The sequence below is a fragment of the Chitinophaga horti genome (assembly GCF_022867795.2).
In the GTDB taxonomy this organism is placed as follows: Bacteria; Bacteroidota; Bacteroidia; order Chitinophagales; family Chitinophagaceae; genus Chitinophaga; species Chitinophaga horti.
In genome coordinates, this window is the sequence record NZ_CP107006.1 from 4382231 (window position 1) to 4612916 (window position 230686).

General features: G+C 50.1%; 186 protein-coding genes (2 of these 186 cut by a window edge). 71 read left to right on the forward strand and 115 right to left on the reverse strand.

From position 1 onward, the window contains the following. The 5 genes in view from MKQ68_RS17600 to MKQ68_RS17620 are tightly spaced (at most 27 nt apart) and all read right to left on the reverse strand, a layout consistent with a single transcriptional unit that may run on beyond the window. Window positions 1-1123: the 5' portion of a n-acyl-d-glucosamine 2-epimerase gene (locus tag MKQ68_RS17600; RefSeq protein ID WP_264280258.1), read on the reverse strand. 62 nt of this gene lie to the left of the window's left edge; 1123 of the gene's 1185 nt are visible here — the first part of the coding sequence; it begins with the start codon at window positions 1121-1123; its stop codon lies off the left edge, out of view. After that, the gene (locus MKQ68_RS17605) at window positions 1120-2052 is read right to left on the reverse strand and encodes a DUF4434 domain-containing protein (protein ID WP_264280259.1); all 933 of its coding nucleotides are present in this window, start codon (window positions 2050-2052) and stop codon (window positions 1120-1122) included. Before MKQ68_RS17605 ends, MKQ68_RS17600 begins: the two co-directional genes overlap by 4 nt. Continuing rightward, on the reverse strand, window positions 2049-2723 hold the full coding sequence (locus MKQ68_RS17610) for a GDSL-type esterase/lipase family protein (protein ID WP_244843068.1): 675 nt from the start codon (window positions 2721-2723) through the stop codon (window positions 2049-2051). Before MKQ68_RS17610 ends, MKQ68_RS17605 begins: the two co-directional genes overlap by 4 nt. An 11-nt stretch (window positions 2724-2734) precedes the next feature. Next, window positions 2735-4606 carry a sodium:solute symporter family protein gene (locus MKQ68_RS17615; RefSeq protein ID WP_264280260.1) on the reverse strand — a complete coding sequence of 624 codons (1872 nt, stop codon included), beginning with the start codon at window positions 4604-4606 and terminating at the stop codon, window positions 2735-2737. 27 nt (window positions 4607-4633) lie between these two features. Further along, window positions 4634-6463 carry an FAD-dependent oxidoreductase gene (locus MKQ68_RS17620; protein ID WP_264280261.1) on the reverse strand — a complete coding sequence of 610 codons (1830 nt, stop codon included), beginning with the start codon at window positions 6461-6463 and terminating at the stop codon, window positions 4634-4636. Window positions 6464-6778: 315 nt separating this feature from the next. On the opposite strand from MKQ68_RS17620, the gene MKQ68_RS17625 reads away from it, so the two are divergent. After that, a complete protein-coding gene (locus MKQ68_RS17625) occupies window positions 6779-8008 on the forward strand; it encodes an ROK family transcriptional regulator (protein ID WP_264280262.1) in 1230 nt (409 codons plus the stop codon). A 166-nt stretch (window positions 8009-8174) separates the two neighbouring features. Here MKQ68_RS17625 and MKQ68_RS17630 read toward each other — a convergent pair whose 3' ends face one another. From MKQ68_RS17630 to MKQ68_RS17780, 31 genes are all read right to left on the reverse strand, one after another. Next, window positions 8175-9923 carry a BamA/TamA family outer membrane protein gene (locus tag MKQ68_RS17630; protein WP_264280263.1) on the reverse strand — a complete coding sequence of 583 codons (1749 nt, stop codon included), beginning with the start codon at window positions 9921-9923 and terminating at the stop codon, window positions 8175-8177. Window positions 9924-10164: 241 nt separating this feature from the next. Further along, a complete protein-coding gene (locus MKQ68_RS17635; protein WP_264280264.1) occupies window positions 10165-11316 on the reverse strand; it encodes a DUF5009 domain-containing protein in 1152 nt (383 codons plus the stop codon). A gap of 91 nt (window positions 11317-11407) precedes the next feature. Next, entirely contained in the window at window positions 11408-12247 is an 840-nt protein-coding gene (locus MKQ68_RS17640) for an energy transducer TonB (protein ID WP_264280265.1), read from the reverse strand. Window positions 12248-12418: 171 nt separating this feature from the next. Then, window positions 12419-13432: an IS110 family transposase gene (locus MKQ68_RS17645; protein WP_264280063.1), complete on the reverse strand. Its 1014-nt coding sequence runs from the start codon at window positions 13430-13432 to the stop codon at window positions 12419-12421. Window positions 13433-13804: 372 nt separating this feature from the next. Beyond that, window positions 13805-14530, reverse strand: a complete 726-nt coding sequence (gene pgl, locus MKQ68_RS17650) for a 6-phosphogluconolactonase (RefSeq protein ID WP_264280266.1) — start codon at window positions 14528-14530, stop codon at window positions 13805-13807. A gap of 61 nt (window positions 14531-14591) precedes the next feature. Continuing rightward, window positions 14592-16100, reverse strand: coding sequence for a glucose-6-phosphate dehydrogenase (gene zwf / locus MKQ68_RS17655; RefSeq protein ID WP_264280267.1), 1509 nt, complete (start codon window positions 16098-16100; stop codon window positions 14592-14594). 21 nt (window positions 16101-16121) lie between these two features. Next, a complete protein-coding gene (gene gnd / locus MKQ68_RS17660) occupies window positions 16122-17534 on the reverse strand; it encodes an NADP-dependent phosphogluconate dehydrogenase (RefSeq protein WP_264280268.1) in 1413 nt (470 codons plus the stop codon). A 149-nt stretch (window positions 17535-17683) separates the two neighbouring features. Continuing rightward, the gene (locus MKQ68_RS17665; RefSeq protein ID WP_264280269.1) at window positions 17684-18835 is read right to left on the reverse strand and encodes a methionine aminotransferase; all 1152 of its coding nucleotides are present in this window, start codon (window positions 18833-18835) and stop codon (window positions 17684-17686) included. Between the two features lie 62 nt (window positions 18836-18897). After that, window positions 18898-19731 (reverse strand): CvfB family protein, encoded by an 834-nt coding sequence (locus MKQ68_RS17670; protein ID WP_264283656.1) that lies wholly within the window; start codon window positions 19729-19731, stop codon window positions 18898-18900. A gap of 28 nt (window positions 19732-19759) precedes the next feature. Continuing rightward, on the reverse strand, window positions 19760-20668 hold the full coding sequence (locus MKQ68_RS17675) for an SAM hydrolase/SAM-dependent halogenase family protein (protein ID WP_264280270.1): 909 nt from the start codon (window positions 20666-20668) through the stop codon (window positions 19760-19762). Between the two features lie 3 nt (window positions 20669-20671). Then, window positions 20672-21952, reverse strand: a complete 1281-nt coding sequence (locus MKQ68_RS17680) for an MFS transporter (protein ID WP_264280271.1) — start codon at window positions 21950-21952, stop codon at window positions 20672-20674. A gap of 34 nt (window positions 21953-21986) precedes the next feature. Further along, window positions 21987-22883, reverse strand: a complete 897-nt coding sequence (locus MKQ68_RS17685) for an aldo/keto reductase (RefSeq protein ID WP_244843067.1) — start codon at window positions 22881-22883, stop codon at window positions 21987-21989. A 476-nt stretch (window positions 22884-23359) separates the two neighbouring features. Next, the gene (locus tag MKQ68_RS17690) at window positions 23360-24166 is read right to left on the reverse strand and encodes an endonuclease/exonuclease/phosphatase family protein (protein ID WP_264280272.1); all 807 of its coding nucleotides are present in this window, start codon (window positions 24164-24166) and stop codon (window positions 23360-23362) included. A 14-nt stretch (window positions 24167-24180) separates the two neighbouring features. Next, a complete protein-coding gene (locus tag MKQ68_RS17695) occupies window positions 24181-25779 on the reverse strand; it encodes a hypothetical protein (RefSeq protein ID WP_264280273.1) in 1599 nt (532 codons plus the stop codon). 11 nt (window positions 25780-25790) lie between these two features. Next, window positions 25791-26666: an endonuclease/exonuclease/phosphatase family protein gene (locus MKQ68_RS17700; protein ID WP_264280274.1), complete on the reverse strand. Its 876-nt coding sequence runs from the start codon at window positions 26664-26666 to the stop codon at window positions 25791-25793. Beyond that, the gene (locus tag MKQ68_RS17705; protein ID WP_264280275.1) at window positions 26663-28426 is read right to left on the reverse strand and encodes a RagB/SusD family nutrient uptake outer membrane protein; all 1764 of its coding nucleotides are present in this window, start codon (window positions 28424-28426) and stop codon (window positions 26663-26665) included. Before MKQ68_RS17705 ends, MKQ68_RS17700 begins: the two co-directional genes overlap by 4 nt. Before the next feature lie 11 nt (window positions 28427-28437). Further along, window positions 28438-31734 (reverse strand): SusC/RagA family TonB-linked outer membrane protein, encoded by a 3297-nt coding sequence (locus MKQ68_RS17710; protein WP_264280276.1) that lies wholly within the window; start codon window positions 31732-31734, stop codon window positions 28438-28440. Between the two features lie 77 nt (window positions 31735-31811). Further along, window positions 31812-32810: a FecR family protein gene (locus MKQ68_RS17715; RefSeq protein WP_264280277.1), complete on the reverse strand. Its 999-nt coding sequence runs from the start codon at window positions 32808-32810 to the stop codon at window positions 31812-31814. Between the two features lie 32 nt (window positions 32811-32842). Continuing rightward, a complete protein-coding gene (locus MKQ68_RS17720) occupies window positions 32843-33394 on the reverse strand; it encodes a sigma-70 family RNA polymerase sigma factor (RefSeq protein WP_264280278.1) in 552 nt (183 codons plus the stop codon). A 252-nt stretch (window positions 33395-33646) separates the two neighbouring features. Further along, window positions 33647-35152, reverse strand: coding sequence for a RagB/SusD family nutrient uptake outer membrane protein (locus MKQ68_RS17725; protein ID WP_264280279.1), 1506 nt, complete (start codon window positions 35150-35152; stop codon window positions 33647-33649). A gap of 18 nt (window positions 35153-35170) precedes the next feature. Further along, window positions 35171-38395: a SusC/RagA family TonB-linked outer membrane protein gene (locus tag MKQ68_RS17730; protein ID WP_264280280.1), complete on the reverse strand. Its 3225-nt coding sequence runs from the start codon at window positions 38393-38395 to the stop codon at window positions 35171-35173. Between the two features lie 121 nt (window positions 38396-38516). Beyond that, window positions 38517-39650: a TlpA disulfide reductase family protein gene (locus MKQ68_RS17735; RefSeq protein WP_264280281.1), complete on the reverse strand. Its 1134-nt coding sequence runs from the start codon at window positions 39648-39650 to the stop codon at window positions 38517-38519. A 342-nt stretch (window positions 39651-39992) separates the two neighbouring features. Then, window positions 39993-40799 carry a tyrosine-protein phosphatase gene (locus MKQ68_RS17740; RefSeq protein WP_244842028.1) on the reverse strand — a complete coding sequence of 269 codons (807 nt, stop codon included), beginning with the start codon at window positions 40797-40799 and terminating at the stop codon, window positions 39993-39995. A 32-nt stretch (window positions 40800-40831) separates the two neighbouring features. Continuing rightward, entirely contained in the window at window positions 40832-43699 is a 2868-nt protein-coding gene (locus MKQ68_RS17745) for a TonB-dependent receptor (RefSeq protein ID WP_264280282.1), read from the reverse strand. A gap of 150 nt (window positions 43700-43849) precedes the next feature. Then, window positions 43850-45049, reverse strand: coding sequence for a helix-turn-helix domain-containing protein (locus tag MKQ68_RS17750; RefSeq protein ID WP_264280283.1), 1200 nt, complete (start codon window positions 45047-45049; stop codon window positions 43850-43852). 218 nt (window positions 45050-45267) lie between these two features. Beyond that, window positions 45268-46071 (reverse strand): discoidin domain-containing protein, encoded by an 804-nt coding sequence (locus tag MKQ68_RS17755; protein ID WP_264280284.1) that lies wholly within the window; start codon window positions 46069-46071, stop codon window positions 45268-45270. Window positions 46072-46073: 2 nt separating this feature from the next. Beyond that, a complete protein-coding gene (locus MKQ68_RS17760; RefSeq protein ID WP_264280285.1) occupies window positions 46074-47654 on the reverse strand; it encodes a glycoside hydrolase family 127 protein in 1581 nt (526 codons plus the stop codon). Between the two features lie 161 nt (window positions 47655-47815). Continuing rightward, window positions 47816-49699: a gliding motility-associated C-terminal domain-containing protein gene (locus MKQ68_RS17765; protein ID WP_264280286.1), complete on the reverse strand. Its 1884-nt coding sequence runs from the start codon at window positions 49697-49699 to the stop codon at window positions 47816-47818. 217 nt (window positions 49700-49916) lie between these two features. Continuing rightward, entirely contained in the window at window positions 49917-51494 is a 1578-nt protein-coding gene (locus tag MKQ68_RS17770) for a T9SS type A sorting domain-containing protein (RefSeq protein ID WP_244842045.1), read from the reverse strand. A gap of 19 nt (window positions 51495-51513) precedes the next feature. Next, window positions 51514-53616: a phage tail-like protein gene (locus MKQ68_RS17775; protein ID WP_264280287.1), complete on the reverse strand. Its 2103-nt coding sequence runs from the start codon at window positions 53614-53616 to the stop codon at window positions 51514-51516. A 102-nt stretch (window positions 53617-53718) separates the two neighbouring features. Next, a complete protein-coding gene (locus MKQ68_RS17780; RefSeq protein WP_264280288.1) occupies window positions 53719-55608 on the reverse strand; it encodes an autotransporter outer membrane beta-barrel domain-containing protein in 1890 nt (629 codons plus the stop codon). 600 nt (window positions 55609-56208) lie between these two features. Between MKQ68_RS17780 and MKQ68_RS17785 the strand changes: the two genes are divergently transcribed. Further along, window positions 56209-58224 (forward strand): S8 family peptidase, encoded by a 2016-nt coding sequence (locus MKQ68_RS17785; RefSeq protein ID WP_264280289.1) that lies wholly within the window; start codon window positions 56209-56211, stop codon window positions 58222-58224. Between the two features lie 61 nt (window positions 58225-58285). Here the strand turns inward: MKQ68_RS17785 and MKQ68_RS17790 are convergent, their stop codons facing one another. Continuing rightward, the gene (locus tag MKQ68_RS17790) at window positions 58286-58600 is read right to left on the reverse strand and encodes a hypothetical protein (protein WP_244842052.1); all 315 of its coding nucleotides are present in this window, start codon (window positions 58598-58600) and stop codon (window positions 58286-58288) included. Between the two features lie 300 nt (window positions 58601-58900). On the opposite strand from MKQ68_RS17790, the gene MKQ68_RS17795 reads away from it, so the two are divergent. The 9 genes from MKQ68_RS17795 to MKQ68_RS17835 all read left to right on the forward strand — a co-directional run bounded on the left by MKQ68_RS17795 (window position 58901) and on the right by MKQ68_RS17835 (window position 65200). Next, on the forward strand, window positions 58901-59344 hold the full coding sequence (locus MKQ68_RS17795; protein WP_264280290.1) for a VOC family protein: 444 nt from the start codon (window positions 58901-58903) through the stop codon (window positions 59342-59344). Window positions 59345-59463: 119 nt separating this feature from the next. Continuing rightward, window positions 59464-59766: an urease subunit gamma gene (gene ureA / locus MKQ68_RS17800; protein WP_244842056.1), complete on the forward strand. Its 303-nt coding sequence runs from the start codon at window positions 59464-59466 to the stop codon at window positions 59764-59766. 16 nt (window positions 59767-59782) lie between these two features. Beyond that, on the forward strand, window positions 59783-60157 hold the full coding sequence (gene ureB / locus MKQ68_RS17805) for an urease subunit beta (RefSeq protein ID WP_264280291.1): 375 nt from the start codon (window positions 59783-59785) through the stop codon (window positions 60155-60157). Beyond that, window positions 60154-61875: an urease subunit alpha gene (gene ureC / locus MKQ68_RS17810; RefSeq protein WP_264280292.1), complete on the forward strand. Its 1722-nt coding sequence runs from the start codon at window positions 60154-60156 to the stop codon at window positions 61873-61875. The genes ureB and ureC overlap by 4 nt, the downstream gene beginning before the upstream one ends. Window positions 61876-61884: 9 nt before the next feature. Then, window positions 61885-62388 (forward strand): urease accessory protein UreE, encoded by a 504-nt coding sequence (gene ureE / locus MKQ68_RS17815; RefSeq protein ID WP_264280293.1) that lies wholly within the window; start codon window positions 61885-61887, stop codon window positions 62386-62388. Then, window positions 62385-63062, forward strand: a complete 678-nt coding sequence (locus MKQ68_RS17820; protein ID WP_264280294.1) for an urease accessory protein UreF — start codon at window positions 62385-62387, stop codon at window positions 63060-63062. Before ureE ends, MKQ68_RS17820 begins: the two co-directional genes overlap by 4 nt. A 17-nt stretch (window positions 63063-63079) precedes the next feature. After that, the gene (ureG, locus tag MKQ68_RS17825; RefSeq protein WP_264280295.1) at window positions 63080-63700 is read left to right on the forward strand and encodes an urease accessory protein UreG; all 621 of its coding nucleotides are present in this window, start codon (window positions 63080-63082) and stop codon (window positions 63698-63700) included. Continuing rightward, window positions 63697-64506, forward strand: a complete 810-nt coding sequence (locus MKQ68_RS17830; RefSeq protein ID WP_264280296.1) for an urease accessory protein UreD — start codon at window positions 63697-63699, stop codon at window positions 64504-64506. The genes ureG and MKQ68_RS17830 overlap by 4 nt, the downstream gene beginning before the upstream one ends. After that, complete coding sequence (locus MKQ68_RS17835; RefSeq protein ID WP_264280297.1) at window positions 64496-65200, forward strand: urease accessory protein UreH domain-containing protein; 705 nt, start codon at window positions 64496-64498, stop codon at window positions 65198-65200. The genes MKQ68_RS17830 and MKQ68_RS17835 overlap by 11 nt, the downstream gene beginning before the upstream one ends. A gap of 2 nt (window positions 65201-65202) precedes the next feature. Here the strand turns inward: MKQ68_RS17835 and MKQ68_RS17840 are convergent, their stop codons facing one another. After that, on the reverse strand, window positions 65203-66735 hold the full coding sequence (locus MKQ68_RS17840; protein WP_264280298.1) for a right-handed parallel beta-helix repeat-containing protein: 1533 nt from the start codon (window positions 66733-66735) through the stop codon (window positions 65203-65205). Window positions 66736-66810: 75 nt separating this feature from the next. Between MKQ68_RS17840 and MKQ68_RS17845 the strand changes: the two genes are divergently transcribed. After that, entirely contained in the window at window positions 66811-67332 is a 522-nt protein-coding gene (locus tag MKQ68_RS17845) for a YdeI/OmpD-associated family protein (RefSeq protein WP_264280299.1), read from the forward strand. 218 nt (window positions 67333-67550) lie between these two features. Next, entirely contained in the window at window positions 67551-68645 is a 1095-nt protein-coding gene (locus MKQ68_RS17850) for a hypothetical protein (RefSeq protein WP_264280300.1), read from the forward strand. A gap of 135 nt (window positions 68646-68780) precedes the next feature. Here the strand turns inward: MKQ68_RS17850 and MKQ68_RS17855 are convergent, their stop codons facing one another. The 8 genes from MKQ68_RS17855 to MKQ68_RS17890 form a co-directional block, all read right to left on the reverse strand. Beyond that, the gene (locus tag MKQ68_RS17855; protein WP_264280301.1) at window positions 68781-70460 is read right to left on the reverse strand and encodes a family 78 glycoside hydrolase catalytic domain; all 1680 of its coding nucleotides are present in this window, start codon (window positions 70458-70460) and stop codon (window positions 68781-68783) included. 41 nt (window positions 70461-70501) lie between these two features. Beyond that, entirely contained in the window at window positions 70502-71428 is a 927-nt protein-coding gene (locus tag MKQ68_RS17860; RefSeq protein WP_264280302.1) for an alpha-L-rhamnosidase N-terminal domain-containing protein, read from the reverse strand. Window positions 71429-71623: 195 nt separating this feature from the next. Next, window positions 71624-72565, reverse strand: a complete 942-nt coding sequence (locus tag MKQ68_RS17865) for a hypothetical protein (RefSeq protein WP_264280303.1) — start codon at window positions 72563-72565, stop codon at window positions 71624-71626. Window positions 72566-72596: 31 nt separating this feature from the next. Continuing rightward, window positions 72597-74396: a RagB/SusD family nutrient uptake outer membrane protein gene (locus MKQ68_RS17870; protein WP_264280304.1), complete on the reverse strand. Its 1800-nt coding sequence runs from the start codon at window positions 74394-74396 to the stop codon at window positions 72597-72599. A gap of 63 nt (window positions 74397-74459) precedes the next feature. Beyond that, window positions 74460-77537 (reverse strand): SusC/RagA family TonB-linked outer membrane protein, encoded by a 3078-nt coding sequence (locus tag MKQ68_RS17875; protein WP_264280305.1) that lies wholly within the window; start codon window positions 77535-77537, stop codon window positions 74460-74462. 101 nt (window positions 77538-77638) lie between these two features. After that, the gene (locus MKQ68_RS17880) at window positions 77639-78205 is read right to left on the reverse strand and encodes a discoidin domain-containing protein (protein WP_264280306.1); all 567 of its coding nucleotides are present in this window, start codon (window positions 78203-78205) and stop codon (window positions 77639-77641) included. Window positions 78206-78873: 668 nt separating this feature from the next. After that, a complete protein-coding gene (locus tag MKQ68_RS17885) occupies window positions 78874-80400 on the reverse strand; it encodes a RagB/SusD family nutrient uptake outer membrane protein (RefSeq protein WP_264280307.1) in 1527 nt (508 codons plus the stop codon). 18 nt (window positions 80401-80418) lie between these two features. Next, window positions 80419-83658 (reverse strand): SusC/RagA family TonB-linked outer membrane protein, encoded by a 3240-nt coding sequence (locus MKQ68_RS17890; protein WP_264280308.1) that lies wholly within the window; start codon window positions 83656-83658, stop codon window positions 80419-80421. Between the two features lie 641 nt (window positions 83659-84299). On the opposite strand from MKQ68_RS17890, the gene mnmE reads away from it, so the two are divergent. Beyond that, window positions 84300-85682, forward strand: a complete 1383-nt coding sequence (gene mnmE, locus MKQ68_RS17895) for a tRNA uridine-5-carboxymethylaminomethyl(34) synthesis GTPase MnmE (RefSeq protein ID WP_264280309.1) — start codon at window positions 84300-84302, stop codon at window positions 85680-85682. Window positions 85683-85873: 191 nt separating this feature from the next. Further along, window positions 85874-86296, forward strand: a complete 423-nt coding sequence (gene arr / locus MKQ68_RS17900) for an NAD(+)--rifampin ADP-ribosyltransferase (RefSeq protein ID WP_264280310.1) — start codon at window positions 85874-85876, stop codon at window positions 86294-86296. A gap of 141 nt (window positions 86297-86437) precedes the next feature. Here arr and MKQ68_RS17905 read toward each other — a convergent pair whose 3' ends face one another. From MKQ68_RS17905 to MKQ68_RS17930, 6 genes are all read right to left on the reverse strand, one after another. Further along, entirely contained in the window at window positions 86438-86935 is a 498-nt protein-coding gene (locus MKQ68_RS17905) for a metallophosphoesterase (protein ID WP_264280311.1), read from the reverse strand. Between the two features lie 160 nt (window positions 86936-87095). After that, window positions 87096-87536, reverse strand: a complete 441-nt coding sequence (locus MKQ68_RS17910; RefSeq protein ID WP_264280312.1) for a GNAT family N-acetyltransferase — start codon at window positions 87534-87536, stop codon at window positions 87096-87098. A gap of 91 nt (window positions 87537-87627) precedes the next feature. After that, window positions 87628-88128: an SRPBCC family protein gene (locus tag MKQ68_RS17915; RefSeq protein WP_244842096.1), complete on the reverse strand. Its 501-nt coding sequence runs from the start codon at window positions 88126-88128 to the stop codon at window positions 87628-87630. Beyond that, the gene (locus tag MKQ68_RS17920; protein ID WP_264280313.1) at window positions 88112-88528 is read right to left on the reverse strand and encodes a hypothetical protein; all 417 of its coding nucleotides are present in this window, start codon (window positions 88526-88528) and stop codon (window positions 88112-88114) included. The genes MKQ68_RS17915 and MKQ68_RS17920 overlap by 17 nt, the downstream gene beginning before the upstream one ends. 17 nt (window positions 88529-88545) lie before the next feature. Next, entirely contained in the window at window positions 88546-89040 is a 495-nt protein-coding gene (locus tag MKQ68_RS17925; RefSeq protein ID WP_264280314.1) for a transposase, read from the reverse strand. A gap of 153 nt (window positions 89041-89193) precedes the next feature. Beyond that, window positions 89194-89667, reverse strand: a complete 474-nt coding sequence (locus tag MKQ68_RS17930; protein ID WP_264280315.1) for a hypothetical protein — start codon at window positions 89665-89667, stop codon at window positions 89194-89196. A 227-nt stretch (window positions 89668-89894) separates the two neighbouring features. Between MKQ68_RS17930 and MKQ68_RS17935 the strand changes: the two genes are divergently transcribed. The 6 genes from MKQ68_RS17935 (at window position 89895) to MKQ68_RS17960 (ending at window position 95335) form a co-directional block, all read left to right on the forward strand. Continuing rightward, the gene (locus tag MKQ68_RS17935; RefSeq protein ID WP_264283657.1) at window positions 89895-90521 is read left to right on the forward strand and encodes a CGNR zinc finger domain-containing protein; all 627 of its coding nucleotides are present in this window, start codon (window positions 89895-89897) and stop codon (window positions 90519-90521) included. A 99-nt stretch (window positions 90522-90620) separates the two neighbouring features. After that, the gene (locus MKQ68_RS17940) at window positions 90621-92036 is read left to right on the forward strand and encodes a ThuA domain-containing protein (protein ID WP_264280316.1); all 1416 of its coding nucleotides are present in this window, start codon (window positions 90621-90623) and stop codon (window positions 92034-92036) included. 107 nt (window positions 92037-92143) lie between these two features. After that, window positions 92144-92512, forward strand: coding sequence for a hypothetical protein (locus tag MKQ68_RS17945; protein ID WP_264280317.1), 369 nt, complete (start codon window positions 92144-92146; stop codon window positions 92510-92512). A gap of 12 nt (window positions 92513-92524) precedes the next feature. Continuing rightward, window positions 92525-93571 carry a sensor histidine kinase gene (locus MKQ68_RS17950; RefSeq protein WP_244842103.1) on the forward strand — a complete coding sequence of 349 codons (1047 nt, stop codon included), beginning with the start codon at window positions 92525-92527 and terminating at the stop codon, window positions 93569-93571. Beyond that, the gene (locus MKQ68_RS17955) at window positions 93568-94311 is read left to right on the forward strand and encodes a LytR/AlgR family response regulator transcription factor (protein WP_244842105.1); all 744 of its coding nucleotides are present in this window, start codon (window positions 93568-93570) and stop codon (window positions 94309-94311) included. Before MKQ68_RS17950 ends, MKQ68_RS17955 begins: the two co-directional genes overlap by 4 nt. Before the next feature lie 94 nt (window positions 94312-94405). Next, a complete protein-coding gene (locus MKQ68_RS17960) occupies window positions 94406-95335 on the forward strand; it encodes a CE1 family esterase (RefSeq protein ID WP_264280318.1) in 930 nt (309 codons plus the stop codon). Between the two features lie 240 nt (window positions 95336-95575). On the opposite strand, the gene MKQ68_RS17965 is transcribed toward MKQ68_RS17960, so the two are convergent. Then, window positions 95576-96535 (reverse strand): tryptophan 2,3-dioxygenase family protein, encoded by a 960-nt coding sequence (locus tag MKQ68_RS17965; protein WP_244842110.1) that lies wholly within the window; start codon window positions 96533-96535, stop codon window positions 95576-95578. 421 nt (window positions 96536-96956) lie between these two features. Between MKQ68_RS17965 and MKQ68_RS17970 the strand changes: the two genes are divergently transcribed. The 6 genes from MKQ68_RS17970 (at window position 96957) to MKQ68_RS17995 (ending at window position 103741) form a co-directional block, all read left to right on the forward strand. After that, window positions 96957-97259: a hypothetical protein gene (locus MKQ68_RS17970; protein ID WP_244842111.1), complete on the forward strand. Its 303-nt coding sequence runs from the start codon at window positions 96957-96959 to the stop codon at window positions 97257-97259. Window positions 97260-97361: 102 nt separating this feature from the next. Further along, entirely contained in the window at window positions 97362-98339 is a 978-nt protein-coding gene (locus MKQ68_RS17975; RefSeq protein ID WP_264280319.1) for an ABC transporter transmembrane domain-containing protein, read from the forward strand. Beyond that, entirely contained in the window at window positions 98332-99693 is a 1362-nt protein-coding gene (locus tag MKQ68_RS17980; protein WP_264280320.1) for an HlyD family secretion protein, read from the forward strand. The genes MKQ68_RS17975 and MKQ68_RS17980 overlap by 8 nt, the downstream gene beginning before the upstream one ends. 9 nt (window positions 99694-99702) lie before the next feature. Further along, window positions 99703-101124, forward strand: a complete 1422-nt coding sequence (locus MKQ68_RS17985) for a TolC family protein (RefSeq protein ID WP_264280321.1) — start codon at window positions 99703-99705, stop codon at window positions 101122-101124. 69 nt (window positions 101125-101193) lie between these two features. Continuing rightward, window positions 101194-102729: a TlpA family protein disulfide reductase gene (locus tag MKQ68_RS17990; protein WP_264280322.1), complete on the forward strand. Its 1536-nt coding sequence runs from the start codon at window positions 101194-101196 to the stop codon at window positions 102727-102729. 292 nt (window positions 102730-103021) lie between these two features. Next, window positions 103022-103741 carry a head GIN domain-containing protein gene (locus tag MKQ68_RS17995; RefSeq protein ID WP_264280323.1) on the forward strand — a complete coding sequence of 240 codons (720 nt, stop codon included), beginning with the start codon at window positions 103022-103024 and terminating at the stop codon, window positions 103739-103741. A gap of 70 nt (window positions 103742-103811) precedes the next feature. Here the strand turns inward: MKQ68_RS17995 and MKQ68_RS18000 are convergent, their stop codons facing one another. Next, the gene (locus MKQ68_RS18000) at window positions 103812-105512 is read right to left on the reverse strand and encodes a hypothetical protein (RefSeq protein WP_264280324.1); all 1701 of its coding nucleotides are present in this window, start codon (window positions 105510-105512) and stop codon (window positions 103812-103814) included. Window positions 105513-105645: 133 nt separating this feature from the next. On the opposite strand from MKQ68_RS18000, the gene MKQ68_RS18005 reads away from it, so the two are divergent. Genes MKQ68_RS18005 through MKQ68_RS18020 form a run of 4 tightly spaced genes read left to right on the forward strand, consistent with a single transcriptional unit; the run spans window position 105646 to window position 108316 of the window. Next, complete coding sequence (locus MKQ68_RS18005; protein ID WP_264280325.1) at window positions 105646-106482, forward strand: alpha/beta fold hydrolase; 837 nt, start codon at window positions 105646-105648, stop codon at window positions 106480-106482. A gap of 17 nt (window positions 106483-106499) precedes the next feature. After that, on the forward strand, window positions 106500-107273 hold the full coding sequence (locus MKQ68_RS18010) for a hypothetical protein (protein WP_264280326.1): 774 nt from the start codon (window positions 106500-106502) through the stop codon (window positions 107271-107273). Window positions 107274-107333: 60 nt separating this feature from the next. Beyond that, window positions 107334-107597 (forward strand): DUF2024 family protein, encoded by a 264-nt coding sequence (locus tag MKQ68_RS18015; protein WP_264280327.1) that lies wholly within the window; start codon window positions 107334-107336, stop codon window positions 107595-107597. Further along, window positions 107588-108316 carry a YggS family pyridoxal phosphate-dependent enzyme gene (locus MKQ68_RS18020; protein ID WP_264280328.1) on the forward strand — a complete coding sequence of 243 codons (729 nt, stop codon included), beginning with the start codon at window positions 107588-107590 and terminating at the stop codon, window positions 108314-108316. The genes MKQ68_RS18015 and MKQ68_RS18020 overlap by 10 nt, the downstream gene beginning before the upstream one ends. 4 nt (window positions 108317-108320) lie before the next feature. On the opposite strand, the gene MKQ68_RS18025 is transcribed toward MKQ68_RS18020, so the two are convergent. Then, window positions 108321-108557 carry a hypothetical protein gene (locus tag MKQ68_RS18025; RefSeq protein ID WP_244842129.1) on the reverse strand — a complete coding sequence of 79 codons (237 nt, stop codon included), beginning with the start codon at window positions 108555-108557 and terminating at the stop codon, window positions 108321-108323. Between the two features lie 40 nt (window positions 108558-108597). Then, the gene (locus tag MKQ68_RS18030; RefSeq protein ID WP_244842131.1) at window positions 108598-109128 is read right to left on the reverse strand and encodes a DUF4142 domain-containing protein; all 531 of its coding nucleotides are present in this window, start codon (window positions 109126-109128) and stop codon (window positions 108598-108600) included. 319 nt (window positions 109129-109447) lie between these two features. Between MKQ68_RS18030 and MKQ68_RS18035 the strand changes: the two genes are divergently transcribed. After that, complete coding sequence (locus MKQ68_RS18035) at window positions 109448-110440, forward strand: glycoside hydrolase family 43 protein (protein ID WP_264280329.1); 993 nt, start codon at window positions 109448-109450, stop codon at window positions 110438-110440. A gap of 70 nt (window positions 110441-110510) precedes the next feature. Continuing rightward, window positions 110511-113669, forward strand: coding sequence for a TonB-dependent receptor (locus MKQ68_RS18040; protein ID WP_264280330.1), 3159 nt, complete (start codon window positions 110511-110513; stop codon window positions 113667-113669). Window positions 113670-113871: 202 nt separating this feature from the next. Here MKQ68_RS18040 and MKQ68_RS18045 read toward each other — a convergent pair whose 3' ends face one another. From MKQ68_RS18045 to MKQ68_RS18070, 6 genes are all read right to left on the reverse strand, one after another. Further along, window positions 113872-116232, reverse strand: coding sequence for an outer membrane beta-barrel protein (locus tag MKQ68_RS18045; RefSeq protein WP_264280331.1), 2361 nt, complete (start codon window positions 116230-116232; stop codon window positions 113872-113874). A 111-nt stretch (window positions 116233-116343) separates the two neighbouring features. After that, window positions 116344-117387: a helix-turn-helix domain-containing protein gene (locus tag MKQ68_RS18050; protein WP_264280332.1), complete on the reverse strand. Its 1044-nt coding sequence runs from the start codon at window positions 117385-117387 to the stop codon at window positions 116344-116346. A gap of 88 nt (window positions 117388-117475) precedes the next feature. Continuing rightward, window positions 117476-118315 carry an energy transducer TonB gene (locus tag MKQ68_RS18055; protein ID WP_244842144.1) on the reverse strand — a complete coding sequence of 280 codons (840 nt, stop codon included), beginning with the start codon at window positions 118313-118315 and terminating at the stop codon, window positions 117476-117478. A gap of 36 nt (window positions 118316-118351) precedes the next feature. After that, the gene (locus tag MKQ68_RS18060; protein ID WP_244842145.1) at window positions 118352-118942 is read right to left on the reverse strand and encodes an ExbD/TolR family protein; all 591 of its coding nucleotides are present in this window, start codon (window positions 118940-118942) and stop codon (window positions 118352-118354) included. A 58-nt stretch (window positions 118943-119000) separates the two neighbouring features. Beyond that, entirely contained in the window at window positions 119001-119657 is a 657-nt protein-coding gene (locus MKQ68_RS18065; protein ID WP_244842146.1) for an ExbD/TolR family protein, read from the reverse strand. Window positions 119658-119730: 73 nt separating this feature from the next. Next, entirely contained in the window at window positions 119731-120585 is an 855-nt protein-coding gene (locus tag MKQ68_RS18070) for a MotA/TolQ/ExbB proton channel family protein (protein WP_264280333.1), read from the reverse strand. Between the two features lie 696 nt (window positions 120586-121281). Between MKQ68_RS18070 and MKQ68_RS18075 the strand changes: the two genes are divergently transcribed. Continuing rightward, on the forward strand, window positions 121282-123876 hold the full coding sequence (locus tag MKQ68_RS18075; RefSeq protein WP_264280334.1) for a zinc-dependent metalloprotease: 2595 nt from the start codon (window positions 121282-121284) through the stop codon (window positions 123874-123876). Window positions 123877-123998: 122 nt separating this feature from the next. Here MKQ68_RS18075 and MKQ68_RS18080 read toward each other — a convergent pair whose 3' ends face one another. Continuing rightward, window positions 123999-124865, reverse strand: a complete 867-nt coding sequence (locus MKQ68_RS18080; RefSeq protein WP_264280335.1) for a diacylglycerol/lipid kinase family protein — start codon at window positions 124863-124865, stop codon at window positions 123999-124001. 69 nt (window positions 124866-124934) lie between these two features. Between MKQ68_RS18080 and MKQ68_RS18085 the strand changes: the two genes are divergently transcribed. From MKQ68_RS18085 to MKQ68_RS18095, 3 genes are all read left to right on the forward strand, one after another. Continuing rightward, a complete protein-coding gene (locus MKQ68_RS18085) occupies window positions 124935-125966 on the forward strand; it encodes a LacI family DNA-binding transcriptional regulator (RefSeq protein WP_264280336.1) in 1032 nt (343 codons plus the stop codon). A 68-nt stretch (window positions 125967-126034) separates the two neighbouring features. Continuing rightward, the gene (locus tag MKQ68_RS18090; RefSeq protein ID WP_264280337.1) at window positions 126035-126868 is read left to right on the forward strand and encodes a hypothetical protein; all 834 of its coding nucleotides are present in this window, start codon (window positions 126035-126037) and stop codon (window positions 126866-126868) included. A 10-nt stretch (window positions 126869-126878) separates the two neighbouring features. Next, window positions 126879-127718, forward strand: a complete 840-nt coding sequence (locus MKQ68_RS18095) for a hypothetical protein (RefSeq protein ID WP_264280338.1) — start codon at window positions 126879-126881, stop codon at window positions 127716-127718. Between the two features lie 106 nt (window positions 127719-127824). Here MKQ68_RS18095 and MKQ68_RS18100 read toward each other — a convergent pair whose 3' ends face one another. Further along, on the reverse strand, window positions 127825-129249 hold the full coding sequence (locus tag MKQ68_RS18100; RefSeq protein WP_264280339.1) for an alpha-L-fucosidase: 1425 nt from the start codon (window positions 129247-129249) through the stop codon (window positions 127825-127827). Window positions 129250-129266: 17 nt separating this feature from the next. Next, window positions 129267-131780: a beta-mannosidase gene (locus MKQ68_RS18105; protein WP_264280340.1), complete on the reverse strand. Its 2514-nt coding sequence runs from the start codon at window positions 131778-131780 to the stop codon at window positions 129267-129269. A 138-nt stretch (window positions 131781-131918) separates the two neighbouring features. Here MKQ68_RS18105 and MKQ68_RS18110 point away from each other — a divergent pair, with 138 nt between their 5' ends. Further along, the gene (locus tag MKQ68_RS18110; RefSeq protein ID WP_264280341.1) at window positions 131919-132086 is read left to right on the forward strand and encodes a DUF6728 family protein; all 168 of its coding nucleotides are present in this window, start codon (window positions 131919-131921) and stop codon (window positions 132084-132086) included. A 178-nt stretch (window positions 132087-132264) separates the two neighbouring features. On the opposite strand, the gene lpxB is transcribed toward MKQ68_RS18110, so the two are convergent. The 7 genes from lpxB to metG form a co-directional block, all read right to left on the reverse strand. Then, the gene (lpxB, locus tag MKQ68_RS18115; RefSeq protein WP_264280342.1) at window positions 132265-133365 is read right to left on the reverse strand and encodes a lipid-A-disaccharide synthase; all 1101 of its coding nucleotides are present in this window, start codon (window positions 133363-133365) and stop codon (window positions 132265-132267) included. A 17-nt stretch (window positions 133366-133382) separates the two neighbouring features. Then, window positions 133383-133715: a hypothetical protein gene (locus MKQ68_RS18120; RefSeq protein ID WP_244842165.1), complete on the reverse strand. Its 333-nt coding sequence runs from the start codon at window positions 133713-133715 to the stop codon at window positions 133383-133385. Beyond that, window positions 133703-134476, reverse strand: coding sequence for a 5'/3'-nucleotidase SurE (gene surE / locus MKQ68_RS18125; RefSeq protein ID WP_264280343.1), 774 nt, complete (start codon window positions 134474-134476; stop codon window positions 133703-133705). Before surE ends, MKQ68_RS18120 begins: the two co-directional genes overlap by 13 nt. Before the next feature lie 222 nt (window positions 134477-134698). Next, entirely contained in the window at window positions 134699-135478 is a 780-nt protein-coding gene (locus MKQ68_RS18130; RefSeq protein ID WP_264280344.1) for an ABC transporter permease, read from the reverse strand. A gap of 5 nt (window positions 135479-135483) precedes the next feature. Continuing rightward, window positions 135484-136374, reverse strand: coding sequence for an ABC transporter ATP-binding protein (locus MKQ68_RS18135; protein WP_264280345.1), 891 nt, complete (start codon window positions 136372-136374; stop codon window positions 135484-135486). Between the two features lie 94 nt (window positions 136375-136468). Further along, window positions 136469-138868 (reverse strand): 3-hydroxyacyl-CoA dehydrogenase/enoyl-CoA hydratase family protein, encoded by a 2400-nt coding sequence (locus MKQ68_RS18140; protein ID WP_264280346.1) that lies wholly within the window; start codon window positions 138866-138868, stop codon window positions 136469-136471. Window positions 138869-139039: 171 nt separating this feature from the next. Then, a complete protein-coding gene (gene metG / locus MKQ68_RS18145; RefSeq protein WP_264280347.1) occupies window positions 139040-141121 on the reverse strand; it encodes a methionine--tRNA ligase in 2082 nt (693 codons plus the stop codon). A 153-nt stretch (window positions 141122-141274) separates the two neighbouring features. Between metG and MKQ68_RS18150 the strand changes: the two genes are divergently transcribed. Then, the gene (locus tag MKQ68_RS18150; RefSeq protein WP_264280348.1) at window positions 141275-142186 is read left to right on the forward strand and encodes a S66 peptidase family protein; all 912 of its coding nucleotides are present in this window, start codon (window positions 141275-141277) and stop codon (window positions 142184-142186) included. A gap of 259 nt (window positions 142187-142445) precedes the next feature. Here the strand turns inward: MKQ68_RS18150 and MKQ68_RS18155 are convergent, their stop codons facing one another. From MKQ68_RS18155 to MKQ68_RS18170, 4 genes are read right to left on the reverse strand one after another with little or no spacing between them, the layout of a single operon-like run. Beyond that, entirely contained in the window at window positions 142446-143210 is a 765-nt protein-coding gene (locus MKQ68_RS18155; RefSeq protein WP_264280349.1) for an alpha/beta hydrolase, read from the reverse strand. Continuing rightward, entirely contained in the window at window positions 143207-143995 is a 789-nt protein-coding gene (locus MKQ68_RS18160; RefSeq protein ID WP_264280350.1) for an alpha/beta hydrolase, read from the reverse strand. The genes MKQ68_RS18155 and MKQ68_RS18160 overlap by 4 nt, the downstream gene beginning before the upstream one ends. A 21-nt stretch (window positions 143996-144016) precedes the next feature. Further along, window positions 144017-144823, reverse strand: a complete 807-nt coding sequence (locus MKQ68_RS18165; protein ID WP_264280351.1) for a HesA/MoeB/ThiF family protein — start codon at window positions 144821-144823, stop codon at window positions 144017-144019. 17 nt (window positions 144824-144840) lie between these two features. After that, window positions 144841-146172 carry a sensor histidine kinase gene (locus MKQ68_RS18170; RefSeq protein ID WP_264280352.1) on the reverse strand — a complete coding sequence of 444 codons (1332 nt, stop codon included), beginning with the start codon at window positions 146170-146172 and terminating at the stop codon, window positions 144841-144843. 485 nt (window positions 146173-146657) lie between these two features. On the opposite strand from MKQ68_RS18170, the gene MKQ68_RS18175 reads away from it, so the two are divergent. Then, entirely contained in the window at window positions 146658-147209 is a 552-nt protein-coding gene (locus MKQ68_RS18175; RefSeq protein WP_264280353.1) for a YqgE/AlgH family protein, read from the forward strand. A gap of 408 nt (window positions 147210-147617) precedes the next feature. On the opposite strand, the gene atpC is transcribed toward MKQ68_RS18175, so the two are convergent. Further along, window positions 147618-147875, reverse strand: a complete 258-nt coding sequence (gene atpC / locus MKQ68_RS18180; protein WP_264280354.1) for an ATP synthase F1 subunit epsilon — start codon at window positions 147873-147875, stop codon at window positions 147618-147620. A 46-nt stretch (window positions 147876-147921) separates the two neighbouring features. Beyond that, complete coding sequence (gene atpD / locus MKQ68_RS18185; protein ID WP_264280355.1) at window positions 147922-149421, reverse strand: F0F1 ATP synthase subunit beta; 1500 nt, start codon at window positions 149419-149421, stop codon at window positions 147922-147924. 262 nt (window positions 149422-149683) lie between these two features. Here atpD and MKQ68_RS18190 point away from each other — a divergent pair, with 262 nt between their 5' ends. Beyond that, window positions 149684-150919, forward strand: a complete 1236-nt coding sequence (locus MKQ68_RS18190; protein ID WP_264280356.1) for a purple acid phosphatase family protein — start codon at window positions 149684-149686, stop codon at window positions 150917-150919. Between the two features lie 178 nt (window positions 150920-151097). On the opposite strand, the gene MKQ68_RS18195 is transcribed toward MKQ68_RS18190, so the two are convergent. Next, the gene (locus tag MKQ68_RS18195; protein ID WP_264280357.1) at window positions 151098-151625 is read right to left on the reverse strand and encodes a GNAT family N-acetyltransferase; all 528 of its coding nucleotides are present in this window, start codon (window positions 151623-151625) and stop codon (window positions 151098-151100) included. Between the two features lie 70 nt (window positions 151626-151695). Here MKQ68_RS18195 and MKQ68_RS18200 point away from each other — a divergent pair, with 70 nt between their 5' ends. Continuing rightward, complete coding sequence (locus MKQ68_RS18200; protein ID WP_264280358.1) at window positions 151696-152172, forward strand: DUF4920 domain-containing protein; 477 nt, start codon at window positions 151696-151698, stop codon at window positions 152170-152172. A gap of 47 nt (window positions 152173-152219) precedes the next feature. On the opposite strand, the gene MKQ68_RS18205 is transcribed toward MKQ68_RS18200, so the two are convergent. From MKQ68_RS18205 to MKQ68_RS18220, 4 genes are read right to left on the reverse strand one after another with little or no spacing between them, the layout of a single operon-like run. Then, window positions 152220-152828 (reverse strand): hypothetical protein, encoded by a 609-nt coding sequence (locus MKQ68_RS18205; protein ID WP_264280359.1) that lies wholly within the window; start codon window positions 152826-152828, stop codon window positions 152220-152222. Window positions 152829-152879: 51 nt separating this feature from the next. Next, the gene (locus MKQ68_RS18210) at window positions 152880-154340 is read right to left on the reverse strand and encodes a TolC family protein (protein WP_264280360.1); all 1461 of its coding nucleotides are present in this window, start codon (window positions 154338-154340) and stop codon (window positions 152880-152882) included. Window positions 154341-154342: 2 nt separating this feature from the next. Next, complete coding sequence (locus MKQ68_RS18215; protein WP_264280361.1) at window positions 154343-155731, reverse strand: ABC transporter permease; 1389 nt, start codon at window positions 155729-155731, stop codon at window positions 154343-154345. A gap of 25 nt (window positions 155732-155756) precedes the next feature. Continuing rightward, complete coding sequence (locus MKQ68_RS18220) at window positions 155757-156947, reverse strand: efflux RND transporter periplasmic adaptor subunit (protein WP_264280362.1); 1191 nt, start codon at window positions 156945-156947, stop codon at window positions 155757-155759. A 358-nt stretch (window positions 156948-157305) separates the two neighbouring features. Between MKQ68_RS18220 and MKQ68_RS18225 the strand changes: the two genes are divergently transcribed. The 10 genes from MKQ68_RS18225 (at window position 157306) to MKQ68_RS18270 (ending at window position 166294) form a co-directional block, all read left to right on the forward strand. Next, on the forward strand, window positions 157306-158451 hold the full coding sequence (locus tag MKQ68_RS18225) for a DNA polymerase III subunit gamma/tau (RefSeq protein ID WP_264280363.1): 1146 nt from the start codon (window positions 157306-157308) through the stop codon (window positions 158449-158451). 44 nt (window positions 158452-158495) lie between these two features. Then, window positions 158496-159191: a hypothetical protein gene (locus tag MKQ68_RS18230; RefSeq protein ID WP_264280364.1), complete on the forward strand. Its 696-nt coding sequence runs from the start codon at window positions 158496-158498 to the stop codon at window positions 159189-159191. A gap of 83 nt (window positions 159192-159274) precedes the next feature. Further along, window positions 159275-160939, forward strand: coding sequence for a pyruvate dehydrogenase complex dihydrolipoamide acetyltransferase (locus tag MKQ68_RS18235; protein WP_264280365.1), 1665 nt, complete (start codon window positions 159275-159277; stop codon window positions 160937-160939). A gap of 82 nt (window positions 160940-161021) precedes the next feature. Then, window positions 161022-161612, forward strand: coding sequence for a hypothetical protein (locus tag MKQ68_RS18240; protein ID WP_244842212.1), 591 nt, complete (start codon window positions 161022-161024; stop codon window positions 161610-161612). 37 nt (window positions 161613-161649) lie between these two features. Continuing rightward, window positions 161650-163170 (forward strand): flotillin family protein, encoded by a 1521-nt coding sequence (locus MKQ68_RS18245; protein ID WP_264280366.1) that lies wholly within the window; start codon window positions 161650-161652, stop codon window positions 163168-163170. Between the two features lie 116 nt (window positions 163171-163286). Continuing rightward, the gene (locus MKQ68_RS18250; RefSeq protein WP_264280367.1) at window positions 163287-163673 is read left to right on the forward strand and encodes a VOC family protein; all 387 of its coding nucleotides are present in this window, start codon (window positions 163287-163289) and stop codon (window positions 163671-163673) included. An 82-nt stretch (window positions 163674-163755) separates the two neighbouring features. Beyond that, a complete protein-coding gene (locus MKQ68_RS18255) occupies window positions 163756-164262 on the forward strand; it encodes a GbsR/MarR family transcriptional regulator (RefSeq protein ID WP_264280368.1) in 507 nt (168 codons plus the stop codon). Window positions 164263-164317: 55 nt separating this feature from the next. After that, complete coding sequence (locus MKQ68_RS18260) at window positions 164318-165262, forward strand: TIGR01777 family oxidoreductase (protein WP_264280369.1); 945 nt, start codon at window positions 164318-164320, stop codon at window positions 165260-165262. Between the two features lie 9 nt (window positions 165263-165271). Continuing rightward, window positions 165272-165640, forward strand: a complete 369-nt coding sequence (locus tag MKQ68_RS18265) for a CoA-binding protein (RefSeq protein WP_264280370.1) — start codon at window positions 165272-165274, stop codon at window positions 165638-165640. Window positions 165641-165823: 183 nt separating this feature from the next. After that, window positions 165824-166294: a ribonuclease H-like YkuK family protein gene (locus MKQ68_RS18270; RefSeq protein WP_264280371.1), complete on the forward strand. Its 471-nt coding sequence runs from the start codon at window positions 165824-165826 to the stop codon at window positions 166292-166294. Between the two features lie 63 nt (window positions 166295-166357). Here the strand turns inward: MKQ68_RS18270 and yihA are convergent, their stop codons facing one another. Continuing rightward, the gene (yihA, locus tag MKQ68_RS18275; protein ID WP_264280372.1) at window positions 166358-166972 is read right to left on the reverse strand and encodes a ribosome biogenesis GTP-binding protein YihA/YsxC; all 615 of its coding nucleotides are present in this window, start codon (window positions 166970-166972) and stop codon (window positions 166358-166360) included. Window positions 166973-167059: 87 nt separating this feature from the next. Between yihA and ubiE the strand changes: the two genes are divergently transcribed. The 6 genes from ubiE (at window position 167060) to MKQ68_RS18305 (ending at window position 173006) form a co-directional block, all read left to right on the forward strand. Beyond that, window positions 167060-167806 carry a bifunctional demethylmenaquinone methyltransferase/2-methoxy-6-polyprenyl-1,4-benzoquinol methylase UbiE gene (gene ubiE / locus MKQ68_RS18280; RefSeq protein WP_264280373.1) on the forward strand — a complete coding sequence of 249 codons (747 nt, stop codon included), beginning with the start codon at window positions 167060-167062 and terminating at the stop codon, window positions 167804-167806. Next, complete coding sequence (gene porT / locus MKQ68_RS18285; protein ID WP_264280374.1) at window positions 167779-168474, forward strand: type IX secretion/gliding motility protein PorT/SprT; 696 nt, start codon at window positions 167779-167781, stop codon at window positions 168472-168474. Before ubiE ends, porT begins: the two co-directional genes overlap by 28 nt. A gap of 53 nt (window positions 168475-168527) precedes the next feature. After that, window positions 168528-169871, forward strand: a complete 1344-nt coding sequence (locus MKQ68_RS18290; protein WP_264280375.1) for a dihydroorotase — start codon at window positions 168528-168530, stop codon at window positions 169869-169871. Between the two features lie 138 nt (window positions 169872-170009). Next, a complete protein-coding gene (locus MKQ68_RS18295) occupies window positions 170010-170147 on the forward strand; it encodes a hypothetical protein (RefSeq protein WP_264280376.1) in 138 nt (45 codons plus the stop codon). Between the two features lie 32 nt (window positions 170148-170179). Continuing rightward, on the forward strand, window positions 170180-171343 hold the full coding sequence (locus MKQ68_RS18300; protein ID WP_264280377.1) for a MutS-related protein: 1164 nt from the start codon (window positions 170180-170182) through the stop codon (window positions 171341-171343). Window positions 171344-171461: 118 nt separating this feature from the next. After that, complete coding sequence (locus MKQ68_RS18305; RefSeq protein WP_264280378.1) at window positions 171462-173006, forward strand: YifB family Mg chelatase-like AAA ATPase; 1545 nt, start codon at window positions 171462-171464, stop codon at window positions 173004-173006. Between the two features lie 904 nt (window positions 173007-173910). Here the strand turns inward: MKQ68_RS18305 and fusA2 are convergent. Beyond that, window positions 173911-176043, reverse strand: a complete 2133-nt coding sequence (fusA2, locus tag MKQ68_RS18310; RefSeq protein WP_264280379.1) for an elongation factor G2 — start codon at window positions 176041-176043, stop codon at window positions 173911-173913. 216 nt (window positions 176044-176259) lie between these two features. On the opposite strand from fusA2, the gene MKQ68_RS18315 reads away from it, so the two are divergent. Both MKQ68_RS18315 and MKQ68_RS18320 read left to right on the forward strand, forming a co-directional pair. After that, a complete protein-coding gene (locus MKQ68_RS18315; protein ID WP_264280380.1) occupies window positions 176260-178071 on the forward strand; it encodes an ABC transporter ATP-binding protein in 1812 nt (603 codons plus the stop codon). A 68-nt stretch (window positions 178072-178139) separates the two neighbouring features. Further along, a complete protein-coding gene (locus tag MKQ68_RS18320; RefSeq protein WP_264280381.1) occupies window positions 178140-178556 on the forward strand; it encodes a DUF983 domain-containing protein in 417 nt (138 codons plus the stop codon). Window positions 178557-178842: 286 nt separating this feature from the next. Here the strand turns inward: MKQ68_RS18320 and MKQ68_RS18325 are convergent, their stop codons facing one another. From MKQ68_RS18325 to MKQ68_RS18365, 9 genes are all read right to left on the reverse strand, one after another. Beyond that, on the reverse strand, window positions 178843-181290 hold the full coding sequence (locus tag MKQ68_RS18325; RefSeq protein WP_264280382.1) for a TonB-dependent receptor: 2448 nt from the start codon (window positions 181288-181290) through the stop codon (window positions 178843-178845). A 60-nt stretch (window positions 181291-181350) separates the two neighbouring features. Further along, entirely contained in the window at window positions 181351-181683 is a 333-nt protein-coding gene (locus MKQ68_RS18330) for a hypothetical protein (RefSeq protein ID WP_244842245.1), read from the reverse strand. A gap of 176 nt (window positions 181684-181859) precedes the next feature. Beyond that, the gene (locus tag MKQ68_RS18335; protein WP_264280383.1) at window positions 181860-183443 is read right to left on the reverse strand and encodes a DUF1501 domain-containing protein; all 1584 of its coding nucleotides are present in this window, start codon (window positions 183441-183443) and stop codon (window positions 181860-181862) included. A 22-nt stretch (window positions 183444-183465) separates the two neighbouring features. Then, window positions 183466-185121, reverse strand: coding sequence for a DUF1800 domain-containing protein (locus tag MKQ68_RS18340; protein ID WP_264280384.1), 1656 nt, complete (start codon window positions 185119-185121; stop codon window positions 183466-183468). A gap of 354 nt (window positions 185122-185475) precedes the next feature. Continuing rightward, window positions 185476-186651 carry a thiolase family protein gene (locus MKQ68_RS18345; protein ID WP_244842255.1) on the reverse strand — a complete coding sequence of 392 codons (1176 nt, stop codon included), beginning with the start codon at window positions 186649-186651 and terminating at the stop codon, window positions 185476-185478. A 63-nt stretch (window positions 186652-186714) separates the two neighbouring features. Further along, window positions 186715-187569, reverse strand: a complete 855-nt coding sequence (locus MKQ68_RS18350) for a DUF4249 domain-containing protein (RefSeq protein WP_244842257.1) — start codon at window positions 187567-187569, stop codon at window positions 186715-186717. 6 nt (window positions 187570-187575) lie between these two features. Further along, a complete protein-coding gene (locus tag MKQ68_RS18355) occupies window positions 187576-190182 on the reverse strand; it encodes a TonB-dependent receptor (protein ID WP_264280385.1) in 2607 nt (868 codons plus the stop codon). Between the two features lie 61 nt (window positions 190183-190243). Beyond that, window positions 190244-191215: a FecR family protein gene (locus MKQ68_RS18360; RefSeq protein ID WP_264280386.1), complete on the reverse strand. Its 972-nt coding sequence runs from the start codon at window positions 191213-191215 to the stop codon at window positions 190244-190246. Between the two features lie 47 nt (window positions 191216-191262). Continuing rightward, window positions 191263-191802 (reverse strand): RNA polymerase sigma-70 factor, encoded by a 540-nt coding sequence (locus MKQ68_RS18365; RefSeq protein ID WP_264280387.1) that lies wholly within the window; start codon window positions 191800-191802, stop codon window positions 191263-191265. A 128-nt stretch (window positions 191803-191930) separates the two neighbouring features. Here MKQ68_RS18365 and MKQ68_RS18370 point away from each other — a divergent pair, with 128 nt between their 5' ends. The 4 genes from MKQ68_RS18370 (at window position 191931) to scpB (ending at window position 196639) form a co-directional block, all read left to right on the forward strand. After that, on the forward strand, window positions 191931-192956 hold the full coding sequence (locus MKQ68_RS18370) for a quinone-dependent dihydroorotate dehydrogenase (RefSeq protein ID WP_264280388.1): 1026 nt from the start codon (window positions 191931-191933) through the stop codon (window positions 192954-192956). 17 nt (window positions 192957-192973) lie between these two features. Then, window positions 192974-193744 (forward strand): TerC family protein, encoded by a 771-nt coding sequence (locus tag MKQ68_RS18375; protein WP_244842269.1) that lies wholly within the window; start codon window positions 192974-192976, stop codon window positions 193742-193744. A 627-nt stretch (window positions 193745-194371) separates the two neighbouring features. Further along, window positions 194372-195256: an ATP synthase F1 subunit gamma gene (atpG, locus tag MKQ68_RS18380; RefSeq protein ID WP_264280389.1), complete on the forward strand. Its 885-nt coding sequence runs from the start codon at window positions 194372-194374 to the stop codon at window positions 195254-195256. A gap of 135 nt (window positions 195257-195391) precedes the next feature. Continuing rightward, window positions 195392-196639, forward strand: coding sequence for an SMC-Scp complex subunit ScpB (scpB, locus tag MKQ68_RS18385; protein ID WP_264280390.1), 1248 nt, complete (start codon window positions 195392-195394; stop codon window positions 196637-196639). A 107-nt stretch (window positions 196640-196746) separates the two neighbouring features. Here scpB and MKQ68_RS18390 read toward each other — a convergent pair whose 3' ends face one another. After that, a complete protein-coding gene (locus tag MKQ68_RS18390) occupies window positions 196747-197589 on the reverse strand; it encodes an endonuclease/exonuclease/phosphatase family protein (protein ID WP_264280391.1) in 843 nt (280 codons plus the stop codon). A 257-nt stretch (window positions 197590-197846) separates the two neighbouring features. On the opposite strand from MKQ68_RS18390, the gene MKQ68_RS18395 reads away from it, so the two are divergent. Further along, window positions 197847-198944, forward strand: coding sequence for a 1-acyl-sn-glycerol-3-phosphate acyltransferase (locus tag MKQ68_RS18395; RefSeq protein ID WP_264280392.1), 1098 nt, complete (start codon window positions 197847-197849; stop codon window positions 198942-198944). A 72-nt stretch (window positions 198945-199016) separates the two neighbouring features. Here MKQ68_RS18395 and MKQ68_RS18400 read toward each other — a convergent pair whose 3' ends face one another. From MKQ68_RS18400 to pheT, 7 genes are all read right to left on the reverse strand, one after another. Continuing rightward, the gene (locus tag MKQ68_RS18400) at window positions 199017-200090 is read right to left on the reverse strand and encodes a VOC family protein (RefSeq protein WP_264280393.1); all 1074 of its coding nucleotides are present in this window, start codon (window positions 200088-200090) and stop codon (window positions 199017-199019) included. A 27-nt stretch (window positions 200091-200117) separates the two neighbouring features. Further along, the gene (locus MKQ68_RS18405) at window positions 200118-200915 is read right to left on the reverse strand and encodes an SDR family oxidoreductase (protein WP_244842277.1); all 798 of its coding nucleotides are present in this window, start codon (window positions 200913-200915) and stop codon (window positions 200118-200120) included. Between the two features lie 78 nt (window positions 200916-200993). Continuing rightward, window positions 200994-201596, reverse strand: a complete 603-nt coding sequence (locus tag MKQ68_RS18410) for a 3-keto-disaccharide hydrolase (protein ID WP_264280394.1) — start codon at window positions 201594-201596, stop codon at window positions 200994-200996. 331 nt (window positions 201597-201927) lie between these two features. Continuing rightward, window positions 201928-203490 carry a ribonuclease Y gene (gene rny / locus MKQ68_RS18415; RefSeq protein ID WP_264280395.1) on the reverse strand — a complete coding sequence of 521 codons (1563 nt, stop codon included), beginning with the start codon at window positions 203488-203490 and terminating at the stop codon, window positions 201928-201930. A 142-nt stretch (window positions 203491-203632) separates the two neighbouring features. Beyond that, entirely contained in the window at window positions 203633-203926 is a 294-nt protein-coding gene (locus tag MKQ68_RS18420) for a cell division protein ZapA (RefSeq protein ID WP_244842281.1), read from the reverse strand. An 84-nt stretch (window positions 203927-204010) separates the two neighbouring features. Beyond that, entirely contained in the window at window positions 204011-204313 is a 303-nt protein-coding gene (locus MKQ68_RS18425) for a hypothetical protein (protein WP_264280396.1), read from the reverse strand. 2 nt (window positions 204314-204315) lie between these two features. Beyond that, a complete protein-coding gene (gene pheT / locus MKQ68_RS18430; RefSeq protein WP_264280397.1) occupies window positions 204316-206805 on the reverse strand; it encodes a phenylalanine--tRNA ligase subunit beta in 2490 nt (829 codons plus the stop codon). A 482-nt stretch (window positions 206806-207287) separates the two neighbouring features. Between pheT and dnaB the strand changes: the two genes are divergently transcribed. The 3 genes from dnaB to MKQ68_RS18445 all read left to right on the forward strand — a co-directional run bounded on the left by dnaB (window position 207288) and on the right by MKQ68_RS18445 (window position 211006). Then, a complete protein-coding gene (gene dnaB / locus MKQ68_RS18435) occupies window positions 207288-208862 on the forward strand; it encodes a replicative DNA helicase (RefSeq protein WP_264280398.1) in 1575 nt (524 codons plus the stop codon). A gap of 79 nt (window positions 208863-208941) precedes the next feature. Beyond that, window positions 208942-210441, forward strand: coding sequence for an MATE family efflux transporter (locus tag MKQ68_RS18440; RefSeq protein ID WP_264280399.1), 1500 nt, complete (start codon window positions 208942-208944; stop codon window positions 210439-210441). Then, on the forward strand, window positions 210353-211006 hold the full coding sequence (locus MKQ68_RS18445; protein ID WP_264280400.1) for an RsmE family RNA methyltransferase: 654 nt from the start codon (window positions 210353-210355) through the stop codon (window positions 211004-211006). Before MKQ68_RS18440 ends, MKQ68_RS18445 begins: the two co-directional genes overlap by 89 nt. 183 nt (window positions 211007-211189) lie before the next feature. Here the strand turns inward: MKQ68_RS18445 and MKQ68_RS18450 are convergent, their stop codons facing one another. From MKQ68_RS18450 to MKQ68_RS18485, 8 genes are all read right to left on the reverse strand, one after another. After that, window positions 211190-211729 carry an RNA polymerase sigma factor gene (locus MKQ68_RS18450; protein WP_264280401.1) on the reverse strand — a complete coding sequence of 180 codons (540 nt, stop codon included), beginning with the start codon at window positions 211727-211729 and terminating at the stop codon, window positions 211190-211192. Window positions 211730-211942: 213 nt separating this feature from the next. Then, window positions 211943-212194 carry a hypothetical protein gene (locus MKQ68_RS18455; protein ID WP_264280402.1) on the reverse strand — a complete coding sequence of 84 codons (252 nt, stop codon included), beginning with the start codon at window positions 212192-212194 and terminating at the stop codon, window positions 211943-211945. Window positions 212195-212341: 147 nt separating this feature from the next. Further along, window positions 212342-213013, reverse strand: a complete 672-nt coding sequence (locus tag MKQ68_RS18460; protein WP_264280403.1) for a hypothetical protein — start codon at window positions 213011-213013, stop codon at window positions 212342-212344. A 146-nt stretch (window positions 213014-213159) separates the two neighbouring features. Continuing rightward, window positions 213160-215541 (reverse strand): ABC transporter permease, encoded by a 2382-nt coding sequence (locus MKQ68_RS18465; protein ID WP_264280404.1) that lies wholly within the window; start codon window positions 215539-215541, stop codon window positions 213160-213162. A 183-nt stretch (window positions 215542-215724) separates the two neighbouring features. Beyond that, window positions 215725-217080 carry a 3-keto-disaccharide hydrolase gene (locus MKQ68_RS18470; RefSeq protein WP_264280405.1) on the reverse strand — a complete coding sequence of 452 codons (1356 nt, stop codon included), beginning with the start codon at window positions 217078-217080 and terminating at the stop codon, window positions 215725-215727. A 350-nt stretch (window positions 217081-217430) separates the two neighbouring features. Continuing rightward, a complete protein-coding gene (locus MKQ68_RS18475; protein ID WP_264280406.1) occupies window positions 217431-218801 on the reverse strand; it encodes an alkaline phosphatase family protein in 1371 nt (456 codons plus the stop codon). 24 nt (window positions 218802-218825) lie between these two features. Continuing rightward, window positions 218826-220034, reverse strand: coding sequence for a metabolite traffic protein EboE (gene eboE, locus MKQ68_RS18480; protein WP_244842300.1), 1209 nt, complete (start codon window positions 220032-220034; stop codon window positions 218826-218828). A 98-nt stretch (window positions 220035-220132) separates the two neighbouring features. Next, window positions 220133-221284, reverse strand: a complete 1152-nt coding sequence (locus MKQ68_RS18485) for a 3-dehydroquinate synthase (RefSeq protein ID WP_264280407.1) — start codon at window positions 221282-221284, stop codon at window positions 220133-220135. A gap of 686 nt (window positions 221285-221970) precedes the next feature. Here MKQ68_RS18485 and MKQ68_RS18490 point away from each other — a divergent pair. Next, window positions 221971-223935 (forward strand): tetratricopeptide repeat-containing sensor histidine kinase, encoded by a 1965-nt coding sequence (locus tag MKQ68_RS18490; RefSeq protein WP_264280408.1) that lies wholly within the window; start codon window positions 221971-221973, stop codon window positions 223933-223935. A gap of 30 nt (window positions 223936-223965) precedes the next feature. Further along, on the forward strand, window positions 223966-224604 hold the full coding sequence (locus tag MKQ68_RS18495; protein WP_264280409.1) for a response regulator: 639 nt from the start codon (window positions 223966-223968) through the stop codon (window positions 224602-224604). A 150-nt stretch (window positions 224605-224754) separates the two neighbouring features. Here MKQ68_RS18495 and eboC read toward each other — a convergent pair whose 3' ends face one another. From eboC to MKQ68_RS18510, 3 genes are read right to left on the reverse strand one after another with little or no spacing between them, the layout of a single operon-like run. Then, window positions 224755-225663: a UbiA-like protein EboC gene (gene eboC / locus MKQ68_RS18500; RefSeq protein WP_264280410.1), complete on the reverse strand. Its 909-nt coding sequence runs from the start codon at window positions 225661-225663 to the stop codon at window positions 224755-224757. 39 nt (window positions 225664-225702) lie between these two features. Then, on the reverse strand, window positions 225703-226689 hold the full coding sequence (locus MKQ68_RS18505) for a TatD family hydrolase (RefSeq protein WP_264280411.1): 987 nt from the start codon (window positions 226687-226689) through the stop codon (window positions 225703-225705). Window positions 226690-226728: 39 nt separating this feature from the next. After that, window positions 226729-227616, reverse strand: a complete 888-nt coding sequence (locus MKQ68_RS18510; RefSeq protein ID WP_264280412.1) for an EboA domain-containing protein — start codon at window positions 227614-227616, stop codon at window positions 226729-226731. A gap of 685 nt (window positions 227617-228301) precedes the next feature. Between MKQ68_RS18510 and MKQ68_RS18515 the strand changes: the two genes are divergently transcribed. Then, window positions 228302-228685, forward strand: coding sequence for a transmembrane 220 family protein (locus MKQ68_RS18515; RefSeq protein WP_244842316.1), 384 nt, complete (start codon window positions 228302-228304; stop codon window positions 228683-228685). A gap of 56 nt (window positions 228686-228741) precedes the next feature. Here the strand turns inward: MKQ68_RS18515 and MKQ68_RS18520 are convergent, their stop codons facing one another. Together MKQ68_RS18520 and MKQ68_RS18525 are read right to left on the reverse strand one after the other, a co-directional pair. Next, window positions 228742-229977 (reverse strand): glycoside hydrolase family 88 protein, encoded by a 1236-nt coding sequence (locus MKQ68_RS18520; protein ID WP_244842317.1) that lies wholly within the window; start codon window positions 229975-229977, stop codon window positions 228742-228744. Between the two features lie 5 nt (window positions 229978-229982). Continuing rightward, window positions 229983-230686 carry the 3' portion of a DUF5017 domain-containing protein gene (locus MKQ68_RS18525; protein ID WP_244842318.1) on the reverse strand. The gene runs 208 nt beyond the window's last position, so 704 of the gene's 912 nt are visible here — the last part of the coding sequence; its start codon lies beyond the right edge, outside the window; the stop codon is at window positions 229983-229985.

Sequence of the window (230686 nt, forward strand, 5' to 3'; positions counted from 1 at the left end):
ACAGCGCACGCGGTACGTGGAAACAGCCTTTCCACTTGCCACCTTTCAGGGGCAGCAACACGTCGCCGCGGCGATCGAGGTAGCCGAACCATTCCATATATTCAGGATCGCGGAAGTGCGACCAGGTATATTCATGTACTTTTTCGAACCAGGTTTTACAGGCTTCGTTGCCAGTGATCTGGTAGCCTTTCGCCAGGCAGACAAGGGTTTCGAGGTGCACCCACCAGAGCTTTTGGTCCCACTCGAGTTGCTGCACCGGCCGGCCTTTAATATCCATAAAATAGAAGATACCGCCGTATTGCTTATCCCACCCATGTTCCAGCGTACGAAGCGCAATCTCCGTGGCGCGTTCCGCCAACTTTTTATCGCCGAGGCGCACGGCCAGGTCCATAATGAACCACATGGCTTCAATTGCATGACCAGGGTTGAGTAACCGGCCTTCGAAGGTGTCGGAAAAACTGCCGTCCAGTTCAACGTTTTCGAGGATAAGGCCTTCTCCTTTATGATAAAACACATCCATTACTTCGTGCAATACTTCAGGAATAAACTTGTCCACCGTTTCGCTGCCGAGAATATGTTCCAGCTCCAACGAAAGATTACAGAGGATCATGGGCAGCGCGAAATTCTTCAGGTTGCGCGTACCGGGATAAGCCTTGCTGTACTTGCCCTTCGGGTTGTCGCGGCGGCGCACGATATTCTCGAACGTGTATTTGGCGAGGTCGTGGTAACGCATATCCGGCATGGCTTTGTACAATGCGCCGAAGCCCATGGCTGCAAAGCAGTCGGAGAATATATTGTAAGGCTGCACTAAAGGCTGGCCCTGGCGATTAAGGGAGAAATAAAAATTACCTTCCGCGTCGCTGCCATACTTTTCCAGGAAGCGGGCACCATGCAGCGCCATATCCAGCCACTCGGGACGTTTATCCACTTCGTTGTACAACATGGAAAACAACCACACTTCGCGGCCCTGGAGCCAGATGAATTTATCGGTATCGAACACGTTGCCAAACCGGTCGAGGCAGGTTAAAAAGCCGCCCTGCTCCTCGTCCTTGGAGTGCTTCAGCCAAAAGGGTATCACATTGGTCAGCAGTTCATTTTTGTACTGCCCGGCGTATTGTTTCATAAAGACTGTATGTATTCTTTGTAACGGTTATATAGATGTCCTGCCTGCAGGTAAGCGCTCTGCGGGCTCATAAAATGGGAAAACTCAAAAGTGATGGCCTTGTCGTAACCGGCCCTGCGCGCAGCTTCCAGCTTCAGCCGCAGCTTCTCGAACTTGATCGGGAAAAACTTAATGGGCATGTCGCGGTCGAACGATTCGGCGTTGGTCCAGCATTGTAAACCGAAACGGTCCGCCATCTGTTTATTCACGGCAAAAAACTCTTCCAGCTGGTGATAATCGATGTGCCCATCCTGGAACGCCACTGCATCTACCGCACCATGTATCCCTTCGAATATCTCACTCCACTCCTTTTCATGCTCCTGCAGGGAAACGGCGTCGTCTTTCGTAAGTTGCCCGGAGGCTGCCATCACGGCCTTTTTACCATCTATCCAGGGAGATATGAAGGTGGGCAGACCATTACTCACCTGTTTACATTGCAGTCCCAGCGTGCGGAAGGCATCGGTCGCGCCTTTTGTACGACGACTGATTTCCATACTCAGGTACCAGCCCTTGAAGCTTTTGTAGTGGCCGTATTGCTGCCATACCTCGTCGATTACGTAACGGTTGGCGTCTATCTCGCCCTGCATATCGCCGCTGTCCCAATAGTGGCCGCTGTCGTACAGGCCGAAGTAAAAGTTCATGCCATGTTTATCGGCCAGTTCGAGGTACATTTTTACCAGGTCGACAGGCGGCTCGTAGCAACCATACGTTTTTTGCAGGTACACGGACGGGTACGTAATAAACCGGCGATACCCGCTGCGGATGAGGATCACCGTATCGATACCCACCGCCTTCATATGGGCAAAGTCGCGGTCCCACTCCTCGCGGCCCCAGTTCTGGTGCGGAATATCGTGGCTGATCTCGTCCAGGAAAGTGCCTGTTATTTTCATCTTAAATACTTTTGTTGTTTCAGAAAGCCGACCCATTTGATGTAGGCGGCCGCCTGTAAATGAAGGCCGTCCGTACTCAGTTCTTTATCCAGTTGCCCGGCAGCGTCGGCAAATACCGGGTGCAGATCGATATAGGTAAGGCCGTATTGCGTGGCCAGTGATTGTATCTGCCTGTTTAATAATTTTATCTTTTCGTTCGTTACCGCTTTGTAAGTGGACTGCAGCATGCGTTCATGCACCGGCAATACACTTTGCAGGTATAATTTTGTTTTGGGAGATGCGGTTACGATGGCCTTTACCAGCTGCCCGTAACTGGCCGCGATCGCGCTCACATCGTGCCCGCGCTTCATATCATTCACACCGATCAGCAGGAACAGCTTCGATGGTTTGGAAGATAAGACCTCATCCAGCCGGGCTTTTATGCCATAAGTCACATCGCCGCTGATGCCACGGTTGATCACGTTTTTGCCCGGTATCAACTCCTGCCACTCGCCTGCTTCGGTGATGCTGTTGCCGAGAAAAACGATTTCGTGTTTCCGGTCGGGCATCTGTTTAAAGTAGGCCAGGCGCTGCCGGTAGTGACTGTTATCGTAACTGGTATCCGGCTGCTGCGCGCGTGCTGCGAATGGTACCAGCAGGCACACGACTATTATCACAAGCCGGTATCGCATCAACCACCCTATCATAGCGTTTCGACTGTTGTGGCAGGTCGCTCCGACTTTGCCGGCACCGTCACATCTGCCTCTGATAACTTATTCCACCAGCACTTCTTCAACAGGTATGTGGTGAGCAGGAAGACACCTGCCCAGGCCAGCGCCTTGTAATTCTCACGGATCATAAAATAGATCGGGATCACCACCTGCGCCATCTGCCAAACGATACCAGTCACGATGTTGAACATATCTCTGCCAAAATCTTTATTCGGCACAAAGCCCGCATCTTCCGCCATTACTTCCCGTTTGATAGGCCCCCAGAAACCCCAAGGGCGCGTTTGGCGGTAGAACGCTTTCACGGCCTCGCGGTTCTCCAGCGGGGTAATGAAAGTGCCGATAATACAGCCAATGAAGGATACGAGCAGGATGAGCGGGAACACATAGATATCAACGATATCGGGAAAGTAAAACAGTTTGATCGTGGAGCCCAGGAGTCCGAACAGCATGCCGTAGAAGTAACCCATACCCGTAAACCGCCACCAGATCCACTTTAGCACATTAGACGCCGCGTAACCGCCATACAATGCAGATGTGATCCACAACGTAAGTTTTGTAAGCGAAGCGGCGTTAAAACCGAATATGATGCCCACCATTACAAGGCAAAGCGACGACAGTACACTCAGGCGGATGTACTTTTTATTTGAAGCATTCGGATTGATGTATTTCTTGTAGATGTCATTCACAATGTACGCCGGCGCTGCGTTCACAAAGGCCGAGAAAGTACCCATGAACGAAGCAAGCAAGCCTGCGAGCAGCAAACCTTTCAATCCTGCCGGCACGAATTGGGAAATAGCCATTGGCAGCACCTTTTCGAAGTCGATATCGCCGCCCAGCTGCGGACCGATATACACCAATGCCAGCACCGCGAAAGAGGCCACCATTAAATAACGTGGCATATACATTACAAGGATCGTACTTGCACTCATCTTGGCAGCATCGCTGGGTTTGCGGGTGGAGAGTACGCGCTGCATGTCGTAACTCGGCACCGGACCGGCCAGGGAAGCGAAGATGCCTTTGAACAGCATCATCATAAACAATAAACCGAACAAGCCGAAGCCATCAGATTCTATCTTGTTATTCACACTTGGTATCACCGTCGTACTCCAATCCAGGTCGAGCTTCCAGCCGAAGAAGAGTTCATTCCAGCCTTGGGGCACTACCGCATTGATCTGTTCGGCCGTTACTGCGTTGTAAGCGACGTAGCCGATAATAAACGCACAGATCGTCATGATGAAGAACTGCAACACTTCTGTAGCCACTACGCTGTACATACCGCCTTTCATCGTATACAAGGTGGTGAGAATACAGAGGATCAGCGCATAACTTCTTTCGGATGACAAATGAAAGCCTGCAATGTTCATCGACAAATCCCATGGCAAAATCGAAGTACTGAACTTACCGATGCCTTCGAAGAAGTAAGCGATAAACCCGATCACACTCACCACCGCGAACGTTACGATAATAATATGCGAGAGCCGCGCGCCTTTACCATCCCCAAAACGGAACGTGATCCACTGCGCCCCCGTCATGGTGTTCGATCGGCGCATCCAGATGGCGAGGTACACGAATACGAACACCTGGTTCCAAACGGGCCACAGCCAGGGAATCCACGCGCTTTTAAGTCCGTAGATGAACAGGATGCTCACCGTCCACATGGTACCGGAAATATCAAACATGCCCGAGGCGTTGCTCAGACCGAGGTAATACCACTTCATGCTGTTACCGCCGAGAAAATATGATTGCAGGTCCTTGCTGGCCTTCTTCGAAATGTAAAAGCCAAGCATGATCATACCTGCGATGTAGGCGATAATGATGCTGATATCTAATAAGCTTAATGACATGGGATATATAAGATGGTTGACTAAATATTATTTCTTCCAGTGACCGTTGATGTTTACCTGCTTTTGATGGAACGGGTCTAACGCCTCGTCGATCAGCACGGCCAGTTGCCTGCGTGTCATCACCCCTTCGGGCGCTTCAACGCGTTTGCTGCCGGGCATGGCAGCGAGTATAGCCACTGCTTGTTTGCCGGTAAGTTTCGCTTCGCCGGCAAACCTGCCTAGCTTTGCTTTCGGTGCATACTCCTGCAGGCCTGCGATAAAGGTGTTCGTGCTCATTGTACTATCCGGGTAGAACCAGGTTTGGTTCGCCCATTTGTACGGCACACCTTTACCTTTCAGGATGCCCGTCACCCCCACCCGCTGTATCGCCGCAAACGCTTTATCTGCGGGCTTTACATCGAAATAAGGCAGGAGATAAGCTTTTGCATTTAATAATTGCTCCTGCACTTCGCGAACACCAATGTTAGCCGGCGTCGTATTGCGTTGTGCGCTCAAAGCGGCAAGAACACCAGCCGCCTGTCCGGTCAGCAGCACGCAGGGCTGCAGGCGTGTTGTACCATTTACTACATTACTTACAGAAATGCCTTTTTCCGCTACAATGAGCCCCTGCACTTTCTGCGGGATCATCACGCCCATCGGTACGGCGAAGGACGGTATCGGGTAAAACTCGAGGTGTTGCGGCGCTTCTTTTCTATTCTTTTTATGATGATGATCGATAGGATAATCGCCCACACTAATGCCCGTCCGGTACAACGGATCGCCATACTGAAACGGCTCGTCGATATGCCGCATGTTAAAACGTACCAGCCCTTTTACACGGCGGCCTTCACGGTGATAGGGAATCAGTGGTAAACGGTCGGCGGTGGGATATTCATCGTCTGCCAGTCCCAGGTGTTTAAAACCCAGCTCCTGTTGCAGGAAGTAGATGAAACGGAAGGTAGTGGCCTTTGCTTTTTCCAGTTCTTTATCGCGTTGCGCAGGCGTCATTTCTACTACATTCAGGTACGTATCATTGCCGTATTTCGGCCAGTTGATCAGGTATTTACCGTTGGGCAGGCGCGCGTATTCCAGCATTTTGGCCGCATCTACATTCGGTTTTTCGCGGGAAGTATCGTGGCAGAAAGAGGTGCTGGAGCAATCGAACTCCATCGGATCGTAGCCCGTTGGTTTTGCGATCGTTTTATTTGTGCCGACGCCGTAATCTTTCAGGATTGCCGCATACGTCAGATCCTGTACAATGCGGTTCGTTTCGGTAATGCCTACTTTTTCGCCGGTCATACTGCCGGCTTCCATGCCCAGGTCGTATGCTGCTCCAGCTTTTGCCATCACGTCGCCGAGTTCGGTGCCATCGATCACGACGCGAGCGGTAACAGTAAGGGTGGCGCCTTTGTTATTTGTAAAGGTGGCGCCGGTTACACGGTTGCCGCTTTTCAGCACCGAGGTGAATTGGTAGCCATATAATACGGTGAGGTTGGATTCCGCGGCGGCCATTCGTTTCAGGATGCTGTCTGCCACATGCGGCTCGAACTGGGTGTGACTAACCCAACCAGTGGCCACTTTATCCGCTCCGCCATAAACCTGGTAAATCTTTTCCCTGAACTCGTTCCAAAGACCGGAAGGCAGATCATGATTGCCATCGATCGCCGACACGCCCGCGGACGAAAGCATACCGCCCAGCCAGGGTGTGCTTTCCACGATGACCGTCGCCGCGCCGGAACGGGCCGACTGTATGCCTGCCGCCGTGCCACCGGTACCGCCGCCTACCACCAGTACCGATGTACGCAATTGCTGCTGTGCACTGGCGGAAATGGAAGCACAGATCAAAATGAGATAAATAATATGCCTGCTGTTAATCATGACGTTCTAGTGGATCGCGGAGAAATTGGTTGATGAATAGTCGCGGGACCGTGGTTCGTTGCTCCTCAAGTCGAGGACTAAATAAGAATATTTTTTACTAAACTCAAAGTACTTTTTTAATTATTTTTAAAACTAAGGACAAAATACCCTTGTTTCTTGCAAAAGTCAGGCGTATCTTTAATTGACCTCCGGGAGAAAAGTGAACGTTAAGCTGCATCTAACTCATTGATATTTAGTGTAATCCCGATCAGCAGCAACATTTGTTTTTAATATTTTTTAAAAAGGTCAGATATTTGCCTGATCATTGTAACAATTATGACTGCCAAGCAGACTTTCTTTGACGAGCTTACCAATGACGTCGCAGGTGGCGTTGCTTACAAAAACCTTTATCTTAAAAAGAAGATCATCGCCTTTTTCGCCAACAATGGCAACGCTACGATCGCCGATTTGAGCAAAGAGTTTAACTCCAGCGCCCCCAAGGTAACCACCTTACTAAATGACCTCATTACTGACGGCATGGTGCAGGACTATGGAAAAATAGACTCCACCGGCGGCCGGCGGCCTAACTTATATGGCCTTGCGCCCGAATCGGGTTTTTTCGTGGGGGTGGAAGTAAAGCACAACCATGTGAACATCGGCTTGCTCGACTTTAAGAAAACGCTGGTAAAACATGCCGAACGTGTTCCCTTCAAACTGAATAATACGCAGGCCTCCCTCGATGACCTCTGTCGCATCATCACCGAGTTTTTGCAGGGTCACCCGGCTGCGAAGGACAAAATCCTTGGCTGCGGTGTTAACCTCTCAGGCCGTATTAACTACGCCACAGGTTACAGCTACAGCTTTTTCTATTTTGATGAAGAACCCCTTAGCCGCATCATCGAATCACGCATTGGCATTCGCACTTACCTGGAGAATGACTCCCGCGCGATGGCGTATGGCGAATTTAGTAACGGGGTGGTGAACGGCGAAAAGAATGTATTGTTCGTGAACCTCGATCATGGTATCGGCCTGGGTATACTTATAAACGGGCAACTGTATTACGGTAAGTCCGGCTTTGCAGGTGAGTTTGGCCACATCCCTTTCTTTAATAACGAAATCATTTGTCATTGCGGGAAGAAAGGCTGCCTGGAAACAGAAGCCTCCGGCCAGGCCCTGGTACGCATCTTCCGGGAAAGACTGCAGGAAGGCGCATCATCCGTCATCACACGCAAGCATAAACGCGCCGAAGACGTTACACTCGAAGACATCATCCAGGCTGCCATTAACGACGACGTGCTGGCAATTGAACTGATCGCGGAAATAGGCGAGAAACTGGGTCGTGGTATCGCGTTACTCATCAACCTCTTTAACCCGGAACTGGTCATACTCGGCGGCAGCCTCAGCTCCACCGGCGACTACATCCGCCTGCCGATAAAAAGCGCGATCAATAAATATTCGTTGAGCCTCGTGAATAACGATACGCAATTGAAAATATCTAAGCTGGGTGAGAAGGCGGGTATGTTAGGCGCTTGCTTATTAGTAAGAAATAAGCTGCTGAATTTCTAGTACCCAAAGTTCAGGGAAAGCTACCGGCTATACATTGATGGTGTATACACTTGCACGGAGAGCGGACTGTCACTGCCGGCCGGCGTATTTACAGACCTCCGCGTAAAGAATGCGCCCTTTACTGCATGCCCGTGTATACATAGAGCGCCAGCCGCACACCACGCATCTACCTAAACTGCAAAAACGCCGGCGCCCTGATACCAAAGATATCAAACCGGAAATCCGTAATCGTGGTGATCTCCAGGAACAAAGGCCCCATGCCCGGCGGACGTGAAGGGTAATAGTTCGCAGATATTTTCAGGGTGTTTAAGGATAAGTTTTCGTTCCTGATCCTGCAGCCAAGGCCAACACCGGCGTACAGTGGATTCCTGAAGATATCATCATCCCGCTCCGTAATCTGCGATAACTGCAAAGCGGAAAAAAAGTTAAACTTAAAGCCGAAGAACTTCCACGGACTGTAATACACGGTCTCCGAACGGAAGTTAAGCCGGTCGTACCCATTCACGCGCGTATGCCGGAAACCCCAAATACCATATTCCATATTCACATTCAACGGCTTGTATAAATCGGGATTGGGTACGCCCAGGTAGTCGGCATACAGGAACTGGCGGAAGCGATGCCGCCCGTTAGGATTGAACATCCGGCTGTAATAATCCACCCGCCCGTGCAGCACCGCATCGCGCGAAGTGCCGCCCTGCCAGAAGCTGCCCGCCTCGGCCTGCACACTTAACAGGCCTTTCAGTTTGGTCACCCAGTACTTTTGAATAGCCGCCGCAGAGTAAAACCGTTTCTTGCCGGTCCACTCCTCCCATCCACCGGATATATTAGCATTAAACCCGTAAGGAATATCCTCCGTTCTACCGAACCCAAAAAAGTGGTGGGACTTCAAAAACTCCTGTTTAAACAATACGATAGAAGCGATATAGTATTGCCGGTGATTATAGATCGGATCGTCCTTAAACGTTTCCTGCTCCGGACGTTTATCGAAAAACAAATTCTGGTGACGGAAGGTCACCGCCAGGTTCGGACAATCACGATGGCTGCCGTGTTTACCCTGCTGGTTAATGATGTTGTAGCCGGTCCATACGTCGAGCAGCTTATAACTGTAGTCGCGGAACACACTGTCCGGATAGTTGCGGATGTTCATAGAGAACTTTCGTGCGAGCTGCAAACCACCTGCAAGGCGCGCAGAGGTGCGATATAACGGACGATTGACATTAATGTAATACGATCCCTCGTACACATTGGTGTCCAACGGCTGGTTGTTGTTAACGGTGGAGTAGCCGATGGAGGCGTCCACAAAGCTGCCGAGAATATTGTATTTCGTGTACCGCGCCTCCGATCCCCATTGGGGCGTCCAGTCCTTGTGCCACTGCACGCCTACCATGAGGCCCTGGCCGGCGCCTAACAGGTTGTTGTTGTACACGCGTGTTTCGAAGGTGTTGGTGGTGAGCGACGATAAATCCAGGCTGTATTCGAATACGTCCCTGGTAACGACGAGAATGTCGACCGAGTCCTCTATCTCCGGGATATTGAGTACGTAGATGCGGGCGTCACTGAAGAACGGGCGGCTACGCAGGTAACGTTCGTTATCGGCAAACTCGTACGCATTAATCGTATCCCGTTCACGGAAAAAGAGCGACTGCCGTACCATCCATTCCTGCGTATGAATATGCAGGCGGTTGGCGAACTTCAGCAGTTTCATATTGGTGGTAAAGGTGGTGTCCGTGATGTTACGCGGACCAAATACATCCACCTGTTTGTAGTAAATATTACGAATAGCTTTGCCGCTATAGGGCGTGAATTGCCGCTCGCTTTTTACCATTACACTGTCGGTAGAAAGCGGCTCTGTCCTTTCCCGGTTCATCCGTCTGATCATGGAGTCACGGTAGCTGCGACTGCGTAGGGAGTCCATATATCGGTTAACCGAACGGTACCAACCGTTTTTAGGCGCGCGCACGCTGTCTCTCTGTGCCTGTGCTGCTAAAGGTAACAGGAGCAGTAAGATGTAACAGCCGATGTAGGGAAATAAAAATATTTTTGGTCTGATCTTCAAAATAACCTCACTAAAACCATGAACAACATTACAAATTTCCGACCAATAAACGTGTTTTTGGCTTTACAATAATGGCCGGCGTTCAGGCGTTAGGCCCAGCCTACAATTGAAGCCGTATGCCCGCCCTGTTCAATAGTTTTACGACACCCATCACCGCCAGCGCAAACAGCACGCAGTACAGCGCCCCGGGAAGGCCTGTACGCCAGGCGTCCGGCAGTAGCTGAAAGCCCGCCAGGCTGAGCAGGGAGTAAATAATGGCCGGTAAAATATAGGTCAGCAAAGGATTGGCCGCCGCAGGTCGCAGGAAGGTGGTCCAGCCATTGTGGCCTTTCACATCGGTTAACCAATACACAATTGTGTACAGTATGCAACAGCTTGCTGCACTATAGAGCGCCCAGGAAGGCGTGGCCCAGATCTTCGAAATGGTGTAAGCGGGGCGTAATACGCTACCCACTACCAGTAATACCAGGGTAAAGATGGCAGCCACCAGGTATGGCCGGCCCGTACGGCCATCGAAAAACACCTGTGACAGGAAAAGGCCGCAAAGCGCAATGCAGGTATGTACTGCGTGCCCGGTTTGCCCGCTCAGCCAACTCTCCCACTCTTTGCCGGCTACGAAAAATACGAGGCAGCCGAGGATCGCGGCGGCGATGCCGGTCTTTTGCCCCCTGACGACCAGGTAAAACAGGCTGGTAAACAGGTACGCCCATCCTATCAACCCCAAAATACCCCACCAGTGCACCTGCATGCCATGCGCATCCTCACCACCGCGGAACACGACCGCCAATGCCAGGAGTCCGATCGCTCCCAATGCGCGCAACAACCAGGCATACTTAAACCTATATACGTTCCACACGAGTATCACACAGGCATAGAATAACAGCGACCATGCCGCCGCAGGCATGCCCGTAGCAACGGGGTTGTAATCCGTTTCCGCATTCACCATAAACAACCCTAACACCAGCAGCCCCAGCGTGCGAAACCCAATGTGCAACAATATCTGCCATAAACTATCCCCTTTGGCAACACGGTTCCTGATCGCGAACGGCACCGACATGCCCACGATAAACAGGAAGGCTGGGAACACCATGTCCACAAAGGTCATCCCGTTGGCATCGGCTGGTAAGTGTTTGGCCCATTGAGGAATATCGCGGATGCCCGCCAGTTCGTTCACGAAGATCATAACCAGTATAGTGATGCCGCGCAATGCATCGATGGAGAGAATGCGACGGGGGACGATCTGTTCTGTCATAAGCCGTGGATTGGGTTGATGTATCAATATAAATAAAAAACGCCGCGCTTACAAACGTAAGCAGCGGCGTTACCCTAATGATGATTGTATACTAATAATTATTCTCCAGCTTGAAACTGATCGGTAAACTAAACTGCACATTCACCGCGCGACCATTCTGCCTGCCTGCTTTCCATTTAGGCATTTTATTCACGACACGCGCTGCTTCTTCTTCCAAACCACCGCCTTTCTTGGCACCTACCAGTTTAACGTCGCTGATCTCACCATCTTTACCGATCACAAAACTCACAAATACAGTACCTTGTATGCCATTCTCAGCGGCGATGTGCGGATAATTGATGTTCTTTTTAAGAAACCGCTGCAAGGCTTCGTCACCACCAGGAAAGCTAGGCATGATTTCTACAAAATTGTGCACACTGTTATCCTCTTCCTTCACCGGTGGCGGACCAACGATGTCGGTATGCGTGCCACCAAGCACCCCTTCCAGGCCCGGATCGTTCTCGCCCGCATCGCCATCCTGGCTTTTCACGCCAATCGCTTTTTTGTCGAGGTCTTCCATTTTGGGCGGTTCTTCGCTGGGATCAACCGGTCTGTCGGTCACCACAAACTGTGTGTACTGTTGGGTAGCTACTTTAGGCGGCTCCGCAGCTTTAACAGGTGGCGGCGGAATAAACTTTTCTTCCAGGATCTCTACTTCGGTCATAGGCGGAATTTCACGCACTGTAACAGGTTTCACTACTTCTGCAGCACGTAAATTACTGCTGATCAGATACCCGCCAATCACGACCAATGCAAGCGTTGCGGTACCGAAAACGGCGTTGCGCACACGTTTTTCATAAGTCACTCTATGTTCATATGCGCCGTAATTTTTATTACGTCCATCGAATAAAATGTCGATGAAATCCGGGGTGGTTATTTTGGTTGCGTTCATGATAAAGTGTTTGACATATAGATGGAGCGGCGAATACTTTTCCATAGACTTTTTATCAAAATATATTTTTATGGAATTTTTACACTCCTGCATCTGTCGGCCACTGCAGCGGGTTACAAAGGATCATGTCACCAGCATATTCTTGCTCTTCATCCGCCGTTGCGTCGATTTCTATGACACGTCCAAATTATAGCAATAGTCTTTCTGGTAGTATTTTCTCTCATTCACACAGGCGAAAATTCTTAATATGATTTTGTTCCTAATGGCATTTAGCACACTCATTTTGGGTTTCCCTTCGGCGACCTTTCGATCGTAATATTGTTTAAGCTCTCCATTCCCCCGTATTGATCCTACAGCCAGCAGGTGTAATAGCTTCTTGATATTTTTATTGGCTTTATGAGAGATCCGCTCTCGTTTACGAAGCTTACCCGACGCATTCATAAACGGAACAACGCCACTGTAACAGGCATATTTTTTAGCCTCTTTAATGTTGATAAACTCATTTGTGGTCACGATCATGCTCACCGAGGTAATTAATCCTACCTGGTCCACGCTTTGGATGTAACCATCTAATTCTTCGAGCCGTTGATCACTGGCAATCAGGCGCTTCATTTCTTTTTCGATCCTGCTGATCTCGCTGTTTACCAGCTCAATCACAGGCTTACAATTAGCAACTATCATTTGATGGGTAGCTTCTGTATTAAACTCCCTGCTTTCATTTAAGGTTGTTTCATACCGATGCTTAGTGACTCTATGCTTTTCCCTTAGCATCAGCAGCGTCTTTAACTGCATCACGATCTCTCGTGGCTGGTTCCACAAACGAACCAGTTCAATATTTTTAGCGGCGTAAAGAGCAATGCGTTGGGCATCCTGCTGATCACTTTTTCCCCGCTCCAACCCCTTGCTCTCTGTAATCTGTGCTCCAGGTATCACCCAGACCTTGGCACCCATCTCTACTAATACAGCTAATAAGTGATGGTTATAGATACCGGTAAATTCCATGGTAAAAAGGCTGTTCTGCAGGGTATAACCCAAAAGCTTCCGGGTTCGTCGGAGCCAACTTATGACAGCGGAAGGCTTGTTTTTGATTTGCTGCTTATCTAATATGCCTTCTTTTGCATATATGCACATGTCCAGCCAGTCTTTACTAACATCTGTACCTACGAAATACGTAACTTGTTCCATCATTATGTTTTTAATGTAGTCAACCCATACCGGTTTCAATCAAAGCCTTACTAATGGGTTTAAGACCCAAATTTCTATTTGAAGCATAACCGGTAACACCACGGCATGGGATTAAAACGACGCTTAGGACGCGAACCTGGCACTCTGTTAATGCGCCCATGCTGTGGGTTGACTTATCCACATATCCACGTGGATTGTAAAAGAAAAAGAACCAAAAAGAAAAGATAGTATTAGTAATAATAGATTTTCTTTTAAATCTATTCTCCTACAAACTTAAAGGCACTCTTTTACATGTTCACGCTATTCATCTACATAAAAAAAGCCCCTGTTGTAATACTATACAACAGGGGCAGTATCATATAACGTAAACGATTACACTTGCAATGCGCCGGCAGCCGCTTCGTCAATAAACCAATGCAATTCTCCGTTCACCGGGCGTATCACCTGCGATGGATAAGTATCAGGTTTATATTCTCCTTCAATCACTGCCTGTAGCGTTAACGCCTTACCGTTACCGGTGGCGAGAAACACGATCGCCGCAGCATTGTTTACCACGGGAGCAGTAAGGGTAATACGGTACATATCCTGCGCAGGCAGGAAGAAGGCTTTCGTCCAGGCTTTCTGTTCATGCACCACCTCTGTACCGGGGAAGAGCGATAAGGTATGCCCATCGTCGCCCATGCCTAACAGTACCAGGTCAAACGTGCGGGCGTTACGTTTAAAGAACTCCTGCAACAGCAGCTCATATTCCAGTGCAGCTGCCTGCGGTTCAATATCGGTACGCATCACGTGGATGTTCTCCGGCGGCACTCCTACCTTATCGAGCAGGGTTTCACAGGCCATACGGGCGTTGTTGCGGTCGTCGCTGTAAGGCACGGCCCTTTCATCACCCCAAAAGAAATGCAGCCTGTTCCAGGGTATCATTTGCGCGTAAGGCTCCTTAGCCAGCAGGTTGTACAGCAACTTAGGCGTACTACCGCCAGAAAGCACGAAGGTGAACAGTTCTTTCTCCTGTAAAGTTTCCAGGATGTAGTTGCAGGTCCAGGCGGCGAGGTTTTCGCTCAGCTGGGTAGCGTCTTTAGCGATGTGCAGTTCCATGAGAAATATCGGGTAAAAATGAAACCGGCAGGCGTGCTGCCTGCCGGTCGATAAATTAAGTTTACTTGCTTGGCGGCAAATTAATCCAAGCATGACCATCGCGGGCTATCAGCGCTTCCGCATCTTCCGGTCCCCAGCTGTTAGGCGAGTAGTTCGGGAAGTCGGTCGGTACGCGGGCTTCCCACGCATCGAGGATAGGCATGATCACCTTCCAGGCAGCTTCTACCTGGTCGGCACGCATAAACAGGGTAGCATCGCCTTCCATTACGTCGAGCAGCAGCGTTTCGTACGCTTCAGGCGCATGTTCGCCGGCAGCATCGTCGTAGTTGAAGATCATATTCACCGGGTCCAGCGTCATCGTCTGGCCCGGACGCTTCGCCTGGAAGCGGATACGGATATCCATTTCGGGCTGAATGCTGATGGTGAGCCTGTTGCTCCTCCAGGTTTCGGCCGCTTCAGCAGGGAAAGCATACGCCGGTGCCGGGCGGAACTGGATGGTAATATGTGTCGCTTTCTGGTTCAGGTATTTACCGGTTCGAACGTAGAATGGTACTCCCTGCCAGCGCCAGTTATCAATAAAAAACTTAACGGCAGCGTAAGTCTCGGTGCCAGACTCGGGATTCACACCTTTCTCCTCGCGGTAGCCAGGTACTTCTTTCCCTTTGATCCAGCCCGCGCCATACTGGCCGCGTACCGCGCTTTCATGCACTTCTTCCTTTTTAATCGGACGAATGGCATGCAGCACATCTACTTTCTTGTTACGTACTTCGTTTGCATCGAAGTTCACCGGTACTTCCATCGCCACCATACATAACAGCTGCAGGATGTGGTTCTGCACCATGTCGCGCAGGGCACCGGAGCCTTCGTAGTAACCACCGCGACCTTCCAGGCCTACACTTTCAGCCGCCGTGATCTGTACATGCTCGATGTACTGGCGGTTCCAGAGCGGCTCGAACAGGGCGTTGGCAAAACGCAGCGCCAGGATGTTCTGTACGGTTTCCTTACCCAGGTAGTGGTCAATACGGAAGATCTGTTCTTCCTTATAAATGCTGCCCAATAAGGTATTCAGTTCCAACGCGCTCTTCAGGTCGTGACCAAAAGGCTTTTCCACCACGATGCGGGTAGAATGCGTGTCTTTGCAGAGATTGAGTTTGCCGAGTTTCACCGCGATATCGGGCACCAGCTGAGGAGCTACGGCCAGGTAAAAGATCACGTTCGGATGTACACCCCACTCCTGCTCTTTCTCTTTCACTTTGTCGGTAATGAGGCTGTACGCAGCTTCATCGCCGGCATCCATCTGCAGGTAGTTGACGTGTTTGAAAAACTCGTTATAATGACCGTTTTGCTCTCCCTTACGGCGCGAAAACTTCTGGATGCCTTCCAGCAGGTGTGCGCGGAAGGCCTCGTCGGTGTACGGGCTACGGCCAATACCGGCGATGGCGAACTTCTCAGGCATCCACTCGTCCAGGAACAGGTTGAACAGGGCCGGTGTAAGCTTTCTCAGGTTAAGGTCGCCACTGCCGCCGAAAATAAACAATACCGAAGCAGGGGGACGTTTATGGTTTTGCATATAGAAATTATAAAACTTGAATTATTGCCATTCTGTATGAAAAGTGCCGGGCATATCTATACGCTGATAGGTATGAGCGCCAAAATAATCGCGCTGCGCCTGTACCATGTTGGTCGGCAGGCGTTCGCTGCGATAAGCGTCGAAGTACGACAGGGCCGACATGAACGCAGCCGCCGGCAAACCGGTTTTTGCGGCTTCCACGATCACCGTTCTCAGGTTTCCTTCCGTTTGCTGCAGCAACTTCGCCACCTCTGCATCTAACAACAAATTAGGCAGCGAAGGGTCCTGTTGGTATGCTGTATAGAACAACGGTAACAGTCCGGAGCGGATGATACAACCTGCTCTCCACACCCTTACCGACTCCGGCAGGGAAATCTGCATATCCAGCTCCTTAGAAGCAGTTTGCAGCATCGCCAGGCCCTGGGCGTAACAGATGATGGTAGAGAACATGAGTGCGTCGTGCACCTGTTTAATAAATTCTTCCTGTGCAACAGCTACTTTACCGGTGGCCGTCTGGTACAGCGCAGCCGCCTGCGTTCTCTGCTCTTTCAGGGAAGAAATATTTCGCAGCGCTACCGCCGCGTCAATCACGGTTACCGGCAGCGGCAGGTTCAGGGCATCCTGCGATGTCCATTTACCCGTGCCTTTAGAGCCGGCCTGGTCAGATATTTTGTCCAGCAGTTCGCCGGTACCTTTATCGTCTTTCTGGAGGAAGATATCGCGGGTGATCTCGAGCAGGAAGGACTGGTTAACGCCCTCGTTCCATTTGGAGAACACCTCGTGCAGTTGCTGGTTAGTTAAACCGGCACCCTGGCGCAGCATGTTGTAGCTTTCGCTGATCAGCTGCATGATCGCGTACTCGATGCCATTGTGCACCATCTTAACGAAGTGACCGGCCGCGCCTTTACCAAGGTATCCCACGCAAGGACTGTCGCCCACTTTGGCAGCTACTGCTTCCAGCATGGGTTGCACGTGACGGTAAGCCTCTTCGTCGCCGCCGGGCATGATGCTCGGACCGGTGCGGGCACCTTTTTCGCCGCCGGAAACGCCCATACCCATGAAGTGCAGGCCTTTTTCCTTACAGTACTCTACGCGGCGCAGGGTGTCTTTCCAGTAGGAGTTACCGCCGTCGATCACCACATCTCCTTTTTGGAGCAGGGGTAGCAGGGATTCGATTACATCGTCAACCGGCTTACCTGCGGGTACCAGCATCATGATTTTGCGAGGGGATTTCAGGAGTTGCACCATCGTGGCGAGATCTGCCACGCCCTTTACGGTAGTGCCGGGGGTAGCGGCCTGTTCCAGCGCGTCGTTCTTTTGCTGGTCCTTATCAAATCCGATCACGGAAAACCCATGGTCAGCCATGTTGAGCAGGAAGTTCCTTCCCATCACGCCCAGGCCAATCATTCCAAAGTCAAATGCGCTATTTGTCATAATTATGCTAAGATGTGGTAAAATGAGGGTGTAAATTTAGACATTTATAGGATAAAGAGGTGGTCTAAATACAGGTGTTAAAGTTACGTGACAAAAATGTTGGAACAATTGTACATATAAGGGGGCGGGTTGTACAAATTACACCCTGCTTATATCCTTCTCAATCGCTCAGCCGCCTGTTCCAGCGTAGCGCTCCGTTTCGCAAAGCAGAAGCGTACCACTTTATCGTCCTTGCCGTCCTGGTAAAAGGCGGATACGGGGATGACGGCCACGCCGAACTCTTTGGTCATGCGTACGGCGAAATCCATGTCGCCTTCGTCGGAAATACGGTGGTACTGCATCAGTTGAAAGTAACTGCCTTCCCCGCGTAGCGGCGTGAAGCGGGAGTCTTTCATCAGTTGCAGGAAGTAATCGCGTTTCTTCTGATAGAAGTCAGGGAGTGTGAGATAATGCTCCGGGTATTGCAGGAAGTCGGCCAGGCCGTGTTGCATGGGCGTATTCACGGAGAAACACAGGTATTGATGCACTTTGCGGTACTCGGTCATCAGGTGCGCGGGCGCAATGCAGTAACCCATCTTCCAGCCGGTGTTGTGAAACACTTTACCGAACGAGAAGGTCACGAAGCTGCGCTGCAATAAGCCGGGGTAACGCAGCACGCTTTCGTGCTGTGCGCCGTCGTAAACCAGGTGCTCATATACTTCATCGGAAATTACTAACAGGTTGTGCGCTTCGGCCAGGGCTTCGAGCTGTTGCAGGTCGGCGGCTTTTAGGATGCTGCCCGTAGGATTATGCGGCGTGTTCACAATGATCATCTTCGTACGCGCGGTCACCTTACTTTTCACCACTTCCCAGTTAATGCTATACTCAGGGAATTCAAGCGGGATACGCACGGGCACACCGCCGTTCACCAGGATGTTCGGGATGTAACTGTCATACGCCGGTTCAAATACGATCACTTCATCACCTGCACCAATACACGTAGCAATGGCGGTAAAGATGGCGTAGGTGCCACCGGGGGTGATGGTAATCTCTGTATCGGGATGGATGTTTTGCTGGTATAGTCGCTGCACTTTAGCGGCAATGGCCTCCCGCAGGGCCATAAGGCCGGGCATGGGCGCATACTGGTTGTTACCGCGCTGCATCGCGGCATTCACCATGTCTTTCAACTCGAGGCTACAATCGAAATCGGGAAAACCCTGAGAAAGGTTGATGGCCTTGTGTTCGGCAGCGAGGGCCGACATCACGCTAAAAATGGTAGTACCGGTATTGGGTAACTTGCTGTTGATATGGTAAGTAGTCAAGGGCATGCTGGTTTGAGCAGCTAATGTACGTTACCGGCTCTTGAATTTTATCAAAAAAAGGACTAATCTTCCAGCAGTTTAATACCGGTTTGGGTAAAGATGATCTTCTTCTGTTTGTACAGGTTGCCAGTGGTCATCTTGAAGGTTTTTTTACTCATTCCGAAGAAGGAGTAAATTTCTTCCGGATCGGATTTGTCGTGATAAGGCAGGTAGCCGTCGTTTTCCTGCAACAGGCGCAGGATGCGGCCGGCCTCGTCCTCAACTCTTTCGTAGCCGCGTTTGCCTAATACCACATCGATCTTGTTTTCGTCCTTGATGCTTTTGATGAAACCGGGGAGTTTGTCGCCAATGTCCAGCGGACGAAACACTTCATTGGCGTGTAAGATACCGGAGTGTTTGCCGTTGATGACTACCTGGTAGCCCAGGTCGTTGCGGCGGTATATAAGCAGTTCTACGGGGTCCAGTTCGTTGACGGTCAGTTCCTCGTTACTGAGGTACTGGTCGATTTTTTCGGTGGCGGCTACACGACCGGTCATCTGGTCGAGGTAGATCATCACCAGGTACTCCTGTCCCGCCACCATGCGTGCATGCTGCTGGGAAAGGGGTACAAAAATGTCTTTCATCAGCCCCCAGTCGAGGAAAGCACCCTGACCAGTTACGCTAACGGCTTTCAGCAGTACGATGTCGCCCACTTTGCCTTTAGCTTTCTGGGTAGTGGCGATCAGGCGGTTTTCGGAGTCGTGGTACAGGAACACCTCCAGCTCATCGCCCACACGTGTTCCGCGCGGCACAAAACGTTTGGGCAGGAGTATTTCCTCATCCCCGGCTGCCATATAAACGCCGAAATCTGTTTCCTTCTTTACTCTGAGTAAGTTGTAGTCGCCTGTTTTGATCATCACAATTGCTAAAATGCAAAGGTAGGATTTATTTAACCGGGTTCAATTTCTTTATTGCTACGTTCCAATCAGGCCCACTCAACACCTGGTGTGCGTCGGAAAAACTCCCCTGGTTAATGGCGAACGAAAGGTTCATTAAACTGTTGAGGTAAGCCAGCTCTGCCCCCTCCGGCACGGCGGCAAAAGTAGTCACGAAGGGAATAGTATCGCGGCAGATGAAGCTGCCGGCCTTTTCAAACGTTACGTCCAGCAGGTCGCCGGCCTTTACCTGCAGCTGTTTGAAGGTGCTGTCGCCGATGTTCGTCCATACGTTACCGTATTGTATGTCGAGAACAGGAATGCCGCCTGTAAGCGTACCATCCGCCAACCGGGCAGCGCCCGCAAATGCGATACGCACAACATCTGCCGGCAGCTTCGGCCCCACTTCTTCGAATTTGATCACACCTGCTGCCAGCCGGGCACCGGTATAAGCGTATACATCCCGGCCATGAAAGGTATAAGACTGCCCCGATCCCCGCCGGCGGTTCACGGCTTCATCTATCTCCCTTACTTCTGCAATACCCATAGAGGCTGCCACCAGGGTGAGCGTGCCGTTATCGGGCGTTACGAAATAGTGACCGGTATTGGTTTTCAGCACCACCGACTTCCGCTCAGAACCCACACCGGGATCTACGACGGATACGAATACGGTGCCCTCAGGCCAGTAGCGGGACGTTTGCTCGAGCCGGTAAGCCGCTTCCCATATATTGAAGGGTGGTATTTCATGTGTAAGGTCGTATATGGGCAAGTCGGCCGAAATGCCGAAAGCCACTCCCTTCATGGCAGATACGGCGCCGTCCTTTTGTCCGAAGTCGGTTTGAAATACGAGGGCATGGCGGGCTGACTGCTTACAGGAAAACAGGAAGAGGCTAAAACAGATGAAAAGGGCGGTGCGCATAAGTTACTTGTTTTCTTTATCGATCCAGGAGGTCCGTTTGGAGTCTTTGATCACCGTATACACCAGCAACGATATAAAGATACAACCCGTAACGTACCAGTAGTACAGCGATTCGTGGCCGATGTCTTTAAAGTACAGCGCCAGCATTTCCGCCGTACCACCGAATATGGCTACGGTTAATGCATAAGGCAATCCTACGCCCAATGCACGCACTTCTGCGGGGAACATTTCCGCCTTCACCACGGCATTAATGGAAGTGTAGCCACTCACGATCACCAGCGCCCCCAGTATAAGAAAGAACGCCGCGGCTTCTGTATTGGCGTGGCTCAGCGCCGTGAGTATCGGCACCGTGAGCAAGGTGCCTAACACGCCAAACGCGATCAGCAAAGGTTTACGGCCGATCCTGTCAGACAGTGCCCCGAATAAGGGTTGCAGGCATGCATAGATCAACATCAGGAAAAACGTCAGCTGGGTAGCGCGGTCTTTTGAAAGATGCACCGTGTTCACCAGGAACTTCTGCATGTAAGTAGTGTAAGTATAAAATGCGATGGTGCCGCCAAGGGTTAAGCCTACAACGGTCAGCACCGCACGCGGATGTTTTTTGAGCATGAGCTTCAGCGTACCGCGTTCTTTGGTGGTATCGATCTTCACCGATTCTTCCATATTACGGCGCATAAATAGCGCCACAAAGGCCAGTAGCGCACCGATAACGAACGGTATTCGCCAGCCCCAGGTTTCCAGCTGTTCGGCGGTAAGAAACACTTTTTGCAGCAGCATTTGCACACCCAATGCAGTAAGCTGCCCACCAATGAGCGTCACATATTGAAAACTCGAATAAAAACCGCGACGATGGGGCTCCGCCACTTCACTCAGATAAGTGGCCGAGGTGCCGTACTCCCCTCCTACGCTAAGCCCCTGCAGTAAACGTGCAAAGAGCAGTAACACCGGGGCCGCAATGCCGATCTGGTGATAGGTGGGCGTACAGGCGATGATCAGTGAGCCTAGCGACATGAGTAATACTGACAAGGTCATGGCTGCTTTACGGCCGGTGCGATCGGCTATGCTGCCGAACAGCCAGCCGCCGATAGGCCGCATGAGGAACCCCACGGCAAATATGGCCGCTGCGTTCAGCTGCTGGGCAGTCTGATTTCCTTTCGGGAAGAAGGAAGGTGCGAAGTATAAAGCAAAAGCGGTGTAGGCGTACCAGTCGTACCATTCCACCAGGTTGCCGGCCGAGCCGGATACGATGGCTTTGAGGCGGGCACTTGTAGATTTTACAGTCATGCGGTCGTTAGAATTGCGCCCAAAAGTAAAAAACCTATCGGTGTTGATCGAACAAATTAATGCGTACCGCCTGGCGGAGGATCTCCAGCTCACTTTCCTTCAATGCCGGCGTGTTTGGCGTACCGGCGGCTTCCTCCAGCTGCTCCGGCGTACGGATGCCAACGACAGCAGCAGTAATAGCCGGCTGTTGCAGCACAAACCGAAGGGCCGTTTGTGAAGCGTGCCGCTCCTCTCCGGATAATGCCGCTACGTGTTTGGCCGCCATGGCCACGTCGAGCAGGTTATAGTTGAGGTATTCTTCGGGCGTTTTACCGGCCAGCAACCCTTTCGCCACACCACCACGTGCCAGCACGCCGATCTGCAATTCCTGCAACATAGGCAGGCACATTTCTTCCGGGCGGCGGTCCAGCAGGCTGTACTGCATCATCACACTCACGATACCGGAACGTTTTACCCACTCGCGGATCACGTTCGGACGAATAGAGGAAATGCCATAGTGCCGGATCTTGCCCTGCTGCTTCAGCCGCTCGAACGCGTCGATGGTTTCGTCGATGGGATCGTCCATGGTGCCGCCGTGCAGCTGGTACAGGTCGATGTAATCGGTTTGCAGGCGTTGCAGGCTGTCTTCCACCGCGGTGAGGATGTACTCCTTACGTGGATTCCAGTCCCAGCCGCTGCCATCGGGGCGCCATTGGTTACCGACCTTGGTGGCGACAACCATTTGCTCCCGTTTGCCCTTGAGGGCTTTGCCTAAAGTGATTTCATTGCGGCCATGATCGTAGAGATCGGCCGTGTCGAAGAAGTTAATCCCCAGATCGATCGCACGGTGCACGAGGCTGGCGTTTTGTGCGTCATTATCCCCGAGCGACATGCAACCAAATGCGATTTCGCTGATGCTAAGGTCCGATTTTCCAAGTACGCGATAGTTCATATTGGCCGTTTGGGATTTACATATCAAACTTAACACTTATTCAGCTAATTATCAACGGGTAGCGCCTTATTAACGAAAGAGAAATGCACAATAGCGCGGTACAGATGACCGGAGCGTCGCAACGGGGGATGAAGAGGATGGAACTGCTGACTCCCTGAAAATATCCCCAATGCATCATGATTATTGTTTACGATCGTAAAGCCGCGATAAGTAAAGCCGGTTAGAACTGTCAACTATCGTAGAAACTAGCTACATCCTTCGGGCATCCTTGCCACTGCCTAGGTTCACCCTAGGTTCAACCTACGTTCAACTTAGGTTCAACCTAGGTTCGTGAACGAAGGATGAACGAAGGATGAACGAACGATGAACCTAGGATGAACCTAGGATCCTTCGAAGATCCTCGAAGGATCTTCGAAGGATCCTGCCGTGACCCGCGAGGGCACAAAAAAGGCCGCCCGGAGCGGACGGCCTTGTATTTAGTAAGCTAAAACTGCCTGGTAACCAAGATGATCGGAGGCGTAGGCCGACTCCGTCAGCACATGTTCCGAGATAAGCCGGAAGTTGGCCGTTTTCGGGAACAGGATGTAGTCGATCCGGCGTTTGGGATTGATATTCGGGATGGTTGGCGCTTTCGCGGCACTGGCATCGGCGAAGTAGGCGAACAGCGATTGCATACCGCCTTTTTCGTCGGTGGCATTGAAGTCACCGCCGATTAACAGCGGAGCATCCAGGCTGGCGGCCAGTTTCACAATGGCGTTGCTTTGTAGCTGGCGGTTCTCCTCTTTGGTAACATCGAGGTGAGTGCTGGCGAACCATACTTTTTTGCCGCCCGGCAATTCCACACGACCCATAGCTACCACCCTGTCTTCGCCCTTGAAGCCGGCGATTTTAGGAAGCACCACAGTGCGCGTGTCTGTTAACGGGTATTTTGACAGGATGCCTACGCCATAACCTCCACCCTCGTAAGGAATGGCCTTGCCATAGTAGTAGTGCATGCCCAGCTTGTCGGCCAGGGCTTTGAGCTGAAACACTTTTTGCGCGCGGATGGTAACGCTGTCCAGCTCCTGCAGGGCCACGAGGGTGGCGCCGGAGTTGCGGATGGCGTGCGCAATGGTATCCAGGTTGATCACGTCTTTACTTTCGGAAGGCGGATTCGCGTGGTGAACATTGTAGGTGAGCACAGCAACCTGGCGGGCGGCAGTCCCGGAACGACTGTTCCGGGAGGTGCTGCAACCAGCCAATGCGATCAGCATGACGAGATGAAAAGGGAGGTATTTCTTCATTGGAACATGGATTGTTAAGGGTAGCTTAATGTGGACCCTCCGTTATATTTAGTTCTGTTATCTTCTGCGGGCGCTTTTACTTCGAGCGTAACGGTTGCTACGCCATTGTTTACACTGTACTCCTTCACCATCACGATGCCAAAGGCTTCGTTGTTGATGGGCGTCCAGGTACCCCAGCCGATGATAAAGCCGGTGCCTACCACCAATGTATTGTTGAAGCGGCGGTTGGTACCGTTTACATTATAGTTTTCACCGCCGGCAGCTGCAGGGGCTTTTACTTTATTAGCGATGTAATCGTTCAACTCCCCGTCCCAATTGATGGCATCGAATGCGGCGGTTGTAAGGCTCGGCCTGTTCGTAGTAACCAGTGTATAAGTTGCCGTATTAAAGCCGGCCATGTAAGGTGCCATCGCAGTAGAATAAGCAGCACCGGCGTTAAAGGCGGCAGCAGAAGAAATGCGGTAATCGGTAGCACCATGTTCGTACAGCAGGAAATCCAGCATCACCTGTTTGCCCGCGGCAGCAGCTACATCGAGCACATGCGGCGTGCTGTAGGTAGAGAACCAGTTCGTTTTACCGGCACCGATTTCTGTAGTGAGTTTAATATCGGCGATGTGCAATAGTTTGTTGTACACTTTACCAACCAGATACTCTGTTTGTATTGTTTTACCACCTTCGTTACGACCGCTGATACGCAGGGCCTGAATACCATTGGCGCCAGGGTAAGTGATGCTAAAGATAAACTCGTCTTTCGGCGTACCGATGGTTACAGGCAGCTCAGCGCCATATACGCCGTTTGTTTTTACCGCGTAGGTGAGTGTTGATACCGCTGAACCGGAAAACACCGTACCAGCAAGCGTGTTATCGATACCGGCATATACCACCGCAATGTTCGGCTTGTTGCCTTCCAGCGCGATCGTTACCGCATCATCTACCACCGTACCGATCTTGAATGTATCGAGTGCGGTACCATTGTAGCTGTTTTTCGCTTTGATGATGATGCCGCTCATGTTCTTTACTACGGTTACGGTAGCAGCAAAGGCCATCGTTTTAGGATTGGTGATGGTAATCGGGCTTTCGGCATTTGCTTTACCGTCTACGATCGTTTGATAGGTAAGCGCGGTTACATCATGTTGAGACGTAAAGCTGGCCTCAACAGTCAGCTGTTTGTTTTCGAAAACGGAGGCGCGGAATTTCACATTGTCTTTAAACGTAAGTACGGGTGTGAGACGAACGTTTTTAGGGACAATGTGTTTCTCTGTATTTTTCATCTGCTTATCAAAAGAGATGATCACCAGTTCCACCATATTCTGTGGTACTTTGAACACGATGTTCTCGTTCAACTCCGTTGGATAATCGGTTTTATCGATGTAAACAGGTGTGGTAGAAGCGGTGCCGTTAGCTGTTTGGGTGATGAAATAGTAAGCCAGCCGGCGGATGCCTGCAGCGGCTTTTACGTTTACGGGAACGGTGAGCTCCTCGCCTACGTTCAGGTTCTCGACTTCCTCAAAACCCTCGCCCAGTGTAATAACGGGGCCGCTCACTTTATCGTCGTCTTTATTGCAGGCCAGTAAGGACAGGCAACAGGCGACCAGGTATATAACTTTTTTCATGTTGATGTCGTTTATCGGTTAAACTTAAGTTCCGCCAACACCGGGAAGTGGTCAGACGCAATGCGTTCCGGTATTACCGTGTGAGACATGATACTGAATGCAGCCGCCGGACGGAACGCGAGGTGATCGATGACCACGGTTGGATTCTGCGCGCTGGAGGTGTTGGTGCAGGTACCTGTAGCGCAGGTACGCGTAAACACGGCATCAAACACGTTAAAGAAATCAGTTGCGTTAAGGTTTTCGTTAAAGTCACCACCGATCAGCACCGGCCCTTTCACATTCGACAACTGGCTGATCACTTCATTAACCTGCGCCAGCCTGCCACCATCGGAGGTGTGTTGCAGATGCGTTACCGCCAGTACCATAGAGTCGATCCCCGGCAGGTCAACAGTGGCCACACCGAGAACACGCTGCTCGTCCGCAGGCGTCGCTTTGGGCAACATGTATTTGCGGCTGTTGGAGAGCGGGTATTTGCTCAGGATGGCCACGCCATACAGCCCACGCATATACGAAATAGACGAGTAGAAGAAATAGTTCATCTTCAGCGCCGTTGCAATTTCTTTGGCCATATCGCCGGTGTAATTGTTTCTGCCGGTGCCTTTGTCCACTTCCTGCAGCAGCACTACGTCCGGGTTAGCCTGTGCTATCACGTTCACAATCGCATTTACGTCTACCGTACCGGGCGCACCGGGAGGGTTGGAAGCGTGAATGTTGTAAGTCATGTATTTGATGGAAGCCAGTTTGGCCGCTTCATCATTCTCGGTGCCATACACCGCGTTACCTTCACCCAGGTCTACATAAGTAGGCGGGTTGTCCGGCATGTAGGGATCTTTATTACAAGCCAGCAGTGATATGGCTGCCAGCATATATATAGCGCGCTTTATCATTTCCAGTAAGGATTTTGTTCCAGTTTAGGATTGAGAGTAAGGTCCTGCGTAGGCAGTGGCCAGAAGTAATCGCGCAGCGGATCAAAGGTTTTAACGACGCCCTTGTTGGTAAGTACGTTGCCGGAGTTACCGTTGCTTAAATCGCTCACTGGTATCTGGTACGGACCAGTTTCCGGCGGTTTGTTACCTGCATATATCTCCACGTCTATGCGACCATTCCTGTCGAGATCGTACAGACCTGGGCGGGGGAAGAACATGCCCATGAAAGGTGCGGTTAACAGCTGGCCTTCTTTCCAACGCATCAGGTCTTCCCAACGCAGGTTGCTTTCCATCACCATTTCGATACGACGTTCTCTTCTTATTTCGAGGATGAGGCCTTTGTTCACACCATTCACCTGTGTGTACAGGGCAGCCTGGTAGGGATCCGGGTTCGCATTGGCGTTAGCCATATTGAGATTAGGCATGCCTATACGATCGCGCAGTAATTTGATAGAAAGATCGATATCTCCCTGGGTGATGGTCCCCAGTTCCGCTTTAGCTTCTGCATAGTTCAACAGCACTTCGCCAAAACGGAAAATCACCATATCATTAACAGACTGGCTGTTACCGTCATACGTAGTAACGTTCATCCATTTGATGGGATGATAACCAGTCATAGTCGCCGTAAAGTCGGGCGCGAGCTGCTCGGTACCGCCAATGCGCGTATAACCGGGAGTGCGTATCGTCTGGCTCAAACGCGGGTCGCGGTTCTGCACTTCCTGGAAGAATTGCAGCGTATCGTAACCGGGAATATCGGTGAAGCGGCTGCCATCGGCCATCAGGTAGCTGTTCACCAGTCTCTTTTCCAGGCCTGGTTTACCTTGCGAGCGGGCAGTCAGGTAGAACTGGAGGTTGTGCTTCACATTGAGCTCGTTGGAATAACGGCGGCCGAGAATTACCTCATCGGCCACGCCGTCGAGTTTAAGTGTAGCGAACAAATCCTGGTAAGGCTTTTTAGATGGCCCGTCTGTTTTTGTGTAAACTTTATACATGCCGCTCTGCATCAGCTGCTCGGATGCCAATACGCATTCGTTCAGCCATTTCTCTGCATCGGGTTGGGAAGCTTCTGTATGATACTTACGCCAGGTGCCTTCGTACAGGCAGATGCGTGACTTCAGTGCGAGTGCCGTCCATTTGGTTACACGTTCCACGCTTTTGGTAGCGTCCAGCTTTTCGATGGCGAAGTTGATGTCTGCCAACACAGAGTCCATTACCAGTGCGCGAGGATCGCGGGCTTTGTACAGGTTTTCGTTATCGTTGGTTTCGATTACGATATTATAAAAAGGTACATCACCGTAGTCCTGGACTTTGGTGAAGTAAAAGTAGGCGCGGAAGAAACGGGCCAACCCCATGTATTTATCACGAATCTGCGCATCGCGGAAGTTCTTCGCATTTTCGCTGTTGAGCAAAAAATTGATGGAACGCAGCTGTGTAAAGCTCCACTTACCATCCGTCAACGGAATCAGGCGTGACCCGGCGATTTCGCGATCTACCGAAGATTTGGCCACATTGTCGGCACTTTCGTTATACAGGAAGTCAGCCGCCGGGAAAAAGGTGTAGAACTGGTTAGTATACGCTTTAAAGTCTGCCTCGGTAGTAAAGAACGTAGGTGGCGACACCGATGCAGTCGGGTAACGCTCCAGGAAATCCTTACCACAGGAGGAGAAGATGGCTGTAACCGCCAACATTCCCATCAGTTTAATATGTTTCATACTTTTCATGGCTACAGTTTTTAGAAGGTAACGTCAAAGCCAAAGGCAAAGGTTTTAGAGAATGGGTACACACGACCGTCGATGTTAGACATAGCCTGTTCGGGATCAATGTACTTGGTGCGCAGTTTAGTCCAGGTGATCATGTTCTCACCGCTTACGAACATCCTGAAACGCTGGATCTTCGCACGCCTGGTCAGATGCTGCGGCAATGTATAGCCCAGCGTCATGTTCTTCAGCCGGAGGTAAGCCAGGTTCTGCATGTAGCGGTTATTCGTAGCGCGCAATTCGTTATTGGCATTGAGTGCTACGTAAGCCAGCAGGTTCGGGAAGTAAGCGTTCGTGTTAGTCGGCGTATACACATCTTTCTCAAAATCCTCCGGAATGAAAGAAAAGTAAGGACGTGAATATGGCCCCCAGAAACGGTCGGCGTTGTTACCAGGATACCAGTCCATTTTACCTAACCCCTGGAAGAAAGCAGAGAAATCGAAATTGTTCCAGCTGGCATCCATGTTAAAGGAATACTGGTAGCGCGGAGTTGAATTACCTACGACACGCTGATCACCCGGGTTAGCCAGCGAGCTGCCGTTGCCGTTCGTGATCTTCCCGTCGCCATCGAGATCTACCCAGCGAAGGTCGCCGGCACGGAGTGGAATGTTATTGTCCACACGCATTTTATTCAGCCAGGTTTGGTCAACCGGGTATGTTTTAGCTTCGGCATCTGTTTTAAAGAAACCATCGGTGACATACCCCCAGATCTCACCTACATTTTTACCTACATACAAACCAGTGATGATCGCCGGAGAGTTGGCATTGTTCACCACTTTAGTGATTTTGGCATGATTATCACCCAACACACCACCGATGTGGTAATTGAAGTTTTTACCTCCCAGCTTAAACGCATCGCGCCAGTCAAAAGTAAGTTCAAAGCCTTCTGTACGGAGGGCCGCTGCATTCACGAGCGGTTCGGTAGCACCAAATACGTCGGGTAACACAATACCGTTGGTAAGTACATCACTGGTATTACGAATGAAACGATCGAAGCTTACATTCAGTCGATTACGTAGAAAGCCGGCGTCTACACCAATGTTGTAAGAAGTAACTTTTTCCCAGGTAAGACTACCGGATACGGGAACTGGCGCATTATAATATTTGGTCAGCTCACCATCAAGAATATAGTTATTGGCAGTAGCAGGTACCATCGTAGAAATGTAGGGGTAGAAGGTATTACCTATAGACTGGTTACCCAACGAGCCGTAAGAGCCACGCAGTTTCAGTTCACTTACCACCTTTTTCAAAGGTTGAAAGAAGTTTTCCTCGCTCACACGCCAACCGGCAGATACCGATGGAAAGAAGCCCCAACGGTCGCCTTTAGGAAAACGGGAAGAACCATCGAAACGACCATTGGTTTCGAACAGGTATTTGCTGTTGAAGTCATAGGTTAAACGGTAGAAAAGACCTGCCAGTGCATATTGGTCGCTGCCACCAAATACTGTTTGCTCACCGGTACCCAGGTTAAGGTCGTTGAGTGTTTCGGAAGATATATTCATCCTGGCAGCGGTCAGTTTTTTAGGCTGATTCAATTCCTGGTTGTAACCGACAATCAGTTTGGTATTGTGTTGTTTATTGAACGTTTTGGAATAGTCCGCATAGATGTTGGCCACATGTACCTGGTTAAACTGTTGCGATTCCGTGAGTTTATCGGTGCTATACTTCGGCGTCATAGTCACTACACCCGGATACAGCGAATAGTAAGCCGGCGCCGACCGATAAAACGTCGGGTCGGTATACATGTTGTAGCTATAATTAGCGGTAATGTTGAAATCTTTAAAAGGCGTTACCACCATTTCTGTGATAGACGTAAGCTCGACCTTACGCTGCCTGCCACGGCTATTACCATTAATCAGCATGGCGAAAATACCGTCACCGATATCATACGCATTCAGGCCGGAAATGTAGGAGGCCGTTCCGTCAGGATTGTACGGCGCGTAAGCGGGCGAAGCGTGAACGTTGATATGCGTGAAGTTCGCGGTACCACCACCTTCGCGGCCATAATAGTCGTAGTCGGAATGATAGAGATTGGTATTGGAAGAAACTTTTAACCAGGGATACAATTGTGCGCCGACTTTGGCACGCAGGGTTTTGGAAGTATACTGGTCGGTTTGCACGCGCATGATCCCTTCTTTGGTTTTTAGATTACCATTGATCATGAAGTTCACTTTATCATTACCACCGCTCAACGATATGTTATGCGTTTGCATAGGCTGCCACTTGGTAAACATAATATCCCACCAATCGTAGTTACCATAATACACATACTGGTCACGTCCATTGCGGTTCTGGATCGTTACCCATGGGCGGGAAGGATCTTCGGTTTTATCATTACGGCGGGCCAGCAGCTCTGCATAATCCCTTTCCGTATAACCGGAGTAACCACCAATGTAATACAGCGCACGATCGTTCAGGCTCATCCAGTCATAACCTTTGGTCATGAAGTCGGTGCTGACGGTCGGTGTGGAAAAGGCGAAAGAGTTATTGTAACGCACTACCGTTTTACCGGCGCTACCGCTTTTTGTTGTAATGAGAATAACCCCGAAGGAGCCACGCGCACCGTAGATCGCGGCCGAAGCGGCATCTTTCAGTACAGAGATGGTTTGCACTTCTTCCGGGTTCAGGCGATCGAGTGTACCGGGAATACCATCGATGAGTACGAGCGGACCTTCTGACTCGGCACCACCGTTACTACCGTTAATGGAAGTAACACCACGAACGTTAAGCGACCCCATTTGACCGGGTGTACCACTTGCCACGCGAATCGTGAGGTTCGGCATCGCCCCCTGTAACAGCGACGACATATTCGTCTGCGGCCTGTCGCGCAGTTCATCGCCGCCGATCTGGTTTACGGCACCGGTAAGGTTTACTTTTTTCTGTGTACCGTAACCTACTACCACCACTTCGCTGAGCTTAGACTCATCGATGTTGAGGCTCACCATTAAGGTGTTAGGTACGCCGGCTTTAATCACATAACCGGTTACAGACCGTTTCTGGTAACCGTAGGAAGAGAAATCGAAGGTGTAGGCACCTTCCACCGGCATGTTGGCAATGCTGAAGCGGCCAAGCGTGTCGGAGATAGCGGGATAAGTTTTTTTAGACACGGTATTTCGCGCAAGTACGGATACGAAAGGCAATGGTTTGCCGGCTTCGTCCGTCACCACCCCTTCGATGGTGGATGTCTGGCCCTGCGCAAAAACGCCCGTTGTCAGCAACAGTAACAGGGAAAGGCAAAACAGCCCGGCCCGACGTGGTAGCGTTTTAAACATAACAGCAGTTTGAGTTTTTTAGGAAACACATACTGATTACGTTCCGCATACTTTGCTGCCCCCAAGGGCCTGTAAAATTATTTTGAAATGATGTACAAACTGTCGCCGTGGGCCTTCAGTTTCATACGGTTAGCGCGGCAAATATTTTCCAGGATCTTGTCCACCGGCAGATCGGCATCTACCGAAACAAAGGTATTGGAGAACATGGCCTGGTCCGTTTCATAGCGGATTTGCACCTGGTAGCGCATGGCCAGGTAGCCGAATACATCGCTGAGGGTGGCGTTTTCGAAATTAAGATAGGCCTTATTGGTTTCGGGCGCAGTTACCCGTTTAGGTTTAATGTAATTGGCGCCAATCGGTGTTTTGTCCGGCCTTAACGGCAGGCCATTAATATCCACCGCCACGAATTGTTTACTTTCCGCCATGTAAGCGAATATTTCACCGGGGGCGGGATAGATGGCCGGTACAACATTTGCCGTGTCGCGTACGCGCACTTTACCTTCGTGGAGTTGTACCAGCACGTCGGCAGGCAGTCCGGAGAGCGAGAAGCGGGTGCCGAGGGCCGTAACGGCTATGTCGCGGCAATATACCGTCAGCGGACGGGTATCGTCTTTCGCCACGCGGAATTCTCCGTTACCGATCAGTGTGATGTCGCGGGACGTATTATTGTAATCAGACCCGTACATGATTTCGCTGGTCGGTTGCAAAATGACCACGGTACCATCCGGCAGCTGGATGCGCTGCGGAACGGTGGATGTATTCGTATGATCGAACACTTTTGCGGTGACAGGCTGTTTGGGATGATAGAGGAAGAAAAAGGCACCGCCGCAAATACAGAGTAACAGGATCAAGCCCAACCCTTTATAAAGCATTTGCGTGCGCTGTGTTTTACGCACCGTCGCATTGTACACCGGACGATACACATCGTCCGGAATATCGTTGTGCCGACCGGCGTTGCCGGAGTCGAGGTACTGTTTCCATTCGTCCTCTGAAAGATAATCGTCTACACTCACGGACTTCTCCCTGAGCTGCCGGTCGATGCGGGCCATCTCCTTCGCCTTTTGGGCGTCGTCCATATGTAGCTGCTTATCCTTCATTCAAACGCTGACTACAGCATTACAAGATTAGCAAATATTATCAATAAACAACTAAAAAATGGTCGCATGAAGCGTAAGGCCAGTGTGAGATGGTTCTCCACCGTTTTGGGAGAGATGGCCATGATCTCGGCGATCTCGCTGTTACTGCGGCAATGCAGGCGACTGAGCTCGAACACCTCGCGGCGTTTCGGCGGCAGCAGGTCTAACAGCTTCAGCAGCCTCGCTTTGGTATCGTTGTACGTTACCACGTCCATCACGCTGTCGGTCGCTACCGGAGCGGGTGGCATAGAGGCGTAATGCCGTTCGCGCACTTCTACTTTACGCAGTTCATCTATCAAGGTTGTTTTGGCGATACGGAACAATTGTATCGCAATATCCATCCCCGGATCGAGGTGGTGGCGAAAGCGCCATAATTTAATAAACGTGAGTTGCACTACTTCCCTCGCGACAAAATCGGACTCTATTTTCCGGTAGAGAAAATTGTATAAAGGGAAACGGTACTCAACAAAGACGCTTTCGAAAGCAGCTTCACTGTTATTTCTAAGTTCAGATACCCTGTCCATTTTAAACGACCGTTTAAAAATTAAAAACCGCGATAAAAGTATAAAAGAGGTAAGTAAATCGACGCTCTTGGTTGATATGATAACCTTAAAATAATAAATAAAATGGGATTTCGCAGCCTGTCCGAAAAGAAATAAAGTGCCGTAACTACCTATTGTTCAACCTACTCCATTGATTCTGACCCAAATAAAAAAAAGAGCCGACCGTCAGGCCAGCTCTTCCGCCCCGTCGGGCATATCATGAAACTTTGGGGGTTAATAAGGCCTGGTATCCAGGGGAACGCCCCAGCCCGGGTTGTAACGCAGTACCGGATTAGCGATCGGGAGTATAAAGGCGTTGGAGTTAATATCGGCCTGGTAGGTAGTTTCGCCAAGCTTGTGCGTGATACTGGTTTTAGCCCATGGCTTACCGGCATCCAGCGCCAGCCTTTTAAGATCGAGGAACCGTTTAATGTGACCTATCGGCAACTCGCGCCTGCGCTCATCGAGTACCAGGCCAATCACCTGGTCCTGGGTATAGGCACCTTCTGCCAGCTGCGGCGTACCGGTTTTGTAACGATACCTGCGCAGTGTATTGAGATCGGCCAGGGCTTCGTTCAGCCTATTGGTGCGGGCATAACCTTCGGCGCGCAGCAGCAGTATTTCCGGGAAGGTAAGTCCCGAAGTGAGCAACCCTTTTGCCCCGCGATAATATTGTATGCGGTCGCCATCGTCGTAGGTAACGTTGTTATAAGTGGTTTTATAACCGGGTGCAGATAAAAAGAAATACTGATAACGGAGGTCGTTGGTTTTGTCGAACAAATCCAGCAGTTCGGTACTTGGATACGAGCTGGACGAACGCCCGGTACCGGGATCGGCGTTACGGTAAAATGCCATTTCCTTGTTTACCGGCAGGCTGAAATTAGCATCGGTAGCGTTGATGGCGCTGTTAACGATATTAGCAGGTTCTTTCCAGGAAAAGAGGTTATAGTCATACAGTACTTTGGACGCGCCGCCGCCAGCCGTCCAGGCCAGGTTCGCGTAATACGCCACGCTATCGTAGTTGCGTGTAAACAAATGATAGTGCGCTAGGATTGCCTGGGTAGCGGTCTTATTCGGCCGCGACGGATAGTTGGTGGTAACGGGAATATCTGCCAGGGCAGCATGCAGGTCCTGCAACAACCGTTTAAACACTTCTTCCTGGGTAGATAGGCCCGGTACCGGCTCACCGGTGTCTGAACTGGTTACGTAAGGGATGGTTTTGGCTGAATTATCGCCACCGGGACGATACACCGGCCCGTAAACGAGTGTTGTATTCAGGTAGTTCCATGCCCTGCCCACCAGCGCCTGCGCGATCACCTGCCGCGCGTACAGGTCGTTCGCCGGGGTACGTACACTATTCACACCATCGATCACATTGTTGAAATAAGCAGCAGACCGATACGTGCCCCAATCCCAGTAGTAGTCAGACACTGCGGGATTTTTATAGGGCTGCCGGAAAATATACGCGTAGTACCGGTCGATATTGGGATGGTTGTTGGCGAGGTAACTCACTTTACCCAATCCCTCGGACAGCTCCGTATTATCGGTCAGGTAAGCCAGGGAGCAGCCGGTGTTGTTATCGAGAAACGACCATTGTACGATATTGGTATTATCGAGCAGGTGATCAAAATCTGCTACTTCGGAAGGAATCAGTTTGCCTTTAGGCTTTACGTCGAGGTATTTATTACAGCCCCCTGCGACCAATGCGGCCGCGATCAGCGCTATATAGGTAAGTTTCATATCATCAGTTTTAAATCATCAGAAAGAGAAGGATAAGCCGGCATAAAACTCCGGCCGCAGGGGCAGCGAAGTAAACCCTTGCTCGGTAAAGGCACCCGTACCGCCCGACAGGTTGATCTCCGATGTTTCGGGATCCCGGCCGGTACTGTTAGCTACTACCGTGATAAGGTTGCGTGATTGCAGGTATAATTTACCGGCACTCAGCCCGATGCGGCGCAATAAGGTGCGGTCTACTTCGTACGACAACGTTACATCGCGCAGTTTCAGGTAATTGGCGCTTTCGATGAACGTTTGCGCGTAAGGCAGGTAAAACATGTCCATGTTCCAGGAGGTAAGTTTCGGGTAGATGGTATTGGCCTCATCACCCGCCTGCCGCCAGCGTTTCGCCACGTTTTCATTCACGTAATTGGAACCGGTAAACGCATCCCGCCTTAACACATTACCCAGTTTGGCGATCAACATAAAAGAGAGATCGAAGCTGTTGTGACGCAGGCTGTTGGTGACGCCGAATACGTGCTTGGGACGAAGCGTGCCCGCGTAGTGCAAGTCATCTACTTCCACACTGCCGCCTACTACCTTATCACCCGAGCGGGTATAAAACTGTGCGATGCCATTTGCATCGAGGCCGGCATAATCATATGCATAAATCGCATCCAGCGGGTGTCCTTCTTTACGGATGGCGCCCGATGTAATCGTGCTCGGGTACTGGTAAACAGTGTTGAGTTTTGTTACCTTATTGAAGTTGTAACTGTAGTTGAACAACACATTCCAGGCGAGGTGCTGCCGCTTGATCACATCGCCTTCCAGACTTAATTCAATTCCCGTATTTCTTACCTGGCCAACGTTTTTCACGAGTGAAGCATAACCTAGTGTAGGATCGATGGCGTCGCTGGCCAGCAGATCGGCACTGTTTTTCAGGTAATAATCGCCGGTAAAGCGAAGGCGGTTTTGGAAAAGACCGAGGTCGAGGCCGGCGTTATAAATCTGTGTTCTTTCCCAACGCAGTGAATTATTGGGCGGGGAAGAAATGCTGTAAGAAATATCACCGGTAAGGGCTGAATAAGCACCTGGCGCGATGATAAGGAACGGCCCACGATCGAGCGAGATGTTACCATTGATGCCGTAGGAACCACGCAGGTACAGGCGGCTGATTGCCGGCACTTCGAAAAATTTTTCGTTGGATAACTTATACGTACCGCCAACTGACCATAACGGTTTAAAACGAAACTTCGGATCGGTACCAAAGAAGTTGGTCTGGTCGAGGCGGATGCTACCGCTCACTAAAAAACGATTATCATACTCATACGCGCCGTTCGCATACCAGGAAACAAAACGATTGTCGCGGTAAGCGATACTACCGTTGCCAATATTGGTGCGGCCGCTGGCATACAGCATGTCGGCATTATACAAGCCGTTGTTATAATCCACCGTATTTACGACGGCGAAAGTACCTGCCAGATCGTTGTACCCAACGCGTGTCGGCGAAGTGTTATAATCGTAGGTATCGCGGCTGATCTCGCCGCCGGCAATAGCGGTTACCCGGTGCCTGGTGGCAATAATACGGTTGAAGTTAATTTGCCCGCGGAAGGTGTAGGCCTCATTAATATTACGCGCTTCCGCGATCATACCTCCCTCGGGAAAATAGTGTTTGGCCGGGTTGGATACAGAGGTAGCATCGTTGTAGAAGTTGCGTAAGCGGAACGAATTTTTATCGTAGATCGTGCGGGTAACCGTGTTGCCGCGCGTCCACGTACCGCCTGCTTCGATATTGAGCCCATTGATGATTGTGAGATTAACGCTGCCACCTAAACGCAGTTGCAGGTTTTGCGATTTCGTCGTCTCCAGCTCCAGGTCTCTCAGCGGATTGTAAGCCAGCGATTTCAGTCCGGGTATAGCCGCATAGCGATCTGCCTTACGTGGATTTACGGCGTAGATATCCTGTGGCTTACCGGTTTCGGGATTCACGATGAGGTCGTAAGGCTGGATAAGCGCGGTGGAAGTGTGCGACACGAACTCGCTCCAGCTACGTACGGGTGCGGTGGTGGTGGAGTAATTGATATTGGATAAAAGGCCGATGCTCAGATTCTTCAGTGGCTTCCAGTCATTGCGGATATCGGCGATCAGGCGCGAGTCCGAGTTCCTGATCGTATTATTGTCGTTATGAATGTATTTAACAGCGGAATTGATGCGGCTCTTGTCCGTACCACCCGTGAGCGAAATATGGTGTTGCTGCGTTTGCACATTTCGGAACAGGTATTTTTCCACCTGGCCGATACCATCATTTTGCTTCAGCTGATTAATTTCATCGTCCACTTCTTTTGCGTTTAACCAACCCTGGTTTTTAGCGAGCAGTAAATAGTTCACGCGGCTCAGGTACTGGTAGTTATTATAAGTAGTGAGATAGCTGTTGGGAGCCTGGTTAAAAAGATCGATTTCCGCGTCGATATAATCAGCCGAATTAGTGCGGCGCAGGTAGCTGAGGTCCGGTTTTAACACGGTGCCGTACGAGCCTTTATAGTTTACCCGCATTTCTCCGGTGCGGCCGCGTTTGGTGGTAATAACGATTACCCCGTTGGAAGATTTAGCACCATAGATAGAAGCCGCTACTGCATCTTTAAGGATGGTGATCGTTTCTATATTATCCTGGTTGATGGTTTCGAGGCCACCACTGATCTGGTAGCCGTCTACCACGATTAGCGGTTCTTTGGTAGCGAGCATCGTCGACACACCGCGGATCTCGATGGAGCCATCTTTTGCAATTACCACACCGGTGGCCTGCCCTTCCAGCGACGCCTTCAGATCGGGCTTCAGCTTACCATCCAGCCGCGTGGGATCGATCACCGAATATGAGCCCGGTGCACGTTCGCGGGAAATGGTTTGATAACCGGTACTCACCACCGTTACGTCCTGGATGTTATGGGCAGACTGCCTTAGGGTGATTTCCAGTGTAGATCGTTTGTCTACTAAAGCAGTACCTGTTTCGAAGCCGATGAAAGAAGCAGATAGTAAGGCATTTGCGGGCAGACTACGAAATGTGAAGTAACCGGCATCGTCGGTAGTGGCGCGTTGTGTGCCACCCTTTACCTGGATAGACACGCCGCTGAGCGGCAAACCTGTGGAGTCGGTAACGCGCCCCCTGAGAGCGGCCGGTGCCTGTTGGCCGCGTACATTACCCGCCAGTACAAGCAAAAGCAGGGGACTAAGCAACGCCGTACGGCATCGCCTGTAAGTAAAAGTCGACATGATCAGAGTTGTTTTTGGTTGATAAAATTTGTAACCGGGCAGGCAGTAGTCACCTGCCCGGCCTAATGGCTGGTTTATGAGAATAAAGATGTGGCCAAAAGAGGCTTTACAGGATAGTGAATCAGTTTAAGAGTTCTTTGAGCTTGGCTTCCAACGCTTCGCCACGCAGATTTTTAGCAACGATGCGGCCCTGCGGATCGAGCAGGTAATTCTGCGGAATGGCGTTTACTGCGTATTGCTGCGCCACCTGGTTTTTCCAGTAAGCAAGGTCAGACACCTGTGTCCAGGAAAGCTGATCGTCGCTGATGGCTTTCAGCCATTTGTCGCGTCCATCGGGTTGGTCGAGCGATACGCCAAGTATCGTGAAGTTCTTTTCTTTATAGCTATTGTACGCTTTCACCACCGCCGGATTTTCTGCACGGCAGGGGCCACACCAGCTGGCCCAGAAGTCGATGAGCACGTACTTACCTCTGAAAGAAGCGAGGCTTACCGGTTTGCCATCCGGATCGTTTTGTGTGAAGTCCGGCGCTACCTGCCCTATTGCCAGTAACTTTACTTTCTCCAGCCGCTCCCTGAACTTCACCGCGTCCGGATGCGCCAACACTTTCGGATGGAGTTGGTTAAACAGCGGATGTACTTCCGTATACTCCGGCGAGGAGCCGGCATAACTTCTAAGTGCATCAAAGCCTACCAGCGTATTGGGGTTTTGCTGTACATATTTTTTAAGGATCGCTTTACGCTCGTCTCCCAGCGCATCGAGCGACTTTTCCAGATCATCTGTAATGGCTTTGTTTTTACGATCTTCCGGCGTGAGCGCGTAGTAGTGGCCGATCAGTTGCTGGTTGCGGGCGGTTACATCTTTTAAAGCCACCTCTAACCGCCTGTTCTCCTTGTTAAGTGGCGTGCCGGTTACCTCCGCTTTTTGCAGAGAGTCTGCAGACCTTACCTCGATCGTACCGTTTTCGAGATAAACTGCGATTGATTCCGGCCGCAGGGCCACGATGCCACCCGCGTTCGGGTTTTGGCGACGTACGGTGAGCGAGGCTTTGATCGCGTGTGGCAAATCGCCTTTAAAAGAGAAGGCTCCACTCACCGGCGAAGCGGAATCAATCACCTGTTTGCCATCTAACGCGTAACGTAAAAATACTTTTGCAGGCGCATCCAGCGTACCTACTTTTCCTTTAACGGTAAATTTTTCCTGTGCACCTGCAACGGCTGATATGGCGAGCAGGCAGGGGAGCAATAAATTTTTCATGATGTAGTTGTTTATACAGTGGTGCTGTTTGTTTATACATGATCAGGACAAAGGCATCCCCTTCAGCTAGGTCTGGCTGTCAATAACAGGGCTGTCCGTGACCGGTTACATTTGGGAGGAAGTAGTAGCAGGACAGGCCCGCATCGTCTTCAATGGCATACATGGTTGGTTTAATGGTTGATACTTACGTTGCGCACGCTTGCCAGGCTTTCACGATACAAATATATAAAGGCAGTATTAATCTACAAAATTAGTAGACTAATAAATTTTCATTCCCTTTCCGCGGACAAAAAAAGGGCCAGCCCGCAAAGGCCAGCCCATAAGGTTTTGTGATGAATAAAATTACAGGGTATATTTTGCTTTGAGTTGTTTCAGCTCCGCGCTTCCGAGTCCGAGCACCTGTTTATAGAACACGTCCATGGTACCGTACTGTTTACGGATGGCGTTGAAAGTGGCCTGCAGGTATTCGGGGCGAACACCCATCATATCTTTCATCACCTGTTCTTTAATACCCATCTGCTTCACCATCGCTATTGCCTGGTCATTGGCGCCGGCGCGGTAATAATCTGTAGCGAGATAATCTTTTTCGATCGTGGCATATGGTACGCCCAGTGCGTTCAGGAACAGCGCGGTGCCCACACCGGTACGATCTTTACCTGCCGTGCAATGGAACATGAGTGCAGAAGTATCGGGCAGAACGAGCAGCTTCTGAAACATCGCTTTATATTTCGTTTCGAAGTGATCTATTTTACTGTAGAAGGTGGTCATCAGCGAATCGCCTCTTTCGAGGTTACGCATAGCGGCCATAAAATCGCCCACTTCTTCGCTGGAGGCGCTGAGGGTGTAATCGGTGTATGGCAACAGGCGGTCCGGCGCTTTGGCGGCTTCCTTCGTTTCACGGAGGTCGATAATGGTGTTGATGTGACGGGCGGCCATTACCTGCAGGTCGCTGTCGGTTAAACGGCTTACGTCGGCAGAGCGGAATACTTTACCCCACTTCACGGTTTTGCCGTTAGCGGTACGGTAACCGCCCACGTCGCGGAAGTTGATGGCACCCTGTAATTTTACGGCTCTTTTTGCACTATCGGCGATCTGCGCTACAGCCACAAAGGGCATAGCCGTCAGCGCCAGAAGGATCATTTTCTTCATGGTTCTTATGGTTTTTCAGTGTTTTAAATTGATTATTTGATGATATCCCAACGCAGGCCCGCCTGTCCGCGTAAGCCATAACTTTCCAGCATGGTGATGCGGCGTTTGTCGCCCATGTAGGTGCGCAGCGGTTCATTAGTAAGATTGTTCAGCTCCACAAACACTTTCATGCGTTTGGTAATGCTCGCCGTAGCTGAGGCATCGAGGGTGAAGTTTTTATCGGTCCAGATGTAGAAGTCAGGCCCCAGTTGCTGGTTGATGGTTTCGAGTGATTTACCGCGATAGTTACCGGCCAGGCGCACCATTACACCGTTACGCTCGTAGAAGAGGATGGCGTTAAAGATGTTTTTAGACTGATTCGGCAGACTGGTAGCGGAGGTAACGGTTTCGTTGTTCAGCAGGCGTGGCACTTTTACTTCGGAATGAATGAAGGTGTAGTTGAACTCTACGCCAAAGCCGCTCCAGAAGCCTGGCAGGAATGTCAGGCGTTTGCTGATGCCGGCCTCTGCGCCTACGAGGTACGCATCCTGCAGGTTTTTCGGCTGCGCCACCATGTAACTCGTGCCTTCAATGGTTTCCATGGAACGATCGCTGAAGATCACGTCTTTGATATCTTTATAAAACACCCCGCCGGAAATAAGGCCGATATTTTTGAAGTAGTACTCTCCCATGACGTCGAAGTTGTTGGAGAAAGTCGGTTTCAGGCTGGCGTTACCTTTCGTGATGGTGGCAGGCGCTTTGGTGAGGTCCGTTGTTTCACCAGGACTCATATCCGGGAAGTTGGGACGTACGAACGTGCGGGTGAAGGCGGCACGCAGGTTTGCCTGTTCGGACAGCGCATATTTCAGGTGCAGCATCGGTAACAGGGCATTGTAGTTGTTCGTTACTGTTACCGGCTTCACTTCGCTACCGGTGGCGCTGGTCGTGAGTCTGTTGCTGCTTAATTTCAATTGGGTATACTCGTTACGCACCCCGGCGATCATCTTCAGTTTGGAGGTAACATCGTATTCCGCCATCACATATCCCGCTGTTACATTCTCGTATCCTTCGTAAAAAGAAGTAGCGTTGGAGGCAGACGATACATCCCGCATACCATTGGCACGCAATGCAGCCGTATCGTACAGGTTAAACAACTGATCTTTCGTGAGCGGATTCATAACGTACTGGCTGTAATCATTCTCCATATTGCTGAAGAAGTTGCCTTTGTTCGGGAACTTTTCCGTCTGCAACTGCGACAATGTGAGCAAAGCAGGGGAATTAGGCACGCCCAGTGCGGCGTTGGAAATATATACTTTGTTGGCGCCGTAGTTGCCTGTCCGTTCTTTATGACGGTATTTAGCACCCGCCTTAAATGACAGCTTACTGTTCACCGCCAGTTTAAAGTTCAGCTGCGCTACCTGGTCATGCTCCTCGGTATCCAGCTTAGAGATCACCATTTGTTGCAGCGTTAGTTTAGTAGGGTCCATGATCTCGGCCGGGTTGGTCAGATTGGCGTTGAAGTGCATGGGATCGTCGCCGGTACCGTCCGGTGAATCGAACGACCAGTACTTCATACCATCAGCAGCCAGCCCATTAAATCCACCGGTGATGCGCTGACGGAAAGTAGCGATCGGCAATCCCTTGAAACCGCTCGTAGGCGGTGTTTCCAGGAAGAACTTAGAGTAGTTGTCTGCCACGCTCCAATCCACATTCAGGCGTTTACCCAGTTGATGTTCGCCACCCAGTTCAAAGCTATTCAACTTCGTCTGGTAGTGAGAATACCGGTAGTTATATTGATAACGTCTGTTGGTATAATCCACATACGATTCATAAACCGGGCGAATATCATTGAATTTATCCAGCAGTCCGCGGAAGAACACTTTGTGGTTGCCGTTGAACTTATATTCCAGTCCGAGGTTTGAGCCGTACGTCTGGCGCTTACCCATATATCGTTTAAACATCACCGTGTTGATCGACTTCTGCTGCACGGCGTTCGCGAGACCTGTATTGTAGCTCACATCGTAAGAATCTGTTCCCCACTGCCTGTCCCAGATAGCACCTGCGAGCATCACGCCCAGTTTGCCGTTGAAAAAACGATCGCCGTACACCAGCGAGCCGTTGTAGCTGCCATCTTTGGAAAAAGTGTTGTAACCTCCGGCAGCGCTCACATTCAGCGTTCGTTGCGCCGGTGCGGTGCGGGTAATAAAGTTGATCGATCCGCCGATGGCGTCGCCTTCAATATCCGGCGTAATCGCTTTCGACACCTGTACGTATTGGATCATTTCGGAGGGAACGGCGTCCAGTACTGCCGCGCGGCTGCCGGCCACGTTGGCGCTGGGCATGCGGGTGCCGTTAAATAAGGTGGATGTCCAGGCGAACGGCGTGCCGCGTACGGTGGCGGCATCTGCTTCGCCGTGGTAACGGGCAACGGCCACGCCCTGCATACGTTGTACGGCTTCGGCGGCGTTGCGGTCCGGCAGTTTACCGATCGCGTCGGCGGCCATCACTTCCATAATGCCCAGGGCGTTCTTTTTAATACTGAGGGCTTTGATCTGGGAAGGTGCCATTGTTCCGTTCACCACTACCTCGCCCAGCTGGCCGCTGGTGGGCAGCAGTTTCAGGCTGCCGATGTTGTTGATGCCGGCTTTCACGTCCAGCTGCAACTCCTTCACCGTAAAACCGGTGTAAGATATTTTGAGGGTGAGTTTACCTGTTTGTTGGGCGTCGAGGGTAAACTGTCCGTTAAGATCGGTGGCTACACCTTTAGCAGTACCGGCAACACTTACGGAAGCGCCGGGAAGGGAACTGCCTTCGCCCGTTACGGTGCCTTTGATCACCTGTGCGCCGGCGGCGGCGGGTAACAGCATCATGCCGAAAACCGGCAGTTTTTGCATCAACCTGAAAAGTAAATGATTACTCATATCAGTGCTTTTTTCTGCAAAGTTGCTGCGTGGTCTATCGCCCATCGACCGGGTGGGTATTTTCGCACGAACACCTCGTTTTCCCGATTTACACGCACTCACTTCACTTGATTTTCAGGCAGTTGCACCGTATTAAGGAAACGTTACCAATCAGGCCACACTGTCATTCGGTACCAAAGGAAACGCCTCCTGCTTCAGGTATTCGGTGGGGGTATGCCCCGTTATCTTCTTAAAATAGAGATTGAAAGACGACTTCGATTTAAAGCCGGCGTCGTATGCCAGCACCAGTAAATTCGGGATCACGGAACCGTTACGACATTTATCCAGCGAGTTCACCACTTCCTGCACGCGGAAGTCATTTACATACTGATAGAAGGATTTACCGGCGGCCTGGTTCAGCGCTTCGGACAACTGGTTGCGTGACAAGCCGATATTGGCGGCGAGTTTTTCCAGTGTGAGATCGGCATCCTTATATAACTTTTCGCTACGCATCTTTTCATCTAGCTGGCGAAGTACCATCTCCTGCTGGCCAGTGCGCACCAGTTGTTTTTGGGCAGCGCGATCTACAGTCACCAGCGTAAAAGCCGGTTCCACCGCGTCGGCCGGCAGCTCCATTTCCGGGGCTGTTTCCTCCGGCGCCTCCGTTTCCATCGCCACCTCCTCCGGTGTAACCGGGCGATTCATCAGCTGGTGCAGGCTAAGGCGAAAGCTGGCAATACGAATCACCGCCACACCCAGCAGGGCGTACGCCACACTGCGCATGATAATTTCTCCCCGAAGCGGTTCTACTTTCCAGATGGGAAACAGGTAGGAGAACGCGAGGGAAAGTACGGGCATGCCTACGAACAGGATCGCCAGGTGCCGCAACAGTTTTCTTTCGGCGCTCCAGAAGTTGGGTAGCTTAGCGCTGCGCAGCAACACCAGCAACGGGAAGATGCCGAAACTGATGGTACCCCAGTACATGGTATGATAATAAGCCTGTATGATCGGGTGCGGTACTTCATGCGTAATGCCGATGAACAACACGATCAGCATATACCAAACGGCGGCCAGTAAGGTGGGCAGCAGCAGGTACCAGTTTTGGTAAGGATGATAGTTCGGGTCTTGTAGCTTGCGGGTGTACATCCACAGCAGCGGGCCGTAAGCCAGGCCAATGAAGGTAACGAGCTGGCGCCTTACCTCCACATACTCCACGGATGTGAAGATGAAGAATTTGATTGACAGGTGCGTGAAGATGCAGCCTACGAGCCATAAGAGCAGATAATCTGCCGGGCGCTTCTGTTTACTGCCCCGGAAAACAGCCATCGCCATCAGCGACTGGAATACCCCTACTGCAATAATGTAGTTCATAACCCTACAAATGTATCCCAGGTATATTACTACAATGTTAAGGGCGATCGTGTAAAGGGGGATGACTAACTGTCGGATTTTGCTTCAAGCTGGTAAACGCTATTCAGTAGCCAAATAAAAAGGCCCATCTGACTAGTCTCACTATATCAAATTGACCCATTTTTGTTATCTGGTAAAAGTAAAAGGGGCTGACCCTACTTTTTGGTCAGCCCCGCTGGTTATTCTTTCACCTTCCACTCCATGATCCCGGATGCATGCTCTTTCGGCAGCCTTACCTCCAGTCGCAGCGCCGAGGTTTGTACGGCGTCAAAGTCGAGGGTATTAAATTTATCTTTCTCCGCCGGATAAGCGGTTTTGGCTTTTACTTCCTTCCACTGAGCTTGCGCATCTTTATACAATACTTTCCAGGATGCAGGCACGCGGCAACCACCCCAGGGACTGTCGTCGTACCAGTATACTTCTACGCCTGATACAGTCGCCGCTTTCTCAAAATCGTATTGTACCCACTGGGTAGTATCCTTCATCGGCCACCAATGGTAGTACGGAACGCTGGCATCATGCGAATTAGCGGGTTCCAGCTGGTCGTTGATCGACTTCAGTGTTTTAGTACGGTGCGAGCCGGATACTTTACTTTTTGATGCGACAGTCGCAGGCTTCAGCGGTACGAAACCACCTGGTTTGTCGGCCACCCAAACAGTCATATCACCAGCGCCACGGTTCGCCCAGGCGTAATAAGGGATGGCGGTTACAGTCGCCTGTTTGTCCACCACTTTGTTATCTGCCGTAATTTCCTGTGTATGGGCAGCGGTTTTTACCAGCGTAAGACCGTTCAGCAGTTGTGCGTCGTATTGCGTAGTAGCAGCGGCATTCTCGTTGAGCATGAGGTGACGTACTTCTACATTGTTATTGTCGGGCCATTCGAAGCAATAAACGATCGGACCGCGTTGCAGGGCCGCCTTGTTCAGGTCTGCCTTTACTTTTTCATCGGCTTTTACATAACGCACTTCCATCGGGAAGTCCACCGCTATTTTATCTCCTTTTTCCAGTTCCTTTTGATGATCGCATAACCATTTTCCACCTTAAAGTCGGCCTTCTTCCCATTTACATTGATGGTGTAGGGCTTCTTTTCAGGAGTAGCGTAATTGTACAGGCCACCAGGCAAAGGCGCATCGCCTAACCAGGCAGGCACGCGCACAGCGATCTCGAAGTTGCCGGCCTTCGCAGGCTCCACATCAAAATTAATGGCACCGCTCCAGGGGTATTCTGTATGCTGCGCCAGTTTCACTTTATTTTTACCCAGGTCGATATCTGCATTGCTCTGGATGTAAAGGTTCACGTAAATACGGTTGTCGCCGGTCGCGTACATGTAGCCTGGTACAGAAGGAATGAAGCGGCATACGTTGCTCGGACAGCACGCACAACCGAACCATTCGCTGCGGCCGTGCTGACCCATAGATTCCAGCGGATTGGGATAAAAGAAACGATCGCCTTTGGCGGATACGCCGGAAATCATCCCGTTATATAACACCTGCTCCAATACGTCATAGTATTTAGAATTGCCGTGCAGCAGGAACAGCCGGTAGTTCCAATAAATATTACCGATAGATGCGCAGGTTTCGTTGTAAGCGCTCATGTTCGGCAGGGAGTAATCGGGACCAAAACCTTCGTGGCCGCCTTCTGCACCAATGCCGCCCGTCAGGTACAGCTTATGGTCTACCACATCGTGCCAGATCGTATCGATGGCATGAATATAGGCTTTATCGCCCGTAAGCGCCGCTACGTCGGCCATGCCGCTGTACATGTACGTGGCGCGCACTGCGTGGCCCACGGCTTTGGTTTGTTCCGTTACCGGCACCTGCGACTGGCTGTACTCGCTGCCGCCTTTACGAATGTCGAGGAAGTATTTTGCGAGATCGAGGTATTTTTTGTTGTTGGTAGCGCGGTATAATTTTACGAGGCCCATTTCAATGATCTGGTGGCCTGGGAAGTATTTGAGTCCACCCACTACGAAGTCTTTGTACACCAGGTCGGCATTCTTCGTAGCCACATCGAGCAGGGAGCGTTTGCCGGTAGCCTGGTAATGTGCAACAGCGGCTTCATACAGGTGGCCGCAGTTGTACAGTTCATGGCTAAGGTCGGGATCTTTTTCCCACCTTTCTTTGCCGGCCCATGGGTGCAGGCGGCCAGAGTCCTTCGCGATGGTACGCGGTGTGTACAGGTAGCCATCCGGTTCCTGCGCTTTGGTGATGTAATAGATGAGCGTATCCAGCTGGGCTTCCAGCTGCTTGTCCGGATAGGTTTGCAGCGAATAGCTGGCCCCTTCCAGTATTTTATAAATATCTGTGTCGTCGAACGGATATTCGGTTAAAAACTTGCCTTTCTTCAGTTTACCGGCGATAAGGAAGTTATCCACCCTGCCGGTTTTGTAACACTGCTCCAATGCGATGGGGATGGTCACTTTGTAGTTTCGCATAATACGTGGCGCCCAGAAGTCATCCGTTACTTTTACCGAAGTAAAAGCTACCGGCTTAATGGGATAGTCCTGGGCAACAGCACCAAGGCTCAATGCAGACAACATTATTGTCAGTCCGACAATTATTCTCATATCCAAAAAAATTTTTACTTGGTCAAATAGCTACTGATAAAAGTATCCATATGTTCCGGCATCATCAAACCGTATTTTAACCATTAAACAACGGAATTTATTCTATTCGGGACAATTGGCAAAATAATACGGGGGAATGGTAAAGTGTCCATTTTACCCCCTTAGCGTATCAACACTGACGTGCCTTTCAGGAAAAACTTCTCCCCTGTTTCACTATTGACGTAGCGGAGCGTCCAGGCGTAGGTGCCTACATCCGCCTTGCGGCCGTTCACCGTACCGTCCCAGCGGCGCGTCCAGGATGTAGAGTGGAATATTTCGTTACCGGCACGATTGAATACGCGGAAGTCCAGTTCTTTGGTTTTATAGCCGTTCAGCGGGTACAGGAAGTCGTTTAAACCGTCGCCATTGGGCGTAAAGGCGGTGGGCACGTCGGTAAAGCAGCTGTTTACCAGGGTAATGAACTGCGTGGCCGTATCAAGGCAGTGATAGTCGTTTTCGGTGATCAGCAGTACCGGCACCTGCCTTTCGCGCTGTGTGCGGTCGGGGTACAGTTGTGGCCGTGGATTAGGAATATCGCTGGTAGTGCCATTTCCAAACTCCCAGCGGTAGCCGATAATGTTTCCTTCACTTTCGTTACGGAACACGCCAAAATCGGCCGGACAAAGCAAATCGCGCATCATGGAGAACTTCGCTTCCTGGAAGTTGGCGAACGTTACCTCCTGGGAGGCCGTATCTGCACAAATACCATTACTTACCGCCAGCACCACCTCCTTCGGATGAAAATCCACGAACGTAATGCCCGGGTTCTGGATGGCACTTACCTGCGCCCCGTCAACAAACCAATGCCAGGTATCCGTAAAATTGTTTCCATCGTGAAAGAAGCCTACATTATTACCGTTACAGGCAAGTGTGAGATTGTACGTAAAATCTGCGGTGACGGGTGGCAGCGTGTTAAACGTGCGCGTGCCGCCGACGGGTGTTTCCACATGGCATTCACTAATGAGGGAATTACCATCCGTGCCTCGTTGCAGCGTAAGCGTAAATGCGCCGGCCAGGTTAATGGGGGCATTTAATGATAGTATCAGTTCGCGGGTGAGATCGTTGCTGCAGTTAACGGTGGATGCGCCGGTAATCCATACTGCGGCATTGCCCGTGAGCGCAAAGTCACTTCCGTTGGCGGCGATGGAACTGCAACGAACATTATCGCGGAATACTACGCGCAGCTGTGTGGGCGAGCAGCCTACCCTCGAAAGACTATCGTAAGGCACATGTACCGGCGTTTCCACAAAGAAATCCATCGTACTACCTACGGCGATGCCATTGCCGCAGATATCAAGGATCGTATTACCGTCAGTACCCTGCTTCACCACTACCGAGTGTGTGCCCGGCGGCATGGGCCGGTCGAGTTGTAATACCACCGAGTCCATATCAAAACCAGCGCACACGGAACTGGCACCTGTAATATTTGCTGCACCCGAAGCGATGGTGAAATCGCTGCCATCCGCAGCCAGTGTGCTGCAGCGCATTTTTTTGTTCAGCTTTACCGTTACCGTATAGGGACCGCATCTGTATAAAGCGCTTTTCATCGCCGGGGTAAGCGTATCCGTTATACTGGCTGTACCGCCTTTAAATTCGAGCGTGTAACCACTTTGTGTCGGCGTGAAGTGGCTGACGAGCAACAGGTATTCGTGGCCCTCTATCAGCGTAGGCATCCTGCTCCAGAGATTCTGACCTGTACCGCCACATACATTCAGGCTGGTACCGGCAGCGGAGGCGCCCGTCACTCCCGGTTCGCCCGACCAGTTAGCCACAATGGTCATTTTATTGGCTGGATTGTATACTTCATTTACATCATGGCCGGTTACATCCCATATCTGCCAGTCATAGTCATCACCGATATCGTTGGGTGTGATTTCCAGGCCAAGTGTGCCTGCCTTAAAGCAAGTGAATTTATACCAGTAAGGATACCGGTCATCTAAAGGCAACGTTCCGCAGGAAGCGCCATACACCCGTTTGCCACCACAGGTAGCTACAGATGCCTGCACAAACTTCTGGGTACCACAAACCGGAAAAGCCGTGGGTGGATTTTGCCCGATATTAGTACAAGGAGTATTGGGAGCCGGTTCCACAGTCTGGCCTGCTGACGAAAGAGCGTACAGGCATGTTAGCAGGCACAGGCAAACGTATTTGAGCATGAGCAAAGTTGGGTTGTTTCCGGTTACTATACCTCTAAAAGTAGGAATAATAACCGAAAAAAACCAACTACTTCAGAACCAGCACCTTGCCTCTGTACACCACTTTATGACTGGCTTCATCGTACAATACAACGAAGTAAGTAGCCGCTGCGATGTTCGTAATATCCAGCACCGCTTCTGACCTTACGCGGTACTCGCGCACCACTTGTCCCCATACGTTAGTGATATGTAACACCATCGGTGCACGGTAGCCCAGTATCTTGATCTTAAACTGACCATAGTTCGGGTTCGGGAAGATCTCGACCTTCTTATTAGGCGGCACGGCGCGTATTTCGGAGAACTCGCTGTTGCCATTACGCAACACTGCCCGTACGCGATAGTAACTCCATCCGTCGAAAGGATTTGGGTCGAGGTAATAGTAGTTGATGAATACACGGCTGTTACCATTCACCGCGCCGGAAGCTACCTGCGTGATGGCCGTGTAGCCTGCCTCGTGTTCCAGCTTACGTTCCAATACAAAGTGTGATACATTGCGTTCGAAGCTGGTGGTCCAGAAAGTCTCTACCAGTCCGTCGGAAATACGCTGCGCCATAAAGCGGAGGAACATTACCTGGCGGCCCGGCACCGATTTATGCGTTGATTTGGAAAAGTATTCGTTGTTGCCCAGGGTGCTTACCGGCGTTTGTGTATGCATGGTAGCACTGGCAGAAGCTCCGTTGGCAGAAAGATCGCCGTCTGCTACGGTCAGCTGCTGGAAAGGCATTTCTTCCCAGCGACCGCCGGAAAAGCGGTTGATCACACTGTTATCGCGGTTAGCTGCGTACTCCGGCAACTCCACCGCATTCATATGCTGGAAAGTAAGATTAGCACCGGAGCCGCCACCGTTCAGGCGGCCGATATTCCAGGTTTTATAAATGAACGTATCCAGCATCGCCGGGCCCGAAGTGGCCAGGCTGTATACATTATCGAACACCCTGGCGCGGAAGTCGTCCAACGTGCCGGTGTATTCCACTGCTACAGGATTATAACTGGTCGCATCTGTACCAATAGGGAACACGATTTTGCCGGATGTGTTGCCTAGTTTTTCGCGCACAAGGTAACCGCCGGCAATGCCGCTGCCTGTCACCACAAAAGCGTTTTCATTATAACCGGTAATACTTCCGGGATTCCCATCTCCCACTACCAGATTCCATCCACTGAGATAAATATTACCTGAGTTAAAGTGCAGGTTCGTACGGATTTTTGTATCGTTTAAATCGCCCAGTTCTATACCGCTGGAATTATCCACCGTCAGGTTGGGAAAGCTGGCCCCTGAAGCAGAAGCCGTGTTGTAACCGCCGTATAACAACTGGCGGCCTATCGATGTATTGACCGGGTTATTACCTGCAAACCGGAATACGCCGCCGGCACCTGTACCATTGGATAGGTTGGCAGAGGTACCGTTCGTCCATTGCCGGCCGAAGAAGTACAGCGTGGCACCCGAGTTGGAGCCCAGCAGGCCGTCGTTGCGTGTATCCTGGTAAAAACTTACCGGTAATATGCCAGTGAGTGCCACCTTACCGTCAGCAGGAATATAGATTCCCTGCTGCGCAGAGGCGCGCATCCAGCTTAAAAGAATAAATATTACAGGTAAAATTCGTTTCATATCCAAACAATCTGGGTGTTTAGAAAACACCATTATCTACATAAAGTACCCTTGCCCATTTGTTACCTACAGACATTAACTTGATCACCACTGCGCCATTGCCATAAGATGTTGAAAAAGACGGGCCTTCACCGCTGGCGAAGGATAAGTTCATGTTTCCGCTGGCGCCGCCAGTGTAATCTTTGATGATCGTATATACACGACCAGGACAGGTACTGGCTTGCGGAATAGTTACCGTTATATTGGCCGTACCACCGCCGTTGCGCCTCACTACGAGTGTATTCATGGCTTCCGTGAGCGTGGTATTACTATTTACGATCGTGAGTGTTTCCGCAATGGAGCCAGCTATCTGCATGGTACTGTTAGGCGTATTCGTACCTATACCGAGGCGTTTGCTGGTATTGTTCCAAAACAGCCGGCTATTGTCCTGCATTGCCTCGGCACTGGCGTTCTCTGTTTTGCCGCCGAACAGGATGGAACCATTGGCGATATCAGTACTACCATGTACCATTAGCACTTTGTACCATGGATTTTCTGCGTTGGTCGTTAATGTAGCTGCGTTACCACCCCATTCTTTAACTGCAAGTGTGCTCTTATCGAAATAAAGTTGCGTAGTATAGCCGGCACCGCGGAACGACAATACGTTCCAGGAATAAGCACTCGTGCCGGACGGGCCATTGGTAACGATATTCGTACCATTGCTGGCCCATATCTTCATGCGTGAAAATGCATCCGGTGCATCTGCGTTGGCGATGTTGTTATCACCCAATGTACCGTAGGTAGCACCACCGCTTAAGTCTTCGGCGAGGTCCCAGGTACTGTTAGTAGTATTGTATTTCAACACCTGCCCGTTTGTTGGGGTACCGGTCGTGATGGCGCGGCCCTGAAGCTGGCTGGCATTCCAAAGCGCGCTGGTGTTATTGGCAGAGAGAACACCGGTAGTCGCATTCAGGCCTAACGTGCTGCCCAGCGAAACTTCCTGTGTTACGCCCGAACCTGCCGTGTAACGGCCGAGTAAACGTTGTGTGGTAACATTCTGGATTTTCGCGTAAGTAACCGCTTCGTCCGTAATGGTAGTGGCCACTGTACCGGTACTGCTCGTGCCTGTAACCGGACCGGTAAGCGTGATCGTTCCCGTACCACCAGCATCGGCCGCTGCGTCCCAGTTGGTGCCGTTCCACTTCAATACCTGTCCGGTAGTGGGGGCAGTATTACCAACCGCGCGGCCGCGTAACTGACTCGCATTCCACATCGCGGTACCAGCGGTAGCCGAAAGCACACCGGTCGTCGCATTCAGCGCCAGACCGGAACCGATAGAAATCGGCGCTACTACATCCTGTGTGGATTTGAAGTTGCCCATCAACGTTTGCGCAGGCATCTGCTGAATTTTCACATACGCCACTGCACCGTCCTGGATGTAGGCCGTAACCGCACCGGAACCATTCGCTATGATCGATCCGTTGAGGGAGGTGATACCAGTACCTGCGGCGGAAGGCTCCCACGCGCCGGAGGTGCTGTTATATTTTAACACGTCTCCATCAGCAGGTGCCGTAGCGGAAACGCTCCTGCTCTGCAGGCTGTTGGCGTTCCATAATGCCGAGATGTTATCTGCCAAAAGTATGCCTGTTGTATTATTCAGTAATAAGTTCGTGCCTAATTGAATTTCCTGGGTTACACCCGAACCGGCTGCGTAACGCCCCAGGATACGCTGTGAGTTAATGTTTTGCATTTTAGCCAACGTCACAGCACCGTTCACGATAGAAGTAGTAATGGCGCCTGTTCCGGTAGCGGTTACGTCGCCGGAAATAGAGGTGGCGGAAAAATCGCCCACTTTCTGCCAGATATTAAAACGCCTGATGTACATGGCATTTTCAGCAGCATCAGTAACGTATACGAGCATACCATTCGGCGCGTTCGCCAGTCTGCCACCCGTCTGAATTTGCGACAACGGCACCCTGGGCAGCAACAGGCCCTGGTTATTTGTATTCAGTTCAAGAATAGCATCCCTGCGAAGCGTGCTGGGGTTATCGCCCAGCTTTAATTGCTGTGCGGAAGCACGTACGGTAAAAAAACCACAAAGCCCGATAATGACACTGGAACGGACTACCAACGATAAACGCATAATAACAGAAGTTGCAAGTTAGGTAAAGGCGCAAGGCACGCCGCAGCATATGAAATAAACGGCAGGAGCAGTCGCCGTGGCAACCCTCCCGCCGTTCAGCAATTATTTCCTGATGATGAACCAGTCGGTACCGTTGGATTGCAGGGTAACGAAAGTCCAGTCATTATAGATAACGAAGCTTGTACCACCTTCGATCTGCCCACCGTTCGGGTTGATCGTTACTTCGTGGTCAATACCGCCGGTACCGATCTTTTTGATCGTGTACACGCGGCCTTCCACCGGGGCAGGTAAGTCGATCGCGATATCACCACTGGTTGCATCTACCAGCACCGTGTTATCCCTGTCAGTAAGGGTGTAAGCAGCACTTACTGTTCTGATGGCCATTGACATAGAACCTGAAACCTGTAAAGTGGAGTTAGCAGCAGCAGTAGAACCGATGTTCACGTTGTTCGCAAAGCTTTTATCACCTGCGAAAGACTGAGCAACCGTCGATACCACACCACGTACCAGCGCACCGGCAACACCGTTAGCATTTGGCATATTGAAGCTTACCTGTTTGGTAGTAGCATCCACACCGATATTGAAATCAGTACCGGTAGTAGCAGTAGCGAATGTAACATCCGGACCTTCCGTAAAAGTACCGTTAGCACCGATTCTGTTCACGCCATTTTCCAGGGCAGCGATGTTAACCTCGCGGGACTGAACAACACCGGCAGCACCTTGCAACAGGAACCTGTACGGACCCGTAGCAGCAGTTGGATCAACCGTGCTTAAAGTGAGGCGACCGGTTACTTCCGCTGTATTGTTAAACCTTGTAGCACCCGTTACTTCCAGGCCAGTGTTAGCAGTTACTTTATCCTGGAAGGTTTTTTCACCACCAAAAGTTTGTGCGATGGTTGATACGCCACCGGGCATATTTACGTCTGCAGGATGCAGGGTAAGTTCGTTGTTATTAGTACCACCGATAGACAAACCGTTTGCATTGGCAGCAGTAGAGAAGGCATTTACCACCAGTTGTTGCTGGGTTTCCTGTAATTTCTCCCAATCAGCCAGGGTGAGCAAACCACGTGTTACACCGGCAGTAATGGTAGGGATGTTAAAAGTATGTACACCAGCAGCTGTAGAAATACCAAAGTCAGTACCGGCAGAACCTGCAGCAAATGACTGCACCGCTTCCTGTGAACCGTTCATTTCAGAAATCGCGTTGTTGAACGCAGCCGCTGAAATGGTACGACGGTTTACCACACCGGTGGTGGGATCAATTACCAGTACATCCACCATCGTGGTGCTGGCAGTCAGACCGCTCAACGTAACATTGGAGGAGGCTACCAGCGAGCCGGTAGTCGTTGTTCCTGTAACAGTAGCATTGGTAGTTACTGTAAGGGCGTTAGCAGCAGCAGTGCCGGAGATATTGGCAGAACCTGCGTTAACAGCGTTGGTAATGTTTGCAGAAGCAGCAGAAATAGAACCGCTGATCAGCGCATTACCATCGATATTAGCGTTGCCTGCGAGGTTAAACGCTTCGGTGGCTGTGATAGCACCGATTGATACGCGACCGGTGGCGTCGATCACCATCCTGTCCACATTGTTCGTTCTGAAAAGCAGTGCGGCAGCATTGGTAGAACCCAGGAATTCGCCGGCACCTACTACGTTACCATTGCGGCTCCAGTTAGACTGCGATTCGTCGAGAGAGGCCATTCTTACCCAGGCGCCGTTCTTGCGCAGGTACAGTACCTGGTCCTGGTTAGCCGCATTTTCTACTACCACGATCATACCATCGGGCGCAGCATTCAGGGGAGCGGCAGTCAGCATTCCGGGTTGTACACGCGGCAGTAACAAACCTTGACGGTCGCTTTCCAGTTCGAGTACAGAAGCTCTGTTAATAGTATAAGGCCGGTCGCCGATTTTCATTTGTGCGTGCACGGTGGACGCAGCGAGGACCATTCCGGACGCGAAGAGTACGCGCACGGCAGTACGTAAAGGATTATTCATAGCATTAGGATAAATAGGTACGTTTAAATAGGTATCTAGTTGATTAATAAGTTCACTTATGTCTTAATCCAAACGGGAAATAGCAACAGGATGATAAACTGCATGGGTCTTTGGTAATCGGGATATCGTATCAGCATATAGAAGCCCCCTGCTTTTCAGGAGAAGCTGCGCATCTTTTTAGTGTCTTTTAAAACTTAATTTCCTTGAAAACCGTCCAACTCTTACATGACACAAATGTATAATATTAATTTAATTCATCAAATGAAACTTTAGAAAAAAGTGAAAATTACTCAAAAATGAGTAGTGAGAACCATGCAGGAGGATTGCTAGATTTACTATCAACACGAACCCTAATTTTACGGATCCCAATTACTTAAGTCTTACCCCGCCCGTATTTCGGGCATCGTACCAAAACATGATACCGGAGCAGAGGGCTGCTTCATTTCATTCGCCCTCACGGCGAACCGGGAATGTTGCACCAACGATAAACGATACCTCCGCCATCGGTCATTGTGAAAGCAGTGAGGCAAAATTTGTGTGTAGTCCTCACGATAGTCCGCATTATGCTAACCATATCTTTTTCACCCTTAAATAAAAACGATGATTAAACTTTTATCCGTTACCCTTTTATCTATCACCACCCTCGTTGCCCGTGCGCAGGAAACGCCCTGGGCATACGACGAAAACAACCAGAAAATTTATTTTAAAGCAGCACCGGGATGCCTGCTTGTGAAATTCAAAAAGCAACGGCCGGCCATCCCTTTTGTACATAGACTAACTGCCACAGGCATACGAAAAACGGAGGACCTCGGCAACGGGCTGCAAAAAGTATATATCGACGCACCTGCCGCAAACGTATTGAGCGAAATCAGGAAGGATACTAATATTATATACTCCTGGGAAGCGCTGTATGTGGACGACCAGCCTTTTCTGCCAACGGGAGAAGTAATACTGATGCCGAAAGAAGGCGTAAGTACTAAAAATGTGTTACGTACTTCCGGCCTGCTGGATAAAGTTGATATTACTACCTCCAGCCGCAAACTATTCGGGCCCTTTGAAGTATTGCGTGTTAAAAACGACGCCGACCTGTTCGACATAGCCAACAAACTACAGGAAACGGGACAATTTATTTGTGCGGCACCCGACAACTGGGCGAAGATCGATTTTGGCACGAATGACCCGTTATACCCCTTCCAGGAATGGCTGAACCACCCCACGAATACGAATCTTGACATTAATGTGGAAGAAACCTGGGCCATGCCTACCAGTAACCTGATCAGCATTGTGGTCATCGACGACGGACTGGCCCCACATGAAGATTTACCGGCCTATGCATCCGGATGGGCGCCCAGGAACCCGACCGGGCACGGGCTACCAGCTACGGTCTTTCATGGACATGGCACCTCGGTAGCTGGTATTATTGCGGCTGCGGCGAACAATAACCTGGGGATTGCCGGCGGCTTCCAGGGGTCGCATATTATAAGAGGCATCAACATATTTTGGGATAATAATGAAACGCAGAGTGACATTGCATCTACGTTTGCTTATGCCGTGCAAAACATGGGCGCAGATGTGATTAACTGCTCCTGGTCGTATGCCGTTAATTATGCGCCAATACTCGCAGCCAATATTAACGCTGCCCAAAGCTCCGGCAGAAGTGGCAAAGGCGCCATCATTATAGCGGCATCGGGTAACTCGGCACTCACGTCAAACGCCATCCGCTGGCCGGGCCGCGATCCACAGGTAATTACAGTCGGCGCGGTAGATCATTATGGTGTAAGGTCGGATTACAGCTGCTACGGTGCGGACCTCGACATTATGGGTCGCGCGAATTACGGCGACATAGTAACGACCGATCTGATGGGCGCTGCGGGTTATTCGCCGGACAATTACACCGCCACTTTCGACGGTACTTCCGCCGCAGCACCGCAAGTGGCAGCTATCGCGGCCAAGCTGGTCTCACTCAACCAAAATCTTACTTACATACAGGTGCATGACCTCATCCGCAATAACGGCAACGATCTTGGTCCAGCGGGATTCGATTCGCAGTATGGTGGAGGCATGGCAAATGGCTGCAAAGCACTGGCGGCGGCCGTTCAGCAATACGCGTATATCACAGGTCCGAATGCGCTAACCCTTGGCCAGCTGGCCTGGTACGACCTGGCAGATTACACGTACGGCGCGCCGGCGACTTTTACGTGGAGCACCTCCACGCCCTCGATACTTTCTCTCACCCCTACCGGTAACTCCTGCTGGGTGACGAAAACAGCGGCAGGTACGGGATCGCTGACCGTACAGATACAATCCATCTGCGGCACAACGATCACAAAAACGAAGTCAATCAGCTCCGCCGCATCGCGTATGGCCGCGCCGGAAATAACACTCAGTCCCAACCCGGCCGCCACTACAGTGAACGTAAGTTATAAGGCAGATGCTGCCGAACAGATATTGGAATATACCATTACCAGAAAAACCGGAGAAGTAGTACAACGTAAAAAGGTAACGCCGGGACGTTCTTTCACTGCAGATATTGCTGCACTGCCAACTGATGTTTACCTCGTAAACATTCGCACCAGCAACGGCTGGAAGCCAGGCGTACAACTCATAAAACGGTAAGTGTCTTTGTAATTGTTTTAAATTAGGTTAACAGGCAGGGGAGGTTTCTACCTCCCTTTATTTATTCTACCAAACCAGTGTGTTTGATCACATAAGCGCGCGGATGCAGGCCGCCCATGGTGAGGCAGGAGTCTACGTCAGCCGCTTTCTGCAACTTAAAAGGAAATCTTGCACCGGCGATCATATAACGCGCAGGCACGTTAAGCGCGATAATGGTATCCGGACGGCCGGAACGTTCGAAGGCGAGCAACCACAGCGGATCAATGCAGGTGCTTCCCGAGTAGGGACCAAGGATGACGCCCTCCCATGTTTGCGCAGGCTTTTCGCACGCGAGTAAGGATAACGTAACGAGTGAGATAACAACTAATTTTTTCATGAGATAGATTTAAATGAGTGCTGCGGTATACCGCTGACAATGGAATTTTTTAATCACCACTACCACTAAATTAACGGGAAGCTTGCACGTAACTTTCTCAACCATGCACCCGTACAGGTATTCTCCCGCGGGCACCCAAATCGATAGGAAACAATAGGCTTACCTCGATAGAGTCTTGTCCTGTTTATGCTCCCGTCACCTTTTTAAAGCACGACCCTTGCTGTTGATCCCGCTTTTCAAACGAGCCGGCCATCGCATTTGTTACCAAAATCTCCCGCCTTTTTGTATCTTTTCATAGTTATGAAACGACTTACGCTACTCTTCGCCATTATGGCCACTACGCTTGCAGCGACCGCACAGAAAAAACCCGTGCTCAATCACATTGCCCTGTCTGTATACGACATCGGCAAAGCCACGGCCTTTTACCGCGACATCCTCAACATCGACACTATCCCAGAGCCTTTCCATGACGGGAAGCATACCTGGTTCCGGATTGGCGAACAAAGCCATTTGCACCTGATCCAGAACTCACCGGCGATTACGAAACACGATAAAAACACGCACATCTGCTTCTCTGTTCCCTCGGTGGAAGCGTTGATGAAGCTGCTGGACAAACATAAGATCCATTACGAAAGCTGGACGGGCGAACCGAAAACGGCTACCAAACGGGTAGATGGAGTGAAACAAATTTACCTCACCGACCCCGATGGATACTGGGTAGAGATCAATGATGATAAATACTAAAAAGACGAGGCCAAGGCCTCGTCTTTTTCATTTTCGCCGTAAATAATTGATTTAATTCTTCATCTTAGCTACTTTTCTTACCTTGACAAGCAGATAATTTTCATATAAAATATTTTTCTATGCACTTAACGCCGAGAGAATCGGAAAAGCTGCTTTTGTTCCTCGCCGGCGAACTGGCAGCTAAAAGGAAGGCACGTGGACTGAAGCTGAATTATCCCGAGGCAGTAGCCTACATCAGCAGCCACCTGCAGGAGGCCGCCCGTGACGGAAAGAGTGTAGCAGAGCTGATGCAATATGGCGCCACGGTGCTCCATCGCGATGAAGTCATGGAAGGCATTCCCGAGATGATCCACGAAATACAGATCGAAGCTACCTTTCCAGACGGCACCAAACTGGTGACGGTGCATCACCCTATCCGTTAAACGCAAATTACTAAGTATGATACCCGGAGAATATTTTCTGAAACCCGGTGACGTGATCGCCAACGAGGGCAGATCTACCGTGAAAATAAACGTAGTAAATACGGGAGACCGGCCAGTGCAGATTGGTTCGCACTTTCACTTTTTTGAAGTAAACCGGATGATGGCCTTTGATCGTGAGAAGGCCTTCGGGATGCGGTTGAACGTACCTTCCGGCAACGCGGTCCGGTTCGAACCCGGCGAAACAAAGGAAGTGGAACTGGTAGCACTCGGTGGACATCGCAAAGCGATCGGCTTTTCTAATCTCGCTGATGGCGACACCACCACGGAGGAAGCGAAAAACAAAGCAATGGAAAAAGCGATCGCACAACAGTTTAAAAACACGACACCATGAGCCTGAAGATACCTAAAGCCAAATACGCCAGTATGTATGGCCCTACTGTGGGCGACAGGGTGCGGCTGGCGGATACGGAACTGATCATCGAAATAGAGAAAGACTATAACGTATACGGCGACGAGTGCAAATTCGGCGGCGGCAAAAGTGTGCGCGATGGCATGGCCCAATCCGGCACGGCTGTTCGTGCAGAAGGGGTGCTCGACTTCCTCATCACCAACGTGATCATCATCGATCACTGGGGTATCGTGAAAGCGGATATCGGCATCAGGGATGGCAGGATCGTGGGGATTGGTCAGGCCGGCAACCCGGACACGATGGACGGCGTACACCCACACATGATCATTGGCGCCGCTACGGAGGTGCATAACGGCAGCAATCTGATTGCCACCGCCGGCGGCATCGATACACACATTCATTTTATTTGTCCGCAGCAGATAGACCATGCGCTGTTCAGTGGCATCACCACTATGATCGGCGGCGGAACGGGACCGGCGGATGGCACCAGCGCTACGACCGTTACACCTGGCAAGTGGAACATCATGCGTATGTTACAGGCAGCGGAAGCCTACCCGATGAACCTGGGCTTTTTCGGTAAAGGCAACTGCGCTACTGAGGCGCCACTGGTAGAACAAATTGAAGCGGGGGCCTTAGGTTTAAAGATCCACGAAGACTGGGGCAGCACACCTGCCGTGATCGACGCGGCGCTTACCGTGGCCGATAAAATGGACGTGCAGATCGCCATCCACACCGACACCCTAAACGAAGGCGGCTTCCTGGAAGATACGATGAACGCCATCAATGGCCGCGTCATCCACACGTTTCATACAGAAGGCGCGGGTGGCGGCCACGCACCGGACATTATCCGCGCAGCGCAGTACCCGAACGTATTGCCCGCCTCCACCAATCCGACGCGACCTTATACGATCAATACAATTGACGAACACCTCGACATGCTGATGGTTTGCCATCACCTGGACAAACGTGTACCCGAAGACGTTGCCTTTGCCGACTCGCGCATACGCCCGGAAACGATTGCTGCGGAAGACATCCTGCATGACATGGGCGTGTTCAGCATCATGAGTTCGGACTCGCAGGCCATGGGCCGCGTAAGTGAAGTGATCACCCGCACCTGGCAAACCGCCGACAAAATGAAAAAACAACGCGGCCCGTTACCGGAAGATGAAGGTCACGACAACGATAATCTGCGCGTAAAACGTTACGTAGCCAAGTATACGATCAACGCCGCCATCGCACAGGGCATTGCTAAACACGTAGGCTCTATCGAACCCGGCAAACTCGCCGACATCGTGCTTTGGAAACCGGCTTTCTTCGGTGTGAAACCAGAGATGATCATCAAAGGAGGCATCATTACCGGCAGCCGTATGGGCGACCCGAACGCCTCCATCCCCACCCCGCAGCCTGTCATATACCGGCATATGTTCGGCGCGCATGGCAAGGCGGTGTTGCATAGCAGCGTTACTTTCGTATCGCAGGCGGGGATCAAAAACAATATCGGGGCGGAATATGGCTTACAGAAACAACTGCTGCCCGTGAGCGATTGCCGCAATATCAGCAAGAAAGACCTGATCCACAATGATAAGACGCCGGAGATTTCGGTAAACCCGGAAAACTACGAAGTAAAGGTTGATGGCGTAAAGATCACCTGCGAGCCTGCAAAAGAGGTAGCACTGGCGCAAAGGTATTTCCTCTTTTAAATTTCGTGTATGCTGATCCGTGAAAAAGTGGGCCATGTCGCCGGTATCCATATCAATCATCTGCAAAAAGATGCGTTACACATCGAGTGGTTCGATGCAGCCAAACGTATACAGCGCCTCCGTACACAAAGCGGTTGCGAAGTAGCGATCAAATTCCTGCAGGAAGGCCAGCGGCTTGAGGATGGCGACATCCTGTACATGGATGATACAACCGCTATAGTCGTGCACATCGTGCCCTGCGACGCCATCGTTATTCAACCCAAAGATATGCTGGAAATGGGCACGGTATGTTATGAGATCGGCAATAAACATCTGCCCATATTTTTACAGGAAGATGAGGTGCTGATCCCTTACGAAGAACCGCTGTTCCGATGGTTGCAGGCTGCAGGCTTTGCTCCTGCAAAAGCCGTACGCCAGCTGCGCAACATGCTGAAATCGAACGTCACGCCGCATAGTCACGGTACGAGTGCCAATACGTTATTTTCCCGCATCATGAACCTGGCTTCCAAATGAGTACACATTACCTGGGCAGCCTGCTGCACCTCTCCGACCCTACTTTACCCATCGGCGGCTACACACATTCCGCCGGGCTGGAAACGTACGTGCAGCAAGGACTTGTACACAATACGGCTACCGCCGAAGCTTTTGTTCGCAACATGCTGCAGTGTAACCTGCAGTACAACGACGGCGCCTTTGTTCACTTCGCCTATACCGCCACGCAAACGAAGAACTTACAACGACTCGTGCAGCTGGATGAGGAATGTACCGCGTTAAAAACACCGAAAGAAATCCGCATCGCCAGCCAGAAGCTTGGTTTGCGGCTCATGAAGATATTCAGCCGGCAGCAGCCGTTTGAGCTGGCAGCTCAACTCGAGCAACAGGTAAAGTCACCGCACTATTGCATAACATTCGGCCTGTACGCCTGCCTGCTGGGCATCCCGGAGGAAGAGGCGCTGTTATCCTTTTACTACAATGCAGCAGTGGGCATGGTGACCAACAACGTAAAACTCGTACCGCTCGGGCAGCTCGACGGACAAGACATCCTGTTCCGCTTGCAACCATTACTGCAATCGCTTGCCCAGGCTACGTTGCAGGCCGACGAAAACCTGACAGGACTTTGCAATACAGGCTTCGACATCCGCTGTATGCAGCATGAACACTTGTACTCGCGGTTGTACATGTCTTAAATGATCAATCTAAAAAAATGGAAAGAAACTATATAAAAATCGGTGTGGCCGGTCCCGTTGGTTCGGGTAAAACAGCGTTGATAGAACGGCTGTCGAGGCACATGGCCGGTATGTACAGCATTGGTGTGATCACCAACGATATTTATACAAAGGAAGATGCCGAATTCCTGACGCGCAACAGCCTGCTGCCTGCCGAACGGATTATTGGTGTGGAAACGGGCGGCTGTCCGCATACGGCCATTCGAGAAGACGCCAGCATGAACCTGGAGGCGGTAGACGAGATGGCGCAGCGCTTCCCGGATGTGCAGATCATCTTTATCGAAAGCGGCGGCGACAACCTGTCTGCCACGTTTAGCCCTGACCTGGCCGACGTGACCATCTTTGTAATCGACGTGGCGGAGGGCGATAAGATACCGCGCAAGGGTGGTCCGGGTATTACACGTTCCGACTTACTGGTGATCAATAAAATTGACCTGGCGCCTTACGTACATGCCGACCTGGGCGTGATGGACCGCGATGCCCGTAAGATGCGCGGCGAACGTCCTTTCATATTTACAAACCTCATGAGCCTGGAAGGACTGGATAAAGTGATGACCTGGATCAAACAATATGCGTTGCTCGAAGGAGTGGAAGAATGATCAACGAACTGAAAATAGCGACCGGCCTGCGAAACGGCAAAACGTACCTGAAGGAAAGTTTTTACACCCGTCCCTTTAAACTGGCGGATGTGGGATTGGACCGCCACGATCCGGCGCTGTACCTTACGCTGATGAGCTCCTCCCCCGGCATACTGGATGGCGATGTGTACGATATACAAGTGCAACTTGCAGCACATACGCGACTGCAATTACAAACACAATCGTACCAGCGCATCTTTCAAATGGAGCAGGAAGCGCGGCAAACCATGCAGGTAATGCTGGAAGACGGAGCCATGCTTTCGTACATTCCCCATCCGCTGGTGCCGCATAAAAACGCCGTGTTTAAGGCGCATAATAAAATCACGGTCGGCGCGGGCTCCCGGTTACTTTGGGGTGAAATCGTTACTTGCGGCCGCAAACTTTCCGGCGAAGTATTTCAATTTAAATTATTGAGGAACCTCACAGAGATTTACCAGAACGGCCGCCTGTTGCTGAAAGACAACCAGGTGATGGCGCCGGCACTCATTCCGCCCGAAGTGATGGGACAACTCGAGGGGCACACGCACCAGGCGACTTTTATTTATGTGGATACCACACCCGGTGCGAATTTATTTGAAGAAAACATTCGCGCACTGATACCAGGTGACATCGTGTGTGGCGTTACCCGCGCCGCAGGTCCGGCCGTTGTGGCGCGTATGCTGGCGCAGGGTGGCGAGCAGTTGTACGACTGCCTGCAGCGCATTGCCACCGCCATCTGGACAAACGAAATTGTACACTATACTAATACATCCGAACATGAACGCTGAAATTGGCGCACTCGCCGCCACCGCTATTGGCATCAGCTGCCTGCACACCGTAACCGGCCCCGATCACTACGTACCCTTCATCGCCCTGTCGAAAGCGCGTAACTGGAAGCTCGGCAAAACCATCTGGTGGACGATCGTGTGCGGCATCGGGCATGTGGGCAGTTCCATTATACTTGGGCTAATCGGTATCGCGCTCGGCTGGCAGATCAAAAAACTCACCGGGCTGGAAGATGTTCGCGGCGGCCTCGCCGCCTGGGCATTACTGGTGTTCGGCACCTTATACCTCATCTACGGCATCCGCCAGGCGTACCTGAACCGCGCCCACAAACACTTTGACGTGTACGACGACAATTCCGTTTACGTATACGAACACAAACACGGCGAGGCGCCTGTATACCCGCAACAGCGCACCAAAGTAACACCCTGGATCCTGTTCATCATCTTCGTACTCGGCCCTTGCGAACCCTTAATACCGCTGCTCACTTTCCCTGCGGTGGAACAGTCGCCTGCCGGGATATTGCTGGTTGCGGGCGTGTTTACCCTATTCACCCTGATCACCATGGTGGGTATGGTATTGCTCGGCTACTTCGGCTTTTCCTTCCTGCAAACGGGTAAGATGGAAAAGTATGTGCATGCCATTGGTGGCGCCAGCATTACAATATGCGGTGCGGGTATGGTATTTTGGGGATGGTAATGTTAGAACTGATGCACACCGATGTCTGGCGGCTTTACCGGCATTACTTTGTTGCCGAAAAAGTCTTTTGCAGGTTCTTTAACGAGCGGCCTGCCTTTACGGGCGGCTGCGGATACAGGCCGCAACTTTAATCCTTTCAACACTTCGAAACCCGGGTTGCCACCCAGCACCAATGACTGGAACATCGGATCTGCATTCACAGCGCGCGGATCTTTGATGGCGTTATCGTGTTTACCGAAATAGAGATTGTTTTCATAGTAGATGCGGGTAGACTTTGCCGCCTGGTAATCTACGGGCGTTAAAGCGTAGAATATATTGTTGGCGAATAACGTGCTATCAGGATAGCCGTTCCAGTTATCGAACGCGATGATGGAACTATCGATGCCCTTCTCCCGCTGCGGAACGATGATCATATTGTTATAAATCTGCGTGTTACGTGCAGGGCCAGGCAAATGAATAACCGGTGAAAAGCCAGCGTGCTTGCCGGTTTTACGCGAGCCATCATTGATGCTGATATTGTAACGTACAACCGTTCCCGTATTGCCTGCACTTGTCGGCATTTTCTGGCTGCCATCGTCGCACACCAGCAGGAAGCCACCTTCGTTATCATGACTGTAATTATATTGAATAAGCGTGTTGCGACAATTCCAGTCCGAGTCGAAGCCCTGTCCGTCCCAGGGGGCTTTATGATCGCTTACTTCGTTGTATTCGATGATGGTGTTATCGCAGCTCCAAGGCCAGATGCCGGCTGCCGCTTCGCCGTCTGGCAACAATCGCGGGCAATCGCGTATAACGTTGCGTGTGATTAGCGCACTGTCGCAACCGATAGGTACAATACCGTCGCCCGGCACACCTTCCAGCAAGTTGTCGCGTATGATGACGCGCAGGCTGGGGAACCAGTCCTGCCGCGACCAGTACCCGGCGAAGGTAATGCCATTACGGTGCGTGTTACGGATCGTACATTTTTCTATCACCAGGCCGTCGAACCGCGACTTCACATTTCTGCCGCCACATTGTACCATAATGCCCGCACCGGCGCCGCCTGCCTTTAACAGGCTGCCGTTTACGTCGTGAATGTCCAAGCCCGACAGCCAGATGTGATGCATGGTGCCGACATCGCGGGCCTGTACCAGTATGCCGTTGCGGCTGGACTGCCTTTCCGGGCCGTTGTTGGAGATGTCGAGGTTTCTTATTTCCCAGTATTCAACATTGTTGATATGCACCGTGGCTGGCATGACGCCGTTGCCCTGCAGGCGCGGTTTGTAGCCTTCGCCGTATTTATCGATGAGGATAGGCATGCCGGTAGCGCCGCTGCCCTGTACCTTCAGCTGCCCTTCATAAATGCGGCCGGCGCGGAAGAGCAGTTGATCGCCTGCACGAAACACCTGGGCATTCACCCGGCTGAGAGACTTCCAGGCTTGTTTGTCGGAGAGGCCTGTGGCGGCATCGTTCCCATTGATCGCGTCCACGTAATAAGTGGCGGCCGTAGCCTGTTGAATGGTCCACAGGCAACATAACAACATTAAATACTTCATCGGGATAAGATACAAAAAAAGCCGCCTGGCAGCAGCTGTATACTATTTCGCCGGGAAATTGTAAGTTTAGGTGGTATGATCAAATTCACTTCCGTTATTGAGCAGGCCATTCAACAGGGTGACAAGACCGGTTGGAGCTATATCATCATTTCCGCCGCCATCGCGGAGAAGTTGCAGCCCGGTAGCCGGAAATCGTTCCGGGTAAAGGGATTGCTCGATAATTTTGCTTTTTCAGCTGCCCTACTGCCCATCGGAGAAGGAAAGTTTATGTTGCCCATTAATGCCACCATGCGTAAAGGCACCGGCAAACGCAAAGGCGAAAAATTGCAGGTCCAGATAGAAGCCGATCTTGACTACCAACCAGTTACCTGCCCCGAACTGATGGACTGCCTGAACGATGCCCCCGAAGCCCTGGCGTTCTTTAACACCCTCACCCGTTCCCACCAGGATTATTTCATCAAGTGGATAGAAAGCGCCAAGACAGAACAAACCAAATCCAAACGGATCGCGCAGACCGTTACCGGCCTCTCCCATAAATTTGATTTCGGCACTACGGTCCGTTACTTCCGGGACCGGAAGGACGAGTTGGGGTACTGATTGAAACGGCTGTTCCATGACGTATCTTTGTGAAGGCTGAATAGTGAAAAACAAGTACAAGGGAGTGACACAACGGCGGCTGAACAGGAATGCTGAAGCTGGCGACCGAAATTCCCTTTTTGACGGCCGGATGGCCAATATTCCACCCCCTTTCTCCGTTTTTATGGCATAATATTGCCTAAATTAGAGGAGGGCAATGACCATATAAATACAACGCAATGAAAAGGATTTTAGCATCAATATTACTGATTTTACCCCTGTTAGCCGGCGCCCAGTCGAAGCTAAGCCCGCAAATGATCGAGGATTTTTCGCAAAAGGCGGCGCAACGCTACCTGCTGCCTAACGATTCCATGTTCGGCTTTATCACCGAGCAGATGAGCCGTAGCGGCGCGGGCGGACTGGAGATCGACAAAACGATGACGGAGCTGGAAAAAGACGCCACGGCACTGGAAGCGACGCTCAAATACCTGTATCAATACAGCAACGGCAACCGCCAGCAGTTGATCGCCAACCTGCGCGCGATGAATGTGCAGTCCAACTACGTATTCCCGATTACGACGTATACAGTAAACAAATACAAAGATCAGCTGAAAGCCTTGCTGGAAGAGAAGCCTGGGGTGACTTTCACACTGCCGCGTAAGGTTAGCGCACCGGTGGTAGCAGCGGCTACGCCGACCGAAACAGTGACCACCACTGCGACAGAAGGCACTACGGCAACCGAAACCAGCACCGGAGAAACAACTACCACCAGCACCGTTGCACCCGCAGGTACGCCAGCTGCGCCAGCCGCAGGTGAGGGTATTAACTGGGAAGTACGCGACTTGTTCAAACTCAACAAACCGGCCGACCTGGTGAATATGTACGGTAAGGAAAACATCATCGTACAGAATGCGACCGATTTTTCCGGTAATGATATCGGTAAGGCTTACCTGGTTTTCCCCGATACAGATAACGAGTTGCAGATCATCTTCAGTGATTCGGGTAAGATCATTTCGTTTACCCGCGAAAACTCGCAGTGGAAATCGCCTTTCGGTATTAAACCGGGCGACCCGATAGAAAAACTGGTGAAGATGAATGGCCGTAACTTCCGTTTCAATGCGTTTGAGTGGGATAATGCGGGCATCGTATCAAACTGGCAGGGCGGTCAGCTCGAAAACAAAGGGGTTGTCATCCTACTGAAAGCGGTGCGCTCCGGCGATTCCAAACTGTACGACCAGGTAATTGGCGACAAACAGTTATCCAGCGACAACAACACGGTGAGAAAGATCGGCGTGATCGTGGACAAGGTGATGTTCCGGACAGACGGTATCTAACATTAATTTTGATAAGAAAAGGGGCTGTCTCAAAAGTAATTTCTACCCGTTTTTATACGGGTACCTGATGGAGAAATTTTTCGTTTACGCGATTCTCATGACCATCAAACTACTTTTGAGACAGCCCCTTTTTTATTACTTAATATCGAAGTGATGTACGCCGGCCGGCACTTTGTATACCGCCTGTTGCGTCATGGCTTTTCCCTTTTGATAAACCGCTTTGCCTGCGGGCACCTCCAGGTGAATGGAGGCAGTGGAGTTGGCCGGAATAGTGGCCGTATACGTTACGCCGCTGCCGTTGCGTTTCCATGAAGAGATGATTTGTCCGTACGGGCCGTCGTGCTTCGCTTCGAAGTGATCGAGGCCTGTTACGAAATGCGGCGCCAGCAACACATCGTGGAAACCGGGAGCAGCTTCATTTGGCAGAATACCACCAATTCCTTTAAACAGCCAGGCGCCAATTTCCCCAAACATGATGTGGTTGCGCGAAAGGTCCGATTTTGCGTGCGGGTCCCAGTTCTCGTACAGCGTAGTGGCGCCGGACTTGATCCAGTAGCCCCATGATGGAAAGTCTTCCTGCGCGGCTACCTTGTAAGCTACATCCGCATAACCGTTTTCGCTGAGGGCGTTGAGGATGCTCTTAGTGCCGAGCAAGCCTACATCCAGGTGAAAGTTATCCTGCGCCACCCGTTTAGCGAGGTTGGCGGCCACGAGCGCCTTTTTATCTTCCGGAACAAGGCCCCAGTAAAGGGCGGAGCTTAATTCCGTTTGTACGCCGCTGCCGTAGATGCCCGTTTGTTCATTCAGGTATTTTTTATTGAAAGCAGTTTTGATCTTTTCGGCCAGTGCACTGTATTGCTGGTAGTCAGCCTGGCGGCCGAGCATCTGTGCGGTTTTCGCGAGGATCAATGCATCCTTATAATAAAAGCAGGAGGAAGTAAACTCCACCGGCGTTTTGGATTTTACCGGCACCCAGTCGCCCAGGCCCCAGGTGGTTAAGCCAGAGGGGCTGATCTCCGTGATATGATCTACGTACTTTTTAATATTGTCGTAGCAGTCGATCAGCAGCCTGTTATCGCCATAAAACAAATAAATGTTCCAGGGGATGATGGCGATGGTGCTCGTCCAATCCGGGCCATTGCCCCACTCGTAACCCCATCCGCCGGTAGGAATAATAGAAGGCAGAACGCCGTCTGGCTTTTGTTCATCGCGGTGATCGGCCAGCCATTTTTCGTACACAGTGATGCCGTCGAAATTGAACAATCCCGTTTCGCTGGCGATATGCGCGTCGCCCGTCCAGCCGTTCTTTTCACGCTGCGGGCAATCTGTCGGGTAGCCGAACAGGTTAGAGAGATACGCGTTGTTCGTCGCCCACCATATTTTATTGATCAACTCACTGGAAGAGTTTACCGCACCTGCTACCGGCACATTGCTATGCATGAAGTAGCCCGTCAGGCTTTCTTTGGAAAGCTTAATCGGCTGGCTGCTCGTCACTTCCACGTATTGAAATCCTTTGTAGTTAAAGCGTGGCATAAACGTTTCCGTACCTTTTCCACTGAGGATAAAAATATCCGTCTGGAAAGGATCTGTTTTATCCTTCGGCCGATAGTGTACGATGATGTTGGCGAGGTCTGCGCGGCCTTGTTTATTTAAGTCCTCCGAGTGTTTTAAACGGATGATCGTGCCTGCCGGGCCGCTTACCTTCAGCTGACTAACGCCGGCGATCGTACGACCGAGATCGAATAAGTAAGTCGTATCATCGAACTTACGGATCGTTTTTGCCGGTATCGTTTCCACATTTTCTACCGGGTGCATGGCCTGTGCTACGATGTTATCCGACGGGCGCTTGCGGGCGATTACCGGCTTCCATTGTGCATCGTTGAAACCAGGTGTGTGTTCCAGCCGGGCAGCTCCAGGCGGGCGTCGTAATGTTCGGCGGTGTAGATGCTATTGAAAATCACCGGGCTTAATGCGGTTTTCCAGTCATCGTTTGATTTGATCACCTCCTGCGAGCCATCCGAATAAGTAATGCGCAGGTCGAGGCAAAACGCCGGACGTGCACGCCAGGGGGCGTTGTGAAAGTCCCATACCGCTGTTGACTGGTGGTTGTACCAGCCGTTGCCAAGCAATACACCAATCGCGTTAGTGCCCGATTGCAGCTGTTTGGTAACATCATACGTTACGTACAGGTTGCGGCGGTCGAAACGCGTGTACATGGGATCCAGGCGGTGGTTACCGATCTTTTCTCCGTTGATATATAACTCATAGAGTCCCGCCACGGCAATATATGCGCGGGCGCTGGCGATCTTCCTGGCTGCGGGAAACGTTTTGCGGAAGTAAGCCGCAGGTTTAAGGTCCTTGTCATCCGTATCGGTTATCCATTTACCCTGCCAGGCATCGCCCATCATACCCGTTTCGAAACTGGCGAGTGGCGATTGGGAAGATTTGCCCGCATGATCCCACAGCTGCACCTTCCACCAGTACTTCGAAAACGGCGAGAGCGGTTTTCCCTGGTAAGTGGCGAGGATGTCTTGGCCATTGATCTTATCCGTTTGCCATACTAACTGTTTGCCCTGTGCATCGCTGTACACGAACAGCTGGTAAGCCGATTGCGCTGCACCGGGGCGTTTATCGTTCATCTGCCAGGTAAAACGCGGTTGTTTGGCGTCGAGCCCGATTGGGTTTACGAGGTATTCGCATTTCAGGTTCACCGGGTTGGCGGCGCGTACCTGTGCGGCGGCCGATGCCGTTACGAGCAGTGCTATGAGAAAAAGTCGTTTCATCCGTTGTTTGTAAGAGATTGATTAAACTGTCCGGAACGTGGGGCCGGAATGTTCGCAAGAAGGGGTATTCCGGGGAATAGTTGGTGTTTTTTTACATGAGCGGGGGTGAATTTTAGCGGAATGGGCTTGCGGGTTGGTGTTAAAAGAGAAAGGCGCTTCGGGGGAAGCGCCTTTCTTATTATTTGATCGGATGTTTTAGTAAGTCAGCTTGCTGAACGTCGTTTTAGCGGCTTCCAACTGAGGGGCCCAGGCTGCGCCGTTCCGGTCATTTGGCCCGAAGGCTGCCAGTGCGAGGTCCTTAAGATCAGTTTTAGCGGCAGCGCTCCAGAAGTGAACAAATTCACCCATGTTCATTCTCCTCGTGTACTCCATTCCGTAAGCGTTTGTGCGTTTAGGGAAGTGCTCAGCCAGCAACGTAAAAAAGCCGTTTAAAACAGCCGTTTCACCATGTTGGCTGTAAATCGGGTAGAACCAATTCTTAAACCATTGCGTTCCCGGTCTTGGATAGCTGTCGACCGTGTTCATACAACTGGCGTAAGCACGCTTCCTTTCTGCTTCCCAACCAAGTCCTTTGTAGACGTCGTAGATATAAATTTCCATCCACTTACTGTCTCCCCAGATATCGAATGCAGGTGATTCTTTTACGCCCTTAAAACCGCCTTCTACGATGTGTCCTATTTCGTGTGTTACCACGTCGAGGTTCCAGTTCGAAGTATCTTCCCAGGAGTTATTAGAACCGATGTCGATACCTGTGCGGTTATCATGGCCGTCATCGAAGTAAGTGTACGGATGTCCGCCGCCATATTTGCCATAGTGAAGCACTACATTCAGCCGTTTATCTTTCCCTTTGAATGGGGCGTACACTTGTTTGGTGTAGACCCAAATCTCTTTGGCTTTCCGAAGCGGCCACAGAATTTCGCGATTCATGTCATCATCATAGTACAACGCTACTTCATCGTTGTAAGCAACCAGCTTTACTGTTTGCTTGTGTTCGAACCAATGCTCCTTCCACGAAGAGGAAGGAGCGTTGGCGTCGGTGTCCGGGACCATGTCGTTCGGGTTTATCCGTTTTATCTCCTTTTTACAGGATACGGCAAACACGAGCGACAGGGCCAGGATGGAAATATTGATTCTCATGGATAATAACGTTTATTAATCGATCTGCGAATTACCAATTCGGGTTCTGTACCAGGTTCTGGTTCAGTAACGTCTCGTTGTTCGGGATCGGGAACAGGTAGTCACGGTCTTTACGGAACGTACGTGTTGAAGAGATGGTCGGCGTATAGAACGCTGCACCATCTGCATTCATGTTCATACCCCAGATTGGGCCGTTATTGGTATTTTCGGCGATCAACCAGCGACGGGTATCGAAGAAGCGGGCATTTTCGAACGCAAGTTCAATTCTTCTTTCCGTACGGATAGCTTCACGCATTGCAGCCGGACCAGCAGGAACAGGAACAACGCCAGTACCGAAGCCGGAAACACCTGCACGGGTACGAATGAGATTCAGATAAGTCAGGATATCGGCATTACCCGGATCGTATTCGTTCAGCGCCTCTACGTAGTCGAGGTAGATATTGGCCAAACGGAGGTACGGAGCACCACGCCTGGTTTCAGTCTGTGGAACTGCCTTCCTTGGAATGTAGCCGGTAGGCGATACGTCGGAAGTACTTTTTGATTTACCGGAGTTACCGCTGAATTCCATATCGGTGATCACGTTAGAACCATAAAGCCACAGGCTTTTGTTATAAGTGATGCTTACATAGAATCTTGGTTCGCGATTGATCCATTGGTTGTAAGTGCTTCTCGTAGTATTGTCGAAAGGTGCTCTGAACGAAGTGAAACCTGTAGCCTGGTAGCCGGAAGCCGGATCGGTGATCGGCAGGCCGTTTGCCATATAGAATGCATCTACCATTGTTTGGGTAGCACCCAGAGAGCCACCCCCCTGTTGTTCGGACGGTGCACCTACGTGTTTACCCATCCTGTCATAACGCAGGTAGCTTTCTGATTTGGAGCGACCATAAATCCACTCCTGATTCCATTCTACCAGGTGTACGTTGCGGCAAGCCAGGTAAGCAGCCATGTAAGGATCTGCGTTGTTGTCCCTGAACAGTGCATAAGTACCCTGTGTGGTCACGAACTCGTCAATGAATGCTTTAGCAGCATCGGCAGCACGCTTCCACTTGTTGGCATCATAGGTAGTATTTACCAGCGGAGTACCGTCCACATTTTTGAAGTCGGTATAGTTGGCGTTACCGTTATAGAGCGGGCTCGCAGCCAGCATAAGGGCCTGAACCTTAAATGCTTTACATGCACCTTTCGTTACACGGCCAATCTCACCATTGAAGGGAGTATAATCCAGCTCTTCGTAAGCTTTATCCAGCTCGTTGGCGATGTAGTTGATACAGGTATCAATGTGCGAGCGGGAATACTGCAGGTCCGACAGCGGCGTGTTAAGATCTACAGGGTCTTCGCCCAGGATCAATACCGGCCCGTACATACGTACCAGGAAGAAATAGAACATAGCGCGTAAAGCTCTTGCTTCAGCCTTGTAATACTTCTTAGTTAATTCAGGTACCTCGAGGGCATTCGCACCATCGATCTGCTGAATGAAGTAACCTGCATTACGCACACCTTTATAATAGTTGCTCCACCAGGTAGAAATATTGCCATCGGTTTTTGCCCAGGTACTAGCATTCAACTGCGTACTGTAAGGGAAAGTCCAAGTATAAACAGCCTCGTCGGAAGCCGCCGTGAAAACACCGGAGTGCGCAGTATTGGTATAACGCTCCTGGTTTTCATTCGGCAGAGATGAATATACGTTTGCAAGAAACTTATCTGTATTCACCTTTGATTTGAAGATGTCGTCGATCGTCAGTACGTCATCTGGCACCTGGTCCAGGTACTTGGAGCAAGAGCTGATGCCAAGCGCCAAAGTAGCTGTAAGTATCAAGAAAATCTTTTTCATTTGCTTTTTGTTTTCAGTTCAATAGAACAACACACATAATTATCACTTCAATACCGATCGCTACTAGAAGTTGGCTTGTACACCAACACTAAAGGTCCTGATGTTTGGATAAGCCGTACCGTTACCGGTGTTCAGCTCAGGATCCCACAGTTTAAACTTGCTCCAGTAGAACAGGTTAACACCCTGGAAGTAAATCCTGGCATTCTTCATTCTAAGCGCTTTGGCAGCATTCTTAGGCAGGTTGTAGCCCAGGTCAACTGTTTTCAGACGAATGAAGTCGATATCTTTAACCCACCATGATGAAGTATAAGAATTCATTTTGTTCGCAGCAGAACCATAACCTAAACGGGGGTAGAATGCATGTGGATTTGGATTTTCCACAGTCCACCTGTCTTCAGCCTGCCAGAACAAATTACTTCTTTCAGCACCAGTGCTGTTATTGAACGGGATAATACCATCGCCATTCAAGAGCCTGTCTGCACCAGCAACACCCTGGAAGAAGGCGCCTACATAGAACTGTTTCCAGGTCAGGTTTAAACCGAAACCGTAAACGGTTGTAGGTACGTCTCCATTACCAATCCTGGTGATGTCGTTTGCGTTGATCACGCCGTCACCGTTCAGGTCTTTATATTTAATATCGCCTGGCAGTGTGTTGCCGAGATCAGCCTGGCTTGGGCTTTTGTCGATCTCTTCCTGGCTTTCGAACAGTTTTTCAGCTACATAACCATAAGTAGACAGGTAGTTTTTACCCCTTCTCTCCATATATGGTTCTGGCTGTTTAGCCATATCGTTCTCAATTACCTTATCTCTGTTAAAAGAGAATGTACCACGGAAGTCGATGAACAGATCTTTACCGATTTCAACCGGGTTCAGTGTAACTGTACCATCAATACCTTTGTTCTCGATGATACCGAGGTTACCCCACGGAGCACTGTTCAGACCAATATAAGAAGGCAGCGAGCCCCTTTGCAGGAATACGCCTTCGCGTCTTTCTTTAAAGATGTCTGTAACTACAGTCAGCTTATCGCGGAACAAGTTAAATTCAAGACCGAGGTCCTGTTTGTGTGACTTAGCCCAGGTAACATCAGTACCGTAGCTGTCGATGTTAGTACCATTCTGGAAACCAACCTGGTTGGTGCCAGAACCGAAGTAGAAGCCATCTGCACCAGTGCTAACAATGGTAAGGAAGCCGAAACGACGGTTACCACCGCTGCCATCACCTACATAACCATCAGAGTAACGTACTTTCAGGAAGGACACTACATCTTTCAATGGCTCGAAGAACTTCTCGTTAGACACTACCCAGCCTACACCTAATGCAGGGAAGAAACCGTACTTTCTGCCCGGGATGAAGTTTTCAGAACCGTTGTAACCAAAGTTCACCTCTGCAAAGTATTTATCCTGGTAGGAGTAAGTACCCCTTGCAGCCACACCGCGGTTACGGTAAGGCAGTGAGTTAGTGGCGCTGCTTGCAAACGCTTCCACTCTTTCACGCTGGTTGAAGAGGATCATACCGGTTACGTTATGATCGTCCCATGCACGCTGGTAGTTAAAGCCACCTTCAAAATAGTTTGCTCGTCTGCCACTGTTCACCCTGCCATAACCGAGATCGTCGTTACCAGAGTAAATCAGGTTGAGGTTCATAGTACCGTCGTCCAGGTAGGGCACGATGCGGTTCAGCAGGTAAGTGCTGCGGCTGCGTGTGCGGTCGATCTGGTGACCATTATAACCGTCAAAAGAGTACATAGCAGAAGCGCTCAAACCAGGCAACCATGCTTTCAGGTCCTGGGTGATACGGGCGTTGGTATACAACTGGTTGCCGAAGAGGTTACGGTAACCAGACTGTGTTAACTGTCCGTAAGGGTTGGGCTGTGCACCGTGTGAGCTCACACCTGGCAGATAACCGCCTGGGTACATTGTAGGGTACAGAACCGGGTTAGTCTGCATTACGTTATCGAATGCCTCCTCCGGGCTGATACCTGGCATGTTGGTTTGTGTTACATAACCTTGCACGCCCAGTTCGAATTTCGTGGTCTTAGTCCAGTCCATCGAAACGTTGGAGGTGAAGTTATAACGCCTGAATTTAGTGCTGGCGTCATAAGCCTGGAGGTTATCAGTTTTCAGCAGGCTTTCTTCTTCGTAGTAAGCGAGTGAAGTATAATAAGTGGCGAAGTCGCTACCACCACGGGCAGCAAAGTTCGCACGCCTGTTCATAGCGGTTTTGTTAAACATTTCTTCCATCCAGTCTACATCGGGATACAGGTATGGATCTTCCTGTTTGATAGTACCGTTAATGTAGTTGTTAGAATATTCTGGCGTCATGCCTGAATTGCGCTGTGCTTCGTTACGGAGCAGCATGTAGCTCACACCGTCCATCAGGTCAGGCCTTTTTGTAAAGGCAGTAAGACCCTGGTTGTAGTTGAACATCAGGTTCGGTTTGCCGGATACACCTTTTTTAGTGGTGATCAGGATTACACCGTTTGCACCAGCTACACCGTATACTGCAGTAGCAGCAGCATCTTTCAGGATAGTGAAGGAAGATATGTCTTCAGGATCGAAAGCGTTGATATCACGACCTTGCACACCGTCTACCACGATCAGTGGAGAGGCGCTGTTACCAGAACCGTTGAAGGTAGAGATACCCCTGATCCACACATCCGCAGAGTTAGAGCCAGGTAAGCCGGAACGTTGTACACCTACCAGACCGGCGATTCTACCCGCCAGTGCGGCGCTCAGGTTAGCTACCGGCGTTTTGATATCTTCTACGCTCACAGAAGATTGTGCACCTACGAGGGAGATTTTCTTCTGCTCACCGAAACCTACTACTACCACTTCATTCAGTGAGTTATTAGTAGCAACCAGTGTAATTTCAAAGTTGATGATATTGCTGATTACGAAGTTAAATGCATCGTAACCGATCATACGCGCAGAAAGGCTGTCGCCTCTTTTTGCGTTTATTTCAAAGGAACCATTTTCTTTAGTAGTAGTTCCCGTTTTAGTAGAAAGGTTGACGATCGTTACGCCAGGCATCGCCGTCTTTAACTCATCTTTAACGGTGCCCGTGATCTTAATGACCCCGTTTTCTTGCTGCGCAAGCGCATTCATAGTTACTAACAACCCAACCAGGAGCAGGGCGTTCATAACAATAAACTTTCTTAGTCTCGTTCTAAGCATAGTCAATGTTGTTGAAAGATTAATTTGATTTACTGCTGCAGTTGCAGCTCTAAGAGACGTGAGCAATGCTATTGCTGAGGCATGCTGATAATACGCCATTCAGCCAGCTGGAAACGTTGGTCACCACCGTGTTTGGTGATGTAGAGGCGATAATACTTGTACTTTTCCTCGTTCGCGAACTCATAACGGTTCTTTTGGAAGCGGGCGGCAAATACTTCGCCAGTGCGGGCGTCGAGTGTAACCCAGTTTACGCGGTCCTTGGATCCTTTAAGGGCCCAGTCTCGCGGATCGCGGGTAGGTGCGTCATTTGCAGCTGTAAGTGTGTAGGCATCCACACGCTGAGAAGCCAGCAGATTCAACTCGATCCACATAGTGTCGACGAATGGATTAGTCAGGAACTTCGTATCAGCCGCACCATCTACCACTTTCGGGGAACCTTCACCTCCGGTTACTCCCGATCCGTTTTCGATGTTAACTGATAACTTGCCGAGACTGGTCACATCTACCTCGCCTTCTGCATTTGGCGGGAGCAGTTCGTACGTCCGTTCGGTCTTGTCGTCGCAGCTTGCCAGGAATAACAACAGCATGCCAAGAAAGAACACGGCGTTAACTTTGGTTGATTTGAACATCATCATATCACGTTGTTTTTGTCTTTTAGATTTGATGCAAAGCATTATCGCGCGCCGTTTTGATACGGCACATTTGTATAGGTAAAGCAACTCTGCAAAATCGATTTAGTAATCTATTGCAACTTCGTTTAACTGTTAATTCATCGTGGTAACACCGGGCTTACCGGACATTCTTTAAAAATGACTATTGCACATCATAGGTAGAGATAATTTTAAAACAACGCTAAATCGATTTTGCATCACTCACTAAGAAAACAATCGATTTAGTCAGTTCACCTATGGTTTGGTTGCACATTAATAATCACGTTGTAAAATGCTTTTTTTCTCGTTGACATCTCCTCTGCTTACCAGAAATAACTCATAACGTCACTGTCACGTTTAGTTTATGTAAAGCAACGCTTCCACTATCTTCACGACTTAAAGATCGATAATTATTTGTTAAATTTCAAAATCAACACGCACTTTTTTTTGAGAAACTTTGATTTTTTTCACCTGGACTAGGCTTTTATTAACGTATAGCTTTTCGTAATACGTCGTGTAGGCATAAGGTTTAACCCCTTTTTTGCCTGGCCTCCAGAAGGCCAATGGGTCGCAATAGACAGCCCCTCGCCTATCTGCAAAAAAATCCCGGGCCACGAAGGCCCGGGAGTGCTACTAAATCAAAAATATGAGTGCTAGTTCAGCGCGTCGTTAAAATCGGTTTCCTTCAACGGAATCACCCACGTCCATTTATTGGTTTCGGCAGGTTGGATGGAAATGGCAAGTGCTGTGAGGAAGTTGCCACCCGCAGCAGGATCCTTACGAACCAACGGATCGCCCCAACGTTTCAGATCGAACCAGTCGAACCCTTCGCCCCACAGTTCTATAGCGCGATATAATTTGATTTCGTCCAGTAACGCGGTACCGGTTTTGGTACAGGTGTAGCTCGCATCGCGGCCAGAAGCCTTTGTAAGCGCCTCCAGGGTGGCCGCTACCGTAGTAGCTGGTTTATTCTGGAAATACTGGGCCTCTGCTTCGATCAGGTACATTTCAGAAGAACGGAAGTGGTTCAGGTGACCAACACCCGGCTGGTCGCTCGCTTTCATCTTAAATTGCATGTAAGCGTAAACGGTAGATGTACTGTAAATATCCGGGTAGAGGGTGAATGCACGGGCCTTCAGCGCAGTGCCAGCCACACCGCTGGATGCAGTGTAGGTATACCCGGTCGGATCCAGGAACAGTCCTCTGCGGATATCGGTAGCCGGAATCTTCTGATACAACTCTTTGCTGATACATTTCGGATACGTTCTTACGTTCGATGCGCTGGAATTGTAGCCGATGTAAGCAAAGTACTGGTAGAAATACAGTGTTTCGTCTGCCGCACCGTAGCTGCTCCAAATCCATTCCTGGTTCGGATTGCTAAAACCAGCTTTGTATTCTGTAGCGCTCATCAGGTTGTAACCTGTTCTTGCCTTTACAGCATATGATTCAGCCGTAGGGTAGTCTTGCCTGTTAAGTGCCGCGCGGGCATAAACAGCGTAGGCTACATTCTGGTTCATCTCGTAATTGTTGCTCCTGCTTTTGCCGGACTGGGTATACAATTCGATTGCTTTATCCAGGTCAGCATAAATCAAAGCGTAAGTTTCTGCCAGTGTAGAAAGTGGCATATCGCCTGTAGAAACGTCTGTTCTCAACACTAAACCGCCAGTAGAACCGTTCTGGGAATCGCTCCAGCGGTAGCCATACAGCTGCGCCAGCATCATATAAGAATAGGCACGGTAAGTAAGCGCCTGCGCTTTGATGAATTGCTTATCGGATTCCGGGCCGGTTGCATTATCGATATTTACTACGATCGTGTTTGCGTTCGAGATGATCTTATAATAGTAATACCAAGGGTAGAACGTGTAAGTGCTGGACGCGTTCTCGTGGTTCATAGAGTTGATCACGGTAGCCCAACCCGGCAGGTTCACATAGAAGTGCGCACCAGGATAGTTACCCCACCACATTTTGATAGAACCTTCACCATTTAAGCCCTGCACGCTCAGGTACTGGCTGGTCATCATTTTAGCAAGACCGTTCACCGCACCTTTCGCATTTTCCGTAGTGGCAAATACGGTGGCGGAACCAGTAGCATCCGTAGGTACGGTGCTGAGATAATCTTTCTTACAGGAGGCTGCCAGCAAAGAAACCGACAGCAAGCTTATGTTTATTATCCTCTTCATTTTTTCCTTTTTGTTTTGTTACAGACCGATGTTTACACCTACAGAAAATACTCTTGGCGTTACAAAAGCACTCACGCTTCTGCCGTTCCATGACTGCTGGGGGTTCATGCCCTGCAGTTTGGTAAAGGTGGCCAGGTTTTCTACGCCGGCATTAATTCTTACAGAAGTCAGATCTGCTCTCTTAATTACAGACACTGGCAGTGCATAGCTCAAAGCAATGTTTTTGATCACGAAGTAAGATCCATCCTGCAGGAAGCGTGTAGACATCGCGTTGTTCAGGTTACTTCTTGAAAAGTCTACTACCGGTACACCTTTAGGATCTATGCGGTTGGCAGAAGTTTCGGTCATACCTTCGGGCACGCCGTCCCAGGCATTCAGGATGTCTTTGTGCAGGTTACCTACAGAACCAGACATCGTCATCAGGCCCAGGTAAGAATCGTCGTAAGTTTTGCCACCTACAGAGTAAGTGAACAAGCCAGACAATGTAACACCTTTGAATGTCAACGCAGAAGTGAAGCTGCCGTACATGTTCGGAATAGCGCTACCACTCCAGTCACGTTTTGCGTAAGTGGTGTTACGAGTATAATTTTTACCGTTGATCGGCACAAGGAAAGCCATCCATGCTTCGCCGGTTTTGGTCGGATCGAAACGCTCGTCATCAGCGAGATACAGTGCGTTACCGGTCATCTGGTCTACACCAGCGTACTGGTACGTCCAGAAGTCGTACAGGCTATGGTTTTCGAGCAGTTTGTAGTTGCCGCTGACGATACCGTTCTCACGGTTTTCTTCGGGCAGTTTCACTACTTTGTTCGTCATCCAGGTGGCATTTGCACCCACGTTCCAGCGCCAGTCTTTTGTTTTTACAACATCCACATCAAATGAAACCTCCAGGCCTTTGTTGGAAATAGAACCGATGTTTTTTGTCATAATAGAGCTGGAAGCTGTAGAAGATGTGGCACCTGCAGACAATGGCAGGTTGATATCATAGATCAGGTTCTGAGAACGTTTGTCGAAATACTCCACCGTGAAGTTTGCGCGATCGAAGATGCGACCCTCTACTGCAGCAGTGATGGAGTTAGAAGTTTCCCAAATAAGGTCCAATGCAGGGTTTTGTATTTTGTACAAAGCAGGCGCATTACCATTCTGGTCAAGGGTGTACAGGTCCATCCATGCATACCTTCCTGCTGCCAGGTCATTACCAACTTCACCGTAAGATGCACGCACTTTTGCGTAATCCACTACATTCGCTAATGGCTGGAAGAAGTTTTCTTTAGACAGCAACCAACCGCCACCAACAGACCAGAAGTTACCCCAACGAACATCTTTGTAGAACCTTGATGAGCCATCGCGCCTGAAGGAACCGTCGATGTAATACTTCTCATCGTAGTTGTAACGTACGCGGGAGAGGTAGCCTTCCGTTCTGTAATCCAGTTTGTAACCATCCAGGCTGGTAATTTGGGTGAAGTTAGAGAAATCCACCTGGCCAGGGAATGTCTGATTCGTTTTATATGCGTACAGGTAGTTAGTATTTTCGTAATAGTTCTCGTGAGCAACCAATGCATCAACATGATGAACACCGAAGTTTTTACCCCATGTCAGCAATTGCTGAGCGGTGTAGTTTTTATAACGGTAATTGGTAGAAGATGCGCGGCCGTTGTTACCGGAACCATCGCCAATCAATGCGTTGCTGTAAGAATTGTTATCGCTGTTACGCACGTTCATATCGCCTTTCAGCGTAAAGTTGAAATCCTTCAGGAATTTGAAATCGATAAAAATCTGGCCCTGTAAGGTATTACGGATCGTACGGTCCTGGTTCAATTCGTTTTCCCAGGTGGCGTGGCGACCAACACTCTGGCCACGGGTACCGTTACCATCGTCGTATTGTTTGTTACCCTGTTCATCCAGCAGGTATTCACCGGTGGTGACGTCGTGCATGTGTACAGGATAGATAGGCGCCATACCGCGTGCAAAGTTGAACGGGTTTACGAAAGAGTTGGCGTCGCCTGTATTACCGGGTGCACTGTTCGTTTTCTGGTGAGAACCCGCCAGGTTGAAGCCGTACTTCATCCATTCTTTCGCCTGTACATCGGCGTTGATCCTACCGGTTACACGTTGATAATCGGTTGTAGTTACATAACCTTTCTCATCCAGGTAGCCCAGGGAGTAGTACAGGTTGCTTTTTTTGCTGCGGGCTGTACCGCTGATCGTGTAATCCTGGCGGTAGCCTCTTCTCTCAATGTCCTTGTACCAATCGAGGTCGCCGAGGTAACCGGATTTTATTCTTGCATCAGCCACCAGTTTGCCGTTAGCATCAAACAAAGCAGTAGCATCTTTATCATAGATGTTGAGTAACAGGTAGTCAGACACCAGGCTTGCAGAAGCCTTGGCACCGGCAGCAGCTGCATTCGGATAAAGTGTTGGATTGGTTGACATCAGGTTATTCCTGTAACCGGTCCACATTGTTTCCATGAACTCGTTAGGCGACAAACGCTCGTATTCTTTAATACCACGGGTATATACACCCTGGTTAACGACTACATTAATAGAACCATCCGCACCTTTCGCTCTTTTAGTGGTCATGATGATCACACCGTTGGAACCGCGCGAACCGTACAATGCAGAAGATGCCGCATCTTTCAGTACAGTAACAGATTCAATATCGTTCGGGTTAATGTCTGCCACGTTACCTGCAAACGGAACACCATCGATCACATACAAAGGCGCGTTCGCACCGCTTGAAGAGTTGGAAGTAAAACCACGGATACGCACGTCCGGACCAGCACCTGGCTGACCAGTAGTGTTATTCACCTGAATACCAGGCGCAGCACCTTCCAATACGGAGATCGGGTTAGATACGGGACGTTTTTCAATATCCTTTGAAGTTACGCCGGCTACTGAACCAGTGATAGATTCTTTTTTCGCTTTACCATAAGCAACAACCACTACCTCGTTGAGGTCGCCGGTTTGCGTGGTGAGCGAAACATTGAGCACAGCGCTTTGCCCTACAGCAATTGTTTTTTCGCCAAAACCGATCGAACGGAAAAGCAGCTCTTTGCCTGCGGGAACATTAATGGTAAAGTTACCATTGCCGTCAGTGAGGGTACCGGTATTAGTCCCCTTGATAATTACTGAAGTACCAGGGATGCCGCTTCCATCAGTAGCATCGGTAACCCTACCCGTTACCTTCCTGTCCTGGGCAAATGCCACTGTAACCTGTAGCACCGTCATTAAGAATAGACCTAGCAATTTTTGCCTCATGTAGATTTTGATTTAGATTTAAACTATAGATATTGGAACCTCATAAACAAAGTGTAAAACCAAACGAGAAAAGGATGCACGCTGCCCTTACGCCAGTTAGGAGTCCTGACGATATAAAATATAAACAGCGATAAGGAAGGAATGGCCCTGAAATAAAATCAGCGGATTACATTCACGAATGTTTCGAGAAATACTTTTACATGATTAATAAACCATAAAGCTGGCACTCATAAACAGTTCCCTAATGACTTGGAAAAACCTACATGTAATTTGTAGAGAAGACCCGCTCACTGTTAGCACTCACGACAATGCTGCATAATGTTCACTCATAAATTTTGCTTACATCAAAAACATAGCTCCCATAAACTCTCATAAACAATTGTCCGGATGGTGCGGACGCTGCGTTAAAATTTTGTTGTATTCGCTAACCATCAAAACAAAAATCGTAAATTTTATCATTAATCCCATCACTTTTTTACAAAAATTTTAGCATTTGATAACATTTACATCTTTTGTGTAACATTCATTATTTTTTTTATTGATTCAAAAATTGCATAATCTATAGGGTTGGTAGACCATGTAAAAAAGCCGTTATCATAAAGCTGATTATAGTAATTTTGAGCTTTCATTACAGACGATATATGATAGGAAAACTGGCAGGGCATCACGACACGATCGTTGCATTGGCCACTGCACCGGGCATAGGCGCCATTGCGGTGATCAGGCTTAGCGGCGAACAGGCGATAGGCATCACCAATCAACTTTTCACGGGCAAAGACCTGCGGGAAGTAGCGGGGCATACCCTACACTTTGGTATGCTTACGCACCCGCAAACACGTAAAGCGATCGATGAAGTGGTGGTGAGCGTATTTCACAATCCCCGCTCCTACACCGGTGAAGAAGTGATCGAAATTTCCTGCCACGGCTCACCCTATATTCAACAACAAATTATAGACGCCTGTATCCTCTGCGGCGCGCGCATGGCTAAGCCCGGTGAGTTCACGCAGCGAGCGTTCCTGAATGGCAAACTCGATCTTACACAGGCGGAATCGGTTGCTGATCTTATCGCCAGCAATACCGCTGCTTCGCATCAAACCGCGATGCAACAGATGCGCGGCGGTTTTTCCCGCGAGCTGAAGGCCTTACGCGAACAATTGATCCGCTTCTCCGCCCTTATCGAGCTTGAGCTGGATTTCAGCCAGGAGGATGTGGAGTTTGCAGACAGAACACAATTCTACGACCTGGTTAGTTCTTCCACCGTTACGGTGCAACACCTCATCGATTCGTTCAGCATGGGCAACGTGATCAAGAATGGGGTGAACACAGCGATTATCGGCAAACCGAACGCCGGTAAATCCACCCTGCTCAATACCTTACTGAATGAAAACCGCGCAATCGTCAGCGACATCGCCGGCACTACCCGCGATACTATTGAAGAAATTCTCAACATCAAAGGCATTCTTTTCCGTTTGATAGATACCGCTGGCATCCGCGAAAGCGTTGACGCCATTGAAAGCATCGGCGTACAGAAGTCATTGGAAAAGATGCGGGAAGCGGGATTGGTGATTTATCTCTTCGATGTAAACGAATACACCGCCGATGATATTCTTGCTCAGCAAAGGATGTTTGAAGCAGAGAAAATCAATTACCTGCTGGTTGGCAACAAAACAGACCTTTCGAGCGGTGTTACGCAAAAGTTCGCGACCATACCCGGCATCTTGTTTATATCCGCGCGTAACCACGATCATATAGAACAGTTGAAAGATGCGCTGGTGGAGAAGGTGATGAGCGGCAGCATTAATGCTGAAGATACAGTGATCACGAATGCACGCCACTATGCTGCATTACAGGAAGTAATGCGGTCATTGCTGGATGTTCGTAATGGCATGGATAACAAGTTGCCCGGAGATTTGCTGGCGCTGGATTTGAGACGATGCCTCCATTTCATTTCGGAGATTACGGGGGATATAACGAACGAAGATCGGTTGGATTACATCTTCTCTAAGTTCTGTATCGGGAAATAAAGAGGGGCGTATCGGTGGCTTTGCAAGCCTGACGAATACGAATTACATCGATGTGTTTTACGTTTATCGAACGGAAACGCAACTTCCTGCTCAGGCAGCGACGGAAAGAATTACACAGGTAAGTGAGATCCGATGAGCAAGCCTTTCAACTTCACGAAGCATCATGGTAAATTCAGTAAAACAAATCACCAATGGCTACGAATGATCCTGTACACAGCCCGTTTGCGCAGACGTTTTTTCACGGCACGAAGGCTGACCTGCAAATTGGCGACCTTATTTCACCAGGCTTTTCATGCAATTATGCTGACAGAAAGCTTAAACATGTTTACGTCGCTGCCACCATCACCGCAGCGATATGGGGCGCAGAACTTGCAGTGGGTGATGGCCGCGAACGGATTTATCTCGTAGAAGCCACAGGCGATGTGGAAGATGACCCCAACGTAACGGACAAGAAGTTTCCCGGTAACCCAACCATGTCTTACCGCTCGGTACACCCGTTCAAAGTCATAGGAGAAGTGACCCGCTGGATCCCGCATTCACCGGAGCAAGTGCAGGCTATGAGGGACGGGTTGCGTAAACTTTCCGAACAGGGAATAAACGTTATTATAGACTGAGCACAAGACCGGGTGAACCACGCACCACTAAAGACCAATATGGTATTTACGCGCAGTCCCAAATAAAAACAGCGGCCACTCTGAAAGTATGGCCGCTGTCCGGATTTCCTGCTCAAACGCTATTGATTGAGGTTACGATGATTACTTACTAACCACCGTACTATAAGTCGTTTTTCCTTCATGATCAACAATGCTACATCGCAACTGCCGGGCGTTGACAGCAAAATACATAAACCCATATTCCGCCGCCACGAAACGATTGTAGGTCAGGTTTTGCCTCACTGGCGTAACCTCCGACCCGGCGCCAGAAATGAACTGATGGAAATGCTCATGGCTGTTTTTCAAGTGCTGCATGGAATGTTCGTGGCCAGAAAGGTAAACATCCACCTTATGTTTCTCTAAAACAGGTTGCAATGCTTTACGCACTGCCAGCGTATCATAGTTTTCTGTACGTGGACCGGCGGTATACACGGGATGATGCCCCACCACAATTTTCCATCGGGCATCTGAATTTGCCAGCAGCTTGTCCAACCAATCCAATTGCCTCTCTGGTTGCTGGCCGGCCACGTGCGGGCCATATTCGCTATTTTTATAAAACTCAGGGATCATCGGATTGGTGTCGATAAAGGCCATCAACATCTTTTCCGCATTTTTGAGCCCGAAAGTTTTGCTATAGTACCTGGCAGGCATTTAAAGATCGAACGACTTTTGTTGGTCTTCCTTTATTTGCTTTATCAATTGCATGCCCGGCAAAATTAGTGGCTCCTTTCCAGCCACTAATCTGTGGGATGTTATCTTATTATAAAGCTTTGTGAGGCTGGTTTGCGTTTTCAGCAGGCTTTATTTCCTGGGCCGGCGCGTAAACATCGTCTCTTTTCAGCTCCATAATCCTTTCGGGATACGCCGGTGACTTAAAATCGAATTTGGTATATAAATAATGTGCATCTAAGGTCACCAGCATCGTTCTTCTTAACCCCTTCGTCCATGGCAGCCCGAACAGGTAATCCAGCATTAATTTTGAAAGCCGTTTTCCGCGATGCTCTTCCAACACATATACATCCGCCAGGTAGCCGAAAGTCGCATAGTCGGTAACAAGCCGTGCAAAGCCAACCTGGGTATCGTTTTCAAACACGCCGACGCAGAACGAGTTTTTCAGGGATGATTCAACAATGTCATATGGAATACCTGCCGCCCAGTAGCTTTGGCTACTTAAATACAAATGGATGGCGGCAACATCCATGTTATCAAATCCTTCTTTAATACTGTAATTATCCATCGCGATGATCGAATTTTAAAGAGATGTAAAACGCATCAGGCGTTTATTCCTGCTATCAGGACTTTTTAAACGGGGTACCGGTCCCTGTTTCTGCAAACACTTTTAAACTGGTTACAAACTGCGCCCATCCAGCCTGGCAAATATGATAACACTCAACCTCCGGGGTTAAGCCTTCATGCACTAAGTTAAGCAATGTAGCCAATCCATCCGCCTGAATGGACCAAATAATCCGCGTCCCCACCCACTCTGTTTTGTTTTGTAATTCAGGAATGTCAATCACGGAATCTGTTACGAGCCAAACAACCCTGGTGTCCGTCTCCAGCACTTCTACAGCAAACACTTTATAAATATTGTCTCCAAACCTTACCGTAAAAGTGCCGCCACTAGTCTTACCACTCCCTCCAAAATCCTCCGACCACCACCGTGCGATATCATGGGTAAGCGCTTTATAAACGATGGCCGCATCGGCATGAATGAGGGTTGTACTTTGATAATTGTCCATTATTCTTACTGTTTTAGTAATTGTATGTGTCACCTGGTCATGGATGTTTGCCATAACTATTATGATATTCTTTGCCCGGTTTCGGAAATGTGAACTTTAACGCCGACCAAACGTCATCAATCCTCATACAAACACTTTCGACCATTTTAAAATTGTAACCAATCCGGATCACTTCTTTAATATCCAGGTCGGTGCCCAGCTTTCGGCCTTTAGGCCATGAAACCCATAATGTACCTTTTTCGTTGAGATGGCTTATCAGGGTCTTAAACTGCTTTTCGAGCTGCTGCTTATCGATCACAAAAAAGTGGATGTAATCAAACTTGCCTGAAAGCTTATCTTGATAAAAGTGAGACGGCAACTGCATATCCGGCAGCGTTTCAGGAGTGAAATTGATGACCACACCTTTCGCACTGGCCGACAAACGCATCTTTTCTGCTATCGTTTTAGTTTTCATGGACTTACCGGTTTAATTCAGGATTTCATCCTGATCACTTTTAGTAATAGGGGGATGATACCGCATGAAACGGCAATAAAGATGCCTACTCTTATATAATTCAATTGCTTCCACATTGTAACCTTTGCAAAAAGCGTTTCAGCGGCTGCACTTGTATCGTACGTCGACTTCTGAAATGAAATAATGTTAGGTGCGAAATAAGCCAGTGTCCACACCCTTACCACGAAATGCACAGCAAACAAAATCAACAGCCAGTTTCTTATAACCCCTATCTTCCAGCACAAAACAATGGCCGCTACAAAAGTGATTTCGTGTATGGAATGCGCTATGATCCAAAAGGATTTTAGGTTAATTCCTTTCAGGAGACTAAGCGAGGCAGGCGGATCGGCCGTCCATTTTGGAACAATGACGGCCGTCTCGAAAACCTGGGCACCATTCAGCAGAAAGTAAGCCAGCAGTGTAACCAAAATGGCTGATTCTGCGCGTGACAGGTATTGATGTGTAAATTCCATGTGATGCTTGCTTGAAAGATCATTTCATTTTGTACAGATGTCCTGTGATCCCAGCCAGGCTCGAGGGATTTTATCAGTAAAATCATAGCCGTGTTGAATGCTCGTGGTGATCGGCCGCCACTTATCGGGCTTCCGCATAAAGCGAGGCCGCTATTAGTTATCCGAAACCGAGCCATCCAGGTTCAATGATAAATCCTGCCGTGCCGATCCGTTAGCCACCGTGATGATAAAATTGTCGGGATCATGCTTGCCCAGAATCTTCGTAAGACTGATATTGACAGTTGATTGACTATCGGCGCAATTTGTCTTTGCCTTGTTAGACAATACGAGATTGATCTTCCCGGGATCCGACAACATGACGGAACCATCCCATATTGCTTCAAGATCTGCAGCCTCACAGGCGCCTTTCACCGTAACGGTTAGTGTATTGCCATTCCGGGTAATGGTCTCAATTTCAAAGCTACCTGGCGCAGGCGGCCTGTTGGCAATTAACGCCGCATACTTTCCGGCACTTTTATATAGATTATCTTCCAATACGACTGTGGAATCACTATTCGATTTTTTGCAGGATGTGGCTGTCAAACCAAGCAGCGCCACGAGGGATACATAAACAAACTTTGTTTTCATGCTTTTGAATTTTAGGAGTTGGAGTAATAGCGTCAACATGATCAAACGCTTCAAACAGGCAAAGATTAATTTACCATCTAAATCGAAATTAATAGTAAATTTGAAATAAAACAAGCACCCAGCGGAAATATATTATTGATGATCGCGCAAAATTGACCGAAAACCTTTGCCACGTTAATAAAAATGAAACCTATCGCCTGTTATTGATTAAACACATAATTTTGAGGATGGCCAAAACCCGCAGTATAAGCTCTCTCAATATCGACAGTACGGTGCTGTGCTGCAACTTCGTTAACACCGTCAGCTCCTGGATGGATAACCAGCGGTATGACTACCTTGCTACCTACAACGATTTTATCGATTGGTGCCTGAAACTCAACTTCACCCAAACAGCCAGGCTGGAACAACTCCGCCAGTTAGCCGCCCAACAACCCGGCGAGGCCGATGCCGCACTTATGCGCATCAGGGAGATTCGTACAGTTATGCACAATTTAATTGCCGCCGTAGCGAAAGATGATGCCGTGGCAAAGCAGCAATACCTGCCATCTTTCAACTTATTATTGATTGATGCGGCGTCGAGACAGCGGTTGTTATTTCTTGATGGCAAATTCTCGGTGGGCCAGCTCAACCCGGCCGGTGACCTCACCGCACCCGCCTGGGAAGCGGTGCAGTCATTATCCGGCATGCTGGTTAATAACGATCTGCGCAGGATAAAGGAGTGCCCTAAGTGTGGATGGGTATTTCTCGATGAAACGAAAAACGGTAAAAGAAGGTTCTGCAACCCCAAGTACTGCGGCACCAGCGATAAGATGATGCGCTATAACCAGCGAAAAAAAGACAACCCGGCGTCCTAAATCCATATATTTACTTTCTAAATTTAATTTGATAGTAAATTTATGTACATTAGAGTAACACGTTTGAACTGAAAAGTAAACACACAAATCCCCCTTGTTATGAAGACATTCTTCTTCCTGGTTTGCAGCATGCTGTTACAATGCAGCATCGTTAACGCGCAACAGTTACCCCGGGCGTTAATCATCACCGGCAACGGAAACATTCCCAAACAACTCGACAACTATCCGCCCTGGACACACGAATTTCATAACGAGAAAGTCATCCAGATCCTGGAGGGCATCGTCAGCATTGACACGACCACCCATCTCACCGACCTCAATGAAGCCAACCTGAAGCGGTATGATCTCATCATCAGCAATTCTATGTTCCTTACCCCGGATGCACAACAATTACGCGCGCTGCACAACTTCGTCAGTAAAGGAAAGGCCTATTTCACGCTGCACTGCGGCATCCTGACCTGCATGAACTGGGATGGCTACCGCGAATTTATGGGCGGCCACTTCATCGGCGGGCCATCAACAGAGCCGACCGTATTACGGGTAATTACCACCAATGACGAGTTTTGGGGATTCCCGCTCGCTTTCCGGGACCTCACAGAACATCCCATCTCAAAAACGCTCAATGACTTTGACATTAAAGACGAACTATATTACTTTCAACCCGCTACTCCGAACATAAACGTCATCGCCCGTGCCGAAAACCACCCTATCATGTGGTGGCATAAAGTAGGTACAGGCAAGGTGATGAGCCTTACTCTCGGACACGATCTGCAGGCAAAGGAAAACCCCGGCTACCAGGAACTTTTAAGAAATGGTGTAAGGTGGCTCACAGGTTACCCGCTCATCTACACCGAACGCATACCGCCTGTTTCCACGCGCGCTAATACCTACCCCAACTTTCTTAAAATCCAGAACATCTCCGACGTACAGCCTGACCAGATCGTTTCGGCGGCCGTCACCTCAGACGCAAGCCTGTTAACCATCCGCCGCAACGACGCCGGGAACTTTGACCTGCACCTCACCGGCAAAAGCGGACATGGCACCTTCACAGTATCCGTAACCAACAAAGCCGGCAGAAAATCAGAAAGAACTTTTGGCATCGACATCGTAGCCGACAAAACCGGCAACCTCGCAGGCTACCTGGGTAATGAAATTACAGCCACCGCATCAGAAAACACCAGCGCTGTTTTTCTCCCACAAAATACCGTTGACGGCGACACGCTTAGCAGGTGGTCAAGTATGAATACAGACCAGGCATTCCTGTTGCTGGACCTGAAAAAACAGTACGACCTGCGTAAGATCAGGATACATTGGGAAGCATCGTACGCGAGGAACGTGCAAATACTTAGCTCCATAGATAGCAAAAACTGGACACCCATCTACGAAGATAAAGACGGACACGGCGGCGTGCAGGAGGCGACGGTTAATGCGAATGGCCGCTATATCAAATTACTGCTTCAGCATAAAGTACCTGGGAAAAGAGGGTTTTCTATTTACGAGCTGGAGATTTTTTAATGAAATCATACCGGTCTCCCTGTGGAATTTTGACGCTTCACTGCATCAGTTATCCCATTCATGCACGCCATTCGGTTGTTTTGCTGCCATAAACAACAAGCCACACAATGAAAAAGCTTACAATTCTCATGATTTGTATCACGATCGCATCGCTGGTGCAGGCACAGTCAATCCACCCGAAATTAACGGAAGCGCAAAAAAAGGAGCTTAAAGCTAAGATGGACGCCTACAAGGCCAGGCTCAAACTTACAGAACAGCAACAACCGAAGTTTGAAGCCGTCAATCTTCAATATGCAGAAGCGATTGCCTCATTGCGCAACGATAATGGTTCCAGGATGAGTAAACTCAAAAAGTTGAAAGCGGCAACCAACAAAAGAGACCAGGAAATGAAAGCGATACTGTCAGCGGAACAGTATAAAATATTCAAAGCGCACCAGGAAGAAGCCAAGAAACATGTGAGAGCAGGTCGCAGATAAAATTGAGTATAGATGATGGAACATGATACCCGGGCGGGAAAGATCATACTATTAGCAGCACTCGCCATCGCCTTATTCGTAACGCTGCCACGCATTGTGATAGCCGCCTACCTGAAGGTAACGCCGGCATGGGGTGTGACCGCCAGAGGCCTCTGCACGTTTCTAGTCGCCTGGTTATGCCTGTGGATAAATGTGAAGAGCGTAACGATACCAGGCATTAACCCGGCCAAAATCACACACCGGCTTGCATTGAACGTAGCCTTGCTGATACTGATCAAAGTATTATTCCATTTACTCAACATCCCCGCCCCTTCGGAAGCATATAGCCGCGCCCAGGTTTTCCTGTTTAATGTTACCCTCGTGCTGGAAATCTGCCTCTGCGTGCTGATTGCAGAAATGTATAGACTATTAAAAAACAACCAGCAGCAGCGGCTTAGTAATGAAATGCTGCTTAAAGCAAATGCGGAGGCCACGTTTGAAGTATTGAAAACGCAGATCAACCCACACTTCCTGTTTAATTCGCTGAATACTATTAACGCGATGATCGATAAGGACATTGATGCTGCTAAAAAGTTTGTGGCTAACATGTCGGAGGTGTACCGCTATATTCTGAACAGCGCCGGCAAACCAGTAGTTACACTGGATGATGAACTGAGCTTCACGGCAAGCTATACAAAGATGCTGCTCGAACGCCATGCCGGCGGCCTGTTTATAGAAATCAATATCCCGGCAGCCTATACCCATTTTCTGCTTCCGCCGGTATCACTGCAAACGTTGATAGAAAACGCAGTGAAGCATAATGTCGTATCCCTGAACAACCCACTTATCATCCGCGTCGCTATCTCCCGCGGACAACTGGAGGTCACTAACAAAATCCATCAACGGAAAAAGGAATATGCTACGTCCACCGGTACCGGCCTGTATAACCTGCACCAAAGATACCTGCACCTTTGCGATACCAGCATCGACATCAGCAATAATGAAGACACCTTTATGGTGGCATTGCCGCTGCTGAAGTTTTCGAACGGAAGATATGTACCAAACCTGGCAAACTTATGATGAACATATTGATTATAGAAGATGAACCCAATGCGGCACAACAACTCATGAAAATGATAAAGGCGTGCCGCCCGCTTTTTCAGTTCAGCCCTGTAATAGACAGCGTTGAAGCCGCCGTACAGCACCTGCAACATCAGCATGCCCCAGACCTTATCTTTTTAGACATTCATTTATCGGACGGCCATGCATTTGATATCGTCGCACATATTGACCTCCCCTGCCCTGTTATATTTACGACAGCGTACGACGAATATGCGCTTAAAGCCTTCGAGGTAAACAGCATCGACTACTTATTGAAACCGATCGCACCGGAGCGTGTGACCAAAGCCATCACAAAGTTTGAACAACACTATGCCAGCCGTCCCAGGTTTCAGCAACTGCTACCGGAACGAGGCCATTACAAACAAAGCTTCCTGGTACCATTTAAGGATAAACTATTGCCCGTAAGGGTAAGTGACTTCGCCTGGTTTGAAATCAACAACGCCGTCGTTAGTGGTGTTAAGTTCGACGGCACGGTACACATTCTGGAAGAACGCTCACTAGATGCACTGGTCAAACACATCGACCCACGGCAGTTCTACCGGGCTAACCGTCAGCTCATTATCAACAAAGCCGCACTGAAAGAAGTAGCTCAATACTTCAACGGCAAACTACTGGTAAAAACATTGCCCCAACCCAGGGAAAAGATCATTATCAGCCGGGATAAAGTAACGCAATTTAAATCGTGGGTAACTGCCTGACCTGCTTCAGCAGCCAATTATACGGCTTCGCTGTTTAGATCATCACATCCCGCACGGCGCTTTTATTCCTTTGCATAAACCAATATTAAAAGCAATGAAAATGATTTTCAGCTTCTTCAGCGTATGCATCTGCCTGTCCCTTTTCTCCTGCGAAAAGAAAGACGACGATTCGCGCCGGCACAGGTTTACGGAACAGGTTATGATCGACGGCCTCCGCCGTACGTATGTCGTCAAACTTCCGCGAAACTATTACGAACAGGATAGCGCACGCGCCCTTGTCATCGGTATTCATGGTACAGGCGGCAGTGCAGACCAGTTCGAAAAGGCCTATGGATTTAACCAGCTTGCCAGTGAAAAAGGTTTTATCATGGTTTATCCCGACGGCGTGGAAAAGCAGGACGGGGCTGGCATACTCAGGGTACGCACCTGGAACGCCGGCACGTGCTGCGATTATGCCATGTACACGAATGTGAACGATGTTAAATTCATCAGCACGCTGATCGACGAGGTGAGTAGCAGGTTTCTCGTAAACCGGAAAAAGGTGTACGTAGCAGGCATGTCTAACGGCGGCATGCTGGCTTACCGCCTGGCCTCCGAACTTCCAGGCAAACTGGCAGCGGCCGGGATCGTAAGCGGCACGATGGTGGCACCGAAAGACACAACCCTGAAAGGAGTCGTGCCACTCATCCACATTCACGCGCTGCCGGACCAGAAAGTACCCGTACACGCCGGGGGCGCTGGTATCGGGAATTATGTTTTTCCGCCGGCAGTGGAAGGTATCAACTACTGGGTAAAAAGGAATCAATGTGCCACCGAACCGGCCGTTGAACAAAGGCAGGGCTATGAAATAACGAGCTGGAAAAATGCAGCGGGTGTCGTTGTCATGCAACGTTACCTCACCCAGGATGGCGGCCATGCCTGGCCATCCGCTCCCCCACAGGGCCGCAGGGGCGACACGCCGTCGAAGGTAATAAACGCCACTCATCTCATCTGGGATTTTTGTGACCGCTTTTCACTACCCTGATTTTCGCAGGTGAAGCCGCACACCAGCCTCTAAAAACAACGGCGTGAACCTCCGGGGAAACGCACAGTACCCATTCAACAACGATGGCGCGCAACCCACGAAAACTGCCAATAAACAAAACGAGGCTGCATCAAAAGTAATTTGATGGCTATGAGAATCGCTTAAACGAAAATGCGCTACGTCGCCTACCTAATAAAAGCGGGTAGAAATTACTTTTGATACAGTCTCATCTTCATTAACCTAAGTCCTGTAAGCCTTCAACACATTCATCACCCACGACTTACCCCACTGCTCCATCTGCTCCTCCGTCCATAAAGCCGGGAAGAAAATACGCTTCTGGAACCGGGGCGGCAGGTACTTTTGCCAGTTGGTACCGCCGGTAGCAGCAATATCTACCGGGTCGCGCTCGAGGTAACGTACGGCTGATTTATAATGAGAAAGTGGCCACTCTACATTGACGAACAGGTCGAGTTTACGCAGCTCCTCTTCTACCACAGTTAAGTCATCACCCTGTTCTTTAAGCCTGGTATATAAGGCAGAAAAGTTAGTGAGGGTAACGCTCTCCGCCAGCTTGAACAGCTGCCCGGAATACTTGGCGATAAACTGCTGCAGGGTAAGGGTTTGTTTGCCGGTCGACAGCTCCGACGCGCCGTACTTCCAGTAAATATTATCAAACTGCTCGTCCAGCGACGCCCCCTTCAAATCCTCGCGTTTGCTCAACGTCACCAGCCGCGCCATGTCCGTACAGTAAATTTCAATCATCCTGTATTGCCCGGACTGGAAGCCGCTCGCAGGCAGTAACGCCATCCTGAATTTCAGGAACTGATCCTTATCCATCCCATCCACCATAATATCAAAAGAAGATACAAGTGCGGTGAAATAAGCGTTGATGCGTTTCAGGCGCGTGGCAAAAAACTCCGGTGTGAGCTGTGGATGCTGACTGATCTGCTTACACTCATGCAACACGAGTTTAAAATGCAACTCGGTGATCTGGTGGTACATGATGAAGATTTCCTCATCGGGATAAGATGTTTTAGGCTGCTGCAAACTTAACAGGGTATCCAGGTGGATATAATCCCAATAGGTTAAATAGTCTGCATACAACAGGCCGTCCAGGTAAGCCAGGATATCCTGCCCCATGGCTGCGTACTTTTCCTGTAGGCGCAGCAACCTGTCTTTGATCTCAGGTGTGATTTCCATTTGTTAGTTTTTGATAATGCGACCGCTGATGGCCGTGGCGAAATAAATGGTTGGAAGTTGTACCCCAAACCGGAAGTTTGTGGCAACATTTAAGAACAGCGAAGTGCTGCCCGCATAAAGAAGAATGCTAGGAAGGCCGGTTGATGATATTTTTGTAGAGACTCTTCATCGGCTGTAATGGAAAGCAAAACAACCAAAATTTGTTCAATTAGCCAAATTTTGCCTGTGCCCGCTGTATAGTTATACTTAACTAATAAGCAGTTATAACCGCTTTCTTACTCGTTTCTTATTAGATTTTAACCTACCTGTCAAGCTTCTGTCAAATGCGATATTTTAACAGTTTCAAACGCATGTTTAATACCGGGTGATCTATCTTCGTTTTGTGATGACGGCTTTTTTCAGACATAGATTCGTTACTATTTTGATCAGTGCGATACTGTTTTTAGGCTTCGGCTTAAAGGCCAGTGTGTCCGTTGCCGGCAAATACAAATGTTCCAACATCTCTATGGAAATGGAAAGCAAGTCTTCTGCAGAAGAAGGAAAAAATTCCAAAGAGGACAAGTCGGGACGCTCATCCAAAAAGATGTGTTACTTTGATGTACCCAACCTGCATCAATTAGCGTATAACCCTACGACCTCTGAAGCACACAACAGGGTCTATTTACTCGCCATTATCTCTGAACCCTACCTTTCTATTCCTATAGAACCTCCGGAAATGGCCTAAAGCATACCATAGCCGGACGCCCGTTCCGGTGGGCCTTTAATGAAAAATATTGCAGTTACTTTTTAATGTCCAATCGTGGGTAAAAAACATGACACGCCAGCCTTGAGGCCGTGGCAAAGACTTGTAGGCATTCTACATTACGAACGAAAAACCATCAATTATATATTTCTCTATGCCGTATTGATCGGTTTATTGGGGCTTACGCTGCCGCTGGGCACTACGGCCATCTTTAACCTGTTAAGCAACGGGTCGATGTACAGCTCTACTTATATACTGATTGGGGTGGTGTTATTCGGCATCCTCATCGGCGGACTGCTGCTCATTGGCCAGTTAACATTGGTCGAGCTGGTGGAACAGAAAGTATTTGCGCGTACGTCGCTGGAATTCGCGTACCGTTTACCGAGGATCAAAAAATCGGAGTTGACGGGTGAGTACCCGCCGGAACTGGTGAACCGTTTCTTTGATATTCTTACTATCCAGAAGGGTTTGACGAAACTGGTGGTAGAAATCGTTTCCGCCGCGGTGCTGATCTTTTTCAGTGCGATCCTTTTATCCTTCTATCATCCTGTATATATGGTGTTTGGGGTGTTTACCGCGATGGTGTTGACGGGCGTGATTGCGCTTTATTACCGGGAAGCGGTGAAAACGAGCATTGAAGAATCTGGGCGAAAATACCAGGTGGTAGCCTACCTTGAGGATGTAGCGGCTAACCTGGATGAGTATCGTGGCGACAAAGCAAAGATGGTGGAGGCCTTACAGCAAACGGACGACATCGCGTCGAAATATATACGCGCCAGGAACAGTCACTTTAGGGTATTGAGGAAATTCTTTGCCAGCTCTATACTGATCCGTGCTATCCTGATGGGTGCGCTGCTCGTCATGGGTTCGTTCTTCGTAGTGGAAAGGCAAATGACCTTCGGCCAGTTCGTAGCGGCAGAAGTAATCGTCGTACAAATCAGTTACGCAGTAGAAAAAGTGATGACAGGTATGAGCACCATCTTCGACATGGTGACCAGCGCGGAAAAGCTGGCAGTTATTACCGACATGGAATTACAGGAAGAGGAGGTACAACATGGCTAATCATAAAGAAATCAATCATAAAGCGCATTGGGAAAACCTGGGCGATAAAACCAGCAGATCACTCCTGCGCGTACGCAAAGTGCTGCGCTTCGAGCGCATCATGCTGTTCGTGTTCATCTTTTTTATCATCATTCTCTTCCTGCCATGGCGCCAAACCATTCCGGGTAAAGGCACCGTAACGGCACTGCGCCCGCAGGATCGCCCACAAACGGTGCAGAACCAGATCGGCGGCCGTATTGAACGCTGGTATGTAAGTGAAGGTCAGGAAGTGAAACTGGGAGATACGATCCTGCTGATCTCCGAGATCAGCCAGTCTTATTTTGACCCGGAACTGCCTACCAGGTTAAGAGAACAGCTCTCCGCCAAACAAGGCAGCGAAGAAGCGGCGAAGCAGAAAATGCGCGCTACGCAATCGCAGATCGAAGCGTTGAACCGCGGCCTCACCTTCCAGCTGGTGGCTGCAGAAAATAAAGTGAAGCAGGCCATCAACTATGTGCAGAGTGATAGTGCCGACCTGGTGGCCGTTCAGCAGTTTTACCGGGTGAGCCAGGCGCGCCTGGAGCGGTACGAGCAAGGTTTTAAAGACGGCCTCTTTTCGCTTACGGATATTGAAACCCGCCGGTTAAATGTGCAGAACGACAACGCAAAACTGATCGCGCAGGAAAACAAACTGAATACTTCGCGCCAGGGGCTGCTCAACGCGCAGATCGAACTGGATAATATCCGGGCGAAGTACCAGGAATCGTTAGCGAAGGCGCAGTCGGATATGGGCACGGCGCTGTCCGGACAGGCCACTGCGCAGGGCGACATTGCCAAACTGCGCAACGAGATCGCCAACATCGACTTCCGCCGGGGCATGTACGTAGTACGCGCGCCGCAGGATGGGTATGTGATCAAAACCCTGAAAGCAGGTATCGGCGAGAATATTAAAGAAGGCGAATCCGTTGCTACGCTGCAACCCAAAGATCCGCAGGTGGCTGCCGAAATTTATGTGAACGCAATGGACGTTCCGCTGATCGCCGACATGAGCGAGGTGCGTTTACAGTTCGAAGGCTGGCCATCGGTACAGTTCTCCGGCTGGCCATCCGTAGCGGTAGGCACCTTTGCCGGAAAGGTATTTTCGATCGACCGTATGGCCAGTGCAGACGGCACTTACCGCGTATTGGTGAAACAGGTAACGCCAGTACCCAAAGCAGATGAACCATGGCCTATCCAGCTCCGCCAGGGATCTGGCGTGTATGGCAGGGTAATTCTCAACTCTGTACCGGTATGGTATGAGATATGGCGACAACTGAACGGCTTCCCGCCAAGCTTGAAAGAAGCACCCAAGGCGGATGCAGCAACGGGAAAATAAAGGACGACAATGAAACGACTCATATTATTATTGATATGCCTCACCGGCTTGCGTACTACTTATGCACAGCCGGCGGCAGATACATCCGATTTCTTTTTACTACGTGACTTGCAGGAAATCGTGTTCAGCCACCACCCGGTGGTGAAACAGGCAGCCCTGCTCAGCGAATCGGCCAGAGCCGATGTGATGCAGGCACTCGGTTACTTTGACCCGGCGGTGAAAGCAGGTTTCGATCAAAAGGTATTCGGCAACACCGATTATTTCAATCGCTGGACGAGTGAATTGAAAGTGCCGCTATGGCTTGCGGGCGCCGACTTAAAGATCGGGCATGACCGCGGTACGGGCGATTACATCAACCCCGAAAAACAAACCCCCTCTGTAGGGCTGTCGGGTATTGGACTGAGCATCCCGCTTGGGCAGGGATTACTGATCGACTCACGCCGCAGCACGTTAAGGCAGGCGAAAGTGATGGTGAATTATGCGGAGGCCGAACGCGTGAAGCAGATCAACGGCATGTGGTACAACATTGTGAAGGACTACTGGAACTGGTACTTTGCATACCATCAGTTCCAGTTGATCAGCGAGGGGGTTGATCTGGCACAAACCCGTTTTAAAGCCATCAGCCAGCAAACGTTGCTGGGCGACAAAGCCGCTATCGATTCCGTAGAAGCAGCCATCACCGTGCAGGACAGGATGATCCAGTTCGATAAAATGAAGATGGAATTGCTGAATGCACGATTGGTGCTCTCGAATCATTTGTGGGGCAACAACCAGCAGCCGCTGGAGCTGCCGGAAAACGCCAAACCGCAACCTACGCCGCAACTGATGGCCAGACCTTCCCAACAGGTGTTGGATACGCTGCTGCAGTTCGCAGGCGAAAGTCACCCCGACCTGGTAAAGCTGCGCACCAAAGGCGAGCAGCTGGCGATCGAACGCGCGTATCGGGCAGAAATGCTGAAACCGAAACTGAACGTTGGCGGCTCGTTACTCACCACCCGTCGTGACTTTGGCGGCGTTGTGCCTTCTTATTATGACCTCAGCTGGCAAAACTATAAAGTGGGGGTTGAATTTGCCCTCCCGATCTTCCTGCGGGCAGAACGGGGTAAACTAAAGGAAGTAAAACTGAAACAGCAGGAAGTACAGTACGACCTGCAACAATCTAACCGCGAAATACGCAACTCGGTATTGGCCAGCTACAACCACCTGGACGCCTATACCCGACAGTTGTCGGTACAGGTGAGCAGCATCGAGAACCAGCAAATGCTGCTGAACGGCGAAACGACCAAGTTCGAGTTGGGAGAAAGTACCCTATTCCTGATCAATAGCCGTGAATCGAAGCTAATCGACATGAAGATCAAGCGGGAAGAGATGATTTCGGGATACCAGAAGGCGCTGGCGGAGTTGTATTATAGGGCAGGGACAAGGTTGTAGATAGCGAATAGAAAAATAACGATAAAGAACCTTATATTGAGTGACCAATTTCACGTTAAATAATTGTTCATGACCCGCTATCTCTACCTACCTGTATTGGTTATGCTGATGACCCTGTCCCTGTCAGCCCAAACGCCCGTCCGCAAAGGCCCTGCCCCTGCGGAAGAAATTGCAAAAGCCCGGGAGGCGGTGACTTCGAATATGGATAACCTGAAAGCGCATACCACTTACATATATGCGCTCGGCCTGGACAATCCCCTGCTGGAACCGCAGTACCAGCAATGGATGAAGGAATATCCTTCCCACCTGAACATCCCTTATGCACTCGGTTTGGCTTTTCATGGCGCTGCTATGCCCGAATCCAGGTCCTACCTGCTAAAAGCCGCCGAACTTGCGCCGAAAAATACGCGGATACTAAACATGCTTTCTGACGATGCGACCCGGAGCGGGAACGATTCTTTATCGCAGGAATATATGAAACGGGCCATGCTGGCAGATACTTCCAACGCCACTCATGTCGGCGCATATCTGTTGCAATTCAGGGAGAGCGGTGAAAAAGACTATCCGCAGAAGGTATTCGATTATATGCAATGCTTTCCCGGTCATAGAATGGGCGCCACCTTATTATACTGGATGGCCCACACCGCAGATAAAAGCGACCGTATCAAATACCTGGAATTACTTCGTACGACTTTTCCACCTTCGAAATACAGCATGTCAGAATCAGGTACCACGGAGCTGCTGGACACCTACCTGCAAACGGATCCGGAAAAGGTATTAAAACTGATAGCGGAACTTAATGAAAATGATACCTGGCAATCGAGGCAACTTGCCGCATCAGCGCTGGTAAAGGTGAAGACACTGGAACAGCAGCACCGTTACCGGGAAGCCGTGGCGGAACTAGACCAGGTAAAACTTCCGAAATATAGTTTTACGGGAGATTTTTTGCCGTTGAAACGGGCGGCGTTATTAGATAAGGCGGGTGATGTAAAAGCAGCCTACGACAGCATTGCCGTTAAGTTCGCAAAAATACCGACCGACGAACTATACGATGCGTTAGTCCGTTATGGTCATAGACTCGGGAAAAACAAAGCTGCCATCGATAAGGAGATGAATGCTTTAAGGTATGCCTCCGCCAGGGCGGCTTATCCGTTTGAATTAGGACTTTACAGCAGCAACGCTTCGCTTCGTTTACAAGACCTCAAAGGAAAAGTAGTACTGCTTACGTTCTGGTACCCGGACTGCAGTCCGTGCCGGGCAGAGTTCCCGCACTTTCAGGCGGTGATGAACAAGTATAATAAAGAGGAGGTAGCCTATATTGGCGTGAATGTATATCCTGCGCAGGATAACTATGTGCAGACTTTTATGACCAATAGTAAATATTCCTTTACACCGTTGCGTGGCACGGCCGAATTTGCGAAAGAACACTTCGGCGCGGTGGGTATGCCCAGCAATTTTGTATTAGACAAGGAAGGCAACATCATATTCTCCAATTTCACGATCGGGCATAACAACCACCGCACGTTGGAATGGATGATATCGTCGTTGCTGGATAGGGAGTCTGCCGGGTACACAAATCGTTTATCGTATCCATGCTGCATGTAGAAAGCGCGCGGCCCCACGAGGTAAAGATCGGGTCCGTACAAATACCTATGGGCCGCACTTACCGCGATGCCTTTATGAAACGGCTGAAAAACAGCTGAAACGACTCAACCCCGAAATTTACCAGTTCAATCAATATTTACCACAGTTCGGCCTGGCAACCACACATTTGATGCAAATAGCAAGCACCTTTGCATGCAACGGAAACAATTGACCCCATAACGATGGTGCAAGACGCGCTATCTGACGAGCCAACTACAACGACAGTTATACCCCCTTTTAAAACACACACATGATGAAAATGCGATTAATGCTCCTGTGCCTTTGTGCGATGACAGCCTTTGGAACTTCCTGCAGAAAAGAAATCAACGGCGATGGCCCAACTAAAACAGAAACGCGCACGGCGACTGATTTTACCGCTTTAACGGTAAGCGTGCCGGCCGAAGTGGTAGTTACCCAGGACCCCACTTACAAGCTTACCATTGAAGCGCAAAACAACATTCTTGACGTGATCACTTCTTCCGTTCAGGCGAAGGAACTGCGCATCAAATTCAAAGACAACAAGAACATCGGCGACCACGAAAAGATCGTGATCAAGGTGAGCGCGCCTATGTTTAACAAGTTAACGATCAACGGTGCCGGCGAAATCACTTCCAGCAACGCGTTGACGGGTACAGACCTGTCGCTGAAAACAACCGGTGCTTCGAAGATCCGTTTGCTGAGTGCCACCATGACGGCCAGCCTGGATGCTTATATCTCCGGCTCGGGCGACATTGAGGTGTTGGCGGGACAGGCGGCTTCCGGCAGGCTTACGACCTCCGGCAGTGGCAATATCAACATGATCGATGTAACGGTTAAAAAAGTAACGGCCAGCATCACCGGCGCCGGTAATATCCGCAGCGATGCAACCGACGAACTGAAGGTGAAAATTGCAGGCAGCGGCTCAGTATTTTACAAAGGCACTCCAGCGATCGACTCTGAAGTATCCGGCTCGGGCTCGGTGAAAAAGATCTAAACTTGTTTATGACTGATAATTGATAAACCACAAAAAAAAGCCGGTCTGTAATGGACCGGCCTTTTGATATTTAGAAGTTCATCCACACGATGTACGCTTTCTTATCCCTCCCCCGCTTTTCGATCATCATGGTCGCAAGTGTCTTCTCATCCTCCGACCAGGTATTCATTTCCAGCTGGCAAAAGCGGCTTTCACTCTTGTTTTTAGGTTCTCCGAATAAATAAGACTTCACCATAGACTTGCCATCGAAGTAAGCGTATATAGTATTCGCATCGCTGATATACCGCACCGTCTTCTTACTTTTCGACGTTTCTGATGCTGCATCCGTATTCTTCGGATAGTCGTTGTAAATCACATAATCGCGGCCATTCGCCAGCAGGTAATCGTACGAGTAAAAACCAGATATATTCTTAAACCCTGCCTTTGCCCTGAAGTTCCAGTTGGACAGGCGGCGCGTGTTCACTTCAAACATATCCAGGGTTGTTTCTACGGTTTGATTCTTAGCGATCGCGTAACCGCGCAACTCCTTTCCATCGAGATTGGCATTCATCACGCCTATCGCGCCCAGGTCCGTAAAGTAACGTGAGCGCGTGGACGTACTCGTGCGGCCGTTGGTCGTGGTGGTAGATACCGATGTCGTTGTGTAATTATCCAGCTCTTCGAACATATACGTGATCGTACTATCGCGGTTCAGCCTGAAGTCCTGGATAACGCCGAAGTACTGGCGCTTCAGCTTGAGACGATCGGCGGCATACTTGGTGAGCTGCGGGTGTTCGAGGAAGTAATGTTTTTTCACATCCAGGCTGGCCGGGTCGATGATGTGCATCTCCAGCGCATAACCGGTTGTTTTCTTACCCTTATCCATCAAAGGTTTGCGGCCTACACTTTCGGCGTCTACGGCAGTCAGGAAGTACAGCAAACCATCTTCCTGCCGCTGGCGGATGGCAGTGCGCACTCTTTTGTAATCATCTGTATAGTCGAGCACCTTAGTCTCAAATTCTTTTTCGCCTTTAGACAGGCTGCCGAGCAGGATGCGGGAATCCTCACCGCCACTGGCTTTGGTATTATAAGCATAACCGCCGAGAAACACGAACTGGTCTTTATCCACGTGCATATCCAGCAGCTGCAGGTATTTGTATTTCCCTTTGGGAGATCCGTAGTATGCACGGTTAATCATTTTGTGTTCCGGGCTAAAATGCCTCACTTCGATGCGCGCGTTGCGGTCGGACGATAAGGAGTTGAAAAGTCCTATAGCATAATACCCCGACCTGGGATCTTTACTGATGGTAAAATCGGGAATACTTAACCCGCCGAAGGCCATGCCGTAACCCATGCCTAAGCCGATACGTGGCAGGTCAGCGACAGCCAGCTCCTTCGTTTTACGGCCGGTTTTAGCATCGAAATGTAAACGATAAAGCACGGGCTTCCGGCTTTTCACGTACATCATAAATACCACCGCTTCGCCGTTGATCTCATAGAAACCTTTCATCTGCGCCCTGCGCATTTTCTTTTGTTTCCAGGAGGATACGCGGTTGTTCATCTTCGTTTTCACGCGGTGTTTTTCGTCGTACACGGTTACGTCTATCCCTTTCTTTTCAGTAAAGTGAAAGAAAAGCGTATTGCCGTTACTCATCATTAATAACCTGCCGGAGCCGGATTCAGGTTCGTCGAATGCTGCGCTTCGGATATACGCAGGCGGGTTGTCTTGTGCATGGGCGGTGCATAGTACCAACAGGCAGCATAAACCGGCTAACAAATGTTTTAATTGCATAGGGATCGTTTGAAAGTGCTGCAAATATCCTAAAAAAAGGCACACTGATATCTACAAATACTGCCACTGATTCTCCATTGCCCGGCGGCCGCTTTTATACAACATTTGCATGAACCGCTAAAACCACACAATCATGTATAGCATTAACGCGGCCACCAAGGTGGCAAACATCAACGGTAAAGGCCTCACCTACCGCATCATCGGCGAAGGCGACCCTATCATTCTCTGCCAGCGCTTCCGCGGCAACCTCGACGATTGGGATCCCTTATTCCTCGATCTCCTCGCAGAAAATTACCAGGTGATCATCTTCAACTATAGCGGCATGGCATCGTCTACCGGCCCGCTTAATACAGACATGAAAACCTTTTCGCAGGACGTTATCGACCTGGCCGATTATCTCGCCATCGATCGCTTTGTTCTCGGGGGCTGGTCTTTCGGCGGATTTATCGCACAAGTGGTGGCTGTGAATTACCCGGCACGTGTGAAGCAACTGATCCTGATAGGCACCAAACCTCCCGGCCAGGTGAATCACGCCATGGAAGAAATCTTTCTTAAGACTGCTTACATCGAAAACTACACAGTGGAAGATGAAATGATCCTCTTCTTCGAACCCATCTCCGAAAGCAGCCGCCAGGCCGCAAAAGAGAGCCACGATCGCATTGCCGCCAGGACAGAAAAAGATGTAAGAGTAAAGCCGGAACACTGGCAATACTATGGCAGCGGGTCGGAAGACTTTACGAAAGACGCGATCAACGCCAGGCAGAAACTTATGGAAACAACCATCCCGATCCTTGTACTGTCCGGCGACCACGAAGTATGTTTCCCACCAGAAAACTGGTTCGACCTTAACCGGAAGATGCCGACCCTGCAAACAGTGGTTTTCCCCCGCGCAGGCCACGGCCCGCAACACCAGCACCCCGAAATGGCCACCAGCTACATCCACACATTCCTCGCCAACACCATTCAATAACATAAAATAAGATTACCATGAAAAGGGTATTGACTCTCCTTTGCTGGGCGCTGTTGCCCGGCATGACCGCTATTGCCGCAAACGACTGCGACTCTTGTCAGAAGTTTAAGAACAGCGACATCAATGAAACAGATTACAAAATTACTGGCGCCAGTGTGTACCACAACAAAAAGTGGGGACAGCTGGAATTTGAGATCATCGTGCAGGGACAGGCAGGCCGCAGTGTATCCAAACCCGCCGGCAAAATGAATGGCGCGCCGGTAGATGGCTATGTATTTCCCACTACTCTGTCCTCAGAAGATATTGGCTTTAGCAAAACCGAAGGGATCGTTGCACTGGCACTTACTGCGCACGCCGATTTTGACGACACGCCACTCTGGGATGAAGATGGCGACGGCGACTACGCGAATGATAAGATCATCTGGCACCCGCATTGGGTGGTGTTGGTAGAAGATAAACGTGTACCCGGCGGCCTGTCCGTAAAGGAATTTCCCGCAGGCGAAAAATCGTTAACGCTGCCTAAAACCAACCCGGGTATGCCGATGTACATGGACTCTCCCGGCTTCCACATCGTAACAGAAGGTAAGGCCATTCGGGTAGTTGTGCCGGACTACCGCGTAAGGTTTAAAACCGACTTTAAATACGATGCCGTAGGTGCCTACATGCAACTGGCCACCGGGGAAGGCGGCGAACATATGACGGGCGGCAAAATGCCGATGCTCGGCGTGTACAAGGTGTACAGCGTGTTGTCTAAAAACCTTTCCCTGCCCTACCAGGTGAAACAACGGTAATCCTTAACTTAGCCGGAAGCGTGTACCACGTATGCGCTTCCGCTATCAAACTTAAACGCAATGAAAGTAGCAGTTTACGATACGTATGTTCCGAAAAAAGATGGCACCGTCATGCACTTCGACATACTCGTGCCCGACACGATGAAGAACGAAGACCAGGTGTATGCCTATGGCCGCAGTTACCTGCAACAAAAAGAGCAGGAAGGCCAGCCCATGTCCACCAAAGAATGCCGCTTCTGCCATATAGAAGAAGCGACTGCGGAAGTAGTATCCGACATCGAAAGGCAGGGCTATTCCATCATCGAAATGCAGGGATGCAACTGATGAACGTGATCAAAGATAACCTGGCGTTCGTGCAGCAACGCATCGCATCTGCCTGCCAAAAGGCCGGACGGGAAACGGATGCAGTAAAGTTGCTGCTGGCAACAAAAACAGTATCTGCAGAAAATATTAAAGTGGCACTCGCGGCCGGCGCCAACCTGATCGGCGAGAATAAAGTGCAGGAGTTAAAGGAAAAGGACGCGGAATTAAGGGAGACGGGTGTGGACAGGCATTTTATCGGTCACCTGCAAACCAATAAGATCAAAGACGTATTGAAGTATGTAAGCTGTATACAATCAGTCGACCGCCTCGATCTCGTGCAGAAGCTGGATGCGCGGCTGCAATCGGAGGGCCGGTCGGTAGACATCATGATACAGATCAACACTTCATTTGAAGCGAGCAAATTCGGTATTCATCCCGACGAGGCGTTGACGTTACTCGAAGCTGCCGCCCGTTACGATACGCTAAACATAAAAGGCCTGATGACGATCGGACTGTTTGATGCAGATCCGGAACGTATCAGGCCCTCTTTTCGTTTGCTACGGCAAATCAGTCAACACGCCATGGATGCGGGCATACTACCTGCCGACGCCCGTGAATTGTGTATGGGCATGAGCGGCGACCTGGAAACGGCCATCAGCGAAGGCGCTACGATGGTACGTGTAGGCACCGCTGTTTTCGGCAAGCGGTTATATCCCGATAGTTACTATTGGAAAGAGTAACCACTTAGTCGTGTCCTTCTTGTTTTACTAATTTGTTATAGATGCCGAATAACAGGAACGGCGCGGCCCATTGTCCGAAAAAGAGCCCGGAGTGCCGTTTGCCCAGGCAATGCATGGTAACAGATAATCCCATTGCGCCAATCGCTGCCCACAGAAAAGTATCTGACGGGAGTTTAGCGGTTTGATCTTCAATCATTTTGGCCACTTTACCTTCTTCGTGCCCTGCGTTTAATGCTGCCATAAGAATTGTTTTTATGTGAATGATGAAATAAAACGTTGCTTTACGGGAACTGCGTTCTCAGGCGCTGCACATGCTGGAGGTGCATTTTTATACCAGGCAGATACTTGGCGGCGTAAGCCTTCACACTCGGCGATACGCTGCTGTCCACCGCCATCTGGTAGAGCGCAACAGCCTTCATATGGTCTACAATCTGCCCGCTCAGATAAGCAGTATCAAAGGTAGTACCGGTTAATGTTCTCATCGCCTGCTTCATTGCAATGTGTAACGAGTCGGGCGTGTTAGGCAGTGTAAGCGACCAGCGGTTACCTACATTTACCAGGTCCGACTGCGCGGTGGAGTGATCGCGGATCATCCCTTGTGCAAAGGCATTCACCGAGTCGTTCGTGGAAACAGAATCGGCCAGCCGGCCCATATCTACCTCATTCCAGTTTCCGTACGATGCCTCCACCATAAATGCGCGGTCACGTGCTGCCAGCGTTTCCGGGGTTGCATCGTCGTCATCGCTACAGGCTGCAAATACCATCGGCAGCGCCACCAGGCAAGCCATCAAAAATGCATGTCTTCTTTTCATACAACAGATATCTTTTAGATTGAATCCTCGGCAACACGTGCCTGTTCAAACGTTCACAAACGCCATGCGCCGTATCTGCTGCTGTATCCGCTGGTGCTCCGTATTAACCTGCTGCACGTACATCCACAGGAAGAGATGGCATTAAGGCTTGCTTAAACAGCCACAAAACGGTGGGGAAACGCTTCGCCGTTGCGTGGAGCTCATGGTTGAAAGTGCCGCTACTGGGATGAGCAGCACCGTCCCTGTAAAAATTAATTGTCATTAAGACAAATAAGGCTATTTTTAGGTAGATGAGCTTACTGCTATTCAACAGACTGTTATGAAAAAGATACTGATCCTACTCCTTGTATTACCATTTTTTGCCGCCAATGCACAGTACCGTACACCGGTGGTAAGAAAAGATATTCCGCTCGATTCTATCCGCCTCAGCGATCCGTTCATCCTGGCGGATAAAAAAACGGCGACGTATTATATGACCGGGACCGGCGGCATGCTCTGGAAAAGTAAAGACCTAAAAAAGTGGACCGGCCCATTCCATATCACACAGCCCGACACCACTTCCTGGATGGGCAATAACCCGATGATATGGGCGGCAGAGATCCATCAGTATAAAAACAAGTACTACTACTTCGCTACGTTCACCAACCGCAAAGTATTTATCGATACCGTGAAAGGCACGCCCATCGAACGCCGCGCTTCGCATATACTGGTGAGTGATAAACCAGACGGGCCATACGTTCCCATGGCCGATCCCACTTACCTGCCGGCTGATAAGCCTACACTCGACGGTACTTTTTGGGTGGATACCAATGGCAAACCTTACATGGTGTACTGCTATGAATGGCTGCAGAACTGGGACGGCACCATCGAAAAAATCGAACTGAAGCCCGACCTCAGCGGCTCCGTAGGCGACGGCGTGTTACTCTTCAAAGCCAGCGAATCTCCCTGGAGCAAAGAACGGAATGCAGAAGGTAAGGTCATTCCGAACAAGGTAACCGACGGCCCCTGGCTCTTTTACACGAAAACCGGCAAACTCGGTATGTTATGGACCAGCTGGATATTCGATGTGTATACGCAGGGCGTGGTATATTCGAAAAGCGGCACGCTCAACGGTCCGTGGATACAGGAAGCGCAGCCCATCACACCGCCCAACTTCGGCCATGGCATGATGTTCCGCACGTTTGAAGGCAAACTGCTGATGTCCCTGCACAGCCATAAAGATGTGAATGGCCGCACGATACGCATCCCGCATCTGTTCGAGGTAGATGATTCGGGCGACAAACTGATCGTCGGCAAACGTTATCAGCCTTAAATGTTAATGTTTTCACAATACCGTCGTAACATTCGCGCAACACTGGACCAATAGCTTTGGCAAAAAAAGTATGCCCAAAGCTTTACGCCTCTTCCTCAGCCTCATTTTAGTAACCATTATCTCCGGAAAGGCCTGGTCGCAAACCACCCAGGCGTCCTTCACCGGGAAAGTAACCGACAAAGAACGCAAGCCATTAGCCAATGCCAGTGTGCTCGTTAAAAATGAATCAACCGGCTTTACCTCGTCTACTGTTACCAATGCGAAAGGCGACTTCGTGTTTAAGGAGCTTCCCCTCGGTGGCCCTTATCACCTGCTCGTTACATTCGTTGGCTTCGGTGAGCAGAAGAAACCGGGCTTCACGCTTAACCAGGGCGATGTAGTCACCGTCAACTTCGAGTTAAGCAACAGCACCCGCGACATCAGCGAGGTGACCGTTACCGGCAACGCCAGCAAAACCCGTGGTAAAATCGAAAACCTCGGTGCAGCTACGGCCATCAACTCTAAACTGATGACCAAGATGCCCGTAAACGGCAGGAACTTCGCCAACCTCATGGACCTGTCCCCACTCAGCCGCGGCGGTAACATCTCCGGCCAGCTGGGCTCTTCTACCAACTACACCATCGATGGTATGAATGCTAAAAACCCTACTTCTGCCGGTGCTACCACCAGCCGTAGCGGTGCGCCTTACAGCATTTCCATCGAAGCGGTAAGGGAGTTTAAAGTAGTGACGAATCAGTATGATGTAACGTATGGCCGCAGCGGTGGCGGCACGGTAAGTGCGGTAACCAAATCGGGTACCAACACGCTCTCCGGTTCTGTATTCGGTTTCGGTCGTGCAGATTACCTGGCCAGTCCTTACGACATTCGTGGTAACAAGCGTAACAACGATTATTCTACTTATCAATATGGTTTCACTTTGGGTGGACCCATCATCAAAGACAAACTGCACTTCTTCCTCGCCTGGGACCACCAGCAGGACATGCGCTCGCTCATTATCGCCGACATCCGTTCTGCAGCAGACGAAGCCAGGCTCGGCATCACCAAACAGATCCTGGATTCTACCGTAGGCATCGCCCGTAACCAATACGGCGTATCCAACAACACACAATACGGCGCCTTCGATAAAAAACGCGCATCCGATGCAGCGTTTCTTCGCCTGGACTGGCAGCTGAACAAAAACAACCTGCTGACCATCCGCGACAACATGACCAATGACAAAAACAAACTGGGCCTGGTAGATAACACCGCCATCAACCTGTACGAGTCGACTGGTAATGACTTCAACTTTGACAACAGCCTGATGGCGAGCCTGCGTTCTTCCATCAACTCAAGGCTCACGAACGAACTGAAAATTCAGCACCTGTATACCCGCCAGAGCAGCGAGCCCGGCGACGAACTGCCATCCGGCAACATCCCGAGGGCGATCGTGGAGCGTGTGGCGTCCTCTATCAACGGCGCTAACCGTACGACCAACATTCAGCTGGGTGGCCACCGTTTTGCGCAGGAATGGTTTAAGAACCACGTGTTCCAGCTCGTGAACAACCTGTATTACAATACCGATGCGATCCGTTACACCTATGGTGTTGACTTCATGTACACCCACGCACGTTCTGTGTACGGCAGTGAAGTGAACGGCCGTTTCCATTATGATGGTTTGCAGAACTTCATCAACAACACCCCTTACCGCTACTACCGCGAAGTGCCTTTGAATGAAGACAACAGCGTCGTATCCAACATCTTCAATATCGGCCTGTACGGACAAATGCAAACCAAACTGGCGAAGGGCCTGGAAATGACTGCCGGTCTGCGTTTCGATTATGCACAGTATCCTTCTGCTCCGTTTAACCAACTGGTGTATGACGAGCTGGGACTGCGCACCGACAACAAACTGCGCTCTTTCATCGCACAGCCGCGTATCCAGTTTACCTGGGACGTGAATGAAAATCATACCGATTACTTCCGCGCAGGTGCTGGTGTATTTGCATCCGACATCAATAACTACATGGTGATCAACAACCTGGTATTTGATGGCAAACACCTCGCGACTGTAGACGTAAGAAACCCGAACGTACCGGCGGCTGATTTCGATGCTTACCGCAAAGGTGGCAACGCGCCAACCCTGGATGCCTTCCAGGTACCGACTATCAATATGAACGGTAAAGATGTAAAGATCCCGATGGTGATCAAGAGTAACATCTCTTATACCCGCTTCCTTACAGAACGCCTGAAAGTAGGCGTGACCGGCTTTATGACTTTGGGCAGGAACAACTACCTGTACGTTGACCGCAACATGTCCAAAACACCACTGTTCACATTGCCTAACGAAGGTAATCGCGGTGTATTCGTTCCGTTGGAAAGCATGCCTGCGAACGGCGCGGCCGACTGGCAGCGTGGCCGCATCAGCACCGAACTGGGTCGCGTACTGGAACTGAACAGCGATGGTAAAGTAAACCAGTTCGCGGTAGTACTCGATGGTACCTACAACTACTGGAAAGATGGTGAAGTAACTTTGAGCTACACCTGGAACGATACCAAAGACAATATCTCTTTCAACGGTAACGTAGCAAATACTTCTACGCTGTCACTCCCGGTAAAAGATGACCCGAGAGATGTGAGCAACATCACTTATTCTGATAACCAGTTCCGTCACAAAATAGTGTTCTTCGGTACCTCTCCGACCATTGCTGGTTTCAGCATGGGCATCCGTTACTCCGGCATCGGCGGCACCCGTTACAGTCTGCTGTCTGGCGCTAACACCAACGGCGACTTCGTAGGCACCAATGACCTGGCTTACGTATTCGATCCTAAGAGCACTGCCACACCCGCAGCACTGGCTACCGCGCTGCAAAAACTGCTGGACAATCCGAACGCCAGCCAGAGCCTGAAAGATTATATCACGAAATCTGTTGGTGGTATCGCTGAAAGGAATGGTGGTGTAAATGGTTTCTACGGCGTGTTTGATCTTCGTCTTGCTTACAAGCTGAAGCTCACCCGCGTGAAATCACATGCGATCGAAGTTTCTGCGGATGTATTTAACGTAGCCAACGTGCTGAACAAAACATGGGGCGCCACCAAAAACTGGGGCAACACCGCACTATACGGTCTGCAACCCGGCCAGGGCTTTGACGCGACCAATGTTCGTTATAACTACAACGTAAACAACTCCGGCCTCGTAACACCTTCCGGCGATCCTTACCAGGTGCAGCTGGGGCTGAAATACAGCTTCTAATCTCTTTCTCAGAATCATAGCAAAAAAAGTGGTGCATCGTTCCCGGTGCACCTTTTTTTTGCCTAACGCTGTGTGACACCCGTTGCGTATTTGCTGCGTGTTAGTCACTACCTCATTTTCATCTTCGTGGCGCCCTGGTTTGCTGGTGCGACATCTTCTTCGTATCGCTCTTGTTTATTGCTGCGCGATTTTTTTCGCCACGTCAATTCACCCCTGCCCGATTCTCTTCCTCGTTACGCCCGCGCTGCCTGCCCTGTTGCAGGTTCTTACCGAATGAATATTGCAAAGTGAGCGCTGCCCGCCTATACCCGAACCAATGCCGCAGGCGGTTGTCAATGATTTGTTTTTCCCTGAACACGAGCGACTGCACCTGCGTATCGAACAGGTCGTAAAAATTCAGTTTGCTGCTTAACTTTCCCTTTAACCAGTTGCGTTGTAAGCCCACGTCAAGGTAGCCGGCGGCGTGTATCACGTACAGGCTGTTACCGTTGATCGATCGAAAGTAGCCGGTAAGATCAAGCGTGATGTTCGCTGGCAGCGTAAAGACCTGGCTGCCCGAAATCACCACATCCTTCACCGGAACGGCATACGTCACGCCATGATAAGGCATCTGCTCTTTACGATAGTTGCCACGTACAACATATTGCATCCGCCACCAGTTACTTGCCTTATGCGACCAGCTTACCTCCAGCGATGCAAATTCGTGGTAAGGCACATTGCGGCCGAGGTAAGCGAGCATGTTCGTGGCGCTGTCGTATTCCGGGTAGCGGATCATCGCATCGTCCTCGCGGCCCATTACTGCCGTAACCGTTAGCGCCCGACGGGTGTACGCCAGGCTGAACGTGCTCGTGATGGAAGGCTGCAGGTAAGGGTTACCCACCCAATAGTTCTGCGGACTAAAATAAAAGCGGAAAGGATTCAGGAAGGCGAACGTGGGCCTGGTGAGGCGGCGGCTGAAGTTAGCGTTCAGCTGATGCGCTTCCCCAAACTTATAGGTAACGCTGGCGGCCGGCAGCCAGGACAGGTATCGGCGGCGTACGTCGTAGGCGCGACTGTCCGTAAACTCCAGCCGCAGGTTAAGGCTGTATTGCCAGGGGCCTTTTGCGTGCTCATACAGCAGGTATGCCGCCATAATGTATTCGTGATAGCGAAAGGCGCTGGAACGGGCGCTATCGGGCACAAACGGGCCGTTCTGATGAAGGGTATCGTAGCGCAGGTTATTACGGGTGGTGTTGAAAGCGAACTTCACACCAGCCCGCCAGGCGCCGGTTTCGGTTTTGCGAGATGCGTCCAGCTGCAAGAGGCGCAGATCAAGATTGTTTTGCAGACGCGTTTTCCAGTAGTCGAGCAGCGCGTCATTGGCGGCGTCGAAAGTCTGGATGTCTTCCCGCTGCCGGCTGTTCACCCTGAGCCATGATGCAGTCGCTTCCAGGCGGGTTTGTTGCCACTGACCGGCATACCACAACTCGCCGGTATAACTTTGTTGTCGCGGCCAGGCGAGGTTGTGCGTATAGTTGCTCCACTTCAGGCTTTCCTGCTTGGGGTCGGTGGTGTGTAAGGTGTTGTAGCTGGGCGTATATTGACGGATGCCCGAAGAACGAAGTAATACTTCGAGTTGCTGGCCTTTAGCCGGACGGTACGCTGCTCCCAGTTGTACGCTCAGGTTGTTGTTCCCGGTGGGGATGCGCGTGCGTGTAGCCATCACGTCCTGGTTGGCCAGCCGCTGTAAAGCATTGTAGGTGCGGAAACGGCTGCCTGTCGTATAGTATACGCTGGTCGCAAACGTAAACGCCTGCCTGCGAAAACGCAGCGACACATTTTGATCACTGACGGTATAACGGTTGCGTTGCAGCGTGACGCCTGCATTACCCTGCCAGCCGTCCGCCTCGTCACGCTTCAGGTGTATGTCGATGATGCCTTTGTATTCGCCATCGTACCGTCCGGATGGATTGGCGATAAATTCGATGGAGGCGATCTGCTGCGGCGGCAGGGCATTCAGGTAGTTCAGCAGTTCTTCGGGGCTCATCTGCGCAACGCGGCCATTAATGAAAACCGCTGGGGCCGCACCGCCGGGCAAACGCATGGTGCCGTCGCCGGCTACTTCGAGGCCGGGTAGTTTACGTAGAATGTCGATCGCATTGGTGGCCGTGGCAAAAAAAGTATTGCCTGTTACCTGCACGATCAGCCGGTCGCCGGCACGTTGAAAGGGAGGCTTCTCTCCTGCTACGGTAACGCCGGAAAGCAAGGCTGCGTCGGGCGGTAAACGTAATTCACCCAGGTCGATGTCTGCATTCGTCATAAAAAAAATGTGTCGCAGCGACTGGTAGCCTAGCGAAGAAAATACGAGCGTATACTTTCCGGGCGGAAGCGATTTGAAGATGAAGTGACCGGCCGTATCGGTAACGGTGCCGGCTTTAAGAAGGGAGTCCTGTAAAACGTTGACGGTAACAAATCCAAGCTGTTGTCCGGAAACGGCGTCGGTTACCCTGCCGTTGACCGACTGTCCGCTAAGGGTGCTGCAAACGATAATGCCCATGCTGAGAGCCCATAAAAAACGCATCATGCTTTTTGCTCACAAACCTAGTTGTGAAGGGCCCACCTGCCGTCCGGTTTAGGCGAAACCGGGCGTCCGGAATTATAAAACCGGGCTGTCCGAACGAACGCAAAGATTGATTTACCTCCTACCCACCACGCTCGACTCCTTATACAACGCAGGCGTCGTATCCGTCACCTTCTTAAACGCCGCATAAAACGTCGACTTCGAATTATAACCCACTTCGTACCCAATGGCCTCGAATGTCAGCCGGTCGTTAGTCGCGATCAGCCGGCACGCCTCCCGTACCCTATACTCGTTCGTATAAGTAGCGAAGCTTTTACCCAAATTATCATTCAACAACTGCGACAACTGGTGGGCCGATATATTGATCCGTGCTGCCAGCGTGGCCAGGCTCAGCGCGGGGTCTTTATACAATTGCTGCTCCCCCATCACGCGTTCCAGCTGCTGCAACCAGCGTTGTGCGTCAGGATCACCGATCTTCTTCTTTTCCGCTTTAGCGACCGACGTTACCGCGAACCGGTGGCGCGAAAAGGCTAGTGTTACATAAAACAATACCGAAAACGACAAGGGAGAAATAATGTAAAAACCAGGTGCTACCCTCAGCAGGCTTAACATGTACGCCGTAAACACCAGGACACTGCTGGCGAACAGCACCAGCAAAAACCTGCCTGGGCCTGTGCCCCAATGCAGCCGCTGCCGGTGTATCGCTACCAACACCATCGTAGCAGCTACGTATAATGCCCACTGCCCGTAAATGATCCATACCAGGTATTGGTTCCATATATCGGGTGTTGCTCTGTAAGGGAAAATGATGCCCGTAACCACAACAGCCGCCAGCTGCAAACCCCAGCTCCACTTCCAGGAAGCAGGCATGCGGGTGATATTACTGAACGTCGCGCAAAAGAAATGATAGAGTGCCGGGCCGATGAAGAAACAAGCGGAAAGACCGATTTGCAGGTACAGCCGGCAAAGCTGGGGATTAAAAAACAGGAACACCGACTTGGCTACCCGAATGCCAAATGCAAGCAGTAACAAACCGAGGAAAATGGCTGGCAGACCACCCTTTTTCTTCCAGGAAAAAAGCAGGTAGGTGCCTGCGGCGATGGCGTTAACGGCACCGATGCCGCTGATAAGAAAGAGTGTTTGCTGGCCGAGGTTCAAAGGATGACGGGTTTTACTACCGAAATATAAGCAAAAAAAAACCTCACCGTTGTTAAGCGGTGAGGTTTTATATCTCTTTAAGCGTGTACTACTCTTGCAAAGTAAAGCGGATCGGCAGGTTAAACTGTACAGATACCTGGCGGCCGTTCTGTTTACCTGGTTTCCATTTAGGCATACCACGTACTACACGAATAGCTTCTTCTTCCAGGCCGCCACCTTTTGCGGCACCTACAGTTTTAACGTCCTTGATGTTACCTTCAGAATCCACTACGAAGGTTACGAATACGGTACCGGAGATACCATTTTCAGTAGCCACGTGAGGGTAGCGGATGTTTTTGCTGAGGTACTTGTTAAGGGCTTCTTCACCACCTGGGAAGGTCGGTGGTTGCTCTACGAAGGTAAAGATCTCTTCTTTCGGAGGAGGAGGTGGAGCTTCTACTACACCAGTACCTTTACTGTCGCTTAACAATCCCGGATCTACACCATTAACATCACCTTCAACAGTTTTAGTGCTTACGGCTTTGTCTTTGATTTCTTCCATTTTTGGTGGTTCTTCCTCTGCACGCACTTCCTCATCCTTTTTAATTACAGGAGGAGTAAACTGCACCGTAGGTTTTACGGGTGGTGGTGGTGCGGGAGGAGGTGGAGGTGGCGGAGGTGTTTTTGGATCCTCAGGTGGGATATCCAGGTCCTCCAGCTTAATCTCCTCAACCTTCGGCTTTTTGCTTTCGTTGGGATCGGCTGCGTTCAGATTACTATAGATCAGGTAGCTGCCGAAAATCAACAAAGCCATCGACGCGGTTCCAATGATGGAATTCCGCACGCGCTTTTCATACTGCCTTCTCAGGTCGTATGCACCGTATTCCTTGTTCCTCTGTTCGAAGAGGATATCAAGAAAGTCGGACTTTAAGATCTTAGCTGAATCCATTGCTTGTTAATTTATGGATGCAAAATAAATTGCTGATTAGTTAATGCCGTTTGCGCTCTCGGTAGATTTGATCCAGGTTTTATCCTGGTCAGTGATTTCCACGGTTGCGTATTTCTGAATGCGGTTGATCGCCATTTCATCGATGATATCCACGAAATTTTGATAAGTCGCACCGTCATCGGCCTTGATCATTACTACTACGTCCTCCGGTTGCCCTTTGGCGTTACGCAGTTGCGCTACCTGGTCTCTTTTGTTGATGATCACATCGCGGATACCACCTTTGTTTGCAAAAGAGGTCGCCTTAAAAAAGTCAGGATTTGCAGATGCGTTCGGGTCTTGTGCAAGACCTTCGTAGTAATACACCTGGTTCTTTTTGCCAAGCAGAATGGTGAGGGCGGTACTTTCTTTTACCTTGTTCTTTTCCTCCTCATTCTCTGTATCCTTGGGCATTACCAGGTCCATTGTTTTTGGCTTCGCCATAGTGGTGGTGAGCATGAAGAAGGTGATCAGGAGAAATCCCAAATCCACCATCGGAGTCATGTCCACACGGGTAGAGAGCTTCTTCGATTTCGTTCCGCCGTGTTTCCCTTTCTTACCGCCACTACTGCTGGTATCCATTTCAGCCATGGTAACTTCGTTTTTTGGTTTTGTAAATGACCGTTAACCCGTCCCGGTTAACCAGTTATTATTTAGCGTTCTCTTTCTGGTACAATGCTGCAGCAGAACCTACCGGCGCCGCTTCCAGGTTAGTTACCAGGTTCAGCTTCTGGATCTTTTTGTCCTTAAAGGTATCCAGCACTTTCTTAATTACCGGGTAAGGCGTTTGGTTATCGGCCTTAATACAGTATTTAAGTGCGCCAGCCTTTACGCCGATCGTCGCCTGGGCGGTTCTGCCATACTCCAGCCAAACACCGAGTTCGTTGTTGGCAGAGTCGATAGGAATACCCTTCTGGAAAGATTTGCGCTCGTCAGGACCCATTTCCAACACCTTCTTGAGATCTTTCAACTCAGCACCAAAGCTGGAACCAAGTGTAAAGTTCGCGATATCGTTAGGTGAAAGACCCAGTTTATAGCTTTCGTTCAGATCTGAGATCAGCTTTTGCCTTTTCGGCTGGCCGTCCATGCTGAAAAACACTCTGCCGTCTTTATCCACTGTGACCAGGATCACATCAGAATCAGGCAACAACGAGTTGTTGATAGATGACGGAGTTACCACCACCACCGGCTCATCCGGCTTAAACTTGGTAGCCAGCATGAAAAACGTCAAAAGCAGGAAGGCCACATCACACATCGCTGTCATGTCAATAGCGGTGCTCTTCCTCGGCATTTTAATTTTTGGCATGTTACTCCTTTTTGTTGGTTACTTTAATATAGATTCAAAACCGCACAGATTCCACACAAAATTTCCTAAAAAATTATTTGTGGTTAGCTGCAAAGCTCTGAGTTAAAGTAAAGCCAGACTCGTCAATAGCATAAGTGATGCTATCGATATTGGTAGTAAAGTAGTTATACATGATGATCGCGATCGCAGAAGTACCGATACCCAGTGCAGTGTTGATCAGGGCCTCAGAGATACCCAATGCCAGTGCAGAAGAATCAGGAGCACCTGAGTTAGACATCGCAGAGAACGCCTTGATCATACCAAGTACCGTACCGAACAGACCCAACAGGGTTGCTACTGATGCGATAGTAGACAGGAACACGAGGTTTTTCTCCATCATTGGCAGTTCCAGGGAAGTAGTTTCTTCGATTTCGTTCTTAATGTTCAGGATTTTCTGATCAGTATCCAACTCAGTGTTGGTGATCATTTCTTTGTACTTTTTCAGACCAGCTTTCAGTACGTTACCTACAGAACCTTTCTGCTTGTCACACTCAGCCAAAGCTGCGTCAACGTTTTTGTTAGCCAGGTGGTACTGAACTTTTCTTACCAGCTCAGCGCCGCTGAATTTACCTTTCGCTTTAGACAGATACAGGAAACGCTCGATAACGAATGTAACGCAGATCAGCAGTACGGAAATCAGAACAGGTACTACGATACCACCTTTGTGGATAGTACCAAACCATTTACCAATACCTTCTGATACCGGGTGGTTGTTCGGATCGCCACCTTCAAAGTTCGCACCATTACCCAACACGAAAGAATAAAAACAAGCACCTATCACAATGCAGATCGGCACAGCCAACACGGCAAACAGGTTAGAAGACTTCTTAGGTTGATGAGAGGATGTTTTCGCAGTAGCTGCAGTCACAGTTGTTTTAGTCTCAGCCATGTTGATTGAATTTTAGTGTTAAAAATTAAACTGTTTGTTTGTTAGTAATTAATTAAAAATCAGTGATTCGCAAAGTTATACGGTTACCCTAAAAAAACAAGTGCAGCCCAAAAAATCTCCCAAAATTTAACTCACCGTCGAAAGCCCCGCCAGCAGGGCATTTCATTCACTTACACAATTTTTATGAGCAACACTTAGTATTAATACAATATATACGGTAACCTGCCCTCCTTCGGGTACCCATCAATTTCCATGACGTAGGAATCGATTGATAATTTTCAAAGTTGGACGCACAATTTAAGAAAAATCTTAAATGTTCCAACAGAAATTTTGTTTTTCCCAATTTTCCTTGTTTTTCCTCCTAATCGCCCGTCCCGCCTGCAAAGTATACATTTTATCTACCGCCTCACGTACCCCACTCATCCTTAAAAATGTCATTTTGACCTTTTTTCACCCGGTCCTTTGCCCGGTTTTTACCTCTGCACTTATATATAGTTGCTTATACAACCATTTTCCATAAACTCCGCCGCCCTTTTTTTCCATTCTTAACCCGTTTTGATACGTTTATGGAATTTCCCGATAAGTTAACGCTTTATCCCGTTATTTGCATCCGGCTTTCGCCCAACCATTATAATTGTGCTATGCCTATTCCATCAACTATCAGTAAATCAAACAATCATTAATACCATTTTACACATGCATTTACAGGGCAAATTTGTGAAGGCCGTAACCGGTATTATATGCGCTACCTGCATATTTACCGCGAATGCCGACGCACAACGCAAAAAGAAAAAAGATCAACCAAGCCAGGCACCGGCCCAATCGGCCCCGCGCAGGGACACTACCGCCAGACCCATGACCGGCCCCGGCAATGCCGGCGCTCCTCCTAAAGCCGCTCCTAAAAAGTTCAGCGACTTCGTTACCGCTAAAGCGGTAGCCGACTCCGGTTTGTTCAATATCTACAAACAGGACGACCGTTTCATGTTCGAAATCCCTGACGCGCTCCTCGGCCGCGACATCCTCGTAGTGAACAGGATCACCAAAGCCTCTGCCGACATGCGCGCAGGCATGAGCGGTTATGCAGGCGACCAGATCAACGAAAACGTGATCCGCTTCGAGAAAGGCCCTAACAACAGGATCTTCCTCAAAAACATCTCTTTCTCCGAAAGGTCTAAGGATACTTCTATGCCGATGTACAACGCGGTAATGAACTCTAACCTGCAGCCAATCGTTGCTTCTTTCGATATCAAAGCCTTTTCAAAAGGTAACAACGGTAGCGTAATCGACCTAACCGAGTACATCGCCGGCGATAACGACATCCTGTTCTTCGACAGTCGTACCAAATCGTCGCTCCGCCTCGGTGGTGCACAGCCCGACAAATCTTATATCGTGGACGTAAAATCGTACCCGATGAATACCGAGATCAGAACGGTGAAAACGTACAGCAAATCCGGCGGTGGCGGTCAAATGCCCGGCATGCCTTCTCCAGGTGGTGGCGGCAACGCTACGGTGGAACTGAACAGCTCTATCGTACTGCTGCCTGCTAAGCCTATGCAGCCCCGTTACTTCGATCCGCGCGTAGGTTACTTCGCTACAGGTTACACCGACTTCGACGCGAACCAGCAAGGCGTTAAAAAAATCGGCATGATTACCCGCTGGCGCCTCGAGCCTAAGGACGAAGACCGCGAGAAATGGCTGAAAGGCGAACTCGTGGAGCCTAAAAAACAAATCGTGTACTACATCGATCCGGCTACGCCTGTTAAATGGCGCAAATACCTGATCCTGGGTGTAAACGACTGGCAGGGTGCTTTCGAACAGGCTGGCTTCAAAAACGCGATCGTGGCTAAAATGGCCCCTACCCGTGCAGAAGATTCTACCTGGAGCCTCGAAGACGCACGCTACTCTGCGATCGTTTACAAACCTTCCGATATTCCTAACGCCAGCGGCCCGCACGTACACGATCCCCGCTCCGGCGAAATCATCGAAACGCACATCAACTGGTACCACAACGTAATGCACCTGCTGCGCAACTGGTACCTCGTACAATGTGCTCCAAACGATCCCCGCGCACGTACTATGCAGTTCGACGATGAACTGATGGGCGACCTGATTCGCTTTGTATCCAGCCACGAGGTGGGTCACACGCTGGGCCTGCGTCACAACTTCGGTTCCAGCTCGGCCTTCCCGGTAGAGAAACTGCGTGATAAAGAATGGGTGAAAGCCAATGGCCACGCTCCTTCTATCATGGACTACGCCCGCTTTAACTACGTAGCACAGCCTGGCGACGGTATGACCGGCTCCGACCTGTACCCACGCATCAACTTTTATGATAAATGGGCAATCGAGTGGGGTTACAAAAATGTACCCGGCGCTAAATCTGCAGACGAAGAAACGCCTATCCTGAACCAGTGGGTAATCAACAGGATGAAGGATAAAAAATATTGGTTCGGTACAGAAAGCAATCCCGATGATCCACGCTCCCAGAACGAAGACCTGGGCGACAACGCGATGAAAGCGGGTGCATACGGTATCAAAAACCTGCAGCGCATCATCCCTAACCTTATTACCTGGACTAAAACGCCAACAGAAGGTTATGCGGATCTGAATGAAGTATACGGCGAAGTAGTAGGCCAGTTCTACCGCTACATGGGCCATGCGGCTAAAAACATCGGTGGCATCTACGAAACACCTAAAACTTCCGACCAGGAAGGTGCCGTGTACGAAATCGTACCGAAAGCTACGCAGAAAGAGGCAGTAGCCTTCCTGCAGGCGCAATTGTTCACCACACCAAAATGGCTGATCAATACAGACATCCTGAGCCGCACTAACGGTAATGCGACCAGCATTATCCTGCAAAGGCAGGAGCTGATCCTGAACAGGATTATGGGCACCAATACACTCACTAAACTGGTAAACGCACAGGCTAACTACGGCGCCAAAGCCTACCCGGTTGACGAGTACCTGTCCGACCTGAAACGTGGCATCTTTAAAGAAGTAGCTGCCGGTCAAAAGATCGACGTATTCCGTCGTAACCTGCAAAAGGCTTACGTGGAATCTGCGATCTCTATCATTAAGCCAGCGCCTGCGGCAAGCAGCAACCCGCTTTCGATGATGATGGGCGGTCCTGCTCCGGCTAACGCTGCAAAAAGCGACGTTGCCAGCGTAACCCGCGCTCACCTTGTTTCCCTGCGTAATGAACTGCGTGCTGGCGCCGGCAATGCCGATGCTATGAGCCGCTACCACATCCAGGACCTGGTGGAAAGAATCAACAACACCCTCGATCCTAAATAAGATCGTTCGGCTAACTTATACGAAAATCCCCGGTCGCTTTTGGCCGGGGATTTTTTATGCATTTAATCCTCTTTTTTCCTCTCTTCAGCCCCCGTTGTGTCACTCTCTTCAACGGCAGCGCGCTATCCCCTGAACCGGTACTTACATGGCGCTATCATAATACTAAAGTCCTTGCCCTTCGTATATTCTCCGTCCAGGTGTACATCCAGCGGCGCGGGGGATGAAATACGGATGCCGCGGGTGCGTACTTTCGATATAAAGGGAACGCCTTCATGTTCGCCGCGCCTTACCTTATGCAGGTTAAACAGGCGGTCGCGCAGGGTAATTTCGCGGATGAATACTACGTCCAGCATTGCGTCGGCCATATCTGCATCGGGTGCCACCTGGAAGCCACCGCCGTACGACGATCCGTTGGCGATGGCTATCATAAAGTAATAGCCGTTAAAGGCACCGTTATCGGTGGTAATACTCAGGTAGCGTTCTTTATACGAAAACAACAGGGGCAACACCTTGGCATAATATGCGAGGCCGCCGGAAAACCAGCTGCCGTTCCGCATGGCCTTCACCACCCTCCCATCAAACCCAAGCCCTACGCCGTTTACAAAAATGCGGTCGTTGCAAATACCGGCGTCCAGCCAGCGCACCCTCCCTTCTATGGCAACACGTAATTGCTCTTCCACCCCCAGCCGCGCGCCCTGCAGGGCACAGGCGAAGTCGTTCCCCGTGCCGGAGCTGATCAGGCTGATGGGGATGATAATGTCGCCAAAATGATTAGCCACGTAGTTCATGGTGCCGTCGCCACCAATCACCAGCAAATCAGTGAACGTACTAAGGGAAGGCGGCAGGTCGTGGTCGAATATGGCGTACAGAATGCCTTGTTTCTCGAAGGTGGAACATACCTTCTGAAGAATGCTGCGCATAGCACCTTTGCCGGCTCGTGCATTGCCGTATATAGCGAAATTTCGGGGAAGAGCGTCAGGTGTAAACATGGGGAACAGGGATGGTTACTAAAGTTAAGGATAAATTCATTAATATAGCTGCCGATTCAAGCTTCCAATGTGAAAGAACGTAACAACACCAATAAGATCACGATCTACGACATCGCGAACGCACTAAGCCTTTCAGCTTCCACGGTATCGAGAGCATTGCAGAACAATCCCCTCATCAACGAGGAAACCAGGGAAAAGGTGCAGCAAATGGCCACAGAAATGGGCTATGTACCTAACTGGATCGCCTCCAGCCTCCGAAAAAAGCGGTCCAATATCATTGGCCTCATTGTGCCCCGTACCTCCATGTACTTCCAATCTACCGCCATCAGCGGCATCCAGCACGAAGCCCACAAATACGGCTTCAGTATTGTGATTGGCCAGTCGGACGAAACGGTGGCAATGGAAAAAGAACTGGTGCATACTTTTTACTCCCTGCGCGTAGACGGACTGCTCGCCGTATCGTCGATGTTCACCACGAACTTCGACCACTTCAATCCCTTTATCAAAAACAATATTCCGCTCGTGTTCTACGACCGCGTGCCGGAGGATTTTGCGGGGTACACCATTACCGGCGACGACTTCAAAGGCGGTTTCCTGGCTACCGAGCACCTTATCGAACAAGGGTGTAAACGTATTGCTCACTTCTCGGGTCAGCTAACCTGTAACCTTTACCAGCAGCGCCTGGCGGGGTATAAAGCAGCGCTTGAAAAATACGACATCCCGTTCGATGAATCGCTGGTATATACGCATAACCTTACCCTGGACGCAGCCATCGAGGCAAGTGAACAAATGTTATCAGGTCCACAATTGCCTGACGGATTATTTTCCGCCAATGACATGTCGGCCGTTGGTTTTATACAGGAAGCCCGCCGCCGTAACATTGCCGTGCCCGAGCAGGTGAAAGTGGTAGGTTACTCGAACGACCTGTCGTCCCGCATTATCAGCCCCTCGCTTACCACGGTGGAGCAATCGGGTTACCGCATGGGCGAAAAGGCCATAGAAACGCTGGTACAGCTCATTAACAAGGACGAAAAGTCCAGGATAACGCAGCATTACGTATTTGAAGTAGAACTGATCAAACGCGACTCTACCCGGAAATAAAACCGGCAACTGTAACATTTACGCATCGCGGTGCGTCTACCAATATGTAAGACCTACAATCTACCTATATGAAACTTTCCACCTTACTGTGCCTGGCAGCTACCGCGGGCTTGTTCAGCTCCTGTACGCGCACCATGCATACCTACGTCCCTAGCGCCGTGAATGCACCATTGCTGAAAGAACAACACGATGTGCGCGCCCTGGTATCCCTCAACGCTGCACAAATCGCGTACGCCCCTACCGATCATTTGGGCATTATGGTTAACGGGCAGTTTATCTACAACCGCGACTGGTACTTTGGTAACGATGACGACTTCTACGATACGACGGGCGATGAAGATGTGGTTGACCGCGACCTGCGTGGTGGCACAATAGAATTTGGCGCCGGCTACTTCACAACGTTCGATGAAAAAAAGAGAGCCATATTTGAAGTATATGCCGGTGTTGGAACGGGTAAATTCCGTACGCTGGACGACGACTATTACAATCATGGCGACACGGTTTCTAAAAGAGATTTTTCTGTGAGCAACCGCCTGACTAAATTCTTTGTGCAGCCATCTATCGGTTTCTCGCATAAGGTGATCGATATTGCTTTTACACCGCGTTTTACCGTTACCCGTTTTCACAGTCAAACCCTCGGACCGCGCGCCTTTGAAAGCGATGCGGCTCGTATGGCGGAGTTCCGCTCGCTGAATAACACCTGGGTACCTTTTATAGAACCAACGTTCACCTTCCGCGTTGGCTATAAGTATGTAAAATACCAGATGCAACTTACCCTTTCGCAGGCATTACGCGACGACTATTACAACGACGCGCAGATCACGAACTACTTTCAAAGGGCCGCCTTTAACGTAGGCGCTTCCTTTAATTTCGGAAAGTGGCTGAACGAATCGCGCCAATAAATCCCTATACATGAAACAAACCTTCTACATTGGCCTGTTAGCCTGTACAGCATTGCTCTGCTCCTGTTCAGACACGATGCATATTTATGTACCCAATACGGTGAACGCACCGTTACTGCAGGAGAAGCATGAGGTAAAGGGCAATGTATCCCTCAGCAACTGGCAGGTAGCTTATGCCGTAACCGATCACGTAGGTGTGATGGCGAACGGCCAATACCTGCTACGCACCGGCAACCGGGGCGATGGCGATGATAACAGCGGTTTGTTCGACGCCGACGCGCGCGGCGGCCTGGTGGAAGCAGGTGCCGGTTACTTTAACCGATTTGCCCGCAGCCGCACCAAGGCGAGCATATTTGAAGTGTATGGCGGTTATGGCCGTGGTAAGTTTACCACCATTTCGTACGATTACTTTGCGGACCCCGGCGGCAATAGCCCGAATCGCCGAGATTATCGTATATCCGCCAACTTTGACAAATTCTTCGTACAACCAGGCTTCGGCATCACCCACCATGTATTCGATTTCGCGGTGGCCAACCGTTTCAGCCTGCTGCATTTCAACAAGGTAAAATTCGGCAGCCTGGCACTCATCGACGACAACAGCACCAAAGAAACGTTGCAGCGATTCGACGATAAATGGGTGCTCAGCGCCGAGCCCTCTGTAACGATCAAAGCAGGCTATAAATACGTACGCTTCATGGGCCAGCTCACCTTCTGCGTACCCATGGACGGCTGGCCGCGGATAGATGCAGACGATATTGACGCCGACGGCTTCGTGGATGATTACTTCCAGCCGGTATCCATCAACATCGGCGTGGCATTTCACTTTGCACAATGGTTAAAAGACAGATAAAATAAGAGAATTGCTTAAAACCAGGATAGGACCTATCCGGTATACAAACAAGAAGGGGCTGACCATCACTGGTCAACCCTTCTTGTTATCATCAATCTCTGAAAGATTATCCTATTTTGATCGCTACCGCGTGTTTAAACGCCTGCTTGCGAACAGATGCAGGCAAGGTGATCACGGTTTCATCACCATTGGCCTTCCAGCTGAGATTAGCCTTGGCGCCCAGTACGCTCATCTTTGTACCTTTCTTCACCGGCAGACCTTTGAAGCTGATCGTAGCAGGCAGCGCTTCGTTCTCGTCCAGCATGTAGATAGCATAAACGCTGTTGCCGATTTTCTTGCGGGTAAAACAAACCTTGCCATCTTTATAGGGCGCGATCGCACGGGTGCCATAGATTGCATCGCCGTTCACCTTCATCCATGCACCAATCTGCTCCATCGTGGTATAAGCCGCATCGTGCCACTCACCATCGGGGCCAGGGCCTACGTTCAGCAAGTAATTACCACCTTTGGCCACAATGTCCACCAGGTTGTGAATGAGTTTATTTACCGGCTTGTACACATCGTTAGGTACGTAAGACCAGGAACCGCCCATGGTCATACAGGTTTCCCAGGGATAGCTCAAAGGCTTATCAGGAATCTGCTGCTCGGGCGTACGGTAGTTCTCGTACGGTCCATGCACGCTGCGGTCCACTACGATAAGGCCCGGCTGTTTCTGGCGCGCCATCGCAGTGATGCCCGGCATGTTAATGTCCTGGTCCTGCGCAGGTGTTTTATTCCAGGAAAGTGACTCTTTCGTATGTGTGTTTAACGGACGTACCCAGCCGCCATCCAGCCAAAGGATTTCCACCTTACCATAATCGCTCATCAGCTCCTCGATCTGGTTGTACGTAAACTGCTGGAACTTCTTCCAACGCTCGGGATACTTCGCGATCTCGTAATTCACGTTCCTGTCCTTTGGCGGAAAGTAAGACCACCAGTAGTTTTCGGTATTCCAGTCGGGCTTGGAATAATAGGCGCCGATGTGAATGCCTTCGTTGCGGAAAGCGGTAAACACTTCTTTCGTAATGTTCGCGCGTGGATTTTTGCTGAACGGAACATTGGGTGCCGTTACGCGGTAATCCGTTTGTTTGGTATCGAACATACAGAAACCGTCGTGGTGTTTAGTGGTAAACACGAGGTACTGCATACCCGCGCCCTTGGCAGCTTTCGCCCATCTTTCCGGGTTAAACTGTTTAGGATTGAACGTATTGGCGAGCGCCTCGTACTTTTTTACATATTCGTAATACGGAATACCCGCAGGCGTGCGCTGTGTCCAGCCTTCGTCTTCCGGACAAAGGCTCCAGCTTTCCACGATGCCCCATTGGGAATAAGTGCCCCAGTGCATGATCATTCCAAACTTCCAGTCCTGCCACTCTTCCAGCTTCTGTAGTACCAGCGGATCTTTCTCCGGCACATAAGGCGCCTCTTCCTGCGCCTGTGCTGACGTAAAGCACAGCAGGCCCAGGCCGCAAGCCATTAATAATTTTCTCATGTTGTTCATTGTTTTTCCTATTGTTTATCCGCATCCCGCAGGGTTTGCACCTTCAGGCCGTCCCGTACCTGCTGCAGGGTCTTATTCGTGGTAAGTATCACTGTTTTTTTCTCATTCGGAACGATATCAAAATAGTTGTCGCTAAAGTGCGAAGTATTGTCAGTATCCAGGAACAGGAACACGTTTTTGGCGAGTCGTTGGGGGTGCAATGTAACACTGATCACCCCGTTCTTTTCGTTCACTTCCGTTTGTAAACCGGGGTCGCCGAGCGACAGCGACTTCGGTTTAGCAAAGTAAAACAGATTATCGCCTGCAAACTGGCCGTTCTTTATCAATTTCGTATAGAATATTACCCGTGAAGTATCTGCCCCTTTCAACAATTCCGCCGGAGCGATGCGGTAATGTACTGCGCTGCTATTTGCCTTTGCCGTGACAGGTATCGTTTTACGCCATAACACTTTGCCGTCAAAATCCATCAGGCTGGCTTCGAGCTGTAACTTTTCATCTTTCAACAGGTCAGATACAATATACGTATTTAGCTGCCCTTTTTCAATGGTGTTTGATACCAGCAGCGGCTCAAATGCCTTTTTAGCGTAGTAGTGCAGCGCCTTCCAGCGACCGTAGTAATCGATGCCTGACCACGATGCTGCCGGCCAGCAATCGTTTACCTGCCAGTACAAAGTACCCATGCAATACGGCATCGCCCTGCGATGCGCTTCCATGCCTATCCTCACGCCCTCGGCCTGCAGCAGGTGGTTCACGTACAGGAACGATGCAAAGCTTGCCGGCTCCTTGTAGTAATGCAACATGTACGTGCGTATCGCGGCGTTGCCACGGGTGGTGCTGCGCTGGTGCGACATCATCACAAATGAGTTGATATTGTAATCACCTTCGTTCGCGAAACGGCGTACCGAATGTAAGTCCGGGAAGGACTGGAAACCGTATTCGCTCATGAAACGCGGGATGTGTGTTTCGTAAGCATCGAACCATTCCATCCCGTGCCATACGCCCCAATAGTGGTTATCGCCTTTCGTAAAATCCTGTGGTGTGCCCCAGTTGCTGATGGGGGACGAATGGAAATAAAAACGTTCCGGGTCATTGGCTTTTACCGCGGCGGGCAGCACGTCCTTAAACAGCTTGTCGTACCCTGCCAGCAAAGCTTTCCAGTTTTCATCGGTATAACCATATCCTTCTTTCCAACCCCAGTTTTTGATGGCGACACCCACTTCGTTATTACCGCACCACAACGCCAGGGAAGCATGTGTGCGCAGGCGTTTGATGTTGTAGTCGGCCTCCGCCTGTACCTGCGCTAAAAAATCTTTATCGGAGGGATACAGCGAGCAGGCAAACATGAAGTCCTGCCATACCAGGATGCCGTTTTCGTCGGCCAGGTCGTAGAACAGATCATTCTCATAAATACCGCCACCCCACACGCGCACCATGTTGAAGTTCGCGGTTTTCATATCGCTGAACAGCTTGCGGTAACGCTCGTCGGTTACACGCGGCAAAAAGTTATCCTGCGGGATATAGTTGGCGCCTTTCATGAACACCGGCACGCCGTTCACTTTTACGAAAAAGCTTTCGCCCTGTGCATCCGTTTTGTTCACGATTTCGATGGTGCGCAGGCCGATGCGTTGTGTTTGTGCGGACAAAGTATCTCTTCCTTCAAGCAAAGAAACCTGCACGTTATACAGCTTTTGCGCACCCAGTCCGCTCGGCCACCACCGCTGCGGATTGCCGATCTCGAAGGGCAGGTTCACCGGGTGTTTACCAGCGGCCAGTTCCAGGTTGATCGACTGATCTTTGAACGCCTTTTCAGGGCTATGCACCACCAGGCGATACTTGCCGGACTGCTGCACATCCACCGTAGCCGTGGCCGCCATGCTGGCCTTTTTATCGTTGAGCTGCAGTTGTTTCACCCATATCTCTTCCGCCAGCGCATGACCGGTGGCCTGTAAATAAACCGGCCGCCAGATGCCTGAAGTCACGAGCCTTGGTCCCCAGTCCCAACCGTAGTGATAAGGCGCTTTACGCGCATATACACTCAAAGGAATATCCATCTGGTCGTTACCTGCAGGGTACAAAAACCCATCGCGCAGGAACTTCGGCATATCTGTTTTTGTCGGGCTTTTAAAGCGGATACGGATCTCGTTTGCTCCCGCTTTCAGGAATTGTTTTACCGATGCCTTACGCGCCACGAACATGTTTTGCGTTTGCATCACCGGCTGGTCGTTCACGAATACTTCTGCATACGTATCCAGTCCTTCCGTGACCAGTTCTACGCCGGGTTGTGCGAGCAAACTTGCCGGCACTGCTACCTGGCAGCGATATTCCCAGTCGAGTTTATCGAGCCATTGCAGGCCCTTTTCGTTCGTTCCGAAAAAGGGATCGGGAATAAGTTTGTTGTTGAGCAGGTCCGTATGCACCGTGCCTGGCACCGTGGCGGGACGCCATTGCTGTTCGTCGAGGCGGCGAAACTCCCAGCCGTTGTGTAAAGAAATGCGTTGCGTTTGCGCGGAGAGGGTGTTCACTGTCCCTGTTAGTAAAAAGATCAAAACCGCCGATCTGATCGAAAAAAGCCAACTCTTCATGTAAAATCTTTGCATAAAAATGCTCAAATAATCCCTGGCAGCCAAATTTGGAGGATATTTGCAGCAGAACAGTACCGCATGAAAAGTATATTCCAACAAATCCTCCAGTACCTCTTTATCCGCAAAAAAGATCCGAACGCGCCCCAATCGCGCTACACCAGCATGATGCACGGCATGAACCGTATCTCCATCTTACTGTTCCTGGTGGCGTTGATCGTTATGATCATCAGGTTGATCCGGCATTAAAAATGCTAAAATAGTATCAGGGAAAAGCTGATTTTGCATGCCCTGAAAGGGGGCAGATAACTCTCAGATAACTTAAGATAACTCTCACATAACTCTCAGATAACTTTCACATAACTCTCACATAACTTAAACGTAGTGTGGGCTGTAATTTTTTGTGATAGTGGATTAACGAAAAAAACTACAACATATCAACGATCGATTGGGCAGCGCGGCGGGAGGCGTTGCCTTCGCCCAGGAGGGTCCACAGGGCGGCGTAATCGGCCTTCATTTGTTGTTGTTTGTGCTCGTCTTTCAGCAGCAGCGTAAGCTCCTTCAGCAGGTTGGCTTCTGTGAGATCGTGCTGGATGAGTTCCTTTACTACCGGCTTATCCATGATAAGGTTCACCAGGGAAATGTACTTCACTTTGATGAGGCGTTTGGCAACGAAGTACGAGATGGAGCTGCCTTTGTAGCAGACCACTTCGGGCACGCCAAACAACGCGGTTTCGAGGGTGGCCGTACCGGAAGTCACCAACGCAGCTTTGGCCTGCATCAGCAGTGGGTAAGTCTGGCCTTTTACGAGCGATACGTTGGGATAAGCGGATACGAAACCATTCACAAACGCATCGTCAAGGCTGGGGGCCTGGGCCACAACAAACTGATACTCGGGAAAGTAACGCGCCATGGTGAGCATGATGGGCAGTTTCATTTGCACCTCCTGGCGGCGGCTGCCGGGCAACAGGGCTATCACCGGTTTATCGGAAAACGGCTTTGCTGGTGTTTGCGCCCGCGCTTCTTTTACCACTTCGATTAACGGGTGCCCCACGTACTCTACCTCGTAGTTCCATTTATCGCGGTAAAAGTCTTTTTCGAAGGGCAGGATCACCAGCATTTTATCCACCGTCTGTTTGATCTTTTTCACACGGCCTTCCTTCCAGGCCCACACCTGCGGAGAAATATAAAAGGCGACTTTTATGCCCTGTTCTTTCGCCCATTCGGCAATGCGCAGGTTAAAGCCCGGGTAGTCGATGAGCACGAGTACATCGGGCTTGTAAGCAAGAATATCTTTTTTGCAGGTATCGAGATTTTTGAGAATGGTGCGCAGGTTCATCACGACTTCGATGAAGCCCATGAATGCCAGTTCGCGGTAATGTTTCACCACTTTAGCGCCAGCCTGCTCCATCATATCGCCGCCCCAGCAACGGATATCGGCGGCCGTATCCAGCTGCCTGAGCTGTTTAATGAGGTTACTGCCATGCAAATCTCCCGAAGCCTCCCCGGCAATAATGTAATATTTCATGCTGCTAAAATCCTTTCCTAAGAAATCAGTTTAAGCAGCAAGATAACGATTGCATACAACATGGTGACGAGGAAAATGCCTTTGGCCGTTACATCGCGGCGTTTGCGGGTGTAGAGGTAAAACACTACGCCATTCAGCAACAGGGATACGCTGATGAATTTGGGCAGTAAAAAGCTGTTGGTACGCAGCAATTGCATGAAGGCTGGAAACGACAATCCTTTAGGGGCAAATACCAGTGCATAATACAGGGTCATACCCACTACAGGAGTAATAAAACCTAGTAAAATGCCCAGTACAAGATTGTCTTTCTTCAACATGGTATTAAGGGGATTATTGGTCAGAGCTTCCATTCGGATATTAGTTGTTGCTTGAGTTTGTAATCGGTAAGATCGTATTGGACCGGCACCAGGGAGGAGTAACCGTTTTCCAGCGCCCACACGTCGGTGTCTTCACCTTCGTCCAGGTTGCGGAACTCGCCTGTTAACCAGTAGTATTTTTTGCTATGCGGATCTATTCTTTCTTCAAACTCTTCAACCCATTTCGCATTGGCCTGCCTGCATATTCTTAAGCCTTTGTAAGCCGATGCGTCCACGACAGGTATATTCACGTTGAATAACGTACCGGCGGGCAATTTGGTATTGATCATTTTCGCCGTTACTTCGTGTGCCACCTGTTGGGGCAGGGTAAAATCGGCATCGTATCGGTAATCGAGGAACGAGAAGCCAACGGAGGGCACGCCTTCCAAAGCTGCTTCCATAGCGGCGGACATGGTGCCGGAGTAAATAATGTTGATGGAGTGATTGGCCCCGTGGTTAATACCACTCACGCAAATATCGGGGCGGCGGTGCAGTATTTTGGCCCTGGCCAGTTTCACACAGTCTACCGGGGTGCCCGAACACTGCCAGGCCTCTATGCCCTCAAACAAATCCACCTGGTCGAGCCGCAAAGGGGTACCAATGGTAATCGCATGCCCTTTGCCCGATTGGGGGCTATCCGGCGCTACCACCACTACGCGGCCCAGTGCTTTCACTGCATTCACCAACGCCCGGATGCCCGGGGCGATAATGCCGTCGTCGTTTGTTACCAGTATGGTTGTTTCCTCTTTTGCCAATGGAATTTGGGTTTATACGACAAATTTAACCCCCGGCGGCTAGATTCGGAAATATTAAATGTTAAATAAAAAAATATAGTGTAAATGGTTTTCTGTCATTTACACGTGTGTGTTTAAAGGGAAACCTTTCAGAGTGGAAGTTGGCTTCCCTGCGGTCGCCATGACGGAGTGGGGGGAAGAGTTTTTTTACGTCATGATAACCGAAGGGAAGCAACAGTCATCCTAGAGATCTGCCCGCGACATCTTCCGGTATACCAGGTAGGCAAACAGGCCGATATAGGCCACCGTTGCCACTGCATACACCGCGGTCGGGTACAGGTCCACATTCGGGATCATTTTACCCACCATCGGTTGCGGCATCATTTCGTCCGCCGCCTGCATGGGCAACAGGGAGGCAACACTGCCAAGGTATTTTTTACCGAGCATCACCAGTATCTGCTCTGCTCCCATGGTATAAGCCAGGTACAGCACGATCGCCAGGCCCGCACGACGAATAAATACGCCGGCCAGCAAGGCCAGGGTCAACATCAGGATCGTCTGCCCGAAATAGAACCACACGGATTCGAAGTGGTCGAACGACACGCTGCTCGTACCGTACACGCTACCCATGATCAAACCGGTAATAACGGTCACGAGCAGGCTGATAACGGACAAAGCCACTACCCAAAAGAACTTGGCCAGGATAAACTCCCTGCGCTCCCAGCCGTCGATGATGTTCTGGCGGTGCGTTTTAAACGTGAACTCATTGGTGACAAGGATCACCAGCAGGAAACCGAAGAAGATGGTGAGGTTGGTGTTAACGTTCACAATCATCTGCCATACGGTGGAAAAGTCGTACAACGATACGTTGATAATACCTTTCGACTGGTCCTTTACGTTGCGGTTTACTTCGGCAACGATGGTATTGATGGCGGGAATAAAAACGATGGCCACGCCGAAGAGCACCCAAAAGGTACGGTAACTCTTTACTTTCAGCCATTCTGTGCGTATGATATGTAACATGACAATTAAGCTTTGGTAATTTCAAAAAATGCCGCTTCCAGGCTCTTTTTGCGGATAACGAGATGATTAAGGCGGATGCCGTTGCTGAAGCACCAGGCGTTCACGTCTTCTGCAATAGTGCCGTTCTTGAAGCTTACGTGCAACAAACCGTTGGACGAAGCGATGCTGGCCAGTTCGGGGTGGGTGGACAGCTTTTGCTGCAAACCTTCGAGGTCGGCGGCGCTCAGCTCCAGCACATAATCTTCACGGCTGATCACCAGGCTTACCGGTCCGCTCATGAGTAGTTTGCCTTTCAGCATGATGGCTACGTGGTCGCACACTTTTTCCACTTCATCGAGCAGGTGGCTGGCCATGATCACGGTTTTACCGGAGGTGGCCAGTTTGCGGATCAGGTTCCTTACTTCGGCGATGCCTACCGGGTCGAGGCCGTTGGTGGGCTCGTCCAGCACAAGTACGCCGGGGTCGCCGAGCAGCGCGGAGGCAATGGCGAGGCGTTGTTTCATACCCAGCGAAAAGGTTTTGAACTTGGAGTGCTGGCGTTCGGTAAGACCGGCAATGTCCAGCACACGGGCTATATCGTCTTCCCCGCGCCCTTTGATAGAGGCTGCAATGCGCAGGTTATCGTAGGCGGAGAGGTAATGATAAAAGTTAGGCGTTTCCAGCAGGGTACCCATCTTTTTACGGGCATCGGCATCGGGGCTACCATCAAACAAAGTAAAGGAGCCGCTGTCGGCCTTAAGTACATCGGTAACGATACCGAGCAGGGTAGTTTTACCACTGCCGTTCGGACCGAGTATACCAAATACGCTGCCTGCCGGCACCTCGAACGACACGCCGTTCAAGGCCTGTATACGGCCGTAGCTTTTGGTAATGTTGTGAAGGGATAGAATTGACACGGTGTTAGGTTTTTTTTCTAAAATTAGGTTCACAAAACAGAAACGGGGTGATTGTTTGACCAACACCCCGTTTCGACGTACTAAATATAATATTTTAATTCCGTAAAGGCTTGCCCGTTTTCAGCATGTGCTGTAACCTCTCCAGGGTTTTTCTTTCGCCACAGAGGCTTAGGAACGCCTCCCGTTCGAGGTCCAGCAGGTATTGCTCGCTTACCAGTGCAGGCTCGCTCAGGTCGCCGCCACACATGACGTACGCCAGTTTACCGGCAATCTTCGCATCGTGTTCGGAGATGTAATTGCCTACTTTCATTCCGTTCACACCGGCCAGCATGGCGCCCAGGCCGCCGCGTCCCAATACTTTGATATCGGTACGCTCCTGCGGACGGGTATACCCATCCGTCGCAATCTCGATCACACTTCTTTTAGCGTCGGCGATCACGCGGCTCTGGTTCATACTGATCTCGTCGGTACCATGGCGTAAAATGCCCAGGTCAAAGGCCTCCAGTGCGGAAGTGCTCACTTTCGCGGTGGCGATCGTGAGGTATCTTTCCTGCAGGATGTTGTTTTCTACCAGTCCTTCGCGGAACTCGTCCGATGCGCGTAAGGCCATTTCTTTGGTACCGCCGCCGCCGGGAATAAGGCCTACGCCAAACTCCACCAGGCCTATATAACTTTCAGCCGCCGCCTGTACCTTATCCGCATGCAGACTCATTTCGCAGCCACCGCCCAGAGTAAGGCCGTGAGGCGCTACCACTACCGGTACGGAGGAATAACGCAGGCGCATGGTGCTACGCTGGAAAAGGCGCACGGCCATGTCCAGCTCATCATATTCCTGTTCCGCTGCGAACATAAAGATCATGCCCACATTGGCACCGGCAGAAAATACACCGCCGTCGTTACCGATTACCAGTCCAAGGAAGTCTTTCTCTGCACGGTCTACCGCTTTGTGAATGCCCTCCAGCACTTCGCCGCCAATGGTGTTCATCTTGGTTTTCCAGTCGAGGCAGGCCACCCCGTCGCCAAGGTCGTACAAACTGCAGGCGCTGTTTTTCCAGATAACGTTGCCTGCATAGTTTTCCAGGATGATGAAATTATCGGTCCCGGGTATTGCTTCATATTGCTGCGACACCTGGCTGTAATAGTATTTCTTCCCGTTATCTACTTTATAGAATTTCGTGATGCCTTTGGCCAGCATATCTTTCACCCACTGCGCCACGGTCAAGCCCCGGGCTTCGATGAGCTTTACGCCATTTTCCACACCCAGCAAGTCCCAGGTTTCGAAGGCGCCTATCTCCCAGCCAAAGCCGGCTTTCATGGCATCGTCTACTTTATACAGATCGTCCGCTATTTCAGGGATACGGTTACTGGTATACGAAAACAGGTACGCGTGAAAAGCCTGGTAAAATTGTCCGGCTTTATCGGTACCAGCGTTTACCGCTTTGATGCGCTGCTTCAGATCGTCGATGGGTTTGGCCGCTTCAATGCTGCCGAACTTCGCTTTCTGGCGCGGACCGTATTCCATCGTTTTCAGGTCGAGGGTGAGTATTTCTTTACCGCCATCACCTTTCGTTTTCTTATAAAAACCCTGGCCGGTTTTGTCGCCCAGCCATTTGTTATCCACTATCTTCTGCAAAAAGCCGGGAATGCTGAATATCGCTTTTGCTTCGTCCTGCGGGCAGTTCTGCGCAACGCCTACGGCTACTTTCACCAGCGTATCGATGCCCACTACATCCGCCGTGCGGAAGGTGGCTGATTTAGGCCTGCCGATTACGGGACCGGTCAACGCATCTATCTCATCCACATTTAAACCCATTTCTTCCATCAGGTGAAAGATGGCCATGATCGAGAACACGCCTACACGGTTGGCAATAAAGGCCGGTGTATCTTTCGCGAGTACGGTCGTTTTACCCAGGTACAGGTCGCCGTACTCCATCAGAAAGTCGATCACTGCAGGATCTGTATGCGGCGTAGGTATAATTTCAAGCAGGCGCAGGTAGCGCGGCGGGTTGAAGAAGTGCGTACCGCAGAAGTGTTTCTTAAAGTCTTCGCTGCGGCCTGCTGTCATCAGGTGAATAGGAATGCCCGAAGTGTTGGATGTGATGAGCGTTCCCGGTTTACGGTATTGTTCCACCTGTTCGAACACGATGCGTTTTACGTCGAGGTTTTCTACCACTACTTCTATCACCCAATCGCAACCGGCAATATCCTTCATGTTATCGGTAAAGTTGCCCGTCTTAATATGTTTCGCTACATCTTTGTTAAACACCGGTGAGGGGTTCGACTTTAAAGCAGCCTGCAAAGCGTCATTTACAATGCGATTTTTCACTGCGGGATGATCAGTACTTAATCCTTTTGCCTTTTCCGCGTCGGTAAGTTCTTTCGGGGCAATATCCAGCAACAATACCTTAACGCCTACACCTGCAAAATGGCAGGCAATACGTGATCCCATAACACCCGATCCCAGTACAGCTACTTTATTGATTCTTCTCTGCATGTTTTTCCTGCTTTTAAGCGATGAAATTGAAGTAGTGGAATAATGATTGAATTTAGCATTTTTTGCCATTCATACATCAAACCCGTTGCCGAAAGTTTCAAAACGCGGGGGCATTAAAACAAAAACGGCCGCCCTGTAAGGACGACCGTTTATATCTTTTCAAGTTGATGATCAGCTTACATTACTGCCCGGAGCCACTGCTTCGGCAGGATTCACGAACACCAGGCGGCCATCTTTATCTTCCGCCATCAGGATCATACCCTGGCTTTCGATACCGCGCATTTTGCGGGGCGCGAGGTTGGCGACAAGGGTTACCTGTTTGCCTACCACATCTTCCGGCTGGTAGTGCATCGCAATACCCGATACCACGGTGCGCTGCTCACTGCCTAAGTCTACGGTGAGCTTCAGCAGTTTATCTGCTTTTGCTACCTTCTCTGCGGCGATGATCGTACCCGCTTTCAGTTCCAGCTTAGCGAAATCGTCGTACTGGATCTCGGCCTTCTTCTCCGCTTCCGGCTTCGCAGGTGCGGTGGCAGCAGCGGCGGCGGCGGATTGTGCCAGGCCGGCGTGCAGCTTTTCTACTTGTTGATTCACTTGTTCGTCTTCAATCTTTTTAAACAACAATTCCGGTGCGCGTAAGGAGTAACCTACGCTCAGCAGCTTCATGCTACCGGCGTTGCTCCAGTCGAGCATACGGTCTACCACCTTCAGCATGTGACAGATCTTTTGCGCAGTGAACGGCAGGAACGGGTTGGCGAAGATCGCCAGGTTGGCCGTCAGCTGTAAACATACGTGCAGGCAGTTGTCGATCACCTTCTGGTTCTCTGCCTGCAGCTCCGGCGTTTTAGCCAGCAGCCATGGCGCTTTCTCCTGCAGGTAACGGTTGCCTTCGCGCGCTACGTTCATCATTTCTGCCAGCGCTTCGCGGAAGCGATAGTTTTCCAGCGAATCGGTGATTTTTTGTTTAGCGCTTTGTAATGCTGCAAACACTGCATCATCCCTTTCATCTTTTACATCTGCATGCATAGGCGGCACTTTACCACCACACAGCTTATGCATCAGCACCATCGTACGGTTCACAAAGTTACCAAAGATGGCTACCAGTTCGCTGTTATTCCGGTCCTGGAAGTCTTTCCAGGTAAAGTCGTTATCCTTTGTTTCCGGCGCAGTGCTGCACAATACGTAGCGCAGTATATCCTGCTGATCCGGGAAGTCTTTTACATAATCATGCACCCACACCGCCCAGTTACGCGAGGTAGATACTTTTTCGCCTTCGATGTTGAGAAACTCGTTGGCAGGCACGTTCTCTGGCAACACGAAATTGCCGTGCGCATGCAGCATCGCGGGGAAGATGATACAGTGAAAAACGATGTTGTCCTTGCCGATAAAGTGTACCAGTTTGGTATCGTCCTGGCACCAGTACTTTTCCCATTCGGGCGTAAGTTCTTTAGTGGCGGAGATGTAACCGATCGGCGCATCGAACCATACGTACAGCACTTTGCCTTCTGCATCGGGCAGGGGCACTTTAATACCCCAGTTGCTGTCGCGCGTCATCGCGCGGCTTTGCAGGCCGCTGTCGATCCAGCTTTTACACTGGCCGTACACGTTATTTTTCCATTCCTTATGACCTTCCAGCAACCATTCTTTTAACCATGGTTCGTAGTTGGCCAGCGGCATATACCAATGTTTGGTGGTACGTTTAACAGGCACCGCATCACTAAGGGCAGAACGGGGATTGATCAGCTCATCCGGACTAAGGGATGTACCGCAGTTTTCGCACTGGTCGCCATAAGCACGGTCGTTGCCACATTTAGGACAGGTGCCTATGATGTAACGGTCGGCGAGGAATACATTTTTCACTTCATCATAATACTGCTCGCTCTCTTTTTCTTCGAACAGGCCTTTGTCGTACATGTTCTTAAAGAAGGCCGATGCAGTTTCGTGATGCACTTCCCTGGACGTGCGCGAAAAGATATCGAAGCTGATGCCCATGGCCGCGAAACTATCGCGTATAATCGCGTAATATTTGTCTACTATATCCTGCGGCGTCACGCCTTCCTTCATTGCCTTAATGGTAATGGGAACGCCATGTTCGTCGGTACCGCCAATAAATTTCACGTCTGCCCCGGTCGCCCGCAGGTAACGTACGTATATATCCGATGGCAGGTAACAGCCAGCAAGGTGCCCGATGTGAACAGGACCATTTGCGTAAGGCAGCGCCGCAGTAACCAGATATCTGTTAAATTGTTTCATCCGTACTTTTTTGTCTTTTATTCCGGCGGAAAAGGAAGCCAGGGTGAATTAAATTTTAATCCTTGCGGGATTCATTTTTCCGTTTTGAAATATTGCTTATACTTGTTGGCAATATTATACATTAATCAGCAAAGGTAACTAAAGCACTTAAGAATGATAAAAATTCCACCATATCTGAAAAAAGGCGACCTTATCGGCATTACCTGCTCCAGCAGTAAAATGGAGCTGTACCAGGCCGAATATGCCGCCAGTGTGCTGGAATCGTGGGGCTACCGGGTACACCTGGGCATTACGGTTGGCACTAGTTTCCATAATTTCTCCGCGCCGGACGAGCTTCGCCTCGAGGAGCTGCAGGATATGATGGACGATCCCGAGATCAAAGCTATCCTTTTTGGCCGCGGTGGCTACGGCATGATCTGTATTATAGACCGGCTGGACTTTACCCGTTTCCGTAAGCACCCTAAATGGCTGATCGGCTACAGCGATGTAACCGTACTGCACTCCCACGTGCACCAGAAACTGGGCATTGCCACCATGCACTCGATGATGAGCAGCGGCATTACCATTGCTACCCGTGAAGATCAATATGTGCAAAGCCTGCGCCTGGCACTGGCCGGCAAAAGTTATAAATACAGCTTCGGTCCGCACCCGATGGACCGTACCGGTACGGCTACAGGCGAACTGGTGGGCGGTAACCTTACCTTACTGGCGGCCGTATCCGGCTCGGCCTCGCAGGTAGACACCAAAGGCAAAATACTCGTACTGGAAGATATTGGCGAATACCGGTATAGTGTTGACCGTATGATGTACAACCTGAAACGCGCCGGCTGGCTCGATAAACTGGCAGGCCTCGTCGTAGGCAGCTTTACCGAGGCCCGCGAAACGGAAACACCGTTCGGTCAGTCGGAATACGAGATCATCAATAACCTGGTGAGCGAGTACGACTACCCGGTGTGTTACGGCTTCCCCGTTGGCCACCAGGAGCAGAATTATGCCCTTAAGTTGGGGCTGAAGCATGAATTGAAGGTGAGTGGCAAGCAGTGCAGCCTGAAGCAGCTGAAATAAATTCTTCGGTTATGTTATGAAAAGAGTAGGGAACAGCGGCACGCTGACTGTGATGTTATCGTGCCTTGGCCCAATCGCCCTCGTGGCGTTGTGTACCGGCATAGATGTTTGAACGGTTTTAGGCCTGTGGTCCCTGGGTGGCGCTGTCATATGGGCGGCAACACATTTAAAGGGAGACAGATCGCGAAATGACCAGTCCCTCTTTTCTTTTAATCCGCCAGCAGCGAATCTATCTTTTGCTGATACACTTTATATTTCGTTAACCCGTTATGACTCCCCCTTCTATCGTTACAAACTCGTCTGCCGGCTTTAGCAGCGGCTTCAACTTATCTGCCGAAGCATAAGGTACCACCCGGTCGTTCGTACCGTGGAAGATGACCACCGGCTCCGCTACTTCAGGCAGGTACTGGTAGGTCGGGAACTTAAAATCCATCAGGTAATCGTAGGGATACACCGGTGCGTACTGCATGACTACGTCGGGCAGGCTGTAATAAGGTGTTTCGAGGATGAGTTTTTTGCATTCCACCTGCGAGGCCAGTTCCGCCGCCACGCCTGTACCCAGCGACTTGCCATAGATCACGATCTGCCAGGGCGCCACGCGACCGCGGGCCACCTTGTACATCTGCATCGCATCACTGTAAAACGTACTTTCTTTCAGCCGGCCGGTACTTTTGCCAAACTGGCGGTAGTCCATGATGAGCGCGTCGTAGCCGTTGCGGGTGAAGTACTGCATGTAGGGGGCATATCTTTCAATATTCTGCCCGTTGCCATGGAAGTATAAAACGATGCCATGCGACTTTTCCGCCTTAAACAGTACGGCACTGATCTTTTCCTTTTTGTTGATGGGGATAAGCAGCTCCTCGAAGGGAACATCAAATTTATACTGGTAATTCATCGGCAACACCGTCGGATGAAAGATCAGTTTTTCCTGTATGAAGTAGAGTACGATGCCGCCCGTAATATAAACAGCGATCGCCCATATCAATATCTTCTTCCAGGCCAGGTTTTGTAAAAATGATTTCATGTTTGTAAAATATCTCTGATAAAGGCATGGTACTCCGGGAAAGTGGGCAGATTGTTATGCCCTCCGCCTTCGATCCTGATCAGCGTGATCATGTGCGGGTTAATGGCCTGCAAATGTTCGCTGTGGCGTATAGGGATCAGCCGGTCTTTGGTTCCATGTAAAATATAAGTATGGCATTTCACTTCTTTGATCCAGCGGTCGGTGCGAAGGTGGTAGCGTAACACCCAGCGCAGTGGCAGCACCGGTAAAAAACGTTTCACTACACGGGCAAAGCTGTAATACGGCGCATCCAGGATGAGGTATCGTGGTGCATTGTCGCCGGCCACTTTGGCGGCGAAACCGCTGCCGATGCTGCGACCGTAGACTAACAGGCAGTGTTCCGGCTGCGCGGCCCGCAGTGTATCGTATACGAACTGCGCATCCTGCAGCAAATCCTGCTCGCTCCTTTTGCCGGTGCTTTTACCGAAACCCCGGTAGTCGATCATCACTACGTCATAACCGTAACGGGTAAAGTCTCTGGCAAACTTGCCCCAGCCTTTAATACTGCGCGAATTGCCGTGAAAGTAAAGGATGGTGCCGCGCGGCTCGTCTACCATAAAGTGTAACCCGTTAATCCGCACGCCCGGCGCTACCTCATAGAACAACTCTTCAAACGGCTGATCATACTTAAACGTAAAATCGGGATGCAGTTTTTCGGGCTTGAAGATAAACGCCTCCTGTACCAGGTAAGCGATGACCAGCAGTAGTACGTAACCGGCTATGATATAGATCACCGTAGGGTTCATCACCCTTAAGTTACGTAAAATCTAGTCTTCCACGTCCGGCTCTATCGTCATACCATACTCGTCGGCAGTTAACAGGCCACGCTCTTTAGTTTCGGCAACCACGCCTGCATCGGCGCGCGTCTCCGTAGTTTTATATTGCTGGTGCAGGAAGTCGAAGCTGTGCAGATTAGCCAGTCCCGGCACTTCCAGCAGGTAGCGCATTACGCTGTTAACGATGTGGGTAGCAGCGGCACCGTGTGTGAAAGGCAGTGCACCAGCGTCGAAGTTGCGGTATTCATCTACTTCCTTTCGTACGCAGCGATAGCTCGCGCTAAAGTCGCCATTCGCCTGCGGGATATTGAAGCCTGCCCACCAGGCCGTCCAGTTATGCACTTCGGCCATCACGAAGGGTTTGCCACCCAGTATACAGCCGTCGTTCACCACCAGGTGGGTGGGTTCGTTCTGTGAACAGTCGATCACCAGGTCGAACTCGCGGATCACCTGCTGCACGTTTTCAGGCTTTACCTGTATTAAGAACGGGTAGTGTTTGGTAAAAGGATTAAAGGCCCACATACGGCTGGATGCCATTTTAGCTTTATGCTTCCGGATGTCCTGTATCTGGAACAGCGGGGTGCGGGAAAGGTCTTCTTCATTCAGCACACCATAATCCGCAATGCCTATTACGCCCACGCCGGCGGCGCTCAAATATTGTAATACGGTAGCGCCTAATCCACCGCAACCGATCACCAGGATGCGGGTATTCTTTATCTTTTCCTGCATGCTTAAACCAAGGCCGGGTACGGCGATGGAATGTTTATAACGCAGCAGCTCTTTCTCGTTCAATGCCATTATTCGTTATGTTGATATTAGTCCTGCGGGAACTCGAGGGTAAATTTACTACCCTTGCCCAGCGTACTTTCTGCTTTAATTTTGCCTTTATGTGCGTCTACGATCGCTTTTACGTACGACAAACCGAGACCAAATCCTTTTACATTGTGCAGGTTGCCCGTATGTGCACGGTAAAACTTCTCAAAGATACGCGATACCGTGTCGCGGCTCATCCCAATGCCATTATCGGAGATGGTAATCACCAACGCCTTGCGGGTATTATGAGTATGAATCTTAATGTCCAGGCTGTCTTTAGAATACTTGATAGCATTATCCAGCAGGTTAAAGATCACGTTGCCGAAATGCACCTCATCTACTTTCAGAATAGGCTGAATGGCCTGCAACTGCAAGTCCACCCTGCCATTTTTGCTGTCCAGCTGCAACTGCAGGTTCTCCACCGTACGGTTGATCAACTCGTGTACATCCAGCACCTGCAGATTGAGGGAGATCTCTTCCTTTTCCATAAGCGCGGATTGCAGGATAGTCTCCACCTGTTTGTTCATCCGTTTGTTCTCCTCTTTGATCATACTGGAGAACTGCCGGATTTTGTCAGGATTGCCAATCACTTTGTCATTGCCAATCGCGTCAATAGCCAGTGAAATTGTGGCCAGTGGCGTTTTCAGCTCGTGTGTCATGTTATTGATGAAGTCTGACTTTATTTCAGACAGCTTCTTCTGGTTCAGTAACGTGCGGATGGTGAGCGAAAAGGCCATGATAATGATCGTCGTAAACAGGATGCTGCCTACGATCATGAAACCCAGGTACTTAAAGATGTACGGGCTTTGCTCCGGGATGATTACCTGCAGCGATTCGGGGGCCACCAGCGTGGGCAACTCCATATCGGAAAGCAGTACGCCGTATACCCGGTAACTGTTGGTATCAACCACCGTGGCGTTGTACACCATTTTTTCAAAGCCGGGCGACTTTAACTGGTAACTGCGCTCGCGGCCTACCACGGCAAACTCGAAATCGGTGATTATCTTGTTGTTAGACATTGCCTTACGTAACAAGGCCGACACTTCATCTGCCGTAAAGCGTACGCTTACGGATTCAAATATAGGTGTAATGTCGCGCTGGATGCGGATGCCGCGGGAGTCGGCAATCACCTGGTCCATACGCAGCGATTTGTACGGATGGTTGATCATAGAGCGGGCTACGGTGTCCATCACGCGGATCATGCGCTGCTCCCGCTCTTCGCGTTTGATAACCGCCGCGTTACGGATCCAGCTCACCTGGATGTAAATAATACCCGCCAGCGAGAGTGTAATTAATACAACGATCAGGGGAAAAGTTTTCTTCAAAGGCAACATGCGTAAGTCGAATATTTTTTAAATATAGCCAAATCGGGCGATGCGGGCCACCTCCAATTTGTTAAAAATCAACCCATAAGTGGCCATAGCGCTACATCCGGCTACTGTAGGGCGTTTCTCTGGTTATTGATTGCTATAGCAACAATGATACAAAATTAAAGCGCGCAAAGGCGCATCCATGCGCTTTCTACGAAAACAATATCACTTTAACGTAACTTTAACGCAAAATTTACGTCGTAAATCAATGCACTTTACCTAACTTTGCCTTGCAAACTGGTACTAAATTTGATTATGAAGTATTAGTTGATTAAATAAGACTTTAAAATTTCTACATACATCGACGTGGATTAATTCCATAAGCGATTTAGATTTTGGTTGATAAAATGGTAAGGGGGTTGTCTAGCCTCCTTCTTTTTTTTATATACCCTTCTCATCTTCCGCTCAATTAGCTAAATTTGGATAGAACGCAAGCAAAAGTTTAGTGTATGATCCAGTTAGAGCCAGGAATATTATTGATTGCGGACCCTTTCTTAAAAGATCCGAATTTCGCCCGTTCCGTTATACTGTTGTGCGAACACCAGGAAAAAGGAAGCTTCGGTTTTGTACTGAACAAACTCTTTGACCAACGCCTCGATGAACTGATCCCGGACATTATTCCCCCCAACATTCCCGTTTACAATGGCGGCCCGGTTCAGCAGGATACTATTCATTTCGTGCATCAGTTACCCGAGCTGATAGAAGGCGGTTTCGAAATCGTACCCGGTTTATATTGGGGAGGACGTTTTGATGCTGCGGTAGAACTCATCAATTCGGGGAAGATCGACCTCAGCAAGATCAAATTCTTCATCGGCTACTCCGGCTGGAGCAGCGGCCAACTGGAAACAGAGTTTAAAGATAAAAGCTGGATACTCTCCCATATCAGCGCTCCGCTTGTATTTAAGGAGAAGGAGCAGGACATCTGGAAGCAGGCGCTCAAGAACCTGGGGCATTCCTTTGCGATGATGGCGAACTTCCCTTCAGATCCTTCTTTGAATTGACCATGCAGCTGTGGGGTGACAGTGGCCAGCGCTGTAAGCTTATCTACCCTCGACGCACTATTCCTTGCCGGCCTTGTTCATCTTTCAACAGGCCTTCCTCAAAATGAACAGGAATGAACAACCGCGGGGATACTATTTGGGGTAACTTACGAATGGCTATAGTTGTTTTTCGTCCCCGTCCCCTACCTGTGGCTAATTCGGCCAAATTTCAACCGTCTGATCAAACTACTTCAGGGTTTCATATACGAGGCACTGCCACCAGGCATGTGTTGTCGTGTATCTGTGACCAAGGTAACCCGGCCTGCAGTCTTACCGGCCGGACTGTCATACAAGAATTAATGGATTAACACAAAGGGCCGGGTAATCTTACCCGGCCCTTTGCTATTTTGCTTTTCTTCGATGATCTTATTATTTGGCGCCTGCCACAACACCTTCTACCAGTACGGTAGCTTTGTTGTTCAGTACTTCCACAAAACCGCCTTCAATAACGTAATGTTCTGCGCGGGTTTTGTCCGCCAACACCTTCATTTTGCCCTTAGCCAGCGCAGCGATCAGCGGCGCGTGTTTGTCGAGGATCTCGAAAGAGCCGTCCACGCCGGGCAGTTGAATACCGTACACTTCGCCTGAATAAAGCTTTTTTTCCGGTGTTAATATTTCTAATAACATGATTGAATGCGTTGCGTGATTGTTACTTGTTAACCTTTAGAAGCGCTTATTTAGCGGATTCCAGCAGTTTTTTACCTTTCTCGATGGCGTCTTCGATAGTACCCACCAGGTTAAACGCTGCTTCAGGCCACTCGTCTACTTCGCCGTCCATGATCATGTTGAAACCTTTGATGGTATCTTCGATCGGAACCAGTACACCTTTTAGACCGGTGAACTGCTCTGCTACGTGGAAAGGCTGAGACAGGAAACGCTGTACTTTACGTGCGCGTGATACTGTCTGTTTATCTTCCTCGCTCAGCTCGTCCATACCCAGGATCGCGATGATGTCCTGCAGTTCTTTATAGCGCTGGAGGATCATTTTCACCCTTTGTGCACAGTTGTAGTGTGCTTCACCGATGATGCTCGGAGAAAGGATACGGGAAGTGGAGTCCAATGGATCCACCGCAGGGTAGATACCAAGGTCAGCGATCTTACGGCTCAATACCGTAGTCGCATCCAGGTGGGAGAAGGTAGTTGCCGGAGCCGGGTCGGTCAAGTCATCCGCTGGTACGTATACCGCCTGTACGGAGGTAATGGAACCGTTTTTAGTGGATGTGATACGTTCCTGCATCAGGCCCATTTCTGTAGCCAGGGTTGGCTGGTAACCTACCGCAGAAGGCATACGACCTAACAGCGCGGATACTTCGGAACCTGCCTGGGTGAAACGGAAGATATTATCTACGAAGAAGAGGATGTCTTTACCACCACCTGCAGTACCATCTCCATCACGGAAATATTCTGCAATGGTAAGACCAGACAGGGCCACACGTGCACGTGCGCCAGGAGGTTCGTTCATCTGACCGAAGATAAAGGTAGCCTGTGATTGCTCCAGCTCTTTTTTATCTACAGCAGACAGGTCCCATCCGCCTTCTTCCATTGAATGTTTGAATTTTTCGCCGTATTTAACGATACCAGCTTCGATCATTTCACGCATCAGATCGTTACCCTCACGCGTACGCTCACCTACACCGGCGAATACGGACAAGCCTTCGTAACCTTTTGCGATGTTGTTGATCAGCTCCTGGATCAATACGGTTTTACCTACACCCGCACCACCGAACAGACCGATTTTACCACCTTTTGCGTATGGCTCGATCAGGTCGATTACTTTAATACCAGTGAACAGTACTTCAGTATCGGTTGCGAGATCCTCGAAACGAGGTGGCTGACGGTGAATAGGATAACCATTGCTGCTATCGATATCACCCAGACCGTCGATCGCTTCACCTACCACATTGAACAAACGACCTTTGATCTGTTCGCCAACAGGCATTTTGATGGGAGCACCTTTGTCCACTACCGCCATACCACGTACGAGACCGTCTGTGGAATCCATGGCTACGGTACGAACGCTGTCCTCTCCGAGGTGCTGCTGCACTTCCAGGACTAATTTCTGACCGTTATCACGGGTAATTTCCAGGGCGTTGTAGATTTCCGGCAATTTTCCTTCAAAATGCACGTCCACTACGGGACCGATGATTTGTTTGATCTTACCTGCGTTAGGCATATTAAACGAGATTTATAGTGCGGTTTTATTAAATTTTGCGCAAAGGTAAGGGTTAGAAACAGAAAATCAAAAACCTCGAACACCGTAATGCCCTCATTTTTTAAACTTCTTTTCCTCCCTATGAAAAACCTGACAAAAGTCAGGCAATATCGGTCATAATATTTATTTAACGCGCCTTTTGTCACAAAATGGGGGAAAATAAAATTTCAAGCGTATTACTTTGGAGACCGCCTCACATCAACACATTTAAAAGATCTATTACATGAAGAACAAATCACTACACCGCCGCGACTTCTTAGGTAACCTTTCCAAAGCCGGACTGCTGGGTGCCGTGGGGTTAGGCATCGCCCCGGCCGCATTGAAGGCTGGCGGGCTGCCGGAAGATGCGCCCCTGGTGGCTGCCGGCCACACGTTCGCCACCAAACCTTACCTGCAGTGCCCCACCCCTACTTCGATGACCATTATGTGGATTACCGCCAAACCTTGCTACAGCTGGGTGGAATATGGGGAGAACGGGCAGCTGGACCAAAAGGCGCACCATCTCACAGACGGTATGGTGGAGGCTTACGAGCGGCTGAATAAGATCGCGCTGGAAGGACTGAAACCTGGTACGACGTATAGCTACCGCGTCAAGTCAAAAGAAATTACGGAGTTCCTGCCTTATAAACTCACCTACGGCGATACGATCGAAAGCGAGGTGTATACTTTTACCACCCAGGCCCTATCACCCAAAGAAGTAAGCTGGCTGGTGCTGAACGACATACATGACCGGCCGGCATCTTTCGGGGCGCTGCTGGCTTTAAACAAAGGCGAAAAAGCCGATTACCTGTTCCTGAACGGTGACATGTTCGACTACCAGACCGACGAGCAGCAGGTCATTGATCACATGCTGACGCCGCTGGGCGAGCATTTCAGCACCTCGGCACCTTTCATTTTCGTGAGAGGTAATCACGAAACCCGTGGTAAATACCGTATGCACCTGCACGAGCACTTCGACAATCCCGAGCACCGCAACTACTTCCAATACACCTGGGGACCAGTACACTTCACCGTACTGGACACCGGCGAAGACAAAACAGACGATACGCCCGTTTATGCAGGCATCGTGGATTTCGACCGCTACCGCAGCCAGCAGGCCGAATGGCTGAAGCGAGTGGTGCAATCAACCGCCTTTAAGCAAGCGAAGTTCCGCGTAGTGATGATGCACATCCCCCACTACCACTCCGGCGACTGGCATGGCCCGATGGACTGCCGCGCGAAGTTCGGCCCCATCTTCGAGCAAGCGAAGATCGACTTGCTCATCAGCGGTCATACCCATAAATACGGCGTACACGAAAAGCAAGCCGACCATAGCTATCCCATCGTGATTGGCGGCGGTCCTAAAGAAGGCAATCGCACGCTGATCAAAGTGAAAGCGACGCAAACGGAGCTTCATCTGCGCATGTGGAAGGACGATGGTACAGAGGTGGGCAAACTGCAATTGAAAACGAAGCGATAGCGGTTGCTGAACGATGTGGCCTTTAGTGTTGCGCAGCAATTTTCCGTTATCGCGAATGAGAAGCGAACCTCCGCGCCGGTCTTCGAGTCAGTGGTTACGCAGCCGGGAAGGGGAAATGCTGCTGAAGTGAGTGACACAACGGCGGCTGAGAAAAGTGCCCAAAGCTGGTTACCAAAAGCTACGACTCATAAGGCCGGCAAATGTACACACGGGTATGCAGCTCGGAACGGACACGGCGGAACACCTCGTGGCCGTCACCCATGTTTTTATACAGCAGCAGCATGTCGATAGGCCGCTCGCCCTGGCGGTAAGGCGGTTGGTGGTAGGGATACGGAAACGCCTGGAAGCCCGCACGCTCGTAGAAACGGAGGCGGCGCTCGGCGTCTTTGGTGTCGGGCAGTTCCACTTCGAGCACGATTGCGTGAAAGGTGTCGCAGAACAGGGCCATCACCTCGGAACCGATGCCGGCACCGCGGGCAGACTCCAGGATGGCAAAATGTTCGATGTACGTGAACCCGTCGAGCGGCCAGTAGAACAGAAAGCCGATGAATGTACCGTCTTTTTGCAGCAGCGACAGCTTCAGACGGCCTTCGTCCAGGAATTGCAGCTGCGGCTCCCAATCACGGCGCTCGGCCAGGGGAAAGGACGATTCGAATAACAACTGCACATCGGCAGCAGCGGCGGTGGAGGGGTGTAAAGACAACATGCTACTAAGATAACACAGCTTGTGCCAAGTATGCGATTATCCGTATCTTTGGAACCGATAAACTTGAACAATGAGAAAAACATTATGCTTCCTGGTAGCCGGTATGCTCAGCACCGCTGCTGTTTTTGCCCAGGACAAGATCGCATCCGCAAAACCAGGTCAAACCTATGGCCAACCTACGAATGCCAGCAATGCTATTAAAATGACCGATCTGCAAGCCAAACTGAAAACCGACACCGTTTATAACGGTAAAGTTGAAGGCACCGTAGTGGAAGTTTGTAAAAAGAAAGGCTGCTTCATGAAACTGACCCGCCCGAACGGCGACCCGGTAATGGTGCGCTTTAAAGACTATGGCTTCTTTATGCCGCAGGATATAGTTGGTAAAACCGTGGTGGTAAACGGTGTAGCGCAGGTAAAAGAAACTTCGGTTGAACGCCTGCAACACTACGCAGAAGATGCCGGTAAAAGCAAAGAAGAAATTGCAAAGATCACACAACCTAAAACCGACATCACCTTTATGGCTGACGGGGTTTACGTGGTGAAATGATTAGATGATCATACAAAAAAGGCGCTTCTGAACGAAGCGCCTTTTTTTTATTGCAGATTGGTGCATAAATACGGATCCGGATCATCTGCCGCCACCTTTTTATCTTTCGACCAACACAGGTTCATCGCCTGGCTGGTTACGCTTTTCAGTGACACTTCCACCTTCATACCTTTGCGGCTGTTACTCGCTTTCACGATGCCTTTCCCTTTTGCGTTGATGCTGCGCACCGTGTATTCCTCCGTTTTAAAAACCTTGCCTTTATTGCGGATATACTGCACAGTGACCACCACATTATCAATAGGGTATTCGGTTTGATTTTGTACGATGATATCGAGGTCTTTTATGCCACCGATAAGCCCCGTGCGGTAATCGCCGGTAGATACCGACACGAACTGCTTCCAGTTATGGCGGTAATACGTACGCTGATCTACGAACTGGTCGGCCTGGTGCTGCACCATATCCTTACGGGCAGCAATTTGCCGGGCGGTGCCCGAAGTCATTTCAACACTGGCGCGCAGGTCGCGGTTTTCGCGGAGCAGCCGTTCATTTTCACGGTAAAAGCGGGCCGCACGGCGGTTCTCGCGGTAGGAGTTAATCCCGAAAACGAGTACCAGTATGGCGGCAATGCTATAGAATAGCAGGTTTCGTCCTTTCATAATGCATAGGAGAATGAAAAAATGATGCCATTCTGTAGTATGCCCAGGGATTTACTCCACAAACTCATAACTTATCCGCTCATTTCGCTCAAAGTCATACAGCGTAAGCACCCGCACCGTATAATACGCATTCCAGAAGGAGCGCAGCGCGGTCACATAACCCTGGCTGGCCTGGTTCTTTTCCTGTTGGGCGAGGTTTAGATCCGTGATGGATATTTTGCCGATCAGGTAACGTTGCTTCGTAATCTCGTAACGTTGCGCGGCAATAGTATCGGCCTTGGCGGCGCTGGCGAGTTGTTTTTTCTGGATGTTGAACTGTTGCGTTTGAAGAAATACTTCCTGTTCAAAACTACGCTCCTGCTGCTGTACGTCGATCTCCACCAGTTCGGCATTAGCTTTAGCCTGCTTTACGCGGTAACGTGACTTGCCCCAGTCCACAATGGGAATGGAAACACCTACGCTTAGCAACTGGTTTTGTTGCAGGGCGCGGCCGGCATAGGCGTCTTTGATCGTAGCACCGTCCTGGCTCTGGCCCAGGCTGGCCTGCATGTTAAACTGGTAACCGTTGCTGCCGCGGGCTTCTGCCACGTCGCGTTCGGCCTGTATGCGGCGGCGGCGAAACTCCAGTACGGCTTGGCGATTCGTATTGGCCTCACTCACGGCACGCTCCATCACCACCACAAATTGCGGCACGTCGGCAGGGGCAATCACATCAATGTCTGCATCCTTCGGCATATTCAGGAAACGTGTAAGTTCTCTATAAGCCATTTGTTTGCTGAGCTGCGCCTGTTCCAGGGCGGTTTGTGCATTCAGCAGGTTCAATTCGATCTGTAGCAATTCGTTCTCTGCGATCTTACCCAGTTCGTAACGGCCTTTCGAAATTTTGTACAGCGTGTCGGTGTTAGCCACGTTGGCCTGTAATATCAGCTCGTTCTGCCTCGCGGTGAGGGCGTCGAAGAAATAGCCGGTCGCTTCGAGGGCGGCGCGTTCCAGATCTTCCACATACCGGCGGGTACTCTCTTCGTACAGCAATGGACTGATCTTCTTATCCCATTTATAAGGATTGTAGAGGATCATCGGTTGTGAATAGCGGATGGAGAAGGGGGTAGAAAGGAAACTCACCGTATCGGGCCTGAACAAATCATTCCTTTGCAGATTCGTTTCCAATGAAAAAGTACCGCCGGTAAATGGTACGATCTGGTCCAGCGACATACCTGCGCTGGTGTAAGAGAAATAACTTTTATTAAAAGCATAACTACCATCAGGCTGGCGTATGCTGGATATATTACCGAGAAAGCTGCTCGTATTATCAGCCGTCAGTCGCAGCTGCGGCCGCCTGTTCGCCACGTAATACCGAAAGGTGTACAGGCTGTTCATCGCATTACTGCGCGCCCTGTAATAGGACGGTGAACTTTTTTGCGCCTGCATGATCACATTAGGCAGCGTAAGTTGTTGCGAACGGGCGGAGAGGGTGAACAGCAACGCCGTAAAACAAGTGGTTATCAATTTCATGATCAGGTGTGTCTTAAACATTCGATAGGGTTCTGATTAGATGCCTTACGTGCAGGAGAGATACCGAACACCAATCCTACGGAAGAAGCCAGCACAAAGGAAATGAAGATGCTTACGCCGGATATGAGGGTGCGGATGTCGGCGATCTTATCCACCAGGTAAGCTCCCAATACGCCGAGAACGATGCCGATGATGCCGCCGCAAAGGCTTATCAGCACTGCTTCGAACAGGAACTGCATCACAATATCTTTCTTCTGCGCACCCAGCGCCATACGTATTCCTATTTCCTTGGTACGCTCCAGTACAGACGCCAGCATAATGTTCATGATCCCGATACCGCCTACCAGCAGTGATATACCGGCAATTGCACTCAATACGATATTGAACACATCCTTCGTTTTCTGTTGCTGTTTTAACAGCTCTTCCGGGATGGTCATTTCGAAATCTGTAACGTCGCTATGCCGGCGCTTCAACATACGGTTGATGACGTTGGCTGTTTGACCCAGGTGTTCGCCTTCTTTTACTTTTACGACGAGCTGGTCAAGCTGGTGCTGCGTTTTGGCGTTGGCAGACAATTCGGCAAGTGCTTCCTCGCTATAGTACACGCCTTCGGGCAGGCCAGTGTTTTGCACCGCGGGGTTCTTGTAACGGATCAACATCGTGCGAATGGGAATGTAAATATCCATGTTGTAATCGCGTATGCCGAGGTTTGATTTCGTAGCGTCGCTGATGTACTTTTCTTCTGTCACGCCTACGACCTTCAGCCATTGCGTACCACACTTGATGCTTTTACCGATAGGATCTTCAGTGAGGAAGAACCTGCGTTTTACGCCACTGCCGATGATGCATACGGCTTCACCCTGCTCCTCTTGTCCGGGGTTAAACATTGCGCCGGAGGAAAGGCCGATATTGTTGATGCTGAAGAAGGCGGGTTCTACGCCGGCCATCTTAAGTTTGCCGCTTTTACCACGATAAATAATGTCCTGGTCGAGCAGCATTTCAGGGCTGATCGCTTCAACGGACGGTAATATGTTGCGGATGTTCTGTGCGTCCTGCAGGGTGAGTCCGCGGCTGAAACGTCGCTTTTTCTGTTCCTGCGGTTGCTGGTCTTTTGCATCGCTGTTTTCGGACTGTTGCCCGCCTGCTGCGGCATTTCCATCCTTACCGCCTTCTTCTTTCGGTTTGATAACGATGTTGTTCACGCCTACGAGCTTCATCTGGTTCAGGATTTCTTCCTTGGCGCCCTTACCGATGGCCAGCATGGCAATAACCGCCCCCACGCCGAAAATGATGCCCAGGGCGGTGAGGAACGATCGTAGCCGGTTAGCGGCCAGCGAGTCGAGCGCAATGCCCAGGTTATTAAGATTACGGGTACCCAAAATTGTTAACATGCCTGATGTGCTTTAAAAGTGAGGGTTACAGGCGTTTCACCTTTTGGTCTTTGGCAGATGCGGGCTCTGTGAGCAACAACTCATCGCCCTCTGCTACACCTTTGTCTACGATCACCGATTCATCATTCGAGCGGCCGAGTTTTACTTCGCGTTTCTCGATCGCACCGCCACGCTTCTGGTATACGAAGCTCACATCTTTAGCCCCGTCTTTTTCCGAGAACACAGCTTCCAGTGGGATGAGCAGCTTGTTTGGCACTTCGTTGATCAGGATCGTGTTGGCGGTAGTCATACCTGGCTTCAGGATCGAGTCCACCTTATTGAGGCGGATCATCACCTCGAACACTTTCGCATTCGAACCAGGGCGGTTTTCACCTATGTTGGCCACTGACTTTACAATGCCGTCCAGTTTTACTTCGGGAAATGCATCGAGGCTGATGCCTACCTTCTGATCTTTTTTGATCTTGCTCACATCCACTTCGTTGATGTAAGTTTTTGACAGCATGCTGGAGAGGTCGGGCAACATAGCCAGGCGTGGGTCCCAGGGACGAACGCTGGAGCCTGTTTTCTTTTTACCGCTGAAGTCGTTGATGTATACGAGCAGTCCGTTCTTCGGTGCTTTAATCTCAAAACGGCCACGCAGGTCGTTGAGGTCATTGATTTGCATCTGGAACCGATTTACCACCGCATTTGCCTGTTGCATTTTGGAAGCCGCCTGCCGTTGTTTCAGCTGGTTGTTTTCTTCCATCTGTTTGAGGTCGCGCTCCGCTTTCTCCAGGTCGATCTCGGCCTGGCGGATGGTGGCGGGCGGCTCGTACTTACTCAGTTGCAGCGCGAGCCGTTTCTGCTCCATCTGGAATTTAAGATTCGTAATTCCATCACGGGCTTCACGCATGGAAAGCGCCGTATCCAGTGCCGTCTGCGCTACTGTGGCGGCGGCGCGATCCAGCTCGGCCTGCCATTCCTGTATCTTTTTGTTCACCAGGGTAGGGTCCAGCGAGGCGATGCGGTCGCCAGCCTTTACGAAAGTACCTTCCGGTACCATGTCCTGGATTTTAATATCTTCATAAATCTGGTTCGACTGAAGATCGGAGGGGCCGTTGATATACTCTGTGTTTTCGGCCATCAGTTCTCCGGGGCTAATGACAACGTCCCTGAAATTGGACCTGGCTACTTTAACGCTCAGGCCTTCGGCCACCGTTTTATTTCCCCAAACCACGTAGGCAACAATTGCGGCGAGGCCAGTTAGTGCGGCAATGAGCCACCTTTTTTCTTCAACATAGGTTAAACTGATAACAGTGATGCGTGAATAATGGAATGTTCCGTTTGTTTATATTAAGGTGATAAGCTGCACAGGGACCAGATGCGTCGGGTTCTTTATTCCATAAAAGTAGCGGCCATATATCTAACAAAACGTTAATTGTGCCGAACGGGTCAATAACGATGGTAAACAGCTGCTTATTATTTGTAAAGCCAAAATTATCAATCAAATAGCAGCTAGATAAGCATACCCGTAGGTGCAAGTTTTTTCTTAACAATATTGTGCTTAATTTCGACATTTGCAGTGCAGTTAGCTTATGGAAAATTTCATCGTATCAGCAAGGAAGTATCGCCCTCAGAATTTCTCAACAGTAGTGGGCCAGGCCCACATTACCACGACATTAAAGAATGCCATCCGCAACAGTCAGCTGGCGCATGCGTTCTTGTTCTGCGGTCCGCGGGGCGTGGGTAAAACCACCTGTGCGCGTATCCTGGCCAAAACGATCAACTGCGAAACGCCCCTGGCCGACGGCGAAGCCTGTAACAGCTGCCAGAGCTGCCAGTCCTTCAACGACGGCGCTTCCTTCAACATTCACGAGCTGGATGCCGCTTCCAATAACTCGGTAGACGATATCCGTACGCTGGTGGAACAAGTACGCTTTGCGCCACAGGCAGGCAAATACAAGATCTATATCATCGATGAGGTGCACATGCTCAGTTCCTCGGCCTTTAACGCCTTCCTGAAAACGCTGGAGGAACCGCCCTCCTACGCGATCTTCATCCTGGCCACCACCGAGAAACATAAGATCCTGCCCACTATCCTCAGCCGATGCCAGATATTCGACTTCAAACGTATCACCATACAGGACACGGTCGACCACCTGAAAGAGATAGTTGAGAAAGAACACATCTCCGCAGAAGGCGACGCCCTGCACCTGATCGCGCAAAAAACCGATGGTTGTATGCGCGACTCGCTCAGCACACTGGACAAGATAGTAAGTTTCACTGCGGGCCAACTGACATACCAAAATACCCTCGAGCACCTGAACATCCTCGACTATGACTATTTCTTCAAAGTGATGGACTGTGTGATGCAACAGGATGTAGCCGGCGCGCTGCTCATCTTCGACGAGATATTACAGAAAGGCTTCGAAGGCGACAACTTCCTGGGCGGCTGGGCAGAGTTCCTGCGCAACCTGCTGGTGTGTAAAGACGAAAAAGTGTTACACCTGATGGAAGTATCCGCTAACCTGAAAGACCGTTACAAGCAGCTGTCTGCCAAAGTGAGCCCTCAATACCTGATAACGGCCCTTCATTTGCTGAATGAGACCGAGATCAACTACCGTATGGCGCGCAACAAACGCCTGCACGTGGAAATGGCGCTCATCAAACTTTGTTACCTGCAACAAGCAGTAACCCTGGTGAGCAACGACCAGAACGGTGAGGTGTTAAAAAAAACTTAACTAGTGACGTAGCCGGCGCGCCACAACGCCTGCGTGCTCCCTTTATGGTGGCTGCATCCGGCAAACTGGTAGCCGCCGCACCCGACGCCATCGCATCAACCGAAGTAGCGCCTGCACGCCCCACAAACGGGGGCAGTCCTGCTACGGCACCTAAACTGACCATAGAGAACGGCGTTACGCCACCACCTGCCGCTACGGCACGGCCGACCGTAACACCTACGCCCATACAAAAACCGGCTGCCACCGCTGCCGCTACAGCGGGTGCAACACAGCCGGGGGGCATTAAACTGACCGGGCTGGCGGCCATGAAACAGGCCCTGGCAGCCAAGCAGAGTGCAGAAGTAGTGACAAGCATACCGGTGACACTGGGCGCACTGTCTGTATACTGGGAGGAGTTTATCGACACCTACCGACAGGCAAAACGTACCAGCGTAGTGAGTAACCTGCAACTGGCGGAGATACAGCTGCCCGAACCACAGGAGATCGCGCTCATCAGCCGTAACATCGTAATGTTGCGCTTCCTGGAGGAAGAAAAGCTGGCCATCTCGGAGTTTTTTAAACAGAAATTCAGGAATAAAGATTTAACCGTAACCTTGTTGCTCGACGAGAGTAAGCAGCAGGAACAAGTAGACGCCGGCCCGCAAAGGTTATCCAGTAAGGAGCAATACCTGAAGATGGTAGAAAAGTACCCGCTCATCAGGGAACTGAAGGACAGCCTGGGCATGGAACTTGATTTTTAGCTCATTTTTAAACACAGGACCACTCTTACGTTGCGTTTTTGCGCAAAAACATGTAGGTTTGGGCAAAATTTTGAAGAAACACTATGGCAGAAGTTATCAGAATGCCCCTTTTGAGCGACACGATGACCGAAGGGGTGATTGCGGAATGGCATAAGAAAGTAGGAGACACCGTTAAATCCGACGACGTTATTGCTGAAGTGGAAACCGACAAAGCTACCATGGAAGTAATGGGTTATGCGGACGGCACCATCTTATATATAGGCGTAGAGAAAGGAAAGGCTGCGAAGGTAAATGATATCATTGCCATTGTGGGTAAACCAGGCGAGGATTACAAATCCCTGCTGGAAGGCGGCGCAACTGCTGCTGCTCCTGCAAAAGAAGCCGCACCTGCCAAAGCCGAAGCGCCTGCCGCGGAAGCTGCTCCTGCTCCTAAAGCCGACGACGCTGCCGTAGCGGAAGCCCTCAAAAATGCAACTGTGATCAGGATGCCGCTGCTCAGCGACACCATGACCGAAGGCAAAATCGTTGCCTGGAATAAAAAAGTAGGCGACACCGTTAAATCCGACGATGTACTGGCCGAAGTAGAAACCGATAAAGCCACTATGGAGGTTATCGGTTATGCTGACGGTACCCTGCTGCACGTTGGTGTAAAAGAAGGTGAAGCAGCCAAAGTAAACGGCATCATCGCCATCGTAGGTAAACAGGGCACTAACGTAGACGCTATCCTCGCCGCCGAAAAAGGTGGCAACGCAGCGCCTGCGGCTAAAGCTGCCGAACAGCAAAGCGCTCCGGCTGCCAATGCTGCTCCTGCCGCCACCGCCGCTCCTGCCGAAGCAGCACCTGCTTCCAGCAACGAAGGTGGCCGCGTGAAAGCTTCTCCCCTCGCTAAAAAACTGGCCGCAGATAAAGGTATCGATATCAACCAGGTAACCGGTTCCGGTGACAATGGCCGTATCGTGAAAAAAGATGTGGACAACTATACACCAGCCGCGAAAGCTGCTCCTGCTGCAACGACTGCCGCTTCCGGCGCTGCTGCTCCACAGGCTGCACCATTCGTACCTGGCCAGGAATCTTACGAAGACATCCCGGTTACACAGATGCGTGGCGTAATCGCTAAACGCCTCGGTGAAAGCAAGTTCACTGCTCCCGAATTCTACCTCACCATGGAAATCAACATGGACGAGGCGATGAAGAACAGGGAAGCGCTGAACAAAGTATCTCCTGTGAAGATCTCCTTCAACGACATGGTGATCAAAGCTGCGGCAATGGCACTGCGTCAGCACCCTTACGTAAACAGCAGCTGGCAGGGCGGTACTATCCGCATGAACCAGCACGTGCACATCGGTTCTGCCGTGGCTGTAGACGAAGGTCTGATCGTTCCGACCATTCGTTTCGCTGATCAGAAAACACTCAGCCAGATCGCGGCAGACGCGAAAGTGCTGTACGATAAAGCTAAAAACAAGAAACTGCAGCCGAATGAATTCAGCGGCAGCACCTTCACCGTATCCAACCTGGGTATGATGGGTATCGATCACTTTACGGCGATCATCAACCAACCTAACTCCGCGATCCTTGCTGTAGGCGGCATCAAAGAGGTAGTTGTGGCGGAAAAAGGCCAGTTTAAAGTGACCAATATCATGAAGGTAACCCTCACCTGCGACCACCGCACTGTGGATGGCGCTGTAGGAGCTAAGTTCCTGGTGACCTTAAAAGGTTTCCTCGAAAACCCGGTTACAATGCTCGTTTAGAAGCATTTACATATTTACCTACGGAAAAGCGCAGTTTACACTGCGCTTTTTTTATGCTATCTTGAGCCAAATTGTTTTATCCATGTACCTGTTACTCGACGTCGACGCCTGGTGGGCAGCACACGCTCCTTTCGAAAAGATCTATTGGGTGGTTACGATCATCTTTACCCTGCTATTCCTGCTGCAGATGGGCATTACACTGCTCGGCGGCGAACATGACGGCTCCGTTGGCGACGCCGACGACGCGGTATCCGGCGACGATGGTATCGGCTTCCAGTTCTTTACGCTGAAAAACATGCTGGCCTTCTTTACCATCCTTGGCTGGACGGGACTCGCCTGCATTAACTCCGGCATGGGCAACCTCGGTACGCTCGTGATCTCCGTTATTGCGGGACTGGCCATGATGGTTATTATGTCGCTGCTCTTTTACTACACCAGCAAGTTATCCCATAGCGGCACCATGAACCTGCAAAACGCCGTTGGTCAAACCGGCGAGGTATACCTCACCATTCCGGGTCGCAGATCTGGCACTGGCAAGGTACACATCCGTATACAGGGCGGCATCCGCGAACTGGACGCACTTACCGACGACCTGGCAGATCTGCCCAGCCATAGCCGTATCCGCGTGCAGCAATCATTGAATGACGGCCTGTTACTTGTCACCAAAAGCTAATCTTTTTCCCTTCACCTGAAAACCATTTTTTATCTATATGTATACCTTAATGCCTATACTGCTTGCGGTATTATTCGTCTTCGTTTTTATTTACGCGCTTTTCCGCCGTTACAAGCGCTGTCCTTCCGACCGCATCCTGGTCGTTTATGGTAAAGTAGGTTCTAACTCCGAAGGTAACCTGAGCGCCAAATGTATTCATGGCGGCGCGGCCTTTATCTGGCCTATCATCCAGGACTACTCCTTCATGGACCTTACACCAACCTCTATCGAGGTAAACCTGACGAATGCACTGAGTAAACAGAACATTCGTATCGACGTGCCTTCGCGTTTTACCGTGGCAATTTCCACCGAACCGGCGGTAATGACCAACGCTGCTGAACGTCTTTTGGGCCTGCAACGCCCGCAGATCCACGATCTGGCGAAAGATATCATCTTTGGTCAGCTGCGTCTCGTGGTAGCCACCATGGACATCGAGGAAATCAACAGCAACCGCGATAAATTTCTGTCGAACGTAGCCGCTAACGTGGAAGCCGAGCTGAAAAAGATCGGTCTGAAACTGATTAACGTGAACCTTACCGACATCAAGGACGAATCGGGCTACATAGAGGCTTTGGGTAAAGAAGCCGCCGCAAAAGCGATCAACGAAGCCAAAAAGAGCGTGGCCGAACAGGAGCGTTTTGGTGAAATTGGTAAAGCAGAAGCTAACAAGGAAAAGGACATTAAGATCGCTGAAACCACGCGTGACAGGGATGCAATGATCGCCAGTGCGAACAAAGACAAGGAAATCCTGATCGCCGGCGCGCAGCGTGACGAAAGCATCGGTAAAATCGAAGCGGAAAGAGATACCCGTATCAAATCTGCAGAGGCTAACTCCTCCGCCATCCAGGGTGAGAACAATGCGAGGATCCAGATCGCACAGTCGGAGGCCACCCGTCGCGAACGCGAAGCTGAATCTTTGAAACAAGCTACGGCGGCTGAGAAGGTACAGGCGGCGAAAGCACTCGAAGAGTCGTACCTGGCAGAGCAAAAAGCCGAAGCCGCCCGTGCGGCCAGGGAGCGTGCCACCCAGGAAGCTAACATCGTGGTAGCTGCAGAAATCCAGAAACAAAAAGCCATCATCGAAGCGCAGGCAGAAGCCGAAAAGATCCGACAGAAAGCAAAAGGTGAGGCAGACGCGATCTTCCTGAAAATGGAAGCGGAAGCGAAAGGTATGTTCGAGATCCTGACGAAGCAGGCCGAAGGTATGAACCGTGTGGTACAGGCAGCCGGCAACAATAGTAAGGATGCCGCACTGCTCCTCATCGCCGACAAACTGCCCGAACTGGTAAGAATGCAGACCGATGCGATCAAAAACATCAAGATCGACAAGGTTACCGTTTGGGAAGGCGGCCATGCAAATGGCGACGGCAAAGGCTCTACGGCTAATTTTATCAGCGGTTTGTATAAATCCGTTCCCCCGCTGAAAGACATCTTCAACATGGCGGGTATGGACCTGCCTGAGTTTCTTGGCAAAGAGAAAACGAAGGGCGACGATACCGTACAGGTAGTGGAATCCTGACTGCATATCGATTTATAGTGAGGGCTGGTCCAATGTGGCCGGCCCTTAATTTTTCAGCCAGGCTATGATTTAAGTTGTATATTAGTAATACCCCTTCAAAACATCTGAAACTTAACATGGAAGCACCCAAAAACGCTATTAGCTGGTTTGAGATTCCCGTGAATGATTTTAGCAGAGCGAAGAGATTTTATACCACGATATTGAATTGCGAAATGCAGGAAATGGAAATGGGCTCAGACAGGCTGGCACTTTTCCCTTACGATGCGGAACGCGGTATTGGCGGCGCCATTGTACAGGGACCTGACTACTTACCCAGCCAGCGGGGTAGCCTGGTTTATCTGAATGCGGGCGCAGACCTCTCCGACGTGCTTAACCGTGTACCGGCAGCCGGTGGTAAAATAGAGCTGGACAAAAAGCTGATTTCCGAACAGGCAGATATGGGCTACTACGCCGTTTTCCAGGATACGGAGGGGAATAGGGTGGCGTTGCATTCGATGGGGTGATTGACGGCATGCAGGTTGATATTTTTTATACTTTCTTTCAGATTCTTTTGAAAGTTCGGAAACATAGCCATACATTTGAGGCATGAAGTTCACTGATGCAAAAGCACAATTCATCCAGGCCTGGGGTTCTTTAGGAGCGCAATGGGGTATTAACCGTACCATGGCGCAAATCCACGCACTCCTGCTGATCGCACCCGACGCGCTGAGCGCCGATGAGATCATGGAGGAACTGAACATCTCCCGCGGTAACACCAACATGAATGTACGGGAGCTGATCAACTGGGGCATCGTGGATAAAGTGCTGGTACCAGGCGAGCGCAAGGAATACTTCGCCGCGGAAAAAGACATCTGGAAAGTAGGTACCGCTATCGCCCGCGAGCGTAAAAAGCGCGAACTGGACCCGATCCTGAAGGTGTTGAACGCACTTTCCACCGTAGAAGGTGATCAGAAAGACAAACACGTAAAAGCATTTCGTGAGTCGATCCAAAACATTAATCGTTTTGCGCAACAAACGGACAATACCCTCAATGCATTCATCAAAGCAGAAGAAAACTGGTTCTACAGCACCTTGCTGAAGGTATTCAAGTAATATTTTTTTGCTCAAATGTTTCATTACTTACTGAAAGTTCAGAATTACACTAGTCATGAATAATAAGAAGATCGTTATCGCAGGTGGAGCAGGATTTATGGGCGAGGCCCTGGCGGAGTATTACGGCCTGGAGAACGAAGTGGTGATACTTACGCGCCAGGAAAAACCTCATAGCCAATATGCACGTTATGTGAAATGGGATGGCGAACACCTCACCAGCTGGTACCGCGAACTAGACAAGGCCGACCTGCTCATCAACCTGGCAGGTAAAAGTGTGAACTGCCGGTACAACGAACGTAACAAGGCGGAGATATTCAGCAGCCGGGTGAACAGTACCCGCGTGCTCGGCGAAGCGATCAAACGCCTCTCCAACCCTCCTGCCCTGTGGATCAATGCCGCATCTGCCACGATTTACCGACATGCTGAAGATCGCCCTATGGACGAGCGCAATGGCGACATAGGCACCGGTTTCTCTGTAGAAGTGTGCAAGTTGTGGGAGAAAACGTTTTATGAACAGGAAACACCACATACCCGCAAAGTGGCGCTGCGTACGGCCATCGTACTCGGCCCCAAAGGCGGTGCTTTAATGCCGATGCTCAACCTCGTGAAGTTTGCACTGGGTGGCAGGCAAGGTAGCGGTCACCAGATGTTTAGCTGGGTGCATATCGAAGACTTCTGCAGACTTGCCAAATGGCTTTACGAAACACCGGAAGCACAAGGCACCTACAACTGCTCTGCTCCCCAACCTGTTACGAACGAAACCTTTATGCGCACCCTGCGCCAGGCTGCCGGTCGCCGCATTGGTTTACCTGCGCCAGAATGGCTGTTGCGCATGGGGGCAGTAATGATCGGTACGGAAATTGAACTCATTATCAAAAGCCGCTGGGTCATACCCGCCCGCCTCGTGCAGGAAGGCTTCCGGTTCAGGCATGCGCAGTTGCGGCCGGCACTGGAAGATATATTGAGCGAATTACCCAGGCGGCGGTATCATTTATTTTAACTTAAGATCATGAAAGAACCGAAACTGACAGTTGTGATAGGCGCTTCGCCAAACCCGGACAGGTATAGTTTTTTAGCCGTAAACCGCCTGCGTGCCTATAATCATCCTGTAGTGGCCATCGGTAAAAAAACAGGCGACATCAACGGTACACCGGTGATCGCAGAACATCCCGCGCTGGAGAACGTAGATACGATCACGTTATACATGAACCCGCAGCGGCAGCAGGAATACTACGATTACATCCTCAGCCTGCGCCCAAAACGCATCATCTTTAACCCGGGAACAGAAAACCCCGAACTGGAAGCCAGGGCGCAGCAACAAGGCATTGAAACGCTGGAAGCCTGTACGCTCGTCATGCTCGGCACCGGCCAGTACTAAAACTTAATGCTCCCTTCATACGACCACTTCCTTTTTTTCGTATATTCGGTTAAGCGTATAGCGCATCCATTGCCATACAGCAACCGAAGTGAAAGCACGTTAACCCGCATCGCCAGACAGGCAAAAGACTTACAGACAGGCATCGTTTACCCTCGGCTTATTCACCCATTAAACATACATTTTATGAAGTGGAGACGATTCAACGGAGAGCCCATCAACCTGCCCATCAAAGATGAAGTAAGACGCGCCATCGTAAGAGAGGCGGCACAGTATCACCTTAAAGTTTGTATCGGGACTGATTCCCAGGTAAAAGGAGCCGAGACGGAATTTGCGACCGTGATCGTATTCCTGCGCGAAGGCCATGGCGGCTTTATGTTCATTCACAACTACAAAACCCGCGACGTATATTCTATTAAAGAACGTATGCTCGTGGAAGTAGCCAAAAGCATCGAGATCGCATACGAATTATGCGACCTCTTTACGGAGTATGATGTAGACATGGAAGTACATGCGGACATTAACACGAACCCGCAGTTCAAAAGCAACCTGGCCCTGCGCGAAGCCATGGGTTACATCCTGGGGATGGGCTTTGCCTTTAAAGCAAAACCGGAAGCTTTCGCCAGCAGCTGCTGTGCTAATAAGATCGTGAACTAAAAGTAAGGCAGGATATCAGCCTCGTTTTTTGGTGCAGAAATGCACCAGGCGCCATCGTCACCCTTATGCCAGCCCCCGGAACCTCGCGTTTAACTCATCTACGAACTCGAGTATCTTATCTCTTCCCATTCTTTTTACGGTAGAAGTTACATAGTGCGCCGGAAGGAATTCCCAGTTTTCGCGCAGTTTGTTCAGGAATGCTTTGATGTTGCGGCTCACCTCCAGCTGCGTGGATTTGTCAGCTTTGGTAAACACGAGGCTGAAAGGCACCTGCCATTCACCGAGCTGGTTTACAAAGTCGATATCAATTTGCTGTGGCGTATGGCGACTGTCGATAAGTACAAAAATGTTTACCAGGTTGGTTCTTTTACGCAGGTAGTTCTCGATCATCTGGCTCCACTGGCGACGCTGTGACTGGGACACCTTGGCGAAGCCGTACCCTGGCAAATCGACAATGTACCATTGTTTGTTGATGAGGAAGTGGTTGATTAGCTGTGTTTTACCCGGCGTACCCGATGTTTTTGCCAGCTTTTCACGGCCCGTCAGCATATTGATCAGCGAGGACTTGCCCACATTGGAGCGACCGATGAAGGCGTATTCCGGCAGGTCGGGCGCAGGGCATTTTTCCCAATCGGGGCTGCTGATAATATATTCTGCTGATTTGATGATCATTTCCATTATTCTTCCTTTTAAATATTGATGCGCCCCCTATTTTGAGCAACGTTGAAAGCAACCGAAAACCTTTTTTAGCTAACTTTGCAGCCTATGGCAAATATCGAGACAGTTCAAAAAGTGATTCCTTTCAAGGAGTCAAAATTAAGCAAGAAGGAGCAGATAGCGAGCATGTTTGACCAGATCGCGTTCAGGTACGACTTCCTGAACCACTTTATGTCGCTCGGAATTGACCGTATCTGGCGACGTATAGCCCTCAACAAACTGAAGTCCCTGGCGCCTAAAACCATGCTGGACGTGGCAACCGGCACAGGCGATTTTGCCATCCTGGCCGAAAAACGCCTTCGTCCCGAAAAAATTACCGGTATCGATATTTCTGAAGGCATGCTGCAGATAGGCCGCCAGAAAGTAGAAAAACTGGGTCTCAGCGACAAGATCACCCTTCAGTCGGGCGATAGCGAAACAATAAGTTTCCCCGATGCAACGTTTGATGCCATAACAGTTGCCTTTGGAGTACGCAATTTCGAAAACCTTGAAAAAGGCCTGTCAGAAATGAGGCGTGTACTGAAGCCGGGCGGTAAAGTAGTGATCCTGGAATTTTCCAACCCTACCGTATTTCCTGTGAAACAGCTGTATAATTTTTATTTCCGCTACATTACCCCACTCATCGGGAAATATGTAGCCAAAAGCGAAGCCGCCTACAGTTATCTCCCCGACTCCGTAAAAGCTTTTCCGCAGGGGAAAGCCATGGTGAGCATCCTGAATGGAATTGGCTATCAGTCTGTTACATGCAAAACACTAACTTTCGGCATATGTTCCGTTTATTGCGCTACCCGATAGGGTTGCTTATCCTGTGTTTAACCTATTTACCGGCAAGTGCGCAGCTGAACATGGAAGAACATGATCAAAAGCCCTACTACTTCGGTATTACCCTAGCTACTAACCAGTCGAACTTCAAACTTTACCACTCCGACCGCTTCCTTAGCCAGGATACGGTGATGGTAATAGAACCGCTTAAAACCATTGGTTTTAACCTCGGTTTGCTGGCTAACCTGCGCCTGAACAGGCGTTTCGACCTGCGTTTTAATCCGCAGCTGGTATTTGCTTCCAAGAACCTGTACTATAAAGAACAATACCCTTCCGTAGAAACGGAAAAGAACATCGAATCGATCCTGCTGAGTTTTCCCCTCCAGATCAAGTTTAAGTCCGACCGCATCCGTAACATGCGTGTATACACGATTGCCGGTATGAAGTACGACTATGACCTCGCTTCCAACGCCAGGGCCCGCCGGGCGGAGGATCTCGTCAAGGTAAAAAAAGGAGACTACGGCTATGAGGTAGGTGCGGGCTTCGAGTTCTATTTCCAGAGCTTCATTTTTGCCCCCGAGTTTAAGATCAGTAACGGCCTGGGCGACGTACACGTGCGCGATAACAACCTTCGCTACTCCAACAACATGGGAGAGCTGAAAAGCCGTATGATCGTATTTTCCATCCACCTCGAAGGTTGATTTTTAATCTGCTGAAAGACTGACGGCGCGCAAGGATTTAATACCTTTGCGGCATGCAGAATTATTTGATCAGGAATATTGCGGTAGTTAATGAAGGCCGCACGCAGGTACAGGACGTACTGCTTCGCAACGGGCGCATTGAAAAACTCGCGCCGCAAATCAATGAAAAAAGTAATTATACGGAGATCAATGGCGAAGGCAAACATTTGCTGCCCGGCGCCATCGACGACCAGGTGCACTTCCGGGAGCCGGGCCTGACCCACAAAGCCAACATCCACTCCGAAGCCCGCGCAGCGGTAGCTGGCGGTGTTACTACCTTTATGGAGATGCCCAACACCAAACCAGAAGCCATTACACAGGAGCGCCTCGAAGAGAAATACAACATCGCGGCCAATACTTCCATCGCCAACTACTCCTTCTTCATGGGCGTGAGCAACGACAACGCGGAAGAAGTACTGCGCACCAACGAAAAGAAAGACCGTGTATGCGGTGTAAAAATATTCATGGGTTCCTCTACCGGCAATATGCTGGTGGACAACTTCGTGACGCTGAACAAAATATTCTCCGGTACCGAGTTGCTGATTGCCACCCATTGCGAGGATGAAAAGATTATCCGCGACAACATGGAGCAGTTCAAGCGCAATAAAGGCGATAACCTGTCAGCCTCCGATCACCCGCTGATCCGTAACGAAGAAGCCTGTTTTGAGTCTTCATTTACCGCCGTACAGCTGGCGAAGAAATACGACAGCCGCCTGCACATCCTGCACATCTCTACAGAAAAAGAATTGCAGCTGTTCAGCAACATGCTGCCGCTGGCGGAAAAACGTATCACCGCAGAAGTTTGCGTACACCACCTTTGGTTTAGCGCCGACGACTACGCACAATACGGCAACCTGATCAAATGTAACCCGGCCATCAAAGCACCCAAACACCGCGAAGCGTTGTGGAAAGCGCTGGTGGACGATCGCCTGGACATTATCGCCACCGACCACGCTCCGCACACCTGGGAAGAGAAACAACAACCTTATTTGCAGTCCCCCTCCGGCGTGCCATTAGTACAACATACCGTGCTGATGATGCTGGAAGCCGTGAAGCAGGGCCGCTTCACCATCGAAAAGATGGTAGAGAAAATGAGTCACGCCCCGGCAATCTGTTTTAAGATCAGAGACCGTGGCTATATCCGTGAAGGCTACTTTGCAGACGTGGTGATCGCTGATCTGAATGCAGGCACAAAAGTGAGCAAAGAAAATATTTACTACCACTGCGGATGGAGCCCTTTCGAAGGCCACCAGTTCTCCGCGGGGCTTACACACACTTTTGTGAACGGGCATCTCGCTTATGAAAACGGCCAGTTTAACGAAAGTGAAAAAGGTCAGCGTATTACTTTTGCGAGATAATTTAAAGGCCGCCGTATACACACGGCGGCCTTTCTCTTTTATGGAAAAACCCTTAACCCGCATCTTCCTGCCGAGAAGCATCTGAAGCCCTTGAATATGCTGCCTATTAACTGTAAATTCACTCAAAATTAGTAGCGAATGGAACTGGACAAAACGACCTACCTCGACCTCTCCATATTTAACCGTGATGAAGAATTTTCCCTGTTGCACAAGCTGGACTTTACCAGTACTTCGGGGGAAGGGAATACCTGCGCAGCCTGTTCGCCAATCCTTTAAAAGACCTTCGCGCCATCCGCCAGCGGCAGGAAATGCTGCGGTTTATCCTGGAGCAGGAAACGCAATGGCCAACGCAGATCACGAACGGCACCATCGTAGTAGTAGAAAACTACCTGAATGCGGAAATAGAACCGATCTCCAGCAATAGCGGTCCGGCCCTGCTACTGAGCGCTACAGTCATGAAAACGATTTACGCGCCCGACTTCGGCTTCATCCGTTTCTCCTTTGCACAATTACTGAACCTGCTGCGAGGCTTTAAACACCTGGTGAGCGTTTATAATAAAGACACGACCCCGGCCGTATTACGAAGCCTGGTAGAGCGGGCAGCACATTTACTGCGCCAGCGCGAGTTTGATGACATCATGTCGCTCGATGACGCCGGTACGCTCAACTACGTACAGATCTTACGGTACGACAACCTCATCCGCAGGAAACATAAAAAGGTATTGTGGGAGCTAACGGAACTGTATACACGACTGGATGCATATTACAGCATGGCCATGGCCGTTCGCCGCTTCAACCTGCACTTCCCGTCGTTCCGCGAGGGCAATGACCCTTATATTGAAGTGAAAGGTTTGTATCACATCATATTGCCAAAACCTGTTTCGTACGATGTAACCTTCGATCGCGACAGGCATTTTATGTTCCTCACCGGCGCCAACATGGCGGGCAAAACCACCTTCATCAAAGCCGTGGGCGTGGCGGTATTCCTGGCGCATGTGGGCATGGGCGTACCGGCGCAGGAGATGGAACTGAGCTTCTTTCATGGTATTCTCAGTAACATCCAGGTGCAGGATAATATCTTTAAGGGAGAAAGTTATTTCTACAGTGAAGTGCAGCGCATCAAGAACACGATCATTAAGATCAGTGATGGTAAAAACTGGCTGATATTGATTGACGAAATGTTCAAAGGCACTAATGTGGAAGATGCTAAAAACTGTTCCCTGGCGGTGATCCGCGGATTGCTGCATAACAAACACTCTCTTTTTATATTATCGACACACCTGTACGAAATTGCAGATGAACTGCAACGTGACGGACAAATCATCTTTAAATACTTCGAGAGTGAAGTGATCGACGATACCCTTTATTTCACTTATCAATTGAAAGACGGCATCGCGAAAGAGAAGATCGGCTACCTGATTTTGAAACGAGAAAAGGTATTGGAACTGCTCGAAGGCATGAAGTCTAACTGATAACTTATCACTTTTATTATAGAACGGATGCGGAAGTATGTGTATACACCGCATCCGTTTTTTGTTGATTGTTGAATAGTCATGCCCCCTTAATTTCGCAGCAACCAACCACCATTGTATGTTGATCAAAACCTTTGGCAGTGCAGTTTTTGGGATTGATGCCATTACCATATCGATAGAAGTAAACGTGATGCAGGGCTCCAAATTTTTCATGGTAGGCCTGCCGGATAATGCGGTGAAAGAAAGTCAGTACAGGATAGAATCGGTCATTAAAAATATAGGGTTCCGTATGCCGCGTTTGCGGACGATCGTAAACCTGGCGCCCGCAGCTATCCGCAAGGCGGGTGCCGCTTACGATCTGCCGATTGCGCTGGGCATTGTGGCCGCTTCAAAACAGGTAACGTTAAAAGATAATCCCGAACAATACATCATCATGGGCGAGCTTTCGCTCGATGGTGTCCTCAAACCTGTGAGAGGCGCACTGCCCATGGCTTTGCAGGCGCGCAAAGAGGGCTTTAAGGGTATGATACTTCCGCAACAGAATGCACGCGAGGCAGCGATGATAACTCAGCTGAACGTATATGGCGCGCAGCATATCAAAGAGGTACTTGACTTCTTCGAAGGTACGCGTCCATTGGAAGCGACCATCGTACAACCCCGGGAAGCCTTCTTTGCTTCTCAATATGATTTTGATATTGATTTTTCAGAAGTGAAGGGCCAACAAAATATTAAACGCGCGCTGGAGATCGCGGCCGCAGGCGGACATAATGCCATATTGATTGGTCCGCCCGGTGCGGGCAAAACCATGTTAGCCCGCAGAATGCCGACGATATTGCCACCACTCAGTTTACAGGAAGCGCTGGAAACAACGCGCATCCATTCTGTGGCAGGCAAACTACCCGAGCACGCAACGCTGGTATCCCGCCGCCCCTTCCGTTCGCCACATCACACGATCAGCGATGTGGCGCTGGTAGGTGGCGGTGGTGGTATCCCGCAGCCAGGCGAAATATCACTTGCACATAACGGCATTCTTTTCCTGGATGAGCTGCCCGAGTTCAAACGCGGTGTGCTCGAAGTAATGCGACAACCGATCGAAGAACGTAAAGTCACGATATCGCGGGCACGCATGGCCATCGACTATCCTGCCGGGTTCATGTTGCTCGCTTCGATGAACCCGTGCCCCTGCGGCTATTTCAATCACCCGGATAAAGACTGCAGCTGCCCGCCAGGCTTGGTACAAAAGTATTTCTCAAAAATATCCGGTCCGCTGCTCGATCGTATAGACTTGCACGTAGAAGTGACGCCGGTGGTGTTTTCAGATGATTTGTCAGGACAGGCGGCCGAAACCAGCGCAGCCATCCGCGAACGTGTGATCGCTGCCCGCCTGTTACAGTCGCAACGTTTCGGGGAGGAAGAAGGCGTTCATTGCAACGCTCAAATGAGTACCCGGCTGCTGAGGAAGTATTGTGTGTTGAATGATGCAGGCAGCACGTTGTTAAGAAATGCTATACAACGTTTAAATCTATCGGCCCGTGCATACGACAGGATATTGAAGGTAAGCCGTACCGTGGCAGACCTGGCTGGCAGTCCACACATAGAACCGCAGCATGTGGCCGCTGCGATACAGTATCGCAGTTTGGACAGGCAGGGGTGGATGATGTAGAGGCGCTTGATCTCGGCACTGCGATACAGCACCGCAGCCTGAACACGCAAAGCCGATGTTATGTCGCTTATTCAAAACGTCTGCACACCGCCGCTGCCACAGAGCACCAAAGCCTGCACACGCAGAGCTGCATGATATAACAACACCGGTTAAATTGTTGTTAACAGCGACTCATTCGCTCCATTCACCAAGTAAAATCGTCATTTCACAAACCTACACTTGACAGGCAACATCGTATCTCTATCTTTGTGTCAGGTTTTTCATAGGATATGGTTAAAATAACTGAAGGCGGTGTTCTCACCGCCTTTTTCTTTGCCCTTAACTCCCACTTTCGCTTCGTCCGTTAAATTTCAGTTAACAAGCCTCACTTCACTGCTTTCACCAACTATTTTAATGCGTTCACGGATTCAATTTTGCAGGTGTGTGCCATGCATATACCTTTGTTATAGGTTTTTCATAGGATATGGTTAAAATAACTGAAGGCGGTGTTCTCACCGCCTTTTTCTTTGCCCTTAACTCCCACTTTCGCTCCGCCCGTTAAATTTCAGTTAACAAGCCTCACATCACTACTTTCACCAACTATTTTAATGCGTTCACGGATTCAATTTTGCAGGTGCGTGCCATGCATATACCTTTGTTATAGGTTTTTCATAGGATATGGTTAAAATAACTGAAGGCGGTGTTCTCACCGCCTTTTTCTTTGCCCTTAACTCCCACTTTCGCTCCGCCCGTTAAATTTCAGTTAACAAGCCTCACATCACTACTTTCACCAACTATTTTAATGCGTTCACGGATTCAATTTTGCAGGTGCGTGCCATGCATATACCTTTGTTATAGGTTTTTCATAGGATATGGTTAAAATAACTGAAGGCGGTGTTCTCACCGCCTTTTTCTTTTGTACTAACTATACCGGCTGCGCCTCCATTTTCTTATACGCTTCCGTTAACTTCTTCTGTATCTCTGCCGGCACCGGCGCATAATCAGCAAATACTGCCTTTATTTTCGCCCGGCCCTGGGTAACGTTGCGTAACGCTGCATACAGTTTGTCCAGCTCGGCCTGCGGGGTGCGGGCCTTTATCACCTGGTAACCATCATTGCTATCCATCCCCGTGATAAGGCTGCGGTGACTTTGCAATTCGCTCATCATATCGCCCATCATCGTATCGGGCGCTATCGCTTCCAGGTCGAACACGGGTTCGAGCAGCTGCGGGGCCGCCTGGTGGAAGGCGTCGCGGAAAGCCATCATGCCGGCAATCTTGAAAGAGATATCGTTACTGTCGACCGGGTGCATTTTACCGTCGTACACGCTTACCCGTACGTCGCGTACGTAGGAGCCCGTAAGCGGGCCTTCCTGCATCTTTTCCATAATCCCTTTAAGGATGGCTGGCAAAAAGCGGTTATCGATAGCACCGCCCACGATGCAGTTATTAAATACAAGTTTGCCTCCCCAGCTCAGCACGATCTCCTCCGTTTCGCGCACAGGGTGCTCCTTTAAAGGCGGCATTCCGTCGAAATAAGGCTCTATTTTCATAAACACTTCCCCGAACTGCCCTGCACCGCCCGATTGCTTTTTATGCCGGTAAGAAGCCTGCGCCTGCTTTTGTATCGTTTCCCGGTAGGGAATGCGGGCAGGCAGGTACTCCACCTGCATATGGTAGATATGCTCCAGCCGCCATCTGGTGATCGCCAGGTGCAGGTCGCCCTGGCCGTGCAGGATCACCTGGCGCAACTCGCGGTTGTATTCCACCTCCAGGGTAGGGTCTTCCATATGAATTTCGGCCAGCACTTCTCCCAGCTTTTCATCGTCCGACTTGTTTTTGGCCACGATCGCGGTGCGCACCTTCGGTGCGGGAAAATGCAGGGGCGCTACCTCGAGCGCGGCACCCTTGTCCGCCAGGGTGTGATCGGTGAACGTGTTTTTCAGTTTCAGCGTACAGCCGATGTCACCCGCCCGCAGCTTCTCCACGTTCTGCCGGTTTTTGCCATCTGCAATGAACAATTGGTTCAACCGCTCCGTCGTGCTGGTCTTCTGGTTATACAACTCCATCCCTGCCTTTACCTCCCCGCTTATCACCTTAAAGAATGACAGCCGGCCGATGTGCGGCTCGAGCAATGTTCTGAATACGAACAGGCAAACCGGTCCGGCGGCGTCACATTTAATCTCGCGGCCGTCCGTTGTTAGCTCGGCCGGCATATCCATGGCCGATGGCGCTACGTTATCGATAAAACCCATCAGCCTGCCGCTGCCCATATTATGGCGGGCGCTGAGGCAGAACAGCGGGAACACCTGGTGGCGCATCATACCGATTTTAAGCCCCTCCCGCAGCTCGTCCTCATCCAGGTTGCCCTGTTCGAAGTATTTTTCCATCAACGCATCATCGTTCTCCGCCGCCTTTTCTACCAGTTCGTTGTGTAAACGGGCGGCGGTTTCGGCTTCCTCCGGGGGGATAGGCAGCTTTTCAGGTTTGCCGCCGCCTTCCGGAAAGCGGTATAAGGTCATCTTCAACAGGTCGATGATCGCATTGAAGCCGGGTCCCTGGTTTACAGGGTATTGCATCACTGTAACAGCGCTACCGAAACGTTGCCTGGCCTGCTCCGCCACCTGCTGAAAGTTCGCATGCTCGCCATCCAGGTGGTTAACGGCCAGGATGGTCGGCTTACGGTAACGGTCAACATAGTCCCATATCACCACGGTGCCCGTTTCCACCCCGTATTCGGCATTGAGCAGCAACACCGCCGTATCGCACACCCGCACAGCAGCCGTCACCTCACCGGCGAAATCCTCCAACCCGGGTGTGTCGATAATGTTGATCTTGTAATCACGCCACTCGGTATGCATACAGGTAGCGTAGACGGAGTTGCCTCTTTCATGCTCTACTTCATGGTAATCGCTTACGGTATTGCGCTCTTCAACGGCGCCCCGTTTGGCGATAATGCCCGCCTCGAAGAGCATGGCTTCGGCGAGTGTCGTTTTGCCGCTCTTGGCAGCGCCAATGAGCACAATGTTTTTAACGTGTTTTTCATCATACATTTTCATAACGTAGCCGTTTTGGGAGGGTGGACCGAGATGTTATTTTCCGGGGAAGTAGTGATGGCCGTTTTGCGTGGGGAGCGTTCCTGTTATACTGCGGTAAGCCGTTTGCTGTGTTAATGTTAAGTTACGATTTTTATCGCTTACGGGCGCCGCAGCGAACCGGGCCCCAGGTACCTGTGGCAACATTTATTGCGTACCGTTTTTCCCTACCTTTGCGCCATGCGACTATTGCTTTCTTATCTCAAAAACTATAAGTGGCTGATTGTATTGGCGTTGTTGCTGGCCACGATAAACCAGGTATTCTCCTTACTGGACCCATATATCTTCGGAAAAATCGTAGACCGCTTCGCCTCTCACCCCACTACCGAATCGCCTGCCGGCGTAGTGCCGGAGGTGCCCCGCAGTAAGTATGACTACCTGATCGGGATCGGATTATTATTACTGGCCTCCATTGGCGTGGCCATGGTCTCCCGCATAGCGAAAGCCTTCCAGGACTATTTTGTGAACGTGATTATCCAGAAGTTTGGCGCGAAAGTGTATACAGACGGGTTGCGGCACTCCCTGCGACTGCCCTACCAGCAGTTCGAAGACCAACGGAGTGGCGAAACACTGGCAGTGCTGCAGAAGGTGCGGCTGGACAGTGAAAAGTTCATCACCATGTTCATCAACGTACTCTTTACATCCCTCGTGGGTGTGGTCTTCGTAATGATCTATGCGTTTACGGTACACTGGACGCTCGTTCCGGTATACTTCATCGGCAGCTTTCTGCTGGCCATGGTAATCAGCTTCCTAAGCCGTAAGATCAAAACCATTCAGAAAACCATCGTAAAGGAAACCACCATGCTGGCCGGTGCCACCACGGAATCTTTACGCAACATCGAACTGGTGAAAAGTCTCGGCTTAACACACCAGGAAATCAGGCGGCTCAACTCCACCACGATGAAGATCCTCATGCTCGAACTGAAGAAGGTACGCAGCGTACGATCCATCAACTTCGTACAGGGTACGTTCGTGAACCTGTTGCGCTCGGCCATCTTGTTCCTGCTGCTGTATATGTTGTACGGTCCGCCAGGTGCTGCTACGGCTTCACTCGGTCAGCTGTTCACGTTGCAGCTTTACTCCTTCTTCATCTTCGGCCCCATGCAGGAGCTGGGCAACATCATCCTGGCTTACCGCGAAACGCAGGTGTCATTAGCCAACTTTGAGAAGATACTGGCTACGCCGGTAGAGGTAACACCATCAGACCCGGTACGCCTTTCCGCCATCGACGAGCTGTCGTTCAAGAACGTAGGCTTTCAACACCTGACGGCGAAAACGAAGGCACTCGACAATATCAGCTTCACCGTTAATACCGGCGAAACAATTGCGTTTGTCGGCCCCTCAGGCTCCGGCAAAACCACGCTGGTAAAACTGCTCGTAGGCTTGTATCGCCCAATGGAAGGCCGCATCCTGTACAACAACATCGATACCGACCAGATTGATATTGAGGAACTGCGCCACCAGATAGGTTTCGTAACGCAGGACACGCAACTGTTTTCGGGCACGATCAAAGAGAATATGTTGTTCGTAAACCCACGCGCTACCGATGAACAGATCATGGATGCGCTTACCAAAGCATCGGCATTCAGTTTGCTGGCAAGGGCCGAGAACGGCATCGATACCGTGATTGGTGAGGGCGGCATCAAGATATCAGGCGGAGAAAAACAAAGGTTGTCAATTGCCCGCGCTTTGCTGCGCCACCCGCGCCTGCTGGTATTTGATGAAGCTACCTCCGCGCTCGACTCGTTAACGGAAGAGCAGATCACGCAAACAGTGAGGAATGTCACTTCTTCCAAAGAACATATCACGGTGATGATCGCGCACCGTTTGTCGACCATCATGCACGCCGACCGCATATACGTACTGGAGAAAGGGCGTATTACCGAAACAGGCGACCACTATACGCTGCTGGCCGAAAAGGGACTCTACTACGCGATGTGGCGGCAACAGATCGGTGAGAAGAAAGATGATGCTGTGGCAGAGGTGAAATAACTTATCTGGCACAAAAGATGAGGAATATCATTCATGTCCATCAGCTAAAAGATTAACTTTGCCTTACCATGAGCAAGAAACCAAATTACATTCTGAGCCTGCTTCAAATGCGTTGTCCGCGTTGCCGGAAAGGGCACATGTATCGCACGCGCAATCCTTTTCACTGGAGGTTTTCGCGGATATTCGACATGCACGATCACTGCCCGGTATGTAAGCAAAAGTTCGAACTCGAAACGGGTTTCTGGTTTGGTACCGGCTATGTTAGTTATGCTTTGAGCGTTGCCTTCTCCGTTTTTAACCTGATATGGTACTGGTTATTTTTCGGACTTAGCTGGCGCGATAACAGCATTATGATATGGCTGGCCGTAAACGGTGTAATACTCCTGGTATTCCAGCCATGGCTCATGCGTATTTCCCGTGTCATATACCTGTACTTCTTCGTGTATTACAATGAAGAAACAGCTGATCTGCCAGACGAAAAGTAAAACTTGACTAATACAGCGATATAATGATCAAGGGCCGTGAAAACGGCCCTTTTCTCTTTTCATCCAAAATCTGAGCAGTATGTCAGATCTATCTTAAATATCTTGATGTTATTGTGTAAGTGTCTGTAGGAAATACGAGTCGAATGATCAACGTTGCCGGGGATACGAAGCATACAAAAAACGGGTCATCAAATATATAACTTTCGCGCTGCAAATTTCCTACATATTTATGCCCGGTCATTAAAAAGGGAGAGAGGAATCATCCCGCTCTCCCTTGTCTTTTTCGCTATCTGAACTCCAGGGGTACCGACAGCTTTACACTGAAATTACGTCCCATTCCGTACACGCCCGTACGCCCCGTCACCACGTTCTCCCCCGCGTATTTCAGGCGGTTGAGGTGGTTCTGATAGGCTTCATCAGTAAGGTTATTAGCGGCTATGTGCAAGGCAAACAATGTCCTGTTCTTCTTGTTCACGAACTCCGCGCCAATGCCTGCATTCAGCAAGGCATAACCACCGGTGACGGTTTCCGTATTATAAGCGCTGAACACATTTTTCTGATCCAAAAACTTATCTAGTTGCACCTTTGCGTACACATTACGTACGCCTTTACCATTCTTACGGAAGTCGCCCCTTAATTCGGAGAGCCAGCGTAATGGTGGAATGGCAGGCAGGTACTTCGTAGAATCACTACCGTTAGCCAGGCGACCTTCTACCCAGGAAAGAGAGTTACCGAAGTGCAGCCAATGGATAGGATGCGGGTGAATATCGATGGATACTTCACCGCCATACAGAAACGCGCGGCCCTGCTGGTATTGAAATGCGGCATAACCGTCTTCGTTTTCCGCTACAGGAATGGAATCGGTACCATCTGCCCCCAACAGCTTGCGGGAGTAAATGTAGTTGCTGATATTATTATAGAAGGCGTTTACACCAAAGCTGATATGTTCGGTATTCAACTCCACACCGGCATCTATCTGCGTACTTACTTCTGCATCCAGACCGGTGTTGCCGTACTCATAACGGATCGTTCCTTCGTGCACACCGTTGGCCGACAATTCCGCGATGTTCGGTGCCCTGAAACCACGGGCTACGTTCAGCTTGAGGGTGAGCTGTTCTATCGGCGCATAACTTAACCCCACACTACCGGATACATTCGCAAAATCGCGCTCGAATGCGTTGAAGCGGGTAATACCACCGGTTACGGGCGAAGGCACGGGCTTCTCTTCATCATCCAGATACAATGCGTCGGACGTGATGGTGCGGTAATCGAATCGTAAACCACCGGCTACGGTCAGTTTACCGAAGTTTTTGCGGGTGAGCGCGAACACGCCGGCATCAAACAGGTTATAGGATGGAATCAGGAACTCCGCGCCATGATTGCTGTTTTGCTGCTGCATACCGTTTACGCCGAACGTAGTTTGCCAGCCGTTCATATCGGCCAGGAAATATTTTATGCCGTAGTTAAACGTTTTTAATTTGAAGTATAAAGCCACGTCGTCCGGCGCTAAAACATCTTCGTACTCGCGGCGTTTGTTCACCTGGTAGCCGAGGTTTACGCTGATCCTGCTACCGTTGCGGAAGTACAGGCTGTTATCCCATATCAGCTTCTGGTGATCTATTTTTTGCTTCGGAAAGAGGGGATGATATGATTTGAAGTCGCTGTTCGTCGCAGCTACTTCTTCTGCTGTTCCGTTATCGTTAATCGGTTTAATGAACCGCCCGTCCTCATCACGTTCCCCTTCCACCAGTCCGGGTTCGAGGCTATACGAAGAGAACGACAGGCGTGAATACCCCCAGCTTTTATTCAACCCGATACCTGCGCCATAGTTCGTGTTACGGAACTTAGAGTTCAGCACATAATCGTCATACTTGTTTTTATAATCGTGCGCCAGTTTCTGCGTACCATACAACTTCCAGCTGAAACCATTCTGGTTGCCCGCAATGTTGGCATGATAACCGAACAGGCCGTTGTTGCTCTGGTAATTTGCATCAATGCCACCACGAATGGTGCCCGCAGGAACGGGAATATCTGAAATGATATTCACCACGCCGGCCAACGCATCGGAGCCATACATCAACGACGCCGGTCCTTTCAGAATCTCAATTTTATTGACGTTGTAGTCGTCTACTTCCAAACCATGTTCGTCCCCCCACTGCTGGCCTTCCTGGCGTACTTCGTCGTTTACGACTACTACGCGGTTATAGCCGAGACCGCGGATCACTGGTTTGGAAATAGCCGGGCCGGTACCTACCTGGCTCACGCCCGGCAACTGCGCAATCGCATCTACCAGGTTGGAAGAAACGGTACGGTCCAAAAAGTCTTTACGCACAATACTGATGGGCGTTGGGTTCTGGCGGAGTAAAGTCGCCACGTTCACACCCGTTACCACTACTTCGTTCTGTTCCGTTACGGACATGCCGAGTACGAAGTTGCGGCTGGTGTTACCATTGATGACCACCTGCTCGGTAATAGCAGCGTGTCCGATATAACGCACCTCTACCAGGAAACGGCCCTGCGGCAGGTGTTTAACGGAGTAATTACCCTGGGCGTCAGCAACAGCGCCGAGTTTGAGATCAGGAAAATAAATGGTGGCACCGGGTAATGGCCCCTGGTTGTTTTTGTCGGTAACAGTGCCGGAAAGGGTATTATCCTGCCCAGGTTCCTCGTTAGCGAATAATTTAAAAGGCGAAATAATGAGCAGGCAAATAGCCAGCACGCGAGCGTATAGCATGTTAATCACGATCTGAGTAAAGAGAAATAAGTGTCCCAGCCCGTTTAGGGCTGCATCAGGTTAAACAATGGCAATCGCAGCAGGTGGCCCCCGTAAAGCGAAGAAGTACGAGTCAACCGTGGTAACGGCTATGGGAAGCGCAGGCATAAAAACACCGAACAATACATCGGCGCCTGCCAGATAAGTTTGATGTGAGGGTAAATACGTGTCCACTTCCCACTGCAGCCAGTCGCAGTGCGTGTGGTGTTCGGAGATGGTGAGACCATCAACATGAGCCGCGGGGGCCTCATCCTGTGTATCGGCGTGGCCGGCAAAATGATGCAGGTAATCGCGGGGCGTAATATAAAAGCTGAATACGCCCAGCAAGACCAATACCCCTATTTTTTGCAGCACTTTCCGCACCTGGTAGTTTATTTACCAGGCAAAGATAGGAAAGTATTGCAACAAAGTTGCAGGGTAGCCCGTCAGAAGCGTCGGCTGATTCAGCTTCTGCCGTTGCAGCACCTTATAGAATCGAAATTCTTCGTGCAGGCACATGTATACATACGCCTTCATTGGCAAGGCTGTCCCTACTTCACCTTCATCATACTCCTCACCTGCTGTACCATTCCGTTCTGGAAACGGGCATAGTAAATACCGGTAGGCAATATGGTGGCATCGAAGTCGATGGTGTACTTGCCGGCTGTCATCACCTTATCCAGCGGCGTGGCCAGCAAACGGCCCATTGTATCAAATATCTGGATCAATGTATGCCCACCGGAAGTTTCGTAGGAAATGATCGTTCTGGCGACAAATGGATTGGGATAGTTGGAAATGAGGTTTTTACCGGCGTTCTGGTTTACGTCGGGGATGTTGGTCACCGTGCTGCAAGCCAGGCTGTTTACCAGCGGCAATTGCTGGTAATCCTTCATCATTACTTCGTCGAGCGCGGCTTTCTTAATACAGAACCACTGCTCCAGCAACGAAGCGTATACCGAACGGAAGTCGTACTGCATCGGCACGTTATCGTTCACATTGGCCTGCCCAGGCATATCGGGCGTATTACCCAGTACACCGGGATTGATATAATCACCGAACAAAATCATCGGCGCAGCGGCACCATGGTCGGTACCCATACTGCCGTTGGATTTGATACGGCGGCCAAATTCGGAGAAGGTCATACCGATCACCCGTTGCGATACTTTATGGCCTTTAAGGTCGGCCATAAACTCGCTGATGGCGTTGGACAGGTTGCCGAGCAGGTTGGCGTGTGCACCAGTAGATGTATCGCCGGAGTTGGTCTGGCTGGCGTGGGTGTCGAAACCACCAATGCTCACCATGTACAGGCGGGTTTTTAATCCGCCGGCGATCAACCGTGCTACGATCTTCAGCTGCTGGGAAATAGACGTATTGCTGTAAGGTCCCTGGCTGGTTACTTTACCTGCGGCCAGTTTAATGGAGTCGGCGTATTTGTTCGACTGCTTCGCGATCATACGAATGTACTTCAGTTCCTTACCGGCTTTGGTATTCGGCACATCATCCTCCTTACCTTCCAGCAAATCGTAAAAGCTGCTCGTACTCGTAATCGCCATGCCCGTATTGGTTACCGGCCCCTGGAAGGCTGGCGACACGATAGAGCCGATCTGGATGGCCAGCGGATCGGGCATTTCGGCATTTGGAAAACCGACTGGATAGTTGGGATATTCTGTTTGCAGGTAACGGCCGCCCCAACCAGTGGTGATCACGTCATTGGCGTCGGAACCTGTCAGCCAGATATCTGTAGCGCGAAAGTGAGAGAAGTTAGGCGAAGGATAACCAACGCTTTGTACCACACACACTTTACCTTCGTTATACAGCGATTGTAATTTAGTCATGGAGGGATGTAAACCCGCTTTCTTCACGTTTACCAGTGGCAGCACGCGCCCTTCGGCGATCGCGATGTTACTGCGCGCGTTCACGTAACCGGAATACTTGTCCAGGGGAATAACCATGTTAAGACCATCATTACCACCCGTCATTTGTATCATGACCAGTACGTGATCATTATCGGTGGCAGCGCCCTGGAGGGCCGACAGTAAAGGCGAAGCGCCGAATGCTTTAACGGAGAACCCGTTTATGAACGACGGCAGAATGGCTGCCGGCGCGGTATATTTAAAAAATTCTCTTCTTTTCATAAAGGCTTTTCAAAAAAGGTGATCAGGATAATTGGTATTCAGACAGGTCCATGATGTACTTATAGAACGACTGCAAGCGGCCATGTACCACTTCGCGGGCCATCATGTTCGACTTGTCGGCCATATAAGCATTCCAGGCGGTTGTCCAGTAGTAATCCATGTCCTGGTCCGACAGCAGTATCTTTCGCAGTGCTTCTTTCACTTCCGCAGACACGTCCATCCGGTGCAAAATACTCAGCGACTCATCCCGCAGTTGTATCGGATCTTCGGGAGCGCTCAGCATTTCTGCAAAGGCCATCGGATCAATGACAATGGTACCGCCCGAACGACTGATACCAGAGGTAATCATCTGATCACTGTACATATTACGTTTGGGATACGTATCCGTATTGATCCACAGCTCATGGAACTGCGGCTCCTGGAAGTACGCTTCCCAACCCGATACCAGCGGCGGATCACCAATGTTCTGCTGCTGGTTGGCCGCCGCCTGTTGTACAATGCTCCACGCACCGTAAGCCGCCATATAATCGGTGGTAACGGAGGGGAACTGTACGCCAAACTCGCGGCAAAGGCCCACTGAAAAGTCGATCGGACTTTTAATGAGGCACGACATGTTTAACGGGTCGTAAAAATGTTCGCTTTTGAAAAGTGCGGAGAGTAAAGGTTTTATTTCATAATTGTTTGTTCTGAATATTTGGGCCAGCGGTGTAATCACGTTTGTTTCTGTAGCGTCGTCGATTTCGTAGTACACGAAAAAGCGGTAGAACCGGCGGCACAGGTACTTGGCCACTTCTTCCTGCTGGAAGATCACGTTCAGTAATTCGTCCAGCTCCTTGGTACCATCGGGCCCCGTACGACCGGAGATCACGCGGTTGAACAGGAAGGCGGAAAATTCTTTATTGGTGATGTCGTGTTTCGTGGCGTCAAAGAAAGAAGTAATCGTAGTCGGGTTGATGCGGTAGCCGGTGAGTACGCGTGCAGCCGCCCTCACATCTTCCTCCGTATACTGCGACATCTCCCCTTTACCGCAGGTAAACAGCTCGAGCAACTCGCGGGCATAGTTTTCGTCGGCCGCTGTTTTTTCGTTCAGGTAGCCGTTCAGATATACCAGCATGCCCGGCTCCAGCGTCACCGCTTTCGTGAGGGCTTTGAAGTTACCGAGTGCGTGTTGCCTTAATACGGTGTTGTGGTTGTATACGTAACGCGCATCCTTGATCGTCACCGCTTCGGTAGCGAAGTGATTGTGCCAGAAGAGCGTCATCTTTTCGCGCATGCTCCTGGGCTGGTTTACCATCAATCCCAGCCACCAGGCTTTGAAAGATTGGCGACGCGCATTTTCCAGGTCGTCATTATCGGCGATCGGCGCAGACATCACCCAGCTAGCACCTGCGGCTATTTCGGGATCCGCCTCGTCGTTCTGGTAATTATTGATCGGCGGAGCGGGTGTAGTGTCTGCAAAATTGAGCAGCGCATCTACAGCGGCATCCATGCCTAAACCTTTAAAATAGTTGACATCCGGAACGGCGGCACCGAACATGGCTCTTTTAAGAAGATGGACCACCTGGGCAGTGTTCCAGGGACCAGTATAAGGAGCAAGACCGGAAAGCGTACGCGCAGCTTTCACAGGTGCTTTTTTGTTACGGGATGGGGCGAGCGCCAAAAAACTTCTGCGATCCATTTAGATACGGTTAGGATTGATGATGGTTTTTCCTGCAACCAAATTAATAAAATCTTTAATTCAATTACATTATTTTATATAATTAGGGAAAAAAGATGGCAATGGGACTGACTCTAAGCGGTTTATCGATGGTTACATCTCGTAGCTTTCCAATTTTATATAACATCCCCTAAACGTAAGCACCCAGGGTTTTATTGCACGCCTGATAAAGTGATGAATATCATATGGATAATAAACGGGGCTGACCAAAAATCAACGCGAAAGGCTACGATGACAGGGGTTGTATCCTGTACGCCTGTAAAAAGAGGCTGACCAAAAATAATGGCCAGCCCCGCTATCAAAATAATTAACTCATTAAAACCGTTCGATCACCCCGGCAATGCCCTGGCCACCGCCCACACAGGCAGTTACCACGCCATACTTTTTACCCAGGCGTTTCAGGTCGCCCAGTTGCTGGATGGTAAGTTTGGCGCCGGTACAACCCAATGGGTGCCCCAATGCGATGGCGCCACCGTTAATATTCACCTTTTCCGGATCGATGTTCAGTTCGCGGATAACGGCTACGGCCTGCGAAGCGAAAGCCTCGTTCAGTTCTACCAGGTCGATGTCGTTGAGCGTTTTACCGGCACGTTCCAATGCTTTAGGCACCGCCGCCACCGGGCCAATCCCCATGATGCGCGGATGTACACCTGCCGATACGCAGGATACCAGTCGGCCAATCGGCTCCAATCCCAGCTCCTTCACCATTTTACCGCTCATGACGATCACGAAAGCAGCGCCGTCGGAGGTTTGGGATGAATTGCCCGCCGTCACAGAACCACCGGCAGCAAATACCGGTTTCAGTTTGGCCAATGCCTCTAAAGAAGTGTCGGCGCGTGGCCCTTCATCGGTATCCACTACATATTTGCGGGCTTGCTTTTTGCCTTTTTCATCCAGGTAAATTTCTTCCACGTTGATAGGAAGAATACCCTCTTTGAAATGCCCGTTCTGTATAGCGGCAATCGCACGTTGGTGCGAGCGGTACGAGAACTCGTCCTGTTGCTCGCGGGAGATATTAAATTCACGGGCTACCGCTTCCGCAGTAAGCCCCATGCTGAGGTAATAATCGGGAGTAGTGCTGGTTACCGTGTAGTTAGGCACTGTTTTCCAACCAGCTACCGGCACAAGGCTCATGCTTTCGGTACCTCCGGCAATGATGCAATCTGCCATACCGCTTTGGATCTTAGCCGTAGCGATGGCGATCGTTTCCAGGCCGGATGCGCAGTAACGGTTAACGGTCATGCCTGGCACTTCGATGCCAAGTGCGCGTACAGAGATCAGGCGGCCAATTTGAAGCCCCTGTTCTGCTTCCGGCACGGCGTTACCAACAATCAAATCATCTACACGGCCTGGCTCCAGTTGCGGTACAGATTTCAGCAAACCGGTAATCACATCAACGGCCAGGTCATCCGGACGGTAAAACCGGAAACCACCGCGTTTCGACTTAGTCACCGCGGTCCTGTAACCGGCTACGATATATGCATCCTGCATGGTTAACTCATTTTGTTCCTACCAAATTTAAGGTATTGTGTTCAATTTAAGCGCAGGGTAAACCTAGTTGGCTTTGAACGGTAAACGCACGCTGTTTATACCCGCCACAATGCCGTAACCACCCATAACATTGGTGTACACTTTGGAGGCGTCGGTGAGCACATTACCGCTGTTAGTCACCTGTATATCAAAACTTCTGAGGTAGTTGTAAGCGGCCGGGGTGAGGGAAGTAATTTCCAGTATAAGTTGCTGACCGGCCGGTACCGCTTTTTCCGTTTGCATGAAGATGGTGAGTTTGCGACCATTGAACCGCTCGTCGTTAATAACGTTCGTCTCAAAATATTGCGGGCTGATCACGTTCATGAAATCACTGTTGTAGGACGCATCGAATCGTACTTTTAAGGCGGTCTTTATCACCACCGCGCCATTTACTTCTTCCGCCGCATATACACGGATGCGGTAGTAGTTCACGACATCGCTACGGTCCTGCAGTTCGAAGTTGAGCCGACTGCCGCCAGCAAAGGCAGCCACGTTACCGGCGATGGGTGCCAGTGGCAACGAATCCTTCGCCACGATGGGCTCCAGCCCATTATGTATGGCGGTTACTTCGTAGCTACTGCCATATTTCACGTTTCTGGCTGATACAAAATAGCCCACGCTATTGATCACCTGGCGTGTAACGGGAATGGCTACCCCATCTTCCAGCAACTGCACATCGGCAGCTACCAGTTCCTCGAAGTTTACCGCTCCGGGCCGCGTGCTGCGCGTTACGCGAATATACACCGGGCTATCGGCCTGCATAAAAGTGTTTACCACAATTTTATCACCGGCGTAAGGCACATCCACATCCACTTTCTTTTCGCAAGCGGTGACGGCCAGTACAAATAATCCTATCAAACTAAATAATACCTTTTTCATGCTACACTATTTAGCGCGTATGGAAAATGTTAAACTTGGTAATACAGGCAGCAGTGTAAACTGAGTAAGATCGCGCCTGCCCATGTTCTCGTCATACTTATAGTAATAGTAAAACGGATTCTTGCGGTTATACACATTGTACACACTCATGTTCATCGAATAGTCGAACTTTTTACGCTGCCAGTTATACGACACACTAAGGTCCAGCCGGTGCTGGTCCATCGTGCGTAATGTATTCCTATCCCCCACATAATCTACCTGCCCGCTACCCGGCAGCAATGGCGGATCGTAAGGCGAACTTCCCGGTGCCGGCTCATAACTCGCGGAAGCCAGTGTTAACGGCATGCCAGACATGTACATCCAGTTGGCCGACAGCTCCCAGTTCTTTTCAAAACGGTGGGATAACATCAGCTCCAGGTCGTGCAGGTGATCGTATTTGTAAGGAAATATTTTACCATTGTTGATGTTCGGAAAGCTACGCCGCGAGCGCGACAGGGTGTAGCCGACTGTTGCCTGTGTACGACCGGCCTTCTTTTGCGCCAGCAGTTCAAAGCCATAACTGCTGCCTTGTCCTATGACTACTTTTTCATCCCAGCTCTTGGTGGCCGACTGAAAATTACCTGCCTGCTCCTCGTACTCGATCACGTTCTGCATGGTTTTGTAATAGGCTTCCAGCGATAATTCGTACTGTTTGTCCTTACTCGTCTTCGCCAATCCAAGCGCCACCTGGTTCGATATCATGGGCCGCACTTTGTCGGTTACGGGCACCCATAAATCTGTCGGCAAATAAGTACTGTTGTTCGACAACAAATGAATGTACTGCACCATCTTCGTATACGTCCACTTCATGGCCCAGTTGCGCGGCAGCATGTACCGGAAGCCCAGCCGGGGCTGCACGGAGCGATACCATTCCGGGAAGATCATAAATGCGGAAATGTGTAACCCCAGGTTCAGGTGCAAAGAATCGGAAATCCGCCAGTCGTCTTCGGCATACATAGACAGTTCGAGTCCGCCCGGTTTTTCTTTATTATACGCCGTGTCGTACACATCGTTCTCCTGGCTGCTGAACTGGGTGATGCCGGGTTCAAAAATGTGATAGGCGCCCTGCAAACCGAAACGCACCACGTGGTTCGGGTGCGGACGATAGTCGTAATCAAGCTTCAACGATCCGTTCTGGGTGCGGGAGTAGTATTTACCGAACAGGTTATCCTTTTCCGGTACGCGGAACGATTCGTATTTATACCGGTAATCGGTGAGGAAAAAGTATTGAGAAAAACTGGCTGTCAGGTTCGAGAACAACCGCGGATTGTACAGGTGATTCCAGCGCAGCGAGTAGATCTGATTGCCCCATCCCAGCCTAAAATTCAGCATTTCCTGGTAACTCTTGTCGCCAAAAGAATCGTTATATTCCTTGTCGGTGAGCAATTTCATATTATCCTGTCCGCCATAGGCGCTAATGAACAAACGATCGCGCGGCGAAAAGATGTGGTTAATCTTGATGTTCGCATCATAAAACATCACACCAAACTCACCGTTATCGCCCACGTCGAGGTTCTTTTCCACGAAGGGTTGCATGTACAGGTCGGCCAGGGAACGGCGACCGGTGAGTACGAACGACGTTTTATTTTTCCAGATAGGCCCTTCTACGATAAACTTGCCCGAGAGTAAGCCTGCAGAGGCCTCCCAGCGATACTTATGCATATCGCCGTCTTTGAGGGAGACATCTGTTACGGACGATAATCGTCCGCCATAGCGTGCCGGGAAAGCGCCTTTATACAGCTCCACGTTCTTCACCAGGTCGGGGTGAAACACAGAGTAAATACCAAAAAGGTGCGACGGATTATACACCGGTGTACCATCCAGTAATACCAGGTTTTGTTCCGGACTGCCACCCCGTACGTTCATGCCACTCACCCCATCGCGACCGCCACTCACGCCGGGCATTGCCATCATCGTTCGCAGCACATCCTCTTCGCCTAACAATTTCGGCATTGTTTTCACCTGCGATAGCGGTATACTGATGCGACTCATCTGCGTTTGGTCCTGCAGTTTCGGAGCCGATTCCGTCACCTCCACCTGCTTTAAGGTATTGGAAGGCTTAAGCTGCACCTTCAGCTGCCGGCTCGATTTATCTTTCAGGCTGATCATCACCGGTTCGTAACCGATGTAAGTGGCGATCAGCGTAAGCGTATCTCTTTTCGTGGTCAGACTGTAAAACCCATATTGGTTGGAAACAGTGCCTACCTGTAACAGCGGCGAATACACAGTAACGCCAATCAGCTTTTCGCCGGTGATCGCATCTTCCGCGTAACCGCTGATCGTTCGTTGTTCCTTCTTTTTAGCCGTAAGTACGATCTGTTCGCCAATGCGTTTGTATTCAACGCCGTTTTCGTCGAACACCAGTTCCATCAGGCGTTTTAGCGATACATTACGCACATCTACATCCACCATTTGCGACATACGCACGACGTCGCGGCTGTACGAAAACTGGATGCCATAGGTTTTACCTAACTGACGGCATACTTCGGATAAAGGTTGTTGTTTAACAGAGAGGGAAACACGCGTGCGCCAGTTCCAGGCCCACGACTGCAACGGAAAATACAGTAAAAGCATACCCAAAAGCAGTTTCCTGGCAAGCGGTTTCATTATAAGGCGGTAGTTATAGCGGTTACTGTTATTCTACAATGTAAATTCCGGGGGCTTTTTGTGTAATGGAAATGCCATTCATATAGGCCAGCGTTTCCACCACTTCTGCTATCGGGCGGTTATTGAAGTTCGTTGTTATAGGCGTTTTCAGCAAACCGGTATCTTTCACTTCAAACTTCACGTTGTAGATCGCCTCTACGGTTTCGATCACATCGCTGAGTGGCGCATCTTCAAAACTGAGTTCAAGCTTTTCCACATCCACCACATGGTCTACAATGTAAGGCTTGCGGTTCGGCTCGGGCTGCCGGAGTAACATGCCGGGCGTCATCACCAGGCTGCGTTGCTCCTTGTTATTCATCACCATGATCTTACCACTGGTTACATGAATATCCAGCGGCCTGTTCTCGCGAAAATCGATCGAAAACTGTGTACCCAGTACCCTTACCATCATATCCTCGTTCATCTGCACTTCGAAAGGATGCTGCTCGTCTGCCGTTATATCAAAGAAAGCCTTGCCCTTCAGGTAAACCCGTCGTTCCTTTTTACCGAAATCCTGCGCCACCCGAAGTTCGGAGGCACTGTCCAGTCGCACCTTACTGCCATCGGGCAGTACCTGCTCCTGCACGCCATTGAACACCAGTGTTTTTTCCCCTGGCCCGGAAGTGAGGTTCCACACACCTACCCCGGCGGCCACAATGGCCAGTATTACCGCGGCGGCAGGCAACCAGCGGCGTTGTTTGCGCCCGGGCATCGCTACCACTTTGGCCCCTTCGGGCTGAATAGTGTTTAACAGCCGTTGCCAGGAGGCCTCGGTATTCACCACCGTTTGCACGGGCGCGGGCGCCTCCAGCATTTTACGCACCCCTTCCAGCACCGCCTCGTTGGCAGCGTTGTCGGCTCTCCAGGTATCAACCCACTGCCGCTCCAGCCCGTCCGCTTCGTTAAGCAGGTACTTGCAGAGCAACGTGTAGAGCGCCTCGTCGGGATGCAATTCGTTCATGAAACAGTGTAACTTTTATAATAGACGCTTAACGGAGCCTGAGCCCCCTACGCCGGTTTAACTTTTTTTGCGATCGCTATCAACATCAAAATCAGTGGCAAATACTCCTTCAGTTCCCCGTGCAGGATCTTTAACGCCTTGCCCATCTGGTTTTCGACGGTTTTAACGGAGATGTCCATAACAGTGGCTATTTCGGCATACTTCAGGTGTTGCTGGCGGCTCAGCACGAATACCTCGCGACAGCGCTCCGGTAATTTCTGCAAGGCCTGGTGCAGCATTCGTTCCAGCTCGCGGGCCTGTATCACATTGTCGGAGGCGGTGGACTGCGACAAGCCGAAGTCCGTTTCCTTGCCACTGCGTACCTGCTGCTTGCGCCACTGGCTGATGGCGGTGTTACGGATTGCGGTGAACAGGTAAGACTTTACGGAGCCGGTGATCGCGATAGCCGCGCGTTTCTCCCATAACTGGGTAAACACGAGCTGTACGATCTCCTCTCCCTCCAACGGATCGCCGGTATAATGTATGGCGAACGAGAGGCAGTGCGGGTGATGCTCCTTAAATATCTGTTCAAATTCCCGTAACTCCATGGTGCGATTAACGCGACAAATGTAACCCGCCTTCCCCAAAAATCAAGGTGCGGGGCTGAATTATAGTAATAATTAGCGAAAGGTAATATATATGTGATATTTAACGATACTTTATCTTTGCACCACGCATGTACGGATTAATTAAAAAAATACTCTTCTGCTTTCCTCCTGAAAGCATTCACCACGGCGTAATGCGTGGTTTAAAAGTGATGCATGGTTTGCCCCTGGGCAAAAACCTGCTGGGCTCTTTTTGTCGCCCGGATGATACCGGCCTTCAGCGCGAAGTGTTCGGACTCACTTTCAAAAACCCTGTAGGCCTTGCTGCCGGGTTTGATAAAGACGCCAAATACATCGATGAGCTGTCGGACCTCGGCTTCGGTTTCGTGGAAATCGGTACCGTAACGCCTGTGGGCCAGCCCGGTAACGAGCAGCCCAGGCTGTTTCGCCTGCCGGCCGACCAGGCGCTCATTAACCGTATGGGCTTTAACAACGAGGGCGCTAAAGCAGCTGCGAAACGACTGGCCCTGCGCAAGTCGAACATCATCGTGGGCGGCAACATCGGTAAAAACAAACTTACGCCGAACGAGGATGCGGTAAGCGACTACGAGAAATGTTTTCATGCCTTATATGATGGCGTAGACTATTTCGTGGTAAACGTGAGCTCGCCCAATACCCCCGGTTTACGCGCCCTGCAGGAAAAGGAGCCGCTGAAACAGCTGCTGCACCACCTGCAAACGATTAATGCGGCCAAACCAAAAGCGAAACCCATCCTGCTTAAAATAGCACCGGACCTCACCCCGGAGCAGCTGGACGATATCGTCGAAATCGTTAACGAAACCAAACTGGCCGGCATCGTGGCCACCAATACCACGATCAGCCGGGAAGGGCTTGCCACCCCCAACGCCGAAGTGGAAAAGATCGGCATGGGCGGACTGAGCGGGTTGCCGGTGAAAGAAAAGGCTACCGAAGTGATCCGGTACATCCACCGTAAATCGGGCGGCAGCATCCCCATTATCGCCGTAGGCGGCATCTTTACCGCCGAAGACGCCCAGGAAAAGCTGGACGCTGGCGCGGTTTTGGTGCAGGTGTACACGGGCTTCATCTACGAGGGGCCTGCCATTGTGAAAAAAATCTGCTCGGGACTCAAAAAATAAACTCAACCCAATAAATCATGGAACAATTCCTGACGGCTGATGCCATTATCAGCCTCTTTACCCTCATACTCATGGAAGTCGTGCTGGGTATCGATAACGTAATTTTCGTATCCATTGTCATGAACCGCCTGCCGGTAGAAAAACGGCTGACGGCGCGCCGCATCTGGATGTTTACCGGCATCGGCGTACGCGTAATACTGCTGCTGTGCATCGGGTACATCGTAAGGGCCGTACACCCTTTATTTACCATTGCCGGCCACGGTTTCAGCCTGCGCGACCTCATCATGCTCGGTGGTGGTTTGTTCCTGCTGATCAAAACCACCATGGAAATTCACCACAAGCTGGAAGGTGAAGAAGAGGCCACCCTCAACGAAAACGCTAAAGGCGGCAATGCCAAACTGGCCAAAGTGATCGGACAAATCATCCTCATCGACACCGTTTTCTCGTTCGACAGTATCATTACCGCCGTGGGCCTGGCCAAACATGTACCTATTATGATCATTGCGGTAATAATCGCCATGTTTGTCATGTTCCTGTTCGCGCCCCGCATCAGCGACTTCATCCACAAACACCCTACTTTCAAAATGCTGGCCCTCTCCTTCCTGGTAATGGTGGGCGTGGTGTTGATCGTAGAAGGCTGGAGCGCCGAAGCAGCCCACGACCTGCACCTGAAGAACTATGTATACTTCGCCATGGCCTTTTCCTTCCTGGTTGAACTCCTGAACATGAAAATGCGCAAAAATACCCAGAAGCCGGTGGAACTGCGCCAGCCCAAGATAGAAGAGTAGTTATTATCAATAAGTTAGTCCAAAGCCCGGTCGTTAAGGCCGGGCTTTTTTTATGGATGTAACCAGCTTTAACCCTCTCCTGAGCCCCCGTTGCGTCGCACACCTCGCCGGTTTTACCCATTTTCGTCAACATGTTAAAATAACATCATCCCTACCCCATCAGTTTTCCCAGGCGTCCTCTATGGCCCTGTCAGCCTTGCTACCGGGAAGCCGCATCCCTGCTGGATAATTCACGTATCCTTCGTATATCCTTCGTTAATATTAGGTATATCTTTCGTATATTGTTCGTATGTATACGAAGAATATACGAACAATATACGAAGGATCTACGAAGGATTAACGAAGAATCATGCAAGGATGGCGCAAAGATGGTGGTAGGATATTACCCTCGTTTCTCTGTCGTCAATTTTAACCGAAGAGAAGCAAATATGCGCACCCGGTCTTCACGCTGGCAAACACATGATGCCGGCCAGTGAGTGATACAACGGCGGCTGAAACGAGTTCGGAGGCCGGTTAACAAGGAAAAAAATTAAACCCTGCCGGGTATTTCCGAATTACTGGTCGTTTACTTACCTTTGCACCCGAAAAAGAGGGGCTACGCCCTTTTATATAAATCCATATAATTATATGTCTGGACAGCTTAAAGAAGTTCGCAACCGTATAAAATCTGTACAATCTACACAGCAGATCACGAAAGCCATGAAAATGGTGAGTGCTGCAAAGCTGCGCCGTGCGCAGGATGCCATCCAGCAAATGCGCCCTTACGCGGTGAAGTTGCAGGAGATGCTCCAAAACATCGTGAGCAACACCGAAGGTGAGCTGGAAATGTCACTGGCGGCTGTTAGGCAGGTAGAAAAGGTACTGATCGTGGTAGTTACCTCCGACAGGGGTCTCTGCGGCGCTTACAACTCCAACATCATCAAGCTGGCCAAACAAACCATCCGTGAGAAATACGCGGACCAGTATGCAAAAGGCAATGTAACCATCCTGCCAATCGGCAAAAAAGGTTACGAAGCGTTTGCGAAAGCTGGTTACAACGTGATCAGCTCACACTGGCACATTTTCGCAGGCTTGTCTTTCGACGCTGTGAAAAGCGCTGCAGGTGTAGCAATGGAAGGTTACACGAAAGGTGACTTCGACGCAGTAGAAATAGTTTACAGCCAGTTCCGTAACGCGGCAACACAAATCTTCACTGCCGAGCAGTTCCTGCCGATCGCGAAAGTAGAGAACACTGCTGGCAAAGGCCGTAAAGCAGATTACATCTTCGAACCAGAAAAAGGTGTACTGATCGCCGAACTGATGCCGAAAATCCTGAACACGCAGTTCTTCAAAGCCGTACTGGATGGCCAGGCTTCTGAGCATGGCGCCCGTATGACCGCGATGGATAAAGCATCTGAAAACGCTGCGGAAATCCTCCGTACCCTGAAGATATCTTACAACCGTGCACGTCAGGCTGCGATCACTACCGAGCTGACCGAGATCGTAAGTGGTGCTGCTGCCCTGGTGGGATAATCTTATACACAAGAAATCAACAGCATTTATTTTATATTTTTCGAATAAGGTCAAAGACTGTATTTTCGGTCTTTGACTTTTTTCTTTTACGCCGGGGGCGCAGGTTCCCGGGAATTTCAAAGTGTAAGAACCGATATGGAAATCTCTCAGCTCATCCCACATGTGGAAGCCCTGATTTTTGCCGCCGACCGTCCCCTTCCGGTTACGGACATACTCGAACTGCTTAACAATGCACTGGCCTTTTTGGAAGACCGTGCTTCGCAGGAGCAGGTAGAAACCGCCATTGAAGCTATCGCTGAAAAATACCAGTCGGAGTTTTATGCCTTCGAGGTACGCGAAAGCGGCGGCGGCTACCAGTTTCTTACCAAACGCGCTTATTACCAGACCGTTGCCCAGCTCAACGGCGAAAAATACCTGAAACGTTTATCGACCGCCGCGCTGGAAACACTGGCGATCATTGCTTACAGGCAGCCGATTTCCAAAGGTGAAATAGAACATATCCGCGGCGTAAGCACGGATTACTCCATCACCAAACTGCTGGAAAAAGAACTGATCATCATATCCGGCCGCAGCGAAGACCTGCCCGGCAAACCCCTGTTATATAAAACTTCCAAGGCCTTCATGGACTATTTCGGCATCAACTCCCCCGCCGATCTGCCCAAACTGAAAGAAGTGTTCGAGGAAGAATACGTACAGCCCACCCTGATGGACCAGGCAGAAGACAGTCCGACCGCCGTACCAGTAGAAACAGAAGCCGAACTCGAAGCCGATGGACACTTCATCGTATCGGAGAACGGTGAGCTGACCGAAACGACCACCCTGATGATCGACGATTCGGTAGAGCCGCATTACGAGGCTTCCGATGAAGGCGAGGGTGATGAGGAGCCGGAGGAAATTGTAGGTGCGTCGGAAGTGGTGGAGGATGAAGTCGATGGGGAGGATGATTTGGTGAATGGAGAGGAGGACCTGGTAGTAGAAGCTGGAGTTGTGAGTGAGGCCGAAGAGGCTAACGATAGCGAATCTGAAGAAGGTGTGAGTGACGCTGAAGAAGCTGAGTCGCGAGGTGAGGGAGGTGAGGATGATCAGCGCGAGGATAATGAAGACGATGCAGATGAGGACGACGAGGAAGTAGATGAGGATAACGAAGACGATGAGGATGGCGAAGATGAAGATGATGAAGATGAGGACGAGGATGATGAAGATGAGGATAACGAAGACGATGAGGATGGCGACGATGAAGATGAGGACGAGGATGATGAAGATGAAGACGATGAAGACGATGAAGATGATGAAGATGATGAAGATGATGACGATGACAAACACTCCTCTGACAAAGACGAAGACGAAGACGAAGACGAAGACAACAACAAACCAAAGAACTAATCATAAAAGAAGCCGGTCACTACGACCGGCTTCTTCGTTTATATAGCTCTCCAATAAGAGCCATGGTAGGATGTCGCCAGGCTGCGGCTTCCAAAATTATATAACACTTATTTCTTCAACTCCACCACCGTAAGCACCGGAAAGTGATCCGACGGAAATTTGCCTACGTAAGTATCTGTCAGGATACCCCATTTATACACGCTGAACTGCGGCGTTACGAAGATGTGATCGATAACGCCTTCACCGTCCAGGTCGCGGCCGAAACCGTTGTAAGACGAGTTGTTCGCGTAAGGCACCTTCACCATGCTATATGTATCCTTAATCGATTTGGAAGTAGCAAGCAGCTGGTAAGGTTCGCTATCAGGTTTTGCGTTAAAGTCACCGGTGAGGATGGCTGGCGTTTTACCGGCGATGGCAGCGATCTTCGCGAGGATCAACTTGCTGCTTTCCCTACGGGCAACCTGGCCCTGGTGATCATAATGTACATTAAAAAAGTAGAACTTCTTTTTGCTGGCAACATCCTGCAGGTATACCCACGAACAGATGCGGTTGCAGCAGGTAGCATCCCAGCCTTTGCCAGGTTTATCGGGCGTTTCAGACAGCCAGAAGTCGCCTTTATCCAGCAGTTTAAACTTATCCTTCTTAAAGAAAATAGCAGAATGCTCGCCAGCATCCATGCCATTGTCGCGGCCCTTGCCATAACGTTCGTATGCTGGTAATGCATGCACAATATCATCCAGCTGGCTCTTAAAACCTTCCTGGGTACCGAAAATATCGAAGTCATGAAAACGCACCAGGTTAATCAGCGCCGCTTTACGATCTTTCCAAAGGTTACCGGAATCTCTCGGGTTATCAAAACGTACATTGTAAGTCGCTACATTCATCCGCTGCGCCTCGGTGTTCGATGCACAAGCCAACAGTAAAAATAAGGCAGTCAGTATTTGCTTCATAGCTTAAAGATATAATGTATTGGCAAAGTTAGCCCCGTAATATTAACGGACGGTTAAGGGAGCTGGTCACCGGCGTCTGTATCGCTATCCGGCTTTGCTTGCGTCGCACACTTCAGCTATTGCTGCACTGGCCTGGCCAGGGGCAGGAATGGTATATTTTAGTTATCTTGCCCAGCAATTTTATTACGACCTTGTTATACTTATACGCTAAATATACCTGCCGCACTGCTTTAAGCATTTTCACTAACCGCCTGCATATGCGCGGTTATGATTTTACTAAGCTGAAAGGCCCGCTGCTGCTGGCAGTTAATCACTCCGGCTCCTTCCTCGACGCCATGATATTAGGCGCGTTGTTCAATCGCGACATGTACTTCCTGGCCCGCGGCGACGCGTTCAAAAAACCCGTGGCCCGCAAACTGCTGGAGGCCCTGCACAACATTCCTATCTTCCGGTTAAGTGAAGGCAAGGAAAATATGGGACAAAACGATGAAACCTTCGAGCGCTGTCAGCAGATCTTCCGTAAGAACGGTATCGTGCTCATCTTCGCAGAAGGCCTTTGTATTCATGAATGGAAACTTCGCCCGTTAAAAAAAGGCACGGCCCGCATGGCCATCAGTGCCTGGGCTGAGGCTGACACCGCGGATTTAACTATACTGCCGATCGGCGTTAACTATAGCTCGTTCAAAGACTTTAACAGCAGCATCTACATCAATGTCGGTGATCCTATCAGCGCTAAAACGGTAGAAGCAGCAAAGGGCATGGTGAACCCTTTACAGGTAAACCGCGTACTCACCGAAAGTATGGAAGCACAAATCTTCCATTTCCCGAACGAAGACGCCACTTACGCCGCAGCGTATGCCGCCATGTTGTTCAATGCGCCTGCCACCGATAAGGACGTGCTGCATGCCATGGGCGATCAACTGCAACAAACACCAAAAGAGCGTTTATCCTTCTTTACTACGCCAGGCCACAAAGCCATCGCCTGGAACGGCGGGCAACTATTATTCTCGTTCCTGACGGCATTGGTACTGGCTATCCCGGCGCTTGCAGGCTATTTGATCAACGCACCATTCTACTATCCGGTGCGCAACTTCGCACGTAAAAAAACCAATAAAACCGTCTTCTACGGCTCCGTATTTTTAGGCTTGCTGATGATCGCTTACCTGATTTATGCATTACTGCTGTCTGCCCTTTCCTGCATCTGGCTGGGTGTTTGGGGATTACTGGGCATCGTTGCCTTACCATTATTGGGCTGGACGGTTGGCAAGTTCCGCGATGCATGGTGGCGCATCATGAACTATGGTAAACTCAAAGCGGAGGATCGCATCTACCTGAGGGGATTGTTTAAAAAGTAATATGGCCTTTCCTTCTGAAAGCATAATAGAAAAGGGGCTGACCAAACTTAATGGTCAGCCCCTTTTCATATCTTATTTCACTTTACTCCAGGCCATACAACCGATCATCCAGTTGGGCAGCGGCTTCTGTACTTTACGTTTGGTAAGGTCCAGGAACCAGCCGATCTTTTTGAGTATCGGTACTTTGTGCGTCTCAACCAGTTCGATGTAAGTACCATCCGGATCTTCCAGGTACGCGAAACGACCGGCGGCTTGTCCCATCGAGAACGAATCGGCGCTATCGATCGTGAACGGAAAGCCTGCAGCGGCGGCCTGTTGCTTCAGTTTAGCCATATCGATCACGTCGAAGCAGAGGTGAATGAAACCGAGATCACCCCAGTAACGGCCTTCGAATATTTTACGCGGCGTACGTTCCAGGCATTGCACCAGTTCGATTTCCACACCACCTAACAGGCGGCTGAAAGCGCCATTCTCTTTTCCTCTTTTACGCAGTAATACACGACGGTATTTTTCGCCGGCATACGCAGGCTGCGGCACGTCTTTAAACTGGCCGGTTACGTCGTACACCACTTCATTAATGCCGAGTACATCGCGGTACAGTTTCAACGCCTTATCGATATCACTCACACCGATCACCGCGCCGTAAACACCACCCACGTTATGCGTAGGGGCCGGATCGCGGAACCAGTCGTGGCCTTCTACGATATTAAAGTAATTGCCATGCGGGTCTGTGAGCCAGAAGTGACGGGAGCCGTGTGCGCTTTCCATGATGGCAGATACTGTAGCGTTTTCGGCCAGGTAAAAGCGATGCGCGGCATCAATGTCGTTACATTTTATTTTGGCGGCAAAGGTGCCCAGGTCGCCGAAGGATACGGCGAAATCGGCCGAAACAGGTGTTCTGCTCACATACTGCCATACTTCCATACCACCGCCGCCGGCAATGTTCAGCGTTAGCAGGGCGTGGCGGGAATGCACCTTTCCACCGGTATAAATGGTCATCAAAGGCGCGTCGGCCTTATCATCAAATACCAATACTTCCATTCCCAGGAATTTCTTGTACCAGAACTTGGACGTCTGCAGATCTTTAACGCCTACACCAATCTGTTGTACACCGGTGATACAGTCTGAAAAAGCAGTTTGTGACATATCGAGCTATTGTTTTACGAGATACAGTTATGGTTTCATGCCGGCCTTGTGCGCGATCCGATAGTAAAGGGATGGCAGCACACGTTTGATGGCGAGCAATATCTTTTCTTCTTTTGCAATTTTGATGAGTTTCTTCTTCTTTTCTGCCGCCCGCAGAATGATCTGCGCACACTTGTCGGCTGGTATACCGTTCTTTTGACCGTCATCCATTTTACCGTGTTGCTGTCCGCTGCCGGTTAATGCAGAAAGTGATATTGGCGTATTAATGCGGCCCGGACAAACGATGAGCGTATGCAAGTCTTTCACCGGCTGCTCCGTTTGGAACGTTTCAAAAAAGCCATGCAGTGCATGTTTGGCTGCCGAGTAAGCAGAGCGTAACGGGAAGCCCATCAGTCCGGCCATGCTGCTCATCACAATAATGTGCCCATGCCCCTGCTTTACAAAATGTGGTAGTAAGGCTTTGGTAAGATTTACGGCTGAAAAGAAGTTGATCTCCATGATCTGGCGATCTACCTCCGGTGCGGTATCCGTTACCGGGGAACGTTGGCTTACGCCGGCGTTGTTGATCAGTACATCCAGGCCGCCGAACAGCTGTAATGCTTCGGCCGCTTTGGGCGCGATTTGTGCGCTATCGGTGAGATCGAAACTGAGTAGTTTACAGTGCTGCGTGTATTGCAGGCACTCCTCCTGTACTTCGGCCAGCACTTCGGCGCGGCGTGCAGTAAGTATGAGTTTTGCCTGTTGTTTAGCCAGCTCCAGGGCCAGCGCCTTACCGATGCCAGAACTGGCGCCGGTAATCAGTACTATCTTATTGGAAAAATACATCGCGGCAAGTTAGCACCCTTTTTCAACATATGACGCGCTAAAACAAAAAAACCGCCCGGTCGGGCGGCTTTCTGTACCTTATTTCAATTCGGTGATATACAACTTTCTCCACTTTACTTTGATGCCACCGCCCGAGTGAATCTGCAGCGCGATCTGACCATCTCTGCTACCAATCTTTTCATCATCCAGCGTAATCATTTCCTGGCCGTTAATCCAGGTGGTAACGTTGTTACCTTTCACGCGCACTTTCATAGTATTCCATTCACCCATCTTCAGCGCCTTGTCCTTTTCTGCTTCCGGCTTAATAAGCCAACCACGACCATACGATTCGTAAATACCGCCGCTAAACATACCCGGAGGCGCTACTTCCGCCTGCCAGCCGGTGATCTTTGTACCCTCGATGGAGGAATGGAAGAACACGCCGCTGTTGCCATTGGCTTCCTGTTTAAATTCTACGGTGAGTTCAAAGTCTTTGAATTTCTTGTCGGTAGCGAGGTAGCCGTACTGTTTATCGGGTCCGCTCTCGCAGATGAGCTCTCCGTTTTCTACGTACCATTTTTCGGTACCGTACACCTGCCAACCTTTGAGGTCCTTTCCGTTAAAAAGTGATTGTTTCTTCTGGGCCTGCATGGCTCCGCTAAACAGCATAAACGCTGCAAACAGCAATGACGTGAGTTTCATACTATAAACTGATTTTTTGGAAAGGGTAAGATAGCAAATCTGCCGGAGAAATGGCAGGGAGAATGACGGGCGCGACGGTCGTAAGATGCAAAAAACAGCCTTTTCGCTAATCAATTGATAATCAACATATCTTATTTTGGTCCAAAAATACGGAAAGGGCCCGGAAAGGGCCTCGAAAGGGCATAGCGCTTACCAGGCCTGTGTTTCAATAGGGGTATTCCCCGGAAAAGCCTGTAAACAGGATGTTTCAGGCATGTTCATTTTATGCGTTCAATAAAAAGGCGCCCCGTTACGGAGCGCCTCATTGCTGATATAGACTTAAGGTTAGGTATTATCTTGCTACGTTCACGGCTCTGCGCTCGCGGATCACGGTTACTTTGATCTGGCCGGGATACTGCATCTCGGTCTGGATCTTGGTAGCGATTTCGAAGGAGAGGCGATCTGCGTCATTGTCGGTCACTTTGTCGCTTTCTACGATCACACGCAGTTCGCGGCCTGCCTGGATAGCATAAGCTTTCTCTACACCATCGTAAGCCATGGCGAGGTTTTCCAGGTCCTTAATACGCTGTAAATAGCTCTGCATGATCTCGCGGCGGGCGCCAGGGCGGGCACCGGAAATGGCGTCACAGGCCTGGATGATCGGGGAGATAACGTAAGCCATTTCCATTTCATCGTGGTGGGCGCCGATAGCGTTCACTACTGCAGGGTGTTCACCGTATTTCTCTGCCAGTTTTGCACCTAAAAGGGCATGGCTCAGTTCCGTTTCTTCATCAGGCACTTTACCAATATCGTGCAGCAGACCTGCGCGTTTGGCCAGTTTCGGGTTCAGGCCCAGCTCTGCCGCCATGATACCGCAAAGGTTGGCGGTTTCTTTGGAGTGCATCAGCAGGTTCTGACCGTAAGAGGAACGGAAACGCATTTTACCTACCATGCGCACCAGCTCTTTATGCAAACCGTGAATGCCCAGCTCGATTACTGTTCTTTCACCGATTTCCATCACCTGCTCTTCCAGCTGGCGTTTGGTTTTATCCACTACTTCTTCGATACGTGCAGGGTGGATACGACCGTCCTGTACAAGGCGTTGCAGCGACAGGCGGGCGATTTCACGACGTAATGGGTCGAAGGAAGAGAGTACAATTGCTTCAGGGGTATCGTCAACGATAAGGTCGACGCCGGTAGCCGCTTCAATCGCACGGATGTTACGACCTTCACGACCAATGATCTGACCTTTGATCTCGTCACTTTCCAGGTTAAACACCGTAATGGCGTTTTCGATGGTCTGCTCGGCAGCCGTACGCTGGATGGACTGTATAATGATTTTCTTAGCTTCCTTGTTGGCTTTCAGCTTGGCTTCTTCCACGATCTCCTGGATGTGGGCGAAGGCGGTAGAGCGGGCTTCTTCTTTCAGGCTTTCTACCAGCTGGTTGCGGGCTTCTTCTGCGGTAAGGCCGGCTACCTTTTCGAGGCGGCGGATGTGTTCTTCCTGGTGTTTTTCCAGTTCGGAACGTTTGATATTTACCAGTTCGATCTGGCGGGCCAGGTTTTCTTTGATGGCTTCGTTCTCGGCAACCTGTTTAGACAGCTGTTCGTTCTTCTGGTTCAGGCTCTGCTCTTTCTGTTTAATACGGTTTTCGCCTTCGTTCACTTTCTGGTTACGCTGCAGCACTTCTTTTTCGTGCTCTGCTTTCAGCTGGAGAAACTTCTCTTTTGCTTCGAGCATGCGGTCTTTCTTAATTGTTTCGCCTTTTATCTCTGCCTCCGATACGATCTTTTTGGCCTGAATTTCCGCCTCGTCTATTTTATGCTGGGTACTTTTTGCGAAAATGATCTTTCCGAGTCCAATACCTACACCTAGCGCCACTATTGCGGCTATTAATATATATGCGATCTCCATTTATGGTGTTTTTAGATTGTTTTTTGATTAAATCCCTTGCCACTGCTGCTTTTCAGGGTAAGGGGCCGTTAACGACCCGCGAAAATACAAAAATTTAGCAGCAAACCGCCAGAGAATGAATATTTTAGGTTCGGGAGAGAGGCTATTTCAGGCCTTCACTCAACAGATTTTCAAGATGTTGTAACTTTTCTGACAGGAAGGGGGCCACGCTGGCCTGGGCTTTTCCGCCGCTCGTAACGGGATGGGTGGCGTACATGATAAGCGCCATGGCTATATAATCCTGAATATCTTTACCGGCAAACGCCGCTTTAAATTCAACGATCTTTTCATTCACCTCCTTCATAATGCGGCGCACATCTTCCTCCTCCTCCGGCCTGATCTTAATGCGGTAAGCCCGGTCGGCCACCACAATGTTAACGGGTATCAGCTGCTCCATGTTTCAATTTTACCTGCAAGTAATTAGTGCTTGTTTGTACAATATTAACATTTTAGAGCAAATTGCCAAGCAAAATCGCATATTTCAGGAGTTCAACATGGCAATACAGCGGTCGATCTCCGCGATATAGTCATTGATCTTGCGGCGGATCTCCTTCTTAAACTCTTCGTCTTCGGCAGAAGGCGCCCCTTGTGTTACACTGGCAATCCTGGCCAGCTTCAGCTTATCTTCCAAATTACCAATGGCTTTCTGGGCCAGCGACAGTTCCTGCTCCTTCGCATCGATCTCGGCGTGAAGCAGTTCATTGTCGGACTGCACCTGCTGCAGTTTCTTCAGCAGCAGGTGCGTCTTTTCTTCAATGCGTTGTATGTGCTGTTCCAGTTCCATCGTTATTTACGGATCTCTGCTTGCAATTGTGACTCAAATGCTTTCACCAGCTTGTTCATTACGCCATCTACATCCTTGTCTGTCAACGTTTTCTGCGGGTCCTGGAAGGTGAAGCTGATGGCGTACGACTTTTTGTTCGCACCCAGCTTTTCGCTCTCGAACACGTCGAACAGGTTCACCTGCTGCAGCAGCGAGGACTTCACGCCCTTCGCAGCTTCTTCCACGGCAGCAAACTTCACCGATTTGTCCAGCACCAACGCCAGGTCGCGGCGAATGGCCGGGAATTTTGGTATCTCCACATAGAAGCGGTCGGCCTTCTGCAGGGAACCTAACACCACGTCCCAGTAAATGTCGGCATACCAAACAGGCTGCTTAATATCGAATGTTTTCAGGCGCTGGGGCGATACGCTGCCCATTACACCGATCACTTTGTTTTTCACTTTCAGTTCGAACGCCTGTTGCAGGTGCGGCACGGTAGCCTCCACAATCTGCGACAGCTCTACGCCTAACTGGCGGAACACATTGAGTACGAATCCTTTCAGGAAATAGAAATCTACCTTCTGAGACTTGTGCATCCAGTTTTCCGGCAGTTTATCGCCGGTCAGGTATAAAGCCAGGTGTTCTTTCTCTTCGTAGTTACCAACTGCTATTTGCTTGTAGGTTTTGCCGGTTTCGAAGAACAGCAGGTTTTCGTTCTTCCTGTTCAGGTTATAGGCAACGCTTTCCAAGCCCGTTTCCAACATCGACGGACGCATGGTATCCAGCTCCACGCTCAGGTTGTTCAGCATTTTCACCAGCGTTTCCTGCGTGGTGGCGTCGTAGTACTGGCTGTTCGTAATGGAGTTGGTAAAAATCTCCATAAAACCATTCGCTGCCAGGTAACTACCCACCTTCTCACGGATGCGCTCCTTGTCTGGCTGCGCCTGCACGCTCGGTGCAATGGTAATCGCTGGCGGAATCAGGATATTGTCCAGCCCATCGATGCGCATCACCTCTTCCACAATATCTGCCGGGATGGAGATGTCGGGTTTAGAGAACGGCACGGCTACACGGGCACCGGCATCATCCTTGGATAACACTTCGAAGCCCAGGCTGGTGAGTATGTTCAGTATTTTATCGACGGGGTAATTATTGCCGCTCAGGCGGTGTACGTAAGCATACGTGAAAGCCACCTCGGTTTTAGCTTTCGGCTGCGGGTATACGTCGGTTACCGGGGAGGCAATTTGTCCGCCCCCCAGTTCCGCGATCAATGCGGCGGCACGCTCCAGTACGTTTACCACGTTGCTGATGTCCACCCCTTTTTCGAAACGGGTAGCCGCGTCCGTACGTAAACCATGGCGCACTGAAGTAGCCCTTACTGTACCCGGAGCAAACCAGGCACTTTCGAGGAAGATGTCGGTAGTCGTTGCGGAAACACCAGACTTAACACCGCCAAACACGCCGGCAATACACATGCCTTCTCCTTCTCCATTACAGATCATGAGGTCACGGGCGTCCAGCTTACGTTCTTTATCATCGAGCGTAACGAAAGCTGTACCCTGTGGCAGGTTTTTCACCACCACTTTACCTCCTTTGATCGCCGCCACATCGAATGCATGCAGGGGCTGGCCGGTTTCGTGCAGTACGAAGTTGGTGATATCTACTATATTATTGATCGGGCGAACGCCGATGGCCAGCAGGCGATTCTTGAGCCATTCAGGCGAATCCGCCACCTTAATACCCGAAATGAGTACACCGCTATAACGGGGACAATCGGCCTGGTTTTCCACTTCCACCATAATATGTGCGGGAGCAGGAAAAGTGGCCAGGTCACGCGCAGGCGCAGCCGCTACTTCCGCCAGTTTATTGGTGAAAGATGCGCCTTCCGGCCACGCTGCCGGTAGTACGATTTTATGCTTGTCTGTGTTTTCGTGATTGTTCAGCCAGGCGCATACGTCGCGAGCAACGCCCATATGGCTCATTGCATCCATGCGGTTAGGTGTGAGGCCAATCTCGAAGATCATGTCCTGCACTGGTTTAAACACCTCACGGGCAGGCGTACCCGGCACCAGGGATGGATCTAATACCAGGATGCCGTCATGGCTGGTACCCAGACCAATTTCGTCTTCGGCGCAGATCATACCGTTGCTTTCTTCACCACGGATCTTGGCCTTTTTCATGGTCAGCGGCTCGCCGCTGAGCGGGTAAATGGTTGTACCAATGGGGGCTACAACCACCTTTTGGCCTACCGCCACGTTAGGGGCACCGCATACGATGCCTAACGGTTCCGCACCACCTATATTTACCTGGGTTATACGCAGTTTATCCGCGTTAGGGTGTTTTTCCACATGCAACACCTCTCCTATTACCAGCCCTTCGAGGCTGCCTTTAACACTTTCGAAAGCTTCCAGGCTTTCTACTTCCAGTCCGATAGACGTGAGGATGGTAGAAAGTTGTTCCGGGGCAGGCTTTACCGGTAAATATTCACATAACCAATTGTACGAGATTGTCATTTGTAGTTGTCTGTATACAGGCGACTTAGCTCGCGCTGCTTTTTAAAATTTTTGATAATCGATGTAATGTCGCATCTTTGCGCCCCTTTGAGTCGCTCCGCGCCGCGTAAAGTTAACAAATAAGCTTTTGCGGCCCAGCGTTTTTTAGTGAGCAATTTCCGTAAATTCTTTTTGCACAGGTAATGTTTATAAAGGACATTTGTAAGGGGATTACTGACGCTCTTTGTGGATAACCGTAGGCGCAATGGTGGATAACCCGTGTTTTGCTGTGGTATAGCGTGTTCGTTTCGCACGAATAACTTTAGTCAGGTTGCAAACTTGATTAAATGAAAAAAGCCTTTACCTTAGTCGACCCGGCTCCAAAAAATTTACAATTTGTTAATTGTGCCACTACAGAACAAACAGAAATGCAAAAATTGTAAGCCAAAGCAGCGGACTACAGTAACGAGCTTTTATTAACACATTTTAAGCCCACGCGATAAATGGACGTCAATCTTAAGAAGGACAGGAATTTCAGGAAGAAACCATCGGTCGATCTCTCCACTATGGTCTACGGCAAGATTCCTCCCCAGTCGAAAGAACTGGAGGAAGCAGTGCTGGGAGCCCTCATGCTTGAAAAAGGAGCGTTCGATACGGTGATCGAGATCCTGAAGCCTGACTGCTTTTACGTGGATGCGCACCAGCGGATCTTTTCCAGCATGTTAAGGCTGGCTGGTAAGTCCATGCCCGTTGACATCCTCACCGTGGTGGAAGAATTAAAGTCTTCCGGCGAGCTGGAGCAGGTGGGCGGTCCGTTCTTCGTGACCAGGCTTACCAACATGGTAGTATCCTCTGCCAACATCGAAGCGCATGCGCGTATCGTACTGCAGAAGTTCATCCAGCGCGAGCTGATCCGCATCTCCGGAGAAATTCTCTCCGAGTCCTATGAGGATACGGCCGACGTGTTCGACCTGCTGGACTCAGCCGAATCTAAATTATTCGAAATCACTAATAACCACCTTCGCAAGAACTACGACTCCATCGATAAGATATTGGTGAATACCATTAAACGTATCGAGGACCTCCGTAACAAAGGCGAGGAAATGACAGGGGTGCCTTCCGGCTTCCCGACGTTGGATAAGATCACTTACGGATGGCAGCCAACCGATTTGATCATCCTGGCAGCACGTCCCGCGGTGGGTAAAACCGCGTTCGCGTTGAACCTGGCCAGGAACGCAGCCCTTCACCCCACACACGGCAAAGGCTCTGCGATTTTCTCGCTGGAGATGTCGTCCGGACAGCTGGTACAACGTATCCTTTCCGCAGAATCTGAAATCAAACTGGAAAAGATCACCCGTGGTAAGCTGGACGAAACCGAGATGCGCATCCTGATGACACGTGGTATCGAACGCCTGGCGAAAGCACCGATCTTTATCGATGATACGCCTTCGCTGAACATCTTCGAGCTGCGCGCCAAGTGCAGAAGGCTGGTACACAATAATGGCGTAGGTATCGTAATCATCGACTACCTGCAGCTGATGAGCGGTAGCGCCGACGGCAAGAACAGCAACCGTGAGCAGGAGATCTCCAAGATCTCCCGCGACCTGAAAGGTATGGCGAAGGAACTGCACGTACCGGTAATCGCACTGTCGCAGTTGAGTCGTGATGTGGAGAAACGTAAAGACGGTAACAAGATGCCGCAGCTGAGTGACCTTCGTGAATCGGGTGCGATCGAGCAGGATGCGGACATGGTATTGTTCCTTTACCGTCCCGAATACTACGAGATCACCACCAACGAAATGGGCGAATCCAACAAAGGTGAAACCCACGTGCGTATAGCCAAACACCGTAACGGTCAGCTCGACACCGTTAAACTCCGCGCCATCCTGGAGTTCCAGCGTTTTGAGGACGATGGTCCTGTAGACGGTTTCGGCGGCGGCGCACCAGGCGGTGGCGGCAACTCTTTCGCAGGCATGCGTGGCAATCCTACCGATGAAGCAAAACTTTATATCCAGAAGGGATCGAAGATGAATGATATGGATTTCGAAGATGAAACCTTTGGCGATGCGCCGTTCTAACTGAACGCACCAAGACATTACCAGGCCAGCATCTTCTCCGGATGCTGGCTTTTTTTATGGCAATTATTTATGAGAAAAAATGAGACGGATTTATTACAAGTACCGGGAACATTATAAAGACAATTTCTTTTTAGCCTATCCCGTTGTTATCTCCCAATTAGGGCACACCCTCGTGGGCCTTTCTGACAGCCTGATCATCGGCCACACCGGTAAAGTACCGCTGGCAGCCGTATCATTAGGCAACAGCATGTTCACCACCTTTTTGGTGTGCGGTATTGGTATGTCGTACGGCTTAACGCCACTGATCGCACAGGCCAACGGCCGCGGCGACCGCGACTCGTGCGGACACTTGCTCGGGCATAGTTTACTGGTAAACATTCTTACCGGCATCCTCCTTTGCGGCGTGATATTACTGGGCGCGCACTTTATCGGGTACATGGGCCAGGAGGCAGGCGTGGCTGCACAAGCAAAACCCTTCCTGGTATTCCTCGCCGTATCGATGATACCCCTGATGGTGTATCTCACTTTTAAACAATTTGCAGAAGGCCTCGGCTTTACCAAACAGGCGATGAACATCAGTATCGCCGGTAACCTGTTGAACATTTTCATCGGTGTAACGCTGGTATTCGGCTGGTTTGGTTTCCCGAAAATGGGCGTACTCGGTGTGGGCATTGCTACCTTAACCGACAGGATACTGATGGGCATCACCATGGCCTGGTATGTACTGAAAGCAAAGCATTTTAAGCCCTACCTGACCACCTTCCGCTCTGGCGGATACGACTGGGCGTCCATCCGGAAAATCACCCGTATTGGCACCCCGATCGCGCTGCAAGGTGTATTCGAAGTAAGCGCCTTTGGCGGAGCGGCTATTCTCGTGGGATGGATTGGCGCAGCGGAACTGGCGGCACACCAGATCGCGATCTCACTGGCGTCTATGACGTACATGATGGCCAGCGGCGTTTCTTCCGCAGCCGGTATTCGCAGCGGTAATAATTTAGGCAGAAAAGACTTCACTGGGCTTCGTCACAGCGCGATTGCCAGTTACCACATGGTGTTAGTGCTAATGAGCGTTACCGCGTTGTTTTTCCTGATTTTTTGCCAGGTATTGCCGTCGTTCTACATCAGCGATCCCGGTGTCATTGCGATCGCCGCACAGTTGATCGTGATCGGCATTCTTCCAGCTGTTCGATGGTACACAGGTAGTCGGATTGGGTGTGTTACGCGGACTGGGAGATGTGCAGTTGCCTACGATCATTACCTTCCTGGCATACTGGGTACTTGGTTTGCCGGTAGCATGGCTGCTCGGCTTTACCTTAGGCTATGGTGTACAGGGCGTCTGGTGGGGACTTTCCATCGGATTGATGGTCGCATCGATATTGCTGTTCTTCCGTTTTCATTACAAAACAAAAAAACTGGAAGCAACCGCTTAATTTTGCCGCATGCATATCTTTTACGCAAAGGGATTAACACCTACACAGCCATCTTATACGATGGACGAGCCTACATCCAAGTACTGCATACAAGTGCTGCGCATGGAGAGAGGCGGGCGTGTTTTGCTGGCAGATGGTTCCGGCAATAAGTACGAAGCTGTTATTGCGGACGACAATCGCAAAAAATGTGTGCTGAACATCGATAGTGTATCGGCAGTGCCCGCGCCGCCTTGCATGCTGCATATTGCGATCGCGTTCACGAAAAATGTATCGCGTATGGAGTGGTTCCTGGAAAAGGCGGTGGAGATCGGCATTACGCACATCACACCAATCGTTACTACGCGTACAGAAAGAGAAAAATTTAAGGCAGAACGTTTTGAAAATATACTCGTATCGGCCATGCTCCAGTCGCAGCAATTCTTTTTGCCGCAGCTGTCGGAACCGGTAGCGTTCGATAAACTGGTGGCAGGCGGCTTGCCGCAACAGGCGTTTATTGCACACTGCCTGCCGGAAAGTAAAACACATTTACTCGATGCGGCAAAACCCGGCAACGATGCGATGCTGCTTATTGGTCCGGAGGGAGACTTTACGCCTGAAGAAATTACGGATGCACTGTCGCGCGGTTTTATTCCGGTGTCGCTGGGTAATACCCGGTTACGCACAGAAACGGCTGGTATGGTCGGCGCTACGCTGCTGGCCGCGGCCAACCGCTAAAATATGGAACACAGGAAACGGAGTTGTTTACACCTGCAACAACCCGCTCCTGCGGCCATGTATTCATTAGCAAATTACTATCAGACAGCTGTGTCTTTTTACGGTGCTGTGTTCAGGATCAGATCCGCTATACATATCTTCAGGCTCAGTATGGGATAAATACGACTACATTATAAACGCTGACTAACGCATCTCTGCCATCTTTTTGCGCAATACTTTTATACCTGACGAGATGTGTGTTTTAACCGTATTATCAGATATACCCATTGCTACTGCCACCTGTTTGCGGCGCAAATCGCTTTCCAGGTATAGCTTTAAAGCACGCGCCGGCTGGCGCGACATACCTGCCAGCAACTGATCGAAGTTCTCCCGGATTTCCCGGCCTTCGCCAGGTGTAACATTGCACACCTGCTCCTTGATATGTTTGTAGCTTTCCGCGAACTGTCCGCGATACTGACGGCGCCTTAGCACGATCATGCAACAATAGCGCACGGCTTTATACAGATAACCACCAAGGTTTTCCTTAATATTTACATGCCTTTTTTTTGCAAAGAAATCCACGAAGAAATCGTGTACGACGTCTTTAGCATCTTCTTCGTCACCAAGAATAAGGTTGGCTTCATATACCAGCAGTTTAACGTAACGTTCGTAAAGCATCTGCTGTGCGAGCTGATCGTCGGCTTTCGCGCATTGCAAAAGCAGCTCCTCGTCCACTTGATCCATAAGTAGGATTTTAACCAGGTTGGGAAAGGGTTTGGTTGATTGCTGTCAGGCTAAGATTGGAACGTTATATGGTCTTTGAATGCTAATTGGAATGCATATACTGCGGGGGAAAAATATTTCGACCAATATGGGTGATCGACTGAGTAAATGTAACGAAATTTTAATTGCAGGCAATTAATTTTAAGAATGTTGTAACGCTTAATAAAGCGGGGATCATTCCTGTTCAAGCAGTTCGAGAATGTCGTCCATAAAATGCATATCTACGGATTCGAGTGTGCCGTTGAGGTGTTGTTCCTGGAAGCGGGCCATTACATGATAAATGAAATCTTCAGCTTTTACGTGTCCGTAAATGGCGGCTACCCTATCATACAGCGAACGTAACATATAGCTAATAGCCAGCGAATCAGCCAGTGGATTACTTTCGGTATAAGTTTTACTGATACGTTTTGAAGAGGATTCTTCCATGTGGTTACCGTTGGGTGATTGAAAAGAGCTTACAACCAAAAAGCCTCATACAGTAGTGTTCATCCGAAGGTAAGGGATTGAGCAGGAACGGTCAAATCTTTTTTGATCTTCCGACAAGTATTCAACCGGCCGCCAGTAAAGGATTTGCTAACGAAAAACGGGAGCAACGGCGTTACCGGCAGCAGGCGTATTACTTTCACTTAATGCACATTTGTAACGGAACAATAAACTTGCAATCGTGTTGATCAGCAGTGCATCCAGGTCCTCTCCTTCTGCATGACTATTACGCATGTTGGTAAGCAGCCGGTACACCGCCGCATCCATGGGCACAGCGGGCAGCAACATACCTGTTTTGCGTTGATGGAGGTATGCTTCAATAAGCGGCAGTATTTCCCAATGCGTTCCCATTAACTCGTCGATCAATATAGGATCCATATCAAAATGAATGGATTCGTAAGTACCCGGCTGGAGGTCGAGCCGGAGCGTATCTTGCGGCGCATAAAGGAAGCCTTGATGATGGGTGTCTAAATCCGTTGGAGACAAACCAGGCAACTGCGTAGCCCAGTTACCGATCGTGTTACAATGCAAAGCCAGCACGGCCTTTGGCAACTCTGTAAACACAGTGCAGGAGCGCGTAATTACAAAACGTGTAAGTCGTACACTGTACTGCTCGCGGCAGCAGGACTGTTGTACAACAAAACCACCACTAAACCGGAAACACGCGGTGTGCATCCAGGAACAGAGCATGTGTTGCAGCCATGCAGGTACCGGCATCTTGTCAAAAGATTGCGAAAAAGATGGATTACAGCACAACTTCATACATCGGGGGTTTTAGGAAAATTAAGTGTCGAACTTCAGGGCAAACAGTATCCAAAGGTGTACCAAAAAAAGAAAGCCGGTTGTATAAATTCCGGTATCCGAAATTAACACAACCGACTGTCTTATCATTGCGGGAAAGTAATTACTTACTCCGTGCGTAAACTTTTGATGGGATTGATTAATGCCGCTTTTAACGAGTGCGCTGTAACGGTGATCAGGGCAATGAACATTGCGCCGCCGCCGGCTGCCAGAAATACCCACCAGCTTATCTCTACCCTGTAATTATATCCTTTGAGCCAGTTGCTCATCAGGTACCATGCGAGCGGAAATGCCGCTACTGCGGCAATGAGTACGAGCCGTAAAAAGTCGCGGGACAACAGCGTAGCAATACCTGCAGCACTGGCACCCATCACTTTACGAATGCCAATTTCGCGCGTGCGCTGTTCGGCAGTATAAGCTGCCAGCCCAAATAAACCTAAACAGGATATAAAGATGGCCAATCCTGCAAAGATGCGCGCCAGCTTCGCGACCAGCATCTCGTTGAAAAACATGTTATTAAACATATCATCCACAAAACGATACGTAAACGGGTAGCCCGGCGCCGCTTTCATTACCACACTTTCAATACCGGCCAGCGCCTCCTGCGGATGAACGCCGGCTTTTGGCCGCACGTACATATAAGTGTTGCCGTAATTCGCATTGCATAAAAACATCACCGGGTCGCTGGTTTGACCGAACATACTGCCATACATGTAATCCTTCACCACGCCTTTCACTTTTACCGTCGTGTAGCCCATCTCACCGGCATAAATTGTTTTACCGACCGCACTGCCAGCACCCATTAGTTTTGCCATACTCTCGGTAATAACGGCAGTCAGTGTATCTCCATTTTCATTTAGTTTGAAGTCCTCACCTTCTGCCAGTTTCATACCCAGGGTATTGAAAAAGCCGGGCGACACAATACGGTACGAGATCCTTACATCCTTGCCGGGCTCTTTTCCATCCCAGTTAAGCGAATTGGTATTGTTGCCCCCGTAAATTGTAGGGTGATCGGCCATGGCCACGCCTTCTACTTTCCCGCTGGCAATGAGTTGCTCACGCACAGCGGTAAAATGTTTGCCCATCTCTCCGCGAACATCTATTTCCAGCAGATTATTTTTATTGAAACCGAGGTTACGATGTTTCGCATAATGTATCTGTTGCAGTACGATCACCGTGCAAATAATCAATACGATAGACACTGCGAATTGCACTACTACCAGGCTTTTGCGCACCATCACCACGCTACCCGTTTTTCCACGTAAGCCTTTCAGCACGCTCACCGGATTGAAGGAAGACAGGTAGATAGATGGATAACTGCCGGCTACCAACCCGCATACGATCACGATAGCGGCCAATGTAGCGATGTGCGCCGGCTGACCTAATGCTGGTGACAGCTCCTTCGCCACCAGTCCGTTAAAGGCCGGTATGCACGCGTATATCAAGCCCACTGCAACGGTTGTGGCCAGTAAAGCAACGATCATCGATTCGCCGATAAAACGTAAAGCCAGGCCTCCTTTATCTGCCCCTAACACTTTTCGCACACCTACTTCTTTTGCCTGCTTACTGCTGCGGGCAGTGGCAAGGTTCATAAAGTTGATGCAGGCGATAAGCAGGATAATGCAGGCGATTACCAGGAACATTCTAACATATTCAATTCGTCCGCCGCCGGTCGCTTTGCCTTCCACGAAGCGGTCGCGCAAACGCCAGTCTTTCATGCCGAGCAGCGACAAATGAGAGTTATTTTTTTGTATCCGGGTATCCAGGTAATTCCATAACCGCTCGTTCACCGGGCTTAATGCTACATTCGGCGATAGCTCCACGTAAGTGCTCATTCCAAAGTTGTCCCAGTTCTGCAAATATTCCCTGGAGGCCTGGTATGTTTCCCAGGGTGCGAGCCAGCTGAATTGCAGGGAGGAGTTGGCCGGCAGGTCGTGCAGTACGGCGCTTATGCGGTAATCTTCTTTATTATCGAGGCGAACACTTTTACCGATAATATCGCCGTACGATTGGCCGAACAACCTTTTCGCCAGTTGGTCCGTAAGCACTATAGACTGTGGTTGCGATAAGGCTGCGGCTGCGTTGCCCTGTACAAAAGGCAGCGTAAACAGCTGGAAGATGGAGGGCTCGGCATATTTACCAGCCGCATATAAAGACTGGTCGCCCACGCGCAGCAAAAGATTGGCTTGCCCTTCGTTGGTACGACAAGTATTTTCGATACCTGGGATGTCAGTTTTTAAGGCCGGGCCGAGGGGGCCTGGTGCCGACTTATGCGTGAAGACGCCCGTTTCATAGTCCTGGTGCACATAAGTCATGTAAACGTTGCCGCGTTTCGCGTGGCTGCTGTCGAAATTCAATTCATCTTCCGCCCAAAGAAATACCAGTGCAGCAAACGTAATACCGATGGATAAACCAGCTACGTTCAATGCGCTGTAGCCTTTATTTTTCCAAAGATGGCGGAACACTGTTTTCATGAAGTTCGGAAACATACTGAAGGATTTTGTGCAGGAAAGTCAAAGCAGATGCCGAAAGCCAACAAGCTGATAATCAACTGCCACCTAAATAACAAGCGTTCGAATGCGGACGGTGATTGTCCGCAAACAGGCTTAAAAAAAACATCCCGAAGAATCGGGATGACTTGAAAAACAGTGAACAATGAAATAGTTAGATCACTATTTCAAAATCTTTATTTTAATGCTTTTATAACTTACGTTATCACCGTGGTCCTGCAGCAGGATGTGCCCTTGTTCAGCCATACCAAATTCGGGCCATTTCGCATATTTACTGCGCGCCACCAGGGCTTTATAAATATTATCGCCGCGGGTGAAACTCACTACTTTGTGGCCATTTACCCAATGCTCCACGCGGTTATCCGGGTATACAACCACTCTCCCGTGGTTCCATTCGCCGATCTTTTTGTGAGAATTTGCAAATTTGTAGGCAGGAATCAGGTCATAAAGCGACCCGAGGGTCCGGTTTCCTGCCGCTCCAAGCTTGGCATCCGGATGCTTATCGTTATCTAATATCTGAAACTCAAGGCCTATCGCCGAGCCGCTGTTCTTTTCGTTTTCCGTTACAAAATATTTAACACCACTGTTGGCACCTTCGGTCAACTTAAAATCAAATTCCAGGTCAAATGCACCATAGGTTGCGTCGGTCACAATATCTCCACCGTTTGTGGATTCTGCGCCGCCCGAAGATAAGACATTCAGCGTTCCTTCTTTAATTTCCCATCCCTTTTCTGGAAATTTATCTTTGTACGCCCCTCTCCATCCGGTCTTCGTACTGCCATCCCACAACAGTTTGTAGCCATTCAACTTTTCTTGTGCTGAGATGTTGTTCGGGATATTATTCACCACGTAAATGGAGTCATAGGGCGCATACTGCGACGCCGATGGATTTTCGAGGATGCGGATATTACGCCAGCGGATGGTTTTGCCCGCATCTTCCGGTTTGCCGATAGAGTGTACCTGCAGGGCGATAAAGCCGGTAGGCAGCGAAGTATCCACCACATGTGCAGCCGGTACGCCATTGATCCACGTACGGATCTCGGAGCCACGGCACTCGATGCGGTACTTGTTCCAGGTGCTTTTTTTGTAAGCCTGTTGCGCTACGGGGTTCAGGTCCAGCGGGTACAGCCAGCCACGGCGGCCTTCTTCATAAATACCACCGCTCCAGCGACGGGCGGAGGGGTCTATCTCCATCTGGTAACCAAATACGCGGCCTTTCTCATAGTCGGGCCAGCTCTGGCTGCGAAACTGGATACCGGAGTTCAGGTCCTGGTCCAGCTTGTACTCCAGCTCCAGGATGAAGTCCCCGTAGTTTTTTTCGGTAGTCAGGAAGGAGTTAGGTGTTTTGGCCACTGTGGTGCCGATGATTTCTTTGTCCTTCACCGCATAGGTAGCAGAACCGCCCAGCTGTTTCCAGCCTTTCAGATCTTTACCATTAAAAAGTGGCTGCCATTTGCCCTGGGCTGATGCGAACCCTACGCTGAAGAGGGTTGCGCCTAAGAGGAATAACTTTTTCATACTCTATTGCCTGCGCCTGGCTGTAACGGGCTTACGCCAGCTGCAGAACGTTCGTTTTTAATAACCTGGAAAAAGGCATGACCCGTTTGCCGTATATTGACTGGTGCTGATGAGCCTGAATTGATCATCTCCATCGTCTCCGGGACGAATATAACGCAAATTGCAATCGTTTGCAAACATGCTGGGAGAGACGGAATATTTGGCTGGCGGGCGGCGTGTTTACCCGGTTAAGGAAGGCTTGAAGGGCAGATACGCTCATCGCCTTGTACTTGCGATGCGCATAGCTGCCCGCCGGCTCAGGCAGCCAATTCGCCGCCGGGCCCATCGAATTGGCACTGCCATGCGAACGCTTACTCCCCCGTCATCGTCTTCCAGATCAAATTATACACCTCGGTGGCGGCAATCTCACTATCCCCCGTGCTTTCGGGCGTCACTAAAATAGGATGGAACTGTGCGGGCGTATCTACACTGCCGTGGGAGCCTTTAATCAGTGTAGCGTCCAGCGGAATTACATTCATTAAGTAACGGAAACCCAATTTCTTTTTCAACAGTTTGAACCCGGCTTTCAGCTTTACAAAAGGATCTGCCGGATTCATGAACATCTCCACCGGGTCGTATCCTGGCTTGCGGTGAATATCTACGATACGCGCAAAATCAGGTGCGCGGTTATCATCTAACCAATAATAATAAGTAAACCAGCTTTGCTGATCGGCCACGAGTACAAAGTCGCCCGCCCTGCCGTGATGGAGGTGGTGCTGCCGTTTGCCGTCGCGGTCGAGCACCTTATCTACCCCGGGCACACTTTCCAGGATCGCCCTTACCTTTTTGCAGACAGATGCATCATTCACATAGACATGCGCCACCTGGTGGTCGCTCACTGCAAAAGCTTTGGAGGCGGCGGCATCCAGCAGTTCGGTGCCACGCTCCTCGCGAACGGCGATGAGGCCTTCTTCGCGCAGGATGCGGTTGATGTGGACAGGCTGCTTCACGTTCGTAATCCCGTATTCGGACAGGAAGATCAGCTTAGCGCCTTTGCTTTCATAATATTCGACGAGCTGTTTGCACACGCCATCGATCTCGCCCAACTCTTTACCAATCTTATCGAAATCATTACCGAACTTCTGCAGGCAATAATCGAGATGGGGCAGGTAAATCAGCGTAAGGGTAGGATCGTATAACCGATCGGTTTCGATAGATGCATCGGCAATCCATTGGGTGGATTTAATATTAGCACCCGGGCCCCAGAACTGGAACAGCGGGAAGGTACCCAGCTTCGCCTGCAAATGATCACGTAACGACGCAGGATGCGCATAACAATCCGGCGCCTTACGCCCGTCGGACAGGTACTGCGGACGCGGTGTAACGGAGTAATCGGCGCTGGAGTACATATTGTACCACCAGAACATTTTACTGACCGTAAACGAAGGTTCGAGCCTGCGGGCGCGGTCCCATATTTTTTCGGACTGTACGAGGTGATTGGATTGTTTCCAGAATTTGATCTCCGCATCTTCGTGATCGTACCAACCGTTGCCCACAATACCATGATCGGCGGGCCATTTGCCGGTTACGTAAGTGCTTTGAACGGCCGTGGTTACAGCCGGTAACATGGGTTTAATGGTATTCAGGTGGTTCTTCCGGATATACTGCTCCAGGAAAGGCGTGTGTTTGCCAATCAAAGAAGGAGATAATCCCACAACATCGATTACTACAGTTTTTCTCATCAGATAGGCGCGTTTCTAGAATAATTACGATTCGAGTTGCTGCAGCACCCATTTCATTTCGCGGGCGATGGACTGGTCCATATCCAGCTTTAATGATGGATGCAATACTTCCCAGGTATAAGTTTCAATTTCGAGATGTTGTGTAAATGGTTTGCCCACCTGCCTGGCGAGTACCCGCGCAATATCTTCACGGGTGGAGGTAAGGGCGCCGAAGTCGGTACGAAAAACGGGAACGTGAAAATGCGCACGCCACTCTTCCACTTCCGGATTATCCGCATCGGCCAGTGCTTCCGGCAAATCGGGATAATGCACCAAACGCCTGTCTTGCCGGCGCGCGATCACCTGGTGCAGGTAAGTCGTTTCATCGAACATTTTAAAGTTACTGATCACATCTTCCCGCTGCGCGCCTTTGCCCAACAAACCTTTAAGCGCCGCGCTGATCTGCACCTTACCGGTCTTTAACCCGTAAAAATGCATGCGCTCCAACACCACCAACGGATCTTCGTATGCCACCGCAAAGTGACATACATCGTAACATAACTGGATGTGCGATTTTATAATTTGTACGGCCTCGTCTTCCGACACCGCAAATTTATCTGCAATAAAAGGAACGCCTGTGGCCAGCAGGTATTGGAAATACCAGTCGATATACTCTTTGGAATTTTCCAGCATGCCATCCGGCTCCGGCTCAATATCAAGGTGCATGAGTGGTCCGCCGGAACGATGCGTGCGCACCAGTTGTTCCAGCACCTGCAACATGTTGAGCGTGGCGGTTTCTATGACGTTTGCTTTTTCTTCTTCTGTTTTAACCCAGTACTTGTAAGAGAGCGGGCTGGTGGAGATGCCGCCTTCCATACCTTCGGGCAGTAATGCCGCCAGTATGCGAAAGAGGCGAATGGTATACTGTACACGGTCGGCGCTTGTCCAGTCCGGTGCGTGTACCATATCTTTTACTTTTACATGATGAAAGCCCCCGTATGGAAAGCCGTTCATGGTAAACACATAACAATCCTGTTCTTTCAGCCACACTTTAAACGCCTCTAACGCCGGCTCCTTCGACAGCTCCAGGCTGGCCAGGTTCGACAGGCGAAGCCCTATGCCGAATGGTCTATTGGGCGACACCTCCGCCTTTACCGCCGGAACATACTTTTGCAATTGCGCAAAGTGGTCCGGCCAGCTTTCACCAGCATGAATGTTGGTACAATAGGTGAGGTGTCCATGAAACGTTTGCATCTCTGTTGTTTTGCGTTCTTGTATAAGCTAATTGGCCGCCTGTTGTATTACACAGCAAACGTTTTTGGCAGCTAACGAAACAGGATGAACTTATTTGCTTACCACTTATCACGTAGCATATGAATGGCTTTCTCAAGCAGTGCTGTATCGATGACGTGCACTTCTTCTCCCCTGCCTATCGTTCGTAACAGCGAGATGGTCAACTGTCCGCCGAGATGTTCGCGGAATTCTTCCAAGCCTGCTACCACACCCGGGTTATCTTCATCCACTTCCAGTAACGGATGATATAAAGGCAGCCTGAGTTGTTTTAACAGGTTGATGATACGCAGCAACTCTTCTTCTTTCAGCCAGCCTAACAGGAACGAATACACCGAATCAAGAGCGATACCGATGGATACTGCTTCGCCGTGGCGCAGTTCAAAGTCGGTGAGCTGTTCCAGTTTATGTGCGCTCCAGTGACCGAAATCCAGCGGGCGTGAACTGCCGCTTTCGAACGGATCGCCGGCGCCGCCGATGTGGGCCATGTGCAGTGCAGCACAACGGTACACCAGTTGCTGCATCGCAGGCAAATCGCCCATGGAGAGTTTGCCGGCCTGGCTTTCGAGCCATTCGAAAAAGCCGGCGTCTTTGATCAGCGCCACCTTCACCGCCTCCGTCATGCCCGAACGCCAGTCGCGTTCATGCAAAGTAGTCAGAAAATAGGCATCGTTAAATACAGCTACCGGTGGTGCGAAAGTGCCTAAAAAGTTCTTTTTACCATGGTAGTTGATGCCATTTTTTACGCCCACGCCGGAGTCGTTTTGCGACAGTACGGTGGTGGGTATACGAATATGTTTAACGCCCCTGTGCGACACGGCAGCTACATAACCTACCAGGTCAAGCACAGAACCGCCACCGATGCCGATTACATAAGAGTGACGGTCGATGTTATATTTCTCCAGTTCATTGATCAGCCAGTAGAACAACTGGAGGTCATTTTTAGCGGCCTCGCCACCCGGCACCACCACAATGTCCTGCACCAGCTCGAAATTGTCGAGCTCCTGGCAATACGCTGTGATCTGCTCCTGCAGGTAGCTGTGTTTCTCCGTTACCCCCTCGTCGATGATGAAAAGCAGTTTCTTGCGGATACCTTCTGAGGCCTGCGCCTCCAGGAAATCAGCGAACGTGCTGTTGGAAGGATCGAAAATCTTTTCTGTAAAGAATACCCTGTACTCGAATTTAACACTGAATGATTGCTGTATATAAGCCATGACAATAACTCCAACCCCTCTTTATAGGTAATTTAATCAGGGATAAAAGTACGAAAATCGGGTTTGCCCGGGCGTAATATTTACATCTACGGTAAACGGAGCACTTTTGGGGGCTTTATGCAAAAAATAAAGGCTTGCAGACGCAAGCCTTATCCGACTTTTGATAGAGTTTGGCCTTCTATCTATATGCAGCTTCTTTTTGGGGTCAGGTTAAATGGATGAAAACCAAACTCACTGGTATCCGGGGTTAATGGATGCTTATGGGGTCAATGGACGTTTTCGGGGGTCAATGGACGCTTTTGGGGCAATGGACGTAATTTTATGGGGCAATGAATGTAAAATATCTGTTAAAAAATATCGTTGCTGCGGGCTGTGTTTCAAGTACTTTGCTAATGAGGTCAATCTTTTAAACCCGTTTCCCCAGGTATAAATTGAGGATTAGCAGCAACGATATGTCGAAAATCAAGGTTGAACTGTAAGACTGTTTACCTGTCCTGTTTTACTGTCCTATTTGTTCGTACCATTCCCTTGAATGATGATGCAAAAATAAGCTGGGCGCGGTTTGCGTTTGTTAGCGGAATTACCGAATTTTACGACTCCGTAGTACTACGGAGTATGTTCAACGATAACCCCGCGCTACGAGTAATATGAAGTTTTGCTATACATCTTTAAAATTCCGGGGCTGGGTGTTCCTCCCCGTTTTTATCGCCAACTTTGCCACGGCCCAGTCGCAGACCTACCGCGACAGCCTCCGGCGCATTATACAGCGTAATGTGCAGGACTCGGCAACAGTCAATACTTACTACCGCTACGCGGAAAGTTTCCCGGCCAACCGGTCGGACTCTGCGATGCATTACCTCAACCAGGGTAAAGCGCTTGCAAGGAAAATCAACTACCACAAAGGCGTGGCGGGTTATGCTTCATTGTACATTCCGCATCTGCACGCCAAAGGCGAGTATAAGGAAGCACTGGCGCTTACCGAAGAAGCCCTGGCCATTTACCAGCAACTGAAAGACGAGGCCAACCTCATCAAAGCTTACAATAACGTGGGCAGCGAGCAGCAGAGCCTCGGCAACTTTAAGATCGCCGCCACCAATTACCTTACGGCACTGGAGCTGGCCGAAAAGCTAAAAGATAACCAGATGCGCCGCCTGTTGTTCAACAACCTGTCGTCGGTGTTCATGAGCCTGGAAGAACTGCCCCGCAGCCTCGAATACGCCAACCGTGGCTACGAACTGGCGCGGCAGCTGAACGATAAATTCAGCATGGCCTCCAGCCTTATCAACGTGGCCGCTGCCGAGGCACAACTGGGACATTACAACGAGGCGTTTGAAAAGTATCATGAAGTAATTGCACTCGGCAAGCAACTGAATGATATGACCATCATCCTCGACGGATTGCTTAACCTTGCCAGCATCGATTCGGAAAAGGGCCGTAACAACCAGGCGCTCGATCTGTTTTACGAAGCGCGTAATATCACCGATACCTTCCAGGCGCCGGAGCATCGTATGTATGCGCTCATGGGCCTTTCTACCACGCTGCACCAGATGAAGCGTTACCAGGAGGCAGATGAGTTCCTCGAACAAACAATCGCATTGGGCAAGGCCATTAACGCCGGTTACGAATTGAGGATTACGTACAAGGTGGCGGCGGAAAATAAGGAAGCATTGAATGAACTTGGTCCGGCACTGGCTTTCCGCAAACAATACGAAGCGCTGAACGATTCGCTCATGAGCGAAGACACACGCAAGCACGTCATGCAGCAGGAAATCATATCGCAAACGGCCATCAAGGATAAAGACATCATCGAAAAGAAACTGCTGATCACGCAAAAAGAGCAGCAGTTGCAGGCAAAGAATAAATGGCTGATCATCATCGGCCTGATCATGACATTGCTCACCGTGGTGGCGGGCATCTTTTTCATGAAGTTCCGCTACCGGCAAAAGTTACACTTACAAAGACTGCAAACGTTGCGTAAGGAAAAGGAAGTGCAGTTGCTCGAATCGTTCATCCAGGGCGAGGAGCGCGAACGTACCCGCATCTCCAAAGACCTGCACGACAGTGTAGGCGGTATGCTTTCGGCGGTGAAGATGCACTTCTCCGCCATCCGCCAGGAGTCGGCGCCGCTGCGCGAATCGTCGGCCTACGGTCACGCTATGGGCCTGCTGGACGAAGCCGTGGGCGAAGTGCGTAAAACCGCCCACAACCTGATGCCGGAAATGTTGACCCGCTACGGCCTGGCCGATGCGCTGCAAATCTTTTGTAAGAATATCAGTCACGCACAGACGCTGCAGATCAGTTTTTACAGCACGGGAAATGTGAAGCGATTTAAACCTAACTTTGAGCTGTCGGTCTACCGGATTGTGCAGGAGCTGGTGAACAACATCATTAAACACTCCCGGGCTACCAGTGCACTGGTGCAGCTTAGCCAGCACGGGCAGCTGCTCACCATTACCGTAGAAGACAACGGCGTGGGATTTGATCAGCAATCCGGCAAAAACGGGATGGGATTAAACAGTTTGCAATCGCGCATTCGTGCGTTGAACGGCAGCCTAGAAATAGAAGCAGCAACCGGCCAGGGCACCACGGCCTATATAGAGTTCGACACCGAGAGACTGGAAGTAGAAATCACCACAGAAAAACAGGAATAGCAGCATTCCTCAACACAAACAGCGAATCGTATGAAGATAAAAATAGCCATTGTGGACGACCACCTGTTGGTCATTAACGGTTTAAAAACAATGCTGGCACCTTACCAGCACATCGAAATCGTTTTCGATACCCAGGACGGCAATAAACTGCTGGACGAAATGGACGTTTATAAACCAGACGTTGTACTGCTCGACATCCAGATGCCGGAGATCGACGGGATGGAACTGTGCCGCAAAGTGCACAAAGTATCACCGGGAACGGGTATTATCGCGCTCACCAACTTTACCGAATCACATTATATCAAACAGATGCTGCGCAACGGCGCATCCGGCTACCTGCTCAAAAACACCGACCAGCCTACACTTTTGAAGGCTATTGAAACCGTGTACAACGGAGAGCAGTACCTCGACGAATCTATTAAAAGCAGCCTGCTGAACGAGATCATTACCGGTCAGAAACGTACGCCATACGAAATTCCGCTCACCCGCCGCGAAAGCGAGATCCTGAAACTTATTGCAGAAGAATATACGAACCAGCAGATCGCTGAAAAGCTATACATCAGCCTGCGTACGGTGGAAACGCACCGGTTGAACTTAACACAAAAACTGGCAGTGAAGAATACGGCAGGGCTGGTGAAGGAAGCGATGAAGAGAGGGTTGCTGGATTAACAGCGCGAAGATCGGAGCGGAGGTTTGCTTCATTTCATTCGCAATGACGAATGGTAGAGCCACTCTCGCTCCGAATCATCGAAAATTCGTCATTGCGGGCGCGAGCGAAAGCAAACTTCGTGTATAGTCTCCGTATTGCTGAAACATATTTCACGTCACTGCAAACGCCTTCCCCAACGCCATCGACACCGGTAACAACGCCAGTATGATCAGCCCCGGAACAAAACCAGCAAACGCAGTAGCCCAGGCGGCGTTCATAACAATCAATGCGATAATACCTCCTTTGACAGATTTACCGATATTAGGACCCGTAGGCTCTTTCATGGCCTTTAGCAGTGGCGTATAAATGAGGAAGCAGAAGAGTGCGATGAAAGGCAGCGTTTCCCATACGCGGTGTTGCAGCACAGCTACGGCAGCGATCACCAGGCACACCACCAGGTACATAAGCCCCGCCGTTTTAAGCGGGCCGGTTTTACCACCATGCACCTCATCACGACTGATCATTGTAATCGCCCCGATGTATAATACCGGCACCAACGCGAGCCAGCCATATTGCAGCAATACGCCTTCCCCGGCAATGCTCATCCCCAGTAAAAGATTAAGACCACGACAAATGCCCATATTGATCGGGCCTGCAACATCGAGGTGTTTGCCCCATTTGTTGTAGACCAGCGCAGCCAATGCTGTTAACAGTGCGATGAAACCCGCAGTGGGGTTCACTGTAAAAGCAGCCAGCACACCGATCATCAACAGGTAAATACCGAGTATTACCGCCTGCGTTTTGGACACAACACCGCTGGGGATGGGTCGCTCCGGCCTTTCCCTGCTATCGAGTTGCGCGTCGAACACATCGTTGAATACAACACCGCCACCGTACAATCCGCCGGTAGCCAGCGCCAGGCATAACACGGGCAGCAGCCAGTCGGCGGTGAAGGTGTGCGATACCAGCCAGAAGCCGGATATCGCTACACCAGCCAGGATGTCGGCCACGGCGGTAATGATATTTGCCGGGCGCATCAGGCGCAGGTAGCCCAATAATTTATTTCGGATATAACTCACTTCCTCGTGTTGGGTTTTTCATTGAATTAATAACATCACTTACCGTATAATCGTTGCGTTTTTATCCACCCGTGGTTGTTGGCCACCACGCAGCACGCTGCTGCCGTTATACTTCAGGTTCTGGTCTATTTCTTTGACGGTATCAAATTCGCTTACATTAATCTGCCCGCTTTGTGCAAAGGCATCGATGGCGTTTTGGTAGCAAACCAGTTCTATATCTTTGATGCTGATGCCTCTTTCCAACATTAACGCTGCCGTTTTAGGCACTGCCAGCGGATCGCTGATGCCCCAATCGGCAGCCGAGTTGATCATGATGCGTTCACTGCCATATTGCTTTACGATTTCCACCATTCTTTCGTTGCCCATTTTGGTAAACGGATAGATGGTAAACGCCGCCCAAAAGCCACGGTCAAGTACCTCTTTCACCGTTTCTTCATTGTTATGGTCCACGATGATCATGCGTGGGTCTAATCCATGCTCGATAGCAATATCCATACTGCGCTGCGTACCTTTCTTTTTGTCGCGGTGCGGGGTGTGGATTTGTACGGGCAACATCGCTTCTTTGGCCAACTCCAGCTGTGCGCGATAGTATTTATCTTCTGCAGGCGTCTGGTCGTCGAAGCCGATCTCCCCTACTCCCACTACTCCTTCTTTGTAAATAAAGAGCGGCAGAATTTCCATCACCTGTTCGGCCAGCCGTTCGTTATTCGCTTCCTTCGAATTAAGACCGATGGTGCAATAGTGTTTAATGCCAAACTGCGACGAACGAAAACGCTCCCAGCCGATCAGGCTGTTGAAGTAATCGCGAAACGTATCAACGCCCGTACGCGGTTGTCCGAGCCAGAACGCCGGTTCAATGATCGCTACCACGCCGGCATCTGCCATAGCCTGGTAATCGTCTGTTGTGCGGGAGGTCATGTGTACATGCGGATCGAAGAAGCGCATGCCTTTGATTTTCTCCAGGAATATAGGGTTGGCGGTAATCGGCGCCAGGTCTTTTTCAGTAAGTTCGTGACTGCAACACATAATTCAGGTAGTTTCTAAACGGTTTGCCGGGCAAACGGATCAATTCAATTTTTCGGAAAGCAAGTTCCAGTTCAACACATCCGCGTCTATCTCTGCTTTTAACGCCGGACGTTCTCGCAACAATTCGATGGCAGGCGCATAGGTCGTTTGTGCACATGCAAGGGCTGCTGCTTCCCTTTCGATGGTGTTTTCAGAGTTCCACACTCTTTTTATATCGCTAAACGATGTTTCGTTTACAAAAGGCCCTACCAGTCGCCAGAGCATTGGGTTCACCGTTCTGCCGGCGGCCCAGCGTTCGTGGGCGTAATCGGTCAACACTGCTGCCAGTGCGGCATTTGCTCTTTCGTCCAGACCGATAATGCGCCCGATCTGCTTATCGGTAAAAATCGCCTTCATCACTAACTGGTTCCACGCGGCCTCACTTAAATACAATGCAGGATACGGATTGTTCAACATGATCGCTTCCTGCACGGTACCGATATTGGAGCGGATGCCTTCTGCGGTGCGCAGGGTCCACTCCTCCGGGAACGCCAATAAAGGCAATGCGCCGTACAGCGCGGCCAGTTCGTTCATTTCCGCAGCATCGAACAAAGTTTCCAGCTGCTTCACATACGCTGTTTTATCTGCCACTGGCAATTGTAACAACCACCATGCACGGGCCACTCTGTCTGCCGGCCATCCCTGCACACTAAATCCGGGAACGATGGCCTTCAATGCTGCCTCCTGGGTTGAATCTATAATGATCTGATTTTTTCCGATAAACCTCGGTATGGCCGAAAAGGTTAGGTTAAACTGTTGCAACGCACCGCTCTGCTGCCACACTTCTGCTTTTTGACGCAACCACAACTCCGCTTTGTCACCGGCCTGTTGTGCTACGATCTGGTATAGCAGCGCGCTCATACGTTCCTTATCATATACATAGTCCATGGCACGCCTTATTTTAATTTGGTCATTGAGTTAATATCCGACTAATAACAGCTTTTCCGTCCACTTGCTAAGTTAACTCAAGTTTTATAAACCTCGCCTCAAAAAATACGTGAATAGCTGTATGGACGGACGATTGGCGGGTATAGTACAGCACGCTCAGCATTTCGTAACATGAACGTGGGAGAAACAAGTCTGATACTTTAATACCCTATTGTTAACGTACAAATACACACTGCCTTTCAGCTGCGCATCCAGCTAAAAAAGTATCAACTTCAGATAAAAAATGAAAAAGACGGCGGATGAGGTAAAAATAAAAGAGAGGCACAAGTGCCTCTCCTTCCGCCATTCTAAAACCTGATTAGTAACCAGGATAACTTAATGCTGATCTAAACCTTACGGTTAGGTCTGCTAACAAATTTATTCGGCGATTTATGGTAAATCTCTTTTGTTGGTTATCTGTGCTTGCAGTAAAAGATCTGAAAAAAAGCGGTTCAATATTGTTGTTCCTGATGCAATATAATTAAAAAAGATGAACAGTGCGCTCACCAGAACGTATCATCTTCTCAAAACAAAGCTACTTTTTTCACGTGTCTCTACGCTAATATAATGCAAACTTACGAATTGTTTTTATCGTTTTTGCGTAAGTTTACGACCGATTGTAAAATTTAATTTCATCGACCAGACCATGAGAGTGTTCAACATATTTTTTACCTTAATATTTATCCTATTCGCAGCCTTACAATACAACGATCCTGACCCTTGGTTATGGATTCCTATCTATGGTTTTGGTGCGGTAATGTGTTTACTGGCTGCGTTGCACAAGTACTATCGGGGAGCATACCTTTTTGGTATATTTATGTACCTCGTTTACGCCAGTTATTTATTTTTTACAAAAGATGGGGTGATCGATTGGGCAACTTCTCATGATGCCGAAAACATCGCGCAAACCATGGAAGCGACCCGACCATGGATAGAAGACACCCGTGAATTTTTCGGGCTACTGATCCTCATTATCGCACTGCTCGTCAACTATATTTACGCCGGCCGCAGGCGGCGTGCAACTGCATAATACAGAAGGCTGACCGCAACGGTCAGCCTTCCTTTTTTCACCCGGAACAATAGATCTTATAATAGCTTCCGATATCGGCTTAACGCTTCCAGGAAATAGTAATCGGCGTACACCAAAGGCACATCTATTTCTCCGCCATGCGGAATACTGCCCACACTATGCATCAACATAAAATTACCATTCGTTCCTTTGGGTGCGCGGTAGGCCGGGCCCGCCAATGAATGTAACATCTTCACGCCCGCTTTGCGGAACTTTTCGCTTTTCGCTTTATCCACATACTCACTTAATTCAAACAAAGCAGAAGCTACGATCGCTGCGGACGACGCATCCCTGTATGGTTCTTTTACCTTGTTGGCGTTAGACCTTACACCTGGAGTATATCCCTGCTGATGCATATTAAAGTCCCAGTAAGGCACCATGTCTGCCGGCAGATTTTTATTATCGAGGAACCAGTCGGCCATACCTTCGGCGGTTTTGAGGAAACGTTTATCTTTTGTTTCGCGGTACACCATCGTAAAGCCATAGATGGCCCAGGCCTGGCCACGGGCCCAGGTAGAGTTATCGGCAAATCCCTGCGCAGTTTCCCTGGCTAATACGTTACCGTTCGTAGTGTCATAACAAACCACATGATAAGAGCTGTAATCGGGGCGCACCTGGTTCTTCATCGCCGTTTCTGCATGCGTGATCGCTACGTGACGGAAGGAGGTGTCGCCGGATACTTTGGAAGCAAAGAAAAGCAGCTCCAGGTTCATCATATTATCTACGATTACCGGGTAGTAATACATCTGCTCACCGTGCCAGGATTTAAATGCGTTCCATGATTTAATGCTGCCCGTCACCGGGTTAAAGCGCGTACTCAGCGACCTTGCGGATTGCACGAGTATATCGCGGTAGGTGGCGTTGCCGGTAATGCGGTAAGCATTGCCATAACTACAATACACCATAAAGCCAAGGTCGTGGTGTTTGGTAAAATCTTTCAACGGCTCCAGCTTCTCGGTCCACTTTGTCGCTTCCTGCAACAGCTGCGGATCTTTAGTAGCTTCATAAGCGTACCACAGGCTGCCGGGGAAGAAGCCGGGCGTCCAGTCGTACATATTGGTGGTGGTCATTTTTCCTTCCTTATCCGTTGTGCGGGGAAATGCGAGCGGATCGCGCTTCTCCGTTTCTTTCAGCATATTTTTCAGCTGTTGCTGCGCATAAGTGAAGTTATCGCTAACGAATTGTTTTTCTTTTCTGTCCGCAGTAAAGGCTAACAGGCTGGCCGCGGCCAGGAGGCAGAGCAATGGTTTCATATTCTTTATGGTATCACTTTAATGATGAAATGTTTAACAATGCTTTTACTTTCGTCAACCGTATGATTGAAGGCAACAAAGGTCGCCGTGTATACACCGGCTGCAGGGTATACGTAAGTATATTCTTCCTTATCAGGATCGATAATGCTTTTCACACCCACACTTACGTCCGGCGCGATGCGGCCTACGAACAGCGGCTTAGTAATAATCCAGCTGGTTTTGGTGGCAGCAGTCGCATCTCCACCGGTTACCACCAGGCTGCTGGCTCCGATCGTCCACCTTGCATTGGCGGGTGTCCAGACATCGCTGAAACGTGTCCAGTAAGGGACGTCGTCAGCCAGCGTGCTTAGAGGAATACTGCGTTCGGGTAGTACATTGTTAACACTCCAGTTGGTAATGGTCCAGGTGCGTTGTGTAGTGCCGGTTACGCCGCTGTATTTTAACGCTATGAACAATGAATCGTCCACCCCGCTTACCAGGTCGCTAAGATTGACAGCGCCGGAGTTAACCGCCGTAGCGCTGGTAGCCAGCGCCAATCTGGGCGTAATGTCGGTCCAGGCCCCGGTCACCACCGCCATAGAATCACGGATGTTAATTTTACTGGCCGCCAGTACTTTTAGTGTATTCGTTTGGTTACCGAATTGTGCGGTCGAGGTGAAGGATAATATCACATCACCCAGTTGCTTACTGGGGGTACGGTTCGCATATC

Excerpts from the sequence above, each read along its gene's own strand:
- MKQ68_RS17605 (WP_264280259.1), bottom strand. The coding sequence starts at position 2,052 with ATGAAAATAACAGGCACTTTCCTGGACGAGATCAGCCACGATATTCCG.
- MKQ68_RS17610 (WP_244843068.1), bottom strand. The coding sequence starts at position 2,723 with ATGCGATACCGGCTTGTGATAATAGTCGTGTGCCTGCTGGTACCATTC.
- MKQ68_RS17615 (WP_264280260.1), bottom strand. The coding sequence starts at position 4,606 with ATGTCATTAAGCTTATTAGATATCAGCATCATTATCGCCTACATCGCA.
- MKQ68_RS17620 (WP_264280261.1), bottom strand. The coding sequence starts at position 6,463 with ATGATTAACAGCAGGCATATTATTTATCTCATTTTGATCTGTGCTTCC.
- MKQ68_RS17625 (WP_264280262.1), top strand. The coding sequence starts at position 6,779 with ATGACTGCCAAGCAGACTTTCTTTGACGAGCTTACCAATGACGTCGCA.
- MKQ68_RS17630 (WP_264280263.1), bottom strand. The coding sequence starts at position 9,923 with ATGGACTCCCTACGCAGTCGCAGCTACCGTGACTCCATGATCAGACGG.
- MKQ68_RS17635 (WP_264280264.1), bottom strand. The coding sequence starts at position 11,316 with ATGACAGAACAGATCGTCCCCCGTCGCATTCTCTCCATCGATGCATTG.
- MKQ68_RS17640 (WP_264280265.1), bottom strand. The coding sequence starts at position 12,247 with ATGAACGCAACCAAAATAACCACCCCGGATTTCATCGACATTTTATTC.
- MKQ68_RS17645 (WP_264280063.1), bottom strand. The coding sequence starts at position 13,432 with ATGGAACAAGTTACGTATTTCGTAGGTACAGATGTTAGTAAAGACTGG.
- pgl (WP_264280266.1), bottom strand. The coding sequence starts at position 14,530 with ATGGAACTGCACATCGCTAAAGACGCTACCCAGCTGAGCGAAAACCTC.
- zwf (WP_264280267.1), bottom strand. The coding sequence starts at position 16,100 with ATGCAAAACCATAAACGTCCCCCTGCTTCGGTATTGTTTATTTTCGGC.
- gnd (WP_264280268.1), bottom strand. The coding sequence starts at position 17,534 with ATGACAAATAGCGCATTTGACTTTGGAATGATTGGCCTGGGCGTGATG.
- MKQ68_RS17670 (WP_264283656.1), bottom strand. The coding sequence starts at position 19,731 with ATGATCAAAACAGGCGACTACAACTTACTCAGAGTAAAGAAGGAAACA.
- MKQ68_RS17675 (WP_264280270.1), bottom strand. The coding sequence starts at position 20,668 with ATGCGCACCGCCCTTTTCATCTGTTTTAGCCTCTTCCTGTTTTCCTGT.
- MKQ68_RS17680 (WP_264280271.1), bottom strand. The coding sequence starts at position 21,952 with ATGACTGTAAAATCTACAAGTGCCCGCCTCAAAGCCATCGTATCCGGC.
- MKQ68_RS17685 (WP_244843067.1), bottom strand. The coding sequence starts at position 22,883 with ATGAACTATCGCGTACTTGGAAAATCGGACCTTAGCATCAGCGAAATC.
- MKQ68_RS17690 (WP_264280272.1), bottom strand. The coding sequence starts at position 24,166 with ATGAAGAAATACCTCCCTTTTCATCTCGTCATGCTGATCGCATTGGCT.
- MKQ68_RS17695 (WP_264280273.1), bottom strand. The coding sequence starts at position 25,779 with ATGAAAAAAGTTATATACCTGGTCGCCTGTTGCCTGTCCTTACTGGCC.
- MKQ68_RS17700 (WP_264280274.1), bottom strand. The coding sequence starts at position 26,666 with ATGATAAAGCGCGCTATATATATGCTGGCAGCCATATCACTGCTGGCT.
- MKQ68_RS17705 (WP_264280275.1), bottom strand. The coding sequence starts at position 28,426 with ATGAAAAGTATGAAACATATTAAACTGATGGGAATGTTGGCGGTTACA.
- MKQ68_RS17710 (WP_264280276.1), bottom strand. The coding sequence starts at position 31,734 with ATGTTTAAAACGCTACCACGTCGGGCCGGGCTGTTTTGCCTTTCCCTG.
- MKQ68_RS17715 (WP_264280277.1), bottom strand. The coding sequence starts at position 32,810 with ATGGACGACGCCCAAAAGGCGAAGGAGATGGCCCGCATCGACCGGCAG.
- MKQ68_RS17720 (WP_264280278.1), bottom strand. The coding sequence starts at position 33,394 with ATGGACAGGGTATCTGAACTTAGAAATAACAGTGAAGCTGCTTTCGAA.
- MKQ68_RS17725 (WP_264280279.1), bottom strand. The coding sequence starts at position 35,152 with ATGAAACTTACCTATATAGCGCTGATCGCGGCCGCATTGGTCGCAGGG.
- MKQ68_RS17730 (WP_264280280.1), bottom strand. The coding sequence starts at position 38,395 with ATGTCGACTTTTACTTACAGGCGATGCCGTACGGCGTTGCTTAGTCCC.
- MKQ68_RS17735 (WP_264280281.1), bottom strand. The coding sequence starts at position 39,650 with ATGAAAAATTTATTGCTCCCCTGCCTGCTCGCCATATCAGCCGTTGCA.
- MKQ68_RS17740 (WP_244842028.1), bottom strand. The coding sequence starts at position 40,799 with ATGAAGAAAATGATCCTTCTGGCGCTGACGGCTATGCCCTTTGTGGCT.
- MKQ68_RS17745 (WP_264280282.1), bottom strand. The coding sequence starts at position 43,699 with ATGAGTAATCATTTACTTTTCAGGTTGATGCAAAAACTGCCGGTTTTC.
- MKQ68_RS17750 (WP_264280283.1), bottom strand. The coding sequence starts at position 45,049 with ATGAACTACATTATTGCAGTAGGGGTATTCCAGTCGCTGATGGCGATG.
- MKQ68_RS17760 (WP_264280285.1), bottom strand. The coding sequence starts at position 47,654 with ATGAGAATAATTGTCGGACTGACAATAATGTTGTCTGCATTGAGCCTT.
- MKQ68_RS17770 (WP_244842045.1), bottom strand. The coding sequence starts at position 51,494 with ATGAAACGAATTTTACCTGTAATATTTATTCTTTTAAGCTGGATGCGC.
- MKQ68_RS17775 (WP_264280287.1), bottom strand. The coding sequence starts at position 53,616 with ATGCGTTTATCGTTGGTAGTCCGTTCCAGTGTCATTATCGGGCTTTGT.
- MKQ68_RS17780 (WP_264280288.1), bottom strand. The coding sequence starts at position 55,608 with ATGAATAATCCTTTACGTACTGCCGTGCGCGTACTCTTCGCGTCCGGA.
- MKQ68_RS17785 (WP_264280289.1), top strand. The coding sequence starts at position 56,209 with ATGATTAAACTTTTATCCGTTACCCTTTTATCTATCACCACCCTCGTT.
- MKQ68_RS17790 (WP_244842052.1), bottom strand. The coding sequence starts at position 58,600 with ATGAAAAAATTAGTTGTTATCTCACTCGTTACGTTATCCTTACTCGCG.
- MKQ68_RS17795 (WP_264280290.1), top strand. The coding sequence starts at position 58,901 with ATGAAACGACTTACGCTACTCTTCGCCATTATGGCCACTACGCTTGCA.
- ureA (WP_244842056.1), top strand. The coding sequence starts at position 59,464 with ATGCACTTAACGCCGAGAGAATCGGAAAAGCTGCTTTTGTTCCTCGCC.
- ureB (WP_264280291.1), top strand. The coding sequence starts at position 59,783 with ATGATACCCGGAGAATATTTTCTGAAACCCGGTGACGTGATCGCCAAC.
- ureC (WP_264280292.1), top strand. The coding sequence starts at position 60,154 with ATGAGCCTGAAGATACCTAAAGCCAAATACGCCAGTATGTATGGCCCT.
- ureE (WP_264280293.1), top strand. The coding sequence starts at position 61,885 with ATGCTGATCCGTGAAAAAGTGGGCCATGTCGCCGGTATCCATATCAAT.
- MKQ68_RS17820 (WP_264280294.1), top strand. The coding sequence starts at position 62,385 with ATGAGTACACATTACCTGGGCAGCCTGCTGCACCTCTCCGACCCTACT.
- ureG (WP_264280295.1), top strand. The coding sequence starts at position 63,080 with ATGGAAAGAAACTATATAAAAATCGGTGTGGCCGGTCCCGTTGGTTCG.
- MKQ68_RS17830 (WP_264280296.1), top strand. The coding sequence starts at position 63,697 with ATGATCAACGAACTGAAAATAGCGACCGGCCTGCGAAACGGCAAAACG.
- MKQ68_RS17835 (WP_264280297.1), top strand. The coding sequence starts at position 64,496 with ATGAACGCTGAAATTGGCGCACTCGCCGCCACCGCTATTGGCATCAGC.
- MKQ68_RS17840 (WP_264280298.1), bottom strand. The coding sequence starts at position 66,735 with ATGAAGTATTTAATGTTGTTATGTTGCCTGTGGACCATTCAACAGGCT.
- MKQ68_RS17845 (WP_264280299.1), top strand. The coding sequence starts at position 66,811 with ATGATCAAATTCACTTCCGTTATTGAGCAGGCCATTCAACAGGGTGAC.
- MKQ68_RS17850 (WP_264280300.1), top strand. The coding sequence starts at position 67,551 with ATGAAAAGGATTTTAGCATCAATATTACTGATTTTACCCCTGTTAGCC.
- MKQ68_RS17855 (WP_264280301.1), bottom strand. The coding sequence starts at position 70,460 with ATGCACCCGGTAGAAAATGTGGAAACGATACCGGCAAAAACGATCCGT.
- MKQ68_RS17860 (WP_264280302.1), bottom strand. The coding sequence starts at position 71,428 with ATGAAACGACTTTTTCTCATAGCACTGCTCGTAACGGCATCGGCCGCC.
- MKQ68_RS17865 (WP_264280303.1), bottom strand. The coding sequence starts at position 72,565 with ATGAGAATCAATATTTCCATCCTGGCCCTGTCGCTCGTGTTTGCCGTA.
- MKQ68_RS17870 (WP_264280304.1), bottom strand. The coding sequence starts at position 74,396 with ATGAAAAAGATTTTCTTGATACTTACAGCTACTTTGGCGCTTGGCATC.
- MKQ68_RS17875 (WP_264280305.1), bottom strand. The coding sequence starts at position 77,537 with ATGAACGCCCTGCTCCTGGTTGGGTTGTTAGTAACTATGAATGCGCTT.
- MKQ68_RS17880 (WP_264280306.1), bottom strand. The coding sequence starts at position 78,205 with ATGATGATGTTCAAATCAACCAAAGTTAACGCCGTGTTCTTTCTTGGC.
- MKQ68_RS17885 (WP_264280307.1), bottom strand. The coding sequence starts at position 80,400 with ATGAAGAGGATAATAAACATAAGCTTGCTGTCGGTTTCTTTGCTGGCA.
- MKQ68_RS17890 (WP_264280308.1), bottom strand. The coding sequence starts at position 83,658 with ATGAGGCAAAAATTGCTAGGTCTATTCTTAATGACGGTGCTACAGGTT.
- mnmE (WP_264280309.1), top strand. The coding sequence starts at position 84,300 with ATGATAGGAAAACTGGCAGGGCATCACGACACGATCGTTGCATTGGCC.
- arr (WP_264280310.1), top strand. The coding sequence starts at position 85,874 with ATGGCTACGAATGATCCTGTACACAGCCCGTTTGCGCAGACGTTTTTT.
- MKQ68_RS17905 (WP_264280311.1), bottom strand. The coding sequence starts at position 86,935 with ATGTTGATGGCCTTTATCGACACCAATCCGATGATCCCTGAGTTTTAT.
- MKQ68_RS17910 (WP_264280312.1), bottom strand. The coding sequence starts at position 87,536 with ATGGATGTTGCCGCCATCCATTTGTATTTAAGTAGCCAAAGCTACTGG.
- MKQ68_RS17915 (WP_244842096.1), bottom strand. The coding sequence starts at position 88,128 with ATGGCAAACATCCATGACCAGGTGACACATACAATTACTAAAACAGTA.
- MKQ68_RS17920 (WP_264280313.1), bottom strand. The coding sequence starts at position 88,528 with ATGAAAACTAAAACGATAGCAGAAAAGATGCGTTTGTCGGCCAGTGCG.
- MKQ68_RS17925 (WP_264280314.1), bottom strand. The coding sequence starts at position 89,040 with ATGGAATTTACACATCAATACCTGTCACGCGCAGAATCAGCCATTTTG.
- MKQ68_RS17930 (WP_264280315.1), bottom strand. The coding sequence starts at position 89,667 with ATGAAAACAAAGTTTGTTTATGTATCCCTCGTGGCGCTGCTTGGTTTG.
- MKQ68_RS17935 (WP_264283657.1), top strand. The coding sequence starts at position 89,895 with ATGGCCAAAACCCGCAGTATAAGCTCTCTCAATATCGACAGTACGGTG.
- MKQ68_RS17940 (WP_264280316.1), top strand. The coding sequence starts at position 90,621 with ATGAAGACATTCTTCTTCCTGGTTTGCAGCATGCTGTTACAATGCAGC.
- MKQ68_RS17945 (WP_264280317.1), top strand. The coding sequence starts at position 92,144 with ATGAAAAAGCTTACAATTCTCATGATTTGTATCACGATCGCATCGCTG.
- MKQ68_RS17950 (WP_244842103.1), top strand. The coding sequence starts at position 92,525 with ATGATGGAACATGATACCCGGGCGGGAAAGATCATACTATTAGCAGCA.
- MKQ68_RS17955 (WP_244842105.1), top strand. The coding sequence starts at position 93,568 with ATGATGAACATATTGATTATAGAAGATGAACCCAATGCGGCACAACAA.
- MKQ68_RS17960 (WP_264280318.1), top strand. The coding sequence starts at position 94,406 with ATGAAAATGATTTTCAGCTTCTTCAGCGTATGCATCTGCCTGTCCCTT.
- MKQ68_RS17965 (WP_244842110.1), bottom strand. The coding sequence starts at position 96,535 with ATGGAAATCACACCTGAGATCAAAGACAGGTTGCTGCGCCTACAGGAA.
- MKQ68_RS17980 (WP_264280320.1), top strand. The coding sequence starts at position 98,332 with ATGGCTAATCATAAAGAAATCAATCATAAAGCGCATTGGGAAAACCTG.
- MKQ68_RS17985 (WP_264280321.1), top strand. The coding sequence starts at position 99,703 with ATGAAACGACTCATATTATTATTGATATGCCTCACCGGCTTGCGTACT.
- MKQ68_RS17990 (WP_264280322.1), top strand. The coding sequence starts at position 101,194 with ATGACCCGCTATCTCTACCTACCTGTATTGGTTATGCTGATGACCCTG.
- MKQ68_RS17995 (WP_264280323.1), top strand. The coding sequence starts at position 103,022 with ATGAAAATGCGATTAATGCTCCTGTGCCTTTGTGCGATGACAGCCTTT.
- MKQ68_RS18000 (WP_264280324.1), bottom strand. The coding sequence starts at position 105,512 with ATGCAATTAAAACATTTGTTAGCCGGTTTATGCTGCCTGTTGGTACTA.
- MKQ68_RS18005 (WP_264280325.1), top strand. The coding sequence starts at position 105,646 with ATGTATAGCATTAACGCGGCCACCAAGGTGGCAAACATCAACGGTAAA.
- MKQ68_RS18010 (WP_264280326.1), top strand. The coding sequence starts at position 106,500 with ATGAAAAGGGTATTGACTCTCCTTTGCTGGGCGCTGTTGCCCGGCATG.
- MKQ68_RS18015 (WP_264280327.1), top strand. The coding sequence starts at position 107,334 with ATGAAAGTAGCAGTTTACGATACGTATGTTCCGAAAAAAGATGGCACC.
- MKQ68_RS18020 (WP_264280328.1), top strand. The coding sequence starts at position 107,588 with ATGCAACTGATGAACGTGATCAAAGATAACCTGGCGTTCGTGCAGCAA.
- MKQ68_RS18025 (WP_244842129.1), bottom strand. The coding sequence starts at position 108,557 with ATGGCAGCATTAAACGCAGGGCACGAAGAAGGTAAAGTGGCCAAAATG.
- MKQ68_RS18030 (WP_244842131.1), bottom strand. The coding sequence starts at position 109,128 with ATGAAAAGAAGACATGCATTTTTGATGGCTTGCCTGGTGGCGCTGCCG.
- MKQ68_RS18035 (WP_264280329.1), top strand. The coding sequence starts at position 109,448 with ATGAAAAAGATACTGATCCTACTCCTTGTATTACCATTTTTTGCCGCC.
- MKQ68_RS18040 (WP_264280330.1), top strand. The coding sequence starts at position 110,511 with ATGCCCAAAGCTTTACGCCTCTTCCTCAGCCTCATTTTAGTAACCATT.
- MKQ68_RS18045 (WP_264280331.1), bottom strand. The coding sequence starts at position 116,232 with ATGATGCGTTTTTTATGGGCTCTCAGCATGGGCATTATCGTTTGCAGC.
- MKQ68_RS18055 (WP_244842144.1), bottom strand. The coding sequence starts at position 118,315 with ATGGATTCAGCTAAGATCTTAAAGTCCGACTTTCTTGATATCCTCTTC.
- MKQ68_RS18060 (WP_244842145.1), bottom strand. The coding sequence starts at position 118,942 with ATGGCTGAAATGGATACCAGCAGTAGTGGCGGTAAGAAAGGGAAACAC.
- MKQ68_RS18065 (WP_244842146.1), bottom strand. The coding sequence starts at position 119,657 with ATGCCAAAAATTAAAATGCCGAGGAAGAGCACCGCTATTGACATGACA.
- MKQ68_RS18070 (WP_264280333.1), bottom strand. The coding sequence starts at position 120,585 with ATGGCTGAGACTAAAACAACTGTGACTGCAGCTACTGCGAAAACATCC.
- MKQ68_RS18075 (WP_264280334.1), top strand. The coding sequence starts at position 121,282 with ATGCATTTACAGGGCAAATTTGTGAAGGCCGTAACCGGTATTATATGC.
- MKQ68_RS18080 (WP_264280335.1), bottom strand. The coding sequence starts at position 124,865 with ATGTTTACACCTGACGCTCTTCCCCGAAATTTCGCTATATACGGCAAT.
- MKQ68_RS18090 (WP_264280337.1), top strand. The coding sequence starts at position 126,035 with ATGAAACTTTCCACCTTACTGTGCCTGGCAGCTACCGCGGGCTTGTTC.
- MKQ68_RS18095 (WP_264280338.1), top strand. The coding sequence starts at position 126,879 with ATGAAACAAACCTTCTACATTGGCCTGTTAGCCTGTACAGCATTGCTC.
- MKQ68_RS18100 (WP_264280339.1), bottom strand. The coding sequence starts at position 129,249 with ATGAGAAAATTATTAATGGCTTGCGGCCTGGGCCTGCTGTGCTTTACG.
- MKQ68_RS18110 (WP_264280341.1), top strand. The coding sequence starts at position 131,919 with ATGAAAAGTATATTCCAACAAATCCTCCAGTACCTCTTTATCCGCAAA.
- lpxB (WP_264280342.1), bottom strand. The coding sequence starts at position 133,365 with ATGAAATATTACATTATTGCCGGGGAGGCTTCGGGAGATTTGCATGGC.
- MKQ68_RS18120 (WP_244842165.1), bottom strand. The coding sequence starts at position 133,715 with ATGGAAGCTCTGACCAATAATCCCCTTAATACCATGTTGAAGAAAGAC.
- MKQ68_RS18130 (WP_264280344.1), bottom strand. The coding sequence starts at position 135,478 with ATGTTACATATCATACGCACAGAATGGCTGAAAGTAAAGAGTTACCGT.
- MKQ68_RS18140 (WP_264280346.1), bottom strand. The coding sequence starts at position 138,868 with ATGCAGAGAAGAATCAATAAAGTAGCTGTACTGGGATCGGGTGTTATG.
- metG (WP_264280347.1), bottom strand. The coding sequence starts at position 141,121 with ATGAAACAATTTAACAGATATCTGGTTACTGCGGCGCTGCCTTACGCA.
- MKQ68_RS18150 (WP_264280348.1), top strand. The coding sequence starts at position 141,275 with ATGATAAAAATTCCACCATATCTGAAAAAAGGCGACCTTATCGGCATT.
- MKQ68_RS18155 (WP_264280349.1), bottom strand. The coding sequence starts at position 143,210 with ATGAAATCATTTTTACAAAACCTGGCCTGGAAGAAGATATTGATATGG.
- MKQ68_RS18160 (WP_264280350.1), bottom strand. The coding sequence starts at position 143,995 with ATGAACCCTACGGTGATCTATATCATAGCCGGTTACGTACTACTGCTG.
- MKQ68_RS18165 (WP_264280351.1), bottom strand. The coding sequence starts at position 144,823 with ATGGCATTGAACGAGAAAGAGCTGCTGCGTTATAAACATTCCATCGCC.
- MKQ68_RS18170 (WP_264280352.1), bottom strand. The coding sequence starts at position 146,172 with ATGTTGCCTTTGAAGAAAACTTTTCCCCTGATCGTTGTATTAATTACA.
- MKQ68_RS18175 (WP_264280353.1), top strand. The coding sequence starts at position 146,658 with ATGATCCAGTTAGAGCCAGGAATATTATTGATTGCGGACCCTTTCTTA.
- atpC (WP_264280354.1), bottom strand. The coding sequence starts at position 147,875 with ATGTTATTAGAAATATTAACACCGGAAAAAAAGCTTTATTCAGGCGAA.
- atpD (WP_264280355.1), bottom strand. The coding sequence starts at position 149,421 with ATGCCTAACGCAGGTAAGATCAAACAAATCATCGGTCCCGTAGTGGAC.
- MKQ68_RS18190 (WP_264280356.1), top strand. The coding sequence starts at position 149,684 with ATGAAGAACAAATCACTACACCGCCGCGACTTCTTAGGTAACCTTTCC.
- MKQ68_RS18195 (WP_264280357.1), bottom strand. The coding sequence starts at position 151,625 with ATGTTGTCTTTACACCCCTCCACCGCCGCTGCTGCCGATGTGCAGTTG.
- MKQ68_RS18200 (WP_264280358.1), top strand. The coding sequence starts at position 151,696 with ATGAGAAAAACATTATGCTTCCTGGTAGCCGGTATGCTCAGCACCGCT.
- MKQ68_RS18205 (WP_264280359.1), bottom strand. The coding sequence starts at position 152,828 with ATGAAAGGACGAAACCTGCTATTCTATAGCATTGCCGCCATACTGGTA.
- MKQ68_RS18210 (WP_264280360.1), bottom strand. The coding sequence starts at position 154,340 with ATGAAATTGATAACCACTTGTTTTACGGCGTTGCTGTTCACCCTCTCC.
- MKQ68_RS18215 (WP_264280361.1), bottom strand. The coding sequence starts at position 155,731 with ATGTTAACAATTTTGGGTACCCGTAATCTTAATAACCTGGGCATTGCG.
- MKQ68_RS18225 (WP_264280363.1), top strand. The coding sequence starts at position 157,306 with ATGGAAAATTTCATCGTATCAGCAAGGAAGTATCGCCCTCAGAATTTC.
- MKQ68_RS18230 (WP_264280364.1), top strand. The coding sequence starts at position 158,496 with ATGGTGGCTGCATCCGGCAAACTGGTAGCCGCCGCACCCGACGCCATC.
- MKQ68_RS18235 (WP_264280365.1), top strand. The coding sequence starts at position 159,275 with ATGGCAGAAGTTATCAGAATGCCCCTTTTGAGCGACACGATGACCGAA.
- MKQ68_RS18240 (WP_244842212.1), top strand. The coding sequence starts at position 161,022 with ATGTACCTGTTACTCGACGTCGACGCCTGGTGGGCAGCACACGCTCCT.
- MKQ68_RS18245 (WP_264280366.1), top strand. The coding sequence starts at position 161,650 with ATGTATACCTTAATGCCTATACTGCTTGCGGTATTATTCGTCTTCGTT.
- MKQ68_RS18250 (WP_264280367.1), top strand. The coding sequence starts at position 163,287 with ATGGAAGCACCCAAAAACGCTATTAGCTGGTTTGAGATTCCCGTGAAT.
- MKQ68_RS18255 (WP_264280368.1), top strand. The coding sequence starts at position 163,756 with ATGAAGTTCACTGATGCAAAAGCACAATTCATCCAGGCCTGGGGTTCT.
- MKQ68_RS18260 (WP_264280369.1), top strand. The coding sequence starts at position 164,318 with ATGAATAATAAGAAGATCGTTATCGCAGGTGGAGCAGGATTTATGGGC.
- MKQ68_RS18265 (WP_264280370.1), top strand. The coding sequence starts at position 165,272 with ATGAAAGAACCGAAACTGACAGTTGTGATAGGCGCTTCGCCAAACCCG.
- MKQ68_RS18270 (WP_264280371.1), top strand. The coding sequence starts at position 165,824 with ATGAAGTGGAGACGATTCAACGGAGAGCCCATCAACCTGCCCATCAAA.
- yihA (WP_264280372.1), bottom strand. The coding sequence starts at position 166,972 with ATGGAAATGATCATCAAATCAGCAGAATATATTATCAGCAGCCCCGAT.
- ubiE (WP_264280373.1), top strand. The coding sequence starts at position 167,060 with ATGGCAAATATCGAGACAGTTCAAAAAGTGATTCCTTTCAAGGAGTCA.
- porT (WP_264280374.1), top strand. The coding sequence starts at position 167,779 with ATGTTCCGTTTATTGCGCTACCCGATAGGGTTGCTTATCCTGTGTTTA.
- MKQ68_RS18290 (WP_264280375.1), top strand. The coding sequence starts at position 168,528 with ATGCAGAATTATTTGATCAGGAATATTGCGGTAGTTAATGAAGGCCGC.
- MKQ68_RS18295 (WP_264280376.1), top strand. The coding sequence starts at position 170,010 with ATGGAACTGGACAAAACGACCTACCTCGACCTCTCCATATTTAACCGT.
- MKQ68_RS18300 (WP_264280377.1), top strand. The coding sequence starts at position 170,180 with ATGCTGCGGTTTATCCTGGAGCAGGAAACGCAATGGCCAACGCAGATC.
- MKQ68_RS18305 (WP_264280378.1), top strand. The coding sequence starts at position 171,462 with ATGTTGATCAAAACCTTTGGCAGTGCAGTTTTTGGGATTGATGCCATT.
- fusA2 (WP_264280379.1), bottom strand. The coding sequence starts at position 176,043 with ATGAAAATGTATGATGAAAAACACGTTAAAAACATTGTGCTCATTGGC.
- MKQ68_RS18315 (WP_264280380.1), top strand. The coding sequence starts at position 176,260 with ATGCGACTATTGCTTTCTTATCTCAAAAACTATAAGTGGCTGATTGTA.
- MKQ68_RS18320 (WP_264280381.1), top strand. The coding sequence starts at position 178,140 with ATGAGCAAGAAACCAAATTACATTCTGAGCCTGCTTCAAATGCGTTGT.
- MKQ68_RS18325 (WP_264280382.1), bottom strand. The coding sequence starts at position 181,290 with ATGCTATACGCTCGCGTGCTGGCTATTTGCCTGCTCATTATTTCGCCT.
- MKQ68_RS18335 (WP_264280383.1), bottom strand. The coding sequence starts at position 183,443 with ATGAAAAGAAGAGAATTTTTTAAATATACCGCGCCGGCAGCCATTCTG.
- MKQ68_RS18340 (WP_264280384.1), bottom strand. The coding sequence starts at position 185,121 with ATGGATCGCAGAAGTTTTTTGGCGCTCGCCCCATCCCGTAACAAAAAA.
- MKQ68_RS18345 (WP_244842255.1), bottom strand. The coding sequence starts at position 186,651 with ATGCAGGATGCATATATCGTAGCCGGTTACAGGACCGCGGTGACTAAG.
- MKQ68_RS18350 (WP_244842257.1), bottom strand. The coding sequence starts at position 187,569 with ATGAAAAAGGTATTATTTAGTTTGATAGGATTATTTGTACTGGCCGTC.
- MKQ68_RS18355 (WP_264280385.1), bottom strand. The coding sequence starts at position 190,182 with ATGCTTTTACTGTATTTTCCGTTGCAGTCGTGGGCCTGGAACTGGCGC.
- MKQ68_RS18360 (WP_264280386.1), bottom strand. The coding sequence starts at position 191,215 with ATGAACGAATTGCATCCCGACGAGGCGCTCTACACGTTGCTCTGCAAG.
- MKQ68_RS18365 (WP_264280387.1), bottom strand. The coding sequence starts at position 191,802 with ATGGAGTTACGGGAATTTGAACAGATATTTAAGGAGCATCACCCGCAC.
- MKQ68_RS18370 (WP_264280388.1), top strand. The coding sequence starts at position 191,931 with ATGTACGGATTAATTAAAAAAATACTCTTCTGCTTTCCTCCTGAAAGC.
- MKQ68_RS18375 (WP_244842269.1), top strand. The coding sequence starts at position 192,974 with ATGGAACAATTCCTGACGGCTGATGCCATTATCAGCCTCTTTACCCTC.
- atpG (WP_264280389.1), top strand. The coding sequence starts at position 194,372 with ATGTCTGGACAGCTTAAAGAAGTTCGCAACCGTATAAAATCTGTACAA.
- scpB (WP_264280390.1), top strand. The coding sequence starts at position 195,392 with ATGGAAATCTCTCAGCTCATCCCACATGTGGAAGCCCTGATTTTTGCC.
- MKQ68_RS18390 (WP_264280391.1), bottom strand. The coding sequence starts at position 197,589 with ATGAAGCAAATACTGACTGCCTTATTTTTACTGTTGGCTTGTGCATCG.
- MKQ68_RS18395 (WP_264280392.1), top strand. The coding sequence starts at position 197,847 with ATGCGCGGTTATGATTTTACTAAGCTGAAAGGCCCGCTGCTGCTGGCA.
- MKQ68_RS18400 (WP_264280393.1), bottom strand. The coding sequence starts at position 200,090 with ATGTCACAAACTGCTTTTTCAGACTGTATCACCGGTGTACAACAGATT.
- MKQ68_RS18405 (WP_244842277.1), bottom strand. The coding sequence starts at position 200,915 with ATGTATTTTTCCAATAAGATAGTACTGATTACCGGCGCCAGTTCTGGC.
- MKQ68_RS18410 (WP_264280394.1), bottom strand. The coding sequence starts at position 201,596 with ATGAAACTCACGTCATTGCTGTTTGCAGCGTTTATGCTGTTTAGCGGA.
- rny (WP_264280395.1), bottom strand. The coding sequence starts at position 203,490 with ATGGAGATCGCATATATATTAATAGCCGCAATAGTGGCGCTAGGTGTA.
- MKQ68_RS18420 (WP_244842281.1), bottom strand. The coding sequence starts at position 203,926 with ATGGAGCAGCTGATACCCGTTAACATTGTGGTGGCCGACCGGGCTTAC.
- MKQ68_RS18425 (WP_264280396.1), bottom strand. The coding sequence starts at position 204,313 with ATGGAACTGGAACAGCACATACAACGCATTGAAGAAAAGACGCACCTG.
- pheT (WP_264280397.1), bottom strand. The coding sequence starts at position 206,805 with ATGACAATCTCGTACAATTGGTTATGTGAATATTTACCGGTAAAGCCT.
- dnaB (WP_264280398.1), top strand. The coding sequence starts at position 207,288 with ATGGACGTCAATCTTAAGAAGGACAGGAATTTCAGGAAGAAACCATCG.
- MKQ68_RS18440 (WP_264280399.1), top strand. The coding sequence starts at position 208,942 with ATGAGACGGATTTATTACAAGTACCGGGAACATTATAAAGACAATTTC.
- MKQ68_RS18445 (WP_264280400.1), top strand. The coding sequence starts at position 210,353 with ATGGACGAGCCTACATCCAAGTACTGCATACAAGTGCTGCGCATGGAG.
- MKQ68_RS18450 (WP_264280401.1), bottom strand. The coding sequence starts at position 211,729 with ATGGATCAAGTGGACGAGGAGCTGCTTTTGCAATGCGCGAAAGCCGAC.
- MKQ68_RS18455 (WP_264280402.1), bottom strand. The coding sequence starts at position 212,194 with ATGGAAGAATCCTCTTCAAAACGTATCAGTAAAACTTATACCGAAAGT.
- MKQ68_RS18460 (WP_264280403.1), bottom strand. The coding sequence starts at position 213,013 with ATGAAGTTGTGCTGTAATCCATCTTTTTCGCAATCTTTTGACAAGATG.
- MKQ68_RS18465 (WP_264280404.1), bottom strand. The coding sequence starts at position 215,541 with ATGTTTCCGAACTTCATGAAAACAGTGTTCCGCCATCTTTGGAAAAAT.
- MKQ68_RS18470 (WP_264280405.1), bottom strand. The coding sequence starts at position 217,080 with ATGAAAAAGTTATTCCTCTTAGGCGCAACCCTCTTCAGCGTAGGGTTC.
- MKQ68_RS18475 (WP_264280406.1), bottom strand. The coding sequence starts at position 218,801 with ATGAGAAAAACTGTAGTAATCGATGTTGTGGGATTATCTCCTTCTTTG.
- eboE (WP_244842300.1), bottom strand. The coding sequence starts at position 220,034 with ATGCAAACGTTTCATGGACACCTCACCTATTGTACCAACATTCATGCT.
- MKQ68_RS18485 (WP_264280407.1), bottom strand. The coding sequence starts at position 221,284 with ATGGCTTATATACAGCAATCATTCAGTGTTAAATTCGAGTACAGGGTA.
- MKQ68_RS18495 (WP_264280409.1), top strand. The coding sequence starts at position 223,966 with ATGAAGATAAAAATAGCCATTGTGGACGACCACCTGTTGGTCATTAAC.
- MKQ68_RS18505 (WP_264280411.1), bottom strand. The coding sequence starts at position 226,689 with ATGTGTTGCAGTCACGAACTTACTGAAAAAGACCTGGCGCCGATTACC.
- MKQ68_RS18510 (WP_264280412.1), bottom strand. The coding sequence starts at position 227,616 with ATGGACTATGTATATGATAAGGAACGTATGAGCGCGCTGCTATACCAG.
- MKQ68_RS18515 (WP_244842316.1), top strand. The coding sequence starts at position 228,302 with ATGAGAGTGTTCAACATATTTTTTACCTTAATATTTATCCTATTCGCA.
- MKQ68_RS18520 (WP_244842317.1), bottom strand. The coding sequence starts at position 229,977 with ATGAAACCATTGCTCTGCCTCCTGGCCGCGGCCAGCCTGTTAGCCTTT.